Origin of the sequence: Tunturibacter psychrotolerans (assembly GCF_040359615.1) — a bacterium.
Lineage (GTDB): Bacteria > Acidobacteriota > Terriglobia > Terriglobales > Acidobacteriaceae > Edaphobacter > Edaphobacter psychrotolerans.
Genome location: NZ_CP132942.1, coordinates 2,879,027 through 3,109,712, shown reverse-complemented (window position 1 = coordinate 3,109,712; position 230,686 = coordinate 2,879,027). Strand labels below are relative to the sequence as shown.

General features: G+C 56.7%; 197 protein-coding genes (2 of these 197 cut by a window edge). 107 read left to right on the top strand and 90 right to left on the bottom strand.

Annotation, left to right across the window (positions count from 1 at the left end; translation table 11 throughout):
• From RBB77_RS12875 to RBB77_RS12765, 23 genes are all read left to right on the top strand, one after another.
• A protein-coding gene (locus RBB77_RS12875) for a sigma 54-interacting transcriptional regulator (protein ID WP_353062160.1) crosses the window boundary here: on the top strand, positions 1-5,407 show its 3' portion. Its footprint begins 827 nt before the window's first position; the window shows 5,407 of its 6,234 coding nt (coding positions 828-6,234); its start codon lies beyond the left edge, outside the window; the stop codon is at positions 5,405-5,407.
• Between the two features lie 447 nt (positions 5,408-5,854).
• Positions 5,855-6,631, top strand: coding sequence for an alpha/beta hydrolase (locus RBB77_RS12870; RefSeq protein WP_353062159.1), 777 nt, complete (start codon positions 5,855-5,857; stop codon positions 6,629-6,631).
• A gap of 92 nt (positions 6,632-6,723) precedes the next feature.
• Positions 6,724-7,443: an RNA polymerase sigma factor gene (locus tag RBB77_RS12865; RefSeq protein ID WP_353062158.1), complete on the top strand. Its 720-nt coding sequence runs from the start codon at positions 6,724-6,726 to the stop codon at positions 7,441-7,443.
• A 34-nt stretch (positions 7,444-7,477) separates the two neighbouring features.
• Positions 7,478-9,154 carry a malonate decarboxylase subunit alpha gene (gene mdcA / locus RBB77_RS12860; protein WP_353062157.1) on the top strand — a complete coding sequence of 559 codons (1,677 nt, stop codon included), beginning with the start codon at positions 7,478-7,480 and terminating at the stop codon, positions 9,152-9,154.
• Entirely contained in the window at positions 9,154-10,074 is a 921-nt protein-coding gene (locus RBB77_RS12855) for a triphosphoribosyl-dephospho-CoA synthase (protein ID WP_353062156.1), read from the top strand. The genes mdcA and RBB77_RS12855 overlap by 1 nt, the downstream gene beginning before the upstream one ends.
• Entirely contained in the window at positions 10,061-10,357 is a 297-nt protein-coding gene (locus RBB77_RS12850) for a malonate decarboxylase subunit delta (protein ID WP_353062155.1), read from the top strand. The genes RBB77_RS12855 and RBB77_RS12850 overlap by 14 nt, the downstream gene beginning before the upstream one ends.
• Positions 10,354-11,226 carry a biotin-independent malonate decarboxylase subunit beta gene (locus RBB77_RS12845; protein WP_353062154.1) on the top strand — a complete coding sequence of 291 codons (873 nt, stop codon included), beginning with the start codon at positions 10,354-10,356 and terminating at the stop codon, positions 11,224-11,226. The genes RBB77_RS12850 and RBB77_RS12845 overlap by 4 nt, the downstream gene beginning before the upstream one ends.
• Positions 11,223-12,056, top strand: a complete 834-nt coding sequence (gene mdcE / locus RBB77_RS12840) for a biotin-independent malonate decarboxylase subunit gamma (RefSeq protein ID WP_353062153.1) — start codon at positions 11,223-11,225, stop codon at positions 12,054-12,056. Before RBB77_RS12845 ends, mdcE begins: the two co-directional genes overlap by 4 nt.
• A gap of 9 nt (positions 12,057-12,065) precedes the next feature.
• Complete coding sequence (locus tag RBB77_RS12835) at positions 12,066-13,013, top strand: AEC family transporter (protein WP_353062152.1); 948 nt, start codon at positions 12,066-12,068, stop codon at positions 13,011-13,013.
• Positions 13,014-13,020: 7 nt separating this feature from the next.
• Entirely contained in the window at positions 13,021-13,677 is a 657-nt protein-coding gene (locus RBB77_RS12830) for a malonate decarboxylase holo-ACP synthase (RefSeq protein ID WP_353062151.1), read from the top strand.
• A 1,136-nt stretch (positions 13,678-14,813) separates the two neighbouring features.
• Positions 14,814-15,290 (top strand): nuclear transport factor 2 family protein, encoded by a 477-nt coding sequence (locus RBB77_RS12825; RefSeq protein WP_353062150.1) that lies wholly within the window; start codon positions 14,814-14,816, stop codon positions 15,288-15,290.
• A 175-nt stretch (positions 15,291-15,465) separates the two neighbouring features.
• A complete protein-coding gene (fumC, locus tag RBB77_RS12820; protein WP_353062149.1) occupies positions 15,466-16,896 on the top strand; it encodes a class II fumarate hydratase in 1,431 nt (476 codons plus the stop codon).
• A 15-nt stretch (positions 16,897-16,911) separates the two neighbouring features.
• Positions 16,912-18,648 carry an NAD-dependent malic enzyme gene (locus RBB77_RS12815; RefSeq protein WP_353062148.1) on the top strand — a complete coding sequence of 579 codons (1,737 nt, stop codon included), beginning with the start codon at positions 16,912-16,914 and terminating at the stop codon, positions 18,646-18,648.
• A 22-nt stretch (positions 18,649-18,670) separates the two neighbouring features.
• Positions 18,671-19,360 carry an FUSC family protein gene (locus tag RBB77_RS12810; RefSeq protein WP_353062147.1) on the top strand — a complete coding sequence of 230 codons (690 nt, stop codon included), beginning with the start codon at positions 18,671-18,673 and terminating at the stop codon, positions 19,358-19,360.
• A 30-nt stretch (positions 19,361-19,390) separates the two neighbouring features.
• On the top strand, positions 19,391-20,182 hold the full coding sequence (locus RBB77_RS12805) for a (Fe-S)-binding protein (protein WP_353062146.1): 792 nt from the start codon (positions 19,391-19,393) through the stop codon (positions 20,180-20,182).
• Positions 20,183-20,552: 370 nt separating this feature from the next.
• On the top strand, positions 20,553-21,221 hold the full coding sequence (locus tag RBB77_RS12800; protein ID WP_353062145.1) for an LUD domain-containing protein: 669 nt from the start codon (positions 20,553-20,555) through the stop codon (positions 21,219-21,221).
• Between the two features lie 79 nt (positions 21,222-21,300).
• On the top strand, positions 21,301-21,582 hold the full coding sequence (locus tag RBB77_RS12795; protein WP_353062144.1) for a lactate utilisation protein LutB domain-containing protein: 282 nt from the start codon (positions 21,301-21,303) through the stop codon (positions 21,580-21,582).
• A 1-nt stretch (position 21,583) separates the two neighbouring features.
• Complete coding sequence (locus RBB77_RS12790; RefSeq protein WP_353062143.1) at positions 21,584-22,219, top strand: LutC/YkgG family protein; 636 nt, start codon at positions 21,584-21,586, stop codon at positions 22,217-22,219.
• A gap of 17 nt (positions 22,220-22,236) precedes the next feature.
• The gene (locus RBB77_RS12785; protein WP_353062142.1) at positions 22,237-22,893 is read left to right on the top strand and encodes a YoaK family protein; all 657 of its coding nucleotides are present in this window, start codon (positions 22,237-22,239) and stop codon (positions 22,891-22,893) included.
• A gap of 165 nt (positions 22,894-23,058) precedes the next feature.
• Positions 23,059-24,492, top strand: coding sequence for a TolC family protein (locus RBB77_RS12780; RefSeq protein WP_353062141.1), 1,434 nt, complete (start codon positions 23,059-23,061; stop codon positions 24,490-24,492).
• The gene (locus RBB77_RS12775) at positions 24,489-24,758 is read left to right on the top strand and encodes a YtcA family lipoprotein (protein ID WP_353062140.1); all 270 of its coding nucleotides are present in this window, start codon (positions 24,489-24,491) and stop codon (positions 24,756-24,758) included. The genes RBB77_RS12780 and RBB77_RS12775 overlap by 4 nt, the downstream gene beginning before the upstream one ends.
• A gap of 12 nt (positions 24,759-24,770) precedes the next feature.
• A complete protein-coding gene (locus RBB77_RS12770; protein WP_353062139.1) occupies positions 24,771-25,985 on the top strand; it encodes a biotin/lipoyl-binding protein in 1,215 nt (404 codons plus the stop codon).
• A gap of 2 nt (positions 25,986-25,987) precedes the next feature.
• A complete protein-coding gene (locus RBB77_RS12765) occupies positions 25,988-26,500 on the top strand; it encodes a DUF2955 domain-containing protein (protein WP_353062138.1) in 513 nt (170 codons plus the stop codon).
• Here the strand turns inward: RBB77_RS12765 and RBB77_RS12760 are convergent.
• Positions 26,448-26,810, bottom strand: a complete 363-nt coding sequence (locus RBB77_RS12760; RefSeq protein WP_353062137.1) for a ParB/RepB/Spo0J family partition protein — start codon at positions 26,808-26,810, stop codon at positions 26,448-26,450. The two genes, RBB77_RS12765 and RBB77_RS12760, sit on opposite strands and share 53 nt — an antisense overlap.
• A gap of 421 nt (positions 26,811-27,231) precedes the next feature.
• Between RBB77_RS12760 and RBB77_RS12755 the strand changes: the two genes are divergently transcribed.
• On the top strand, positions 27,232-28,833 hold the full coding sequence (locus RBB77_RS12755; RefSeq protein WP_353062136.1) for an ArnT family glycosyltransferase: 1,602 nt from the start codon (positions 27,232-27,234) through the stop codon (positions 28,831-28,833).
• Between the two features lie 262 nt (positions 28,834-29,095).
• Here the strand turns inward: RBB77_RS12755 and RBB77_RS12750 are convergent, their stop codons facing one another.
• Positions 29,096-30,343 (bottom strand): DUF362 domain-containing protein, encoded by a 1,248-nt coding sequence (locus tag RBB77_RS12750; RefSeq protein WP_353062135.1) that lies wholly within the window; start codon positions 30,341-30,343, stop codon positions 29,096-29,098.
• A gap of 677 nt (positions 30,344-31,020) precedes the next feature.
• Between RBB77_RS12750 and RBB77_RS12745 the strand changes: the two genes are divergently transcribed.
• Positions 31,021-32,151: a hypothetical protein gene (locus RBB77_RS12745; RefSeq protein WP_353062134.1), complete on the top strand. Its 1,131-nt coding sequence runs from the start codon at positions 31,021-31,023 to the stop codon at positions 32,149-32,151.
• 139 nt (positions 32,152-32,290) lie between these two features.
• Here RBB77_RS12745 and RBB77_RS12740 read toward each other — a convergent pair whose 3' ends face one another.
• Complete coding sequence (locus RBB77_RS12740; RefSeq protein WP_353062133.1) at positions 32,291-32,599, bottom strand: hypothetical protein; 309 nt, start codon at positions 32,597-32,599, stop codon at positions 32,291-32,293.
• Between the two features lie 316 nt (positions 32,600-32,915).
• Positions 32,916-34,205 carry a di-heme oxidoredictase family protein gene (locus RBB77_RS12735; RefSeq protein ID WP_353062132.1) on the bottom strand — a complete coding sequence of 430 codons (1,290 nt, stop codon included), beginning with the start codon at positions 34,203-34,205 and terminating at the stop codon, positions 32,916-32,918.
• Positions 34,206-34,627: 422 nt separating this feature from the next.
• Here RBB77_RS12735 and RBB77_RS12730 point away from each other — a divergent pair, with 422 nt between their 5' ends.
• The gene (locus RBB77_RS12730) at positions 34,628-36,355 is read left to right on the top strand and encodes a TIGR03118 family protein (RefSeq protein ID WP_353062131.1); all 1,728 of its coding nucleotides are present in this window, start codon (positions 34,628-34,630) and stop codon (positions 36,353-36,355) included.
• Between the two features lie 968 nt (positions 36,356-37,323).
• Here RBB77_RS12730 and RBB77_RS12725 read toward each other — a convergent pair.
• The 5 genes from RBB77_RS12725 to RBB77_RS12705 all read right to left on the bottom strand — a co-directional run bounded on the left by RBB77_RS12725 (position 37,324) and on the right by RBB77_RS12705 (position 42,124).
• On the bottom strand, positions 37,324-38,883 hold the full coding sequence (locus RBB77_RS12725; protein ID WP_353062130.1) for a hypothetical protein: 1,560 nt from the start codon (positions 38,881-38,883) through the stop codon (positions 37,324-37,326).
• Positions 38,884-38,987: 104 nt separating this feature from the next.
• Positions 38,988-39,410: a hypothetical protein gene (locus RBB77_RS12720; protein ID WP_353062129.1), complete on the bottom strand. Its 423-nt coding sequence runs from the start codon at positions 39,408-39,410 to the stop codon at positions 38,988-38,990.
• A 31-nt stretch (positions 39,411-39,441) separates the two neighbouring features.
• Complete coding sequence (locus tag RBB77_RS12715; protein ID WP_353062128.1) at positions 39,442-40,203, bottom strand: heme-binding domain-containing protein; 762 nt, start codon at positions 40,201-40,203, stop codon at positions 39,442-39,444.
• Positions 40,203-41,201 carry a metallophosphoesterase family protein gene (locus tag RBB77_RS12710; protein WP_353062127.1) on the bottom strand — a complete coding sequence of 333 codons (999 nt, stop codon included), beginning with the start codon at positions 41,199-41,201 and terminating at the stop codon, positions 40,203-40,205. The genes RBB77_RS12715 and RBB77_RS12710 overlap by 1 nt, the downstream gene beginning before the upstream one ends.
• Before the next feature lie 320 nt (positions 41,202-41,521).
• Entirely contained in the window at positions 41,522-42,124 is a 603-nt protein-coding gene (locus tag RBB77_RS12705; RefSeq protein ID WP_353062126.1) for an alpha/beta hydrolase family protein, read from the bottom strand.
• A 135-nt stretch (positions 42,125-42,259) separates the two neighbouring features.
• Between RBB77_RS12705 and RBB77_RS12700 the strand changes: the two genes are divergently transcribed.
• Entirely contained in the window at positions 42,260-42,649 is a 390-nt protein-coding gene (locus tag RBB77_RS12700; RefSeq protein WP_353062125.1) for a PAS domain-containing protein, read from the top strand.
• Between the two features lie 11 nt (positions 42,650-42,660).
• Here RBB77_RS12700 and glgA read toward each other — a convergent pair whose 3' ends face one another.
• Positions 42,661-43,884 (bottom strand): glycogen synthase, encoded by a 1,224-nt coding sequence (glgA, locus tag RBB77_RS12695; protein WP_353062124.1) that lies wholly within the window; start codon positions 43,882-43,884, stop codon positions 42,661-42,663.
• Between the two features lie 81 nt (positions 43,885-43,965).
• On the bottom strand, positions 43,966-46,020 hold the full coding sequence (locus tag RBB77_RS12690) for an LpqB family beta-propeller domain-containing protein (protein WP_353062123.1): 2,055 nt from the start codon (positions 46,018-46,020) through the stop codon (positions 43,966-43,968).
• 208 nt (positions 46,021-46,228) lie between these two features.
• Here RBB77_RS12690 and RBB77_RS12685 point away from each other — a divergent pair, with 208 nt between their 5' ends.
• The 3 genes from RBB77_RS12685 to RBB77_RS12675 all read left to right on the top strand — a co-directional run bounded on the left by RBB77_RS12685 (position 46,229) and on the right by RBB77_RS12675 (position 50,135).
• Positions 46,229-46,849: a hypothetical protein gene (locus RBB77_RS12685; protein WP_353062122.1), complete on the top strand. Its 621-nt coding sequence runs from the start codon at positions 46,229-46,231 to the stop codon at positions 46,847-46,849.
• Between the two features lie 160 nt (positions 46,850-47,009).
• On the top strand, positions 47,010-47,534 hold the full coding sequence (locus tag RBB77_RS12680; protein WP_353062121.1) for a hypothetical protein: 525 nt from the start codon (positions 47,010-47,012) through the stop codon (positions 47,532-47,534).
• A 201-nt stretch (positions 47,535-47,735) separates the two neighbouring features.
• The gene (locus RBB77_RS12675) at positions 47,736-50,135 is read left to right on the top strand and encodes an arylsulfatase (RefSeq protein ID WP_353062120.1); all 2,400 of its coding nucleotides are present in this window, start codon (positions 47,736-47,738) and stop codon (positions 50,133-50,135) included.
• A 451-nt stretch (positions 50,136-50,586) separates the two neighbouring features.
• Here the strand turns inward: RBB77_RS12675 and RBB77_RS12670 are convergent, their stop codons facing one another.
• Positions 50,587-52,311, bottom strand: coding sequence for a TonB-dependent receptor (locus RBB77_RS12670; protein WP_353062119.1), 1,725 nt, complete (start codon positions 52,309-52,311; stop codon positions 50,587-50,589).
• Positions 52,312-52,451: 140 nt separating this feature from the next.
• Positions 52,452-54,188, bottom strand: a complete 1,737-nt coding sequence (locus RBB77_RS12665; protein WP_353062118.1) for a GWxTD domain-containing protein — start codon at positions 54,186-54,188, stop codon at positions 52,452-52,454.
• 285 nt (positions 54,189-54,473) lie between these two features.
• On the opposite strand from RBB77_RS12665, the gene RBB77_RS12660 reads away from it, so the two are divergent.
• The 4 genes from RBB77_RS12660 to RBB77_RS12645 all read left to right on the top strand — a co-directional run bounded on the left by RBB77_RS12660 (position 54,474) and on the right by RBB77_RS12645 (position 60,473).
• Entirely contained in the window at positions 54,474-55,874 is a 1,401-nt protein-coding gene (locus RBB77_RS12660) for an efflux RND transporter periplasmic adaptor subunit (protein ID WP_353062117.1), read from the top strand.
• A gap of 124 nt (positions 55,875-55,998) precedes the next feature.
• Entirely contained in the window at positions 55,999-56,757 is a 759-nt protein-coding gene (locus RBB77_RS12655) for an ABC transporter ATP-binding protein (protein ID WP_353062116.1), read from the top strand.
• Between the two features lie 63 nt (positions 56,758-56,820).
• Positions 56,821-59,460 (top strand): hypothetical protein, encoded by a 2,640-nt coding sequence (locus RBB77_RS12650; protein WP_434557116.1) that lies wholly within the window; start codon positions 56,821-56,823, stop codon positions 59,458-59,460.
• Between the two features lie 74 nt (positions 59,461-59,534).
• Positions 59,535-60,473, top strand: coding sequence for a hypothetical protein (locus RBB77_RS12645; protein ID WP_353062114.1), 939 nt, complete (start codon positions 59,535-59,537; stop codon positions 60,471-60,473).
• Between the two features lie 463 nt (positions 60,474-60,936).
• On the opposite strand, the gene RBB77_RS12640 is transcribed toward RBB77_RS12645, so the two are convergent.
• From RBB77_RS12640 to RBB77_RS12615, 6 genes are all read right to left on the bottom strand, one after another.
• Positions 60,937-62,466 (bottom strand): amino acid permease, encoded by a 1,530-nt coding sequence (locus RBB77_RS12640; RefSeq protein ID WP_353062113.1) that lies wholly within the window; start codon positions 62,464-62,466, stop codon positions 60,937-60,939.
• 33 nt (positions 62,467-62,499) lie between these two features.
• Positions 62,500-64,011: an APC family permease gene (locus tag RBB77_RS12635; RefSeq protein WP_353067620.1), complete on the bottom strand. Its 1,512-nt coding sequence runs from the start codon at positions 64,009-64,011 to the stop codon at positions 62,500-62,502.
• A gap of 104 nt (positions 64,012-64,115) precedes the next feature.
• A complete protein-coding gene (thiE, locus tag RBB77_RS12630; RefSeq protein ID WP_353062112.1) occupies positions 64,116-64,757 on the bottom strand; it encodes a thiamine phosphate synthase in 642 nt (213 codons plus the stop codon).
• Positions 64,758-64,860: 103 nt separating this feature from the next.
• The gene (gene accC / locus RBB77_RS12625) at positions 64,861-66,216 is read right to left on the bottom strand and encodes an acetyl-CoA carboxylase biotin carboxylase subunit (RefSeq protein WP_353062111.1); all 1,356 of its coding nucleotides are present in this window, start codon (positions 66,214-66,216) and stop codon (positions 64,861-64,863) included.
• Between the two features lie 49 nt (positions 66,217-66,265).
• A complete protein-coding gene (gene accB / locus RBB77_RS12620) occupies positions 66,266-66,772 on the bottom strand; it encodes an acetyl-CoA carboxylase biotin carboxyl carrier protein (protein ID WP_353067619.1) in 507 nt (168 codons plus the stop codon).
• Positions 66,773-66,813: 41 nt separating this feature from the next.
• Positions 66,814-67,899 (bottom strand): M24 family metallopeptidase, encoded by a 1,086-nt coding sequence (locus RBB77_RS12615; RefSeq protein WP_353062110.1) that lies wholly within the window; start codon positions 67,897-67,899, stop codon positions 66,814-66,816.
• Between the two features lie 75 nt (positions 67,900-67,974).
• Between RBB77_RS12615 and RBB77_RS12610 the strand changes: the two genes are divergently transcribed.
• Entirely contained in the window at positions 67,975-68,850 is an 876-nt protein-coding gene (locus RBB77_RS12610) for a metallophosphoesterase (RefSeq protein WP_353062109.1), read from the top strand.
• Between the two features lie 61 nt (positions 68,851-68,911).
• Here the strand turns inward: RBB77_RS12610 and RBB77_RS12605 are convergent, their stop codons facing one another.
• From RBB77_RS12605 to RBB77_RS12570, 8 genes are all read right to left on the bottom strand, one after another.
• Positions 68,912-69,118 carry a hypothetical protein gene (locus RBB77_RS12605; protein ID WP_353062108.1) on the bottom strand — a complete coding sequence of 69 codons (207 nt, stop codon included), beginning with the start codon at positions 69,116-69,118 and terminating at the stop codon, positions 68,912-68,914.
• 5 nt (positions 69,119-69,123) lie between these two features.
• The gene (locus tag RBB77_RS12600) at positions 69,124-69,378 is read right to left on the bottom strand and encodes a helix-turn-helix domain-containing protein (protein WP_183979519.1); all 255 of its coding nucleotides are present in this window, start codon (positions 69,376-69,378) and stop codon (positions 69,124-69,126) included.
• A 113-nt stretch (positions 69,379-69,491) separates the two neighbouring features.
• Complete coding sequence (locus RBB77_RS12595) at positions 69,492-70,532, bottom strand: 6-phosphofructokinase (RefSeq protein WP_353062107.1); 1,041 nt, start codon at positions 70,530-70,532, stop codon at positions 69,492-69,494.
• A 198-nt stretch (positions 70,533-70,730) separates the two neighbouring features.
• Complete coding sequence (locus tag RBB77_RS12590) at positions 70,731-71,762, bottom strand: MBL fold metallo-hydrolase (RefSeq protein WP_353062106.1); 1,032 nt, start codon at positions 71,760-71,762, stop codon at positions 70,731-70,733.
• A gap of 21 nt (positions 71,763-71,783) precedes the next feature.
• A complete protein-coding gene (locus RBB77_RS12585; RefSeq protein ID WP_353062105.1) occupies positions 71,784-72,644 on the bottom strand; it encodes an HAD family acid phosphatase in 861 nt (286 codons plus the stop codon).
• Complete coding sequence (locus RBB77_RS12580) at positions 72,613-74,403, bottom strand: AMP-dependent synthetase/ligase (protein ID WP_353062104.1); 1,791 nt, start codon at positions 74,401-74,403, stop codon at positions 72,613-72,615. Before RBB77_RS12580 ends, RBB77_RS12585 begins: the two co-directional genes overlap by 32 nt.
• 105 nt (positions 74,404-74,508) lie before the next feature.
• The gene (locus RBB77_RS12575; protein ID WP_353062103.1) at positions 74,509-75,162 is read right to left on the bottom strand and encodes a TetR/AcrR family transcriptional regulator; all 654 of its coding nucleotides are present in this window, start codon (positions 75,160-75,162) and stop codon (positions 74,509-74,511) included.
• 192 nt (positions 75,163-75,354) lie between these two features.
• Positions 75,355-79,887, bottom strand: a complete 4,533-nt coding sequence (locus RBB77_RS12570; protein WP_353062102.1) for a glutamate synthase-related protein — start codon at positions 79,885-79,887, stop codon at positions 75,355-75,357.
• A 199-nt stretch (positions 79,888-80,086) separates the two neighbouring features.
• Here RBB77_RS12570 and RBB77_RS12565 point away from each other — a divergent pair, with 199 nt between their 5' ends.
• From RBB77_RS12565 to RBB77_RS12525, 9 genes are all read left to right on the top strand, one after another.
• Entirely contained in the window at positions 80,087-80,527 is a 441-nt protein-coding gene (locus RBB77_RS12565) for an arginine repressor (protein WP_353062101.1), read from the top strand.
• Positions 80,520-81,629 (top strand): N-acetyl-gamma-glutamyl-phosphate reductase, encoded by a 1,110-nt coding sequence (gene argC, locus RBB77_RS12560; protein WP_353062100.1) that lies wholly within the window; start codon positions 80,520-80,522, stop codon positions 81,627-81,629. Before RBB77_RS12565 ends, argC begins: the two co-directional genes overlap by 8 nt.
• Positions 81,626-82,408, top strand: coding sequence for an acetylglutamate kinase (gene argB, locus RBB77_RS12555; protein WP_353062099.1), 783 nt, complete (start codon positions 81,626-81,628; stop codon positions 82,406-82,408). Before argC ends, argB begins: the two co-directional genes overlap by 4 nt.
• Entirely contained in the window at positions 82,405-83,661 is a 1,257-nt protein-coding gene (locus RBB77_RS12550) for an aspartate aminotransferase family protein (protein ID WP_353062098.1), read from the top strand. The genes argB and RBB77_RS12550 overlap by 4 nt, the downstream gene beginning before the upstream one ends.
• A complete protein-coding gene (argF, locus tag RBB77_RS12545) occupies positions 83,654-84,748 on the top strand; it encodes an ornithine carbamoyltransferase (RefSeq protein WP_353062097.1) in 1,095 nt (364 codons plus the stop codon). The genes RBB77_RS12550 and argF overlap by 8 nt, the downstream gene beginning before the upstream one ends.
• A gap of 357 nt (positions 84,749-85,105) precedes the next feature.
• Entirely contained in the window at positions 85,106-86,449 is a 1,344-nt protein-coding gene (argG, locus tag RBB77_RS12540) for an argininosuccinate synthase (protein ID WP_353062096.1), read from the top strand.
• Positions 86,450-86,721: 272 nt separating this feature from the next.
• Positions 86,722-87,174 carry a hypothetical protein gene (locus RBB77_RS12535; RefSeq protein ID WP_353062095.1) on the top strand — a complete coding sequence of 151 codons (453 nt, stop codon included), beginning with the start codon at positions 86,722-86,724 and terminating at the stop codon, positions 87,172-87,174.
• A gap of 51 nt (positions 87,175-87,225) precedes the next feature.
• On the top strand, positions 87,226-88,626 hold the full coding sequence (gene argH, locus RBB77_RS12530) for an argininosuccinate lyase (protein ID WP_353062094.1): 1,401 nt from the start codon (positions 87,226-87,228) through the stop codon (positions 88,624-88,626).
• Positions 88,627-88,847: 221 nt separating this feature from the next.
• Complete coding sequence (locus RBB77_RS12525) at positions 88,848-89,438, top strand: GNAT family N-acetyltransferase (RefSeq protein ID WP_353067618.1); 591 nt, start codon at positions 88,848-88,850, stop codon at positions 89,436-89,438.
• Positions 89,439-89,444: 6 nt separating this feature from the next.
• On the opposite strand, the gene RBB77_RS12520 is transcribed toward RBB77_RS12525, so the two are convergent.
• Complete coding sequence (locus RBB77_RS12520; protein WP_353062093.1) at positions 89,445-90,236, bottom strand: ABC transporter ATP-binding protein; 792 nt, start codon at positions 90,234-90,236, stop codon at positions 89,445-89,447.
• A 118-nt stretch (positions 90,237-90,354) separates the two neighbouring features.
• Here RBB77_RS12520 and RBB77_RS12515 point away from each other — a divergent pair, with 118 nt between their 5' ends.
• A complete protein-coding gene (locus RBB77_RS12515) occupies positions 90,355-90,777 on the top strand; it encodes a DoxX family membrane protein (protein WP_353062092.1) in 423 nt (140 codons plus the stop codon).
• On the opposite strand, the gene RBB77_RS12510 is transcribed toward RBB77_RS12515, so the two are convergent.
• The 9 genes from RBB77_RS12510 to tdh all read right to left on the bottom strand — a co-directional run bounded on the left by RBB77_RS12510 (position 90,764) and on the right by tdh (position 99,830).
• Positions 90,764-92,158 (bottom strand): cytochrome P450, encoded by a 1,395-nt coding sequence (locus tag RBB77_RS12510; RefSeq protein ID WP_353062091.1) that lies wholly within the window; start codon positions 92,156-92,158, stop codon positions 90,764-90,766. The two genes, RBB77_RS12515 and RBB77_RS12510, sit on opposite strands and share 14 nt — an antisense overlap.
• Positions 92,159-92,241: 83 nt before the next feature.
• Positions 92,242-92,997: an AIM24 family protein gene (locus RBB77_RS12505; RefSeq protein WP_353062090.1), complete on the bottom strand. Its 756-nt coding sequence runs from the start codon at positions 92,995-92,997 to the stop codon at positions 92,242-92,244.
• 43 nt (positions 92,998-93,040) lie between these two features.
• Positions 93,041-93,739 carry a glycosyltransferase family 2 protein gene (locus tag RBB77_RS12500; RefSeq protein WP_353062089.1) on the bottom strand — a complete coding sequence of 233 codons (699 nt, stop codon included), beginning with the start codon at positions 93,737-93,739 and terminating at the stop codon, positions 93,041-93,043.
• A gap of 17 nt (positions 93,740-93,756) precedes the next feature.
• Positions 93,757-94,233 carry a GyrI-like domain-containing protein gene (locus tag RBB77_RS12495; RefSeq protein ID WP_353062088.1) on the bottom strand — a complete coding sequence of 159 codons (477 nt, stop codon included), beginning with the start codon at positions 94,231-94,233 and terminating at the stop codon, positions 93,757-93,759.
• A 74-nt stretch (positions 94,234-94,307) separates the two neighbouring features.
• Positions 94,308-95,450, bottom strand: a complete 1,143-nt coding sequence (locus RBB77_RS12490) for a radical SAM protein (protein ID WP_353062087.1) — start codon at positions 95,448-95,450, stop codon at positions 94,308-94,310.
• Positions 95,447-96,907: a glycosyltransferase family 87 protein gene (locus RBB77_RS12485; protein WP_353062086.1), complete on the bottom strand. Its 1,461-nt coding sequence runs from the start codon at positions 96,905-96,907 to the stop codon at positions 95,447-95,449. Before RBB77_RS12485 ends, RBB77_RS12490 begins: the two co-directional genes overlap by 4 nt.
• Positions 96,907-97,686 (bottom strand): TIGR04282 family arsenosugar biosynthesis glycosyltransferase, encoded by a 780-nt coding sequence (locus tag RBB77_RS12480; RefSeq protein ID WP_353062085.1) that lies wholly within the window; start codon positions 97,684-97,686, stop codon positions 96,907-96,909. The genes RBB77_RS12485 and RBB77_RS12480 overlap by 1 nt, the downstream gene beginning before the upstream one ends.
• The gene (locus RBB77_RS12475; RefSeq protein WP_353062084.1) at positions 97,683-98,420 is read right to left on the bottom strand and encodes a class I SAM-dependent methyltransferase; all 738 of its coding nucleotides are present in this window, start codon (positions 98,418-98,420) and stop codon (positions 97,683-97,685) included. Before RBB77_RS12475 ends, RBB77_RS12480 begins: the two co-directional genes overlap by 4 nt.
• Positions 98,421-98,795: 375 nt before the next feature.
• Positions 98,796-99,830 carry an L-threonine 3-dehydrogenase gene (gene tdh / locus RBB77_RS12470; RefSeq protein WP_353062083.1) on the bottom strand — a complete coding sequence of 345 codons (1,035 nt, stop codon included), beginning with the start codon at positions 99,828-99,830 and terminating at the stop codon, positions 98,796-98,798.
• Positions 99,831-100,017: 187 nt separating this feature from the next.
• Between tdh and RBB77_RS12465 the strand changes: the two genes are divergently transcribed.
• The 9 genes from RBB77_RS12465 to RBB77_RS23710 all read left to right on the top strand — a co-directional run bounded on the left by RBB77_RS12465 (position 100,018) and on the right by RBB77_RS23710 (position 108,630).
• Positions 100,018-101,076, top strand: a complete 1,059-nt coding sequence (locus RBB77_RS12465; protein WP_353062082.1) for a 3-deoxy-7-phosphoheptulonate synthase — start codon at positions 100,018-100,020, stop codon at positions 101,074-101,076.
• Positions 101,077-101,612: 536 nt separating this feature from the next.
• Positions 101,613-101,885 (top strand): AraC family ligand binding domain-containing protein, encoded by a 273-nt coding sequence (locus tag RBB77_RS12460; RefSeq protein ID WP_353062081.1) that lies wholly within the window; start codon positions 101,613-101,615, stop codon positions 101,883-101,885.
• A 445-nt stretch (positions 101,886-102,330) separates the two neighbouring features.
• Positions 102,331-102,423: an AraC family transcriptional regulator gene (locus RBB77_RS12455; RefSeq protein WP_353067617.1), complete on the top strand. Its 93-nt coding sequence runs from the start codon at positions 102,331-102,333 to the stop codon at positions 102,421-102,423.
• 266 nt (positions 102,424-102,689) lie between these two features.
• Positions 102,690-102,896, top strand: a complete 207-nt coding sequence (locus RBB77_RS12450; protein ID WP_353062080.1) for a hypothetical protein — start codon at positions 102,690-102,692, stop codon at positions 102,894-102,896.
• Between the two features lie 128 nt (positions 102,897-103,024).
• On the top strand, positions 103,025-103,312 hold the full coding sequence (locus RBB77_RS12445) for a muconolactone Delta-isomerase (RefSeq protein ID WP_353062079.1): 288 nt from the start codon (positions 103,025-103,027) through the stop codon (positions 103,310-103,312).
• Between the two features lie 1,211 nt (positions 103,313-104,523).
• A complete protein-coding gene (locus RBB77_RS12440; RefSeq protein WP_353062078.1) occupies positions 104,524-105,396 on the top strand; it encodes a hypothetical protein in 873 nt (290 codons plus the stop codon).
• A 602-nt stretch (positions 105,397-105,998) separates the two neighbouring features.
• Entirely contained in the window at positions 105,999-106,751 is a 753-nt protein-coding gene (locus tag RBB77_RS12435; protein WP_353062077.1) for a hypothetical protein, read from the top strand.
• A gap of 714 nt (positions 106,752-107,465) precedes the next feature.
• Complete coding sequence (locus RBB77_RS12430) at positions 107,466-108,344, top strand: SDR family oxidoreductase (RefSeq protein WP_353062076.1); 879 nt, start codon at positions 107,466-107,468, stop codon at positions 108,342-108,344.
• 40 nt (positions 108,345-108,384) lie between these two features.
• Positions 108,385-108,630 (top strand): alcohol dehydrogenase catalytic domain-containing protein, encoded by a 246-nt coding sequence (locus tag RBB77_RS23710; protein ID WP_434557062.1) that lies wholly within the window; start codon positions 108,385-108,387, stop codon positions 108,628-108,630.
• Positions 108,631-108,815: 185 nt separating this feature from the next.
• On the opposite strand, the gene RBB77_RS12425 is transcribed toward RBB77_RS23710, so the two are convergent.
• The 3 genes from RBB77_RS12425 to RBB77_RS12415 form a co-directional block, all read right to left on the bottom strand.
• Positions 108,816-112,019 (bottom strand): FG-GAP-like repeat-containing protein, encoded by a 3,204-nt coding sequence (locus tag RBB77_RS12425; RefSeq protein WP_353062075.1) that lies wholly within the window; start codon positions 112,017-112,019, stop codon positions 108,816-108,818.
• Between the two features lie 404 nt (positions 112,020-112,423).
• Positions 112,424-114,490: a S53 family peptidase gene (locus RBB77_RS12420; protein WP_353062074.1), complete on the bottom strand. Its 2,067-nt coding sequence runs from the start codon at positions 114,488-114,490 to the stop codon at positions 112,424-112,426.
• 901 nt (positions 114,491-115,391) lie between these two features.
• Positions 115,392-117,935, bottom strand: coding sequence for a phosphocholine-specific phospholipase C (locus RBB77_RS12415; protein WP_353062073.1), 2,544 nt, complete (start codon positions 117,933-117,935; stop codon positions 115,392-115,394).
• A gap of 348 nt (positions 117,936-118,283) precedes the next feature.
• Here RBB77_RS12415 and RBB77_RS12410 point away from each other — a divergent pair, with 348 nt between their 5' ends.
• The 8 genes from RBB77_RS12410 to RBB77_RS12375 all read left to right on the top strand — a co-directional run bounded on the left by RBB77_RS12410 (position 118,284) and on the right by RBB77_RS12375 (position 131,161).
• Positions 118,284-120,839 (top strand): Ig-like domain repeat protein, encoded by a 2,556-nt coding sequence (locus RBB77_RS12410; protein ID WP_353062072.1) that lies wholly within the window; start codon positions 118,284-118,286, stop codon positions 120,837-120,839.
• Between the two features lie 82 nt (positions 120,840-120,921).
• Entirely contained in the window at positions 120,922-124,311 is a 3,390-nt protein-coding gene (locus tag RBB77_RS12405) for a TonB-dependent receptor (protein WP_353062071.1), read from the top strand.
• A gap of 463 nt (positions 124,312-124,774) precedes the next feature.
• Positions 124,775-126,385: a VWA domain-containing protein gene (locus RBB77_RS12400; protein ID WP_353062070.1), complete on the top strand. Its 1,611-nt coding sequence runs from the start codon at positions 124,775-124,777 to the stop codon at positions 126,383-126,385.
• 358 nt (positions 126,386-126,743) lie between these two features.
• Positions 126,744-127,457: a DUF4386 domain-containing protein gene (locus RBB77_RS12395; RefSeq protein WP_353062069.1), complete on the top strand. Its 714-nt coding sequence runs from the start codon at positions 126,744-126,746 to the stop codon at positions 127,455-127,457.
• A 240-nt stretch (positions 127,458-127,697) separates the two neighbouring features.
• Positions 127,698-129,074 carry a tetratricopeptide repeat protein gene (locus tag RBB77_RS12390; protein WP_353062068.1) on the top strand — a complete coding sequence of 459 codons (1,377 nt, stop codon included), beginning with the start codon at positions 127,698-127,700 and terminating at the stop codon, positions 129,072-129,074.
• Positions 129,075-129,100: 26 nt separating this feature from the next.
• Entirely contained in the window at positions 129,101-129,562 is a 462-nt protein-coding gene (locus RBB77_RS12385) for a hypothetical protein (protein ID WP_353062067.1), read from the top strand.
• Between the two features lie 36 nt (positions 129,563-129,598).
• The gene (locus RBB77_RS12380; RefSeq protein ID WP_353062066.1) at positions 129,599-130,135 is read left to right on the top strand and encodes a hypothetical protein; all 537 of its coding nucleotides are present in this window, start codon (positions 129,599-129,601) and stop codon (positions 130,133-130,135) included.
• 213 nt (positions 130,136-130,348) lie between these two features.
• The gene (locus tag RBB77_RS12375; protein ID WP_353062065.1) at positions 130,349-131,161 is read left to right on the top strand and encodes a M48 family peptidase; all 813 of its coding nucleotides are present in this window, start codon (positions 130,349-130,351) and stop codon (positions 131,159-131,161) included.
• 51 nt (positions 131,162-131,212) lie between these two features.
• Here the strand turns inward: RBB77_RS12375 and RBB77_RS12370 are convergent, their stop codons facing one another.
• A complete protein-coding gene (locus RBB77_RS12370; protein ID WP_353062064.1) occupies positions 131,213-132,214 on the bottom strand; it encodes a hypothetical protein in 1,002 nt (333 codons plus the stop codon).
• A gap of 126 nt (positions 132,215-132,340) precedes the next feature.
• On the opposite strand from RBB77_RS12370, the gene aqpZ reads away from it, so the two are divergent.
• Positions 132,341-133,075, top strand: coding sequence for an aquaporin Z (aqpZ, locus tag RBB77_RS12365; RefSeq protein WP_353062063.1), 735 nt, complete (start codon positions 132,341-132,343; stop codon positions 133,073-133,075).
• A gap of 130 nt (positions 133,076-133,205) precedes the next feature.
• Here the strand turns inward: aqpZ and RBB77_RS12360 are convergent, their stop codons facing one another.
• A complete protein-coding gene (locus tag RBB77_RS12360; protein WP_353062062.1) occupies positions 133,206-134,057 on the bottom strand; it encodes a prolipoprotein diacylglyceryl transferase in 852 nt (283 codons plus the stop codon).
• A gap of 66 nt (positions 134,058-134,123) precedes the next feature.
• On the opposite strand from RBB77_RS12360, the gene hpt reads away from it, so the two are divergent.
• Positions 134,124-134,687, top strand: coding sequence for a hypoxanthine phosphoribosyltransferase (gene hpt, locus RBB77_RS12355; RefSeq protein ID WP_353062061.1), 564 nt, complete (start codon positions 134,124-134,126; stop codon positions 134,685-134,687).
• Positions 134,688-134,730: 43 nt separating this feature from the next.
• On the top strand, positions 134,731-135,720 hold the full coding sequence (locus tag RBB77_RS12350; RefSeq protein WP_353062060.1) for a hypothetical protein: 990 nt from the start codon (positions 134,731-134,733) through the stop codon (positions 135,718-135,720).
• A gap of 31 nt (positions 135,721-135,751) precedes the next feature.
• On the opposite strand, the gene RBB77_RS12345 is transcribed toward RBB77_RS12350, so the two are convergent.
• Complete coding sequence (locus RBB77_RS12345; protein ID WP_353062059.1) at positions 135,752-136,231, bottom strand: RidA family protein; 480 nt, start codon at positions 136,229-136,231, stop codon at positions 135,752-135,754.
• A gap of 32 nt (positions 136,232-136,263) precedes the next feature.
• Positions 136,264-137,316: an LLM class flavin-dependent oxidoreductase gene (locus tag RBB77_RS12340; RefSeq protein ID WP_353062058.1), complete on the bottom strand. Its 1,053-nt coding sequence runs from the start codon at positions 137,314-137,316 to the stop codon at positions 136,264-136,266.
• A 150-nt stretch (positions 137,317-137,466) separates the two neighbouring features.
• On the opposite strand from RBB77_RS12340, the gene RBB77_RS12335 reads away from it, so the two are divergent.
• Positions 137,467-138,318 (top strand): ATP-binding response regulator, encoded by an 852-nt coding sequence (locus tag RBB77_RS12335; RefSeq protein ID WP_353062057.1) that lies wholly within the window; start codon positions 137,467-137,469, stop codon positions 138,316-138,318.
• Between the two features lie 255 nt (positions 138,319-138,573).
• Here RBB77_RS12335 and RBB77_RS12330 read toward each other — a convergent pair whose 3' ends face one another.
• Positions 138,574-139,056: a hypothetical protein gene (locus RBB77_RS12330; protein WP_353062056.1), complete on the bottom strand. Its 483-nt coding sequence runs from the start codon at positions 139,054-139,056 to the stop codon at positions 138,574-138,576.
• A gap of 428 nt (positions 139,057-139,484) precedes the next feature.
• Here RBB77_RS12330 and RBB77_RS12325 point away from each other — a divergent pair, with 428 nt between their 5' ends.
• From RBB77_RS12325 to RBB77_RS12310, 4 genes are all read left to right on the top strand, one after another.
• A complete protein-coding gene (locus tag RBB77_RS12325; RefSeq protein ID WP_353062055.1) occupies positions 139,485-140,087 on the top strand; it encodes a YceI family protein in 603 nt (200 codons plus the stop codon).
• 306 nt (positions 140,088-140,393) lie between these two features.
• Positions 140,394-141,185, top strand: coding sequence for a deoxyribose-phosphate aldolase (gene deoC / locus RBB77_RS12320; protein ID WP_353062054.1), 792 nt, complete (start codon positions 140,394-140,396; stop codon positions 141,183-141,185).
• A gap of 482 nt (positions 141,186-141,667) precedes the next feature.
• Positions 141,668-143,545, top strand: a complete 1,878-nt coding sequence (locus tag RBB77_RS12315; RefSeq protein ID WP_353062053.1) for a SpoIIE family protein phosphatase — start codon at positions 141,668-141,670, stop codon at positions 143,543-143,545.
• 145 nt (positions 143,546-143,690) lie between these two features.
• Positions 143,691-144,560: a DUF2076 domain-containing protein gene (locus tag RBB77_RS12310; RefSeq protein ID WP_353062052.1), complete on the top strand. Its 870-nt coding sequence runs from the start codon at positions 143,691-143,693 to the stop codon at positions 144,558-144,560.
• 130 nt (positions 144,561-144,690) lie between these two features.
• Here the strand turns inward: RBB77_RS12310 and RBB77_RS12305 are convergent, their stop codons facing one another.
• From RBB77_RS12305 to RBB77_RS12265, 9 genes are all read right to left on the bottom strand, one after another.
• A complete protein-coding gene (locus RBB77_RS12305) occupies positions 144,691-145,593 on the bottom strand; it encodes a flagellin (RefSeq protein WP_353062051.1) in 903 nt (300 codons plus the stop codon).
• 54 nt (positions 145,594-145,647) lie between these two features.
• Complete coding sequence (gene flgK / locus RBB77_RS12300; RefSeq protein WP_353062050.1) at positions 145,648-147,060, bottom strand: flagellar hook-associated protein FlgK; 1,413 nt, start codon at positions 147,058-147,060, stop codon at positions 145,648-145,650.
• A gap of 167 nt (positions 147,061-147,227) precedes the next feature.
• The gene (locus RBB77_RS12295) at positions 147,228-147,536 is read right to left on the bottom strand and encodes a flagellar biosynthesis anti-sigma factor FlgM (RefSeq protein ID WP_353062049.1); all 309 of its coding nucleotides are present in this window, start codon (positions 147,534-147,536) and stop codon (positions 147,228-147,230) included.
• A gap of 70 nt (positions 147,537-147,606) precedes the next feature.
• Entirely contained in the window at positions 147,607-147,897 is a 291-nt protein-coding gene (locus tag RBB77_RS12290; RefSeq protein WP_353062048.1) for a hypothetical protein, read from the bottom strand.
• On the bottom strand, positions 147,894-148,985 hold the full coding sequence (locus RBB77_RS12285; protein ID WP_434557115.1) for a flagellar basal body P-ring protein FlgI: 1,092 nt from the start codon (positions 148,983-148,985) through the stop codon (positions 147,894-147,896). The genes RBB77_RS12290 and RBB77_RS12285 overlap by 4 nt, the downstream gene beginning before the upstream one ends.
• Positions 148,986-149,080: 95 nt before the next feature.
• Positions 149,081-149,920: a flagellar basal body L-ring protein FlgH gene (locus tag RBB77_RS12280; protein WP_353062047.1), complete on the bottom strand. Its 840-nt coding sequence runs from the start codon at positions 149,918-149,920 to the stop codon at positions 149,081-149,083.
• Positions 149,917-150,459 carry a flagella basal body P-ring formation protein FlgA gene (locus RBB77_RS12275; RefSeq protein ID WP_353062046.1) on the bottom strand — a complete coding sequence of 181 codons (543 nt, stop codon included), beginning with the start codon at positions 150,457-150,459 and terminating at the stop codon, positions 149,917-149,919. The genes RBB77_RS12280 and RBB77_RS12275 overlap by 4 nt, the downstream gene beginning before the upstream one ends.
• Before the next feature lie 6 nt (positions 150,460-150,465).
• A complete protein-coding gene (gene flgG / locus RBB77_RS12270; RefSeq protein WP_353062045.1) occupies positions 150,466-151,254 on the bottom strand; it encodes a flagellar basal-body rod protein FlgG in 789 nt (262 codons plus the stop codon).
• Positions 151,255-151,301: 47 nt separating this feature from the next.
• Complete coding sequence (locus RBB77_RS12265) at positions 151,302-152,057, bottom strand: flagellar hook-basal body protein (RefSeq protein ID WP_353062044.1); 756 nt, start codon at positions 152,055-152,057, stop codon at positions 151,302-151,304.
• A 133-nt stretch (positions 152,058-152,190) separates the two neighbouring features.
• Here RBB77_RS12265 and RBB77_RS12260 point away from each other — a divergent pair, with 133 nt between their 5' ends.
• The 6 genes from RBB77_RS12260 to RBB77_RS12235 all read left to right on the top strand — a co-directional run bounded on the left by RBB77_RS12260 (position 152,191) and on the right by RBB77_RS12235 (position 155,912).
• Positions 152,191-152,577, top strand: coding sequence for a response regulator (locus RBB77_RS12260; protein ID WP_353062043.1), 387 nt, complete (start codon positions 152,191-152,193; stop codon positions 152,575-152,577).
• 129 nt (positions 152,578-152,706) lie between these two features.
• Positions 152,707-153,159, top strand: a complete 453-nt coding sequence (locus RBB77_RS12255; protein ID WP_353062042.1) for a chemotaxis protein CheX — start codon at positions 152,707-152,709, stop codon at positions 153,157-153,159.
• Positions 153,160-153,637: 478 nt separating this feature from the next.
• Complete coding sequence (locus RBB77_RS12250) at positions 153,638-154,288, top strand: TetR/AcrR family transcriptional regulator (RefSeq protein ID WP_353062041.1); 651 nt, start codon at positions 153,638-153,640, stop codon at positions 154,286-154,288.
• Complete coding sequence (locus RBB77_RS12245) at positions 154,257-154,775, top strand: GyrI-like domain-containing protein (protein ID WP_353062040.1); 519 nt, start codon at positions 154,257-154,259, stop codon at positions 154,773-154,775. The genes RBB77_RS12250 and RBB77_RS12245 overlap by 32 nt, the downstream gene beginning before the upstream one ends.
• 60 nt (positions 154,776-154,835) lie before the next feature.
• The gene (locus RBB77_RS12240; protein ID WP_353062039.1) at positions 154,836-155,294 is read left to right on the top strand and encodes a nuclear transport factor 2 family protein; all 459 of its coding nucleotides are present in this window, start codon (positions 154,836-154,838) and stop codon (positions 155,292-155,294) included.
• A gap of 150 nt (positions 155,295-155,444) precedes the next feature.
• The gene (locus RBB77_RS12235) at positions 155,445-155,912 is read left to right on the top strand and encodes a GyrI-like domain-containing protein (protein ID WP_353062038.1); all 468 of its coding nucleotides are present in this window, start codon (positions 155,445-155,447) and stop codon (positions 155,910-155,912) included.
• Between the two features lie 112 nt (positions 155,913-156,024).
• On the opposite strand, the gene RBB77_RS12230 is transcribed toward RBB77_RS12235, so the two are convergent.
• The 4 genes from RBB77_RS12230 to RBB77_RS12215 form a co-directional block, all read right to left on the bottom strand.
• Positions 156,025-156,984, bottom strand: coding sequence for a hypothetical protein (locus tag RBB77_RS12230; protein WP_353062037.1), 960 nt, complete (start codon positions 156,982-156,984; stop codon positions 156,025-156,027).
• Between the two features lie 145 nt (positions 156,985-157,129).
• Positions 157,130-158,050 carry a glutamate formimidoyltransferase gene (ftcD, locus tag RBB77_RS12225; protein WP_353062036.1) on the bottom strand — a complete coding sequence of 307 codons (921 nt, stop codon included), beginning with the start codon at positions 158,048-158,050 and terminating at the stop codon, positions 157,130-157,132.
• 42 nt (positions 158,051-158,092) lie between these two features.
• Positions 158,093-158,842: an acyloxyacyl hydrolase gene (locus tag RBB77_RS12220; protein WP_353062035.1), complete on the bottom strand. Its 750-nt coding sequence runs from the start codon at positions 158,840-158,842 to the stop codon at positions 158,093-158,095.
• A gap of 76 nt (positions 158,843-158,918) precedes the next feature.
• Entirely contained in the window at positions 158,919-159,668 is a 750-nt protein-coding gene (locus RBB77_RS12215; RefSeq protein ID WP_183980918.1) for a YebC/PmpR family DNA-binding transcriptional regulator, read from the bottom strand.
• 258 nt (positions 159,669-159,926) lie between these two features.
• Here RBB77_RS12215 and RBB77_RS12210 point away from each other — a divergent pair, with 258 nt between their 5' ends.
• Positions 159,927-160,901, top strand: a complete 975-nt coding sequence (locus tag RBB77_RS12210) for a hypothetical protein (protein ID WP_353062034.1) — start codon at positions 159,927-159,929, stop codon at positions 160,899-160,901.
• A gap of 85 nt (positions 160,902-160,986) precedes the next feature.
• Here RBB77_RS12210 and RBB77_RS12205 read toward each other — a convergent pair whose 3' ends face one another.
• The 5 genes from RBB77_RS12205 to RBB77_RS12185 form a co-directional block, all read right to left on the bottom strand.
• Complete coding sequence (locus tag RBB77_RS12205; RefSeq protein ID WP_353062033.1) at positions 160,987-161,367, bottom strand: hypothetical protein; 381 nt, start codon at positions 161,365-161,367, stop codon at positions 160,987-160,989.
• 539 nt (positions 161,368-161,906) lie between these two features.
• On the bottom strand, positions 161,907-163,208 hold the full coding sequence (lysA, locus tag RBB77_RS12200; protein WP_353062032.1) for a diaminopimelate decarboxylase: 1,302 nt from the start codon (positions 163,206-163,208) through the stop codon (positions 161,907-161,909).
• 3 nt (positions 163,209-163,211) lie between these two features.
• Complete coding sequence (locus RBB77_RS12195; RefSeq protein WP_353062031.1) at positions 163,212-163,526, bottom strand: PspC domain-containing protein; 315 nt, start codon at positions 163,524-163,526, stop codon at positions 163,212-163,214.
• Between the two features lie 102 nt (positions 163,527-163,628).
• Positions 163,629-164,879, bottom strand: a complete 1,251-nt coding sequence (locus RBB77_RS12190; protein ID WP_353062030.1) for an alpha/beta hydrolase fold domain-containing protein — start codon at positions 164,877-164,879, stop codon at positions 163,629-163,631.
• A complete protein-coding gene (locus tag RBB77_RS12185; RefSeq protein WP_353062029.1) occupies positions 164,818-166,023 on the bottom strand; it encodes a hypothetical protein in 1,206 nt (401 codons plus the stop codon). The genes RBB77_RS12190 and RBB77_RS12185 overlap by 62 nt, the downstream gene beginning before the upstream one ends.
• Positions 166,024-166,221: 198 nt before the next feature.
• On the opposite strand from RBB77_RS12185, the gene RBB77_RS12180 reads away from it, so the two are divergent.
• On the top strand, positions 166,222-166,662 hold the full coding sequence (locus RBB77_RS12180; protein WP_353062028.1) for a hypothetical protein: 441 nt from the start codon (positions 166,222-166,224) through the stop codon (positions 166,660-166,662).
• 31 nt (positions 166,663-166,693) lie between these two features.
• On the opposite strand, the gene RBB77_RS12175 is transcribed toward RBB77_RS12180, so the two are convergent.
• Together RBB77_RS12175 and RBB77_RS12170 are read right to left on the bottom strand one after the other, a co-directional pair.
• Positions 166,694-167,248, bottom strand: coding sequence for a DinB family protein (locus RBB77_RS12175; RefSeq protein WP_353062027.1), 555 nt, complete (start codon positions 167,246-167,248; stop codon positions 166,694-166,696).
• Between the two features lie 81 nt (positions 167,249-167,329).
• The gene (locus tag RBB77_RS12170) at positions 167,330-168,040 is read right to left on the bottom strand and encodes a hypothetical protein (RefSeq protein ID WP_353062026.1); all 711 of its coding nucleotides are present in this window, start codon (positions 168,038-168,040) and stop codon (positions 167,330-167,332) included.
• A 114-nt stretch (positions 168,041-168,154) separates the two neighbouring features.
• On the opposite strand from RBB77_RS12170, the gene RBB77_RS12165 reads away from it, so the two are divergent.
• Positions 168,155-168,637 carry an SET domain-containing protein gene (locus RBB77_RS12165; protein WP_353062025.1) on the top strand — a complete coding sequence of 161 codons (483 nt, stop codon included), beginning with the start codon at positions 168,155-168,157 and terminating at the stop codon, positions 168,635-168,637.
• A 54-nt stretch (positions 168,638-168,691) separates the two neighbouring features.
• Here the strand turns inward: RBB77_RS12165 and RBB77_RS12160 are convergent, their stop codons facing one another.
• Complete coding sequence (locus RBB77_RS12160; RefSeq protein ID WP_353062024.1) at positions 168,692-169,168, bottom strand: methyltransferase family protein; 477 nt, start codon at positions 169,166-169,168, stop codon at positions 168,692-168,694.
• A 146-nt stretch (positions 169,169-169,314) separates the two neighbouring features.
• Between RBB77_RS12160 and dnaX the strand changes: the two genes are divergently transcribed.
• From dnaX to RBB77_RS12135, 5 genes are all read left to right on the top strand, one after another.
• Positions 169,315-171,381, top strand: coding sequence for a DNA polymerase III subunit gamma/tau (gene dnaX / locus RBB77_RS12155; RefSeq protein ID WP_353062023.1), 2,067 nt, complete (start codon positions 169,315-169,317; stop codon positions 171,379-171,381).
• Between the two features lie 27 nt (positions 171,382-171,408).
• On the top strand, positions 171,409-171,741 hold the full coding sequence (locus RBB77_RS12150; protein ID WP_353062022.1) for a YbaB/EbfC family nucleoid-associated protein: 333 nt from the start codon (positions 171,409-171,411) through the stop codon (positions 171,739-171,741).
• Between the two features lie 45 nt (positions 171,742-171,786).
• Positions 171,787-172,365: a recombination mediator RecR gene (gene recR, locus RBB77_RS12145; RefSeq protein WP_353062021.1), complete on the top strand. Its 579-nt coding sequence runs from the start codon at positions 171,787-171,789 to the stop codon at positions 172,363-172,365.
• 77 nt (positions 172,366-172,442) lie between these two features.
• Entirely contained in the window at positions 172,443-173,462 is a 1,020-nt protein-coding gene (locus tag RBB77_RS12140) for a metallophosphoesterase (RefSeq protein ID WP_353062020.1), read from the top strand.
• A 142-nt stretch (positions 173,463-173,604) separates the two neighbouring features.
• Positions 173,605-173,847, top strand: coding sequence for a hypothetical protein (locus tag RBB77_RS12135; protein WP_353062019.1), 243 nt, complete (start codon positions 173,605-173,607; stop codon positions 173,845-173,847).
• On the opposite strand, the gene gpmI is transcribed toward RBB77_RS12135, so the two are convergent.
• A complete protein-coding gene (gene gpmI / locus RBB77_RS12130; RefSeq protein WP_353062018.1) occupies positions 173,844-175,472 on the bottom strand; it encodes a 2,3-bisphosphoglycerate-independent phosphoglycerate mutase in 1,629 nt (542 codons plus the stop codon). The two genes, RBB77_RS12135 and gpmI, sit on opposite strands and share 4 nt — an antisense overlap.
• Positions 175,473-175,715: 243 nt before the next feature.
• Between gpmI and RBB77_RS12125 the strand changes: the two genes are divergently transcribed.
• Both RBB77_RS12125 and RBB77_RS12120 read left to right on the top strand, forming a co-directional pair.
• Positions 175,716-176,507, top strand: a complete 792-nt coding sequence (locus RBB77_RS12125) for a PP2C family protein-serine/threonine phosphatase (RefSeq protein WP_353062017.1) — start codon at positions 175,716-175,718, stop codon at positions 176,505-176,507.
• Positions 176,508-176,891: 384 nt separating this feature from the next.
• Positions 176,892-177,266 carry a hypothetical protein gene (locus RBB77_RS12120; protein WP_353062016.1) on the top strand — a complete coding sequence of 125 codons (375 nt, stop codon included), beginning with the start codon at positions 176,892-176,894 and terminating at the stop codon, positions 177,264-177,266.
• Between the two features lie 70 nt (positions 177,267-177,336).
• On the opposite strand, the gene RBB77_RS12115 is transcribed toward RBB77_RS12120, so the two are convergent.
• The 3 genes from RBB77_RS12115 to eno all read right to left on the bottom strand — a co-directional run bounded on the left by RBB77_RS12115 (position 177,337) and on the right by eno (position 181,250).
• Positions 177,337-178,068 (bottom strand): SIR2 family NAD-dependent protein deacylase, encoded by a 732-nt coding sequence (locus RBB77_RS12115; RefSeq protein WP_353062015.1) that lies wholly within the window; start codon positions 178,066-178,068, stop codon positions 177,337-177,339.
• A 126-nt stretch (positions 178,069-178,194) separates the two neighbouring features.
• Positions 178,195-179,691 (bottom strand): hypothetical protein, encoded by a 1,497-nt coding sequence (locus RBB77_RS12110; RefSeq protein ID WP_353062014.1) that lies wholly within the window; start codon positions 179,689-179,691, stop codon positions 178,195-178,197.
• 266 nt (positions 179,692-179,957) lie between these two features.
• Positions 179,958-181,250, bottom strand: coding sequence for a phosphopyruvate hydratase (eno, locus tag RBB77_RS12105; RefSeq protein WP_353062013.1), 1,293 nt, complete (start codon positions 181,248-181,250; stop codon positions 179,958-179,960).
• 361 nt (positions 181,251-181,611) lie between these two features.
• Between eno and RBB77_RS12100 the strand changes: the two genes are divergently transcribed.
• Positions 181,612-182,541: a hypothetical protein gene (locus RBB77_RS12100; protein ID WP_353062012.1), complete on the top strand. Its 930-nt coding sequence runs from the start codon at positions 181,612-181,614 to the stop codon at positions 182,539-182,541.
• A gap of 144 nt (positions 182,542-182,685) precedes the next feature.
• Here the strand turns inward: RBB77_RS12100 and RBB77_RS12095 are convergent, their stop codons facing one another.
• From RBB77_RS12095 to RBB77_RS12075, 5 genes are all read right to left on the bottom strand, one after another.
• Entirely contained in the window at positions 182,686-185,184 is a 2,499-nt protein-coding gene (locus RBB77_RS12095) for a protein kinase domain-containing protein (protein WP_353062011.1), read from the bottom strand.
• 45 nt (positions 185,185-185,229) lie between these two features.
• Positions 185,230-185,745: a YcxB family protein gene (locus RBB77_RS12090; protein WP_353062010.1), complete on the bottom strand. Its 516-nt coding sequence runs from the start codon at positions 185,743-185,745 to the stop codon at positions 185,230-185,232.
• A gap of 40 nt (positions 185,746-185,785) precedes the next feature.
• A complete protein-coding gene (locus tag RBB77_RS12085) occupies positions 185,786-187,105 on the bottom strand; it encodes an NAD(P)/FAD-dependent oxidoreductase (protein ID WP_353062009.1) in 1,320 nt (439 codons plus the stop codon).
• A gap of 111 nt (positions 187,106-187,216) precedes the next feature.
• Entirely contained in the window at positions 187,217-187,471 is a 255-nt protein-coding gene (locus RBB77_RS12080; protein WP_353062008.1) for a hypothetical protein, read from the bottom strand.
• Between the two features lie 90 nt (positions 187,472-187,561).
• Positions 187,562-189,421, bottom strand: a complete 1,860-nt coding sequence (locus RBB77_RS12075; protein WP_353062007.1) for a sodium:solute symporter family protein — start codon at positions 189,419-189,421, stop codon at positions 187,562-187,564.
• 295 nt (positions 189,422-189,716) lie between these two features.
• Here RBB77_RS12075 and RBB77_RS12070 point away from each other — a divergent pair, with 295 nt between their 5' ends.
• From RBB77_RS12070 to RBB77_RS12035, 8 genes are all read left to right on the top strand, one after another.
• Positions 189,717-190,148: a response regulator gene (locus tag RBB77_RS12070; RefSeq protein ID WP_353062006.1), complete on the top strand. Its 432-nt coding sequence runs from the start codon at positions 189,717-189,719 to the stop codon at positions 190,146-190,148.
• Between the two features lie 69 nt (positions 190,149-190,217).
• Positions 190,218-192,287: a heme lyase CcmF/NrfE family subunit gene (locus RBB77_RS12065; protein WP_353062005.1), complete on the top strand. Its 2,070-nt coding sequence runs from the start codon at positions 190,218-190,220 to the stop codon at positions 192,285-192,287.
• The gene (locus RBB77_RS12060) at positions 192,280-192,849 is read left to right on the top strand and encodes a cytochrome c-type biogenesis protein CcmH (RefSeq protein WP_353062004.1); all 570 of its coding nucleotides are present in this window, start codon (positions 192,280-192,282) and stop codon (positions 192,847-192,849) included. The genes RBB77_RS12065 and RBB77_RS12060 overlap by 8 nt, the downstream gene beginning before the upstream one ends.
• Before the next feature lies 1 nt (position 192,850).
• Positions 192,851-193,144 (top strand): hypothetical protein, encoded by a 294-nt coding sequence (locus RBB77_RS12055; protein ID WP_353062003.1) that lies wholly within the window; start codon positions 192,851-192,853, stop codon positions 193,142-193,144.
• Positions 193,145-193,314: 170 nt separating this feature from the next.
• Positions 193,315-194,655, top strand: a complete 1,341-nt coding sequence (locus RBB77_RS12050; protein ID WP_353062002.1) for a carboxypeptidase regulatory-like domain-containing protein — start codon at positions 193,315-193,317, stop codon at positions 194,653-194,655.
• Positions 194,656-194,665: 10 nt separating this feature from the next.
• Positions 194,666-195,517, top strand: a complete 852-nt coding sequence (locus tag RBB77_RS12045) for a zinc metalloprotease HtpX (protein ID WP_353062001.1) — start codon at positions 194,666-194,668, stop codon at positions 195,515-195,517.
• Between the two features lies 1 nt (position 195,518).
• Positions 195,519-196,004 (top strand): DUF4149 domain-containing protein, encoded by a 486-nt coding sequence (locus tag RBB77_RS12040; protein WP_353062000.1) that lies wholly within the window; start codon positions 195,519-195,521, stop codon positions 196,002-196,004.
• A 114-nt stretch (positions 196,005-196,118) separates the two neighbouring features.
• Positions 196,119-196,847, top strand: coding sequence for a ZIP family metal transporter (locus RBB77_RS12035; RefSeq protein ID WP_353061999.1), 729 nt, complete (start codon positions 196,119-196,121; stop codon positions 196,845-196,847).
• 19 nt (positions 196,848-196,866) lie between these two features.
• Here RBB77_RS12035 and RBB77_RS12030 read toward each other — a convergent pair whose 3' ends face one another.
• Together RBB77_RS12030 and RBB77_RS12025 are read right to left on the bottom strand one after the other, a co-directional pair.
• Positions 196,867-199,350 (bottom strand): Ig-like domain repeat protein, encoded by a 2,484-nt coding sequence (locus tag RBB77_RS12030; RefSeq protein ID WP_353061998.1) that lies wholly within the window; start codon positions 199,348-199,350, stop codon positions 196,867-196,869.
• A gap of 203 nt (positions 199,351-199,553) precedes the next feature.
• Positions 199,554-201,662: a hypothetical protein gene (locus tag RBB77_RS12025; RefSeq protein ID WP_353061997.1), complete on the bottom strand. Its 2,109-nt coding sequence runs from the start codon at positions 201,660-201,662 to the stop codon at positions 199,554-199,556.
• 622 nt (positions 201,663-202,284) lie between these two features.
• Between RBB77_RS12025 and RBB77_RS12020 the strand changes: the two genes are divergently transcribed.
• From RBB77_RS12020 to RBB77_RS12010, 3 genes are all read left to right on the top strand, one after another.
• Positions 202,285-203,112 carry a hypothetical protein gene (locus RBB77_RS12020; RefSeq protein ID WP_353061996.1) on the top strand — a complete coding sequence of 276 codons (828 nt, stop codon included), beginning with the start codon at positions 202,285-202,287 and terminating at the stop codon, positions 203,110-203,112.
• Positions 203,113-203,211: 99 nt separating this feature from the next.
• Positions 203,212-203,823: a ribosome biogenesis GTP-binding protein YihA/YsxC gene (gene yihA / locus RBB77_RS12015; protein WP_353061995.1), complete on the top strand. Its 612-nt coding sequence runs from the start codon at positions 203,212-203,214 to the stop codon at positions 203,821-203,823.
• A gap of 118 nt (positions 203,824-203,941) precedes the next feature.
• Positions 203,942-204,484, top strand: coding sequence for a hypothetical protein (locus RBB77_RS12010; RefSeq protein ID WP_353061994.1), 543 nt, complete (start codon positions 203,942-203,944; stop codon positions 204,482-204,484).
• Positions 204,485-204,569: 85 nt separating this feature from the next.
• On the opposite strand, the gene RBB77_RS12005 is transcribed toward RBB77_RS12010, so the two are convergent.
• Positions 204,570-205,925 (bottom strand): inositol-3-phosphate synthase, encoded by a 1,356-nt coding sequence (locus RBB77_RS12005; protein ID WP_353061993.1) that lies wholly within the window; start codon positions 205,923-205,925, stop codon positions 204,570-204,572.
• Between the two features lie 158 nt (positions 205,926-206,083).
• Between RBB77_RS12005 and RBB77_RS12000 the strand changes: the two genes are divergently transcribed.
• A complete protein-coding gene (locus RBB77_RS12000) occupies positions 206,084-206,659 on the top strand; it encodes a KdsC family phosphatase (RefSeq protein ID WP_353061992.1) in 576 nt (191 codons plus the stop codon).
• A gap of 73 nt (positions 206,660-206,732) precedes the next feature.
• Here RBB77_RS12000 and RBB77_RS11995 read toward each other — a convergent pair whose 3' ends face one another.
• Positions 206,733-207,671, bottom strand: a complete 939-nt coding sequence (locus RBB77_RS11995) for a hypothetical protein (RefSeq protein ID WP_353061991.1) — start codon at positions 207,669-207,671, stop codon at positions 206,733-206,735.
• 501 nt (positions 207,672-208,172) lie between these two features.
• Between RBB77_RS11995 and RBB77_RS11990 the strand changes: the two genes are divergently transcribed.
• Entirely contained in the window at positions 208,173-208,478 is a 306-nt protein-coding gene (locus RBB77_RS11990) for a hypothetical protein (RefSeq protein WP_353061990.1), read from the top strand.
• Between the two features lie 64 nt (positions 208,479-208,542).
• On the opposite strand, the gene RBB77_RS11985 is transcribed toward RBB77_RS11990, so the two are convergent.
• On the bottom strand, positions 208,543-209,169 hold the full coding sequence (locus RBB77_RS11985; protein WP_353061989.1) for a DedA family protein: 627 nt from the start codon (positions 209,167-209,169) through the stop codon (positions 208,543-208,545).
• 69 nt (positions 209,170-209,238) lie between these two features.
• Between RBB77_RS11985 and RBB77_RS11980 the strand changes: the two genes are divergently transcribed.
• The 3 genes from RBB77_RS11980 to RBB77_RS11970 all read left to right on the top strand — a co-directional run bounded on the left by RBB77_RS11980 (position 209,239) and on the right by RBB77_RS11970 (position 211,940).
• Positions 209,239-210,087, top strand: coding sequence for a chlorite dismutase family protein (locus tag RBB77_RS11980; RefSeq protein ID WP_353061988.1), 849 nt, complete (start codon positions 209,239-209,241; stop codon positions 210,085-210,087).
• A gap of 7 nt (positions 210,088-210,094) precedes the next feature.
• Positions 210,095-210,865, top strand: coding sequence for an endonuclease III (nth, locus tag RBB77_RS11975; protein ID WP_353061987.1), 771 nt, complete (start codon positions 210,095-210,097; stop codon positions 210,863-210,865).
• Positions 210,866-211,031: 166 nt separating this feature from the next.
• Positions 211,032-211,940: a class I SAM-dependent methyltransferase gene (locus RBB77_RS11970; RefSeq protein ID WP_353061986.1), complete on the top strand. Its 909-nt coding sequence runs from the start codon at positions 211,032-211,034 to the stop codon at positions 211,938-211,940.
• Between the two features lie 20 nt (positions 211,941-211,960).
• Here the strand turns inward: RBB77_RS11970 and RBB77_RS11965 are convergent, their stop codons facing one another.
• Positions 211,961-212,725: a uroporphyrinogen-III synthase gene (locus RBB77_RS11965; RefSeq protein ID WP_353061985.1), complete on the bottom strand. Its 765-nt coding sequence runs from the start codon at positions 212,723-212,725 to the stop codon at positions 211,961-211,963.
• Between the two features lie 114 nt (positions 212,726-212,839).
• Between RBB77_RS11965 and RBB77_RS11960 the strand changes: the two genes are divergently transcribed.
• The gene (locus tag RBB77_RS11960) at positions 212,840-213,136 is read left to right on the top strand and encodes a GYD domain-containing protein (RefSeq protein ID WP_353061984.1); all 297 of its coding nucleotides are present in this window, start codon (positions 212,840-212,842) and stop codon (positions 213,134-213,136) included.
• A 118-nt stretch (positions 213,137-213,254) separates the two neighbouring features.
• Here the strand turns inward: RBB77_RS11960 and hemC are convergent, their stop codons facing one another.
• Positions 213,255-214,229, bottom strand: coding sequence for a hydroxymethylbilane synthase (hemC, locus tag RBB77_RS11955; protein ID WP_353061983.1), 975 nt, complete (start codon positions 214,227-214,229; stop codon positions 213,255-213,257).
• Positions 214,230-214,249: 20 nt separating this feature from the next.
• On the opposite strand from hemC, the gene RBB77_RS11950 reads away from it, so the two are divergent.
• The gene (locus RBB77_RS11950) at positions 214,250-214,438 is read left to right on the top strand and encodes a hypothetical protein (RefSeq protein ID WP_353061982.1); all 189 of its coding nucleotides are present in this window, start codon (positions 214,250-214,252) and stop codon (positions 214,436-214,438) included.
• Positions 214,439-214,473: 35 nt separating this feature from the next.
• Positions 214,474-217,011, top strand: a complete 2,538-nt coding sequence (locus RBB77_RS11945; protein ID WP_353061981.1) for an ABC transporter permease — start codon at positions 214,474-214,476, stop codon at positions 217,009-217,011.
• 231 nt (positions 217,012-217,242) lie between these two features.
• On the opposite strand, the gene RBB77_RS11940 is transcribed toward RBB77_RS11945, so the two are convergent.
• Entirely contained in the window at positions 217,243-218,016 is a 774-nt protein-coding gene (locus RBB77_RS11940) for a WecB/TagA/CpsF family glycosyltransferase (RefSeq protein ID WP_353061980.1), read from the bottom strand.
• Positions 218,017-218,368: 352 nt separating this feature from the next.
• Here RBB77_RS11940 and RBB77_RS11935 point away from each other — a divergent pair, with 352 nt between their 5' ends.
• Complete coding sequence (locus tag RBB77_RS11935) at positions 218,369-219,556, top strand: glycosyltransferase family 4 protein (RefSeq protein ID WP_353061979.1); 1,188 nt, start codon at positions 218,369-218,371, stop codon at positions 219,554-219,556.
• A gap of 158 nt (positions 219,557-219,714) precedes the next feature.
• Here RBB77_RS11935 and RBB77_RS11930 read toward each other — a convergent pair whose 3' ends face one another.
• The 7 genes from RBB77_RS11930 to RBB77_RS11900 form a co-directional block, all read right to left on the bottom strand.
• On the bottom strand, positions 219,715-221,046 hold the full coding sequence (locus tag RBB77_RS11930) for a lipopolysaccharide biosynthesis protein (RefSeq protein ID WP_353061978.1): 1,332 nt from the start codon (positions 221,044-221,046) through the stop codon (positions 219,715-219,717).
• Between the two features lie 184 nt (positions 221,047-221,230).
• The gene (locus RBB77_RS11925; protein ID WP_353061977.1) at positions 221,231-222,625 is read right to left on the bottom strand and encodes a right-handed parallel beta-helix repeat-containing protein; all 1,395 of its coding nucleotides are present in this window, start codon (positions 222,623-222,625) and stop codon (positions 221,231-221,233) included.
• 459 nt (positions 222,626-223,084) lie between these two features.
• On the bottom strand, positions 223,085-224,584 hold the full coding sequence (locus RBB77_RS11920; protein WP_353061976.1) for a right-handed parallel beta-helix repeat-containing protein: 1,500 nt from the start codon (positions 224,582-224,584) through the stop codon (positions 223,085-223,087).
• A 103-nt stretch (positions 224,585-224,687) separates the two neighbouring features.
• Complete coding sequence (locus RBB77_RS11915) at positions 224,688-226,079, bottom strand: O-antigen ligase family protein (RefSeq protein WP_353061975.1); 1,392 nt, start codon at positions 226,077-226,079, stop codon at positions 224,688-224,690.
• Between the two features lie 61 nt (positions 226,080-226,140).
• Entirely contained in the window at positions 226,141-227,178 is a 1,038-nt protein-coding gene (locus RBB77_RS11910) for a polysaccharide biosynthesis/export family protein (RefSeq protein WP_353061974.1), read from the bottom strand.
• Positions 227,165-229,348 carry a GumC family protein gene (locus tag RBB77_RS11905; protein ID WP_353061973.1) on the bottom strand — a complete coding sequence of 728 codons (2,184 nt, stop codon included), beginning with the start codon at positions 229,346-229,348 and terminating at the stop codon, positions 227,165-227,167. The genes RBB77_RS11910 and RBB77_RS11905 overlap by 14 nt, the downstream gene beginning before the upstream one ends.
• Positions 229,349-229,800: 452 nt before the next feature.
• Positions 229,801-230,686 carry the 3' portion of a hypothetical protein gene (locus RBB77_RS11900; RefSeq protein WP_353061972.1) on the bottom strand. Its footprint extends 44 nt past the window's final position, so only the last 886 of its 930 coding nucleotides appear in the window; its start codon lies off the right edge, out of view; its stop codon occupies positions 229,801-229,803.

Below are 230,686 nucleotides of genomic sequence, written 5' to 3'. Positions count from 1 at the left end.
GGCCAAGAACGCCGAGGACCGTTATCAGACCGCTTTAGGCGTTGAGGCCGATCTTCAAAAGTGCTTCGGGGAATGGGAATCAAGAGGGTGCATTGAACCGTTCCAGCTGGGGACACACGATGTCCCAAACCAGTTGCTGATACCCGAGAAGCTTTACGGGAGGGAGCGCGAGGTCAATGCTCTGCTTGCGGCGTTCGAGCGTGTTGTTGCCGGCGGAAGGCCGGAATTGGTTCTTGTCTCCGGATACTCTGGCATTGGCAAATCCGCTGTTGTCAATGAACTTCGCAAATTCCTTGTTCCGCCGCGTGGCTTATTTGCGTCGGGTAAGTTCGACCAGTACAAGCGCGATATTCCTTACGCAACTGTAGCGCAAGCTTTCCAGAGCCTTTTGCGCCCACTGATGAGTAAGCCTGAAGGCCAGCTGAGCAAATGGCGGGATGACCTTCTATTGGCGTTAAGTCCGAATGGATCGCTCCTTATCGATCTCGTCCCTGAATTGAAGCTAATCATCGGAGAGCAGTCGCCTGTTGCCGCTTTACCGCCTCAAGACGCGAAAACTCGCTCCTATCTTGCATTTCGGCGGTTTATCAGCGTTTTCGCGCGCCCTGAACATCCGCTGGTCCTGTTTCTCGACGATTTGCAATGGCTTGACGTGGCAACACTCGACTTTCTAGAGGATTTGCTGGTCCAGCAGGATCTGGCACGCCTTCTCGTGGTCGGCGCTTATCGAGACAACGAGGTCGACTCGGAGCATCCGCTGATGCGGAAGCTGTCAGCAATCCGTCAAGCCGGAGCCGCTGAGCAGGAGATCCGTCTGACGCCGCTGAGCCCCGCCGATTTGGCACACTTGATTGCAGATGCCCTCCATTGTGAATCGCAGCCTGCGCTGTTGCTGGCGCAACTCTTGCACGAGAAGACTTCCGGCAACCCGTTTTTTGTCCGTCAGTTTATCCATGCCCTGGTTGAAGAGGGGCTCATCACTTTCGACCATAGAGATGCCCGATGGCGCTGGGATCTGGATGCCATTCGGGCTAAGGGTTATACCGACAACGTTGTAGACCTTATGGTTGCAAAACTGAACCGGCTTCCAGTTGCAATTCAAAAGGCCCTGCAGCAATTTGCCTGCATTGGAAACAGCGCCGAAGCCGCCACACTTTCTGCTGTTCTTGAGGCGTCCGAGCAAGAGACCGAAGCGGAACTATGGGAGGCTCTCCACCAGGAGCTGATTGTCCGCTCGGAGAACTCTTACCGGTTTGCGCACGACCGCATACAGGAAGCAGCCTATTCGCTTATTGCGGAAGAAGCCCGCGCTGAAGCACATCTACGAATCGGGCGATTGCTCCATGCGCACACCCCGCCTGAAAAGCGTGAGGAGGCCGTATTCGAGATCGTCAATCAGTTGAATCGCGGAGCTGAGCTCATCGTTTCAGAAGAGGAGCGTTTCCAGGTTGCTGAGTTGAACCTGATCGCCGGCAAACGGGCCAAGGGGTCTACCGCCTACGCCTCAGCTCTTCAGTATTTCGTCGCTGGCCAAGCGCTTTTGGCGGATGCGGCCTGGAAGCGCGACCACGATCTGATTTTCCAACTGGAATTGCAGCGGGCCGAATGCGAGTTCCTGACTGGCGAGCTGGCCATCGCGGCCAAGCGCGTGGAAATGCTTCGATCGCGTGCCTCAAATACCGTCGAACTAGCGATGGCCACGTGTCTGGGTATCGATGTTTATATGGCGATCTCTCAGACGAACCGTGCAATCGCTATCGGCCTCGACTACCTGCGCCATGTCGGTATCGACTGGCCGCTCCATCCAACGGAGGAACAAGTACGAAGCGAATACGAGCGGACCTGGTCAAAACTCGGAAGCCGCGCCATCGAGGAGGTCATTGATTTCCCGCTAATGAGCGACCCCACATCTATCGCGACTCTGGATGTTCTGACGAAGGTATTGAGCTCTGCAGTGTTTACGGATACGAATCTTTTTGCCCTGGTCGTCTGTGGGGCGGTTAGTCTCAGCATCGAGCACGGCAACAACGACGGTTCGTGCGTCCACTATGTTTGGCTTAGCTTCGTAGCGGGGCATAGGTTCGGCGACTACAAGAATGCACTTCGATTCGGTCAGCTCGGCTATGATCTGGTTGAAAAGCGTGGTTTGAAGCGCTTCCAGGCTGCGACCTATGCCGCTTTCGCAAATGGCATCATGCCATGGATGCAGCATCTCTCGGCTTGCTGTAATGTGACGCGTCAAGCCTTCGAGATTGCAAAGACAATCGGCGACCTCACCTACGCAGCGTACAGCCGTATCAGCCTGAACACCCTGCTTATCGCGACGGGAGATCCGCTCGCTGAAGTGCAAAGGGAAGTCGAGAATGGCCTTCGCTTTGCACAGAAGGCGAAGATCTGTTTCGCCGCTGACATGGCTAATCTGCAGCTCTGTCTTATCCGAACGCTCAGGGGCCTGACGACAAAATTCGGTTCCTTTGAGCATGCAGAGTTCGACGAAATAGGGTTCGAGCGTCGTCTGGAGAGCTACCCGCCGGCGGCCCGTTGGGGGTACTGGGTCCGAAAGCTACAAGCCCACTTCTTTGCCGGTGACTTTGCTTCTGCCATCGAGGCCTCATTGAAGGCCCGCCCGCTGCTTGCGACATTACCGAATTTTGCGCCGGCAGAGTATGAATTTTACAGCGCGCTTGCCCGTGCAGCGTTCTGCGATTCCGCAACGGCGTGCCAAAGCCGGGAGCATTACGATGCTCTCGAAGCTCACTACAAACACCTCCAAATATGGGCGGAAAACTGCCCGGAGAATTTCGAAAACCGCGCCGCTCTGGTGGGGGCGGAAATTGCGCGCATCGAAGGCCGCACGCTCGACGCCGAAAAACTTTACGAAGATGCCATCCGCTCCGCACAAGCGAATAGTTTTGTTCACAACGAAGCGCTCGCTAACGAATTGGCAGCGGGTTTCTATCGAGCCCGGGGATTGGAGAAGGTCGCAAAGGCGTATTTGAAGGAGGCTCGGTCTCTCTATGCGCGTTGGGGAGCCGACGGAAAAGTAAAGCAACTCGACGAACTCTACCCGCGCCTTCGCGACGAACGGACTCACACCTCCTCGACCGCGATTGCGCCACTGGCAGGGCAACTCGACGTCGAGACTGTGGTTAAAGCTTCGCAGGCACTTTCGAGTGAGATGGTCCTCTCCAGTCTCATCGAGAAGCTCGTGCGAATCGCGGTGGAGCATGCCGGGGCCGAGCGGGGTTTGTTGATCCTGATTCGGGACCGCGAGCCGTGGATAGAAGCCGAAGCCACTACTGGTCCGGGCAGGATCGAGCTGGTCGTTCGCCAGGAGCAGGTTACACCGTCTGATCTCCCTCAATCCGCGCTGCATTACGTGATCCGGACGCAGGAGAGCGTGCTTCTGGATGATGCTTCGGCCGACGAGGTGTATTCAAAGGACGAATATGTGCGGCAGAAGCGCTCCAGGTCCATCTTCTGCCTGCCCATCGTCGAGCGGGCGCAGCTTGTCGGCGCACTCTATCTGGAGAACAATCTGACTGCGTGCGCCTTCACGCCGGACCGGGTTGCCGTGCTGCAGTTCCTGGCTTCACAAGCCGCAATTTCGCTCGAGAACGCCAGCCTCTATTCAGATCTGCAACGCAGCGAAGCTTTCCTCACTGAAGGGCAGAGCATAAGCCACACTGGCAGCTTCGGCTGGAGAGTGGCCAGCGGAGAAATCTACTGGTCGGCGGAAACCTACAATATCTTTGAACTCGATCGAGCGGTAAAGCCTACGCTGGAGATGATACTGCCGCGATATCATCCCGACGACAAAGATCTCGTGCAGCAAACCCTCGACCGAGCGTGTGAAGCAAAAGCCGACTTTGATCTTGAACACCGTTTGCTGATGCCGGACGGTTCAATCAAGCACCTCCACATTTCCGCTCGCGTGTTGACGACCTCATCTGGGAACCTTGAATTTGTAGGTGCCGTGACCGATATCACCGCAGCAAAACAGGCGGAGGAGAAGAGCCGGCGAGATGATCACGAACTTCGCCACATTGCCGATGCCATAGCGCAAGTGATTGTCGTCTTGGGTCCCAATGGCCGGCCGGTCTATGCAAATCGAGTAGCGCTCGAGTACACCGGTTTGTCGATTGAGGAGGTGCGGGCGGAAAGTTTCCGCGATCGCGTCGTTCATCCTGAAGACACCGAGATGTTCAAAGAAGTACGGCAAAACGCGCTCCTAAATGGTGTTCCGTTTGAGACCGAACAGCGGGTTCTCGGAAAAGACGGCAAGTATCGTTGGTTCCTCCTTCGTTATAACCCCTTCCGCGACGAAGAGGGACGCCTCGTGCGCTGGTATGCGACAGCAGTAGACATTGAGGATCGCAAGGTGGCGGAGCAGCGCATCCAAAACGAGAACGTTACGTTGCGCGAAGAAATCGATCGCTTCTCGATGTTTGAGGAAATTGTAGGTTCATGCGAACCCATGCGCCAGGTGTTGAAGCAAGTGGCAAAAGTCGCACCGTCGGGTTCGACCGTTCTCATCCTCGGCGAAACCGGAACAGGTAAAGAACTGATTGCGCGCGCGCTCCATCGGAGATCGAACCGTGCAGCGAGAGCCTTCGTCCGTGTGAACTGCGCCGCCATCCCTCAATCACTGATTGCCTCTGAGCTTTTCGGGCACGAGAAAGGCGCCTTCACGGGCGCCCTGCAGAGACGTCTGGGAAGATTTGAATCCGCTGACGGCGGGACACTGTTCCTTGATGAAATCGGCGATCTCCCGATGGAGACGCAGATCGCGCTCCTGCGCGTGCTACAGGAGCGCGAGTTTGAGCGAGTGGGAAGCAACCATCCGATTCCGGTAGACGTCCGGCTAATAGCAGCCACGAACCGGGATCTGCCTGCTGCCGTCGCTGCTGGAACCTTCCGCCAGGATCTTTTCTACAGACTCCATGTTGTTCCGATTGTTGTTCCACCGCTCCGCGAGCGAGCGGCGGATATTCCATTGCTCGTCGAATATTTCGTTGGGCGTTACGCTAAGGCGGCAGGCAAGAAAATCCAACATATCGGTAGGCAAACACTGGAGCAGTTAACAGCCTACGGCTGGCCAGGTAATATCCGTGAATTGCAGAATGTCGTGGAACGGGCGGTCATTCTAGGTGAAACGGACACATTCTTCGTTGATGAGAGCTGGCTAAAACGTGAGTCGGCAGAGTCTCGGCAGCCGCGCGAAGGGCTTTCGACGCTGTCAGATCGCGAAGTAGGGATGATCGAAGCTGCCCTCGCTGACTGCCATGGCCGCATTTCCGGACCTTCAGGCGCGGCTGCCAAACTCGGGATTCCGCGACAAACACTTGAATCGAAAATCAGGCGTTTGAAAATTAGCAAGTACGATCTGAAACATCAATCGTCCTAATTGGAAAGGCTCTCGCTCCCGACGAGCGGCGCCTGCCCCCAAATTCTCTTGTCTATCCTTGGACTCGAAAAGTAAGTCCATCCGTCGCCGGTCAGTCTTTGGTTTCCGCACGTTCTGCTGAGCGCTCGTCATTTTGCTGAGCGTGCAGCATGGCTCTGATGATGAAGCCAGCTCGTTTTCAGCAACTTAGCAATTGGCACGATACCTGCTTATCTAATTGCAAAGCGCAGAAGACAAATCGCAAAGGACAAGGAGAGTTTCAAATGGCAATTACATCAGACAGTGTTCGCGAGATCTTCAAGGGACTTGAGAACGGCGAAGGAAGCTGCGTTCTTCGAAGGGTAAGGCATCAGAGGCAACCGTTGGATGAGAGCCTCACCAGCAGTGACGGTCTGAGTCTTTGAAAACGCGCTGCAGAACTCAACAAAGAAGCAACTGGAGATAGGTATGGTCAATAAATTTGCCCTATTCGCCACGATGTTGTGTGCTGCTGCCTTATCGAGCACACCGAAGTTACAAGCTCAGAAGTCTGAAGTGAAGAACATCGTCCTCGTCCACGGTGCCTGGGCGGACGGTTCGGGATGGAAAGGCGTCTACAACATTCTCGTCAGGGACGGCTTCAATGTCAGCATCGCCCAAGAGCCGGAGACGTCCTTCCACGATGATGTGACCGCCGTGAAGCGGATCCTCGCGCTGCAAGACGGACCGAGCATCCTTGTCGCCCACAGCTATGGGGGATCCGTGATTACGGAAGCAGGCACGGATCCATCAGTTGCCGGATTGGTGTACGTTGCAGCGCACATGCCAGACGCTGGGGAAAACGAAGGAGACGACGGGAAGCGCTTTCCGAGTGACCTCGGCAAGTCTAGTGCGCTCAAGAAGACGCCAGATGGATTCACGTACCTCGATCCCGCGCAGTTTCGTGAGTACTTTGCAGCCGATCTTTCTGCGGAGCAGGCGGCATTCATGGCGCGATCGCAGGTACTCAACGCGGCGGAGAATTTCAAGGCAGTCATCACGACGGCGGCGTGGAGAAGCAAACCAAGCTGGATGTTGGTAGCGTCAAAAGACAGAACCATCAACCCTGACCTTGAACGATGGTATGCCAAGCGAGCTCATAGCCACACGGTCGAAGTCGCGGGCGCCAGCCATTGCGTCTATGTGTCGCATCCCAAGGAAGTTGCAGTTGTAATTGAGAATGCTGCACGTGCGGTCTCGAAGTAGTTCGGACTACTATATGCACCCGACGCCTATCCAATCCATGCGCGCCCAAGATGCTATCGCCTGCGGTTAGACCGTAAGAATGGACGATCCCAATGACTCAACCAATACTGGCAAACAACGAAACTGTAATCAGCCACAGTTTAAAGGAGATGAGCGACGAGTGGTTGGTCGTGGCCGCACAAGACGGAAATGTCAACGCCTTCGCTGAACTCAGAGACCGTCACTTCCGTGCAATCCTGCGAACGACATATCGGATCACCAGAAACCGGGAAGATTCGGAGGATGCACTCCAGGATTCTTTTCTTAAGGCATTTACTCATCTGAATAGTTTTGAAGGCAGATCCAGTTTTTCGTTGTGGATCACCAGAATCGCAATCAACACGTCGCTTACGATTTTGAGAAAGAAACGCGCAAACAATGACCAGTCGATCGACGTTGACGACAATTGTTGCGGATCCGATGATAGATGGGAAATGCGGGACCTCAGGGAAGATCCTGAGCGCGTCTATACGAGACACGAAAGATCGGAATTGCTCAGGGAAGCAATTGTTCGGTTGCGTCCGTATCTTCGAAATGCAGTGGAACTTCGATATTCGCAGGAGTATTCAATGCAGGAGATAGCTGATTCTCTCGGCATTTCCAAGGCGTCTGCTAAATCGCGACTCTTGCGTGCGAGGTTGTCCTTGCGCACCTTATTACGCGATAACAACCTGAAGTCTTATCAGACGATCAATCTGCTGACCGTTCATGAGATATCAATCTTGTGGAAAGCCAGTGCGGATGCGAGAGTGTCCGATTTGCTAGAAAATTAGGGCATGTCAACAAATGAGAGTGGAGAACCGCATCATGAAAACAAACTTCAGCTTGAGTGAGCAGACGCAACAGCAGCGTCCGGTCTCCTGGACGACTCGTCGCGATGAGAAAGCGCGACGCATGCAGTCAGTCGAGCCATGGATGAAGGGGCCAGTATTAGCACAGGAAAAGATCGTTGAAGCCCTTGAGTCGGTCATAGCATCGGGTGACAGAATCGTCATGGAGGGTGACAATCAGAAACAAGCCGACTTTTTGTCCCGGTCCCTTGTGCAGGTCGATGCGAAGAAGATCCGCGACCTTCACCTCATCATTTCAAGCATCAGCCGGCCCGAGCATCTGACACTCTTTGAGCTCGGTATCGCGAAGAAAGTGGACTTCGCGTTTGCGGGACCCCAGAGCCTTCGAGTAGCCCAGCTTCTGGAGGATGGCGTCCTCGAGATCGGTGCAATTCACACTTATGTTGAGCTTTATGCCCGACTACTCGTTGACCTTGTCCCTAACGTCGTATTGGTATGCGCCGAACAGGCTGACCAGGAAGGAAACCTGTTTACAGGCCCAAACACTGAAGATACGCCGGTGATTGTGGAGGCCGCAGCCTTTCACGATGCGATTGTTATCGTCCAGGTAAACCAGATCGTTGACAAGCTCCCACGCGTAGACATTCCAGCGTCCTGGGTGGACATTGTTGTGGAAGCCGACAAACCCTTCGCAGTCGAGCCGCTCTTTACCCGCGACCCTCGCCACATCACTGAGCTTCAAATCCTTACCGGAATGATGGTCATTCGTGGTGTCTATGAACGGCACCAGGTCCAGTCGCTCAATCACGGCATCGGCTTCGATACCGCGGCCATCGAACTGTTGCTGCCGACGTATGGAGAGTCGTTGGGACTGCGCGGGAAAATCTGCCGGCACTTCGCGCTCAATCCGCATCCGACGCTTATCCCGGCCATCGAGAGCGGCTGGGTCCAGAGCGTCCACTCATTTGGCAGCGAAGTCGGCATGGATGACTACATTCGCGCCAGACCCGATATCTTCTTTAACGGCCGTGACGGAAGTCTCCGCTCCAACCGTGTGTTGTGCCAGCTTGCCGGACAGTACGCGGTCGACGCCTTTATCGGTGCAACCCTGCAGATGGATGGCGATGCCAATTCATCGACCGTAACAACTGGCCGTCTGGCCGGTTTCGGGGGCGCGCCGAATATGGGACATGACCCCCACGGGCGCCGTCATTCGACACCTGCGTGGCTCGACCTCAAAACGGACCCGAGCCCGAACGCTCGCGGCAGAAAACTTGTCGTCCAGACTCTGGAGACCTTCTCCAAAGGTGGAGTTCCTGCCTTCGTCGAAACGCTCGATGCGGTTGAAGTTGGAAAGAAAGCTGGCATGCCCATCACGCCGATCATGATCTATGGCGATGATGTCAGCCATGTCGTCACTGAGGAAGGGATCGCTTACCTCTATAAGACGGAAGGAATCGAGGAGCGCCGTCGAGCATTAGCAGCCGTTGCAGGCATTAGCCCCGTTGGTCTGAATGCTAAGCCCGCGGAGACGGCTGAACTTCGTCGCAAAGGCATTGTTGCATACCCGGAAGACATTGGAGTGCAGCGGCTCCAGGCAAATCGCGCCCTTCTCGCGGCCCGCAGTATGGAAGACCTGGTCGCCTGGTCCGGTGGTCTGTATCAACCTCCCGCAAAGTTCAGGAGCTGGTAATGGCAAACGTACTTCCAATTCTTCGACAGGTCGCACCTGTTCGAGAAGTGTTTGCCGCCGAGCATCTCGCGGAATTGGCACGGCAGGCGCTGGTCGCCGAAGCTGAACTCACTCCGAAGCCAGGGCTGGTGGATCGAAGAGGAACTGGAGCGCACTCCGATCTTTCGTTAGATCTTATGCGGCGATCTGCGTCAGCGATAGCTCCCTTCTTTGCAGATATGGCGACGGCTGCGCAATCCATGCCATTCAGCAATGCATTGCGTACCGAGGTTGCCGCCATCGGACGCGCTGCTGAATTCGCGATGCTTCAGGTAACTGGTGGAAGCAACTCCCACAAAGGAGCGATCTGGATTCTGGGCCTGCTGGTAACGGCAGCAGGCCAGGACATCGAATCAAATCCGGACACGATCGCGAAAGGTGCCGGCCTTCTGGCATCTTTGCCGGATAGCGTTCGCCCCCAACTGGTATCGCACGGCGACATGGTTCGAGCCCGTTATGGCGTGACCGGAGCGCGCGGTGAAGCCATTGCAAACTTTCCCCACATCGTTCACGTCGGCCTCCCCGCTCTGCTTGCGGCAAGAAAGAAAGGCTGCACAGAAACGAATAGCAGATTGTCAGCGCTTCTCGACATCATGGCTCGCCTCGATGATACCTGCGTTCTTTATCGTGGCGGGGCGGAGGGACTGACAATCGTACAGAAGGGCGCTTCAGACATTCTGCACGCAGGCGGTCCCGGAAGCGCCGCTGGAGATCAGGCAATGCTCCAGCTCGATCACGAACTTTTTATCCGAACCATTTCTCCGGGGGGCAGTGCGGATATTCTGGCCGCCACTCTCTTTTTGGACGCCCTGGAACGAGGTCAATATGCAGTGCAAGAGGACAATAGTCTTTCGGAGGGAGATCCCTATGGAGCAAATTGAGTTCGACTATCCGGCGGCAAAACGTCGCATCACGAAGAGGGCTCATATTGGAGTCGTCGGCTCCGGTGATATGGAAGTTCTCATGGAGCCGGCACAGAGCGAAGGTGCCCACGTCTCGATCACGACGAGCGTAGATGGCTTTCAGAGTTCCTGGAAGGCTGTATTCGATCGCTTCTTCTCAAAGTTCGACGGAGCCGTACGCATCCGGATCAACGATGCCGGCGCAACTCCAGGAAGCGTCATGCTTCGGCTGGAACAAGCGGTGGAGGTGATAAGTCAATGAGCCAGACAAGTATCATTCCGGAATTCGTAAGCCGTAAAAGCTTCATTGAACTTGACGGCCGCAAACGGGCCCAGAGCCTGTTCGACGAGGGCACCTGGAAGGAACTGGTTGACCCTTTCGAACGAAGGGAGTCTCCGTGGCTGCCAATGCAAGGCATCGCGCCACAGTTTGACGACGGTTGCATCGTGATCAAGGGTAGGATCGGCGGCATGCCCGCTGTCGCCATCGCCCTGGAAGGAGCCTTTCAGGGCGGCAGTATCGGAGAAATCTCCGGTGCAAAGATGGCCGCGGCCCTTGATCTCGCCACCAAAGACTCAGTAGCTGGTAAAAGGACAGCTGCCATTCTTTTGCTCGAGACCGGCGGAGTTCGTCTGCAGGAAGCCAATCTTGGATTAGCGGCTGTAGCCGAAGTGATCTCGTCAGTGCTCGCCTTACGTCCACATGCTCCAGTGATTACCTTGATTGCCGGCACAGTTGGCTGCTTCGGGGGCATGTCCCTTGCAGCCGGAGTATCGAGCTACGTTGTGATGACACGCGAGGCGCGACTCGGTCTCAATGGCCCTGAGGTCATCGAGCAGGAGTCGGGTATTGACGAATTCGATTCCTCCGACAGAGCGCTCATCTGGGCCATTCACGGTGGAGAACAGCGTGTTGGGATGGGCCTGGCCGATGCCCTCGTCGAAGATGACGTCGAGAAGATCAAAGCCACAATCCGTAAATACGTCCAGGCTGATCTTCTACCCGAATACAGAAGCCAACAAGTAGAGCTCTACCGCGATCGAATCGCTGCCCTGGATACGTCTGCGCAGATCGATCCAATTAGCCTGCGCCGGGAATGGAACAACACAACAACGGGAGGGCTGCGATGAGTGAACACATCGGGTTGCGAGGAAGGGTTTGGTTTGAGGCGCTGACGGGTAACAATCAACCGATGTCCGGAGACCCCGGAACCGTTCTCGCTTCTAATTCTCAGATCGGCGATGAGATCGCATTGTTCCTTTGTGTCATACCTAATCCGTCCAGCCGCTTTCCGTGTGTGCGAGATGGTCAGGTGGGTCTCGAGGAAGCGTTCACCCTGGCTCATCACCTGCGTAGAGTTATAGCCGAAGATCATGAAAAGCCCAGAGCACAAAAGCGTACAGTGATCGCGATCGTCGACGTTAAGAGCCAGGCTTATGGGCGCCGCGAAGAGACGGCCGGGATATTCTTCGCCGCGGCAGCGTCCTCCGATGCCTATGCTTCGGCGCGGATGGCTGGACATCCCGTGATCTCGCTTGTCGCGGGACAAGCTTTCTCCGGCGGATTTCTTACTCATGGCTATCAAGCGAATCGCATCCTATCCTTCGATGATTCTGGCATTGTGATTCACGCGATGCACAAGGAAGCGGCGGCGAGAATCACGCGTCGCTCGGTCGATGAACTCGAAGAGCTTGGGCATCAGATTGCTCCGATGTCTTATGACGTCCACGACTACGCCAGGCTTGGACTGCTCTACAAATTGCTTCACGTGGACGATCCCCAGAATCCCCCAGCGGCCGACGTCGAAGCTATCAAGCATGAGCTGATCGGCGCTATTCAGGATGCACGCCGCGGTGCAACCGACCTCAGCAGCCGGCTTCAGTCCGATGCTGCTAAGCAGACGCGGAAGGCTGGGATTGCCGTCCGCGCTGCGCTGGAAGCACAGTGGCAGAACGCATAGGGAGCCGTCGTGACGAAGGTTTTACTTGACACACTCATCCCGATATTCGCCGGACTGCTTCTCGGATATGTCGCAGGCCGGCGCGGTACGATGGACAACCGGAATGTCCGCAATCTGATCGTGCTGGTGATGAGCTTTGCGATTCCCTGCGCTCTGTTCTCAACGATTATTGGCTCATCGCAAGCTGATTTGCTACGCCATGTCCCCGCGGCCCTGATGATCACGCTGGTCTTCTGTGTCCTGTATCTGATTAGCTACATTTGGGCGCGCAGAGGGCTGAGCATGTCGCTTTCTGATGCCTCCGTATTAGCTCTTACCATTGGCTTCCCAAATTCGGCCGCAATCGCTCTTCCGTTATTCAAGGGAGCCTACGGTTCCGAATCGACCATCACTGCTGCATTGTCGATCGCAATCGGGTCGATCACGATCTCGCCTCTCACCTTAGCGCTTCTCGAAGCCGACAAGCAGTCCGGTGGACGCGATATCTCCATAGCGCAGATCTTGCGTAGCTTTCCTCACGCTCTTTTACGTCCGGTTGTCTGGGCCCCTCTATTGGCTTTGGTTGGAGCCTTCTTCGACATTCATCTGCCTACGTTTGTCGAAGGCACACTCACGACATTAGGCAGCGCCGCGACCGGCTCTGCGCTTGTCCTTACCGGTTTGGTCGTCTCCGCGCAGAGCTTCCGATTCACCGGCGGTGTCGCAATCACCACACTTCTAAAGCTTGTGGGACAGCCATTATTCGCCTTATGCATGATGCTGTTATTTCGGATGGATCACGACGATCTGCGGAACATCACCGTGATCAGCGCCATTCCCGGCGGTTTCTTTGGCCTAGTCTTCGGCAAAGGCTTCGATTCAACCCCGGAGATTGCCAGCTCGGGATTGATCGGTACTTATCTCTTCGGCTGGGCCACCCTGGCACTCTGGATGCTGTTTGCGGCAAGGCTCTTCTGAGGCGCCCATGCTTCCGACTGATCAATATTCGCCTCGCATCCACGACCTTCTCCTTCTACGAGCAGGCATTGTGAGTTCCGCAGGCGTGGCCAAACCGGCATGGGTTAGCTACTCCCCAGCCAGCAATCTCTGGGTTGTGGTGCGTCGAGCGATCGCTCCGGACGGACTCGTAGCCGTAGGAATACGCGGCATCAATCGACAGCAGCGTTGGGGCGGTTTCGCTGATGTTGCAGACGTAAAAGAGAGACTTCGACCTTCACAGCTTTCTCTTCACATGGCATCTCGCACCCGCATCGTGCTTCCCGCGCTCGCGGCTCTGGTCTGGCTCGAAGAGCAACTGGATAAAAGCGAACTGGATTGGGGCCCAGTAGGCAGCGTTGGCTTTGAGCTCGCGACCGGCCAGCAGGTTGTAACCGCAACCAGCGATCTCGATCTCGTTCTGTTCACTCCGACGCGATTCACCCGAGACACCGCACGCGATCTCTGGAGTTTCATGAGTGCGGCTCCATCAAAAGTTGATGTACGTGTAGAAACGCCATATTGTGGATTCTCGCTGGAAGAATACGCGAGAGAGGGTACGGAACAAGTCCTCGTACGGCTGCCTGCGAGCCGTATCCTTGCAGAGGATCCTTGGGCGATTTCTGTGAGCGAGGATAAGGAATGAAGACTGGACTGCTTTTCCCCGGACAGGGTTCGCGGCAAACCCAAATGCTCCACGACCTTGTTCCCTACCCCCGGAGTTGGGGAAACTTTATCTGAGGTCAGTCAAGCCCTGGGCCTCGACGTTCCAACGTTGGACACCCCCGAGGCTTTGCAATCTGCCGTCTCGGTTCAACTGGCCATTCTGACGACAGGCGTCGCTACGCAAGAGCACTTCAACAGAGCTGGCCTGCACCGTTGGCTGTCGCGGGCCTCTCGGTCGGAGCATTCTCGGCGGCGGTTGCTGCAGACTTGATATCGCTCTCAGACGCCGTGCATCTGGTGCGTTCGCGCGCGGAGCAAATGGAACAGATGTATCCTTCGGCTTTTCGTCCTGAATCGCAACGTACTTGTTGTGTGGCAGAACGGGACTGCCGTCCTGTGGCTTGCTATGGGCTGTGCTGATTTTCACGAGCTTGGGCCTAAGCGGCAAGGGTGACCGCGATCTGGGAATCCACCTTCGCCTGAAAGCTTGGGTTGGTTCATTACAAGCATCCTGCTTGCCGAGGTTAGAAAACAGAAGCTTGTTGTGCCCTCTCCGCTTGGGGCAATCGACACAGCTTCCGGCGATGGCCACAAGATGTGCGTCGCGTTTGTCGAAGGGTGAGTCTTTGAAGCCATATCCTCAGCCGGAATACGGTCAGGTGTCTGAAACCACCTGCGCGCTGCCCCGAAGATGATGGCCCAGGCGGCCGTGGTCGCCAGTAGTTCGAGATCCGCGCAGGGGACTTATCTCATGATTGCCCGCCCCACGGAACATCTCCTCCCCGACTGCGATGCCTGAAATCGAAAATCAAGACACTTGAGAATCAGGAGCTACGTCTAATTGGGACGGCTCTCGCTTCCAACGAGCGGCCCCTGCCATCAATTCCCTTTTCCCTCCCTGAATAGACCAACGCACCTCGAAAGGTGAGTCCCTCCGTTGCTGCTGAGTTCTTGAGTCAGGCACGTTCCGCTGAGCGTTCGTCATTTTGCTGAGTCTGAAGCATGAATCTGATGGTGACGCTGTCTCTTTTCAATGCCTTAGCAATTGGCATGATTCCTGCATATCTAAATGCGAAAGCGCACGAGATAGATGGCCACGGTTAAGGAGCGATTCAAATGGAAGTTACATCAGAGAGCGTTCGCGAGATCTTCAAGGGACTTGAGAACGGCAACGGTGCCGCGTTCTTCGAACGGGTAGCAGACGACGTCGACTGGGCAGTGATGGGCACCCATCCGCTCGCCGGCCACTACCGTAGCAAGAAGGCTTTCACGGAGGGTACCTTCGCCAAGTTGGGCCAAGTTCTCCCACAGGGCGCGCAGCTCCATGTGGAGGATTTGCTCGTAAAGGACGATGTAGCGGTATTTGAACTTCACTCTCTCGCGACAGCCAAGAACGGCATGCGCTTCGACAACCGCTACTGCTGGGTAGTTTATTTCCGAAATGGCCTAATCGTGCGAGTTCGTGCCCATCTCGACTCGGCGCTGGCCGCCCGACTGTTCGAAGAGAATCCGATTACCCGATCGGCTGCGCCGATCTCCCATTTCCGCTGCCTCCAAGACAGACGAGACGAGATGACGGCCGACCGTTTCTGATCGGCGTTGAGGTTACCACCGCAAGATTTGTGGCCTACATCTTGCTTCCACTGGAATCGTTGCGTCGAGTCATAACGGCGATCTTCCAGCTCGGAAGCGTATCTCGCAGTCGCCAGAGTTCAACGACGCACACTCTGTCGCTCGAACACACACAAGAGATCAAAAAGGAGAACCTATGTATGCAACTAACGGATTAAAGCAGCTAAGCGTTCGGAAGGAGACCGATAGCCTCGGCGAAGTCGAAGTGCCGGCCACCGCGTTGTGGGGAGCGCAGACGCAAAGGTCCCTTGAACATTTCAGCATAGGGCAGGATCTGATCCCGCGCGAAATGATTACCGCTTACGCAACGCTCAAGAAAGCCGCTGCGAATGCCAACCATGCTGGCAATCGTCTTGACGATAAGCGGTACAACTTAATCATTCAAGTCTGCGATGAGATTTTGGCCGGCAACCATCACGACATGTTCCCCCTGCACGTTTGGATGACAGGCAGTGGAACACAATTCAACATGAATGTGAATGAAGTGATCTCCAATCGGTGCTGCCAGCTTGCAAGCACACAACTCGGGAGTAAGACTCCCGTTCATCCTAACGACCACGTCAACATGTCTCAGTCGTCGAACGATTCATTTCCCACCGCGATGAACATTGCAGCGGCGGTGAACGTGAAAGAAAGACTGATACCTGCGGTAAAGGGCCTGCGGGATGCGATTGCCGCGAAGGCGGATGAGTGGAAAGACATCGTGAAGATCGGACGTACCCACATGCAGGACGCCACTCCGCTCACCCTTGGGCAGGAATGGTCAGGTTACTCCGGCATGTTAAGTGACAATCTGAACCGTATCGAGGATGCGCTGAAAGGCGTTTACAGCCTCGCACTCGGCGGAACAGCGGTCGGAACTGGCATCAATGCAGCCCCTGAATTTGGCGATGCAGCTGCCTCAGAGATCGCCAAGCTTACCGGCCTTCCCTTCGTCAGCGCCTCGAACAAGTTTGCCGTGCAGGGGGCACACGATGCTCTCGTTCAACTCTCCGGTACGCTGCGTACCCTCGCTGTCTCGCTCTACAAGACTGCAAATGATATCCGACTCATGTCATGTGGTCCACGAGCAGGCTTTGCTGAATTGTTGATCCCCGAAAATGAACCAGGCTCTTCGATTATGCCGGGCAAGGTCAATCCGACTCAGGCCGAGGCACTGACGATGATCGCTGTGCAAGTGATAGCGAACGATGTAGCAGTTGGTTTTGGAGGCGCCGGGGGCTACCTGGAGATGAACGTTTACAAGCCTCTGATCATTTTCAATGTGACTCACGCAATCACGATACTCAACGATGGATGCATAAACTTCCGAAAGTTTCTGGTCGAAGGTACAAGACCCAATTTGAAGAAGATCAAGGAATACGTGGACCGTTCGTTGATGTTGGTGACCGCGCTCTCGCCTGTAATTGGCTATGACAAATCCTCGAAGATTGCGCACTACGCGCTGGACAACGACCTCTCGCTAAAGCAAGCCGCACTCAAGCTGGGGTTTGTCACAGAGGAGGAGTTCGATCAGGTTGTCGACCCGGCGAAGATGGTCCACGCGTACGTTGCGAAAGCTAGCTGATGAAGTTCGCAACTTTTGGCTCACACAGGCATTAAATTCGAAACCTACACGACGGAGGAGACAAATATGACCACGAATAAGCACGGAATCGAAGTGCTTCAAGATCCATCGCTCAACAAGATGACCGGCTTCACCGAGGCCGAAAAGCAATCGCTCGGCATCGTTGGCCTCGTACCCGACGTGACGGAATCGATCGAAGCTCAAATGAGCCGCGTCTTGCTGCAGTTGAAAGAGAAGGCCACCGATCTTGACCGATTCATTTACCTGATGAATCTACTCGACACGAACGAGACGCTTTTCTATCGCACTCTGATGTCGGACCCGGCCCGTTTCCTCGAGATCGTCTACGACCCGACGATCGGCGAAGCCTGCCTGAAATTCGACCACATCATGCGTCGGCCGCACGGAATGTATCTATCGATAACTCGCAAGGGGCGCGTAAAGAAGGTGCTGCAGAATTGGTCGGTCAAAGACGTCCGGTTCATCTGTGTCACCAATGCCGGCCGCATTCTGGGACTGGGCGACCTGGGCGCCAACGGCATGGGTATTCCGATTGGGAAGTTGCAACTCTATACCGCGGCAGCGGGTGTGCCGCCACAGGGTCTGCTACCAATGTACCTGGACGCCGGCACGAACAACGAGACCTATCTCAACGATCCTCTTTACGTCGGTCTACGGCGGCATCGGCCCTCGAGCGATGAGCTGTATCCATTCGTCGACGAATTTGTTGAATCAGTTCAAGAGGTCTTCCCCAACTGCTGCATTCATTTCGAGGACTGGACCGGAGTCGATGCAATCGCTCTGCTAGCCCGCTACCGCAACAAGGTCTCCTGCTACAACGACGACATTCAGGGCACCGCTGGAGTCACACTCGCCGGGCTGATCAACGCACTCAAGATCAGCGGCGGCCAGCTCAAGGACCAGCGGATTCTCTTTCTTGGCTCGGGCTCGGCCGCGATCGGCCTCGCGGACTTGATTGTCTCCGCACTAGGCCAACAAGGCATCGTGGCCGAAAAGGCAGGCCAGCAGATCAGGATGTTTGACACGCACGGACTGGTAGTCGCAGGGCGCCCGGGTCTTGGCGCAGCCAAGCTACCCTACGCTCACAAGCTGCCGCCCAGCAAACCTTTCAATCATCTCGATCTGGCGGCGGAGCAGCCACAGATTGTCGCGGTCATTGAGGACTTCAAGCCGACGATCCTCATCGGCGTCAGCACCGTGGGCAAACTGTTCTCGCAGGAAGTCGTCGAGTCTATGTCGCGCCACAACGAGCGGCCGATCATCTTTGCCCTTTCCAATCCGATCGAGAAACACGAATGCCTGCCCCAGAACGCATACGCCTGGTCCAAGGGAAAGGTGGTCTACGCTGGCGGTGTGCAATTCCCGCCGGTTCACTTCGCCGGACAGACGTACCTGCCATCCCAGGCCAACAACTTGTACATTTTTCCCGCCGTCGGCATGGCGATTTATGCCACCAACGCGAAGCGAGTGACGGATGAAATGTTCATCGAGGCCGCGCATGCCCTCGCCGATCAGGTAACGCCAGAGCAGTTGAAACTGGGGATGCTCTTCCCGCCGCAGTCGAACATCCTGGAGGTCGAGGTTCAAACAGCCGCACGAGTAGCCAAGCTCGTCTTCGATGCGGGACTGGCCCGTGTGGATTGTCCGGTCGACATGGTTGCGTTCATCCGCAGACATGTCTACAAGCCGGAATACCATGCGGCAATAACTACAGCAACGAAAGTAGCCTAAAGGTAAGCAGGAGCGCGCTTCGGTGCAGGACGGGGACGTCGCGCTCAATTTGGGTCGCGAAGTCCTCACCCGGCACAAGGTTGCACTCGTCGGCTGTTTGGGTACTCGCGTTTCCATGACAGGAGCGCCCTACGCCTGGATCGACTTGGATGGAGTTATGGCAACGACACGAAAACAAGACGCAAAAGCAATAGGCATGGGCCAGGCAGTCGGCACGGGATGCGCGCTGGCGATCTCCTGCTTTATTAGCTATGCCGTGATCACTCATATCCTTACCCGAGCATATTTTGTGTCCCGGGACGACGACCTCCTCGGAGGCATGTGGGCCGTGGCCGCAACGATCTTTGTTTATCGCGAGAGTTATCAACAGAGCGTACGTGCTGCCTTATCGCGTATGGCCGCAACACTGCTGAGCTTTGTACTTTGCCTGGCATATTTGTTGATTTTCCCGTTCCGCGTCTGGGGCATGGCCACGTTGATCGGGATCGGTGCGATAGCTCTGACCCTGCTCGGCAGGTCAGAAGACATCATCACAACAGGGATCACAACCGCGGTCGTGATGGTCGTAGCCGGCATCAGCCCACAACATGCGTGGAAACAGCCCATTCTCCGTTTAGTCGACACCGCAGTTGGGATCGGAGTTGGCATTACAGCCGCGTGGATAAGCCTGAATATTGCGTCGATGCCAAATTCGCGACGCAGTGGCGCCTGAGTCATATCGGAGTCGAAAGGAGAGATAACAGTGACGACACAGACCGAAGCAACAAATCAAAGGACGATTTCGAAACACACAAGGATTGGTCTCTTCATACCCTGCTACATCGACATGATGTTTCCAGAGGTTGGGATAGCTACTCTACAGCTCCTGGAGCGATTCGGGCTCAATGTGAGTTACCCACTCAATCAGACGTGCTGCGGACAGCCCATGTCCAACAGCGGAGATGAAGTCAATGCTGCCAGCGCCGAACTTCTTTTTGTGGAGAACTTCAAGCCCTACGATCACATCATCGGGCCCGCTGGAAGCTGCGTCAAACAGGTCCGCTGTCACTTCGATGCCATTGAACAGACCCCCGACGTGAAGCACATTCGCCAGCACACTTACGAGTTGGTCGAATTCCTGCACGACATTTTGCAAGTCACCTCGTTTCCTTGGGCGGAGTTCCAACACTCGGTCGCAATACACAATAGTTGTAGCTCCATCCGCGGCCTCGGAATCGCCAAGCCACCCGAAATTATGGGTGTTCCATTCGACAAGACAGCACGTTTGCTTTCGAACGTGAAGGGCCTGGTGCTTGCACCTGTAGATCGGCCGGATGATTGCTGCGGTTTCGGAGGCACTTTCTGCGTCACGGACGAAGCCGTCTCCGCCCGAATGGGACTGGAGAAGGCTCACGATCATCTACGCCATGGCGCTGAATATGTAGTATCACCCGACATGTCGTGCTTGATGCATCAGCAAGGTATCGCACGGCGCGCGGGACTGGATCTGAAATACGTCCATGTCGCGCAAGTGTTAAATGGCGGCCCATTCTGAGGGGAGTGTCCTATATGAGCAATGCGAAGCAGGTTGACCCGGCAAAGGCAGCCGAACTATTCATTCTTCACGATCAAATTCACGAGCCGATGCACGATCGTTTCTTGTGGGCAACGATGCAGCGCCGCGACGCGGAGGCGGCCGCCATCCCGGAATGGGAGGAACTGCGCGAGATCGCTTCGAAGATCAAAGAGCATACCCTCACACATCTCGATCACTATTTAGAAGAGTTCGAAGCGAATGCCACAAAACGCGGCGCACACGTCCACTGGGCTCTGGATGCAGCCGAACACAATGCGATCGATTACTCCATCCTCCAAGATCACGGCGTTGAGGAACTGATCAAGAGCAAGTCGATGCTCCAGGAAGAGTGCCAGATGGCGTCCTTCTTACAAAATCGCGGGATCAGGTTATCGAATCGGATTTGGGAGAACGAATCCAACAACTCGATGGCCAACCACCCAGCCATATTGTGTTTCCCGCGATCCACAAGACGCGGCAGGATGTCGCCCGAGTCTTCGCGCGCACGGTTGGTACTGATCCAGAGAACGATGGTCCGCACTTCCTGACGGAAGTCATGAGAAACAACGCTCGTCCCAGATTCCTCGCTGCGGACGCAGGCATGACTGGCGGAAATTTTGCGGTTGCCGAGACGGGAACCTTTATGGTTTGCACCAACGAAGGCAATGCTGATATCGGGGCGTCCGTACCACCCCTTCATATTGCAAGCATTGGTATCGAGAAACTTGTACCGCGAGTGGAAGATCTAGGTGTATTTTTGCGGCTGCTCTCCCGGAGTGCGGAAGGAACTCCTCTCACCCAATACTCGTCTCATTTTACCGGACCGAGAAAGGGTGGAGAACTGCATATCGTGCTCGTAGACAATGGGCGAAGCCGCCGACTTGGCATGCCGGACTTCTGGCATTCACTGAAGTGCATCCGCTGCGGAGCTTGCATGAACACCTGCCCTGTCTATCGCCGTAGTGGCGGCTTGGCTTACGGCGCAATCTATTCAGGCCCCATTGGGCGTCATCCTTGATCCGACCTTTGACGAGGTCAAGTACAGCGAACTGCCATTCCATTCGACTTTGTGCGGGTCATGCACAGACGTTTGTCCAGTGAAGATCGACATCAGTGATCAGATTTTCAAGTGGCGCAGGGTAATGGCAAAACGAGGATACCTGCCACTGACGAAACAATTGTCATTTGCTGTTGCCGGACACGTCCTAGGGCATCCTGAGGAATATCATGCTATCGAGAAAGTTGCCGGACCGGCAATGGACTATGCCCCGCATTTCCTCTTGTACAACCGTTCCTTGAATCCCTGGGGACGCGACCGGGAACTCCCGCAGATAGCGAAACAAACTTTCCGCGACTGGTATCTCGCAAATCGGAGCTAACATGCCAACGTTCAAATTTAGTCGTGAAGCAATTTTGGGCGCGATCCGCTCCAACATTCCGAACCAACAGGTGGAGCATCCGCGGATTCCGGTCTTCCAACGATCGGGCCGGCCTCTCAAGTCAGAGTTTGAACAACTTCTCCAGCAAGCCGGAGGAATCGCTCACGATGTGGGAACCGTGGTGGAAGCCGAGGCCATGTTGATGACACTTCATCCCGGAGCGAAGGTGGTGTGCTCGGCTGTGCCCGAAATCGCCGGCATGCGCCGCGTGGAGAACGTTCGCGACCCGCAAGAACTCGCGGACGTGGATGTCTGTATAGTGCGCGCCCAGTTTGGTGTTGCCGAGACCCGGGCGATCTGGCTGACGCAGGAAGATCTTGTTGTCGATGCTCTGGCTGTGCTGTCCCAACATCTTATCGTTCTGCTGGATCCGAAGCAGATTGTGGGGGACATGCATGATGCTTATCGTCGTGTCGATCTCAATGAGACGTCATACGGGTGCTTCATGTTGGGTCCGTCCGCGACGGCGGATATCGAAGCAACCCTGGTACATGGCGCTCAGGGAGCCCGCTCTTTGAACATATTCTTCCTGTCGCCTCCACAAATCTCTGCTTTGAGGGCCCAGCCAGAACCTTAAGACAAGGAAAAGGATCCATGTCAGCCGGGCCGGTAGTGGACGAGCGCAATTCCTTGCTGCGTCATTTCCGATTAAGCATCACCAAGACGAAAGGAGTTGGTTCCATGACCTACGACACTCAGCCGCCGGAACCGTGGCTCTATTTTGCGCTTGCTGTTGTCGGCGGATATGGTGACGCAGCCAGCGTGATTCTCGCGAAAGCATTCACTGGGCATGTAACCGGCAGCCTGCTATTAGCAGCGATCGCTATCGCTGCTCACGAATGGAAGTCCTTGGCGGAACATCTTTCAGCCGTTTTGTTCTTTTTAGTTGGAGTTGTCTCAAGCGTGGTGATCGAACGAATTCTTATCACACGCCCGTTCCTGAAAACGCTCCCCACTGTGCTCGGTATTGAAGTCATTCTAACGAGTGCCGCCTACCTGGCGTTAGCAGTTCGCGTGGCCCCACGAGTGGAGATCTTCATAATCTGCGTGTCGCTGGCTCTTGGGATCCAAAACGGAGCATTTCAGCGCACAGGAGGCATCAGCGTTCATATGATTCCGTCTCCGGACCATATCGGCTCTGTGCTTAAGCAGGCCTTTGACACACCCGGCCCCGTGCTCGTCGGAGTTCACGTCGACTATCGCGATATTCACAAACTTTTTGAGGAAGTGAATGAGCGGAGTGTCCACTAGCCGTTCTTAGAGCTCTCTACAACACAAACAATCGCTCAGTTTGGTGGGCTCTCTGCTTGGCGAACCCATCACAACCGGGAAAAGGAGGTGCTCAAATCCAAAACCAATCTATCTCACGACTCTGCCTTGTTTCTCTTCGTCCGACCGCCCTGATCACGGTGCTGAATGAGCATTTGGACTACAGTTCCGCTCAGCTTCATTCTTCTTACCGGAGGTGTGTTTGCCCAAAGTGCTCCGGCCTCACCTGACCACCCTGCCCAATTCGCCGGAGAGCGAGAAATTGAAGACTTTGCAAAGCAGCTTGTTAGCTCCGGATTCAGCCTTCAACAAGATCAAACTTACACATTGTCGGAATTGGTTAACTTGGCCGAGGAACACAATCCAGCAACTCGTGTTGCGTGGCAGGCGGCCCGCGCTCAGATGGCAGCTCTGGGAGTGGCACGCAGCGAACTGTACCCAACTGTCGCAGCTGTGGCGCTCTCCCAGACAAATCGCTCGGAAGTTCTTTTCGGAAATCAGTTTGATCGCCAGACTGTTCAGTCTTTTAGTGGAGCCTTGGATCTGAACTACACAATATTCGACTTCGGAGGGCGTGCCGGTCGCATTGCCGCAGCGAGATCGGACTTACTCGCGGCCAACTTCGCGTTCAACGACACACATCGAAAAATCATCTATGAAGTGACCGAAGCTTATGACCGATTGCTCAACGCGATTGGTCAGGTCGAGGCTGCTCGAGCAAGTCTCAAGAATGCTCAGACCGTTCAGCAAGCAGCCGAGGATCGTCTCAACAGCGGTCTCGCGACTTTGCCAGATGTACTTGAGGCGCGAGGCGCAGCCGCGCAAGCGCAATACGATCTGCAAGCGGCTCTTGGGGTTGAGAAGAACACTCGTGGAGACTTGGCAAGTGCGCTGGGGACTCGCCCTACCGATGCAATTCGGGTTCAGCCCATCGACGAACTTCCCATAACCGAAACACTTGACGATTCCGTTGACCAAGCAATGGAGCGATCATTCGAACAACGGCCAGATCTTATGCAGCAAGTGACTGAAGTTCGAAGAGCAAACGCAAGCGTTAAGGAGGCACGCGCTAGCTTTTATCCTGCGCTTTCTGTCACCGCTACTCCCAACGCGCAGTCGTTGTATGGCTTGCAGCAGCAGCTTCCGTGGGCTCACACCGGGGGCTTGACGGGTGAGCTTGAGTTGAACCTGAGATGGGCTTTGTTTGATGCCGGCGCACGGAAAAATCATTTGGCACAGGCGCAAGCAAACCTGCGTGGGGCTGAAGCAAGCGTGAGCGTAGCCGGAGACAACATTGCGGACGAAATCTGGAAAGCCTATTCCAATTTGGAAACCGCGCTTGGCCAACGGCAAGCTGCTGCCGCTCTTCTCGGCCCTGCCAATCAATCGTATGCCGCCGCGTTGGAATCCTACAACGATGGTGTCCGCGACCTACTTGACGTAACGGCCGCCCAGGCATCACTGGCACATGCTCGCTCTGCTGATATGTTGGCGCGTGGACAAATCCTCTCCAGTCTGGCAGAACTGGTCTTCGAGACCGGAGATCTGAAGCAACCGAAGGCTAGGAGACCCAAGCCATGAATTGCCCTCGAGGCAGTCGCGTTACGAAGTACGGCTCAATGCTTACTTCGCTTCTGCTTACGGGTTGCGGACGAGCCCCTACCTTTGACGTCGTGGGTTCGTTTTTCCCGGCGTGGTTATTTTGCTTGGCGGCGTCAATCCTGCTCACAGTTCTCACCCGATGGCTTTTTCAGCGCTTACGCGTTGCGGTCGCTCCGCAGATTTTGATTTATCCGAGCCTGACCGCCGCTTTTGCATTCGCATTGTGGCTCATCTTCTTTCGCTAGCGAGGCACCAATATGAAGATCGATTCAAATCCGAGGGTTAGAGAGCGGCTTAGCTGCCTAATCAGTATTGGCATTGTGGTAGCCGCTGTTGCGTTGGGTGTTGGAGTGCTCTACAGGTCGATCTACTATCCACGAACCGACGATGCCGAGGTCTTTGCGAATTTTATTGGTATTGCGCCGCAAGTAGAAGGACCGATCACCCGGCTGAACGTGCGCGATAACCAGTTCGTTAAGAAAGGCGAGCTATTGTTCGAAATCGATGACCGACCCTACGAGTACGCTCTCGAAAAAGCCCTGTCTGATCAAGCTGCCCTCGAAGGACAAATTGAGGACGAGCAGCGAAAGATCGCGGCACTGGTAAGCGGCGTTTCCATTTCACAGGCTAATATTCATAGCTCGCAAGCGGACATTGAACGGTGGGCAGCGGCTATCGAGCAGGACCGCGCAGACGTGGCAAACGCAGAGCAGGGCGTGAACCGGGCCAGAGCAGAGTGGACATACACAAACAACAATTTGCATAGGATTGAGCCCCTGCTGGCAAAACAGTTCGTCACTGTAGATCAAGTCGACAGAGCGCGAACATCGGAGGTTGCTCAAGCAGAAGCCCTGAAGCAAGCGCAGTCACAACTGCTGCTCTCGCAGGCAGGATTGAAGTCGACCTTAGCGCAGTACGAACACTCCAAGGCGGTTCTGGAAGAGAGTCATGCCCAGCATGAGCAATCGATACATGCCGTGACCACGCTCGAACCGCTTATCAACCAGCGTGGCGCCCGCACATCGGGGGTAGAAACTGCCCGCTACAATCTCAGCAATTGCCGGGTATACGCACCATTCGATACGCGCGTGACCAACCTTACGATCTCGGAAGGCGCCTACGCGCATGTTGGGCAGCAGATTTTTACACTGATCGATGCGCGCACGTGGTGGGCAATCGGCAATTTTCGCGAGGGTACGCTGGAGCATATCGTGCCTGGCATGCGAGCAGATGTGTTTCTGCCGTCGAAGCCGAAGATTCGCTTTTCCGGAATGGTGGACAGTATCGGTTTTGGCACTACTCCCGATCCTGACGTCTTTGGCCGTTTGGAGCCGGGACTTCCTGACGCACAGCGAACCCTCAACTGGGTGCACCTGGCATCGCGATTTCCGGTCCGTGTCCGCGTCCAGAATCCCCCTCCCGAATTGTTTCGAGTAGGTGAGTCGGCATTTGTCGAAATTCGTGGGTATTGAAGATGGCAACCTTCGCTCAAAACGTACCGAATTCAACTCGACAATCGGGTTGGATCTGGGAGTTTCTCAAAGAGGAACTTGTGCCCTATCCAGGAAGAGCCGCATTAGTGGGTCGTATGGTCACTGCTGCAACTCTCGCCATGCTCATTACCATGACGTTTCGGCTTCCCTACGGAGCGTATTGCGCTGTTTACGCACTCTCGATCTCCCGTGAAAACACGAGGACAACCGTGAAGACTGCAATAACGAGAATCGTCTCCTATTCTCTAGGAGCTATTGGTGTGCTGATCGGCGCAACGCTCTTTGTGAACGACCCAGCGGTGCGGTTGCTGTGGGTGTTCGGGGCAATGTTCATAACGTTCTACGCGATTAGCGCCATGACAGACAGCGCCGCCGCCACCGCAATTGGCTATCTGATTGTGATAACTGTTCCCCTCTGGGATCAACATATCTCCGGCGAACTCAGATCTGCTCAATCGAGTAGGCCGGGTCTTCCAAATCCAGCAATGCCTTAAATCCCTGTGCTTCCTCCATCGGATGAACGTCGGCGCGAATCAGGTTTTCGACCAACTGCGCTTCTAAGGCTTGCGCGTCGTTCATGTTGACGATGCGGATGGGCACCGTATCGACCTCTGCCATCTGCGCTGCCCGATACCGCCGCGCTCCTGCGACGATGTCGAAGCCATTCTCGGTAAGGGGCCGAACCAGTAACGGCGAGAGAACGCCCCGGGTGCGGATACTTTCGGAGAGTTCCTTAAGGGCGGCGTCCTCAAAGATACGGCGCGGGTTGGTTTTCGATTCACTCAATAAGGACAGCGAGAACATTGCGATACTCGGTAGCGTTGATGACGGTGGTTTCCATGACGCGAGGCTCCTTTCGAGCGTGGTTGGGCGTGGAAGTCGTAGAGCGGCGCGGTCGGACTGTCCGCTCCAAGGGAGCGGACTAGCCAAGAATGCACTTGTCCGAAAAGGCGGCGAGATACGTTCGCCAGATGTTGGGGGGGCGCTCAGCCCTTGATTGCCAAATTGCTCTATAAGGCAACCACAGAGGGTGTTCGACGTGTACGCCTCGCTGGTGCCATCCTCTCCATTTTCCACCAAGCATTCTACCGTCACAGGCAACCCACTTTTGCCGATGTCACACGAGGGTTTTAAGAAGCCATTCGGAAATCGGGAATAAAACGGGAGTCGTCGAGTTTACGGAAGCGTAACGTCCAGTAAATTCGTTCGACACCGAGTTTTGAACATGCGCTTTGCCATCGTTTCGCTTCCAGGCTTGTCGCTGAACACGAATGCCCCTCGAATCACTGTGAAGAAGGAACCCGCAATCGGGCGAGGTAGTAATTCGCGCGTCATTTTTCTACTGCTGGGAGTCGCAGTCTACCTCTACCTCAACCTTTTCTCCCTTCCCGATACCCCCTTTCTGTTGGGCGACGATCAGGTCTACTTCTGGATGGATGCAGAACGGATGCTCGACGGCGGTCGGATCTATCAGGATTTCTTCCAGTTCACGCCCCCGGGCACGGACCTCATTTATCTTGCCCTATTCAAGCAGTTCGGACTGAGCTTATGGACCACAAACTGTGTTGTGCTTGTTCTTGGAATAGCCAGCTGCTGGTTGTGTTTCGTATTGGCGAGCGAGGTCGTAGAGCGCCGGTCCGCTGTGCTGACTACAGCTCTGTTTCTCGTCCTAATCTATGGCAAGTTGTTGGATGGCACCCATCATCTTTTTAGTGCGTTCGCGATCATGGGTGCGGTCAAGATTTACACCAGAAATGCTACCTTCGCGAGAATTGTTATTTCGGGCACGCTACTAGGCGTGGCGTCGTTCTTTACCCAAACTCATGGAGCGGTGGCATACCTTGCGTTCGCAGTCTTTTTCTTCTGGAGACGTTCGCGAGAGCATCAGCCCTGGCTACATCTTCTTCAGAAGATGTGGTGGCTGTCTCTGGGCTATACGGTCACACTCCTGCTGCTTGCCGCACCATTCATCGCCACGATTGGATGGAAACAGCTTTGGTACTATCAGATCATCTATGTTGGGAAACACGTAATCCCAATGAGGCCAGGGATGATGGGTTTGCCGGGGATTTCGTCTTGGCGCGATCTGCCCAGATTTGGCCAGGCTGTACTTGTCTATCTTTTTCTTCCCGTCGTCTATCTTCTAACCCTGTGGCGTTGCTGGCGCGAACGTCGTCCTGCCGCATTTCCTTGGGAACAGATCACACTCATGTCCTTAGTCGGCTTCTTCCTAATGGTGGAAGTTGCCTTCAATCTGAACTTTCTCCGGCTCTACTCAATTTCACTCGCGGGTATCGTCCTCCTTGTCTGGCATCTAGAACAAACAAGAATGATGCGGCCATATGCCGTTGCCGTGATGTGGATCGCCATAAGTGCTCTCGCGGTTTGGCAAACGATTTCCGCTCACAAGCTTCAGCCCAGGAAGATTCACTTGCCGTCAGGAGAGGTCGCCACAGGAGAGCAAGCCTATGAGAAGCTGCATTGGATGACCGAACATACGAGACCCGGGCAATTTCTCTTTCAGGCGGCGTGGCCAGCAATGTATCTACCCCTACAACTGCGCAATCCAATGTTTGTTGACCAGATATATCCTGCCGATGGGACGCCAACTGACGAAGTTGCGTTGACAATTCAGCAGCTCGAAGTAAAGCAAGTACCTTATGTACTCTGGGCCGCGAGATTGGGCTCGATGGATAACCTTTCCGTCCGTCCGAAAGACCATGTCGTCCCTCTTCGCGCTTATTTGCACAGTCAGTACAGTGAAGAACACACCTTTCCTGACGGCGACCAGGTTTGGCACAGAAATGGATTCAAGACAGTTCCTTGATCAGTCCGCCGAGTGGTAATTCTCAAACATGAGAATTCTCTGGCTCCCGAAGATGCACTTCGAAAAACATTTTCTTTCAGCACTCTCAGTTACTAAAATCGTCGCTCAGCCTAGAGGGGAAATTAGTTTCCTGTCGTGATAAGGCCTGCCCTTACACTGGCTCAAAAATGGCTGGGAAAACGCACTTGCCGATAACACCGATGTTGCGGACAAGCACAAGAACAAGACGTTCCTGCTCATCTTCATCTCCTCCCGGTCCCGATTAGCCCACCTGGAAAAGCTCGATCCCGTGCGCCTTTCCGAGATTGCCCGAGTACTTCTTGTCCGTTCCATTGTTCCAATGCTCATGTACGCCAAGGCTGCGGCATCGGATGCCATCGCGTTCGGGATCGTAGAAAGTCTTCGAAGGTGGATCATTGGCCAGAGCGGCTTCGCGCAGATAGTTGTCGGCATTCCTAATATCCACGAGATCAGGCCATTCCGAGGTCAGAAAATCGAAGCCGACCGAATCGACCGCCACACCGTCCAACGACATGAAAATGCTGCTCGGCCAGGCATCGTTGAAAGGGGCCATCTTCCATTTGCGCTTTGGTGGTCCATCCGCATCCTCGCTTCCATAGAGCCCGTCGACGATAAACAGCATGGTCTTCTCGCCAAGATCCTTATGACCCAGGAAATCGACGAATGCGGAGTAACTTGGGGAACCGTCATGGTTGGGAGGAAAGCCGTCGTGCGCGTTTTTGCGCCAGTCGGGATTGATGCTTGTGGCGCCGAACAGATTCTTAGCACAAAGCGTCACCCCTGTACTCACATGCCCTTTTAGCAATGCCGCATCGATTAGATAGGTAGCCTCGACGACCGTGGTATCGAGACCCGAAGCATTGCGGCTGGGAACCGAGAAAGGGATCGCGTTGGGCTTGAACTCGGCCTTCAGGCGCCCGTCGCCGCCGATATGATCCACGAACACCACGCCAGGAAACTCACCGTGAATCTTGACGTAGAGATTGCCCGGGATGAACCGGCTGGTATCGAAGACGGTGATCGACGATTGCGGCACTTTTCCCGGACCGGTCAACTGCCGGACGAGCGAAAGGATCAGATGGGGCGACGAGTTCAGACGGTCGATTGTGCCATGATCCGTTGTGTTGTTGAGGTTCGGCTTGATTGCGACCTTCTCGCCGGCCTTGTATCCGACGTTGCCACGATCATGAGTGCGATTGAAATAGTGGAAGATCGCGCTCCATGCCTGGGCATCGCTCTTTTGATTTGTAAGACCGCGGATGGAGCGGGAGACCATGCGGTCAATTTCTGCCTGGTTGTTGTTAGCGTCCACCCACCAGGAACCTGTTCCATCCCAAGTCACAGCCGCCGGATCGTGGGCCCAGGTAACTCGACCGGGAACTACACCGCGGGGAACACCCAGTGGGGAAAGCGTGGATCCGAATAAGGAAGAACGCATGCTGCTGGCAGCTGCAATAGAAAGGGCGAAATGTCGGCGCGTCATTTTCATTTGTCGCTACTCCTTCTAAATCATGTTTTCCGTGGCGCCATCGAACGACTCGAGACGCGAGTATGTCGTCCCTACGCGAAGATCTTAGAAAGTGGAACACCATGGCAATGCGCGCCCACGAGGGGCCGTTAGTGATGGGAGGCAAGTGCCAATTGTGATCGGTGCGAATGATCGTGACCTCGTTCCTTCGAATTCATCGACCGCTCCCATTCAGCCGCTACCATACCATGCTCCTTTGTACCAGTTCCTATGCCGCAACTGGCACAAATTTCGCCGGGCATACCAATTGCATGAATGTCTTTTCGCCTAGTGACTAACTCAAAATTTTATTCAAAAAAATGGAATAAAGAGCTTGGTGATCAGTTTTGATTGGCAACGCGTCTGATGCGTCATGTGATCAACAGTTTCATTCACGCATCCACTCGCGCACAAAGGAGGATTGGACACCCACAACTTATGCGCACCCATTTGATTTTTGGGGCTTTATTACACGTTAAAAATCGTTATCAACTCTGCCGACTAGCGTCGAAAGCGACGCGACGGTTGCACAAGCCTAACAGCCGTTTACAAGACACCACCAACGACGTACTGACGCGACTGAATCATCGGGCTCCGTCTCATGTCTTGGTTTATTCGCAAGAGAGACAAGGCTAAACACGAATCAGGACGGGTAAACAATGATGAAAAATCAAACAAGCAACACCAAGCGTACAGTTGACCGCCGTTCCTTCATGAAGAGCGGTCTTCTTACAGGAGGCGCAGCTACAGTCGGCGTCGGTTTGTTAGCAAATGGAACTTCGGCCCATGCACAATTTGGGGTAGGAGACGATAGGCTCGATGCGGGCGATATCGCTATCCTCCGGTTTCTTGCAGCGGCAGAGTTGCTCGAGTCGGACCTTTGGACACAGTACGCGGAACTGGGTGGTCTCACCCCGAACCAGCTCCCCCTTGAGGTGGTACAGGCTCCTCCTATGAACAGCTACCAGAATGCTTTCTTGGCCCTCGATGGAGATGGTCCGCAGTACATCAGCAGCAACACGCTCGATGAAGTGAGTCACGCTACCTTCCTCAACGGCTATCTGGATTCCAAAGGAGCCGAGCCGGTCAACCTGGACGAGTTCCGTACGTTGCAGGGAAGCACTGCTACAGGGTCAACAGGCATCGGGCGCCTTACGAACCTTATGCACCTCAACGTGGACACCAGCTGGTTCGTTCGGTACCGCAGTGCAACCAATCCTGACTTTGGCGCCACGTTTCCGCAAGCTATCAACATCAATAACCGTACCGCTATACCCATCACCAATGCTGATTTCAAGGATCCAAATCACATTCAGGTGATAGCGAATATAGCGGCCTTTCACTTCGGATACATTGAGCAGGGGGGCGCCAGTCTGTACGCAGCCTTGAGTCAAAAAGTGAAACATCCGGAGGTGCTTGAGATCACCCTTGGCATCGGAGGAGACGAAATCGCTCACTTTCTCGAGTGGGTCGACTTCGCAGGCAACGGAGTACAAGCCCCTGTTGCTCCGGTGACGGATCATGGCCTAACGTTCCCTGATTTTTTCAACAAACCCCCGCTGCTTCCGCCAAACTTAGTTCAGCCAAACCTGATCTTTCCAGTCCCTTGCGAATTCATCAGCCCCAATCTGCCCCACTGCGCCGTCATTCGTCCGATAACCGATAAATTTGGAGGCGCAGTCGCTACGATTGAAAGCTTCACCGCCGATGGACTCTTTTTCGGTCAGACCGAGAAGTTCCTCAAAACACTGATGGAGCTCGCTGTTGCAGCAGATGCTGCCAGACGTTAACGACTATAAGCCCGACCCGTCGGCGCAGAGACCCTCTTCGCCGACGGATTTACACTTCCTTTTTTATCCTCAGACCTTATTCATCTCAGTGGGGAAATGCACGATCCATCGCTTGAAAGAAGCTTGATTCAACCGCACTTTACTTTTTAAAGACCTGCATCAGGAGATCTGACTGAACCTCATTCAACTGCTTTAGTGTCACTTCCAAAGCCGGTCGGTCTTCATATGTTGCTGCGCTGAGAATGCCTTTGAGGCGAAAGGAGGCGCGCCGCATGAGCAGCTCGGCATCTCTTAGCTTTTTGCTGTCATCGGTAACGCCGGCATGGATCTTCTCGGTATATCGCTGCACGAGCTCGATGGTCTGCGAAGCCTGCCCGAACTCACCGGAGTTGAACTGCTTGCCGGCCAGATCCGTCATCTGGCTCACGAGCTGCGCATAGAGAAGCATCTGTCTCTCGGGTGAGCTCGATCCGCTTTAGCATGAAGCGCGGCGAGAGCGGTTGCACTGTCAACCTGGCCTGAGGCGGAAGCGTAGTCACAAGTCAGCGAGAAGATAGGTATAACTATGGCAGTAAACAGGAACCGCATCTTGCACCTCACGACCAGCCGATTTTAAAGACGCACAAGTTTTCTGAACCGACGCGCACCTCGTCCGGTCCCTTCGGAACACAAAGATTCAAGCTAAAAACCTCTGCGGCACTTCTATCCGATGCGGACGCAAGTCCGCCCATAGTCCACCCACGGTGGTGCTCACAGCGCAACAGTCACAGTGTTTTCAAGAAGGTAATCAACGCCTCTTTTTCTTCGGGACTCAACTCTCTAAAACGTCTAGTGGGCTGGCGGGCTTCGCCATCGTGACGCGAAATAGCATTATCAAGAGATAATGACCCCAAGTCGTGCATGAAGCGGGCCTTTGTGCGTACCCCCCAAAGTGGCGCCGTTCTTAATTTGTTAGCCGTGTCCTGAGGCCCAACCTGGACGATCCCATCTCCGGTTCCAATGTCATGTAGTAAAAAATCGCTAAAAGGATGAATTATCTTATCCCCCAGAGCCTCTGGAACGGTAAACATGCCACCATCGATAACTGTCCCTGCAGGGGCTGTGGTGATGGATTGCACATGGCAAACACTACAACCGACCCGAGTGAAAAGTCCCTGACCTTTTAAAGCTGCGGGGGTCGCGCCAAGCACTGTGTCTCGAGGTGGAACCATAGTGCCGCGTATGAACTGAGCAAAGTGGTCGATATCAGCCAACCCAAGACCATCTGGCTGATCTTCCACGCCGGTCGTAGTGTTGAGGACGGTAGTAACATTCGTAGGGCGCAGCCGGTTAGTGATTCCCATCTCATTGAGGTAGGCATCGCCAATAAAAGAGAGCAAACTACTGTGCTGGTCTTTCCAGCCGAATCGTCCCACGCGGGTCTGTCCAGGAGCCTCGAAAATCGGGGCCTGTACAACTTCTCCATGAACTCTCCCTTCGCTCAACTCCGGTTGTTCCTCGGCGATTGCGATCAGCGTCTTGTCGTCGATGGCTTCCACAAATCCATCCCCCAGAGTGTTCAGGGCAGCGCGTAATGTGCGGATGTTCTCTATCGCAGGTATGGTCTCCTGGGCTTCCGGACCGATAGCGCGATCGTTGACAATAGACCTGCCGGTAATTGTGTTTTTTCCGTCGTTGATAAAGATGGTCGGGTTTACGAAATTGCCATTTTCATCGTTGTGCCCAACTCGGAGTTCCGTGATCTGGCTGGCTGCTCCACTATTCGGATTTTGGTGACAAGTGACGCAGCTGGTTGCGTTGTACACAGGTCCAAGCCCTTGCGCGATTGTCTCGTTTTGCTCATAAACTTGCTGATCCCGAGCGAACGTGTCTCCTGCTGGCTCGGCGATTCCGTTGCTGACACTTTGTGCACTATTGAAACTGGGGGTATTAAACCCGGCCGGCGCTTCAGTTGCTGACTTCGCTGCGACTCTAACGAGTCCCGCACCCAACGCGATTAATATCGCGAAAAGGCAAGAACAGAGGAGAACCTTTCTCCAATGGGCCATGAGCATGAGCGTTCCTCCAAAAGACACCAGTCGCCTACGCACGTGCAGGACGTAAGCTTGCTGATCCGTTAACCTCAACTCCACAAAGCCGAGACGGAACGATCGACAACTCCGGCTTGAAGTCAGAGGCCTGTTTGTATCCAAACTGAGTAGGGCAAAGATTATTCCCATCTCGAAGCAGAAAATATACGTGAAGGACGAAATGGAGCTGACGGAACGACCGGCGGATGCAGAACCGGGAATGGAGCGCGGCGAAGGTGCAGAGAGTCTGTTGGCTGCTCCTTCTTAGCGAATCAAAAGGAGCGCACCTAGGCCTTTTGGAAATCGCTCTAGCTTCAGACCTGTGTCACGATTGGTATGCAAATTATTGAAAACGAATTTGGAATAACAGTGACCTTACTCAGTTTTATGTCGCAGAGGAGATCACTATGTTAATCAGTAACTTCAAGTCGTACTTCCACGACGTTCCCCCCTCACTTCGGAGAGCTTCAGTTTCTCTTAGCGCAAAGGCCGGGAAGAACTGGTTCCACCCAGTTGCACTCGTCGTCTTCACTGGGGTTTTATCGATCGGGGCCTTAGCACAAACTAACAGCACGTATGTGCAGACAAACATCATCTCGGACGGTGCGACAGTAAAGGCACTCGTAACCGATCCCACATTGATTAATCCCTGGGGCGTTTCAGTCGGTCCAGCTATCTGGATCGATAAGGCGGGCAGTGGCTCGGTGGCAGTCGACACCCTCGCTGGCACAAATGCGGTACCGTTGCTGCCGTCGGTCACGATACCGGCGGCAGCTCCCGCGCCGGCGCAAGGCAGTCCGAGCGGCACGGTATATAACAGCAACAACGCGATCTTCGACATTCCGGGCAGCACATCGGCCTTGTTCCTCTTCGGCACCCTTGACGGCACGATCGCCGCCTGGAATGTGAACAGCGGGACGCAAGCGGTGACGGTGGTCAATAACTCCGCCAAGGCCTCTTACACCGACATCGCGCTCGACACCAACGCAACGGGAACGTTCCTGCTTGCGGCCAACTTCAGACAAGGCACCGTGGACGTCTTCGACAGCACTTTTGCTGCGCACGCCCTTGCGGGTAGCTTTGCCGATCCGACATTGCCCGCGGGCTATTCGCCCTTTGGTATCCACAGCATCGGCGAAAACATCTATGTGACCTATGCCCAGGTCAACGCCGCAACAGGCGAGAGCGTGGGCGCCGGTCTCGGCTATGTCAATGAGTTCGACAACAATGGAAACTTCATCGCGCGAGTCGCCAGTCAAAGCGTATTGAATGCGCCGTGGGGGATGGCGCTTGCTCCCGCGGGCTTTGGCAGCTTCGGCGGCGATCTTCTGATCGGCAACTTCGGAGACGGCGTGATAAACGCTTTCGATCCCAAGACGTTTGCGCTGATCGGCTCGTTGAACACAAGCGCGGGCACGCCGATCGCGAACATTGGCCTGTGGGAGATATTCTTCGGACAGAACAGCGGCCAGACCACCACGTTGGGCGATCCCAACACCCTGTACTTCGCGGCCGGTATCAACGGAGAGAAAGGCGGTCTCTTCGGCTCGATCGCGGTCGCCCAGCCGGCAGCCGCCAACTTCACCCTTCAAGCGTCCGCCAATTCGGTTACAGTCGCTACAGGGCAGGCGGCCGGGAATGTGACGCTGTCACTCGCCGCAGCGAACGGGTTCACAGGCCCTGTGACCTTTTCCTGCACGCCCACCTCGGTCACCTGTACCTTCAGTCAGCCGTCGGTCACGCTTTCCGGCTCTGGCACAACCTCGGTTACGGTAGCCATCGCTCCAGCAGCAGCTACAGCAGCTCCACCAACGACTGGCAGTGGTTATAACAGATCTTCCAATCATCCTGTCAATTTGTTCCAGTCACGGGCCGGGATCACCCTAGCCTTCATCGGACCGGTCGGTCTGCTTGCATTCGCCAGTCTGAAGCGCAAATCGATCCTTGCACGCGGATCTCTCTTTGCTCTCCTGCTGGTGGTGACTACGGCAGCAATCACCGGTTGCTCTTCGTCAGCATCTCCGCAACAGTCAGCTAGTACAACTCCCGCGGCACCCGCTTCGACACAGGTTACGGTCAATGCAATCTCGGGGGCGATCACACAAAGCGTCACGGTCACCTTCACTGTGCAGTAGCCTCAAATTTCGCGCTAACTAAGGGCTGCCGAGAGGCAGCCCTTACCTTTGCAGGAGATAGGGTTTTGCACTTTGCGTATAGCAAGTCAGAGACCGGAGCTAAGAGAAGCTTAGTTGGTTGCGGGAGCCCAGCACTGAGCTACTACTAGTTCAGGCGATGCCGAATAGCGCGCATCTTTTGCAGCGTCGGTCGAAGCCGCATTCTCTTCCGGTGGATAGGGTAGCAATCCGCCTGTTAGCACTACTTACGATCCGGCAACTTTAATTGTTGCGGAAGTCTGAGTAATTGCCCAAAACAATCACGAATCGTGCTGCGAGCCTTCCAGAGCTCTCATTGTTTTGGTCAGGATCTGTTGTGGAGAGAGATGACAACGTAACAGCATCTCGACTGCGAGCGCGAGGGTCGTTTGTTGCTCTCCGAAAAGCGCTCGCCACATATACTCCTGATTTACTTGAAGTTCTTCGTGCGTCATAAATGTGTCCTCCCTGCAAGGGGTAATCGAAACCAGTTTGGCGACGATTAGTGTGAGTTCTCTTCGGTGATGCGCAATACAGAGGAATTGCAGACCATCTTCAAGTCTTTGGTTCACGTCGCACTTGGCGCGGATCGGCCATCTATGAGAGATTGCCGCTCTCCCTTCCCTTCAGGTTTCTCTTCTCTTTAGAAGAGAACGAGCATGGAACGAATTTATTCCCCTCCGTGGGACCAAATTTTTCGCCCTGCAGTTTGCGCATCATGAGAAACGCATCCCCTGAAGGGTTGTCCAGCGGAAGCACTGCTAGGATCGCGTTGGCCCTGAAGCCCAAGCTCTATCACGGTCATATCTCAGGACGCAGCTTCGCAAGATTATTTTTCTGACGGTGTGGCGACGAGTTGATTACAGACCTGGCAAAAGCCAATAATCTGTAGGGCCGATAAATTGTTCACCGCGCCCTAGCCCATTTACGTGAAAGAGTCACTCAGGCACTCATTTAACAGTGACACTCACCGCTGTCGTTGCTGTGATCGAACCGCTTATGCCAGTTACTGCGACGATATAGTTCCCGGGGGTCGTGCGAGAGTAAGTCGTGCTGGAGATCATAGTGTTGCCTTGGTTGTGAGTGACGGCGCAGCCGGTGGCCCCTCCCACGCTGACAGCGACAACTGCGAAACTGAGGAGTGTTCTCCATTTTCGGCGGTGCGGCAGCGGAAGGAATAGGATGGCTGCCATAGTCAAGCCGCCGATAACAAAGGAGGTTTGCTGAACGGGGTTATGTAACTCTTGTGCAGATGCAGCAGCAGTGTTGACAAAGAGCGTGACCGTCGTTGGTGCTGTCACTGAGATTGGCGGGGTGTCAAACGCGCAGGTGGGTGGGCTTACGACATTCGACGGATTAATTACAGTACACGTGAATAGAATTCTTCCTTTAAAGCTTTCGTTCGGTATTACCGTAATGGTCGAGGTCGCAGGAACTCCGACTGACTCCACGCGAACGGCCGTGCTGCTTAGATCAAAGCTTTCCTGGAGACCAGACGATGGCGCCGTGACTAAGTAAGTCCCAAGCGGTAGATCGCTGAAGGTAGAAGCGCCGGTTTCATCGGCTCCTCCCATCGTAATAACTTTTTCGCCAACAAACCCTGGAAAAAATGACACGCTAAAATAAACTATGACATTGGCGCCAAAGGTTGTAGCGGAGGTGCCCATACCATATACGGTGCATTGACTGTTACTAAGGCTAGTAGCCGATCCTGCGATGATCGGAGAACCGTAAGTTGTCCCGGCATCGTTTACGAGGAAAATGTTACTCGTGTCGGGGTCATAACGCACCTTACATGCGTTTGCTGCCGATGTATTGTTGCGCGAGCTCTTGATATTCAGACCAACCGATTGAATGTGAGAGGTTGGGTCCGAATAGATCGTCGTGAAGGTCTGATCCGAGCCGCTACCGGAAGAAGGAGAGATAAATGCGGGAGACACACTCGCAGTAACATCGTAAGTGCCAACTTCTGCCTGAGAATTCATATCGGTGGCCTGATTGCTATTTTCGGCCAACATAAAAATCTGCTTGGTACCGCTAAATGATGCTGTGAAAGTCAAGAAGATTCGAGCAGTCACAGTATTACCGGAAATAGTTATGGACGAAGAAGCACCTAACACGGTGCACTGAGAGTTGCTCACGGTTTGGTCTGTTCCTGCGGTGGCTGTGGTTGTAAGGAATGATTTGCCTGTGTCTTGTGCCAACTGGATGATGCCTGAACCGACTATAAAGTTTAAGACGCACCCATTTGCCGGCAACCCACTCTCACTGCTTGGAGCGACGCCCACGACTGCGATAGAAAGTGACTGAACATTCTGCACGCCGTTAGGGTCAGTGAATGTTGCCACGAATGCCTGCTCCGCACCACTGCCGGCCGAGGGCACCAGATTGGTGCTTTGCGCGTGCATGGTGATGGCTGTAGCGAATCCCATAAATAGCACCGCCAGCATCTGTCTTGGCCTGGCAGCAGAACAAGACCATCGCCCGACTAAATTTTTGAACATTCTCATGGGATATCCTCCAAGCTTCGCCGACAGCGAGACGCAGTTTGCTGAGTTACGACGCCTGTGGGCTGCAGGTGCCGTTAAGAAACGAATCTAGGTCATTCAATTGTTTAACTAGGATAGGCATGATTCTTCACTGCGTTCTTTAGAACTAACGCTCGGACTTGAAGGTCCGGATCGGCGTTAAGCCTTATCAATAGATGCGTAGGCGTGCTTCTGTTTTGAGCAACTCCTCTTCGGACGAAGACGGTCGGATCTTCTGCGAGTGCCTCGAGAACTAATCGAGGGGTTACAGGGTTGCACGCCACCCACATACGAACATCGGTATCAGAATCCCTTGACAGTTTTTCCAACGTATCCTTGTCCTGTATGTTCGCGGCCATCCACCGTAACCAGTCGATCTCTTCCGCGCGCAGCTCGCCAAATGTGCGAGGTCTTTCTCGGAGCCAAAGGATGGCGTCCTCGGTGAAATGATGGTCTTCGTAGACTGCAATTAAATCGTTGCCGATCACATCGTTCAGCCAATCCGACATATCGTCTCCTTACAATTGAGTCCATCTCTTGTTACTGCTTCAGGTAAGCGATCAGGTCTTGTCGCTCTTTAGCCTTGGGAACGCTGAAGCTCATATTGTTGTCCGGAACCATCGAATCGGGATCGCTCAACCACTTCTCCAGAGTCGCATCGTTCCAAGTCACGCCAGAATTCTTCAAGCCCGCGGAATATGTAAATTCCGTGATGCTTCCCGCCCTTCTGCCATAAACTCCTGCCAACCTCGGTCCCTCGCGATCAACCGCCATCGCATGACAGCCTGTGCAACGCTTCTCGAACACAGCCTTGCCTTGCACAGCATCGCCATCCCCAGCGAGAGTCGCCTCGCTCCCACTCGCACTCTTACCCAACATCGAGAGCGCCTGCACATCGGTCTTGGAAAGCTTCGCGTCCCAGTGCAGCAACCGATACTGCAGCGGAGGCATGTCCCCGCTCTTTGCCTCTTCGAATATCTTCGCAGTCAAAACCTGCTGCTTCTCCGCCGGCATCTGCTCCCAGTGTGAGAGGTCCATCTTTTTGCGCGCCTCAATGATGTCGCGCTCAATCAGCCACGATCCTGGAGCGATCCGCGCATACACTGGCCAGCGAGTTTCGCTCGAGTGGCAGTCCGCACACTTGTTCACCAGTACCGCCTTCGCGTCTGCTGGCATGGTCGCACCCTCCAACAGCGTGCCGAGTCCTTTCGCCGGCTCGACACGCGGATTCCCAAACGGATGAACATGCCCCAAGGCTGTTACTGCGGCGACGGTCAATGCCGCAGCAATCCACGGGCGCACTAGAGAGTCTCCGCCAATGTCGTGTCGACGACAGCCAGATGATTATGTCCTCGAACGACCTTGACCTTGGTCACTCCAATCACACTCTCCAGCTTGCCCGCTGGAACCATCATCGGCCCTGGATTCGGTGCCGCTCCCGGTGCAGGCTGCGGAAACGCCGTCGCCATCGCCGTGTGGAAGGTTACATTGCCTTCGACCTTTTGCACCACCTGGTGAATGTGACCGTTTAGAACCGTCACCGAACCGAAGGGCTTCAACATGGCGAGTGCCTGCTCTCCGTCCTTCGTGCCCCATCCCCACTTCTCATAGACCATCCACAAAGGAATATGGGCGAAAACAACGATCGGAGTGGAGTGACTCAACCCGGCCAGGTCAGACTTCAGCCACTTCAATTGATCCTCGCCCATATTCCCCATCGCATCTACTTGTACGCAGTTGTTCAGGCCCACAAAGTGCACGCCCTTGTGGTTGTAGCTGTACCAGCCATTGCCCACCGTGCCCTTGCCAAAACGCTGCTTGTACTGCGTACCATCGTCGATGTAGTCGTGCTCCCCCGGCACATAGAACACCTCATTCTTGAAACCTTTAATAAGCTGCGACGCCGTATCGAACTCCGCTGCTTTCGAATTCTGTGTGATGTCGCCGGTGTGAATCATGAAGTCAGGAGCCTTCATGCCGGCAGGCACAATATTGGCCCTGTCTATTGCCTTCTTCAGCGTTCCTGTCACATCGGGATTTGCGCCCTTGTTGAATCCGATGTGGCAATCGCTGATTTGCACGAACGAAAAATCCTCTACCTTCCCAACTCCGGTCCCAGCACCCTTCATCGTCTGCGCCAAGAGCCTCGAAGTCGGCACACCGCCAACCATCGACCACAGCAGCCCTGTGCCGGCCCACGCCATGCAACCCAGAAAATTGCGCCGGTCGATGCCGTCGCCCACGGGCTTCGTAACATCTTCGTTCTCCTGCACTACTTTGTCTTCCTTGAACCGATTCATATCAATCTCCATCTGATTTTGATTGTCTGCACCGTCTATAACTGGCAAGGCGAGCTTTTATTCCGCCCGGCAGAAGAAACCGCGCGGAATAATCCAGCAGCAATTTGGTTACAGAGATGCGGCACACAGACGTCGGTTCAGTCGAGAGGTTTGACCCGTGCGTGTCGTTGCCATCCTTCGCCTTTCCCTCGCCTTGCCGGTTGCTCGACCGCCCCTATCAGACGCTCACATCCCGAGCCTTACCTCGCCGGCGAACGGTGGTGGTACTCCGGGATAACGAGCATGACGGTCAGCTTCATCATCGTAGCGATATAAGTTCTTCAAAACCGGAACGCCTCCACCACAAAATTTGGAAACTCTTGACGATTGCTCTTGGTCATAAGTTCATGCCCCGCACCGGCGATCTCGAGCAGTTCGGTTCGTGCCGGGATGAGCCTCAACGCTGCAATCAATTCGTCCGTGGAACCAAACCCATCCCGAGTGCCGTGAACAAACAGCGCGGGAGTCTTCAACTCTGGAAAATGCCCGGTACGTAACTCATCGGGCCGTCGCGGTGGGTGAAGCGGGTACGAGAGCAGCAGGAGCCGATCTATCAGACCGGGTTCAGCTGCAGCAAGCATCGACGCCTGCCTTCCTCCATAGGAATGACCGCCCACAAACAAACGACCTGAAGTTTGTTGCCGCATCGTCGCAACGGCAGCTCGAATTCCCTGCTGATCCCGTTCCGCACTGCCACGTGGTGGTGGCCCGTGCGGTCGCAACTGGCGAAAGGGGAGATCGAAGCGTAGCACTGTCATCCCCGAGGCGCAAAAGGCGTCTGCCAATGCTATGAGGAGCGGGGTGTCGCAGTTTGCGCCAGCACCGTGCGTTAAGATTAGGCAGTCGCTACCGGGATCGGTCGGGAGGTGCAAGTGGCTATTCATACGCCAAGATTATTGCAGCATTCGACTCTCAATCGGCTGGTCGCCGTTCGATCCTGCCGCGTCCCCCACCTTCCCTATATCGCCTAACGAAAAAAGCGCGATAGAATCGTAAATTCATTCCGAGGAGGATGCCCCGTGGACAACCTTGACGATCTGCTGCGGCTCGTCACATCACCGGCATACTTCTTTGACAGGGACTCTCACCAGATCATCGCCTGCAATCAGCAATTCGCCAATTTGATGGAGTACGAGATCAAGGATCTCCTCACCATGTCTGTCGAGCAGTTGAGACCACCTGAGGAAATCCCCCTCCTCGCCAGGGCACTCGCTGCCTCCCCGCCCGAAGGCGCTGTCGAATGGCGTTACCGAACGCGCTCAGGCACCATCTTGTTCGTCCAGCTCATCTATCGCAACAGCATTTACATCGACAAAGCCAGTGACCTCAACCGCGAAGTCAGGATGGTCGTCATCTCAAAGTGGGACACGACCCCCGTCAAATCCGCCGAAGCTTTGTTCGGCTCATAGACGCAACATCGTCACACGTTTCCCCGAGCGCTTCGAATGAGTTGTCGATAAAGACTAATCGTCTGGTCAGCAATAGCAGACCACGCAAAAGTCTCCTCCACGCGTCTGCGGCCCGCCTCCCCAAATCGTTTCGCTTTCTCAGGATCAGCCAGCAGCGCTGAAATCTTCTCCGCAAGATCCCGCGAGAACTTCTCTGGATTCGAAGGAAACGTCGTCACTGGGTCCTGTTCGAATGGCACGAGATAGCCCGTCTCGCCATCCACAACAACCTCCAGAATTCCTCCAACAGCGCTCGCTACAACCGGAGCCCGGCAAGCCATCGCCTCCAGGTTGATAATCCCGAATGGCTCATACACCGACGGGCAGCAAAACACACTCGCGTTGCTATAGAACTGAATCGCCTCCGTCCTCGACAGCATCTTCTCGATCCACACAACGCGCGGATTTATTTTTCTGACTTGCTCAATCTTCTCGCGCATCTCAGCCGCAATCTCCGGCGTATCCGGCGCGCCCGCACACAGCACCACCTGCGTTCCCTTCGGAAGATGAGGAATCGCCTCCACAAGATGCGTCACGCCCTTCTGTCGTGTAATCCGGCCAACAAACAAAACATAAGGCACCGCCGGATCAACCCCATACTTGATCAGCGCCGAGGTCTCCGCAGTCTTCTGATACTCATTCAGATCGATCCCGTTATAGATAACGTGAATGCGCTCCGGCTTGATCTCAGGGTAAGCGCGCAGAATATCTTCCTTCGTGCCCTGCGACACCGCGATCACAGCATCTGCATCCAGAATCGCAGTCCGCTCCATCCACGAGCTCATCGCATAACCGCTGCCAAGCTGCTCTGCCTTCCACGCGCGTAGCGGCTCCAGGCTATGCGTCGTCAACACAAACGGCACGTTGAACAGCTTCTTCGCCAGAAATCCTGCCATCGCCACATACCACGTATGCGTATGCACAATGTCGATCGTCGCAAGCGACTTCACCTGCGCCAGATTCAGGCTGAACGTCTCAAGCGCTGTCTTGTACTTTCCTTCCGTGCCATTCGTAATCTCCGACCACGGCTCCCCCCCGCGCACATGCAGATTTCCTTCGTCGAGAAACTGTTTCCCCCAGCAATGGACCTCAACCTCAATAGACTTCGCCAACTCTCGGCTAAGATATTCGACGTGAACGCCAGCGCCCCCGTACACATTGGGGGGATACTCTCGTGTCATCAGACCAACTCGCAAGCAAGCCTCCTCGTTCGATCTCAACTCATCGCCGAACCGAACAGAGACACATCATACGCAACTGCACTCTCCATCACGAAATCAGCGTCGCGCAAGATCCAGCATCATCACATCCGAGCGCTCCTGCTCGCGTTCGAGAACAACCTCTCGCCCATCCCGCGAGATGTCGAAGTCGCGAAGGTCGAAGTCAGCAGGAAGATGGGTCAACTGCCGCTCGGTACCCGTTTCCAGATCAATCAGCCACAGACTCTTGTGTTGAATCTCTCCCCGCATCAGCACAAGTGCCCGTCCACCAGGCAGCACGGACACGTGCCGAGCACCTCGCGTCAGCGTCAAGCCCGGCAGCGGATGCGCGCCACCCTCCGCCGTCACCGCCTTCGCCGAAAACGTGGTGCCGATATCCGGTCCCGAATAAACAACAAAACTCCCGTCAGGCGCCCACGCAGGCTCGACCGAATATTCCTGCACAAAAACAGTGGGCGGATGGCCATCCAGCGGCACGCGAAACAGATGCGTGACGCCATGATCGTCCGCTGCCGAAGTAATCGATCGGCCATCCGGGTCCCATGCCGGAGAGCCCTGCAAGGCAAGCGTATCGGTCACGATCCGCGCGTTTGTGCCATCAGCCTGCATCACATACAACAGCGTCTGGCCACCTTGCCGCACCGAAAACGCAACCCTCTGCCCATCGGGAGAGACTGCCGGGCCGCCAATGACTCGCGCTCCCGGTCCACTCCACAGCTCCGTGCCACCCTCCGTGCCTGCCCCATTTGCGAGCTTCCAGATGCTCTCGCCCGCACCTGTCGCAGAAACATACAAAAGATAGTTCGGGCCCAGGCGCGGCGAGAACCCCATGCTCGTCGTCAACGAAATCGGAACGGCCGTCGACACCTCCGCCGGTGAATCCGCAACCCGCAATCTCCACAGTGTTCTCTTCGGACTCGCAAGCGTGACCACCAACCTTCGGCCGTCGGCGCTGGCCGCCAGCGACGTATACCGGTCCAGGCCAAAAGTCAGCCGATGCGGAATGCGCCGCTCGACGTCAATGCTGTAGAGCCACGGCCCCGAACCGTCGGGATCGCTCGCAAGGTACAACAGTGTGTGCCAATCCAGAAAAATCGGATAAGTCACGCGCCCATTCTGCGACGTGATTTGTTCGGGAGTTCCGCCGCTCGACCGAATGCGCCAGATGTCCAATCGATCCGGGAGAGACCCTTGAACGAAGTAAATGAGTGTTCCGTCGAGCGACCACAACGGAAAGTGAGAATGAAGCCCCGCGGGCGCAGTGAACAGTGGCGGAGCTCCCGGTCGCAGATTGCCATCCGACACGAACAGCGGATCTCCAGGTCCAGGCGTGTGATACGCGAGTCGGGTGCCATCCCGCGACCAGTCGAACTCAGCCACCCCTGCAAGATAAGTCTTCGGCTCTCCGCCCAGCGTCGGCACCGCCCATACGCTGATGTTCCCGTCCTGTCTGCGGTCCCAATACGTCACGAAAGAACTATCAGGCGAGAATCCCAGGTTGCGGATGGACGGATTGATCAACTCCTGCGCGCTCCCGTTGGTCAAGTTGCGCAACTGTCCTGAACCGAGCTGCTTCACCCAGACATCCGCCTGCCCATTGCGGTCCGACAAAAATGCCACGAAATGACCATCTCGTGACACCGCCGCAGCCTCCGCCACTCCGCCGAAGTCCGTAACCGTCTGAATCCGCGCATCAGCAATGGGGTTTCGCCAGAAGTACTCCGTCCTCTGAAGCCAGAGAGCCACGCCAACTGCCAGCACCGCTCCCGCCGCTATCATCAGCGGCAAAACAAATCTTGCCTTCGTGCGAGGTTCCTCTATAACTGGGTGCGCCTCCGGCATCGAAGGATCGGGTGGCAGAACACCAGTCCCGTTCTCAGTAGTCGCTCGAAGATTCCGCCCCAGCGCCCAGGCGTCCAGCTCCGCCCGAGATGCATACACCGACCCCATTCTGTCGTGCAGATGCCGATGAACCGGCATGCCCTCCCGCTTCTCCCAGCGCTGAACCGTCGTCACGTCGCGGTTCAGGTACGCCGCGATCTCCTTCCATGAGTCCAGCCGATCATCCACCGGTCTCTCGGACGTCGGTATGCCAACGGATGGTTCGCCCATTGCGCTCTCCTGGTCGGTCCGCAGCCGTGACGAACCCCGGGACCCAAATTGTACCCCGGCTCTACAACGGCACGGCAAACCGCTGCATTCGACGGCAAATTGCTGAATTGTCTCGGTTCCGCGCCTTACCGCTTGAACTCCTCTTGGAGATGGCACACGGTGTCCGTGTATCTCAAGTGATTCTCAAATCGCAAACAGGAGCTCTTTCATGAAAAGCAAAACCTGGACGACGGCGGCACGCGCTCTCTCCCTGCTTCTACTCTGTTGCGGCACCAGCGCCTTCGCACAAGGGCGCCCGCCGCTCCACCTCAGCGGCCTCATCAACGACTACGTACCCCTGCTCGCGACCGTCAAAGGCAGCCCATACGAAATGCATGGTCAATGGTCCATGGACATCCACCCGGAATGGGCATCGGCCGACTTCTTAGCCGATATGACGATGTCCAGCTATGGAAGAACCGCATCCGGTGCGGTAGACCCAACGCAGCCCCTCGTGAACCCTCACACCCACCACATCAAGCTAACCAACATGAGGATCACTTGGGACATGACCGGTTGCCCTCCATGGGGCACCCCCACACACCAGGGCTTTCAGTTGAATGGCACAGTCAGCCTGGCGACGGGGAATGGAACCAACGGCTCCTTCGAGACGGATCCTCCTACCTCGACACTGCAGGTCTGCATCACCGGCGGAGACGATATCAAGTACTCGGTCACCAATTCGAACATCACGATGGTCTTCGGTGGACCAGCGACGATGCACTTCGGCCCGCAGGCAATCCACGGCGTCGTGCGCAAACCGGCAGACGACACAGACGGAAAAAGATAGATAACTCCGTCAACCATGGACCGGCCAGGCGGACTCCTGTCACTCAACCAGGTGTCCGCCTCGCCGCTTGAACTCGCCGCTTGAATTGAAAGACGCCTGCCAGCGTGCGATATGTATCCATGTACCTCCACGGAACAACAACAATAACGAGGAGGTCTGCATGCAAAGGAGCCATCAATATCTGCTGTTTTTGACTGTCGCCATCGCCATGGTTCTCTCTCAACCTCTAAGCGCCCCCGCAACAACACCTGAGGGCTACAAAAGCACCTTGCTCGCCGTAGGACGCTTCGGCGAAATCAACGTCTCCAGTTACTTTCCGCACGGACCCACGAAAGAAAGGAACGAACAACTCTGGCAATCTCTACAGCAGACCAAAGGGACGTCCGACCTCTACATCCAGAGCAACATCTGGCAGCCCGGAGGGACCACCGGCTGGCACACCCACCCGGGTCACAGCCTGATCATCGTCACCGAAGGAACTGTAACCGAGTACGGAAGCGACGATCCCGAATGCAAACCACACATCTACACCCAGGGCATGGGCTTTGTCGATCATGGCGGAGACCACATCCACCTCATCAGAAACGAAAGCTCCACTCAGGCCAGCACCATCGCCCTCCAACTAATCCCACAAGGCGCCGAACGCCGCATCGATGCCCCCTCCCCACAAAACTGCCATTTCTAACGAAAAATTACCTGATTAAGTGCAGCTGGCTGCAGGCTGATTCATCCCCCACGGCCAAAGCCTTCAGTCAGATAAACCGGAAAAGCCTCTTCCGCGCTTACCGTCTGCATTCTCGGTTGCGAAGACCGCTCCCTGCCTATAGTCTGGTGCACTCCGGCCACTGGATACAAAACCTCCTCAAGCAAACAAGAACGGGAAAAGATGAAAATCATATTCTCCGTGTTCAGTCTCGTCATGGGTGCGATCTTCGCACTACCGACAAGTGCTCAGGAAGTCCTGCCGTTCGCGCCTGCTCCGTCCGCCTCCACTGCAGGTCTGACGATGCAGGATTCCACCTACAAGAATCGTGTTGGGACGAAGCATCTACGCTCCGATGCGCCGAACATCCTCATCATCCTCATGGACGATGTCGGACCGGGTCAGGCCTCGACTTACGGCGGTGAGATCAACACTCCGACACTCTCGCGTATCGCGCACGCAGGAATCTCCTACAATGCCTTTCATTCCACAGCCATGTGCTCGCCTACCCGTGGAGCGTTGTTGACGGGGCGCAACCACACCCGCATCGGCAACGGGCAGATCGCCGAACTGGCCAACGACTTCGATGGCTTCAGCGGCAGAATTCCGAAGTCAGCCGCGACCGTCGCCGAAGTGCTGAAAGATTACGGCTACAACACCGGCGCCTGGGGTAAGTGGCATAACACGCCGACGCTCGAGACCACGTCGAAGGGGCCGTTTGAATATTGGCCCTCGGGCTATGGCTTCGAGTACTTCTACGGCTTCCTCGCGGGTGAGGCCTCGCAGTATGAGCCTCGCCTGGTGCGCAACACCACGATTCTTGACCCGCATGAGTATGAACATCCTGGTTACCATCTCTCCGAGGACATTGCGACGGACGCGATCAAATGGCTGCGCGAGCAGCAGGCTTTTTCGCCGGACAAGCCATTCCTGATGTACTGGGCGCCGGGCGCAGCGCATGGCCCTCACCAGGTTCCGAAAGAGTGGGCCGACAAATATAAGGGCAAGTTCGATGATGGCTGGGACAAGTATCGCGAGCGTGTCTTTGCGCGACAGAAGGAGATGGGCTGGATTCCGAAGGACACGCAGCTAACCCCGCGTCCTGCGACGCTCGCCTCATGGGATTCGATCCCGGAAAGTGAGAAGCCGTTCCAGCGCCGGTTGATGGAGGTCTACGCAGGCTTTGCAGAACACGCAGACTACAACGCCGGCCGCGTAATTGACGAAATCGAGAAGGAAGGAAAACTGGACAACACGATTGTCATCTACATCTGGGGCGACAATGGCGCGTCGGCTGAAGGGCAGAACGGCACTATCTCCGAGCTGCTCGCGCAGAACGGCATTCCGACCACGATCCAGCAGCACATCAAGACGCTGAATGATCTTGGTGGATTGGATGTGCTCGGTTCAGCGAAGACGGACAACATGTATCACGCGGGCTGGGCCTGGGCAGGCGGTACACCGTACAAATCCACCAAGCTGGTCGCCGCGCACTTCGGCGGCACACGCCAGCCCATGGCCATCTCCTGGCCGGCAAAGATCAAGCACGACGATACGCCCCGCCCGCAGTTCCATCACGTCATCGACATCGTACCGACGATCTATGACGCGGTTGGCATCACACCACCGCGCGTGGTCAATGGCGTAGACCAGATGTCGATCGACGGCGTGAGCATGGAGTACACGTTTGCCGATGCAACAGCGAAGGGGCGCAAGGAGACGCAGTTCTTCGACATCATGGGCAGCCGGGGTGTCTATCACGACGGATGGTTCGCCGGCACCTTCGGGCCTCGCACGCCGTGGGTCCCGGGTGTGCCCAAAGGCATCGCGAACTGGAACCCGGACAATGACGTGTGGGAGCTTTACGACCTCAATAAAGACTGGTCTCAGGCTAATGACCTCGCCGCGAAGATGCCAGAGCGTGTCGCTTACATGAAGAACCTGTTCCTGGTCGAAGCGGCGAAGAATCAGAATCTGCCCATCGGCGGCGGTCTGTGGACGATCGTGCTCCATCCGGAAGACATGATCTCCTCACCATACAAAGAGTGGACCTTCAGTGGCCCAATCATCGGAATGCCGGAGTTTGCCGCGCCGAAGCTTGGCAAATATGACAACGACGTCAGCATGGAAGTAGAAGTGCCCGAGAACGCCAACGGGGTGCTCTACGCCTTGGGCGGGTTTTCTGGTGGTCTCTCGCTCTATGTGAAGGACGGAGTCCTCCACTACGAATACAACCTCTTCGAGCTTGATCGGACGCAGATTAAGGCAAAAGACAAGCTCCCAACCGGCAAGGTAAAGATCGAAGTCGAGTCGAGGCGGGTAGCACCTAAGCCCGGCGCCCCGCTGGATGTCACGCTGAAGGTGAATGGTCAGGTCGTAGCGCAAGGCCGCGTGCCGATCACTGCGGCGCTCGCCTTCACGGCCAACGATTGCCTCGACATTGGCAGCGATCTCGGTTCGCCCGTGTCGCTGGATTACTTTGATCAGGCCCCCTTCGCATTCAACGGAAAGATCAACACGACGAGGATCACGTATCCGAAGAATGAAAAACTGACCTCCGCGCCAGTGGCTACGGTGGACTAAGTACCAAATGTTGGAGGTCGCGCTAAGGTCGTAGTTGCCAAATTAACTCGCCAACGCATCATTGAGGAAAGATTACTAACGATAAATCGCCATCTCGTCAGCAGCGGCCGTCAAGAGTTCGTCATAGGCTCGATTCAGCCCAACCGAAAAACCTGTCAAGCCCCCAATCGCATAAAACCCTCGCCAATCCTGAAGATTCGCGTGGCGTATGAGTTATGCACGATTCGCTATACTGGATACGCAGAGAACAAAGCCCCGGAACCCACCGGGGCTTTTGCTTTGAGCAGCTTACACCTGCCCATAAACCCTTTGTTTGGACGAATTTGGCCGCAAACCTTTTAGAATGACGAATTTGGACATCGCAATCACCTGCAAACTGTTGATTCAAAGCAATTAATGCAAATCATATAGGGGGGGCCACCCCCGCGTGTAAGGGGGCTTAGAAAGGCAACTAGAAGGTAAAGGCAAGTCCAGCCTGCATGGTCCGAGGCGACTGTGCAAGGAACAGAGTTTGTCCATCCGCCGACAGGAAGGGCCGATAGCCCTGCGCCAGCAGATTCGTGACGTCAACCGTAGCCTCAAGCCCGGGCGGCAGCAGACGCCCCAGCCGCAAAGACTGTCGCAGATAACAGCTCAGGTACGCCTGGTCGCTGAAAGGAGCGTAAGGATCCACCGCCGTCACCAACCGTGTCGGCTGCCAGCGATACGCCGCTCGAAGCGCCGTTCCGCTGCGAAGCACCCGACCCCGCAAAGCGATCGTCGCAGTTCGCGCAGCCACCGGCGCCAGATCCGATCCAGCATCAGGCAGCGACATCACAACGCCATCCTTCGCCGCGAGCCCTGCCCCCGTCCCATACTCCACCGCAACCCACAGATTCGTGGTCAGCGGCTCAGTCATCGTGACACTCAAACCCTGGGTCTTGTACCCCGCACTCAAAAACCGGAAGTTCCCTGTCGTCGAATCGGCAATGATCCCATTCGCGCCACTCTGACCTGTCGCCGCGATATCCGCCGGAGTCAGCGCACCGCCGCCTGAGACAGCGACCCGATCCAGCGAGTCGGCGTAATACGCAACCTGCACCATTCCGCGGCCGGTCTTTCGGCCAACACTCAACTCCTGGTGCACTCCGCCATCCGTCTGCAATCTACCCTGATAAAGCGCAGCGACCGGCAGCTCTCGCCTCATCGTATCGAGACCCGCGAACGACTGCAGATCCTGCGCCGTCGCCATACGATACCCGACGCTCCAGTTCTCCGTCGGATGTGCCGTAACCTTCACGAACGGTCGTGAACCCGACGCATACCCAGAGGTCCGGACAACATAGACCGTCCCTCCCGCCTCGACCTCCGCGAAATCCCCGATCTGCATCTTCTGCCCACTCGCAAGCTGCATCACTCCCAACCCAGGGGTTCCATCCGATGCCAGCATCTCAGGGTGCATCTGGTAGCTCAACACCATCCGAGCCGCACCCCCATACCCAAGCTGCATCCCATACCCGGTCGCAACCTCAGTAGACTGACCGACATTGGGTGCCCCGGGCTGTGTCCCAACGTCCGCACGCAGCGTCAGACCGGCGCCATCATCAAGCACTCTGTCGAACGCGAAAACATTGTGGACCCCGCTGCTCCCGAAGCCGCCATCGCCGGCCGTAACCTCCGCGCGCACTCTCTCAGCGCGCTTTGGGGTCTCTCGAACACTGGAAGAGACCAGAATCACGTCTCCATCTTCGGCGAACCGAAGAATCGGACGATTCGCAACCGACCGCAGCGTCCACTTCCAATCATCACCTGGTTCGTCCGCCTTGCGACGCTCTGCCGGAAGCCACGCGGTGGATTCGAAAAGTGTACTCAGCGTCAGATTGACAACCGCCTGAGCTCCCGACGTGAGCTGCAGATTGCCCCGCATCGCTGGAACGAACAGCGCCGCACTGGCCCTCACCTCATATTGTCCAGGAAGTAGATGAGGAATGAAGTAGCGCCCGTGAAGATCCGTGAACGCAGTTCCAGCCATCGCTGAATCTGCCGCGATTACCTGAACCAGAGCACCCAGCTGCGCCACACCCTGCGCATCACGAACCACCCCCGACACCGCTGCACCTTGACCCATAGCGACGCGGGCTGCTGCAGTAAGCAGCATCAGCGACAGAAGCGCGATCTTCCCCTGGGGTCGTAGCACAGTAAAACCGTCCTGCGCGTCGAATGGCTATCCGAAATCATCCCGCACCCAGAAAATTAGGGGGCGTCTTACAGAGTGCGATGTGACCGGTTATCGCGAATTGGCGTCTGCATAACCATGTACCCTTCTAAAGCACCTGTCTAATCTACGATAAACGGCGCAGATTCTGCGATCTGCTGCTTCGTTACTCCGTCATTCACTTTGATGTTGACTTGGTACTTGCCAGGCTGAAGACTAGCCAGCGGCAAACTTTTCTCAATCGTAACCTGATCCGCATTGGGGTTGGTCTTCGAGGTCAACTCCTGCGTCTCAAGAACGGCCTTATTGGTGCCCACGTCGAGAATTTGATACTCGATCGTCGCACCATTCTGTTTACTCTTCTCATCGATCCCTAAGTTATACACCTGCATCCAGAAGTTCAGATTCTGTCCCCTGTGAAACGTCACAGGAACCCCAATTCCAGTCGGAACCCGAGGAGTAATGTGAGTGTCGCCAATAATGAAATTCCCGGCACCAATATCCTTGGACGGGACTCTCTCCATGGAAGATGCCAGAATCAGCGAAGAAGAAGCGAGTCGATCATCGTCGTAGGCTGGCACGTTCAGACTTCGTTGCCATCTTCCAATATGGTCGGGATTATTGACGTCCTTGATAACGATGTCAACCTTGTACAAACCGGGACGAAGCGGCAATGACTTCCAATAGACCGATTGATCAGCTCGCTTGCGCGCCAGCAGTTCACTCGGCACCTGAACACTGACCGTGTCTTCGAAGGTTTGAATCGCCTTGTGATTCAGGTTCGAGACACGCCCCAGGATGTTCACCGTACCCATCGCAACGCCATCTTTATTCGTAAACGTGATGTCTTGATTTCTGATCTGAAGCGTCACTGGCACCAGGATAGTATCGTTTGTAACCTTGACGTAGTCCGTCCGGACATCAAACAGGAACGGAGGTCCGGTCAGAATCTTCGAAGTCGTCATAAACGACTCCAGATCCTTGAACTTGATCTCAGGAGGAGCCATCAACTTGGCATATCGATCGAGTCGGTCGAACTGCTTGCTCTGGTTCGCAGAGGACATAGGTCCTGCGCCAAGTTGTTCCAGTCCACCCGAAAAACGGTCTGCCTGCTTCGACTGCCCCGACTGCTCATATAACGTCTGGCCCGCGCCCGGAACATGCTTCAGCGCGTCCTTCTCGGAGCGATCGATCGTCATGTGGTAATCGCCGCACATGCAAGTATCGACAAACTCGATATCGACGTTATCCCCGATACCCTCCAGATAGCGATAGTGCCAAATCTCGAACGGAAACGTAGAGGTATTTCCACCACCCTCTTCAATCGGACGATCGTAGCTACCGCCGCTTGGATGCGAATCGATATTATCCGGCTTTCCGTAAGCAATGTAGATATGACCGCGATCGGTTCTCCAGCCAGGCTTGCCCGCTGCGAAGTGGTCATTCGCGTATGCGATGCGCGCGTAGTGTTCTTCGCGAAACTCATTCTCAGGCGAATCTGGATTCGGATTGCGCCGCAGCCAAAAATTCTCGATGAACTGGTCGCGCTCTTCGTCATTGCTCAGGCTCTTGAACGCTTGCAACTCCTGATCCGTAATGATCCAGCGAACGTCTTCATCCACCCACTTTTTATAGACGCCCTTCAGCTCCTGCCTCAAAGCCTTCTGCTGATCTCGTATTTCCTTGTCGGTCCGCGGACGCTTCAAAGGATCTGGCTTCTCCACCGTCACCGGACCCTTGGTCACGCCATCAGTCTGGTCAGAACCGCTGGTCGCTTCCTGGGCAGCCAAAACATGCCCCCCCATGAAGATCATCACCAATAGGGTCGTGCAGGATACCAAGCGCCGAGAAATTGTCATAGAGAAGAGGTGCACTCCTGTTACCAACCAACATTGTAGAGCCGTTACATCTCCGTTACAAGAGGAGACTCAACGCTTCCCCTGATATCATCGCTCGTGTTCCCGCGAAAGCCTACAAGTCTCATCTAACGACCAGTTGCAGGTTTTTGCGCAGTTCCTCGTAAAGTGATGCAACTTAGAAGTTGGAAAGATATGGAACGCAATTTTCTCGACTTCCGTACTAGCTTTTAGCACGCACTGACTCCCAGGCACTCAGATCCTTCGCGAGCGCGAAAGAAAGCGGCAATGAGCATAAAGAAAATTATTCTGATCGTAGTTGTGGTACTGGTTCTTGCAGGCATCGTCGTCGGCACCATCCTCCACGGACAGGCCAGTGTCACCAAAGTCGCCACCGGCAAAGCCGCCCACCAGGATCTGATCGCCGTCGTCAACGGAACCGGTCAGATCAAACCGAAGACCTACGTCAACATCGGCGCCACCGCCTTCGGACGCATCACTCATCTCTACGTGAAAGAGGGCGACCATGTGAAGTCCGGCGCTACCCTCGCCACAGTCGAGAGCGTTCAACCCCAGGCCACTGTCGCAGCGCAGCAAGCCACAATCGCCTCGTCCCAAACCGACATCACCAGCTATGTCGCCGCAGAGAAAACCGCCGAGGCCAACATTGCGCAGGGCAAGGCCGACCTCGAACAGAAAAGACTCGACTACGGTCGCGCTGAATCCCTCTATAACGAAAAGCTGATCGCCAAGCAGGACTACGACGCCAAAAAAGCCGCGTACGATATGGCTGTTGCAACCCTCGCCCAGCGACAAGCGGCACTTGCACAGGCGACAGCGCAGACCGAGTCCCAACGCGGACACATGAACCAGGCAGTCGCCAGCCAGCGCGCAAACTACGATGCTCTCGACAAGACTGTGAGCCGCGCTCCCTTCGACGGACTCGTCACCAACGTTCCTGTCCGCGAAGGCGAGACCGTCGTCCTCGGCATTCAGAACGCCCAGGGCTCCACACTGATGACCCTTGCCGACATGTCCGTCATTACCGCAGAGGTCAAGGTCGACGAGACAGACATCGTCAATGTCGCCCTTAACCAACCAGCCGACGTCACCGTCGACGCAATGCCCGGCCGCGTCTTCAAAGGCCACGTCACCGAGGTCGGCGATCAGGCTCTGCTCCGCACCACCGGAGTCGCCACCAGCCAGAGCACCACAGGCACCGAGGAGGCGAAAGACTTCAAAGTCGTCGTCACCCTGGATCAAACTACCGACGAACTGCGGCCCGGTCTGTCAGCCACAGCAAAGATCACTACCGCCCACAAGCCCAACGCGCTCACCATACCTATCCAGGCCCTTGTTCAGCGTGACCCTGTCACCGAAAAAGCACTCGCAGCGAACGCAGGCAAGGCAAGCGTAGTTTCCGCATCAACTTCCAGCGCTCCCGCACGCAAACCCCAACCCGTCCAGGGAGTCTACGTGCTCCAGGTCGACCACAAAAAGACTCGCGCCAACTTCGTTCCCATCACCACAGGAGTTACAGGAGCCACTGACATCGAGGTTCTCAGCGGCCTCAAAGACGGCGACGAAATTGTTACCGGCCGCTATCGAATCCTTCGCACCCTTAAGAGCGGAACTGCAGTCAAAATAGACAACAGCGTTGAAGCCACAACCGATGCCGATAAATCGTAAAAAAATATCAAAGCACGAAGAAAAGCCTTAAAATTGTTGTTCTCGGAGTGACTCACTCAATACCGCGGAACCATCCCACCACCCCAAACGTACTATCCTGAATCACAGGAGCACGGAGAACCGGATGGCTATCGAAACTGCAGTCGAATCCAACCTCAGCACCAGCAACGCACATGGCCCAACTCCGGGAGACGTCATCGTCACCGACAATCTCTGGAAGACCTACGAGATGGGCGATCAGCAGGTGCATGCCCTCCGCGGTGTCAATCTCCGCATCCGCCACAATGAATACGTTGCCATCATGGGTCCCTCAGGCTCCGGCAAGTCAACTTTGATGAATCTCATCGGTTGCCTCGACTCCCCATCCCAGGGCCGCTACTGGCTCAACGGCCACGACGTCTCCGAGCTCAACGACGACGAACTCGCCCGCATACGCAACAAGGAGATCGGCTTCGTCTTCCAAACCTTCAACCTACTCGCCCGCGCCACATCGCTTCACAACGTAGAGTTGCCCCTCATCTACAACGGCACGCCGGCGGCCGCGCGCACCGAGCGCGCAAAGAGTGTCCTCGAGTCCGTCGGCCTCGGCACCCGCATGATGCACAAGCCCAACGAGCTCTCCGGTGGCCAGCGTCAGCGTGTCGCCATCGCCCGAGCTCTGGTCAACAAGCCGTCCATCATCCTCGCCGACGAACCCACCGGCAACCTCGACTCCAAAACCGGCGACGAGATCATGGCTCTCTTCGACGAGCTCCACTCAAACGGCAACACCATCGTCCTCGTCACTCACGAGCCGGACATCGCCGAGTACGCCCACCGGATCATCACCATCCGCGATGGTGTCGTCGCAGGCGATCACCTCTCCTCACGTATCCGCAAATAGAAGTAAACATTCAGTGTTCTAAGTAACACCCGTACCCATCCCATTCCCGTCTAAAATGGAATGATGGCAAAAGTGTTTCGCCGTTTGCGCCTCGCTGGAACTCTCGCTGCCGCCCTCCTGGGTTGCCCCCTGCTCCACGCCGCCGACGCCGCCCGCTTTGATCTCGCAGGCCCAAAGGTCGATGTTCACGTAACACGCGCAGGCAAAACCCTGCCCATCGCCCAGGTTCCGAATCTCCAGCCCGGCGACAAGATCTGGCTCCGCGCCGAGCTGCCTCCAACGCAATCCGTTCACTATCTCCTCGTCTGCGCCTTCCTGCGCGGCACCACCAACCCGCCCCCCGACAACTGGTTCTCCGAGATCCAAACCTGGAACAAAAAAGTCCGCGAAGAGGGCGTCACCATCACCGTGCCTGCCGAGGCCCAGCAGGTCATCCTCTTCCTTGCGCCTGAAACCGGCGGCGACTTCAGTACCCTGCGCTCTGCCGTGCGCGGCCGCCCCGGAATCTTCGTCCGTGCCTCGCAAGACCTCATCGAATCCGGCTTCGAACAGGCCCGCATCGAAACCTACCTCGCCGCCATCCGCCGCGTCCCACCCGACGACTCTAAGGGCCTCGCCGAGCACTCCGACCTCCTCTCCCGAACCCTCAATCTCAAGCCCAACGGCGATTGCTTCAAACGCCCCGTCGATACCCAATCCACCTGCCTCACCCAGGCCGGAAACCAAAGCCTCCTCGACGATGGCCACGGCCAGTCCGTCGCCGACGCACTCAACGACGGATCCAACTCCGACCTCATCAACCAGGCCAGCTACACCAGGCTCGCCGGGGGCGGAAACTATAGCCCCTACGTCGGCGCCATCGTGGACCTCATCCGCATCACCAGCACCCTCCACACCGCCAAATACCAGTACATCCCCGCCATCGCCTTCCCCGACGGTGACGCCCTCAACCTCCGCCTCAACACGCCACCCTCCTTCAACAACCCCAAGTCCGTCATCGTCATCGGCCTTCCTGCGATTCAGGCTGCGGTCCCCCCGCCTCTGCGCTCCACCAACCCCGAAAACATCTCCTGCCTGCTAAAACCCGCCGTCGTGCTTCCCGTCGAGGGCGCACCTCTGGTCTTCTCGACGGCTCTGGCGCACGATCTCGCCCTTCACATCGACGGCCCCAACGGCGGCACCGACATTCCCGTCACTCCAGACGCGTATCAAGGCGGCCTCGTCCTCGCTCACGTTCCCGCACGCAAGCCGCTACCCCTGGATTCGAATCCAGACTCAAACCCAGACACAGCAGCGAACTCCGACACGAAACCAAACACCCCCGGCGTAGCCCCCGAATCCAAGCCCGCAGCAACAGCACCGCATTCAGGCACCAACGCCATCACCGGCACCATTACCGGCTTCTGGGGCTTCGACGCCTTCAAAGGCCCCACCCTCCAACTCCAGGACACCCCAGGCAAAGACTGGAAGCTCGCCGACGACGACGTTCTCATCGCAGGTCGCGAAAACCATCTCATGCTCAGCTCCACCGGCACCGCCTGCCTCGACACAGTCTCCCTCGACACCAGTGCAGGCAGACTAATCGAAACCAAGTGGAAGCCTGCAGAGAAGCCCGCTACGGTCGATGTCACCATCTCTCTCAAATCCATCGATCCCGGCTCCCTCCATCTCGCCATCAAGCAGTTCGGCGGCGACAAAGCCGACTCCGTCGCGGCAAAAACTTACTCCGAGCCCGCCCGTCTCACCGCGCTTGAACTTCACGCCGGCGACACCACCGCCGACCTCACCGGCTCCAGCCTCGATCAGGTCCAGCAGCTCACCATCAACAACCTCGTCTTCGCTCCCGCCCCGGTCAGCATCCCATCCAACCAGGACACCGCGACTCCCATACCCGCTCCTACAAACTCCGACACTCAACTCCGCTTCACTCTTCCGCCAAACAGCCAGGCGCCAAAACTCAAGGTTGGCGAGCATCTCACGGCCCGCTTCTCCCTCAATGACGGACGCACCCTCACTCTTCCCGTCACCGTCGCGCCTCCTCGCCCCTCCGTCACTCTCATCAGCAAAAACATCGGCCAGGCCACCGCGACTCCCATTCATTTGGCTGGCGAAGACGACCTTCCCTCCAACGAGCAACTTACCTTCTCCCTCAAGTCCGTAGCGCCGTTCCCCCGCACAGGCAAGATTGAGATATCAAATGCCGATGACAGCCTGCGTACCACGCTGAGCGTCGCCTCCAACAACTTAGTGCTGCAGAACCCTCACACCCTCCTCGCGACTCTGGATCCCGTCAAGGACTTCGGAACCTCCGCCTTCGGCCCACTCCGTCTCCGGCCTGTCTCCCCCGACGGCACTACTGGCGACTGGCTCCCCCTCGTCACCCTCGTCCGTCTTCCCACCTTCAAAGACCTGCGTTGCCCCCCAGACGCAACTCAAACCTGCACCATCACCGGCTCAAGCCTGTATCTCGTAGACTCCATCGCAACCGACCCGGCCTTCACGGCTCCCACCACGGTCCCTGAGGGCTTCGTCGGCACCACTCTGACACTCCCCCGTCCCGCCAAAGCCGGCTTCTTCCTGCGCCTTCGCGACGACCCCGCCGCCACCAACATAGTGACCCTCCCCATCCTGCCCCAATCCTCAACTGGAGCAATCACCCCCGCCACCGCAGCCGTCGCATCCAAAAGCCTCTCCAAAAATTAGAAAACTAATTTCGAAGGCGTCGACGGCTTCCAAACGAGAGGTTAGCGGTAGGCTCGAAGACGTAAGATAACGCCGTGGACACCATCGACTGGCTACTCGATTCGGACCCCGCAATAAGCTGGCAGGCGATGCGCGATCTAACCGACCCTTCCCCTGCCGCGATCGCCGAGAAGCGCGCACGCATAACGCACGAAGGGATCGGTGCCGAGATTCTCGCCTGCCAAGGCTCCGACGGCTCATGGCACCGGGCCGATGCTCCCGTCTGGCTGTCGACTCTGTTCACATTGCTCCTTCTGCGCGCGACAGGCGTCGACCGTAGCGACCCCGCAGTCGAGTCGGCGGTAACTCGTCTCGAGGCGGGCTACCAGTGGGACGAGGAGTTCCGCGACAAGCCGTTCAAGACGTTCTTCGAAGGAGAAGTGGAACCGTGCATCAACGGAGGCATCCTCGCGCTCGGCGCCTACTTTGGACGACCCACCGAGAGCCTCGCACGCCGTCTCGTCGACGAACAGCTCGAGGACGGCGGTTGGAACTGCGAAGCGCCGGAGAGTACACGCTCCTCGTTCCACACCACCATCTGCGTGCTGGAAGGATTGCTCGAGTACGAGCGTGCCGTCGGCTCCGCACCGGAGATCGCCGCGGCTAGGCGCCGAGGCGAAGAGTACCTTCTCAAACGCACTCTCTTCCGGCGGCTCTCGACCGGCAAGTTCGCAGACCCGGCGTTTCTAAGATTCGCATTCCCGACCCGCTACCACTACGACATTCTTCGAGCTCTCGACTACTTCAGGGACACCGGTATTCCACCCGATCCGCGCGTCAGGGATGCCCTCCACATCGTTCAGAGCAACCGTCAGCCCAACGGCCGCTGGCTCCTCGATGACGCGCACGACGAAGGACTGGCCCTCCCATTGGGCGAATCGGTCGGTGAGCTCAGTCGGTGGAACACGCTCCGTGCACTCCGCGTGCTTCGTTGGTACGAGACACGAGGGTTCCAACCCACGAGCACTCCATAGGCAAAGGCTGCTGAAGGGGCAGCCTCATGGTGCAAGGCAGCCCGCCGCCTTGCTTTGTTTTTCTTATTGTCCTTGTTTTTCTTGTTGTCATCCCCGAAGGGGATCTGCTGTTGTCCTTGTTTTTGCTGTTGCCCTGCTTTCCTTCCACGCAAATCGTCACCGCAATCGAAGTCTCGTGGCTGGTAAAACCTGTCAAGCCCTTAAAACACGCAAACCCAGTCTCAACAACAACATCCGCGTGGCGTATGAGTTCCCCTCAACCCGCTACACTGGATACAGAGCATAAAAAGCCACGGGCGCCCCGGGGCTTTTTCTCATTAACACTCATAACCCTTTTATTTAGACGAATTTGGCCGTAACCCCTTTATCAAGACGAATTTACGGAGAGCAGATGCTCCTAAATAAATGATTACAAAAGACTTAGAGGCCGGTAACCGGGGGGGGTGGGTGCCCCCCCGGGCCACTATTTGCCCTCGGCCTTCAGCGCCAGTTGGACCTTGCTGTGTTTGACGCTGTAGGTGAAGTAGATCACCAGTCCAAACGCGAGCCAGCCCAGCACCACAACTTTGGTCAGCGTCGGCAGGGTCCACACAAGGTAGAGCGCACTGACAATACCCAGGAACGGCACCAGCGGAACCAGCGGCGTCTTGAATGGCCGATGCAAAGTCGGATTACGCCTCCGGAGAATCCAGACTCCAGCGCAGACAATCGCAAACGCCAGCAGCGTTCCCATGTTCACCAGTTCACTCAGCCTGCTGATCGGAAGAAGCGCCGGCATAAACGCGACGATCGCGCCTACAACCAGATTCGAGATCCAAGGCGTACGGAACCGGGGATGGATCACCCCAGCCCACTTCCACAGCAGACCGTCCCGCGACATCGAATAGAACACCCGCGACTGCCCCAGCAACATCACCAGCATCACCGTAGACAGACCAAACACAGCACCAATCTTCACCAGAATGCTGCCCCACCGGACGCCGGTCACATCGATACCGACCGCAACCGGATCACCAACGTTCAAAGCCCTGTAATTCACCAACCCGGTCAGCACACCCGACACCACGATGTACAGCAGCGTGCAGAACACCAGCGACCCGAGGATACCGATCGGCATATCACGCTTCGGATTCTTCGCCTCCTGCGCCGCCGTCGACACCGCATCGAATCCGATATATGCAAAGAAGATCGAAGCAGCACCAGCCGTAATACCCCCGATCCCAAAGGCCCCCGGCCCTTCGCTCGGCGGAATGAAAGGAGTCCAGTTCGCATGAGCCTCAGCGGGATGCTTCAGGATGTACCCAATCCCCAGCACCAGAAACACACCCACAACGCCCAGCTTCACGATCACAATCGCAGTATTCAGATTCGCCGACTCCTGAATCCCGATGATCAGAATGGTCGTGATCACTGTGATCACCAGAAACGCCACCAGGTTGAAGACCCCGGCGACATGCGGCAGCGCCGAAGCATTGATTCCAGCCGGAAGCGCCGTCAACGCCTGCCAGCGATCGTGATACAGGTACAGCACATTTCCCGGAGTAGTCGTCAGTTGAGGAGGAATATGAATGTGGAAGTCCTGCAGCAGCCCGACAAAGTATCCGCTCCAACCCGAAGCCACCGTTGCAGCGCCGAAAGCGTACTCGAGCACCAGATCCCAGCCGATGATCCAGGCCACAAACTCGCCCAGCGTAGCGTATCCATACGTGTAAGCCGAACCTGCGATGGGAATCAGGGAAGCAAACTCCGCATAGCAGAGACCCGCAAACGCGCAGGTAATACCGGCCACAACGAAGCTGAGCATCACAGCCGGCCCCGCATGTTTCGCAGCAGCCTGTCCTGTCAGAACAAATATTCCTGCGCCAATGATCGCTCCGACTCCGAGCGTGATCAGGTTCAGTGGGCCCAGGGTACGTTTGAGTCCGCTTTCGCCCTCGTCCTGCGCCTCATGCAGCAGACGCGAGAGAGGTTTGGTTGCCAGCAACTTCGCCATTGATTCGAGTTCTCTACTTTCCTGAAGCTTTCACTACCCTTCGTTTGCGGTCATATCAATCGATCGAGACTGTGGCATCCGAGTCCATATCAAATAAACAGGTATACCCAGCAGAACGAGCACAAGACCTGGCCAGGTGTATTGAGGTTTGTAACGCAATAGTACTGCACAAATCCACAGCGCCATCACGATATAGAGCGCCGGCAACACCGGATACCCAAATGCTTTATACGGCCGCACCGCATCCGGCCGTGTCCGCCGAAGCACAAAGAGCCCCGCAATCGTCATCACGTAGAAGACCAGCACGGCAAAGATCACGTAGTCCAGCAGCTGCCCGTAACTCCCAGAGAGACACAGCAGGCAGGTCCACGCCCACTGCACCCACAGCGAGTTCACCGGAGTTTTAGACCTTTCACTCAGTCTGCCCACAGATTTGAAGAACAATCCATCCCGGCTCATCGCGTAATACACACGCGCGCCAGCCAACAACATCCCATTCACGCACCCAAACGTCGAGACCAGAATCGCCGCAGCCATCAGCTTCGCGCCATATCCCGCAAAGGCCTGCTCCATCACCGCGGTTGCGACCCTGTCTTCTGACGCAAACTGAATCCCTCGCCCAGCAATCGTCGTAGCCGTCGGATCACCCACCATCGGCAGCACACTCAGGTAGACGAAGTTGCACAGCACATACAACAACAACACAACACCTGTGCCAATCGCCAGTGACAACGGCAGATTCCTCTTCGGATTTCTGATCTCGCCCGCCGTGAATGTAACGTTGTTCCACGCGTCCGAACTGAACAGCGATCCCACCTGCACCACCGCCACCATCGTCAACAAGCCCACATAAGCGGTCGGCCCACCCACCCCTACCTGGACCGCATGTACCGTGTGCCACCCCGCACCTGCCCAGAAGTTATGCCACCCTGCGCCAAAATTCGCCGCAACGGCAACCGAATTCTTCGCCAATACGCCTACCAGCACCACCGCCGCCAGCGCCAGCACCTTCGCAGAAGTGAAGACATTCTGCACCGCCGCGCCCATCTTCACACCAAACGTGTTCAGCAGCGTCAGCAAAGTAATGACCACAATCGCCGACAGGTTCGCCGTATTCAACCCGATGTCCATGTTACCCAACACCATGGGCCCCACGTGCCAAGCAGGAACATGCCCAATATGGAAGATCCAGTTCTGTGCACTTACACTCGGAAAGAAAACACCAAGAAATTTCCCAAACGCGACCCCCACCGCCGCAATGGTCCCTGTCTGAATAACCAGGAACAACGTCCACCCATAAAGAAATCCCCACAGCGGTCCAAGCGCCTCGCGCAGATAAACATATTGCCCGCCGGCCTTTGGCATCATCGCCGCCAATTCTCCATAACTCAACGCGCCAATTATGGTCATCGCCGCCGTCACCAGCCAAGCCGCAATCAGCAGCGCCGGCGACCCCAGCCCGCGCGACATATCCGCCGAAACGATGAAGATGCCAGATCCGATCATCGACCCCATCACGATCGCGGTCGCCGAAAACAACCCCATCCCCTGCACAAATTGAGGAGCCGACGACGTTCCTTCGCGGCCAACCTCTCGCGACCGAGGATCGTCAAGTTCAGTTTTTTTCACAAGATTCACGTTCGTCTGTTCTACCGTAAAACATCGAGAAAGTCTCTCGCCACTTTTTCAACTGATTCCCCCTCATCAATCAAAGCACTGATCACTGCAACCGAATCCGCTCCCGCTTCGATCACACTTCGCGCGTTTTCCCTTGTAACCCCGCCAATCGCAACCAGCGGCTTTGTCGTGAGCGTCCTCGCCCTCGTCACACCTGTCAAGCCAATCACCGGCTCCGCATCGCGCTTCGTCCCGGTGGCGAACACCGGTCCAACAGCAACATAATCCGCACCACTCGACTCTGCCAGTCGAACCTGCTCTTCAGTATGGGTCGACACCCCAACCCAACTCGTCGGTCCCACAACCTTGCGCGCATCCTCCGGAGACAGATCGCTCTGCCCCACATGAATTCCGTCCCACCCAGCAAGCACCGCAAGGTCTGCGCGGTCATTCATGATCAATAAGGATCCACTCCCCGCAAAGATGTCACGAATGATCTCCGCATGGCGGAGAATCGCCTGCGGAGCCGCCTCTTTGTCACGATATTGCACCAACTGAACTCCCGCATCACGGACTGCCCTGGCAAAATCACCCAGGTCGACGCCTCCTTTCGCCAACACACCTGCGTCGATGATGGCGTAGAAATCGGGAAGAGAACGCGACGTTTGGCTCATAACTAAGACTGCGTTCGATGGTAATGAATTTCGAACAGCTTCACCCACGCATCCTTTTGAAGCGCAAATAGCGCCCAGGTACAGGTCGTTACGCTTCCACCGACTAGCTTTCCTTCTGCCGTTCGAAGAACCGCTCCATAAACTTCGTATCGAACTGTCCCGTTCGAAATTCTTTATCGGCAAAGATCTTCTCGTGCAGCGGAATCGTAGTATGAATCCCCTGGACCACAAACTGAGAAAGCGCACGCTGCATCTTATTCATCGCTTCCTCACGATCCGAGCCGTGGCAGATCAGCTTCGCAATCAAAGAGTCGTAGTATGGCGGCACAAATCCCTCAGCATACTGCGCCGTATCCACCCGAACCCCATTACCTCCCGGCAAATTGAACGCTGTAATCTTCCCCGCGCTCGGCGTGAACTTTTCCGGATGCTCCGCATTGATCCGGCACTCGATTGCGTGACCACGAATCTCCACCGGTCTCGTGATGATCGAGGTCAGCTTTTCTCCCGCCGCGATCCGCAACTGCGCTTTGACCAGATCAATTCCTGTAACCATCTCGGTGACACAATGCTCCACCTGAATCCGAGTATTCATCTCGATGAAGTAAATCTTGCCATCTTCATCCATCAAAAATTCAATCGTCCCAGCGTTCCAATACCCGATATTCTCCAGAGCCCGCTTGATCGTCTTACCTAACTCTTCCCGCAACTTCGGAGTCACCATCAGGCTCGGAGCTTCTTCAATCAGCTTCTGATGGCGTCTTTGGATCGAACACTCCCGCTCGCCGAGGCTCATCACATTGCCATGTTCATCCGCCAGCACCTGGAACTCGATATGCCGGGGCCGCTCGATGAACTTCTCCATGTACATATCGCCGTTGCCGAACGCATTCGCCGCTTCGGTCGAAGCCTGCTGGTACATCCCCGGCAGTTCTTCTTTATTCCGACAGATACGCATCCCACGACCGCCGCCGCCTGCAACAGCCTTCAAAATTACTGGATACCCAACGTCTTTAGCCCACTCCAGCGCCTCATTCTCGTCCGCGATAATCCCATCCGACCCCGGTAGAATCGGCACCTTAGCCTTCTTCATCGTCTGCCGCGCCGTGGACTTCTCCCCCATCATCCGGGTCACTTCTGGCGGGGGGCCAATAAACTTGATATTTGAAGCCCGGCAGACTTCAGCGAAGTTCGCATTCTCGCTCAACAGCCCATACCCAGGATGGATCGCATCAACGTCCGCAATCTCAGCAGCCGAGATCACCGCCGGCACGTTGAGATAACTATCTGCAGAGCGCGGAGGTCCAATGCAGATCGCCTCGTCAGCAAACCGCACATGCAGCGAATTGCGATCCGCCTCGCTATACACCGCAACCGTGCGGATACCCATCTCTTTGCAAGCGCTGATTACGCGCAATGCAATCTCCCCACGATTGGCAATCAATACCTTACGAAACATAAACTCGCGATGCCTTCCGTCTAACTTTGCTGATGAATCGCTACAGTCTTTACCGCGCCTTGATGGCAAAAAGTGGCTGACCATACTCCACCGGCTGCCCACTCGATGCGATCCGCTTCACGACTTCACCGGCCACATCGGATTCAATCTCATTCATCAGCTTCATGGCCTCGACGATGCAGAGCACCTGCCCGACCTCAACCTGATCGCCCACTTTCACAAACGCAGGCGCGCCGGGAGACGGTGACTCATAGAATGTTCCGACAATAGGCGATTTCACCTCATGCAACTTCTCTTCCGCTTCTGCAACAAGGGGAGCGCCTGTCAGCGCCGCGGGAGCAGCCGCAGCAACTGGCGCCGGAGCAACTGCAGGCGCCGAGGCCATCAACCGGCTCAACTGCGCCATATCGAATCCGCCAGCGGGAGGAGCCGCAGGCTCACCCGCAAATTTGATCCGCACCTTCAGGTCGTCCTGCTCCATATCGAACTCGGCGATCTCATTCGCCTTCAGAAACTCAACCAGTTCGCGCAGCTCATTCAACTTATTTCCGTCCATCATGTCTCTTCCCGTGCCTCTTGCGGCACCATCTCGTTTTTTTACAGCTCAACCCAGGCCTTCACGCTCGGCGTCAAGACCTCACCGCCATCGGCCGTCACCAAAACCATATCTTCAATGCGCAACCCAAACCGTCCCGGCATATAAACGCCAGGTTCGATTGTAATCACCATTCCCTGCTCTAACACCTGCGTTTGCTTCGCTGCAAGCCTCGGTCCTTCGTGAATCTCCAACCCAACACCGTGCCCGGTAGAATGGCTGAAGTACTTATCCAGCTTCACCCTCCGCAAAACGCTCCGCGCCGCCTCATCCACCTCTCCGGCGGTCACTCCCGGCGCCACAGCGGCGACTGCAGCCTCCTGCGCTTCCAGCACAGAATCATACACGTCTCGTTCATCCGGCGGTGCCTTGCCCAAGTGAACAGTACGGGTCATATCGCTGCAATATCCGTCGAGAATAACACCGAAGTCCAATGTCACGAACCCTTGCTTTGGCAGTTTCGCCCGCGTGGCTCGCCCATGCGGCAGGGCAGATCGCTCTCCACTGGCAACGATCGTATCGAACGACATTCCCTCGGCACCCGCGAGCCTCGCCGCATACTCCAGAGTCGCCGCGACCTCAGTTTCAGTCAGTCCTGCCTCCAGGTACGTCAGCATTCCTTCAAACAAATCACACCCGACCAAAGCAGCGGTCCGTATCAGATTTATCTCGTCAGCGTCTTTCACCTCTCGCATCCCAGCCACGACCGGCCCTAACGCCACAAACATCCCTCGCCGCACCTTCGTAGACAATGCCTTCCGCATGGTCTCGAGAGCCGTCACCGTCGTATGCGTCGCATCAAATCCACAACGCTTCACCCCTGCGGCCTCTAGCCACTCACAAGCCGCCACCACCGCTGGCTTCTTAGTGATCACAACCTTAGTTCCAGCCGCCTCTGCACGCGCCTGTACTGTGTATCGCCCATCGGTAAACAGTGTCGCTCGCCCACCCACTGATACCAGCGCCGCATTCGAGCCTGTAAAGCCGCAAAGGTAACGAACATCCGGTAGATGCGTGACCAACATCCCATCGACGCCAGCTGCCTTCGCTGCAGCGCTGGCTCTTTTCTTCCTCAAGCTGAAATTCATCACCTCTGATTCTACCCAACTCCCTGGTCGCCAAGCCGCCTTTGGTCTATCCCCCTTTACCCGGTATCATGAAGTATGCCCGGCTCTCAATCCGTTCAGCCGTCGCGCTTTACTCGACGCAACTTTCTCATAGGCACCGGAACTACCGCCGCAGCTTTGGCCCTTTACTCTGGGGAGATCGCTCGCCACGAAGTGGACATCGTCCACCGGCCCATCGCCATCACGAATCTCCCCGCCGCCTTCAACGGCTACCGCATCGTTCAACTCAGTGACATCCATCTCGACGAATACACAGAGCCTTTCTTCCTCGAGCGGATCATCAGCAAGGTCAACACCCTGAATCCCGACCTCGTGCTCCTCACCGGCGATTTCGTCACTCACGGCTCTATCACCTTCATAGCCGGCAAACACGCTGCGCACCGATGCGCCGAGATTATCGCCACCCTCACCGCGCCTCTACGCTACGGCATCCTCGGCAATCATGACGTAGTCGTCGACGCTCCTATGGTCATCGAGGCGCTCTCCAGCCGTGGCACACCAGTTCTCGTCAACCGGTACCTTCCCATCGAGCGCAACGGGGATCGTCTCTGGCTCTGCGGCGTCGATGATCCCGGCCAGAGCACTCCCAACCTCGATCTCGCACTCCCCACGAAGCCAGACGGTCCAGTCATCCTCATGGCTCACGAGCCTGACTACGCCGACACCGTCATGGCCCACCCCCGCGGCCACCTCGTTGATCTCATGCTCTCAGGCCACTCCCACGGCGGCCAGATTCGTCTGCCCTTTCTCGGCCCGCTCATCCTACCGCCACTCGGGGAAAAATATCCTGAAGGGCACTATCGCTTCAATCGAATGCAGCTCTACGTCAACCGCGGTATCGGCACTGTGGGCCTTCCCATCCGCCTGAACTGTCCCCCTGAAATCACGGTCATCACCCTACAGTCGGCCTAGCCCTATCGCCCCCCACTTGTGGCCTGCGCAACTCGCGAAACACTCCGGCAATCGCTGCCATTCAACTCCCGAAGGCAGTAAAGAAAATCATCACGACTCCCAACCCAAGCAATACCAGCGCACCCACCAGCCGCATCACCACGCTGTACCAAGGTTTCCTGGCTACCGACCAGAAAAGCTGGATCGCAAACCAGAACGCCGCAACAGCAACTGCTCCGAACAGGACAATGTACCCATTAAGTTGTAGTGCCAGCAGCAGTGTAGTCAATCCGTTTACCGCGCCCGTGCAACCGGTTTTCTCTGTTTAGGCATTACTGCAATCGGCGCAGGCGGCTTTACGCCCGATTTCTCATCCATCCAGGCATCCAGCAGCGTCTTCTTAAACCGCCACCGGTTCCCCAACTTGAACGCCGGAATAAACCCCTCGGAAGCATATCGGTACAACGTGTCCCCACTGATGCCCAGATACTCCGACGCCTGCCTGATGTCCATTACCTCACGCACCGTTGCCTGTACTGACACAGCCATCACAAGTCTCCGTTCGACCTAAAGCAGTGCAGAATGGATGCCGAATGTAGAGCAACACCCGGCACCCTCTTTGTACCCCCTTTTGTCTACCGGCACAACAAAAATCGCCTTTGTTAACTGGAAGCTAACGGCTGTAACCCCTTCACTACCGCCAGTAAGTCCTCCCCGACCGTTCTGGTCTTGGCGATTGCATCCGCCAGCGGAATATCCGTGATCGCGGTTCCCTTCAGCACCACCAGCCGGCCAAACTTCCCCGCATGCACAAGATCGATCGCCGCCACCCCGTACCGAGTAGCCAGCATCCGGTCATAGGCCGAAGGCGTCCCGCCCCGCTGCGTATGCCCAAGATTCACACTCCTGGTTTCATACCCGGTCCGCTTCTCAATCTCCTCCGCCAGCGCCTGGCCAATCCCGCTCAGCCGTGCATGGCCAAACGAGTCGACAGCCGTTCCGTGCGTCGCCTGTCCCGACTCCGGAAACTGCGCCCCCTCAGCCGCAACCACAATCGAAAATTTCTTGCCGTGCTCGCGCCGATACTTCACCAACCGGCAAACCTCTTCGATATCGATCGGCACCTCCGGCACGAGAATCACATCCGCCCCCCCAGCGATGCCCGCCGTGATAGCAATCCATCCCGCATCGCGGCCCATCACTTCACACACGATCACCCGGTTATGCGCCTCGGCGGTCGAGTGCAACCGATCGACTGCCTCAGTCGCAATTGTCACCGCCGTATCGAACCCGAAACAGGCATCCGTACCATTCAGATCGTTATCGATTGTCTTCGGCACGCCAACGCACTTAACACCTTTCTCGCTCAGCGCCAGGCTGATCGACTGCGTATCGTCTCCACCCAGAGCAATCAGCGCATCCAGCTTGTGCTTTCCAAGAACCTCGACGCACTTCTCAAATCCACCAGGAATCTTCTTCACATTCGTTCGCGAAGACCGCAGAATCGTCCCACCCCGATGCAGAATGCCCGACGTTGTCTCAAGTGTGAGCGGCATCGTTACGTCATCCAGCACACCACGCCACCCCTCCATAAATCCGACAAACTCATCCCCATGATGCAAGATCCCCTTGCGCACCGCAGCCCGAATCACCGCATTCAACCCAGGACAATCCCCACCACCGGTCAACATTCCAATCCTCATTAATCGCTCCTTTTGACATCAGCGAAATCATACTCTGCTCTCTTCAAATCATCACCCTCTGCATTCAACCGACTAGCGTCAGTGGTGGCACCCATCAAGATCAAAGACCAATTGAAGATCGACTTTCGATCAAACGAAACAGCAAGATCCGCGTGCCTGAAGAGTTCGTTGTGAAGAATGTGCAGCAAGCATCGAACTTCATCGCCACCAATCCGACCGCAACTCAACCCCACTCACTACCTCAGTCGGTCGTCCCGGCTCCGGAGCCCACAGCTTAATCCCTCTTTCGTCGGCCAATTCTACGATCCGTGTAATCGGCTGTCGCCATGCATGCAGCGCCAGATCAAACAGCCCCCAGTGAATCGGCATCATCAGACCCTTACCGCCCAGTGCCTCGAACGCGCGCGCGGCGCCATCCGGTCCAAGGTGAATCCCATCCCACATCACATCGAACGCTCCGATCTCCAGCATCGTGAGGTCAAACGGCCCATACGCCGCGCCAATTTCAGCGAATCCCTCCCACCATCCCGAGTCCGCACCAAAGTAAACCGTATGCTTTGGCCCTTTCAACACAAACGCCGACCACAATGTCTCGAATCGATTGAACAAACTTCTCCCCGAAAAATGTCGTGTCGGAACCGCCGTTATCTCCACACCGCCCACAACCAGGCTCTCGGTCCAATCCATCTCCGAGATCCTCATGGCATCGACGCCGAACCGTCGCAACTCCTCACCCACTCCCAGCGAGGTGACCCACTTCGCCCTGCGCATCGACTCGAGCCCTGCAAGCCCTCGAACCGTAGCCTCTCCCAAATGATCAAAGTGGTCGTGAGACACCAGCACCACGTCCACAGACGGCAGTTCCTCCAAACGCATCGTCGGAGCAAAAAACCGTTTCGGCCCTGCCCATCGCATCGGTGAAGCGCGTTCGTCCCACACCGGATCCATCAGCAGCCGCACCCCGTCGATCTCCACCAACAGCGACGAGTGTCCCATCCACGTCACCCGCAGCCCACTCTCCGGAGCCTTTGCATAAATCGAAACATCCGTCCTGAATGGCCCGAGCGCCTTTACCGGAGCGGTCTCCGCCTTGTTCGTCAAATAATGCGGCAGTAGCTTGAAGATCGTACCCAACCCACCGATCGCCGTAGGGACCGGATTCGAAAACTTCCGCCCCACCTTACTCGCCCGCCGCAACATCGTCCTATCGCTCGATACTAAAGTCCCCAAATCAAGCCCCTCTCCAAACCCTCAAGGCAAATAATAAAAGGGATTCGGCAGTTTAACGCTAATCTCCGCCTTGGGCTCACCATTCAAGTCACTCCATTGATCCCCAACGTTCATCACGATCCGATACCCGGCATCCACAATCTTCTTCCGCTCCTCACTCTTGTAGGCGACCGTCGCCATCGTCATCTCTGGCCCCTCTCGCAGAGCGAGACCCTTCCACCCCTTATACCCTGCGGCCTCCAGATTCTTCGCCGTAGCCGCTCTTTGCTCTCCAGGCCGACCTGTAATAAAGAAAACCTCTAATCCCTCCGCCCGAGCCTCATTGAACAGCCGTAGCGTACCCGGCAATGCCATATCCGCCTCTGACGACACTGCCCACTCGTTGAATGGCACCGAGATAAACCCATAGTCCTCACGCCTCATCTCGCAATAGTTCGTCAGCGACGTCTCATCAATATCCAGCACCAGCGCAAGCTTCTCTCCCGCCTTTCGAGCGGCAATCAGCCTCATTAACTCCGCCCCAGCTCTCTTCGCCTGCGCATCCACATCTGCCCAGTAGCACCCACCGGTCCCCACACAGTCGGCGTAGTCCTTCAGCCGATACCGTGCGACACCAAAGTTCTCCATCGGCTCCGCCGCCACTATCATCGTCGGATCCGCAGCAGCAATCTCCGCCGTAGCCACCGTTGCTGCCACAGTAGGACGTGGCTCAACCTGCGGTCGCAGACTCGCAACTTGTTTTCCCGCCGGCACCGCGCACACCGGCGGCCCCACTTGCGCCAGACAAACTCCACACGCCAGCGCCGCCACACCCCACGTCCGCAAAACCGCCGCTCTCAATAAACCCAGATCATACCTTCGATGCAGTCGCCTCATCCGCATAGAATTCATCGATCTCCTTCGCGTACTTCCGTTCCACAACACGCCGCTTCAACTTCAAACTCGGCGTCAGCGTCCCATCCTCAACGCTCCACTCCTCCGGCACGATGCTCATCCGCTTCATGCTCTCGAAGTTCGCCAGACCCATATTCACCTTATCAACGATCTCCTGATAAGCCTTCACCACCTTCGCATCTTTCACCAGCGCAGCGCGGTCGCCCGCGGCAATCCCCTGCCCCTTCGCCCACCCATCAAGCGCCGCAAAGTTCGGAGAAATCAGCACACAAGCAAACTTATGCTTGTCTCCTACGAGCGCCGCGTGCGCCACCAAAGCATTCGCCTTCAACTTATTCTCAATCGGCTGCGGAGCAATCAGCTTTCCTCCACTCGTCTTCAGCAGCTCCTTCTTCCGATCCGTAATCGACAGGTACCCGTCCTTATCGATATTGCCAATATCCCCGGTCTTGAACCACCCATCCGCAGTAAACGTCTCAGCAGTCTCCTTCTCTTTCTTCCAATACCCGACGAAGATCGAGGGACCCTTCACCTCAAGCTCCCCGTCCTCTGCAAATCGGCACTGCACATTCCCAAGCGCCTTACCGACAGTCCCAATCCGGTGAGCCTCCGGGTAGTTCACCGCAATCACCGGCGAGGTCTCCGTCAACCCATACCCCTCAAAGATCCGAATCCCGACATCCGCAAACCACCCAGCCGAATCCATCCCCAGTGGCGCGCCCCCCGAGATAAACACCTCAGCGCGTCCGCCAAACGCCTCACGAATCTTCGAATACACCAGCTTGTTCGCAATCTTCCAACCAGGCGAACTCGGCGTCTTGCCCACCAGTATCTCTGCCCGATGCTTCTTCCCGACACCAAGCGCCCAGCGCAGAATCTTCAGCTTTGCCGGCGACAGTGCCGACTTCGCCTCCACAGCCTGCCGAATCTTTTCATAGACCCGAGGCACCGCCAAAAACACCGTCGGCCTCACCACCTTCATCGCGCCCGCCAACTGATCAAACTTCGCGCAATAAGCCAGCTTCACTCCATGACACAGCAACGCATAGTCCGTATGCCGAGCCGTCACGTGCGACAGCGGCAGAAACGAGATGCAACTGTCCTTCTCCGAAAATCCCATCTTTCCCGTCGAGAAGTTCACATTGCTCGTCAGATTTCCATGCGTCAACATCACGCCCTTCGGCTCTCCGGTCGTGCCCGACGTATAGATAATCGTAGCCAGATCCTCCGGCTTGACTGTCTTGAGCATCCCATCAAATCCAGCATCCTTATGCTGCTTTGCCGCCGATCCTTCCATCAACACGCCGAAGGTCTCTGCATTCGGAAACTCCCCGGCATCCATCACCACCACATGCTCCAGATCCGGCACATCCCCCGCAGCCGCCAGCTTGTCGTACTGCTCGCGCGACGACAGCACCGCCACCTTCGCGCCGGAGTCCCGTAACATGTAGCCAATCTGTTCCGGCGTCAGCGTCGGATAAAGCGGCACGTCTACGCCTCCAATCGCCAGAGTCGCGAAGTCCGTCACCGCCCACTCCCACCGGTTTTCCGAAAGAATCGCCACGCGATCGCCCTTCCCCACTCCCCATCCGCGAAACACATCCGCCAGCGCACGCACCCGACCATAAAGCTCATCAGAAGAAATAGGCGTCCACGTGCCATCCGCCTGCTGCGCCATCATCACTGATCTGCTGCCCCACCCCGTAGCCCGTTCCAGAACATCACTCAAAGTTACAAAATCAAACATCGTCTCTCCCTGAATCCAACCCGCAGTCGCTGCTGCTTGCTTTCCTAATGTCCATGAGTCGCACAATCGAACGGACTATGTTCGCTGTCTTCTTGTCCCCACAAATCATCTCGCCTGAATCCCACTCAGCAGCACATCCATCACCTGGGCGGCCGTAGCCTTCGAATCATAAACCCGCCCCGTAAACACCGCTGAGCTCAGCAACTCGTCAATTGCCCCAAACATGCAGTGCGCCACCACACCATCGGAGACATCGCGCCGGAAGATCCCCTCCTGCTGCCCCCTCCGCACCACCTCGCGCACCACCTGGATGTACTTCACCAGATGATGATGTGAAAACTCCGCGATGAACTTCGCACTTTGCCGCACCTCGGTCTGCATCAACACCGCCATGCTGCGATTCACGGCATGGCTCTCCAAATGAACCTGCGCGATATATTCCAACTGCTCACGCGGATCTTTCAGAGTCTTGAACTCGTCCTCCACCTGCCGATGAAACTTATCGAAGGTCGAATCGATCGCGGTCCGCAGCACATCATCTTTACTCTTGAAGTAGAGATAGATCGTTCCGTCCGCCACCCCGGCCCGCTTCGCAATCGCACTCACCGGAGAGCTGAAATAACCATGCTCCGCGATGACCTCCACCGCTGCATCCAGAATGCGCTGATATTTTTCGCTTCCCGGCCCCGTTGCGGGTGCCTCTGCCTTGATGGAATCAGGCCTCGTCTTCTTCGCTAATCGTTTCAGTCCAGGCCTCAAACCGGAAATCTCCGGTGCCGCCACTCTAATGAATCGAAGCGACTTTGCCAAGAATGAATTGTGATTCATTCCCCACAAAATGAATCTTTATGCAACTCGTCCTTTACGTAGCTGGAGTTACATCCTCCGCCCACGCAGAATCCACAATGAGCGTTCCGGCAACCGTTCCTCTGTCTTCTGCAGGTCGACACCTTACACCTGCGGTCGCGGAGTCAATCGAACAAAACCTGCTGACTTGTTAGCCCAATCAGCCAGCATCGTCTGTCCAAGCCCGCTGCCCGACTCCTTCACATGCTCCTCAATTAAGGCCTTCAGACTCGCCTGCGAATCGGGATCGACAGAGTTAAATGACTCAGCCTCAATGAATTCGGGATGATACCTCAGCCCTGACACGAAGGAGCCATCAGCATCTAGAACCCATGCGAGGCCGCCGGTCATTCCTGCTCCAAAGTTCATCCCGACCCGGCCAAGAATCGCAACGACTCCACCCGTCATGTACTCGCACCCATGGTCTCCAACGCCTTCCACCACGGCGACAGCGCCCGAGTTCCGAACCGCGAACCGCTCTCCAGCCCGACCTGCCGCAAACAATTTCCCAGAGGTCGCGCCGTACAGAGCGACGTTGCCGAGAATAACGTGGCTTCCGCTATCCTTCGCCGCCAGTCCTCGCGCCCGAATCACAAGCTCGCCGCCCGACAATCCCTTCCCGACGAAATCGTTCGCCTGTCCGTCGAGCACCAGCTTCATCCCATCCACAGTGAACGCGCCAAACGATTGCCCAGCCGTCCCGGTCAGGTTGAACGTAACATCCGCAGCAAGCTCACCCTGCGCACGTCGCACCGCAATCTCTCCCGCCAGCCGTGAACCAACAGCCCGGTCACAGTTGGCAATCTTCGAATCAACGACGAATACCTTCCCCGCATCGATGGCAGCCATAGCCGGCGCAATCCACGCCTCATCAAGTGGCGGCCCCGACATTGGCTGATTGTTCCGCACGCCCATGAACCGGCTAGGCCCATCCGACACTTTCGCCAACATCGGTTGCAGATCAAGATTCCCATCGAACCGAACCTGCTCTAACAGATCCGAACGCCCAATCGCCGCCTCAATCGAAGGCAGTCCATAGCGAGCCAGCAGGTGCTGCAGATCCGCCGAAAGCTGTTCGAAGAACCGCACCACATGTTCCGGCTTGCCGCGGAATTTCGCACGCAACTCAGGCTTCTGCGTCGCAATTCCCGTAGGACAAGTATTCAAATGACACTGCCGCGCCATATCGCATCCAAGCACCACCAGCACTGCCGTGCCGAACGCATACTCATCCGCGCCCAGAAGCGCCGCGATCAAAATGTCCCGTGCGGTAGCAAGCCCGCCGTCGGTTCGCAGCCTCACACGGCCGCGCATTCCATTCTGCATCAGTACCTGCTGCGCTTCGGCGAGTCCAAGCTCCCAAGGATTCCCGGCATACTTGATGCTCGATAGCGCCGCCGCACCAGTGCCGCCAGTGTTCCCTGCGATTACGATGTAGTCCGCATACGCCTTCGCTACACCCGCGGCCACGGTGCCAACGCCGCAACCCGACACCAGCTTCACCCCAATCGCAGCGCGCGGATTCACTCGCTTCAGGTCGTAGATCAACTGCGCCAGATCCTCGATCGAGTAAATATCATGATGCGGCGGCGGCGAGATCAACGAAACCCCAGGCTGCGCATGCCGCAACCGTGCGATCAACCCGCTCACCTTATGCCCCGGCAGCTGCCCACCCTCGCCGGGCTTCGCGCCCTGCGCAACCTTGATCTCAATCTCCTCAGCATGCGACAGATACTCCGCCGTCACGCCAAACCGTCCCGACGCAATCTGCTTAATCTTGTTATTCAACGACACATGCACCGCAGGCGCCTCAACCGCCGCCTCGGCCACCGCCACACCTCCGCCAGACCGCGCCGCAAGACTCAACCCTCCATCCGAATCGACCGTGTCTGCGCCTTCAGGATGCAGACGATACACTGCCGAGTCCTCGCCACCCTCCCCAGTATTCGACCGGCCACCAAGCATATTCATCGCAGCCGTAATCGTCTGATGAGCCTCCGGGCTCAGCGAGCCCAATGACATCGCACTCGCCACAAAGCGCTTGCATAGACTCGCCGGCGTCTCCACATCATGCAACGCCAGCTCAGGCCCCGCCGGACGAATCTCCAGCAGATCGCGCAACACAGCGGGATCACGCGCAATGACGTCCCGCGTATAGATCGCAAACGCTTCAGCAGGGTCGGTAGGCTGCGGCACATTTCGCGCACTCCCCACCACAGACTGCAGCGCCTTCACTGTAGGCGGCTGCCAGGCATGCGGCTCCGAAACATCCGCCTTCCGGAATCGAACCCATCCATAATCCGGCAAATCCGTCGACGCCGGAACATCAGCCTCGCCCGCAGTCCACGTCTGACGCAGCTGCCGCTCCACCTCAGCGAATCCAATCCCCGAAAGCGGCGCCGGCGTATCGACAAAACATCGCGCCACCACACTCGAGTGCAAGCCAAGAATGTCGAACAGGTGCGCGCCCCGGTAGCTGTCTACCACCGAGATTCCCATCTTTGACATCACCTTCGCAAGACCCGCATCAAGCGACTTCATCATCTTCCGCTCAGCGTCCACTACATCAGTACCGACCGGCGCAAGGCTCATTCCAGTCTCAAGAGCGAGCCACGGACACACAGCTCCCGCGCCGTACCCAATCAGCACGGCAGCGTGATGAATATCCCTGCAATCTCCCGCCTCTACGGCGAGCCCCGCAAGCGTCCTCAATCCCGCAGACACCAGCGCCTGATGCACTGCTCCCGTAGCCATAGCCATCGGAATTGGTAGCTTCTCAGCACTCGCACTCCGATCAGAAAGCAACAGTATCCGCGCTCCCTCGCGCACCAGCTTGATAGCCTGCATGCAAACATCATCGAGCGCCTGCGTCAGCGTCTTCTCGACACCAAACACCGCCTGCAACTCAGCCAGCTTCAGCTCCGACCTGTGCGGATAGTCCCCCCTCCGCAACGCTTCCACATGTCCCAACGAAAGAAAAGGAGAAGGGAGCGATACCCCAGGCAGCGGCGCATTCTTATCCAGCATGTGAGGCCACGGTCCAAGCCGCGTATGCAACGACACCACACAAGCTTCGCGGAGCGGATCGATCGCCGGGTTCGTCACCTGCGCAAACCGTTGCCGAAAGTACGCGTAAACAGGCCGCGGCGACCGCGCCAGAAAAGCCAGCGGCGTATCATCTCCCATCGACCACACAGCGTCCTTCCCTTCAACCGCCATCGGCTGCAGGATCATCTTCACATCTTCCCGCGTGTACCCAAATCCCCTCTGTGCAGCGTTCAAAGCAGCCGAATCAACAGCCCTCACTGCCACCGCCACGAGCGGCGTATCCTCAACCAGCTTCGCGTACGTAGCCCCCGCATCAAACAACTGCAGCAGCTCCTCATCCTCGTAAACCTTGTGGCTTTCGAGATCGACCACCAACATCTGTCCCGGCCCCAGCCGCCCGCTATGGGTCACCTCTTCCGGATCGAGATCCACCAATCCCGCCTCCGACCCTGCAACAACAAGCCCTCTGCTCGTAATCGCAAATCGACAAGGCCGCAATCCATTCCGATCCAGCGCCGCACCAACAACACGTCCATCACTGAACGCAAGCGCAGCCGGACCATCCCACGGCTCAGCGCAATCCGTGTGATACCGCAAGAACGAAGACTCGTGATGGCCATCCGTCGCCGGCGGCAACAGCATGCGAACCGCCTCAGCCAACGTCCTCCCGTTCTGCGACAGCAACTCCACCGCCTCATCCAGACTCGTCGAGTCCGTCCCACCCTGCGTCAATACGGGCTTGCACTCCACCGGAAGCGTAGAGTCGCGAGCAGCCATCCGCGCGCGATTCCCCCACACCGTATTGATTTCTCCGTTGTGTCCCAGCTTCCGCCCGGGCTGCGCGCGATGCCAGGTCGGCAGCGTGTTCGTCGCATACCGCTGATGAAACACCGCAAACGGCGTAACGTAATCCTCTGAAGCGAGATCTGGATAAAAATCGCGCAGGAAACTCCCCGTGCACATCGCCTTATAAACAATCGTCTGCGACGACAACGAGCACACATACCCCGTCACATCTCCCCGCTCATGCGCCCGCTCAAACTGCTTCCGCGCAAGGTACAACCGCCGCTCCATCGTCCCAGCCTCTGCATCCGCCGAGTCCACAATCAGCACCTGGCGAATCTTCGGCATCGTCGCAAGCGCCATCTCTCCCAGCCACTCGGTCCGAACTGGAACATCGCGCCAGCAAAGTATCTCGAAGTCATGCGACAGCAGACACCGCTGAAGAACCTCCTCAGCACGCGTCTCTTCCACCGGGATCAACAGCATCCCCACCCCCAGCAGTTGGGTGTCTCCGATCGAAAGATTCGCAGCCTTCACCAGCAGCGACCGCGGAATCGCAGTCATCACGCCAACCCCATCGCTGCTCTTCCCGTCAGCCGCCGTCGCCCCACGATGAGCCAGTCTGCTCAGCGCCGTCAGTGCCTGCTCTAAAATCAAGTGCGAAGGCAATGCATCCACCGCGGCAACAAAACCCACGCCACACGAATCATGATCAAAACGCTCGTCAATCAGCGACGGCAAAATTGCCAAAGACACACCCGCATCTCGGCGAGTTGGGTTCAAACGAACTGCCAGGGACCGTTCCATGCTTCACTATACGTCGCACTCGGCACAAAAAAGCCGGCTGCAACCCTTCCTTTTTTGTAAAGCTTCCGCCAATCGAAATATCAAGGATGCGTGTGTATAAATATACACAAATAAATGTATATTTATACAGATCGACTTCATCTGCTAAATTGAGCCGTCGTTGACGACTTAAATACAAGAAGGCGAGTACAACAAATTTATGAAACAACAGCGTCACGCCGCAATTCGAGAGCTCCTGGTAAAGACCGCGGTCACCAGCCAGGACGAGTTGCGCCGAAAATTAGCCGGGCGCGGATTTCATGTCACTCAGGCAACATTATCGCGCGATATTCACGAATTGCGATTAAATAAAGGACCAACCGGCTACTCTCTTCCCGGCAGCAACGGCTCCGACGAAGACGCGCTCCCGGGGATTCGCGAAGTCCTCGAAAGCTTCGGCCTCGAGGTCCGTCAGGCAATCAATCTCCTCGTCCTCGTCACGACCACCGGAAGCGCCCAACCTATCGCTGCCGGAATCGACTACGAGGACTGGCCCGAAGTCGTAGGAACCATCGCCGGCGACGACACGGTCCTCATCATCTGTCCGGATGAAAAACAAGCAAGTCTCTTGAAGACACGAATCGAAGGCTATCTTGGCTAACACCGCAACAACGAACGTACTCGAACAACCCGCCTCACGCACCACCGCACCTCGCACCGCAATCGCCGGCATCGGGGGCTACGCGGGCGGCGAACTTGCACGTCTACTCCTGCATCATCCCAGGTTCCGCGAGACAGCACCCACGTTTCTGGGCCGCGCCGGAGAATCCGACACAACGGTCAAGCTCCACCTCGAAGACATCCATCCGCAACTCGCGGTCGCAGGTAACCAGACCCACGAGATCCTCCCCTTCACCTGGGAGCGCATCGTCGACGCCGGAACCGAAGTCTTGTTCCTCGCCACTCCCCACGAGCAGTCCCGCGAGTGGGTCCCCGAAGCCATCGAGCGCGGCATCAAGGTCATCGACCTCAGTGGCGCATGGCGGCTCCAACACTCCTCCAACCGAGTCGTCTACAAACTCACCGACGCCAACACCGAACAGGCCGCTCTCCTCCAGTCCGAAGCTGTCTACGGCTGCCCCGAACTGCACCGCGACAAGATCCGCAACGCACGCCTCGTAGCCAACCCCGGATGCTACGCCACCTCAATCATCCTCGCGCTTGCACCTTTCATTCAGGCTGGCCTCGTAGACCTCGACCACGGCATTATCTGCGATGCCAAGTCTGGAGTCAGTGGCGCAGGGAAAGCGCCCACGTCCAAAACTCACTTCATGTACGCGGCCGACAATCTCTCAGCCTATGCAGTCTTCGGCCACCGGCACACCGGCGAGCTGCTCGAGCAGCTTCACATTACTTCGGATCAGATCCAGTTCACCCCGCATCTCCTCCCCATACCCCGCGGAATTCTCTCGACCATCTACGTGCGGCTGAAGAATAAAATTGAGTCAGCCACCATCACCGAAGTGCTTCATGATTTCTATCAACACAGTCCTCTGGTCCGGCTCCGTTCCACGCCCCACCTGCCGGAAATACAACACGTCGTGCGTACCAATTTCTGCGACCTCGGCTTTGCACTCGCTCCCGATGGAAAGCGTCTAATCCTGGTCTCCTGCCTCGACAATCTGTTGAAGGGTGCCTCCGGCCAGGCAGTACAAAATCTCAATCTGATGTGCGGATGGAAGGAAGAAGAGGGTTTGCTGTGAGATTCGTCGTTAAACTAGGCGGTGCCTCTCTTGAGGACAAGAAGATCCTCCACGCCTGCGGCAAAGCTATCGCCGACCTGGTCGCGGATGGAAATCAGGTAGCCGTCGTCCATGGTGGAGGCGTTCAGCTCACTCGCACCCTCGCCCTCATGGGCAAGAAGAGCGAGTTCATCTCAGGCCTGCGCATCACCGATGCCGAAACCCGCGATGCCGCCCTCATGGTCCTCGCTGGCCGCGTCAACAAGTCCCTCGTAGCTGCCGTTGGCTCTCACGGCCAATCCGCAGTGGGCCTCTCCGGCGGCGACGGGCACGTCTTCCGCGCCCGCAAGAAAAAAACGAACCCCGACCTCGGTTTCGTAGGCGAGATCGCCGCCATGGATCCTAAGTGGCTCGAAGCCATCTGGACCATGGGCGCAGTTCCCGTCATCTCCTCCATCGCCCTCGGCTTCGACGGCGAGTACTACAACATCAACGCCGACGAGATGGCCGCAGCCTGCGCCATCGGCACCAAAGCCGACACTCTCGTCTTCCTCACAGACGTCCCCGGAGTCAAAGGTGCCGACGGCAACGTCATGCGTTGGCTCACACTCGCTCAGATCCCCGCCATGGAGCAGGCGCAGATCGTCTCAGGCGGCATGCTTCCCAAGCTGAACGCCTGTCGCGAAGCGCTCACTCACGGCGTCAAACGCGTAAGAATTCTTCCCGCAGAAGCGGCATCACTACTACCTGACCTCGTCTCAACGCGGGTCAACGACGGAACGGAGGTCATGGTCGCATGAGCGTAACACCCAACTTGAAGTCCATTCAGGCAGCCGAAAAGAAGCTGCTCCTCAACACCTACGAACGCAACCCCATCCTCTTCGTCAGCGGACAAGGCGTACACCTCCGCGACGAAAACGGAAACGACTACCTCGATCTCCTCAGCGGCATCGGCGTCTGCGGACTCGGCTACGCTCACCCCGCAGTTGAGCAGGCCATCGCGCAACAATCGAAGCGCCTCATCCACACCTCCAACCTCTTCTTCCACGAGCACACCGCCGAACTCGCCCTCCGCCTCACCGAAATCTCCGGCCTGGACCGCGTCTTCTTCACCAATAGCGGCACCGAAGCCTGGGAGGCAGCGCTCAAGCTCGCCCGCGCCAATGCCGGTCGTCTCCGCGCTGAAGGCGAAACCATCGGCACCAGATTTCTCGCTCTCGATCACAGCTTTCACGGCCGCACCATGGGCTCCGTCGCCACCACGGCGAAAGAAAAATATCGCGAACCCTTCATGCCCGTCATGCCCGGCGCCGACTTCGTCCGTTTCAACGACGTAGCCGACCTCCGCGCGAAGTTCTCATCCGAGGTCTGCGCCATCTGCATCGAACCCATCCAGGGCGAAGGCGGCATCCACCCCGTAACCCAGGAGTTCTTCGCTGCCGCACGCGAACTCTGCCACTCCACCGGAGCGCTCCTCCTCGCCGACGAGATCCAATCCGGTATGGGCCGCACCGGCAAATGGTTTGCCTACCAGCACTACGGCATTCTTCCCGACGTCACCACCCTCGCCAAGCCCATAGCCAACGGCATCCCCATGGGCGCCATGCTCTGCACCAACGCCGCCGCCGAATCCATCACCCCCGGCATGCACGGCACCACCTTCGGCGGAAATCCACTCGCCTGCGCCGTCGCCATCGCTGTCATCGACACCATCAAGCGCGACAACCTCATCGCTCACATCAACGAAGTAGGCTCCTACTTCCACGACCAACTCACGCAACTCGCAAAACGTCACGACTGCATCACCGCAGTACGCGGCAAAGGCCTCATGCTCGGCATCGAGATCAACTCCGCCGACCTAGCCCAACGCGTGGCCGCCCAAATGATGGAGCGCCGCATCATCATCAACCGCACCAGCGAGACTGTCCTTCGCCTGCTCCCGCCATTCCTTCTCGAGCCTCAACACGTCGACACCGCCATCAAAGCCTTCGACGAGGTCTTCACCGCAGCACTCGCCGGCGCAGCACCGGCAGGAGGCAAAGCCAATGGGTAGCAAAACCGTCACCATGACCTCGAAGTCCGAAGCCGAAGACTTCTCCCCAACACGCTCACGCGCCACCCTCGGCATCCAATCCGACACCGCCTTCAGCGAAGCCTCCAAGCGCCTCAGCGGCCGCGACCTCTGCTCCATCGCCGACCTCACCGTCGAAGAGATGGCCGCCCTCATGGAGCTCGCCCACGCCGTCAAGGCCAACCCCGAAGACTTCCGTCACGCCCTCGACGCGCGCCAGATGGTCATGTTCTTCGAGAAGGCCTCCCTCCGCACCCGCCTCACCTTCGAGACCGCCATCAACACCCTCGGCGGCAACGCCATCTTCGTCGACCAGACCCAATCCCCCCTCGGCGAGCGTGAATCCCTCTCCGACATGGCCCACAACATCGAGCGCTGGATGGCCATCATGGTCCTCCGCACCTACGCCCACGACACCATCACCGAGATCGCCGCCTGCTCCAAGATCCCCGTCATCAACGCCCTCTCCGATCTCGAGCACCCCTGCCAGGCCATCGCCGACTTCTTCACCCTCGAAGAGCGCTTCGGCTCCGCAGAGGGCCTCCACTTCACCTACGTCGGCGACGGCAACAACGTCTGCCACTCGCTCATGCTCACCGCCGCGCAACTCGGCGCACACTGCACCGTAGCCACACCCAAAGGCTTCGCCCCAAAGCTCGAGATCATCCACAAAGCCATCGAGATCGCCGAAACCACCGGCGGCAGCATCACCCTCATGCACGACCCCGTCAAAGCCGTCACCGGAGCCGACGCCGTCTACACCGACGTCTGCACCTCCATGGGCTTCGAGCACGAGGCCACCAAGCGCGCTCCCATCTTCAAGCCCTACCAGGTCAACGAAGGCCTCATGGCCCACGCGCAAGCCGACGCCGTCTTCATGCACTGCCTCCCCGCGCACCGCAACGCCGAAGTCACCGACGCAGTCCTGGACGGCCCCCAGTCCCTAGTCTTCGACCAGGCCGAAAACCGCATGCACGCACAAAAGGCCATCCTGCTCATGCTCCTCGGCGGAGCCAAGCGAACCACCAACAGCCGCAACCGCGCATCCCAATCCCGCAAACGCTCATAACCCATTTCAGTTGTTGAGATGCTCCGAGGTGAAACGCGTTCTAGTTATGCAGAACATTGTTTTATTTGTGCTCCTACCACCTACCGGAGCTGCGCTTTGGCTGCTAATGAGCAGAGGTTGGGCTCATAGTGTTCAAGGGAATACGGTTAGTGCAAGGACACGAAAGAGACAGAGTCTTTTGTTCTGGATTCTGTTGGGAGGCGGCTATAGCTGCGAACTTTGTGGCTATTTTGCCACGCATTAGCTTCGGCCCAAAACGCTCAGAGAAAAGAACGCACACCCTTGATCAATCGTTTAGACATCAACCCGAAAGTCCAAACTGCAAGCATCTGCTGAACCATTGAGGTCTTCATCACTATGTCCGTAATCCTAGAAACCCTGCCCCTCGGCCAAAAAGTCGGCATAGCCTTCTCCGGCGGCCTCGACACCAGCGCCGCGCTCCACTGGATGAAGCAAAAAGGCGCCCTCCCCTACGCCTACACCGCCAACCTCGGCCAGCCCGACGAAGCCGACTACGACGAGATCCCCCGCAAAGCCCTCGAGTACGGCGCCGAAAAAGCCCGCCTCATCGACTGCCGCGCCCCGCTCGTGCGCGAAGGCATCGCCGCCCTCCAATCCGGCGCCTTCCACATCACCACTGCCGGCGTCACCTACTTCAACACCACCCCCATCGGCCGAGCCGTCACCGGCACCATGCTCGTCACCGCCATGAAGGAAGACGACGTCAACATCTGGGGCGACGGCTCCACCTTCAAAGGCAACGACATCGAGCGCTTCTACCGCTACGGCCTCCTCGTCAACCCCGACCTCAAAGTCTACAAGCCCTGGCTCGACCCCACCTTCATCGACGAGCTAGGCGGCCGCGCCGAGATGTCCGCCTTCATGACCAAGGCCGGCTTCGGCTACAAGATGTCCGCCGAAAAAGCCTACTCCACCGACTCCAACATCCTCGGCGCAACCCACGAAGCCAAGGACCTCGAGCTCCTCGCCACCAGCATGAAGATCGTCGCCCCCATCATGGGCACCGCCTTCTGGCGCGACGACGTGGCCATCAAACCCGAAGAGATCACCATCCGCTTCGAAGAAGGCTTCCCCGTAGCCCTCAACGGCAAAGAGCTCTCCGACCCCGTAGCCCTCATGCTCGAAGCCAACGCGATCGGCGGCCGCCACGGCCTCGGCATGAGCGACCAGATCGAAAACCGCATCATCGAAGCCAAGAGCCGCGGCATCTACGAGTCCCCCGGCCTCGCTCTCCTCTTCATCGCCTACGAGCGCCTCATCACCGGCATCCACAACGAAGACACCATCGAGCAGTACCGCGACAACGGCCGCAAGCTCGGCCGCCTCCTCTACCAGGGCCGCTGGTTCGACCCCCAGGCCATCATGCTCCGCGAAGCCGCCCAGCGCTGGGTCGCCAAACCTGTAACCGGAGAGGTTACAATCGAACTCCGCCGCGGCAACGACTACTCCATCCTCAACACCGCCTCACCCAACCTCACCTTCCACCCCGAGCGCCTGACCATGGAAAAGGGCGAATCCACCTTCTCCCCCCGCGACCGCATCGGCCAACTCACCATGCGCAACCTCGACATCACCGACACCCGCGCCAAACTAATCACCTACGCCCAAAGCGGCCTAATTACCCTAAGCAAAGGCTCCGAAATGCCCCAACTCACAACCACCGCCGAACCCAAGAAGTAGTCACCAATTCTTTCGCAAGACACTTTTGTTGTCGTTTCTTTTTGCTGTCATTCCCGAAGGGAATCTGCTTCTGCACTTGCCGCTGCATATCCTTCACAACAGCACGTGTTTAGAACACCTTTAGTGGTGACGTAACCGCCACAAATGTTTCTAGCTCTAGTCCCAGAGGTACGCTTCACAAAATGTCCGATGAACCTAACCCGAGCAACCCATGGCCACGTCGTCTCGTTGTACAACTCCGAGCTGCTCTTATACTCGTATTTTCCTTGTCCATGAGCTCATTGCTCGCCGCGCAGGACAAGGCTGTGATGACTGTTCGAGTGATTCATATGAAGACAGGCCAACCAGTCGCGAATAGAGAGATATTGGCGTACCGCATCGATCCACGCACACACATGCCACTAGTTGAGCCGGGTCTGCCATTGAAAGCACTCACTAACTCGGACGGAAGAGCAACCTTCGATGCATCACTTCTGAGCACCGTGCAAATTCCGAGGACTAGCCATCAACAGATGACCAAAACACTAGATGTTGAGGTTATCTATGCGGCCGGAGGCTTCCAATGCTCCAAAGGTTTGCTCTCTCTAGAAGAAGTCCTCCGCACCGGAGTGATTGATGATGCCGGATGCAATCTGAAATTCGACCGTTCCAAGCTCACAGTGAGTCCCGGCGAAGTTACTCTCATCGTCGGAAAGTATCACTGGTGGCAAGCAGGACAAACCTAAACCCATTCAGCTAATTGACGAGTTGTTTTGATGAGAGGCTAGTAGATTCTGATGTCCAACCAACCCAATCCAAGCAAAATGTGGTCCGGCCGCTTCCGCGAACCACTCGACGCCACCTTCGAATCCTGGCAGCGCTCCTTCCCCTTCGACTGGCGCCTGGTTCCCTACGAAGTAGAAGCCAGCATAGCCCACGCCCGAGCCATCGAAGTCGCCGGCATCCTCACCAGCGAAGAACTCCTGCAAATGGAAGAAGGACTCCGCGCCGTAGCCAAGCAGCAGGCCGAGCAAGGCGAAGCCATCGTCACCGCGAACCCCCAGGCCGAAGACGTCCACCACTACGTCGAGCTCGAACTCACCAAACAAATCGGCGACCTCGCCCTCAAGCTCCACACCGGCCGCAGCCGCAACGAGCAGATCGCCACCGACATGCGCCTCTTCGTCCGCGAAGCCATCGACAACACACTCACAGGCCTCACCGCATGGAGCAAATCCCTCATCGGCCTCGCCGAAACCGCAGGCGAAGCCACCATGCCCTCCTACACCCACCTCCAGCGCGCCGAACCCGTCCTCGTGGCCCACTGGCTCTTAGCCTATGTGACGATGATCGAGCGCGACGCCAGCCGTCTCACCGACGCCCGCAAGCGCATGAACCTCTGCCCCCTCGGCTCCGGCGCAGTCGCAGGAGCAACCCTCGCCCTCGACCGCACCATCGCCGCCCGCGCCCTCAACTTCGATGCCCCCACGCCCAACAGCATGGACGCAACCAGCGACCGCGACTTCGCCCTCGAGTTCACCCAAGCCATCGCCACACTCGGCATTCACATCTCCCGCTTCGCCGAAGAGCTCACCCTCTACTCCACCGCAGAGTTCGGATTCCTCGACCTTTCCGAGCGCTTCTCCACAGGCTCCAGCGCGATGCCGCAGAAGAAGAACCCAGACCTTACCGAGCTTATCCGAGGAAAATCAGGACGCCTCCTCGGAGCAGCCATAACACTATCCACCCTCATCAAAGGCCTCCCCCTCGCCTACAACAAAGACCTGCAGGAAGGCCAGGAGCCAGTCTTCGACGCAGCCGACACCATCGCCGGAATCCTAAGCGTCCTCCCAGCCTTCACTGCATCCCTAAAATTCCGCTTTGACACCATGAAGACCGCAGCCCACTCCGGCTACCTCAACGCCATGGCCGCCGCCACTTACCTCACCGACAAGGGCATCCCCTTCCGCAAAGCCCACGAGCACATCGGCAACGCCGTGCGCCTAGGCCTCGAAACCCAACGCGAACTCCAGCAACTCACCCTGGACGAACTCCGCGCCATCTGCCCCCAATTCGGCGAAGACTTCTTCTCCGCCGTCACCCTGGAAGCCACCCTCGACTGCCACGACGTCATCGGCGGCACAGCCCGCCACCGCGTAGCGTCAGCCCTGGCTGCAGCCAAATCCCGTGCAACATAGCTTAGTGTCTGTCGCTGCTCTTGCTACTGCCGTTGTCGATTTTTTTTTTGCCATCCGCAGCGAAGCAAGGGAATCTGCGATTGCTCAGCAAGGAGCCAACCCGAACTCAACCACCGCGAATCCCACTCCTCACCTGCCCGCATCAAAGCTCCTCATCAAACATCCAATAGTCTGCGAAAATAAAGAAGGAGTAAAAGCGCACGTTGTCCACTTCGCCTCTCATGTCCGTCAGTGAGTCCACCTCCACCTCACGTCCTCGCGTAGGCGGCGCCGCCGTGCGCAAGGCAAAGCTGCCCGACGCCATCGCCATCTTCGACCTCGTCAACTCCCTCTCAGGTGACGGCACCCTCCTCCGCCGCAACTATGCCGAGATCTGCGAAAACATCCGCGACTTCGCCGTAGCCGAATCCGAATCCGGAGTCTTCCTCGGTTGCGGAGCCCTCCACCTCTACGGCCCGCACCTAGCCGAAGTCCGCTCGATCGTCGTCAAGCCCGAAGCCAAAGGCCAGGGCGCAGGAGGCCGTCTCCTCCGCGCCCTCCTCGAAGAAGCCGAAGAGCAAAAGGTCACCGCCGTCTGCCTCTTCACCCGCATCCCAGACTTCTTCTTCCACTTCGGCTTCCGCGTAGTCGATCGCACCACGCTCCCCGACAAGATCTACAAAGACTGCCAGACCTGCCCGCGCCTTTACGCCTGCGACGAAGTCGCCATGGTCCGCGGGCCCCTACCAAAAATCGCAGTCCTCGGCCCCAGCCGCATCGCCCAGCCCGAGCTAGTCAAGCTCCAGACCGGCGTAATCCCCCACGCTGACTGAAGCTCGTCACCAGGCATGACGGAAACCATCCTTCTCCGTCAGCTGCACCTCAGTCCGAAATAACTCACTGAGCCGCTCCGCCGTCAACAACTCCTCCTTCGCCCCATCCGCAATAATCCGCCCATCCCGCATCATCAAAATCCGGTCGATCTCCGGCGGAATATCCGCAATATGGTGCGTGATCAGCATGATCCCAGTCCCCTGCTGCGCCAGCCTTCGCAGCAACCCTCTCAACTCCGCCTGCGCCGCCAAATCGAGCGCGTTCGAAGGCTCATCCAGCAGCAGCATCCCCGCTGACCCCACCAGCGCCCGTCCAATCATGATGCGCCTCTGCTGCCCCGCCGACATCTCCCCCACCTTTTTCTCCGCAAACTCCAACGCATCAACCTGCTCCAAAACCTCCTCCGCATGCACCCGCATCGCGTCTGTCACTACAAGATTCGGCCACAGCGTACTGCTCGAAAAAAAACCGGTAATCACTGCATCTCGGCCCGTAGTCTGCAACGTCTGCTTCCCCGGCAACTCCGCCGACACGACGCCCAGCCGCTTCTTCAACTCCGTCAGATCCCACCGCTCCCGCCCGAAGATCCTCACCTTCGTCTCCGGCTGCACCATCGGATAACACTCACACGTAATCGTCTTGATCAACGTCGATTTCCCGCAACCATTCGGACCCAGAATAGCGATGTGCTCCCCGGCGTTTACCGAAAGATTGATATCGTGAAGAACGACATTCTCTCCACGAGCTACATTGACATGAGCGAGGTAAAGAAATGGTTCCGTTGCCGTCCCGTGCATAACTTCAGAATACAGAGAGCCGCGCTCCGCTTATACAAATCGCGATCATCCCTTATGCATCAAGTCTCAATCGCAGTACAAGCATCACACTAGACACGAATCCAAAAGCGGAGAAACAATGGTCGATGAACTAAAGCTTCGTAATGAGCACTTGGGCTATGCCTTACTGCGCGCAGTCGTCGGTGTAAATCTCATGATGCACGGCGTAAGCCGCATGATCTCAGGCCCCGGAGAATTCGCAGCGAAGCTGGTCATGAAGTTCGAACACGCTCCACTCCCCGCCTGGAGTGTCTGGGTCTTCGGCTTGATGCTGCCGGCGACCGAAGGCCTCCTGGGGCTATTGATTCTTGTCGGCCTCAGAACCCGCGCAGCACTCGTCGCAGCGAGCCTTCTCATCATGCTGCTCACCTTCGGCTCCACGCTCTCACAAGATTGGGATTCCACCGGAACTCAACTTACCTACGCTTTGGTGTACTCCGTATTGATCTTCCTTCACCAGCACGACGGATGGTCCATCGACGCGTGGATCAAACGACATTAGCCCGCCGTTCGACAACAAGTGGAACTCCAAACTTCGGCCGGAGGCTGATCGCCGGATTGAGCACAATCTCCTCCCCCGCTCCCTGCGGAGGAGTCAGCCGCCAGTCCCGCGCTATCGTAGCCACAGACAACACTCCCTCCATCCACGCCAGCCCTTCGCCGATGCACTGGCGGCTGCCCGCAGCAAACGGAAAAAACGCAAATCGAGGCCGCGACTTCGCACCGTCCTTCGCGAATCGTTCAGGATCGAACCGCAGTGGATCAGGATAAAAGCGCGAATCGCGATGCACGACAAACTGCGACGCCAGCAGAATAGCTCCCTTCGGAATTGCATAGCCCTCAATCTCATAAGGCTGAAAGCAGGTCCGGGCAATCACCCAGACCGGCGGATAGAGCCGCAACGTCTCCGAAAACAGTTGCGTCGCATACGGCAAGCGTCCGTAGTCATCCGCCGTAGCCGCGCGATCACCCAGCACCTCACGCGCCTCTTCATGCACACGCGCCTGCATCTCTGGATGCTTCGCCATCAGCCAGAGCGCAAAGCTCAACGCATTTGCAGTCGTCTCATGTCCAGCCAGCATGATCGTCAAACACTCATCATGCACCTGTTGGTCCGACATTCGCCCAGTCGAGCCTTCAGTATCCACCGCTTCCAGCAGCATCGAAAGAAGATCGCCCCGATCCCCCGGCGCCCGGCGGCGCTCCGCAATCATTCCGTAGATAATCGCATCAAGATCCGCCTGCCCCTTACGAATCCGCTTCATCGCCGGCAGCGGCAGTCGCTGAATCTGTTCCGAGAACGGCAGGATCGCAAGAGGAAGAAATCCCATAAACGCGTCAACCGCTGCCGAAACCTTCTTCACCTCTTGTTGCGATTGCACATCAAGATCGAACAGGCACTTCCCTACAATCCGCAGCGCCAGTTCAAGCATGTCTCCATGTACATCATGGACTGACCCCGATCTCCAACCCTGCGAGATCGCAGCCGCGTTCTTCCCAATCACCTCACCATAGGCCGCAATGCGTTGTCGCAAAAACGCCGGCTGCGCAAGTCGTCGCTGGCGCATATGCAGAGGTTCTTCGCTCGTAAGCAAACCATCGCCAAGAACGATCTTCGCCCGCTGCATCACGATCCCACGATGATGCTTGTTCGCATCTCTGACAAGGAGGTCTTCGATCAGTTCAGGATGATTCAACTGATAAATGTGCCGCCCGAAGATGGTGTAGTGCACCAGATCGCCATAGAGCCGCGCCGATTCACCCATCGACTCAATCGCATTCTGACGAAACATCCGGCCAGAAAAAAACCGCGGCAGAAACGAAGGCCCCGCAGGATATCTCGGTGACCGCCCAGCGCGAATATCAAGAGCAACTGCGGTCATTCAAGCCTCTGCTTGAGTCTAGCCTTCAGATGCCCCTGAATCTCACAGACTTTGGCGCCAATCTACGGATCATTGAAGTACTACTACATCCCTTTGAGGATCGATCCGACAATACCACCAACAACACCACCCTCAGCCGCCTGCTGGGCGCGTTCCTTCGGGAGATACTCTTGAATCTGGTGGGCAAGACGCGAAATAGGTAGAGTCTGCAGCCAAACGCGACCAGGACCAGTCAGCGCCGCAAGAAAGACACCATCGCCACCAAAGATCATATTCTTGATGCCCGGAACGCGTTGAATCTGAAACGCAACAGTCCCCTGGAAAGCACCCACATGACCGGGGTGAACACGAAGGGTCTCGCCCGGAGCAAGATCCTTAACAACAACCTCTCCCGATAACTCAAGCCACGCAATACCCTGCCCGCTGATCTTCTGCAACAGAAATCCATTGCCGCCGAAGATACCGGCGCCCAACGACTGCTGAAACCCGACCCCCAACGTAATGGCGGCAGTCGCGCAAAGAAAACCGTGGCGATGAACCATGTACTCATGCCCCGGACCAACCTCCACCGGCAGGATATGGCCTGGAACGCGCGTCGCGAACGCAACCTCACCCGGCCCTCCTATTGCGCGATATTCCGTCATAAAAAGCGATCCGCCACCCGCCACTCGCGCGATCGCACCGAAGAACCCCCCTCCGCCGGCGTGTTGCGTGTGCGTAGTCATCTGGACAGTCGCAGTCATCCACGAAAGCTCCCCCGCCTCCGAGATGACCGCGTCATCTGCGCCTAGGGCAAACTCCAGAACGGGCATAGTGGTGCCAACAATACGGCTTTGCATAATCTCTCTCCTGGATAGATTTAACGCGACAAGTATACGATGCTCAGCCTGGCCCGCGAGAAAGACCGGTGCGAAACAATACCTCAAGGATTCGCACTGCAGCTTTCACACTACCCCTCACATCACCCGAAACCTTGGAGATTCCAGCCAACCGCCTACGATAATCGACCGGCACCTCTCGAATACGCAGCTTCTTCTGTGCTGCGCGAATCTGCATCTCCAGATTCCATCCGTAGGTCAGCTCAGACATATGTAACGATTCCAGTGACGTTCTCCGTATCGCTCGAAAAGGTCCCATGTCGGTATAGTGAACCCTTTGGAACAGGCGCAAAAGAATACTGACTAAATAGGCAGCGAAGACCTGAGACCCGAGCATAGATCCCGCCTCACGGTTGCCACGAATGCGGGACCCTATAACAAAATCCGCTTCCCCGGCCTCTATCGGAGCTACCAGTTTAGGCAGGTCAAGGACGACGTCGGAGCCATCCCCATCCATGTATACAAGAATCGTACTCGTGGGCAGTGCAGCCTCGCTGCCCGCCTTACAGGCGGCCCCGTAGCCGCGAGCCGAGCGAATCACAAGCGCCCCCGCAGCCTCCGCAACAGCACCAGTTCCATCGCTGCTCCCGTTATCTACGACAATGCATTCGGCGATCAGTTGCCACGGCATTTCAGAGACAACGGAACCGATAGATTCAGCTTCATTCAGCGCGGGAATGATGACAGAGATTGGCAGGGGCATAATGAGCAGGAACCTGTTTACCGCAGACCGACGTGCACTTCGATCTGCGCCTTCTCCGGATCGGTGGAGCGCTGGTCATAGATCTCGTAGTCAGCCCGAAAAGATCGAATCCCTCCCAACTCCGCCACCGGCATGGAGCAGATTCGCTGCCACGTCTCCGGAACGACCCGTTTTATCGGCCCTCGTTCGGACGTGACAACGGAGTATCGGCCACTGGGAATATATTTGGCAACAAAATTCGCCGGAACATTCAGAATGGATGACACCGGCAACCCAAGAAGATAGGTGTATTGGCCGTCAAGGCGGCCTTCGTAATCCGTATACACCGCAGTCAGATTGATACCGATCTTATTCGGAATCTTCGAGGCAAGATTGCCCCGCAGCAGCTCGTGCCAGATCTCTCCGATCTTTCCTTTCCCGTTTTGTTCCATCGAATTCCGAGTACGGGCTGCTAGGCCTATCACGTAGAAGCCCGTGTGGCGCTGAATATTCATCGCATCCTCTCTCTGAGGTTCGCAGGTGCGATTATAAGGGGTCGCCGCAAAGCTGCAAATGCGTTCATCAAATTTCAGAGGCTCCAGCGAAGCCCACAATTAGCACAGGCGGGCGGCGGTGCGCTGGTCAGAAGACCCTCGCGAAAACGCTGGTACTCAGCTCCGTTCCAAATCTCACGAAGGCTTCCCTGCGTGGCATCCCCCAAAGTAAAGCTGTCATAGCCCTTCATGCTGAAAGGTGCAATGCAACATGGCAGCACGCGGCCGTTAGCCGTGATGTACATCAGCGACCACGGCCGGCGACAGAGTGACCAGGGGCTATCGGACCGCTGCATCTTGATCGACTCACCAGGATCAACAGCACCCGACGCCGAAAACATTACCCCTAACTCGCGCGCAACCGATTCAGCTTCACAAATAAGCGCCTCTTCCCGTTCGGTAGTATGTTCGAACAGCGCCGACTCCGCCCGGGCGAGAGAGTGTTCATCCATCGGAACATCAAAAAACACCAGCCGCTGCAAATAAACTTCTGTAACGCCGATGGAGTACGCCAGCCGAACAAAGTTCGGAAGCTGATCGACCGTCTCTCGCAGACCTGTTAACCACAACGACACCCGCGGCCTCGGAGCGTCCATATCCCGCTGCAGTCGAGTAAAGTTCCTGACGTTCGCGACGATTTTATCGAAGAAGTCTTTGCCGCGAACCATCTGAAACACCTCTGATTCTGCAGCGTCAAGCGACACTCTAAGCTCGTCAAGACCAGCCTCAATCAAAGCTCGACCGTTTGCCTCCGTCAATAACGTCCCATTCGTATTGAACAACACATATATATTTCGGTCTTTCAGATATTTCACGCGCTGAGCAATATCCTTCACCAGCATAGGCTCGCCAATACCATGCAGCACGACACGCGCAATATTCGAATATTGGTCGATGAGCGATGTGAAAAGCTCCCACGGCATATCCGCCTCAGGCTCCAAATCTTCGTAGGTCCGCGGACAAGTCGTGCATAACAGGTTGCATCGATTCGTAGTCTCGAGATACAGACAGACGGGCTCCTGAGCAGCGACCGGAGCAAGATGTGCATCAGCCTCCGGTTTCTCGAAGTACCGGCGCATGCGATTCTTCTCCTCCTCAGCCCGCTGCGCCGCGGGGCTAAGACCCTCCTTCTCACGGAGTAGGTCATCGGGAGGAATGATCGGAAGAAGTGTACTCATATGGACTCACTCGTTACCGCCCGTTGCACAAACATAGACCGATGAATCGGCCAACGCTTTAGAGCTAATTGAATTATGAGCGCCGCGAAGACGGAAGCGTAGAGAATTTTGTTCGCGAGAAACATCTTAGGGCCTGGCTCTGCCAACGCAGTTGTATACAGATAGAAGAAACCAAGTACATAAGTCAGAATTGGCAGATTCGGCATCAGCGTAAAAAATGGAATCAACCAGAGGATGTACCATGCGTAGTGCGGCGAAAAAAGAAACATCAACGCCACCGCAAGTGCAAAGGCAGGCGGAAGAAACGAAGCGACGCCATCAAAATCAAATGGCCTCTGATAATTGCCCCCTTTGAAACCGGCGACCCGCCAGCACCACCAGGTGATTCCCAGGAATACCGCCGCACAAAAGCCAAAGTAAGTCACGGTGGAAACTCCGTGAAGCCCCGGAATCTGTTGCGCGACCTCAAGCAGAAAGTAGCGCGCACCAGTTGCCAGGCCCTCCTCTTTTACATACCCTCCAAGAAATCCGAAGACCAAAAGGCCTACGCTGGAATAAGCCGCATAGCCCAACCCAACCACACCCGCGAACATAGCGGGCATCTTAAAATTCCCGCGACGGTAAAGGGCGGGAAGCAGCACTATCGGATAAAGTTTCAGCAGAACGGCGACACCGAGAAAAAGCCCCGTCAATACTGGCTGCCTTCGATAGCGAGCCAGCAAAGCCAGTGCAATGAAAGCCATCGCTGCAGAGTCAAGATGCCCCGAGCCGGCAATCTCCCACACGACCACCGGGCACCATGCATAAAGCAGGGTCTGCTCGCGCCGAATACCAAGAGAGCCCAGCAAGCTGACTAGCGCATACATCGTGACCCCTTCAAACAGCACCATCACTGTCTTCATGAAAGTGATCGTCGGAGAGATCCACGTAATCAGATAAAACAGCGCCTGCGCGGCCGGTGGATAGATCGTATGCGCATAGTCGCGTCGGTTGATCTTCTCGAAGATACCATCATGTGACCCACGCAGAAGAGCAAGCGCTGCATCCCCAGGAACATAGCGGTAAGGGCTGATGTGCGCATGCTGCACCACGCCATCCCACACATACCGATAGATGTCACTCGAAAGATAAGGAGCAGCAGGCAATAAAACCAGGCGGCACGCAACCGCGACCAAAAGAATGATCGGAAACGTAAATCTATCGACTGGCTGCGTCAAAATGATCAACGCCGCTCCAAGATAAAGAACGCAGGACCAACCCGAAACACCCGAAAACCCAATCGCGAATCGACTGTATTCGCTGATGAGTTGTCGCGTAAGGAAGAACAACGCAGTCCCTATCAGGACCAGGGCAGCATTCGTCTCCCACGCGCGAGCAACCGACCAGTGCCTGCCAACAGGAGCACCAATCCCGAGATCGGCAGGTGCGCTTCCAGCCACATTGGTAGTTGAGGTCATCAACGGTCACTCCCCTGCTCGCTAAGCTCAATGAGGTATTCCCGAGTATATTCGGCACGATATCCAGGAAGCGTAACAAATGGTGGCGGCGCATCCTTGAGCAATTCAGCAGTTAGCAATGAGAGTGCCTCGCCATCGTCCACGTCATACCAGAGCGGAAGAACAACGACCTCAATGCCGGCAGCTTTGGCCGCTGCAACTGTCTCCGCAAAAACTGACGGGGTACTCCACGCGACATCGGCGAAGACTTCGGAATGAGCGTGCTTCAAGCCGATCAAGTAGTAGCCACCGTCCTGTGATGGCCCAATGACAACGCGCTCGCCTGCCTTCTGCAGTTCGGCGATTGCCCGCTCAAAGGCAACAGCCGGAACCGTGGGCGAATCGGAGTCAACAAGGCAAACGCTTCCAAAACCACACGACAGAAGGTCTTGCACAGTTGCAAGAAGGCGCTCGCCGAAACCGTCGCCACGCTGCGGGATCAAAGCAAAATCACTCGGAAGAAGATTGTCGAAAAAACCTTCATCGCCGACCGGCGTATAAGAGATAACACCAGCTGCACACCTCGACGCGGCAACCGCACCAATATTCGCAGCAGTATCTCGGAGAAAACAAGCGTTAAGTTCCGCCGCCTGGTCGAGTGTCAAAGGCGGAGCGAGCCTCGTCTTAACCCTGCCAGGGCGCGGCGCCTTCGCCATCACCGCAAGTGCGCATTCGCTCGCTCGGTTGGCGAGCGGATTCGCCGGATCAAGAATCGTGTAGCACGTCGTAGAAGGAGTCATAACAACGCCTCACATGCGACAATTTGCGTCCGTCGTTCCGCCACAGTGTCGGGATCTTTTTCACAAACAGCATACTGATACCAGCCATCGTATTGCAGTTCGACACTTCCCCACGGTTGTGAGTGAATGAACGCAGAAAAATCCGGCGCAGTCATCACATCGGCCTGTCTTGGCTCGCGATATTTTCCAGCCGGGCTGCTGCTCAACTTCGAAAGTAGCCACATGCAGCCAAGCGGTATTTGGGTGCGAAAACCCGACGTTGGTTCGGCAACAAAACATCGACCGCCAGGCCGCAGAATCCGAAAGATCTCGCTCAGTACCGCCTCCCTCTTCGCCACTATCAGAAAAAGTCTCGAAACGACAACAGCATCGATCGAATTCGAAGCATCAGGCAAAGAATGCGCATCGCCGTGTGCAAAGGTGCAGTTCTGAAGACTTCGACGAGCCGCCCGGGATTCGGCTCTGGCAAGCAGCCGTCGCGAAAGATCGACGCCGGTTGTGTGAATCTGAGGGTATTCCTCCGAGAGACGACATGCATAAAACCCCGGACCGCAGCCAAGCTCAAGGATACGCATACCCGGCGCCGGCCCGTCCGGAGGAAACAGCGCTCGACTGATCTCCGGTGTGTGGTCGCGAAACAGGTACTCGCGGCAAAGAGAATAAAACCACGAGCAGCTCTCAAAAAGAGACTCCGGCGGATGCGCAGGAGGATGCGGAACGGTTCGGCCGGACATTTCGCAGTCGCTTGTCTCCACTCTTAGCCCTATCAAGATTGAACGTGCGTTTCGGTCGAAAAAACTGAGTTGCGGTAAATCAGAATAATAGGCTCTTACTCGTCTGAAATCTTCAGCTTTCTGTTCCCGCACAGTTTGATGCAAATCTCCAATTAAGGTTACGGAGCAGCACAAGGAATGGTTTGCAGCAACTCATCACCCGCCCGGTAGTTCAGATCACGCAATCGGAAATTACGCGGAATTTGTTGATCGAGTCCTAATTCGGAGGATCCTCCCGCCAGCCAAAAAAACACCACGGCCTCGCCCGCTAAACCCGGGCAACGCCGTGGTGGATGGTCACTTCGTGCTCCTACAACTCAATCCAGCTCAAACTATTTAAGCAACATCGCTCCAGTCGAGAATCACCTTCCCCGAGTTCCCCGAGCGCATCGCCGAAAATCCATCTTCATAGTCTCGCCAGTTCATCCGGTGCGTAATGACACCCGAAATATCCAACCCACTTTCGAGCATCACGGTCATCTTGTACCAGGTCTCATACATCTCCCGCCCGTAGATCCCACGAATCGTCAGCTGGTTGAACACCACCTGATTCCAATTGATCGAAATATCTTCCGACGGAATTCCCAGCATCGCGATCTTTGCCCCATGGCTCATATTCGCCAGCATGTCGCGAAACGCATTTGGATTACCCGACATCTCCAGCCCAACATCGAATCCCTCCTGCATCCGCAACTTCTGCTGAATTTCCTTCAGCGGAGTCGCGCGAGGATCCACCGCCAGCGTCACACCAACCTTCTCCGCCAACGCCCTGCGATACTGGTTCGGATCAGAGATCACCACATGGCGAGCCCCGGCATGCCGAGCCACTGCTGCAGCCATAATCCCAATCGGCCCCGCTCCGGTAACCAACACATCTTCGCCGAGCACAGGAAACGCCAGTGCCGTATGAACCGCATTGCCCAGCGGGTCAAAGATCGCGGCGATCTCATGCGGCACCCCAGCACTATGAATCCAGATGTTCGACATCGGCAGCACAATAAATTCCGCGAACGCCCCATTGCGATTCACGCCGACGCCCAGCGTATAAGCGCAAAGATGCCGCCGCCCCGCAAGACAGTTCCTGCAGCGCCCGCAAACCACGTGGCCCTCTCCACTCACAAGCTGGCCAATCGGAATGTCGTTTACGTTCGAGCCCACGGCCACCACCTCGCCCACAAACTCATGGCCAATCGTCAACCCCTTCTTGATCGTCGAACGAGCCCACGCGTCCCACTCGTAAATATGCAGGTCGGTCCCGCAGATACCCGTAGCCAGAACACGAATCTTGACGTCGTTGATGCCCATCTCGGGCTCCGGAACGTCTTCAAGCCAAAGACCGCGTTCTTCGCGGCTTTTTACCAATGCCTTCACGTGGAGAACCTTTCCTGTTGCGTCGTGCACTCAATCGCGGCTTCGCTGACCCGCAATCACATTCTATTAGCAGCGGACCGTCACCTACCCCACCACCAATCCTCAGGCTATAAGATGAAGTAACGTGAAAGTTTCACAAGCCTCACAGCGGAATGCCCGCTTCATCTGATCAAGCCAAGCGAGACCCATGCTCTTTCCCACCGATGACCTTCGCATCACCTGGACCAAAGTCGTCCTTCCGCCCGTCGCCGTCGAAGAAGAACTCCCCATCACCGAAGCCGCCTCCGCGACCGTCTACAAAGCCCGCACCGAGATCATCAAGATCCTCCACGGCGAAGACCATCGCCTCCTCGTCGTCGTAGGCCCCTGCTCCATCCACGACACCGACGCGGCCCGCGAATACGCCGAACTCCTCAAGACCGCAATCGCTGAGCACTCGCGGGATCTCTGCATCATCATGCGCGTCTACTTTGAAAAACCCCGCACCACCCTCGGATGGAAGGGCCTCATCAACGACCCCTACCTCGACGAATCCTTCCAGATCAACGACGGCCTTCGTCAGGCCCGCCACCTCCTCCTCGACCTGGCCGAAATAGGCGTCCCCGCCGGAACAGAATTCCTCGACATGATCTCCCCGCAATACGTCTCCTCTCTGGTCAGTTGGGGAGCCATCGGCGCCCGCACCACCGAAAGCCAAGTCCACCGCGAGCTCGTCTCCGGCCTCTCCTGCCCCGTCGGCTTCAAAAACGGCACCTCCGGCAACGTTCAGATCGCCATCGAAGCCATCCTCTCCGCCGGACAGGCCCACAACTTCCTCGGCCACACCAAGCATGGCCAGACCGCCATCTTCGTCACCAAAGGCAACCGCGACTGCCACATCATCCTTCGCGGAGGCCGCAACACCACCAACTACGACGCCGCAGCCGTCGATGAGACCTGCAAGCAAATGGAGAAGGCCGGCATCCAACCACAGGTCATGATCGACTGCAGCCACGCCAACAGCCACAAAGACCACACTCAGCAATCAGGCGTAGCCCGCAACGTAGCTGCCCAGATCGCCGCAGGCGACAAGCGCATCATCGGCGTCATGCTCGAAAGCAACCTCGTCGCAGGCGCGCAAAAACTAGTCCCCGGCCAACCCCTTGTCTACGGCCAATCCATCACTGACGCCTGCATCGACTGGCTCGAAACCAAAACCGCCCTGGCCGAACTAGCCGCCGCCGTCCGCGCCGCCCGCAACTCCTGAATACCGCACGTGGACAAATTCCGTGTCCGCCAGGTGAACGAGATGACCCGGGCGTGGAGCTACGGTGCAAATATTCCGACGCCCTTCATGCCTGGTGCAAGCGCACTGTTCCGCGCCCCCGTCATCATTGACGGCACCCTCATCTTCGCCAACAATCAGGAGGCCAGGTTTGTTGACGTGGCAGCATCAGTCATCGTGGAAAGCTCGCTTTGTGGAGGATTGCGACACCTGAAAGATCTTCGGGACGTAAGAATTCCGGAGCGAGGCAGGAGGTCGCTGTGGCCCGCAAGATTACACAAGACTTGTATCACGCAGACAGATAAGCTTCCGCACTTGAGGGGTGCATTGCCTCCATCGTCGCTGCAATCGAAGACAGTCGATCGTGCATATGAACGCCGAGAAAACGCACCTTCAATTTAGAGTTCGAATCCGGAAAGCCACCTTTTGGGTAAGCTGTTTAGTGGGGTAAGGACGATGGAAGGTTGCAGCATACCGTGCCTTGTAAGAGGTGCTAAGGGCTGCACGGGAGGTCCGAGTTGACGACCCGATCCGAGGAATGGGTTCGCTTGTATCGTCTCAAGTCTCCATATGAGGCGGAGATGGTTCACGCGCATTACGTTGAGCACCGTTTCGTGCGTCATTCACCTGAGCATTTAGTCATTGGCCTCGTTGAGGAAGGCGTCCAGCATTACACCTATCAAGGCGCAGGCCATACCACTCCCCCTGGGGAGACATTCTTCGTCAACGGTGATGAGCCTCATACTGGCAAATCTGCAACGACGGATGGTTATCTCTACCGGACTCTATGACTCAATCCCGAGACGTTGCGGCAATTGACATTGGACATCACGGGCCGAAACGAGCTCCCTTATCTTACCGGTACAGTCATTGCGGACATCTGCCTGTTCGCTCGACTGCAACAGTTCCATAAAGCAGTGGCTGCCAATGCAGATGCCATGGAATGCGAGTCATTCTTGCTCTGTGCTGTTCGACGTCTTCTTCAAGTGCACGTCGAGAACCGCCGGCAAACTATCGCTGTTGGGCAGGAGAATTCGGTTGTATCGCAAGTCAGGGACTATATAGAAGACCACTATGCAGAGAACATATCTCTTGCACACTTAGGATCGCTGATGTCTCGTAGTCCCTTCCAGATTGCGCGCGCATTCTCAAAAACAGTCGGCTTGCCTCCACATGCGTATCTCGAGAGCGATCGTATCCGGCATGCCCGAGAAATGTTGAAGTCGGGAATGAAAAATAGTCGACACGGCTTTAGCGACAGGTTATCCCGACCAAAGCCATTTCACCCACCGCTTTCGTAGCATCACTGGCATTGCACCTGGTCAGTAAGTGATCCGCGTGAAATATGGCACAAGCCTGATCGCGAGATAGAACAGTCACTATCCGCAGGATTACGCAAGACGCATCTTTCTACTACAAGTATCTTCGGCAACACGAGGAATTGCCGGATGCCTGACGTAGTGGTTGAAGCGTTTTGACCAGCCCGGCGAAACACGGACGTTCCCAAACGGCAAGTTTGACTTGATTCGCCGCGGTGGCATGGTGATCGACCGCGCCGTCTACCAGCCGGTGAGGCCGACAAGCAGTTACAGGCCATGTTCGAAAGCAGCTTTATCATCCCCCACTATCCGCAAAAGCCTCTTGAGGAGGCCGGCGGAGTTTACTCCAGCATCGAACCGTACACGCCCAAAGTTGTGATCGACGGGAAGCTCATCACTGGCCAGGACCAGTCTGCCGCTTCTGAATATGCTCTTGCGCTGTTACATCTCATGACGGGCCACAGCCCGGTGTCGGCAGCTTAGAACCGGGACATGCAGCCGATGCAGCCGTGGCCTACGACCGTGTTCTTGGTTACGACGCCTACATGTTTTTAGTTTTTTGTGATCGCGCGTTTAGTTGTCGACGAGACGCGCATAGATCAGGAGGGAGCATGTTGTTTCATGTGCAAATCGACGTTCGTGTCCCACATGATGTGGATACAGAAAAGCTCAAAGAGCTAAGCGCTAAGGAACACGAAAGGGCAAAGGATCTGCAATTGCAGGGCAAGTGGGTGCATCTCTGGCGCGTCGCGGGAAAATACGCAAGCATCAGCATCCTCGATGTCGACAGTCCCGCCGAGCTCCACGAGATTCTCAACTCATTGCCCTTATATCCATTCATGGAGGTCGAGATAGCAGCTCTCTGCCGTCACCCGGGTTCACTGGAACTCACCAAATGAGACCGCCCCGATTTGCCGGGATACGGATGCCGGCACAGTTCGGTATGCCCCAAATACCGGGATTGAATCAGGAATCGATGCGCGACGAACATAGCTGCTCAATTCATTGGCAAAGGTGGAGACCGAAACTGTGTCTCAAGAGAACAAGCGAATTGCAATTGCCTTTTAGGAGAAACTGATCGCTAACCACGATGAGCCTCTGGAAACCCTGGTGAACAGATTAGCTACCGCCGTTGGAGCTATTTTTTTGAGCTACTGAGCGCATTTGCGATTTGGCACTCTTGGGCGGGAAACTGGCAATGGCTGAATTGGGCACGTGTCCACACATCGGGTTGACCCGTTCGAATCCGGCTGCTCTTGATGTCGCTCGGACGGTCTCCAAGGCAAGGATGTTAGTCGAATCGCTTTTCCACCCTCCAAAGGAGTTCGAATCAATGCTTGAACAATTATTTTTTAAATCTGATGCTTTAACTCGTCAGCTTTCGGCACCGCTCGTTGATGAACGTCGACAACATCTAGCTCAAATGTTCGCAAGGAATGGCTCGGCGCACCCTACGCATGAAATCTCGCCTCCTACTGTCAATCACGAAGTACCTGAAGTTGGCTGAACGACCCTACGATAGAATCGCTTTGCCAGAAATCGAGAATGCGGCAAATCGACGGTCAACCCATGACCGGCCTTCGTCAAAGAGTTCGTGTGCGAGGTTGTCGAGGGCGGAGTTCATAACCCAAGAGCTTGATTGGCTGCGGCTTCTCAATCGCCTCCGAACTATACCGTGCGTATGACCCCACAAGCCATGGGTGAGGAGCGGCGGCGATACACTGCCTTCGACTGCGGGTGTCTGTGGAGGTATAGAGGATGCAAAGGAGCGAGAGCTGTTTCCAACCCCGGATCGTTTTTCCGTCGACGAATGAAGAGGCTGCACTTAGCTGAAATCCCTGTGGAATTAGCGTTCGATTCCTATACTCGTTACTCGGTTAGTGATGTCATGTTCGTGCTCCTCCCGCGGAAACGGGGTTATCGGCGCTGGTCTTCCGACGATAGCGACAGCCCTCCTGTCGCACTTAGGCGAACTTAGCGCGAATACGGGCAAGCGGGGGAACTTTCGGCAAGTTGCCAATGACCCGACCTTTCAGGAGGTAGACTGGCATCGCATATGGAAGGGTGAATTCGGAATTCCGACGACGAAGGTAAAGAAGAGAAAAAGCAAATGACTGCAATTGAACCATTCCTGAACGGATTGATAGATTACGCGGGGCTCTTTCCTCCCGCAGCCCTCGATATGCTAACGTCGACCCGGAACTATGCCAGTTACCGCTCTGGTAAATATGCATGGGCTCTGGGACGCTTGATCGTCCCAGTTGCGAGGCTGACAGAATTCAGCGCTGCGATAGAGTTTGGCAGCGACGAGCAGCTGACACCATGGCTCCTGGGCGCACTCAGCACGGGCGATGCGCAGCAAGATGCTCGCCTGATATCTGGACTCGATAAGAGGGTCGCAGTTGTTGACGTCCTCGAGTCCAAGGCTGCAACTCTGGCTGAGGTGCATAAGCTGCTCTCAGCCGCACCCTCAAAGACAACTCTCTACATCGAATTTCCACTGACGAATTGCGCGCAAATGATTCCTGCGCTGAAGAAAGGAAACGCGCGCGCAAAGATTCGGACCGGAGGCATTACTGCCGATGCCATCCCCAGTGTCGAGCAGGTCGCGGAATTTCTCGTGTCCTGCGCCGAAGCAAAGGTTCCCTTCAAGGCAACGGCTGGACTGCATCATCCTTTGCGTTCCGTTCAACAGCTCACGTATGAACCGGGGAGCGCATCCGCTCTGATGAACGGTTTCATCAATATCTTCGTCGCGGCAATCATCGCGTATTACGGAGCAACAGAAGAGAAGGTTTTAGCAGTGTTGAATGAACACGATCCTACCGCCTTTCGCTGGAGCGGGCACGCTCTTGCATGGCGTAATCAGGAACTATCCGCCGAACAAATCAGAGACGCGCGAGAGAACTTCGCTATCGGCTTCGGCTCCTGTTCGTTTACTGAACCTATCGCCGACCTTTTGGATCTCGGATGGCTCTCATGAAACAAAATGAGCTGGGTTGAATCAGCTGACAACCGCGTTATCTGCTTGGCCATATGTCAGCTCGGTCACTCTGTTTGGTGATTCAATTCCGGGTCGTCGGCAAACCGGAGACTTTTCCATTTGGCCTATGGTCGGCATCACGGACAAATGCTTGCAAGAGGTTTCTCCCGAACGCCGGACAAACCGCACCTTACGGACTCCCCCAACCGGAATCGCCAATGCCGCGGACCGCTAGATCTGGCAATCCTTTGGCAAAATGACCACACTGCCTATTGGCCGCTGGAACAATGATTTACTTGAAAGAACTACTCAATTCACACTTTACTCAAAGAGACTTCAAGTAAAAGATGGATTTTTCTAAAGCATCGATTCTTGAAATCAGTGACATAAAGACGAAATGAAATTCATGATTTATGAAAACACGACAGTTGAGCAAAATGGGCCTTGATCCGAGAGTCTTTGCTCAGTAGGGAGTCTGAAGATCCGTTTCCTATCTGAAGTTTAGACGAATGAAAAGCGAAAGCCTGTGGGTTTCGTCGCGAGTGATTAGATAGTCGCTGCGGGCCTAGGCGCATATACTGGCCACGTTGCCTGGAGAACCCATGCGCACTCCATTCTTGCTCCTCCTCATCTTCGCTGTTCCCGGCAGCGCCCAGATCCAAACCGCGCCCCCCGTCGTAGCCGTAGCCGACGGAGGTACCAGCGGACGAATGGAGAGCATCTTCATCCCACCCATCGCAAACGCCCCCTTTACCCTCACTCTGCTTACCGAGTGGTCTCGCCCCCTCGCCAACGGCGGTACCTACACCCTCACCAATGAGCGTCGAATTGCTCGAGATGGCAAAGGCCGCATCTACGAAGAGCGTTGGCTCCTCGTACCCAGGGGCAGCAAAATACCCTCGGTCATGGACGTACGGCAGTTTGCCGATCCCAATCGCCACACCCTCTACAACTGCTTCACCGACGGGCAGGTCTGCCAACTCCTCCCCTACTCTGGATCGACGCAAGCGGTCTACAAGCCAGCAACCTCACCTACAGGCCCGCTTCCCGACGGCACCGGCTTTCACCAGCACGAAGATCTGGGCGTCGCCAACACTAACGGCGTTGACACCACCGGCTGTCGCGAGACAACCACCATAAACCCTAACGTCATGGGCAACGATCAGCCCATGATCTCCACCCGCGAGTTTTGGTACTCCGCTCAGCTCGGCATCAACCTTATCTCCAAAGTCGACACCCCGCAGAGCGGCAAGCAGGTCTTCACCGTTAAAGACCTCACGACCTCCGAGCCCGACCCAACCCTCTTCGAACTCCCTGAAGGCTACAAGATCGTCGATCGCACCAAAACTCCATGAGCTTCTCTCGTGCTGGGATGTCACAGTGCGGAGACGTTGTTGGGTCGCGCTTTCGTACAAGAGGACCTGCCATGCTCTCTTTCGCTCGAAGGCGGCGTTGGTCGTCTTCATGGTCTGAAAGCCTCGCGTGGGGCACAACCGATAAGCTGGGCTCCTATCCCAAGGTGATTCGCCGGCAGCATCGCGAAGGCAAGTTGCCACAGGACACGAAGCATCGCACGTCGAAATTTGCCAAACAACATCATTGAGGCAGACCACGGTGGCCTCAAGCGGGTGATCCGTTTCAAACGATGAGAACTGCGTCGTTGCTGCCTGATGTGCAACATCGGTAAAAGCGGGTTGCGTGTGCCCCAGCTAATGCAACAGAGGGGGATTTCTACAGTTCCTCTCGCACATCGGCTTTGTGCATTAGTTTCGTCCATTCGGCGCAGAACCGGTCCAGAAGCTTGAAAGCAACAGGCGGCCGGAGTCGTCAACCTCCCAGACTATCAACTTCTTCCGGAGGTAATCGCAAGCGTGATCCGGATAACTTAGCGTGAATGACCCACGCCTTGTGGCGACCGCAATTGAGTGATGACGTTACACCCAGATAGCGTTCGTAGAAGATTAGGATGCGAGCCAAAGTTATTTTGAACCAATTGGTTCATTACGGTAATCAAACACTGGAGACCGAAGAGCAAGAATGCTCCTCGGCAGAACGAGGGGGAGCAAACGATGAACGAAGCAAAGAAACGGATCCTCATAACGGGTGCAACCGGACAGGTAGGACGGCTGCTCATTCCTTACCTGAAGGGACACAACTCAATTGAAGTCGTCGCAGGAGCACGTACTCCGGAAAAAGCGACAGCACTGGGGATACCGGCTGTATATCTCGATCTGGACAATGTTGATTCGATGTTGCCTGCCTTCACGGGAGTCGACCGGATCTTTCTGATCACGGGTTACACCGTCGATATGCTTCGACAAAGCAAAGACGTTGTAGATATAGCCAAGAAGGCCGGCGTGGAGCAGATTGTTCATCTCGGTGCATGCGGGGATGACGACACCCATGTGGGCCATTACGGCTGGCATCAGTTCATTGAACGCTATATCTCTTCCTCAGGTATCCCCTTCTACACTCACCTTCGTCCAGAGATTTTTATGCAGAATCTTCTTGGGTACGGAGGCGAGAACTTTGTCAAACAAGGCGTGATTCACCAATATATCGGCGATGCGAGGCTGAGTTGGGTAGATTGCGATGACGTCGCAGCAGCCTCTGCTGCAGCTCTTCTGGACCCGAGAAAGCATCACGGCCAGATATACCGCATGGGCTATGAAGCAAAGACGTACAACGAGATCGCGGATCTCATGACGAAGATTCTCGGCCAGCCGTTCCGGTACCAGACGCATCCGGCGGAGGAGTTCCTCAAGAAAGTCCTCGAGGCTGGGGGCGAACCGGCGTACATGAAGTGCGTGTATGAGTGTTACCGAGATTTGACGAAGGGGAACCTGATCGGTGACGACGTGCAAGATAACTTCCCTACCATCGCCGGAAAGCAGCCTCGCACTCTAACAGACTTCATCAAGGCGAACGCGAGCGCCTTCCGTTACTAATACGGATGTCTTAGGTCAATGCAAAGAAAAACGTGAATCAATGTACGAAGCCCGAGGTTATTCAGCAAAATCAAGTTCCAGTCCTTTGGAACCATTCAGTTTCAGGCGACGCGACCTACGAGAGAACGATCTTCTCGTCGACATTCTTTACAGCGGAGTCTACTATTCCGACCTTCATACCGCGTGCCGGGAGTGGCATGGAACCGTCTATGCAAATGGAACAATCTTTCCTTCGGTTCCCGGGCACGAGATCGTCGGACCTGTGAGATCGGGTTATTCCGAATAGGTCCGATCGGGAATCTTTGCGATAAGGCGATTCGGCCTTCGGTTCCAGGCGTCAAGTCGGCAGGCGTTACGTCTCCTCCGATGCGCCTTGCTTCCTCGGCGGCGATGCGGAAAGTCCGGATAGAACGAGCTACTTAAAGTCATAAGCAGCCTCGCACGAATGCACCTACAGGGTGCATTTGCTCTCTAGTCCAATCCGGTCCCGCTTAAGTTAATGGTTTGTGGCGAATTGGATGCATTGTCGATCAAGTCGATGGTCGCGCTCTGAGTGCCCGCCGCGACGGGATTGAAGATGACCGAAATTCTGCAACTGGCTCCCGGAGCGAGCCTCCCGCCCGCATAGCCGCAGGAATTCGGCGCCAAAAACGACGACGCATTCGCACCCGTCACCGAAATGCTCTTGAAGTAGAGGACACCTGTGCTGCTGGTGTTGGTGACGAACACTTCCTGAGAAGGAGTCGGGAATCCGATACCCCAACTGCCGAATCCGAGGTTGGTGGTCGAGAGCGATAGGGATGCCGACGGCGCGGCTATTCCAGTTCCACTTAAATGGATCGTCTGCGGCGAATTGGCGGCGTTATCAGCTAGCATGATGGTCGCGCTCTGAATGCCCGCCGCGACGGGATTGAAGATGACCGAAATTCTGCAACTGGCTCCCGGAGCGAGCCTCCCGCCCGCATAGCCGCAGGAATTCGGCGCCAAAAACGACGACGCATTCGCACCCGTCACCGAAATGCTCTTGAAGTAGAGGACACCTGTGCTGCTGGTGTTGGTGACGAACACTTCCTGAGAAGGAGTCGGGAATCCGATACCCCAACTGCCGAATCCGAGGTTGGTGGTCGAGAGCGATAGGGATGCCGCCGGCGCGGCTATTCCAGTTCCACTTAAATGGATCGTCTGCGGCGAACTGGCCGCGTTATCAGCTAGCATGATGGTCGCGCTCTGAGAGCCCGCCGCGACCGGATTGAAGATGACCGAAATTCGGCAACTCGCTCCCGGAGCGAGACTCCCGCCTGCGTCCCCGCAGGAATTCGGCGCCCTAAACGACGACGCATTTACACCCCCGACCATGACCGGCTCTAAGTACAGAGTAGATTTGCTGCTGGTGTTGGTGACGATCACTTCCTGAGAAGGAGTCGGGAACCCGATAGCCCAACTGCCGAATCCGAGGTTGGTGGTCGAAAGCGAAAGAGATGCGGTCGGCGCAACGACGCCTGTCCCGCTCAGAGCAATGAATTGTTGCGGGAAGAGGGGATCGTTGTCGGACACTTCGGCATAGAAGATGGATTGTTCCGTGTCGAACGGAGTAAACACCAGAAAAACTGTGCAGGTTGCGCCCGGGGCTAAACTCCCGTGGCAAGAGCCGCCAGCGGCGAAATTACCACCCTCGCCCCCGAGCATCGTCGTTGCGATATTGAGGATTGTCGTGTTGCTTGTATTGGTGGCCGTCACTTGCTGGGTCGCCGAGTACCCGATGGCTTCCGCGCCGAAAGACACGCTGGTCGTCGAAAGAGACAACTCTGGTGACATCCGGATATCACTCTTGCTGGAGACGCTGGTGTCATAGGTGCCGTTTCCGGAATAACTGGCCACAACTTCGTGAGTGCCCGAATTGGCGGGCAGTGAGATTCCGCTCACTGTTGCGGTCGCAGTTGGCGACATTTGCGTTAGCAAAACCGTCGCCTCACCGCCATGGACGCTTCCAAGTCCCCAGTTTGCAGTCGCAACGTCAGGGACGCCGTCCCCGTTGAAGTCTCCAATTCCAATCGAATTGAAATTAACGCCGGAACCGGGGCTCGACCCAGCAGGCGTGAAGGTCCCGTCCCCGTTTCCGAGCAATACTGTCAGAGTTTCTTCGTTCACCACGGCGAGGTCTGGTTTCCCGTCTCCGTTGAAGTCGGTAACCGCAAGCGCCGATGAAAATCCGTCTGTCGCCGGCTTCGCCACCATTGGATTGAATGTTCCGCGTCCGTTGCCCAAGAGGATGGTGACGGTATTGCCACTTGTCACTGCGAGATCCGTCTTGCCATCCCCGGTTAAATCGACTGCAGCAATGCCGCTGGGTTGAAGGTAATCGCCGCTTGGTGGGCTGACTTGAATTTGAGTCCCTGCCTGAAATGTCCCGTCTCCGTTGCCCAAAAGAATGGTGACTGTATGGTCGAGAGTGTTCGTCACTGCAAGATCTATTTTGCCATTCCCGGTGAAATCTCCCATCGCGATGTCAAAGGGTTGCGGTCCCGTTGCCGGGCTTTCTGTCGCGGTCGTGAATGTGCCGTCACCATTTCCCAGCAAGATCGTCACGCTGTTTGACTCAGCGTTTGTGACAGCCAGGTCTGGGACCCCGTCCCCGTTGAAATCCCCAGCCGCTATGCCCTGGGGATATGAGCCGGTCGAAGGGCTTGCCGCCTGCCGAAAAGTTCCGTCCCCGTTGCCTAGAAGAATAAACACTTCATTTGAGGCGTAATCTGTGATCGCCATGTCCAGGTTGCCGTCTCCATTGAAATCCCCAACTGCCCCTTCGTGCCCCATTTCAGGGATCCAGGCGTTGGCGGTCGCAAATGAAAGTGCATTTCCAAAGGCTATAAACGTTCCTTCCCCGTCTCCCAAAAAGATCGATACCTGCCCGATGCCATTTTGATGGTTCGGGACGGCCAAGTCCGGGATGCCGTCCCCGTTGAAGTCTGCAACGAGAATGGCCCCGGCTTGACCAAGGGCGACGGTTTGGGAATTCGTCCACGTCGGACCTGGCGGATCTGGCACCAGTTCGGCCGAGCCTAACTCATTGTTCCGGTCGGTCGTGTCGAGGAAAGACACCGTGCCGCTTGGCGAAGGTGATCCCTCAGCTACAACCGAACCCGTCACAATGGCCGTAAGCGTGATCCCGGTTTGGCCCATGCTCGGCGTCAACGTTGTTCTTGATGAGAATTTCCCTGATTGTGGTGGTCCTACGGTCAATGCCGACACGCTCGACGCGCTAGCTGAGGCACTCCTTGTCCCCAGGAAGACGGCTTTATAGCTGTGGGTTCCCGCGCCGGGACGGAACTTTAGCACCGCCGTTCTTGCGCTGGTAAGCTGCGCCGTGCCCAGCAGATGGATGTCCGTGCAGTAGGCCGCTGTGGCGTCGCAAAAATTTACCTGCCCAACCGTCACTGGGGTGCTACCAGCCGTCACCTTCGCGGTCAGCGTCACCACGGTCTGCGCCTCTACAGTCGTCACTGCGCTGCCGCCCGCAGTCACCGTCAGCGTTGTGCTTGTTGGCGCGGCGCCAGCACGGCTGCCCGTTCCGAATGCGAGACAAGCGAGCGTAAATAAAAGCAGGGATTTGCCAGTGCTCGTGCTCTTGCCGAGGAGATGGAAATACGATTGATGAGCGGACCGAAGACGTGGCATGGTTTCCTCGCAGTGAATTCCAGTGGTGCGGATACGCAGCCAGTCTTCCCGGTCAAGCCGAGATGGCCGTTATGTAGGGCGATTGTTTGAGAATGCAAGTCACAGCAAGCCTGCGCCCAACTCTAAGCGAGCATGATGCAAGCAGCTGTGATGGTGCATGCGCATCCATATTAGGCTCGTGCCGATTTTTTGGCTAATGTCCCGCAGGATCTCGGGATGGACGGGGTTTTCAAGTTATTTCAAATAGGAAATCTGCAACGCAATAAGTGCCTCGGTGATTTGTCACCAACTAAGGTTGCGCCGGATTACTTTCGAATCGCCGACAATCGATCTTCGGGGTTTTGAACTTAATAAGGCGCACCGAAACATGTTTCGGTGCGCCTCTCGTTATGAGACTGCTTATGTTATTTGGTTAGGGCGGCTCCTTTGGTCTTGCCGGTCACACCTTGGATAAATGGAAGTCCATTGGGTTCGCCGTAGCCGGTGACGTTGTCCCAGCCTGGGGTTACCGTGAGAGAGGAGTCGGTGCCAAAGGTGATGGCGATGTCCTCCTCCCCGGGGACGATGGGCCAGATTGCGCTCACGAACTTGGTTTGTGAGTAAAGCAGGCCGGCGAAGAGACCGTCCTGGGAATAGAAGGTGGGACCGTTCGAGTCGTAGACGGTACCGGAGACGTCGGAGACATCGAGGGGCGAGGTGGGCAGGACGTCCGTGATCTGGCCGGACTTCAATCTTGCGACAGCTGGGCTGGCCTGGCCGAGCGGCTTACCGTTGTACTGGTCCGCGATGGCCCAGATAGCGGTGAAGATGGGACTGGCCAGGCTGGTTCCACCGATTCCGGCCAAAGCTGATTGGACGCCCTCCGAGGTGACGATGAGAGCGAATCCGGTGAACGGATCGGCTAACGCGGAGACGTCGGGGAGTTGGCGGCCGGTTCCGGGGAGTGCCTTCTGCCAGGAGGGTTTGGCGTAGTAGAGACTCTCGCCGCCGCCTGCTCCGGCGTAAAAGGAGCCAAGTTCGGTGGGGGGATCGACGGGGCCGAAGAGGTTGAGATAGGTGATGTCATTGCCCCAACCGGTGACGACCTGGCCGGTTCCAGCAGTGTTGTTGAGAATGCTGGTTCCACCTACGGCCGTGGCATAAGGTGAGTTTGAGGGAACACCAACCGCGCCAACAGGAGTACCAAGTCCGAGGTCTCCACTATCGCCAGTGGAGAACTGGAAGGAGATACCAGAAGCAGCACCGACCTTCAGGACAGAGTTGAAGGCGTTCTCCTCTGCGGAGCCTGCGATGATCTCGTCGTCGTTCTCCCAGCTATTGGAGACGGTGTTAGCGAGTTTGTGGGTGATGATGTATTGGAGTGATGCAATCTGGTCCTCATTGTCCTGACCGGATGAGGCTACGACCAGGATCTTGGCTCCTGGGGCGATGGCGTGAGCGGACTGGATGTCGAGCGCGATCTCGGTAGTCCAGCCGGTGAGGTCGGCAGCCGCCGGGTTGAGCGGTTTACCCTCGGGGTAGATGACAGAGAAGTTGCTCGATGTGAGAGCGGGCAGACCGAAAGCTTTTGCAGCTACGTTTGCATCGGTCTCGGCGGCGGCGTAACCGTAGGCTTCGACCAGAGCGATGGTCTGGCCGGTGCCGTCGTACCCCTCCTTAATCAGCGAGGTGAGGCCGTAGTGGGACTGCAGCTGCGCAGGCGAGTAGGAGATGGTGACGGCGGGATTTTTGCTGTACACGTTGCCATAAAAAACGCTGAGCGGCAAAGAAGCTCCCGGAGTTGTGAACGTATAGAGGGCCGGAGCAGAGAGCGGAGTGCCATTGATTCCACTGAGGAGGGTTGAACCTGCGTCGGCAGTGGTGACCGTCTTCTTGAAGAGAGGCTTCCCGCTACGGGGATTCTGCGCGATGCTGAGCAGGTTATGGACCTGATGACGATCGAGTCCGGCCACCGAATCGACCAGTTGTCCTGCCGCACCCGTTAGCTGCGCATCTCGAGTGTGCGCTTGAAAGGTCTTGCCGTTGTAGCGGAAGGTGTGGAGTTGGGTTTGGAAAGCAGCTTCAACTTTAGCGGTGGTTCCAGTCACACGGAGTGAGAAGTTTTGTGGATCGGTGGAGACCACGGAGAATCCCTGACTGACCAGCTCCTTCTTGACGGTCTCAAGTTCGGCCGAGGTGGGTGCGTACTTTGCAAAGTCATTCGCGGAAAACCATTGATGATAACTGGAGGACTCTGGATCGTAGAGGTCCTCGATCGCCTTATCAAACTCGGATTCGTTGTGCGTCTTCAGCACAATCGTAAGTGTCTGGATCTGGTTCGGGTCTACGGGGCCCAGATCGTTGGCAAGGCTTACTACCTTAGCGACGTTGTGTTCCTGGAGAGCGAAGGCGGGGTGAGAGGCAAGCGGTGAAAGCGAAAGCAGCGCGAGTGCTGCCCAGGATGTCGAAGTGACCATTTTGCGCAATGTCATGATTTCCCCTTATTGCGAGTGCCGACACGGATGTCAGCGTGGATACGGCGTGAAATGGACAGGCAAGTGATCTCCCGGAGAAATGTAGAGAGACCCACGGAGCGTGTTTTCGCTCTTCCCTGAAGGCAGAGGAGAGCAACCGATCAGAATCGATTGCGTTTCAACAAAGTTTTGAACGAGGGCCCTGTAAAGCCGTTCTTAGACACTCAGCAAGAAGCCGCCATACGGTTACAAGGCAAAGAACAATTTGCCAGTAACAGTAAGACAACATGAGCAGATGTTGGCTATCACTACAGAGCTGTGTCGAGGATATTGATATGCATCAACAAGTGCGGAGACTTGGGAGGGATCGAAGCAGTTGGACGCGATCAAACATGGAAGGAATATAAGCGGGCGCGCAAAACGAGTCAAGCGTGAAACTTATGAAATATCTTTTTAGCTGTGTATCGATGCTCTGGCTTCTGATTGTGAGCGAGCGACAATTCTGTAGTTGATCTCGATTGACGCTTTCAGGCCAATGCACTCATTGAGCCCTGAGCACGAAAGCTTGGTGTGTTCTCGATGATTGGTCGGCAACTCTTCCAGAGCCCCGCGATTCAGGGATTTGGTTCGATTCCGATGCGATCATTGACCGCCGGCACCCCAGTTTATGCGCGCGGCACCATCAGCCATTTGGCTTGATCTGTTACCCCTTCTCCTTCGCCACAAATAAGACTCCGAGGGTTGATGCGAGACTACCCCGTGCATTTTCGTCACGACCTTGGAATGGCCCTTGATTCTGAGAAGAGTGGTGTCCCGGACGACTCAACGCAACCTCTGTTTCCACGTGGCTTCGGTATGCAATTCTGACCTCTCACTGCCATGGGCTCACCCCACTCGCTTTCGACACATGAGTACGGGACTATGCCTTCTCGCCTGACAGAATTCCGCCCATCAATGGATCACTGAAACTCGAGCGGCCTGTCTCCACACGGCCCGCAAAGCGGCCTTCGGTCCTGGAGCCCTCGGCCTTCACGGTGAAGTCGTACCATCCATAGCTGTGCTTCAAAGTGAGCGCGACGGAAGTGGAACTCATCGTTGCGAGAGTCTTCACTACGGAGCCGGTTCCATATGAGTTGTCTTGAACGGTGACTTTAACAGGCTTGGCGCCTGAATTGTGCAGATGTACTTTCACGTTGCCGGTAAGCGACGCCCCTTGCCGCTCGTAGAGAATTTGTGTCTGCACATTTGCCGACTGAGAATCACCATTGAAGGAACGGTAGAAACCATTTGGTCCGTGGATATTAATGGAGTAGCGACCGTCTGCAAAAATTTCCAGAGGGATGTCCTCGGAGATTGTGTCTCCTGCCTTCACGGCATAGGTCGCGACCATCAATCCGTTTCCCGTCGCCGTGGTTTGCTGCGTGTTGCGGAGGTAGACATTGAAGGGTGATCCCGCCGATCGCCTGCCGTGGACATCGTTACCCGCTTTCAGGCGCAATTGGAACTTTGTTCCGTCGGGACTTACGCCGCCGTCTGCATAGAGTTCATAAGGGAGCGGTGATGACGGACGAATCCCCTTCTCTTGATGAGAGGTGAACTGGGCGCCCACCGGATTTCGATTGATCTGCTCGATCTGCTCCGGGTTCAGCTTCTTGAAGCCGGACGGGATCTCTTTATAGCGGGCTTTCTGGATGCCGACGACAAAGTGATCACGATCCAGGAACGAGAGCTTCGTCTCCTTTGGATCATGAGGACGGAAGCACGAGGTCAGATCGCCAGAGACAGATCGTCTCCAGCTGCTGATGTTCTCTTCCACCACCTGTTTGCCATGTTTCTTCTCCATGAAGTCTTCAAGAAACATGAGAGTCGAGGTGTGGTCGAAGAGCTGGGAGTTCACCCAGCCGCCGCGGCTCCACGGCGAGGCGACCACCATCGGCACACGAAATCCCATCCCGATCGGACCCGATCGCGCCTCATTCTCCGTTACCCCCTGCACGATCTCATCCTTGGCGTAGGTGTATTCGATGCCTGCATCGATACCCTCAGAAGCGCGACCGGTATGCGGTCTCTTGGGGTCTGCAGCAACATAGGAAGGCGCATGATCAAAGTAGCCGTCATTCTCGTCGTAGGTCAGGATAAAGATTGTCTTCTTCCAGACTTCGGGGTTCTTGGTCAGGATGTTCATCACCTCGGAAACATACCAGGCTCCATACCATGGAGAAGTGGGGTGATCAGAGAACTTCTCCGGTGCGCTCAGCCACGAAACCGTCGGGAGCTTGCCTCCGTCAACGTCCTGACGAAACTGATGCAGGATATCGCCCTTCGGCACCTTCATCTCCTGCTGCTTGTCGTCCTCGAAGGTGAGCTCGTCGAGCGAGCGGTAGTGCGGATCGCCAATATTGGTGACAAAGGCCGCAGTATGCAACGCCTGTTGCTGATCCGTGAGTTCCTTGAAACGTGACTCTCCGCAATTCGTGAGTGTCGCCTTCAGCTTCTCGATACGATTCCTGTCGTTGTCCAGTCTCGTTTGCAGCTGTGTTTTGGCGTGCGCATCCTTGGCCCCTTCGAGACTGTGTTCAATCTTCGCGATCTGCTGTGTCAGGTATTCAATCTTTTCCTGGATAGCCAAAGCAGCACCCGGATATGCCTCAATGTTGTAAGCAGCGAAAAACTCCAGCAGATTGCAACCGAAGTTCGTTAGCCAGGCCTGCGCTTCATTGTTGAGACCGCCCGAGTTCGTCAATTCGTTCTGGTAGAACTTCCAACTGATTCCCGCCTCGTGGAGGCGCTCCGGGTAGGTCTTCCAGGTCATCCCCCCACCGATTATCTCGTCGTTCCGCATGTAGACCCTGGAATCTACTCGTTGTGCGTCGCGCACGGTCCCTGTCCAAAAGACACAACGGTTCGGGGTCGTGCTGGTCATCACCGAGCAGTAATTCTGGTCGCAGACGGTAAAGGCATCGGCCAGCGCATAGTAGAACGGCAGATCTTCGCGGGTGTAATGCCCCATCGTCAGCGGAAGATGGGTGTACTCGCGCGAGTACGAACGTTTTGCTTCCAACCAGCCATCATGACGGCCCTCATTCCACGCATCCACCTGGCTGTGGCGGGAGTGCGGTACGGATCCCATCCATGTAATCCGTGTATCGCGAATATCCATTCTCCACGGAGCGTAGGAGTCTCCTGCAGCGTCAGTTTGGACAAAGACGGAATTGCCGTTGGGGAGACGAATCGCACGAGGGTCGTTGAATCCGCGCACACCCTGCAGTGTTCCTAGCGAGTGATCGAAAGATCGATTCTCCTGCATCAGGATGACGATGTGCTCTGCGTCGAGATACGTCGATCCCTTGTCCGGTTCGATTGCGAGGGCCCGTTGAATCGATTCTGGAATAACCCCTGACATCCCGGCCGCGCCAGACAACATCGCTGCAATCTTAAGAAAGTCCCGCCTTGTTTGCGCCATTTGATGATGTGTTCTCACTTCTTGTTTTTTATTCGACTAAGACAATCCTGGCAGCGTCCGGGAGTGAAGGACCTCGGGTGCATCGAAACGAATTCCGTCGCGCCAGCCACCATGCTGATTCTCGTTCGCCACCGGAGAAAACACAATGCTGATAACGAATCTTTTATGTCAGATATTAGATTTATGTCTTTGTAATATCCGACTGCTATCAAGGCTCTCACGCGCGCTGATAGGTTCAATGTTCTCCAGATCGATCTACACCGATCTGCGCTCATCATCCATTCAAGCGACTGATTAGACCTGAAGGCTTGCGAGCCTCCAGTATTTTTATTTCCCTTCGGAGCAGGTATGTTTGCGGTTCGTTTTACTCGTCGTCTGGGCCTTGGTGTACTCCTTCCTCTTCTCGTAGTTATGGCCCCACATATGCAGGGGCAAACTGCGAATCCCCAACTTCTTCCCTATGCCACGACGCTGGTCGCAGGCGGCGGTACAACTGCAACCTTCACCCCAAACCAGATCTGCCCCAGCGGCAAAATGGCGTTGGACAAATTCGGCGATGGCTGCCTGGCAACGGAGGTGCAATTAAATGACCCCCGCTACGTTACCGAAGATTCGCAGGGCAACGTCTTCATCTCCGATTCCAAAAACGCCATTATCCGGCGGGTCGATGCTGTTACCGGCGTGATTACTGCGATCGCCGGCGGTGTGACGGCAAACCCCGCCAAGTCCGCAGCCTGCGGCGGCAGCGACACGAATACCTCGACCGACTGGCAAGGAGACGGCTGCTTGTCGACCTCCGTAAAGCTGGGCGCTCCCCAGGGGCTCGCGTTTTCGCCCCTTACCGGCAATCTCTACTTCGGCGATACAAGTAATTCAACGGTCCGCATGATTGCAGCTGATAGCTCGGGCCTGATTACCGGCCCGGGTGTTATCAGCAATGTCGCAGGCAACATTGCCGGCACGAAGGCTGCTTTCGGCTATGCGGCAAACACTGCTTCATCGACTATTAGTGCTGCTACCGGAGGCTCGCTCGATAGCCCCTATGGCATCACTTTCGACAAACAAGGCGTCCTCTATGTTGCCGATGAGTTCAGAAATGCCATTCTGGCGGTGAATCTTACTTCGGCTACAGTCACGATCGCCGATATCTCGATCCCGACAGGAACGATTGCAAAGATCGCAGGTTTTCAGAACGCGGGAGATGGCGCTTACTGCCCAAATGGCACTACAAGTAGCGCTGGATGCGCTTCTGGTGCATGGACACCCGGGAATCCAGCCAGCACCTCACAGATGCATTCTCCGTATGCGCTGGTCACCGACGGACTGGGCGATGTTTACTTCGCCAACGAGTTCAGCGCAGCTGTCGCGCAGATCTCATCAGGGGGAATCATCTCCACCTGGGCTGGGACGCAGGCTTCGACAACAGTCACGAATCAGCGTGGTACGGCGAATACGGTTCCCATCGGGAGCAACTTCGGTCTAGCGATCGACACCAACGGCAACATCTACACCTCCGACTCCCTCAAGGGCTGGATCTGGCGTATCGATGCAGCGAATCAGGGGATCTATGTCTTTGCTGGTGCGGGCAAACCTTGCGCCGGTGCTTACGGCGATGGCTGTCCGGCAAACGAGACAAAGTTTTCAACGGGTACGATTGGAAGCGGTGGCACTTTCGCCTCTGTTGGTGTCGCTGGGCTCTACTCCGACGCTGCGGGTACGCTGTTTATCGCAGATTCTGTCGCAGGTTTAGTCCACAAGATTGCAACCAACGCGAATTTCGGCACGATCCTGGGCACAAACCCAACGCAGACGGTTAGCATTCACTTCGGCGTGAACGACGGCCCGGCCGGTATACCGTATACGCTGACCGCTAATCCCAACAACTTCTCCCTTGGCGAATCCAGCTGCACGACCAACACTGACAACACGACAGATTGTTCGCTGCCGATTACGGCGACCCCGACGCAGACTGCGTCCGGTCCCTTCTCGAGCACCCTGCATATTGCCAGCGCTAAGGGCCTGACTGCGGATATTCCCCTCACCGGCTATCTGGAACTGGAACAAGTCGCTAGCAACACCTCACTCAATCTCTCCACAAACAGCACAAATCCCGTATCCCCAGTAACCATCACGGCTACAGTGAGCACCACCACGACGTCAGCTCCGATCACCGGCACCGTCACCTTCTACAACAACGGAACGCAGATCGGAACTCCGCAGGCCGTTGCCAAGGGACAGGCGTCCATTCAATACACCTTCCCCGTAGGAGCGGCCTCGGTGACGGCGAGCTACAGCGGGAGCCAGTTCTTCTTCGGTTCCACTTCGGCAGCGAACTCTGTCACCTCAGTTATCCCTACGTTCACGATCACGCCGGTGCAACCGATGATCACGGTGGCCCAAGGCCAGATTGCAGCGAATGGCATCACTTTGAACTCCACGGGCAGTTATGCAGGCATGGTCTCGTTTGCCTGCTCGGGGCTTCCAGCGAATGCTTCTTGCCAGTTCAGTCCTTCATCAGTATCAGTTGGAGCAGGCGGAGCGACGGTGGCTCTGTCCATTATTACGGCCGGACCGGGCAGTTCTGCGGTTCGCCCCCTTGCTCTTCCCGGTTCTCGTGGAGGGCAGATCGTCTTTGCCTGTCTTCCTGGAGCAGCCCTGCTTCTGCTGGTCCTGCGCGGCCGTGTCAATGGGAAGCTCCCCAAGACGCTCTTGCTGTTGGCCATCCTGATGGGCGGTTCGGCTTTTCTGAATGGATGCAGCAGCGGCACGAAGACCGGACCAACTACCGCTACAGGAACGAGCACTCTGACAATCACAGCGACCGGAACACCCAACGTTGTTTCGACGGGAACCAATATCGTTCAGACCGTCTCCATGACGTTGGCTGTCACCCCTCAGCCGTAGCGGCTCTCCTTACTACGCAATCCATTTATCACTACGAAGCCGGGTCGCACCCGGCCTGAAGCAGACATTGGGAGATTCATTGATGCAGCGTAAGTTTATTTTGTTCTTCACGGCGGTATTCCTCATTGGATTGTTTGTGGCCCCTCGCTCGACCGCCTTTGCGCAATCGGCCTCGACCGGCGCTATTGGCGGCACGATCTCCGATCAGAACGGCGCTATCTTGTCCGACGTCATGGTGACGGTCACCAACTCTGCTACAAAAGCAGTTCGTTCCGCCACTACCAGTAAAGCTGGCGACTACAGCATCACCGAACTCGAACCCGGCACCTACACCCTCGTCGTAACCTTCACCGGCTTTCAGACCTACCGCGAGGCACAAGTTCCCGTCTCGGTAGGCGATGCCACCAACGTCTCCCCTAAGCTAAGTGTCGGCAAGGTCACGGAGACCGTCGATGTCACCGACGAATCTCCGACGATGCACACGGACTCGCCCGCCATCTCCACTGTCGTCGACCAGACCGAGATCGACAATCTGCCGATCAACGGCCGCCGTTGGTCGAGCTTCGCCCTGCTGACGCCCGGTGTCGTCTCCAACAGCGACGGCTTCGGTCTTCTGAGCTTTCGCGGCATCAGCTACCTGCTCAACAACAGCACCCTGGATGGAGCCGACGACAATCAGGCCTACTTCTCCGAGGCTCGCGGTCGCACTCGCGCCGCCTACTCCATCTCCCAATCTGCCGTGCAGGAGTTTCAGGTCAACACCTCGAACTACTCCGCCGAGTACGGACGCGCAGCCGGAGGCGTCATCAACACCGTCACCAAGAGCGGCGGCAACCAGTATCACGGCGAACTCTTCTTCTATGATCGCGACAATAATCTGGGGGGAGCAGTCAATCCATACACCACGTTGACGGTGCCTAACTCCTCGGGCACCTATGTCACCGCTCCGTATAACCCCACCGACTGGCGCAAGCAGTGGGGATTCGGCATAGGCGGCCCGCTCATCCGCAACAAGCTCTTCTGGTTCTACTCGTACGACCAGCAGCAGCGAAACTTCCCTGGTACTGCACGAGCCTCCGACCCTGCCGACACCTTCGCCTCGGCCAACTCCGTTCTCCCCGCCGGTGAGAGCTGCAACGCCACCACCGGCACCCTCACCGTCAACGGCGTCGCTGAAGCAGCGGGCACAGGCAATCGTCCCGGAGCACCATGGGGCGGCGACTGGGAGTCCTGCCAACTGGCATCCGCCATCGGTTCCAGCTACCAGAGTGGTGCCGCCTACTACACGCAAGGGCTCGGCATCATGAACACCTTCCTCGGCACAGTGCCGCGTACCGGAGATCAGGTCATCAACTTCCCAAAGCTCGATTGGCAGATCACCGAACGCAATCACCTCGCTGTCGAGTACAGCCGTTTCCGTTGGGATTCGCCCGCAGGCATGGAGACCCAGGCCTCCAACTTTGACGGCCGCGCCTCCTTCGGCAACGACTTCGTCAAAGAGGACGTGGGAATCGCACGGCTGACCACCATCCTCAATGACCATCTCGTCAACAACTTCGTCTTCCAGTATGGCCGCGACCTCGAGACCGAGACCTCGCAGACCCCGCTACCCAACGAGCTTCCGCTTACCAACAATCAGTTCCAACGCCCGCCCAATGTGGAAATCGGATTCGAGTACGATTCGGAAGGTTTCAACATCGGCAAGCCCGATGACCTCGAGCGCCACGCACTCCCCGACGAGCGTCGCCTGCAGGGCATGGAGTCCGTCTCCTGGAGTCACGGCAAGCATCTGACCAAGTTCGGCCTCGATTACAACCACGTCTCCGACTACATCAGCAATCTCTTCAACGAAAACGGTACCTACGAGGAAGACTATTCGTGGGAGTTTATCGGGGACTATCTCCACTCTGTGCTCGGCCTCGGCGGCGCCAACTATGCAGCCAGTAATGGTGGCGGCAGCTACTTCGGCTTTGCCCAGGGATTCGGCAACACCGCCTCGCTCATTGCGACCGATGAATATGCTGGCTTCCTTACCGACGACTGGCGCATCACTCCACAGCTCACTCTTACCCTCGGCGTGCGGTATGAGTATCAGTACATTCCCCCCAGCCCCACTCCCAACCCCAATCTTCCTCAGACCTTCGGACATCCCGACGATCGAAACAACGTCGGTCCTCGCGTCGGCTTCTCTTACAACGTCTATGGCACAGGAAAAACCATCCTTCGCGGCGGATATGGCATGTACTACGGTCTCGTGCCGAACGCAAACATCCTCCAGACCTACCTCGAGTCCGGCGGACCCAATGCACAAATCAACTACAGCGGCCTCTATACCGCCCCTGGTCACTGCGGTCCTGCATTTCCTACAATCTTTACCAGCGCATCACAGCTCGCCAGTTGTGTAGGAGCCTCTACGGTTGCCTACCTCTCGCCACATCTTCAGAATCCGCAGGTGCACGAGGCCGATATGGCCATCGAGCAGGACCTCGGCCACAACGTTACCTTCGCTCTTACCTACATGGGTTCCTTTGGCCGCGAGCTCGACAGCTCCAACGACACCAACGTCAACCTGACTGGAAACGAGACCATATCCTACACGGTCAACAATTCCACCACGCAGACAACGGCCCCCGGCGCCTACGTCACCTTGCCGCACGGCGGGAAGAATCCGCCGCTCCCGAACGGCTTCGTCTATACCACCACACTCTTCACCGGTGCGAACCGTCCCAACCCGAACTTTGGCGATATCCTCGAGATCGCCAGTAACGTCAACTCCAAGTACAACGCATTGGCGGTCCAGTTGAACCGTCGCTACAGCCACGGCTTATCGATTCTGTCCAACTTCACCTGGGCCCATGCACAGGACTTCAATCCCTACATAGGAACGGGTGTTCCCACCTTCAACGTCTTCGATCCCACCGACCTCCGCAGGGAGTACGGCAACAGCTCGTTGGATGTTCGTCACCGCTTCGTCTTCGCCGGTATCTATCAGCCGCAGGTTCACATCAATGGCTGGGAGAAATACCTCGTCGACGGCTGGAGAATCGCACCGGTCCTGCAAATCCAGAACGGTCTACCCTACTCACCGAAGGTCACCGGAGGCACAAGTGCTGGAGAGTTCAAGACCATCAACGGCGTAGGATCGAGTGCTGATCGCATCGACGTTTTGGGCCGAAACCAGTTCACGATGCCGAAGACAGCCAATGTCGACCTGCGCGTAGGCAAGAACTTCTATCTTCCCGATACCCGCATCGGTAGCTATCGTTTGGAGATATTCGCCGAAGCATTCAACCTGCTGAACCACCAGAACATCACCAGCGTCTCGAACGGCGCTTACTCTATCCCCAGCGGCAATGCCACCCTGCAGAACACGCTCAACTTCCTGCCGAGCTACGGCACCTACCTCAACTCCAACAGCAACAATATCTACAGTCAACGGCAGATGCAGCTCTCCGCGCGACTCCACTTCTAACAGCTCGCAACCTTGCAAAACAACTGTAGCGGCCTTCGGGTCGCTACAGTTGTTTTGAAAAGATCTCGCATGCTATCTCCGTCGAGTTTTCGATTTAGCCCAACATGCAGCAATGCTTAGGGCCGGGCTACTGGCGCATCGCTCAGGGTTTCCTTACCGAGCAGGTAGCGAACATTCTCTTCCGCAAGAGGTGTCAGATAGTCTTGTGCGATCAGGGCGGTCAGCCTGTGACCTTCATGCCCCCATGCATGACAGCGCGGCACAAGGGAAAAACACAGCAGTATCGAAGTAAATGCCTTCTTGAAAATGGAGATCTCCTTTGCCCGTGGCGAGCAGGAGGACACTCCGCTTTCAACCGGCGTCTTAAGCTTAGTACGTGTCTCGCACAAAAACAGGCAGAACGGACTGAATCTTGCACATAAATATAGCGTCTAGTCTTTAGATAAAGTCACTGGAGTCTTACTTGAATCGATTGGCTGTCTCGTTACTTCTGCAACGTTTCGCATTCGTTTTGATCGCAATCTCTCTCGGGCAATTCGGTCGCGCCCAACAAAGCTCGCAACCTTCCACGATGGCCCACTCCCCTGTACCGACCCTCAATGTGACCAGCCGCCTTGTCCTGGTCGACACTGTCGTAACGGACAAGAATGGCAACCCCGTCACCGATTTGAAGAGAGAGGACTTTGCCGTCTATGAAGACAAAGCGCCTCAGCGTATCGACTCCTTTGAGCCCCCGTCCTTACACACGCTACCCGCCGGAAGTGGAGCCACCTCCTTCAATCTCGACGAGCCAAAAAGCTTCGGACAGTCGCCTGTAACCATTCTGGTTCTCGACGAGCTCAACAGCCATTTTGAGGACTCCTCATTCGCCGTTCACTCCGTCAAGCAATACCTCGATACGCGTCCTGCGCTCCTCGACCAGCCAACCACGCTCATGCTCGTGTCGGACAACAAATTCCGCGTCCTGCAGAACTTCACCCGCGACCGCGACCTCCTCTTGAAAGCTCTCCACGATCAATCTGTTCACTATGCCTGGAAGCTCGAAGACGATAAGAGCATCGGTTATGGAGCAGTCGAACGCCTTGATCAGTCGCTCAGCGCGTTAGAACAGATTGCACAGTCCTCGGCGCGCATTCAGGGTCGCAAAAACCTGGTATGGATCGGGCAAGGCTTCCCCAGTATCGATCCAAGCGAACTCGCAACCAAAGACCAGAACCTTATCAGCGATACCATCGAGCATTTGACCAACGTTCTGCTCGACACGCGCGTGACTCTTTACGCCGTGGATCCAACAAGCAGCGCTGCAGGAATGGTAGAGATCACCGATCCCACTCAACTCGAATTCGCGCAGGCCGCGGGCGACTCCTTCGTGCGCAATTCAGATCCCTTCGGAGCCCAATTGGACTTCGACCGCCTTGGGCCGGTCACCGGTGGTCGCGTTATCCGAGGCATGAACGATATAGATAAACAGATCGCCAACTCCGTCGATCTTGGCACGAAGTTTTACACCATCGGCTACTCCCCCTCCCCCTCGAATGACACTCCGCGTCAATACCGCAACATTCGGGTCGTCTGTCTCCGTGCGGGACTCACCGTGACGACGCGCAACGGCTATTACACAACGCCCCCCACCAGTCAGAGCTCAAAGGAAACACTCATCTACGATCTCAACACGGCTGCCCTCAGCCCCATCCCGCTCAATGCATTAAAGGTGACCGTTGAACCGACTAAATCAGCGCCCGTTTTTACAGGCAGCTATATCGTCCACGTGGATGCCTCGACTCTCACCTGGCACTCTACAAATACAGGTATGAGTGCTGCGAGGTTAGCGGTTCTTGTTGTTGCTCTGTCGTCGAAAGATAAAATTCTTTCTCACACTCTGCAAAACATGTCCGCCATGACAAAGGGCGGAGCAGATCTTCAGACATCAGGAAAGACCGCAGATTTTCTCGTTACGAGTGCGCTGCCAAAGGGAGTTGCACGCTTGCGCTTTGTCGTACGCGAGACGGAGACCGGGCGCATCGGAACTGCTGATGTCACTCTCCGCAAGGAAACGAAGCCAGATCGATCTTGAGTGATTTGCCCATTTCGCGCCCCTTGCGATTCACTGCTCACGGTTTAATGAAGGTAAGTATCGAGATCAAACAAGCGAGGCCGAGGCATCCGCTCCAATCGCTTTTGTTGGATGTCAGCACCACATGAGCTTGGTGCGCGTAATTCCGGGTGGTCGGCAACCCTTCCGTTACCCGAACAGCCAACGATGGATAACTTCCGTGTAGCCCGTTATCCGCCCAGAATCCGGGTCAGACATGGTTGCAAGAGGTCCTGTGCGAAATCGCCTTGGTATCGTTGTGGCGTAACATTTCGACAGCCTTCGCCGTTTTCTCCGGCAGACCCCTTTTACCAAGCCCCCTGACAACAAGGGAGGGAACATGAGTTCCACGAAGAACCCAGGCAGATTCGCAGGACTGCTGTATGTACTCTTCTCAATACCGGGCGTCTTCGCTATGGTCTATGTTCCCAGCAAACTACTCGTGCACGGAAACGCAGCGGTGACGGCCAACAATATTGGGGCCTCCGAGACGCTTTTTCGCCTCGGCATCGCAGCCCAACTCATCAGCCAGGCCGGTTTTATCTTCGTGGCTCTAGCTTTATACGACCTGCTCAAGGAGGTCAACCGGCGGTACGCCTCGCTCATGGTGACATTCGTTGTTGTCTCGATCCCGATAGCGTTTCTGAATGAGCTGAACTCAATCGCTGCGCTCGTTCTCGTGCGCGGCGCTGACTTCCTAACCCTATTTGAAAAGCCTCAGCGGGATGCTCTGGCTATGTTGTTCCTCAATCTTCATTTTCAGGGACTTGTTGTTGACGAAATATTTTTTGGTCTGTGGCTCCTACCGCTCGCGCTGCTCGTCTACAAGTCGCGATTGGTACCGCGCTTCCTTGGCGTCTGGCTCGCGATCGATGGCTTGGCGTGGGTGATCCTGAGCCTTACGGGCATACTGTTGCCGCGATACTACGACAAGGTGTTTACCTTCGCTCAGCCCGCCTCCTTCGGGGAGGTGGCGTTTATGCTGTGGCTTGTCATCAAGGGCGCCGGGTCGCCAGTGCTGGACGCCACGGCCTTATCGTCGGCGGTTGGTTAAGATGAACTTCGCGGGTTGTCGGCAACTCGGAAATTGCACCAGCAATGAGGTGCTTCCGCCCACAAAGTATCCGGCCACACTCTCTTGACTCATCTGTTATTCTCAAATCAGAGAGAAGCTGTCGAAGCCCGGCCATTCCAGGTCGGGCTTCCGCACTTAACGAACCGTAGGAAGTCCAGACCTAAACTGTCGGGATCGAATACTTTGCACACTTTTAGGTGGGATGGGGAGTAACCGGCAATGCACGACGCAGAGAGCAACAACCGAGCGCGCCCAACTATGCTCTATCTCGCTGTCACCGCCTTTCCGCGATATATATTTTGCGCGCTCCTGCTCATCTCCGGATGCATCTACGCCCAACTCCCCGCAGGCGCCATCGACACCACCGCTCCGCCGAAGACCGCACCACAAGATCCCCTTCGCGCCGAGGCTAACCAAGCCCTAGATAAGCAGGACTATCCCACCGCCCTCAAACTCCTGACCGCCCTCGCCGAAAAATCCCCCACCGACGCCCATCTCCTCTACGACCTCGCCTTCACTCAGGACGCGCTCGACCAGACCACCGCCGCCGAGGCCACCTACCGCCGCGCCATCGCCACCGACCCCAACTTTTTCGATCCCCACCTTGCCCTCGGCCTCCTCCTCGCCCGCAGCGGTCGCCTCACCGACGCCCACGCCGAACTCCTCAAAGCCACCACCGTCACCACCGACAACCCAGCCCTCAAAGCCCGCGCCTTCCGCGCCCTCGCCCGCATCGACCAGACCGCAAACCCCGCCACTGCCAGCGACGAACTCCTCTCCGCCATCAAGCTCACCCCCGAAACCGACGACGACATTCTCCTCTCCGGCGAGCTAGCCGAAGCCTCAGGCGACAACACCGCCGCCGAACTCGCCTACCGTCGCCTCCTCGCCGTCGACCCGCAAAATCACGACGCCACCGCCGCCCTCACCCACCTTCTCCTCCACCAGCAGCGACCCGACCAGGCCGAATCCCTCCTCACCGCCGCCCTCGCCAAAGATCCCGAAAACGCCACCCTCAACGCTCAGCTAGCCAGCCTCTACGAGCAGCAAGGAAAGACCGCCCAGGCCATCCCGCTCGCCGCGAAACTCCACGCCGCTCACCCGGACGACGCCAATCTCACCCGCCTCCTCGCCCGCCTCTACAGCCGCAACCAGCAATACGACCAGGCCGCCCCCCTCTACGCCTCGCTTTTGGCCAGATCCGCGCAGGATCCCACCCTCCTCGACGACAGCGCCGACGTCCAGATTCACCTCAAAAACTTCGCCGAAGCCGAAGCCCTCCTCAAGCGCGCCATCGCCCATCCCGAAGCCTTCCCGAACCAGGACGATCTGGCCCAGGCCGCCAGCCATCTCGCCTTCGCCGCCTCGGCTAACAACGATCCCACCACCACCTTGCAAGCACTCGCGATTCGTGATAAAGTGCAGCCACAGTCGCCGTCGTCCTTATTCCTTGCGGCTACTGCGCACGACAAACTGCACCACACCAAACAGGCGACCGACCTGTACAAACAGTTCCTCTCCGTGGCAAACGGCCAATTTCCGGATGAGGAGTGGGAGGCCCGCCACCGCCTCGTCACCCTCGCAAACACGAAGTAGGCAAGCGCTCCCATAAGAGGTGCGTTATGAAATCGATTCTTCGGTTCGCCTTCCTCCTCTCTCTGCCGCTGCTTCTAGCAACACCCGCCCGAGCCGCCAACGTCGACGACAACCTTCCCAACGCTCAGGCCCTCCTTGCGCTCGAGCTGCGCGCTCAGCAGGCAAATCCCAGAGATCAATGTTTCCTCTACACCGAGCTCGTCCACGTCATGACCGAGATCGCGGGCAAACAGATGCTCGACGGCGACGTCGACCAGGCCACCGCCTCCCTTAAAAAGGTCAATGACTACGCGAAGCTCATTCACATGGATCTCTCCAGCAACTCCAAACGCGTCAAAAACGCCGAGGAACTAATGCACCACACCTCCTACCGTCTCGGCGAATATCTCCGTAAAGCCTCCAACGAAGATCGCGACACGTTGCAAGCGACCCTCAAGCAGCTCGACCAGGTTCACGACGAGCTTCTCGCTCAGGTCTTCAAAAAATAAAATCTAGTCACTAACAAATCCAGACACCAGGAACCGATGCTTCGTAGACTCTTGTTCGCTCTCCTCCTGCTCCCGCTCGCTCTTCCCCTGCACGCCCAAAGACAGGAAGCCGCTCTCTCCGACGGCGAAATCGAGCAGCTCCGCGAAGCCGCCTACTATCCCAGCGACCGCATCCTCCTCTTCATCAAACTCCTAGACACCCGCAACAAATCCATCCAGGATCTCTTCGCACACCCGCGCAAACCCGGCCGCGAGCAAGACACCCACGATATCCTCGAGCAGTTCACCGCCATCGCCGACGAGCTCAACGACAACCTCGACGACTACGGTCCCCGCCACCGCGACATCCGCAAGGCCCTACCCAAGCTCCTCGAAGCCACCGAGCGCTGGTCTTCCAACCTCAAGTCCCCACCCGACGACGAAGCCTACAACGTCTCCCGCAGACTCGCTCTCGAAGCTGTTCACGACTTACACGACCAGGCCACGCAGATGATCGAAGAGCAAAAGGCATGGTTCCTCGCGCATCCTCCCCCCAAAGAAAACAAGAACGCCCCCATCGACCCGCCACGCTGAAACCCACCGCTATTCGAGTCCGCCTCGACAAAAGCTCCGCAACCGAACCCCAAACGGCACGTCCGCGCCAGGCTCTTCCTCTTATAAAATTGTTCTTATGCGCAGTTCTTTTTCGCGACTATTCACATTGAAGAAAATCGCATTCAGTAGTTCAACTAAGGACAAGCCCTGAACCCACCGAAGCATTCCGGCCCATCATCCCTGCGCAAGTTCATGCAGCTCTTCTCCTCGTCCGCAACGCCATCCCTCTTCCCCGCCCACGAGCTTCCCCCATCCCCCACGCTCCCGCTCACACCCCGCCACCCCAGAAAACCCCGCGCCGCAAAACCGAAGTCCACAGCCCCCACCTCCCTCATCGCCGTCTTCGAGGAGCAGTACCGCGAACTCCGCCCCCGCGCCCCCATTCCTCCACTCGACATCCGTTTCCGTCGCTTCACCTCCCTCAACACCACCATCCGCCTCCGCGAAGGTCGCCTGCACGTCCGCCTCTCAGATCTCCTCGAATCCGCCCCAGACCACGTCCACCACGCCATCGCCCACATCCTCCTCGCCAAGCTCTACAAGAAACCCATCGCCCCCTCCCACGCCGACCGCTACCGCCGCCACGTCTCCTCCGAAGCCATCTCCCGCCAGGCCGAGCACATCCGCCAGACCCGCGGCCGCAAGCGCCTCTCCGCCCCCACCGGCCACCACTACGACCTCAACGAAGTCTTCGAGTCACTCAACACCCGCTTCTTCCACGGTCTCCTCGGCCGCCCCACCCTCACCTGGTCTGCTCATCACGCCCGCCGAATGCTAGGTCACTACGACGCCGCACACAACACCATCGTCGTCAGCCGTGTCTTCGACCGCCTCGACACCCCCCGCTGCGCCATCGAGTATCTTCTCTACCACGAGATGCTGCACCTCAAGCACCCAGTCCGTGTCAAAGCCGGTCGCCGCTGCGTACACTCCCGCGAGTTCCAAGCCGAAGAACGTCTCTTCCCCGAACTCGAAGCCGCAAAAGCCTACCTCAAGCGTCTCTAAACAAAACTCGATCTTCACCCAGCCACAGCCCACCGGCACAGCTCGATCGAATCAGTCCTTGCACGCCTGAACCAACAATCGCGGCGGAAACGGACTATCCGGTTTTGCAACGATCTTCGTTGCGGTAATCACCTTCTTATCGAGCACCGCGACAACAAAATTCCAGCCCCCTTTGGACATATCGTTCAACCACACCGCTACCAGCGTGTCCGTCTCATGCAACACCGGCAAAGGCTGCGTGACATCGCTCTGACCGGAGACAAACGGTATGCCAAGCTGTTGCAACTGGCATAAATCGTCTTTCCCAACCACAACGTTCTCAAAGTAAGGCTGCCCTCCTCCAAACTCCTGCGGAATCACCGAATAAAAAGTATTCGTGAACATGCAGATGTATCCGATCGTCCCCACCACAAAGGCCGCAACCGCAATCACAAGCCAAAACCGCCTCAGACTGATTTGCGGCGCAGGCCGCTCCGTTCTCTCCCGGTCAAGCAATCGTGCCCCCAAATAAACCGACACAGCCGCAATCAGAACAGGAAGATAAACCGCCAATGTCACAAGCAGCGACGCAAGCAACCGCTTGGAGACGCTGCCTCCCGGATTCGTGATCCTCCATACCTGCCAAACCGTGCTCTGCCCCATGCTGGGATGCGTCTGAAAGCAGGAAAAAACCGAAGCGCCAAGAAGCAACATCAGAGAACCAACAAACAAGATCGCAATATGCCCAAGCGAAGACAGCCTCCGCACCGTCTGCTCGTGGCGCGTTGCCATCGACCACGCCACAAAAAATGCCGGAGACGCCAATAGCAGATACGTGAACAGCACCACGATCCCGGTCAGCAGCAGCTTCGGTTTGGCAAAGGAAAAATCCACGATTCCCAGGCTATGCAGATACGTGTTAATTGCGACCGCGCCCGTCACATACGCGAACGCTGCCAGAATCGTGATGACCTTGGTCGCCTCGCCGAGATCGAAGTGACTCCATATCTCCCCCGCCGCCGGTATCTTCTCAGTCTCCGTCATCCGCTCCATCACGACTAACTCATTCTGCAAGATTCTAACCCGGAAATCACCGCCCTATGCTAGACTTCCGCCCTCCCCACAATCCGGCCCCAGCACATGCGTTATGCCACATCAACATGAGATCAACGGTGAATTCACCAGCAAGAAAGGCTATCCATGGATCTTTCAAAACGCGCAACAGCTGAGTTCTTCGGTACCTTCTGGCTCGTCTTCGGCGGTTGCGGTAGCGCCGTCCTCGCAGCAGCTTTCCCCAACCTTGGAATCGGCTTCGTCGGTGTCGCTTTAGCCTTCGGCCTCACCGTTCTCACCATGGCCTTCGCCATCGGCCACGTCTCCGGCTGCCATCTCAACCCCGCAGTCTCCATCGGTCTTGTCACCGCCCGGCGCTTCCCCATCTCCGAGCTCCCCGCCTACATCGTCGCTCAGGTCGTCGGAGCTGTCGCTGGCGCCGGTGTTCTCTACCTCATCGCCAGCGGCAAACCCGGCTTCTCCCTCGCCGCCGGATTCGCCTCCAACGGCTACGCCGACCACTCCCCCGGCGGTTATTCGCTCATCGCCTGCTTCGTCGCAGAGGTTGTCCTGACAGCCTTCTTCCTGCTCGTCATCCTCGGTTCCACCGACGAGCGCGCCCCCAAAGGATTCGCCCCCATCGCCATCGGTCTATGTCTTACGCTGATCCATCTCATTAGCATTCCCGTCACCAACACCTCGGTCAACCCAGCCCGCAGCACCGGGCCCGCGATCTTCGTCGGTGGCTGGGCACTCAGTCAACTCTGGCTCTTCTGGCTCGCTCCCATCCTCGGCGCGATTCTGGGCGGCCTTATCTCCACAGCCTTCTTCGCAGCCCCACAACCAACCCTCCGCGAAGAGATGTCCCGCGACAAACCATAAACAGGCTGCCTCTAGTACTCCCGTTGGTCGAAATCGTTGAACACGACCAACGGGAGCACAAGCGAAGCAGTATATAAGTCACGAAGTGACCGCATCGCGCGCAGCGAGCCCGTCCGGCAGGACACTGTCCTTACGAACTCATCTCCACCACCGGCGAAACCACCACAGTCCCACGCCGCGTAGCCACCATTACAACCAACCCCACCACCACCGACCCCAGCGCCGCAACCTGCGCATTGCTCATACCCCAATAGAGCCGCGGATTCACCCGCACAAACTCAACCAGAAAACGCGCAATCCCACTCAGCGAAAGATACAGCCCAGTCATCCAGCCAAGTGGCCTCGCTTTTTTGCCCAGCTGCCAAAGCAGCCACGCCAGCGCCATCGCAAACAAAAACTCATACACCGGCGTAGGCTGCACCAGAGCATCCGGCGGAGTAGGCAGCACCAACGCATTCTTCGCCATGTGCACTCCCCAAGGCAGCGTCGTGTTAATCCCGTAATCCCCATCGCCAGAGGTCAAACATCCAATCCGCCCCACGCCATACCCAACCGCAGCCGCCGGCGTAGCCAGGTCCAGCATCCGCACCGCAGCCTTCCCCGCAGACAGCCCATCCGGCTTCGCCAGACTGCCCTGCCACATTAGCATCGCGATCCCGGCCAGCATCCCACCAAACCACGCAAATCCCGCCTGAAACCAGTGCAAAAAGTCCATCGCCACCGCAAACGGCCGACTCCATCCCGGAGCAATTATCTGCCGGAACGCCGCATACAAATCCGCCGGGTTCTGTAGCTCATGCCACGCCTTCGCACCCAGCACACCAGCGATCACGACAAACGCGACAACATTCAGCGCATCGGCATCCACGCCATTCCGAACAAAATTCTTATGCAGCACCACCGTCGCTGCCACCGCCGCAAGCCAAAGCAACAGCCCAAACGTACCCAGGTGAATCGGGCCAATATCGATATAGGGAAACATAATCCTCGCTCCCTTAAAGTATAGCGGCCTTTGCCTCAGCCCCCTATTCGCGTTAGCCTATCCCTTATGTCCTCCAGCACGCCCGTCTTCCCCCCCGCCGCAGAGATGGAGATTCTCTTCTCCAAACAACAGATCGCCGATCGCACCCGCGAAATTGGAGCCCAGATCTCCGCCGACTACAAAGGTCAATCCATCGTCCTAATCGGCGTTCTCAAAGGCGCAGCCATCTTCCTCGCCGATCTCGCGCGCGCCATCCAGGTCGACAACACCTTCGACTTCGTCGCCGTCTCCAGCTACGGCCGCGCCCGCGTCTCCTCCGGCGCCGTCAAGCTCATCAAGGACATCGACAACCCAATCGAAGGCAAGCACGTCATCATCGTCGAAGACATCCTCGACACCGGCCTCACACTTAGCTACCTCCGCGGCCTTATGCTCCAGCACAAACCCGCATCGCTCAAGATCGCAACTTGTCTCGACAAACCCGAGCGCCGCCTCGTCCCCATCGAAGCCGACTACATTGCCTTCAAGATCCCCAACCAATTCGTCATCGGCTACGGCATGGACTACGCCGAGCGCTACCGCGGCGTCGAAGACATCCGCATCTTCCCCGCTGAAGTCGCCGGTCACTAACTACGCACGAAACGATACGCGAAAGTAGACATCCTTCGTCCTCATGACCGAAGACCGTACTCCTGTCGAGCACTTCGAGGAAACGCAGTGGCATCTTGCCAAACGCATTCTCTTCCGTTTGGCTTTTTGCTATCTCGTTCTGTACTACCTTCCATCGGTCCTAAACGTAATCCCAGGCGCACAATCGCTCGCGAGCCTCTACAACTTTGTTTGGGACCGGGCCATCAGTTGGGGACTTGTCCATTTTTTCGATATCGATCCCACTCAGGCCATTCCTCACTACACGGGTAGCGGCGATACACTCCTCGCCTACCTTCGACTATGCGCTACCGCAATCGCTGCAGCCGGAGTCGGCACTCTCTGGACCATTCTGGATCGGCGCAGGCCGCACTACATCAGCCTTCACGGCTGGTTGCGAGTCTTCGCTCGCTACGCTTTAGCGTTCGCGCTCTTCGGCTATGCCTTTGCGAAGATTGCTCCAACCCAGTTCTCCCACCTTCAATCGCGACAACTGGCGGAGAGCTACGGTCAATCATCGCCCATGGCTCTCCTTTGGAACTTTATGGGCTTTTCGACGCCTTATACAGTCTTCAGCGGATGTGCCGAACTCCTGCCTGCAATCCTACTTCTCTTTCGCCGCACCGCGCTTCTAGGTTCCATCACTGCATTCGCCGTAATGCTGAACGTCGTCATGTTGAACTTCTGCTACGACGTCCCGGTAAAGCTCTACTCTCTCAATCTCCTATCGCTTGCTCTGTTTCTCACGCTGCCCGAAGCGCAAAAGCTACTCCGCGTTTTTGTGTTGAACCGTTCGACCGCGCCATCGAATCTTCGCCAACCATTCTTCAAGCAGCTATGGCTTCAGCGTGCCGCCATCGTGTTCAAGATCGCAATCCTCGCAATATTTCTCTTTCAGAGCATTCACTCAGCGATCAGCCTCCATCAAAGTCTCGCTTCGCGCACCCAACCGCCACCATCTCCCCTCACCTCAAGAGGCTTTCATTGGATTCAGGAGTACCCCTATAACCAATGAACATCAGGAACTGACCACCCAAACGCCCTAACTACGGAATCACCGCAACCGCTTCAACCTCAATCAACGCATCTTCACGAAAGAGAGTTTGCACGCCCGCAAGTGTGCTGGCCGGCGGATGTTCCTTGTTGATCATCTGATCGCGAACATCACGAATCGCAACTAACTTATCGTGGTTCAGACCGACAATGTAGTAGTTCAATTTCACGAGATCACTAGGTGTCGCACCAGCCGCCGACAGCGCAGACCGGAGATTTGCAAACACCTGTGCAACCTGCGCGTGGAAGTCGTCCTTCCCAACCATCTCTCCATGTTTATCCAATCCCACCTGTCCGGAGAGAAACACTATCTTGCCGCTGTTGACCACAACAGCATGGCTGTAACCAGCAGGAGAGCTGATATCGGACGAGTTTTTGAATTGCACGTCAGGTCTGGCAGCAGCCCCATTCTGTGCCAACGCTAAAGTGCCTGCAACAAAGCTACCGAGAATCCAGAGTCGGGCAAATCTCATGGGCACTCTCCTGTTGAACTATTTCTTACCTTCTATCTCTTCCCTTCAAAGACAGCTTCACCTTCAGCAACTGGAACTGCATTCAGGTTGAACTCCTCCGCCAACAGCTCATAGCTTCGCAGCCGCTTCGCGTGATCCCACACGATCGTATTCACTATCAACTCCCCAATCCCCAACTCCTCCGCCATCTTCTCCAACTCACCACGCACCTTAGCCGGAGTCCCCACAAAGTACCGCGGCCACTCCCCTTCTTCCATCGGCATATCACCCAGCAACCTCAACTCCCTCACTGCATCGTCCGGCGAAGCCACTGGCCTCCGATCCCCCTGCCGAATCCTCCGCTGCAGCAGCCGCACGCTCGAAGACAGAAACTCCGCCTCCTCCTGCGTCTCCGCACAGATCACACCCACCGCCACCGTAGCTTCAGCCTTACTCCGATAGATACTCTTCGTAAAGCTCCGTCGATAAGTCTCAATCGCCGCCCGCGTATGCACCGGACTGAAAAAATGTGCAAACGAATAAGGCAGCCCAAACTCCACCGCCGCCGCCGAGCTCCACATACTCGACCCCAGCATCCACACATCGGGCCCACCCGGCATCTCGGGCGAAACCCGAATTCCCGCAAACGGATGTCCCTCCGGAAAGTGATGTCCAAGAAACGCGAGCAGCTCGCTCACCTGGTCCGGAAAATCATCCAGCATCCTCGTCTTCCGATCCCGTTTCAACGCGAGCGCCTCAATCGGGCCACCCCCAGGCGCACGCCCAATCCCCAAATCAACCCTGTCCGGATAAAGCGCATGCAGCATCCGAAAACACTCCGCCACCTTCAGCGACGTATAGTGCGGCAGCATAATTCCACCCGACCCAATTCGTATCGTCTTCGTCTCCGCGCCAATCCGCGCCAGCATCACCTCCGGAGCCGTACACGCCAGCGTATCCATCGCATGGTGCTCCGACATCCAGAACCGGCGAAATCCCAGCCCATCCACCAGTCGCGCCAGCTCAATCGAGTTCTCCAATGCCTGGGCCGGAGAACTCCCCGCCGGAACCGGACTCTGATCCAGCACCGAAAGTCGAAGCTTCATCGTTACGTCGTCTTTACTCACTCCCTTTTGATGTCGAGCAACACAAATCGACCCAAACCCAAAACTCTATTTCGCGCTCTTCACCTCTTCATCATGCTCATAAGAATCGTTATCCTGATCTAAAATCAACCCATTCCCTTGAAAGGCGCCATGAGCAGAGTTCTTATCATCGACAGTCAAACCCCTGTCAGCCGCGAGATCGGTGAACTCCTCACCGCCGCCGATCTCCCGTTCGAGTATGCCGCCGGGCATATCGATGCCCTCCACCAACTCCGCGCCCGCGCATTCAGTGTCATCGTCACCAGCGCCGACAGCGCCATCGAAGAAGCCCTCGCCCTCCTCCAGGAGATGCGCGTCATTCGGCCCAATCTCAAGTGCATCGTTCTCGCTCCTCACAGCACACCGAACGAGATCATCGCCGCTCTTCGCGCACGCGTCTTCGGATGCTTCACTCCTCCCTTCGACGCGGACGAGATCGCCTGCGTCGCGCGCAACGCAGCTACCGGCGACCAGTCGAACGAAGATATTGAAGTCCTCTCGGCACGCCCCGGCTGGATCGCCCTCCGAGTCAACTGCCGCCTCGCCACTGCCGACCGTCTCATGACCTTTGCCCGACAGTTTGCCGCGCAACTGCCCGAGACCGCACGCCAGGACATCATGCTGGCGCTCCGCGAGATCCTCGTCAACGCAATGGAGCACGGCGCCAAGTTCAATCCCGATCAGGTCGTCGAAGTGAACGCCATCCGCACTGCCCGCACCATGACCTTTCGGGTACGCGATCCAGGCGCCGGATTCCGCAAGGAAGACATCACCCATGCAGTCCACTCCAACTCCTCCGACGACCCCACGGCCCACATCGTACGACGTAACCAGCAAGGCATGCGCGCTGGAGGTTATGGCCTTCTGCTCGCCGCCGGCACCGTCGACGAGCTCATCTACAACGAACTGGGAAACGAAGTCATCCTCATCAAGTACCTCGACCCGCCCGCTCAAAGCCCATAGCGATCCGGCCTTGCACCGCTCGCCTGTGCCAATTGGTGATATCAGGCCTTTCCCTCATGGACGGGCTTCGATGAGTTCATTGGCGATATGCCGCTCATTGAGATTGCGAGCCGTTGGCTTTGTATAGGTGACGAGAAGCGCGTTTGCCGGTAGTAATCTGCTGCCCCTAAATCGATTTCTTCGCAATCCGGCCAGCAATCGAAGACCGCATCGCGAGACACAGACTTGGATGAGGTGGGAAACTATTTTCGAAAGCTACCGCGGTCGCGCGACAGCGATAATCAGGATGAAATATACGAGCGTCCACGCGCCTCCGCCAACGAACTTCCACCACTTTTTATCTTCCGTCGTCTGATCAAAGAGCGCGGCCAGGCAAGCAATGATGAGAACGAAGTGTCCGATGCCACCGAGTGTCACCATCATGGTTTCGGGCCGCCGCACCTGACCGGTATGCACGAGAAACCAGAATGCGACCGCTCCCGCCTCCATGAGGTGAGTCACGAAGAGATTAAGACTGTTCCAGACGACCCCAATCGTGACGCCCGCGCCAAACCCCCACACACTATTGCGGCGCGCAAGAATCACGATGACAACATAAATGAACGCCTGGAGGAGGTGAAGAAGCCGAAGCTGTGGGACAACCCATGCGGATACAGTCAAGGCTATCAAGAAAAGTGCGGCTCCAATCGGAATCCACACGCGCGTCGCCGAAGATTGATTCGCCGAGCCATCGTTCATTTCCGTCACTACGGCAGGGCGGCCTGATCGGTTCCATAATTGGAACAGCGTCGCTCCTTGAACCCTGTTGGGGCTAGGTGACAAGTTGTTGAATGTCCAATTGTGGACGTCTTCTTCGATCGCTGGACACACGTTCTGTCGACGCGCTCACTAAGTAGAAGATAAATATAGCGTGTGGTTTGGAAATACACGTGCAAAGTTCCATGTTGTTTTTTTTAGTGATCCAAAGAGTCCGCCGAGCCCCTTCTGGGAACAGCTCGATGGCTTCAAGTGTCAGAGGCAAATAAAGATGGTCAGCTGCAAATCAATCGGAGGCTAGCCAGATGATTGACAGGAATGCAGGAAGAACGATCGTCAAAAGGCTGCCGGATTTCGTAGGAGTCGGTACTCTGTTTTTGGCAATTTGCGCGGGGTCTTGGACCTCTGCGATGGCGCAACAGCCTCCTGCCACAGCTGTCCACAAGGACGTCGAAACTCCGGCGCTTCCAGCTCCGGGGACCTACAAGATAGATTCGCGTCACAGTTTTGCTTATTTTAGCGCCTGGCACCATCTGGTGGGACGTGTGCGCGGCCGTTTCGACCAAATTTCGGGGACCATCACCGTATCGCCGGATCCAGCCGCTTGCAGTGTAGACGTCACGATCGATGTCGCTACGATCAGCACGCAGGTCAGCCAACGCGATGAAGATCTTCGCAGTGACGCATATTTTGATGTGAAGAAGTTTTTGACAATGACCTATCAAGGGCGGGGCATTCATCGTGTCTCGGCAGATCTCTGGCGGATGGACGGCTCGCTGACCATGCATGGCGTTACCAAAGTAGTGCCGCTCACCTTCAAATATAGCGGGGCCTTCGCCGATACAAAACCGAACCAGCCAGCAAGGGTCGCGTTCCATGGAACTGCAGCCACGAAGCGTGCTGAATTCGACATGGGGGCGCGCGATAATTCCGCAGAAGTGGGCGATTTAACGGCACCCGATGTCGATATCGAGATTGACGTTGAAGCAGACGCAAAACCCACTACTCCCTAACAGGAACCCTCCCACATTTCCCTTGTGGCTGAATCGCTGATTCAACTCATCGAGGGCCGAACAGTCCCGAAAAGTCGGCTTCCCTGAAGTAATCCACTCAGGCGTTCTCAACTGAAGAGAACAGGCCTTTCCCTCATTGAGAACTGGCTCGCAAACGATAAAGAGTTGTGGGATTGCCGTTTCCTGTCAACTCTCCTCCGCAACCGCTCTATCTCCTCAGGGCCACCGCAAAAAAGCCAGCCCTGACCCCGGTATGATAGAAAGTAACCCGGCGCGAACACCTCCCCTCGCCGAAGGAGCACTTTTTTGAATACGCTGTCCATCACCGATCCGCACCCCCACGGCCCAGAGCACTTCGACGCCGAAGCCTTCGCCGCACACACCCTCTCTTCCCCGCAAAACCTCGCCGCCGTCCTCGACCACACCCTCCTCAAGCCCGAGGCCACCCGCACCCAGGTTCTTCAGCTCTGCAACGAGGCCGCCGAACACCGCTTCGCCTGCGCCATGATCAACCCCACCTGGGTCTCGCTCGCCGCCGCAGCACTTCAGGGCACCGGCATCCCCGTCGGCGTCGTCATCGGGTTCCCCCTCGGCGCCACTCTCTCCGCCTCCAAACACGAAGAGACCGCCCACATGCTCCGCCACGGCGCACACGACATCGACATGGTTCTCAACATCGGCCTCCTCAAGTCCGGCCAGACCGCCGACTACGAGGCCATCCGTCAGGAAATTCACGGCGTCGTCGAGCTTGCCCACGCAGCCGGAGCCATCGTCAAGGTCATCCTCGAAACCTGCCTCCTCAGCTTCGAAGAAAAACTCCGCGCCTCAGAGCTCGCACTCTCCGCCGGAGCCGACTTCCTCAAAACCAGCACCGGCTTCTCCACCGGGGGCGCTACTGCCGACGACATCGGCCTGCTTCGCGGCATAGCCGGCACTCGCGCCGGGGTCAAAGCCTCTGGCGGCATACGCTCACTCGCCGACGCCAAGACCATGCTCAGAGCCGGAGCCTCCCGAATAGGAGCCAGCGCCAGTGTCAAAATCGTCAACGAACTAGCCGGCCACACGATCGAACCAACCACTTCCGCGCCCGGCTACTGACATATCGCAAGAGATGGCAACCCCATCAGGCTTGAAAAAACTGTCAAGCCGCCGAATGGCTATCCCTCTTCGAATCAAAAAGGTAGCCTTTGCGTATTTGTTCCATCAGCTCCGTTATAATGAACATAGTGTCGAAGCGGCCCCGATCAAATGGGGCCGCTTCGTTTTACCCAGTCCCCTAACCCTTTTCGATTGACGAATTTACCTCTAACCCCTTTTGAATGACATTTTTACAAGCGCATAGTTTCGCAAACGCAACAAACAAAGTAACTTAGCAAGGGGTACCCCGGGGGGGGGGTGGGGGGCAATAGAGACTGAACCAGGCGCGCCAGCGCATCAGTGAGACCAACCTGAAGATCGTTCACGCACACGCAATGAAGGTGAAAGACACTATCGGAGAATCTGATTAGCCACAATCAAAGGAGTTCCGGCCAGCACTCCCCAAACCCCACCTCACCCGGTAAGATCAACGGAAAGCAGAAATGTCTTCCCCGATCAAACCGAGCGCGACTCCACCCACCGGCCCCGAAGCGCCCGAGCCCGAGCACCCTTACGAGGGAGACTACCGCCCTCCCACCCCGCAACTCTTTCACCCCCACGCCGCCGACCCAAAAATTCGCGTCGAACCCCTTCAGGTCGCATTCCTCCACAAACTCGCCGACGCCCTCAACACCACTCTCGACCTCAACACCCTCATGCACCGGGTCGCCGACCTCGTCCGCGCCGTCATCGACTACAAAATCTTCGCGATCCTGCTCATCAATGAGCGCTCACAAGATCTCCGCATGCGCTTCCAGATCGGCCATTCCAGCGAGATCGAGCGCCTCCGCATCAAGCTCGGCCGCGGAGTCTCCGGTCAAGCCGCTCTCCAACGCAAATCTCTCCTCGTCGAAGACGTCACCACGCAGGAGAACTACATCGACGCGAATCCCGCAGTCCGCTCCGAACTCGCCGTTCCGCTCGTAGTCAAGAACAAGGTCATCGGCGTCCTCGATCTGCAGTCTGAAACCATCGGTTACTTCACGATGGAGCATCAGCGCCTCCTCGAGCTGGTCGCCTCGCGCATGGCCATCGCCATCGAGAACGCTCGCCTTTACACCCGCGTCTCGCGCCAGGCGCAAACCCTCGCCGTCCTTAACGACATCTCCCGCGAGATCACCAGCATCCTCGATCCCGACGACCTTCTTGAGCGCATCGGCCAGCTCCTCAAGCGCGTCATCGACTTCCACATGTTCACCATTCTCCTGTGGAACGATCGCACCCAGCTCTTCGAGCACCGCTTCTCCTCCCGCTTCGGCGAGCGCGTCACCCGAGAACGCACCATCGCTCTCGGCGAAGGCCTCATCGGTACCGCCGCCCAACTACGCGAACCCATCCTCGCATCCGACGTCCGCAAAGACCCACGTTACGTCGAAGCCAACCCAGAGGTACGCTCCGAACTGGCCATCCCCCTCGTCTACAAGGGCGAAGTCATCGGCGTCCTCGACCTCGAGCACACTCGCGTCAACTACTACAACGAGGACCACCAGCGAACCCTCTCCACTCTCGCCTCGCAGGTCGCCATCAGCATTGCCAACGCCCGCCTCTACCAGCGCATCCACGAAGAGGAGCAGCGCATGGAGCGTGACCTCGACATGGCGCGCCAGGTTCAGCTCCGTCTCATGCCCTCTCGGCCTCCCAAACTTCAGCGAGCCGAGATCGCCTCCGAGTTCGTGGCGGCCCGCTCCATCGGAGGCGATGTCTTCGACTATCTCGACTACGGCGCCGGACGCATCGCCATCGCCGTAGGAGACGTCAGCGGCAAGGCTGCGCCTGCGGCTCTCTACGCGGCGCTGGTCAGCGGCATACTACGTTCCCTCGCCCCCCAACACCTTTCACCCGCGGCGATGCTTACCGCCCTCAACGACCAACTCCAGGAGCGCAAGCTCGACTCCCAGTACGTCACTATGCTCATGGCAGTCTGGGACGACAGCAACCAAACCCTTCAGATCGCCAACGCCGGCTCCGTCCAGCCTCTCTTCGTGGCGGCCAATTCAGACATCACAAAACCCCCAAGCGTCCGCACCATCCAGGCTGAAGGCTTCCCCCTGGGCCTCTTCCCCAACGCCGAATATGAGGAGTTTACCCTCTCCACCCGCCCTGGCGATCTCATCGTCTTCTTCTCCGACGGCATCGTAGATGCCGTCAACGCCACCAATGAGATGTTCGGCGACGAACGCCTCACTCAACTCCTCGAATCGCAGCATCACCCGACTGCGCAGTTCACAGTGAACGCCATACTCCAGGCCGTCAACGATTTTCAATCCGGAACGGCCCACTTCGACGACGAGACCATCGTGGTCCTGCGCGCCACCGAGTAAAACAACTAACAAATCATCAGAAGGTCGATATGCCAATAGCGACATTCGGACGTATGGTGCGTCCATCAGGTCGACGGTCTAGTGTTAGTGTCCTAATTTGTGCGACGCTGTAAGTAGCTGAGCAAGATAACGGAAAGGGTGAAAGATGACTCCTCAGGAACAGGACATGATCAGCGGTCTGATCGACCGAGTTGAGAAAACACAACTTGCAGAGAAAGATATGGATGCGGAACAGATGCTGCAGCAGGGTTTGGGACGGAACCCGGACGCTCTCTACATTCTGGCCCAGACTGTGCTGGTGCAGAAGTATGCGCTGGAGCAAGCGCAAACACAACTGACGCAGGCAAGGGCACAGGTTGAACAGATGCAACAGATTCCTGAGCCGAAACACTCGACAAGCTTTTTGGGCAATTTGCTTGGACGGCATGACGACCAACCGGCCCCCCCACCTCCACCACAGACCTATCCTCAACAGCCTGCGAATCCACAGTATGCTCCCGTGGGTGGGTATGGTGCTCCTCCGCCACAGTATGGCGCTCCTCCTCAGTACGGAGCGCCACAAGGGATGGGAGGAGGTGGATTTCTGAGGGGTGCTCTCCAGACCGCGACCGGGGTCGCTGCAGGAGCGCTAGCCTTTCAAGGCTTCGAATCACTGATGCACGGATTTGGGCATGAAGCTGGATATGGCGGTGGCCAAGGATTTGGGAGCTTCGATGGAAGCCAGCGTCCTACCGAAGAGATCGTCAACAACTACTATGGCGATGATCGTGGCGGACGCGACGTCTCTGCCGATGAGAAGTCACTTGGTCAGCAGGAAGATCGGGACCTCGGATCGCGTGGCTCCTCCGACGCTTCTTCGAGCGATCGAGACTCCCTCTATGGTTCGGATAGTTCTAACTCTGTCGATGACGCGAGCTTCGATTCGGACACGTCTACTGATGATGCTTCGTTCGATGACGACAGCGATTTTGGTGACGACGGGTCGGGTGGAGGGGACGACAGCAATTTCGCTTAGCTTTGAACGGCACAGATTCCGACGCGAATGGAGAGTCTAACTCCGATCGCCTGAAAATGGAGATTCGTCACACAGAACGAACCAGGATCGCATTCGTTCGAGAGATGGCGATCAAAGGCGCATACTCTACCTACCTCATAAGCTGAAATAAGTCCTCTTGGTTCCCCAAGTTGTTAATGACACTCAACAAGGCCTGGTGTTGGGTTTCCGCAGACGACAGTTGCGTCGCCACGACCTCGGGATTTGCAGAGACCAGGCCGCCTTGCGTCAACTCAAGTTGGCTTTCTGTGGTTTGCGCGAACGTAGTGGCGGAGTTGAGTCGACTCAAAGAGCTGTCGAGAGTGCTCCGCTGATCGGATAACTGGCCAAGAGCTGTGTTCAAAGCAGCAGTATCGGTCGTGATGCTCGCAGTCGAGGCACCACCCGAAATATCGCCGATCAATTGACTCAATGCGCCAACAATCCCGGTAGCTCCCGAACCGAAAACTGAAGAGCCGGGTAGATTGATCTGAAGCTTCTGTCCGCCTGGTACCTCAATGAATTGCACATTAGTGTCGCCAGCGTAGGTGGCTGTTGGAGGAGTAGTGGTCGTGTTCAGCGTAAAAGGTTGAACTGATCCCTGACTGCCGCTAAATAGGTATTGCCCCTGATAGCTGGTGTTCGCCAGCGAGACCACTTCACTGAGAATTCCGCTAAGAGACTGAGCGACGCTAGCATTGTCTGCCGCGTTCTGCGTACCGTTACTGCCTTCGACGGCGAGCGAGAGTGCCTGCGTCACCTGAGCCACCACGTCACCCAAAGTAGAGTCGGCAACCTGCATCATCGAAGCTTCTCCAGAAGCTGATTGAACGAATGTGTCCGTCTGATCGATCTGACTTGCCAGAAGGGTACTTTGCGCAACAGCGACCGGATTGTCCTGAAGCGACTGAACACTCAACCCACTCGATAGTTCGGACGTTAGGTTGTTGATCATGGAACTGGACTGATTGAGTGCCCCAGTCAGAGTGCTAAAGTAATTCGGATCTACTCGCAAGTGTGCGCTCCTGATTCTTAGTTGGTTAGGCAAGCCGAAGAGTGCCGCGTTTTCCTAGGTCACTGTAGTCTCTACACCAAGATTGATTGAGCTCGCCATCAGAGTATCAACGATAGAGAACACCTGAGACGCCGCTTGATAGGAGCGTTGAAATTGCGTTAAGTTCGACGCCTCTTGATCGGAAGACACGCTCGAGAGCGAATCACGCTGCGTAGTGAGCTGAGTGAGCGCAGCCTGTTGTGTTGCATTATCCGTTGTTACACCAGAAGCGTCACTGCCGACCTGATCGAGGAATAAAGCGAGGAAGCCTGTGGCGGTCTGGCTCCCGACCACATTCGTTGTGGAAAGATCGGCAAGCGCCGTAGCATTATTATTGCCCGAAGATCCCTCGCCAGCAGTGGCCGCGGCTACGGCTCCAGGGGAAGTTGCGGATACGGAGATCGACGCTGCGGCACCGGCCGCGCCACCTGGAAGACTGAAGATTGCTAAACCTGGGTTTCCACTACTGTCAACTCCCTGCTCGTTCTGTTGATTTACCGCAGTTCCAAGCGCAGAGGCTAAGTTATCTAACGCCGACGAATAAGTCGGCAAATACTGGTCCCTCGCTTGCAAAGCTCCACCCAAGTCTCCACCGTTGAGATTTGAGGTCACGTCCTGAGGGGGATCACCTGCCAGAACATTTGTATTTCCTCCTGCCTGTGTCGTGCTCACTTGGAATGATTGATTACCGCTGACCAAAACCGCGCCGCCGCTGGTTGTCAAAGATATTCCATTCTGTGAAGTTGAAATCTGGTCCAAACCAACGAGTTGAGACAGTTGATCGATATCCTCTTGCCGCTGGTCTTCGAGAGTGCCAGCATCCCCGTTAGGACTGAGGCTAGCAATCTTAGAGTTAAGAGAAGCTATCGAAGACGTGAGGGTATTTATCTGACCCACATCACCGCTGACTTGCTGATTGAGACTGGTTGATATCTGCGAAAGCTGACTCGATGCAGTATTGAAGGCACCAGCTAACGCGCTCGCGGCAGTTAGTACTTTCTGTCGGGTTGCTGTATCAGACGGATTACCCTCTAAGGAAGACAAAGAGCTGAAGAAACCGTTGATCGCAGTACCAAGCTGCGACGAAGCTACCGCTCCCGAACCCGTCGAAGTCGAGGTCAGCCCGAATATGTTTTCAACCTGCTGCAAAGCGGTTTGAAGTGCTGCACTCTGAGCCGTCGTCTGCGTTTGCTGTTGCACGCGCTGTTCGAGGACTCGATCCCTCAGAGACGAAACAGTAGCGGTTACGCCCGAGCTCTGAGACTCCCCGCTTAGAGAAACTGAATCCCCCGACTGAAAACTCACAACCTCGCGTGTATAGCCAGGTGTATTCTGATTTGCGACGTTGTTGGCGGTCGCGTTCAGCGCGGCCTGATCTGCCAGTAACGCTTCGCTGGCTATATTTAGTAGTGATGTAAGCGTACCCATTGGTGTCCCGTGTTTCTCCTGTGCAGGCGGTAAAATTGAAACCAGATTCGGATCCAAATTTTGTGGATGAGTTCAAGCAACTAGTTCTCTACCGGAAATTGAGCTGGCGATAGTTTGGCCACATACGATGCTGCATTTCGCAAGGACTGTTCGATCAATTGCCATCGTTATTTCAGTAAGGATTGAATGATTTTGTTTGCCACGTCGGACGATGAAACTGTGTAGCTCCCAACGGCGATCGCCTCCTGCAAGGATAAAACCTTCGCAGTTCGCGTGTCTGACGCTTCCAGAGCCTGTAATACGAGCCCTCCCGTCGAACTCACAGCCGTCTCATCGACGTGTGCCATACTTGCGCTCAGTACTTCATGCTTATCGGCCGCGATTCCGGACGTATCCACCGAGACAACTGGCTGTGTCCCAGATGGAGTGATCGCGTTGCCTGTCTGTTGACCGCCGATTCCACTCGTATAGCTCATGATCAGCCTCCGTCTACTTGACTGTATCGGCATCCAAACCGCAAACTTTAGTACTCGACAATTTTCTTTTTCAGCGTCGTTGATGCTCCTGGGTGACCTGTTCAACCACCCGCCGAGCGATCCCAAAGCCACCACCCTTCGATATGGCTTTGGCAATTGCTTCGGTACCAAAGCTGCTGATGGTGTCCGAGGCTGAGTCTTCGCTCTTCTGTTCGTCTCCCCAACTACTCTGGCCGTGCTGCATTGGCTTCAGCAATTCCTGTAACATCGTCGCCTCAAATTGTTGTGCGGCATCCACTAGCTTGGCTTGTCTTTGGGCCTCCGCGGTAGGTAAGCGTGAGATATCCGGATCTATCTTCATAGGACTTCAATCTCCGCTTCTAGTGCGCCTGCAGACTTCATTGCCTGGAGGATCGAGATAACATCGCGCGCTGAGGCTCCAATCATCTGGAGGCTTCGAACTAGGTCATCCACCGTCGCTCCTTGCTTTAGCTCGATTCGGTTCACCGGTTTATCCTGGGCATCAACTCGCGTCTGCTGCACGACCTGCGTTGTGCCACCTGAGGAAAATGCATTTGGCTGCGAGACCTGAAACTCGCTCACCACGTTGACGGCTAGTCCCCCGTGAAGGATAGACACCGGCTGCAACACCACCGTTCCCCCAATAACTACGGTTCCTGTACGCTCATTGACAACCACCTTCGCTCGAGGAAAGACAGGTACCTCTATTGATTCGACCTGAGCCAGTAGGGCCGGGATCTCTTCACCCTCTCCGACCAGCAGATCGATTCTCCGACTATCGAGAACGTGTGCGGCAGGTCGCCCCAACGAACGATTGATCGCGAGGGCCATGGCCTCTGCTCCACGGAAGTCAGCATCATTCAATAAGAGTGAAAACTGTTTTTTTCCATCCAAATCCAGTGGAACGCCACGTTCCACCATCGCACCAAAAGGGACTCGAGCAGTATTGGGGTGATTGTATTGTTTTACATTTCCATTCACGTTGACCGAATAGCCACCAACAACCAATGGTCCCTGCGCCTGCGCATAAATTTTGCCGTCTGCTCCATAAAGAGGAGTCATCAGAAGCAACCCACCCTCGAGGCTCCTCGCATCACCTGCGGAGGAGACGGTAATATCGAGTTTGGTACCTGGACGAGCAAAGGGTGGCAACGTCGCAGAAACAAAGACTGCAGCGAGATTCTGTACTCGAATTGCCGCTGCTGGAACGCTGACCCCCATGCGGAGCAACGTAGACGCCAATGTTTGGGCAGGAAAAGTTGTTTGCTGACTGTCGCCAGTACCCTGCAGACCAACGACTATGCCGTATCCAACCAATTGGTTGTCGCGAATACCCTCGATCGAAGCGATATCTTTGACGCGGGCTTGCCTTGGTACAGATGTTGTCGGGTCGGAAGAAAGAGCAAAAGCAGCCGAGGCAACAGCCAGAATCAAGAAGCATGCAAATGAGGCCGGGAGTCTTAGGAGGAATTCCTGCAAATCTGGCTTTTTCGGCTTGTTAGCTACTTGCATAGAATTCCTCACTAGAAAACCAATACTTTTTGTAGTAGACGAACCAGGACGTTTTGTCGATGGGTATAGTCGTTGATAATTCCCTTCCCGCGTACTTCCAGCTCCAAACTAGAGATCGCGGTAGAAAGAACCTGATTCTGTTGAGAGATATCCTCAGGACGGACTAGCCCTCTCAGAATGATTGTCTGCGTTTGTTGGCTAAACTCCACCTGCCGAGCCGCCTCAATCACTAGCATCCCATTTGAAAGAACCTCAATCACTTGTCCTCCAAACGTGGTGCTCAAACTCGAATTCGTTGCACTTGTCCCCTGCGCATTGAGTCCTGATGAAGATGTTTGGTTGATCAAGTTCTGCAACGCGTTACCGGCATGCAGTGTACCGATAAGACCTGAAATGGAGGAACTCGCGTTGGACGCCCGCGAGTTCTTTACCGTACCGTCCGTCGACGCTGCCAGGCTTTCGGAGACCACGACCGAGATCAAATCATGTGGTCGCATAGCCCGCACGTCCGTATTGATGCGAGTGAGTCTTCCATTGTCAGTCCAGATCGATCCCGGGGCAGGCTGAACGTTGGAGTTTTCCGCGCGTACCCTTTCGAGATAAGAAGATAAGGACGCAGCGGCCACATTAGGTTTTGGCTCGATCAATTTATGGATCGCCTCGGTCTGCGCCTGCAATGGGGATAGCGACAAAAACACCATCAACATTGCAACGGCTATCGAAACAAAACGATCTATTTCGTTGTTGTCGATTAGAGTCAATAACGATTTTTTTGTAAGATTCTCGACCTTCTCACGTTGTGGCAGCTGCATCGGATTGGAAGCTGACTTCGTCCGCGATTTTTTTCTCATGGCTTCATCTCCACATCAGACGGCCCTCGAACGATACCGGAGAGTTGTTCTTCTATAGACTGGCCGTCGACGGTATTTCTGCGCAATAGTCGGACTTTAATATGGTCGCCCAATGCCCCATTCCCTTCTGAGATTCCGGCAACTTCAATCCGCAAAGAGGTCTCTTGCCTCCACAGCCTGACAATTTCGCCGGCACGAATTACAACAGATGCCGGAATATTCTTGGCACTTTCAAGCTCTCTGAGTCGTAACGGTAAGCTTGAATCCCGCAGTGGAACGGCAACCGCTGGCCATTCGGGATGATCGCAACGAATGACCATTGCCCAGGTCTGTCTTAGCACCGGATCCGACTGAATTCTCTCCACTCGATAGCCGCCGCTCTCCGATAACGAAGACGACGAAGTCAAGGAGCCCGCGTCAATCGCCGTAGTTGGTGTGTTGTAGCAGGCTGCGAGTGCGCTATTGGCGAGACATATCCAGTACAGGGTAAAAAAAGAAGTTCTGCTAGCCGCTTTGAATTTTGAAAAGACACTCAACATAGCCACCTACCGGACGAGACCGTTAATCTGCGAGTACATGTCGTCGGCGACATGTATGACTTTGGAGTTGCTCTCGTAGGCACGTTGAGCCAGAATCATTTGCACAAACTCCGCTACGACATCAACATTCGAGTTTTCTAGATATCCTTGCTGCAACGTTCCTATTCCACTGGTTCCACCAGGGGTATCCGTAATGGGGTTGCCTGAGGCTGCTGTCTGTTGCAACAAGTTGCTTCCGATGGAACTGAGCCCTCCGGTATTAGGGAAGGTTGCAAGCTGAATGGTGCCAAGCTGAGCAGCGTTTGTTTGTCCAGGAAGCGTTGCTGTCACGACGCCATATTGAGAGATCACTACATTCGTCGCGTTAGACGGAATTGTGATTGCGGGCAAGATCGTATCCCCATCTGAGGTCACAATCGTGCCTTGGCTATTTAGGTGAAAGTTACCAGCTCGCGTGTAGGCGATGGTTCCATCGGGCAGAGAAACCTGGAAAAAACCAGCGCCTTGAATCTCAAGGTCGTATGGGTTCCCTGTATTGTTGGGATCACCCTGCGTCATAATCACTTCGCTCGCGGCTGTCTTGGTACCTAGACCCACCTGCAAACCAGCCGAAAGAGTCTGTTGGGTTTCGGCGGAACCAGGAGTCACCAAGTTTTGATAAATCATGTCCTCGAATTGCACCTGACGCTGTCTGAAACCCGCGGTCCCTGAGTTCGCCAGGTTATTTGCGATAGTGTCCAGATTTGTCTGCTGAGCACTCATTCCACTTGCGGCTGTATACAACGCACGAATCATTTCAAGCTCCTTTTCCCGTAGAGAACTCTGAAAATATGGACCTTTCGTCAGACTCGAGGAAGATCCTCTGACGCCGTCTTATCAAAGTCGTTATTGAATACGCTCAATGCTTTTTGCATCATCTCTGCTTGTCGTTGCACGAGCACCAGCTGCATTGTGCCGTGAACGGCGTCTTCGTTGGCTCCTTCTACCGAACCTTGTTCTACCGAGACGTTCGCGGCGATGGGCTTTGCCCCATTCGCAGAAAATCGGTTAGAGCCCTCAGCGGTGAGAACTGATCTATCCGAAAAGTCGAAGGCTCCGACCTTACCTACGATCACACTGCCGTCCACTGTAGAGGCCGAGATGCTCCCATCGGGTGAGACGTAGATGTTCCCGGTGGGAATGCTGATGGGTTTGAGATTGGTATCGAGCACTGGCTCTCCCTGACTTGTCTGAAGGATCCCTTTGGGGGAGCGGGAGAAAGCTCCATCTCTCGTGTACCGAATGCCGTTGGAGGTCTGTACAGCGAAGAATCCCTGACCTTCTAAGGCGAGATCCAGTGGATTGCCGGTGGCTTTCAGTTCTCCCTGTCCGAGATCCAGTCTGTTTCCACCCAAGACTCCGAAGCCGTTGACGGATTGGCCTACCTGAGATGCTGTCTCGGGATCTTGATCGATGCCACCTGCTAGAACCCCACTGAAGTAGTCGCGCTGGGCGCGAAAGCCAGAGGTTCCTGCGTTGGCCAGATTGTTGGCCGCGGTATCGAGCGCTTGGGTGCGTGCCAGTAGTCCTGTGTATGCTGCGTAGAGTCCACTGTCCATGCCACGAGCTTATGCAGTTCGGTGGCCGAAGTTTGGGAGACGATCGTTAGAAGGTGCTAAGGAGACGGTCGTTCAAGATTGCTGTTGATCTGCCGATACAGCAGTCAGACCAGAAGAAGCGTTGGGAGGGTCGGTGCGAGCTCTAATTATTGATGATTCGGCAGTGATGAGGAAGGTTATCGAGCGAGCGTTGCGGCAGGCGGGCCTCGAGCTCAGCGAGGTGTTGCAGGCTTCGAATGGGGAGGAGGCGTTGCAGACTCTTCGAGACAATCAAGGTTCCGGTGCGCTGGCGTTAATCCTGAGTGACATTAATATGCCAGTGATGGATGGACTGCAGTTTCTGGAGGCACGGAAGCAGGAGAATCTCGCGCAGGGTGTTCCTGTCGTGATGATTACGACGGAAGGCAATGAGAGTTTCGTGCTGCGTGCGATTGCTGCGGGTGCTCAAGGCTATATCTGCAAGCCGTTCACGGCCGAGCAGGTGAAGGCGCGCGTACTTCCACTCATGCGGGTTGCATAGAAGGTTGTTGCTGATCGTTTCGCTTGGATCATTCGGTTCAACCTATCGAATCTTAGAATCTGGTGAATCTTAAGTTGAGAGTTGCTCGATTGTTGCGGAATATAAACCAGGAGTGGGAAGAGGACGATTGTGCCAAACGCGCAGGATGAGGCAGTGACTCGGCTGGATTCAGCGGTCGCGGAAGTTTTTGAGACGATGCTGGCGAGAAGCTGCGATCCGTTGGAGGGTGAGGTTGACACCGTGGAAGGGCGGATCGTAGCGAGGATTCAATTTACCGGTGCCGTGGATGGCGAGTGCCTCTTGTATGCGAGCCAGGCTACCGCGTCGGTGACTGCCGAGGCGTTGCTGGGAACCCCTTCGGAGCCGCACGATCCGATGGTGGATGATGCGATCGGAGAGCTTTGCAACATGATCGCAGGCGGTTGGAAGAGCAAGCTCGCTTCTCCTGACTCCAATTGCGTAATCTCGACACCAGCCGTCACTCGCGATGGGCTTGAGGGGTATCAGGCGAGGTTTGGAACCAAATTCAGCCGGAAGTATTCGTTCCAGGGCAATGTTTTCGGCGTTGTCCTTGCGTTCTAGGGAGGCCCCCCCTGGTATGATTCCGTAAAATACTTTGAATCAATGACTTACGGCAAGAACACGCTCGCAAATTCGTCATATCAAAAGGGTTACGGGCAAATTCGTCCAGCCAAAGGACTTACGGGGTTCTCTCGCCCGGACGTCGAAAGGCGATGGACCCTTCACTCCGAGCTGTATCCAGTATAGCTGTCGGACCAGAACTAATACGCCAAGTCTATCTTATTGATATAGAGAGACTTATTGATAAAGAGGGCTTGACAGCTTTGCGATCGGTGGAAACCGCGTTGCGAATACAGCGCTGCGGGCGGTATGACCGTTTTCATCTGCAAATGACGTCCGTGCGACCGCCCCTGTTGCTGAAGGTCTTAGCGATCTTGTGTGAGCCTGACGTTGGCGGATGCGACCGGCGTGGGAATATTACGTTGACAAACATACCAACTGGTTGGTACTGTCTCTGCCAACCATGGGGCCAACATACATGATCGAGACGCGGCACGAATCGAAGACAAGGTTTCTGAATGCGGCCATGCATGTAATCCGCGTCAAAGGATATGCGGCCACGCGAATTGAGGATGTGTGCGCGGAGGCTGGATTGACCAAGGGCAGCTTCTTTCATCACTTCAAGAGCAAGGAAGATTTGGCGCTGGCGGCGGCTGAGCACTGGGAAGAGGTGACCAGCGCGTTGTTTCGATCGGCGCCCTACCGGCAGCTAACCGATCCACTGGATCGCGTGCTGGCGTATGTGGATTTTCGCAAGGAGATTTTGCGGGGGGAGCTGGCGGACTTTACCTGTCTGGTGGGAACGATGGTGCAGGAGGTCTACGATACCAACCCGGATATTCGGGAGGCCTGCAACAGGAGCATCAGTAGCCATGCGGCAACCATTGAGGCAGACATCGCGGAGGCTATTCGGGAATATGGTATTGAAGCGGATTGGACGGCGCAGAGTCTCGCGCTTTACACGCAGGCTACGTTTCAGGGAGCTTTCATTCTTGCTAAGGCGAAGGGCGGATCCGAGATAGCAGTTGATTGCATTGATCATCTGCATCGGTATATTGAGATGTTGTTCTCTCAATCCGATCGAAGGAGCGTTCGAAATGACAGAGGTATCACTACAGCGAGGAGATGAACCATTTTCTGAGGGGTTGTTGGAAGCGCCGCGGTTCGAGGATGGAAAGGCGATGCTGTTGGCGGGTTTGCGGGACAACTACACGATAACAACGATAGGAGAGATTCCGGAGCTTTGGGAGCGTTTTGTACCTTACATCAATAAGGTTCCGGGACAGGTAGGCCGGGTGGCGTATGGAGTTTGTTTTCCTTTGCCGGACGGCTTCGACTATATGGCGGCAGTAGAGGTGCAAAGCTTCGAGGGAGTTCCTCCGGAGTTGAACGTTGTGACGATGCCTAGGGAGCGATATGCAGTGTTTACACATCGCGGTCACATCTCAAAGCTTCAAGACACATGCCGTGCGATTGAACGCGAGTGGCTGCCGAAGTCGCGGTACTCACTCGGGCTTGGGACGCCTGGTTCGCCTGGTTTCTTTGAGCGTTACGGCGAGAGCTTCGATCCGAAGGTTGGTGTGGGCGATGTTGAGGTGTGGGTGCCTATCCGGTAAGACTGGTGTGTGCTTTTGAAGATGCAGCAAGGGCCGTGCAACTAATCAGAGAGGAGAACCATGATGGCGACAGTAGCGTTGCAGACCGAGGTTTCGCAGGATCAAACCGAAGTTCTGGCGGTGATCGATCAACTCCGCAAGGCGAATCATGACAAAGATGCTGCCGGATTTGTGGCGTTGTTCGCGACGGATGCGGCCGACTACAATCTGGCTCCGCCGCTCTCTCATCGTGGAATAGATCTCCGCGAGAAGCAGGCGTGGTTTGATACCTGGGATGGGCCGGTCGAAATAGAAGCGCGTGATTTTGAGGTGACTGTCAGTGGTGATGTCGCGTTCTGTCACGGCTTTATGCACCTGAACGCCACCTCGAAGACGGCAGCGCGACTGGTCAGCTTCTGGATGCGTTCCACTCTTCATTTAAAGCGGGAGTCTGGTCAGTGGAGGATCACACACTCACATACGTCAGTGCCGTTCTACATGGATGGCAGTCTGCGGCCGGCTTTTGATTTGACTCCTTAGCAAGCAGACAGCGACAGGGGCGACACAATCGAATAACAATCGTCGCTCCTCTGCGTCGCGTGATAGCCGCATGACGTCGGTCGAGAGGACTAACCTCTTGAACGAGAACAATAACTGTGACGGACACAAAGCAACCAGGAGAAGACAACAATGATCGAGACACCGCGGATTGTTGAGACAGATACGCAGCCTGTGGCATTTCTTCATCTCACGGTTCCGACTTCGGAGATACAGAAGGTTATGATTCCGGGGTTGAACGAGGTGAAGGCTGCTGTGGCTGCGCAGGGAGTGACCGAGGCCGGGCCGTGGTTTACCCATCACCTGCGAGCTCCGAAGGACACGTTTGATTTCGAGATCTGTGTGCCGGTGGCCGCACCGATTAAGGCGTCGGGCCGGGTGCAATCTGGAGAGTGGCCTACGATGAAGGTGGCGAGGACCGTGTATCACGGCGACTACTCGGGCCTTGGCGGAGGATGGGGTGAGCTTGAGGCGTGGATCGCGAAGAGCGGATATAAGACGGGGGTCGATCTTTGGGAGAGATATCTTACGGGCACGGAGGTAGGGCCGGATCCGTCCAAGTGGCAGACGGAGTTGAACCGGCCGCTGGCTGTCGTCTGATTTGAGGAGCTTGAAAAAGTGTGTGTTCTAGTTGAGCGCAAAAAGAAATGCCCGGCATCCGCTTGATGCGGAGACCGGGCTTTTTTTGAGACCGAATGCTTCGTGACTATGCTTACTTGACTACGGACTGGAAGAGCGGCGAGGTGAGGAGGCTGGCAAACTGGCTGTCGGAAGAGGAGTAAGAGACGGTCAGAGTGCCTGCGTTCGAGTCGATGGTGGTCTGATCGAGAGCCGATTTCTCAAGCGGTGTACCTGAGTTTTTACGGAGGATCGAGACGCCCTTCATCAAGGTGGCTGCGGTGGCGGCGGTGAGAGTGTCGGACATGACGACGGCCATATCGAACTTGACGCCGTTCTGGAAGTCCATGGTGTAACGGCTGCTCTTCATGCGGTTCTTGACGGTGTCGTAGTCGGCGAGTTGCGAGGCGTCGCCGAGGACGCCCTTCATCATGGTCTGTGTGCCCTTGGCGTCGAGGAGACTCCAGACGGCCTTGGAGTCTACGACCGCCATCTCGTTGACCATGTCGCCGTTCGCAAGGAAGTTCGAGGTGATTCCGTCACGCGCATCCATCGCTTCCTTTACGGAATCCTTGTCGCCGAAGACCATGGTGGTCTGGTTGAGGAAGACGACGCTCATGCCGTTGGAGCCCATGGGATAAACGCTGTTGTTGCGGATCATGGTGGGCTTGATCTTGTTCTTGGTGAAGTTGGCCATGACTTCGCGGGTGTGGAACTGGCCCTGGGCGATGCCTACGATGCGGGTTCCCTCACCCTTCGAATCGCGGAAGGCGGCGAAGGCGAGGACGTCGGCGTCCGCGTCGACCTTGAGGCCGGAGCTTTTGAGGGCGGTCTCGAGGCGCTTGAGTTCGGGCGGGAGGACTCGGTCTTTGAGGTCCATGGCCGCGGGGGAGTTCTGCATGGCGCGATAGTCGACGACGATGAGCTGCTGAACTTCCTTGGGAGTGGCGGACTTGGCGTCGCTGGAGAGCTGTGCAGCGGAGGCGAAGTTGGGGGCCAACATGGTCGCCATAACTACGGCTGCGGTGAAGAGGGTACGCTTGGTTGTGTTCATAAATCCTTTTGCTCCTTGAGCTACTAGCAGTGTAGCTGCAATACCACCATTGTTCCGTGAATACGCGCTGGTTGCAAGACTGGATGAGACGAGTTCTGTTAGCAAGCTTGCTACTTTCGTGGTAGATGGGGTGATTTTGGAAGACCTAGTGCTGAGGCCACGCGATGGGGGAGTGAAGCCTGCGCTCTAGTACCTTTCCGTCTGGATCGAAGCCGCTTATTTGACGAACCCAATCTGAATCGGGCTCATAGGCGGCTTCGGGGATGAGGCCGATGAGCTCGGCTTCTTCGATGAGGACGCCGTGTCGCTGGGCGAGGTGCTGGACGGTGGCGTGGACGTGACGCATGGGAGTGAGGCGGAAGTCGGTGACGTTCATGCTGACCTGAGCGCGGCCGTTGGCGAGGACGGCGATGGCTTTAACGCCGTGGAGGCCACCGTTGGCGGCGCGGATGTCGCGGGCGATGGCTCGGGCGGCGGCGATGTCGGGCTGCTGGAGGTGGACGCTGTAGGCGATGAGGAAGCTGCGGGCTCCAACGGCGGAGGCTCCGGCGGTTTCGTGGAGTTCGGGGCCGCCGATGTCGGGACGGCGAGTGGCGTCGCGGAGGGCGGCGTCGCGGAGACCTTCAAACTGGCCGCGGCGGACGTCTTCGAGGAGGACGCGGTCGGGGCGGGCGGCGGCTGCTCCGTAGAAGTAGACGGGAACGCCGTAGCGGCGCCAGATGAGGAGGCCGGCCTGGCGGGCGAGGACGGCGCAGTCGGCAAGGGAGGCTCCGCTGACCGGGATGAAGGGGATAACGTCGGCGGCGCCGATGCGGGGATGTACGCCGTTCTGGGTGGTGAGGTCGATGAGCTCGGCGGCTTTGCCTGCGGCGAGGACAGCGGCTTCGACGATGCCGGTGGGCGAGCCGGCGAGAGTGACGATGGAGCGATTGTGTGCGGTGTCGAGGGACCAGTCGAGCAGGCGCACGCCTTCGACCTGCGTGGCGGCGACGATCTTTTCGACTTTGGCGGCGTCGGTGCCTTCAGAGAAGTTGGGGACGCACTCGATGATGGCTTCTGGATTCATTTCAACTGCTGCTCGTGCGTGATTCGCGGCTTATTGTAAGAGTTATTTCCACCAGGTGTAGCCGAGGGAGAATTGAACGCTGGCGTTGACGCCGGGGTTGCGGTCTCCGAGGGAGGCGCTGGAGATGTGGACGCCGTTGGCGCTGAAGTCGATGGAGCGGCGCGGGCGGAGGAAGTAGTGCAGGCCGATGCCGCCTTGGGGGGTGAAGTTGAAGACGCTCGCGTCGGCGTATTTGCCGTCGTTTTGTGAGTTGTAGGGTGGACCGCCGAAGGCTGGGTACTTGTGGTTGGTCCAGAGAAGGCCGCCTGCCGCTTGTCCCCAGAAGGAGAACTTTTTGGTGCCGATGACGTTCCAGCGAAGGATGATCGGGGTGACGGAGGCTCCGGTGAAGGTGCCGCCTACCGTGTAGAAGGGGGTGCACTGCTCGGGGGTGCCGGGCGGGTTGGTGCAGAAGGGGCGCTGGAATATGGGTGTGTAGGACTGCCAGAAGGGGAAGGCTTCGACGGCGTACTCGAAGTTGCCGCGGAGAGGGCCGTGGCCCACGTTGCCTGTGAGGACTTTGCCGGCGTGGACGCCTGCCATGATGAACTTGAAGTCATCGCGGTTTTCCGTGAGGCCAAAGCCGCCCTGGACGATGGCGCCGATCTCGAGGGGCTGGTGGCCTTTGGGATCGAGGAAGGGGTTGTTCTCGTTTGTGACGACTGCCTGGCCGGAGGAGGGGCGAGTAGCGGCGAGCAGGAGGGCGATTGCCCAGAGGGTGGTCGCGCCAATGCGTGCGATTTGCTTGATCACTTAGATCTCCGATGTTGGTGGCAGAAGAAGGCCGCCGGTGAACGGCGGCCGTTTGGGGCTTAGCTACCGTAGTTGATTAGTGGCTGGCGTTGGCTACCGCAGCTTCGTCGAAGTCGAAGTTGGAGTAGACATTTTGCGTGTCGTCCAGATCTTCGATGGTTTCGAGGAGGCGGATCATGGCGTTGGCCTGACTGCCTTCGAGCTTGGTGTAGGTCGAGGCGATCTTGGTGACCTCGGCGTGCTCGGGGGTGATCTTTGCGGCCTTGAGGGCTTCGGTTACGGCTTCGAAGTCCTTGGGGTCGCAGAGGACTTCCCAGTTTTCACCTTCGTCGGAGAGGTCTTCGGCACCGGCATCGAGGACGATCTCGGTGAGCTTGTCTTCAGATGCCGTTGATTTGGCTACGGTGATGACACCCTTCTTGGTGAACATCCAGGAGACGGAGTTGGATTCGCCGAGGTTGCCACCGTTTTTTGAGAATGCGTGGCGGATCTCGCTGACAGCGCGGTTCTTGTTGTCGGTGAGGACGTCGACGATGAGGGCTACGCCGCCGGGGCCATAGCCCTCGTAGGTGATCTCTTCGTAGCTGACACCTTCGAGTTCACCGGTTCCGCGCTGGATGGCGCGCTTGATGTTGTCGGCGGGCATGTTCTCGGCCTTGGCGGCGGCGATGGCGCCACGGAGGCGGGGGTTGCCGTCGGGATCCCCTCCGCCGGTCTTGGCGGCGATGGTGATTTCCTTGATGAGGCGGGTGAAGATCTTGCCGCGTTTAGCGTCTGTTGCGCCCTTTTTATGCTTAATTGTCGCCCATTTTGAGTGGCCGGACATGGACTACCTCGGTGTTGATTTTGCGTGTGCCTACGATCTGTTGCGGGCTTGCGCGACCTTGTGATTTTAGCATGTTGGAGGGGGAGAGCATGCAGCCGGCTGGGAAAGCGGTTCGCGCTGACGCGCGAATGCCCACATCTCAAAATCGAGATATGGGGCACCGGCTGGAACTGAGCGCCTGTTGCTGTGTGGTGTAACTGTTTCGGTCGCGGGCGAGTCCTATTAGGTGATCGGGCAGAGTCCGGTTCGAGGGTTGGAATGAGATGTTTGTGGGGACGGACTACTGTACTGATGTGTGTGTGCCTGACGTTTCTCTGGCCTTGCTGCATCGGATGCGCACAGGATTCAGGGCGGCATTGGAGGAAAGAGCAGGTCGTCGCTTCTCAGAGTTTTGTGGAAGGCGGGAGCACGATTCAGGTGGACTTTGCGGCGGGAGATCTTGATCTGTCGCACTCCGACATTGTGACGTGGGTGCAGGCTTCGGCGCATTCGGTTGCGGTGTACTACGGTAGGTTTCCGGTGGCACGGGCTCGGGTGGTGATTGAACCGATTGCAGGCGACTCCGATTCGATTCATGGAACCACGTGGGGTGGGATGGGCGGCTTCCCTGCTGTGACACAAATCCGGCTGGCGCAGCATGCAACGAAAGACGACCTGAAGGATGACTGGGTGATGACGCATGAGCTTGTCCATACGGCTTTGCCGGATCTTCCGGATGATCAACATTGGATGGAGGAGGGGCTGGCGACGTACATCGAACCGATTGCGCGTGCGGGGACGGGCAGGTTGACCGAAGCCAGGGTGTGGGCCGAGTTTTTGCACGAGATGCACAATGGCGAGCCGGAGCGCGGCGATCGCGGATTGAATGAGACACCGACGTGGGGACGGACGTACTGGGGTGGTGCGATGTTTTGTCTGATGGCAGACGTTTCGATTCGACGTCAGACGAACGATAAGAAGGGGCTTAGAGATGCTCTGCGGGCGGTTGTGGATAGCGGGGGTGGAATCGATAAGGACTGGCCGCTGTCGCGTGTGTTGCAGATTGGGGATCGGACTACGGGGACGACTGTTTTGACGGATATGTATGCGAAGTGGAGCGAGAAGCCGGTGGATGTGGATTTGCCTGCGTTATGGAAGGAATTGGGCGTGAGTGCGGGGCCGAATAATGGAGTTGTGTTGGATGCGAAGGCTCCGTTGGCTGCGGTGCGGGAGTCGATTAGTGCGTCGAGATGACAGATTGTAGAGGAATGTCGAAAGCAAAACATATCTCAACGGAATGGCAAGCCAATATTTCAAGTCCCAAAACCCGGATGCAGGGCTATCGAAGGTCCATGCTCACCTTCTCTGCGCCCGGTTCTTGAGGGAACCACTTTTCCGAAATAACAATGTTCGCACGAACTTCTTTCACTCCGTCGGCCAGAGTAGGGCTCAAACTCGATCGAGCCTGATCTGAAAGGGGTAAGAGAGTTATACTCCCCATGCTCGTCGCATCTTTATAGACAAAATCAAATCCACTCGCGGGATCACCACGCCTTGAAAGAATCGTCGCCCCATTGCGGGCGAGTTGCGCAACCACGTCCCCGCTCAGCGCGGTCATCAGCGGGGTGCGCATGTTGCTTTGGACTGAAAACGAGGAATCAATCTTCCGTTCGTTAGTCACGAACTTCGACCCCGCACCTGAGCCAATTCCGTCCCCCATGGAAAGCGCGTCTTTCTTGAAAGCAAATGATTCGATGACAGGTCTCGGCGAGTAATTCCGGAGGAATGAGCTTTCGTGCTCCACGCTTGGAGAGTACCTGTATCGTAGGTGGCTAATGACCGCAACCGGGATTATCACACCAACCAGACAGATAGGGACTATAACCGCAGACAAGCGAGTCTTCATCGCACCTCTCAACCACTTTATCCTCCATCACAATAGTCCTTCACGACTCTCCTGGGAAGTCAGATTTTGGCAAGCTCAAAATCTGGACGTTGACCAACTAGACGCAGTTGGCGCACTTTTTTGAAGTTTGGTTTGGTCTGGACCAAAAACAGACAAGATTGCTGTGATATTCAGAAGGCGGAGGCGAAACGCGGGGGTCTCTCCACTGCGCTACTCACGATGAGGACGTGAGTAGCTTCGGTCGAGATGACGAGTTTGCGGGATAGAAAACAAACGCGGATCCCCTTCGGGGATGACAACCAGAAAGGCAACGGCAATTGCAAAGGCAATGACAACGGCAAGGACTGCGGGAGTTAGAGCAGTTCGGGGGCTAGGAGGTCGCGCATGGTTTCGCGGCGGCGGATGAGTTTTGTGATGTCTCCGTCGATGAGGATTTCTGCGGGACGGGGGCGGGAGTTGTAGTTGGAGGTTTGGGACATACCATAGGCTCCGGCGTCGAGGAGCAGGACGAGGTCGTTTGGTTTGACCGGCGGGAGGGTGCGGTCGCGGGCGAAGAAGTCGCCTGATTCGCAGACGGGACCTACGATGTCGGCGGTGAGAGTGGACTTCCCTGTTGGCTGTTTGATGGGGATGATCTCGTGGTGCGCGTGGTAGAGCGCGGGGCGGATGAGATCGTTCATGCCGGCGTCGGTGATGATGAAGGTTTTTGTGCCGTTCTTTTTGACGTAGAGGACGCGGGTAAGGAGCGCGCCTGCTTGCGCGATGATGAAGCGGCCGGGCTCGAGGAGGAGATGGGCTGATTCTTCGCCGAGACTTTTGGTGAGGGCGGCGGCGTATTTTGCAACTTGCTTTGCGGGATCGAAGGCTGTTGCGCCGTAGTCGACGCCTAGGCCGCCGCCTGCGTCGACGTAGCGGATGTTGTGGCCGTCCTTGCGCAGATCGGCGATGAGGCTGGTGACTCGGGTGAGCGCGGCGGCGAAGGGATCTACTTTGCGGATCTGCGAGCCGATGTGGACGGAGACGCCGGCGGGGTCGAGCCACTTGGTTTTTTTTGCGCTGCGATAGATGGCGCGGGCGGCTTTGATGTCGATGCCGAACTTGTGCTCGCTGAGGCCGGTGGAGATGTAGGGGTGGGTTTCGGCGAAGACGTCGGGGTTGACGCGGAGGGCGAAGGGGGCGACTTTGTTGCAGGCTTCGGCGCGGGCGGCGAGGAGGTGGAGCTCGGCTTCGGACTCGACGTTGAAGAGGAGGATGTCGGCGTTGAGGGCCGCGTCGATCTCCCAGATCTGTTTGCCTACGCCGGAGAAGACTACTTTTTTCAGTGCGGGCTTGTGAGCTTTGCGGACGCGTTCGAGTTCGCCGCCGGAGACGATGTCGAAGCCTGCTCGCTGCTTTGCCAGGAGGCGCAAGATGGCGAGGGAGGAGTTTGCTTTGACGGCGTAGCAGATGGTGTGGGGACGGCTGGCGAAGGCTTCTGCGAAGAGTTGGAAGCGATGGGAGATTTGTTGCGCAGAGTAGACGTAGAGCGGGGTGCCGTGTTCGGCGGCAAGGGAGGTGAGGTCCGCTCCGTCGCAGTGGAGGAGACGATTGCGGTAGGCGAATGGGCGAGGGCTGGGTTGTGTTTCAGGCGGAGGGGCGGCGATCTTTTTGGGCAAGATTTAGGTGCTCTTTGCGGGAAGGGCGTAGGGGGCTTCAGGGATGATGACCCAGGCGGCGATGTAGGCAATGGCGCCGACGCCAGTGAGGACGATCATGAGAGCTGTAAGGACGCGGACGAGATTGAGATCCCAGCCGTAGTGGAGAGCGAAGCCAGCGCAGACTCCGGCGATCATGCGGTTGTGGCGCGGGCGGGTGAGCTGCCCAGTGTTTGGGTAGTTGCCCATGGGAGGCGGAACAGCGGCAGCTGGTGCGCCGCAAGCCGTACAGAAACGGGAGGAAGGATCGACTTTATTGCCACATTGGGTGCAGAACATGAGCGTCTCCGAGAGCTTCTATTTTGCCATACGCTCTCTGAGATTGAATACGTAGAGCTGGGGTTGCCGGTTCCAGTGTGAGTCGGCAACCCGCCTGTGTTGCTAACGATTTAGCTGTTGGGAGAAGAAGTCGGCCATGTAGCCGTAGGCCTCTTTTGTCTCGGGGAGGCTTATGTCGTTCCAAAAGGCGTGAGGGAGAGCCTCGAAGACGATAAGTTGGGCGCTGTCGCCACTGCGTAGGAAGGCGCGGTGGAGGATGGTGGTGCCGCTGAGTAGTTGGTCGCGGGTGCTTGTGATGAAGAGGGTTGGGGGCATGCCGTGGAGGTTGGCGTGAAGGGGCGAAAGGACGGGATCTTTGGGGTCGGTGGTGCCGGTGTACTCGGTGTTGCGGGGCTGGGTGCCGGCGACGGGCAGGCTTCCGGTGAGGCCGCGTAAGGCGTACATGGCCTGGGAGTCTGTCGTCTGGCTAAGGTCGCCCATGCCGGAGAAGATGCCGAGCGCGCCGGGGAGGGGGAGGTTGAGTTGTTTGAGGCGGACGGCTACTTCGACGGTGAGGATGGCTCCGGCAGAGGTGCCGTAGAGGGCGATGTGGGAGGGCCTGTAGGTCTTGAGGAGGTCGCGATAGACGGCGATGGTGTCGTCGAGGGCGGCGGGAAAGGGGTGCTCGGGCGCGAGGCGGTAGAGGACGGAGACGACGCGAGTGTGGGTGAGGTTGGCGATGGGGATGGATTCGGTGAAGGAGCCGGAGTCGGCGTTGAAGCCGCCGCCGTGGACATTGATCAGGACGCGGTCGGGATGCTGGGGAGTTTCGTCGAGAGGGAGGACGTTGCGGACGGGCACGCCAGCGATGGTGAGGGATTCGATCTTGACTGGATAGTCTTTTAGGGAGGTTTCGCCGGCGTGAGTCTGCCAGGTGTCGGTAGAGGTGCGGCGTTCGGCGAGGGTCTGGTTTTCGGCTCCGTCAGGGCGGCGGAGGGAGGCCTGGGCTTCGGGGCTGATGGTGGTGGGGACGGGGATGACGCGGGTGATGTGCGCGTTCCCGTTCTCATCGAGGACGCTGGAATTGGTTTGCGGGGGTTGCTGCGCGTAGAGGGTTGCGGTGAGTGCGAGGGCGACGGAGGGAAGATGGCGATGGAGTCGCATGAGTGGGATAAGGCTAGCAGGATTTGCGGGGATGAGTGTGGGGGGTTCGTGGCAGAGAACTTGCGCTACCGCTTGCTTCGCAGCGCTTGTCCTGCCGGACGGGCCCACTGCGCGTGGAGCGGCCACTTCGTGGCGGGTATACCGTGCCTTATTTTCCGACGTAGGGGGTCTTGAGGTAGCGGTGGGCGGCGTCGGATTGAGATTGATCACCTCCGCCAGCAGAGGCGAGTTGGTACTGCTCGGTTGCTTCGGCGCGCTTGTGGAGGAGGTCGAACATTTCGCCGGCGTTGAGTTGAGCTCGGCGACGGATCCAGTCGCTGCATGTGGGCTGGGCGGCGGCCTGAAGGTAGTTTTGCGCGGCTTCAGCGATTTGGTTCTGGCCACGTTCTGTGTCGGCGAGGCCGAAGTAGGTCATGTGGAGGCGCGGCTCAACGAAGTAGCGAGGATCTTGCGCGTCGGCGAGGATGGCGCGGTAGAGAGCGATGGCACCGGGTCCATTCCCGGAGTCCTTGGTGAGGTTCGCGACCTCGAGGCGGAAGAGATAGTCGTGAGGGTATTGGTCGGCGAGACCCTTTTGAACGACGATGGCTTCTGCGTAGCGGGCATCGTGGCGCAGGAAGAGCGAGAGCGCGGTACGGGATTCGATGGGAGTGACGATGCCGTGAGCAGCTGATTCGCGGAGAAGGTCGAGGCCTTTTTCTTTGTTGCCTCCTACTCCAGCGATGCCGACGAGCATCCGGACGAGACGGGGTAGGCTGGCGACGGCGAACTGCTGGATGCCCATGGCCATCTTGGCGTCGGCATACTGGGGATCGATTTTGAGAGTGGCTTCGCTGTCGTTGCGCGAGGCCAGGCCCTGGCGGGCTGCTGCGACGAAGCTGTGATCGCAGAGGGTAATGAAGGCGGCGTGCATGCCGCGAGCGTATCCGCGGGCGAAGTAGGCGTTGGCGTCGTTTGGATTGGCTTTGATTTGCTGATCGGCGAGGGCGACGGCAGAGTTGGTCAGGGATTCGATGCGGTCGCGAACGGGCTGAGGGACGGGCACATTGCGTTTTGAGGTGAGGAAGGAGTCGTGGGCGTAGTAGGTGGTGTCGAGTAGGTCCTGACGATAGAGTTCGCGGAAGACGATGGTGAGGAGCACGTTGCCGATGGCGATGGCGCTTTGCGGGTGGGTTCGCTGGACTGCTTCGAACCGTGAGAGAGCAGCTTCGTAGTCGAGGGCATAGAAGTGTTCGAAGGCGTCGCGGGCCTCGGGGGTGAGGTTGACGGGGTCGGTGTGGGCTGCAGGGTTATAGGTCTGCGAGTTGGCTGTGGCTGCCAGCAGGAAGGCGAGAAAAAAACTGAACGGTTTCACGCTGCGTTTTATGATTCTTCTCCGGGCCTGGAGTTCAAAGCACTGAAGACTTGATGCCTTCTCATACAGATTACGACTCAGTGAGCACGTCTGAGGTAGGTTACACGGAATTGGACGCGCGTCATGGCAGACTGTACCCTGTGGGCACCGGAAGTTGGCGAGAGCCGCGGTATCTTCCTACAGAGTGAAACGAATTTTATGACACGGGTCGAGTTGCTTCAGTTGCTGGTCGGGCAGGCGCGCACTAACGGGTTCGAATTTCGTAGATGGTATGTGGGGAAGCTGGGTTTGCCCTGGCAGAACGCTCGCCACGCGGTGGAGATGCTGGCGGCGGAGCGGCGTTATTATGCGCTGCTTTTCTCCCATGAGTTTGCATCGAGCTTCTGGAAGCCGGGCCAGCTGATGACGTTTCAGGTTCCGATGCAATCGTTCACCCGCAGGATGAAAGATGGCTCGATTGGGACGGTGCAACGCAAGGGGTACACGCGGCGGAGTGCACGCGAGGATGCGTGGCTTTATCACCTGAAAGAGATGGCAGCGGCCGAGGAGCCGCTTCGATATATGCGTCGCTACCTGCGGGTTGAGGACGATCTGGAAGAAGAAGAGGTTGAGAGTGTGCTCGGTGAGTCGGAGGGGTAAGTTAGGCGGCTAGTGAGCGATTGAGGTGTGCTCAGTGAGTTGGGCGTTCGATCGGCGATAGGTTGTGGGCTTTGCGGATGGCGAGAATTTGTTTGAGGTGATGCTCGCCGTGGATGAGTTGAAATCTTCTCCACTGGTTGACGTTAAGTGGTCCCAGGGACATGTGGCTGGCAAACCGGCAAGTGGTCCCGAAGAGCTCTTCGGCTTCAACACATAACAGATCGAGATGGGCCAGATGTTCGCCGGCTGCGGTGGTGAGTTCTTCTCCGCAGAGCGGGTGGTCTGTGACAGCAGGCGTGACCAGAGGCGGGGCCTTGCGTCCATGCGGAAAGTAGCCGAGGTGGATGAGAGTGTACTGGGCCATATGCTGCGGGACGCTGGGCTTTGCGCGGGTGGGTGTTCGCTTGGTCAGGCGCGCGTTCAACGCCATCTCGGTGCCGGAGTAGCTGAGCAGAAGGTGTTCCATAATCTGCTGAATGGTCCACTTGTACGGGCGCGCGGGTGGCTGGAGCTGGGTCTGGGCGGCGTCAAGTCCGTCGAGGCAGAAAGCTATCTCGCGTTGGAGACGATGGAGGGTGGTGTTCATAAGCAGGATCACGTTACACCGCTTGCAGGCGCGACGGCTAGTGTTCTCTGCGGGAGTTGTGCGAGGGTTCAGGATGTAGGACTACTTGAGTTCATCCAATGCTCTACGGGCTTCCTTGGCCTTTTCGCCGTCGGGGTCAAGTTTGAGGTAGGTCTGGAACTCCGCGATTGCTTCGTCTTTCTTCTTCATCTTTTGCGCGATCTCGCCGAGAGCGTAGTGCGCGGCTGAGTAGTCGGGCTGGGTTTTGACGGCGTCCTGGGCGCGGAGATAGGCGCCCTTCAGGTTGTCGTCGCGCATGTAGAACTTGGCGACTCGCAGGTCTTCGTCGACGCGCTCGTCGTCGGTCTGGACACGCTGGACTTTCGGGAGTTTGCGATGGACGGAACTACCCTCGGTGCCCGGTTTGGGCATGTCGGTGTCGGGGACCTCGGGATCTGTGCCGCTGGAGCTGCTACTGTCGCTATTGCTACTCCCACTGCTACTGCTGGAATCGTCTCCGGGGAGAGCGGGAGTGGGTGTTGTTGGGAAGGGGTGGTCGGCTGCGGCGGAAGAAGGCGTGGTGGCGGAGCCTGGCGAGTCGGGTGGTGGGGCTGCTGGCTTTACGGGGGCGCCGGGGAAGGGGAACTGTTCGGCGGTTGAAGGTTTTTTTGCCGGTGGCGGGCATGGTGCGGATGGTTGAGAGGCGTTCTGGCATGGGGCTGGTGGGTTTTGCGCGGGCGCAGTCTGTGCGTGGCAGGCCGCGGAGAAGAGGAAGGCGGCGAGCGATGCGCGGATTCTAAGGCCGATTGCCATAGGGATTCAGAGTTCCTGTTCGATACTTTGACGATGTTGCGCGGAGGTTTGTTATAGTCAGCTGACCCAGGCCGCTTCCCTGCCTCTATTTTATTTGATGGAACTTCTTTGACTATGGTTGATGGACTCATTATTCGTTCTTCGTCGATTCATGCGGCGGGCTGCTATACAACTCGGGCTATAAAAAAGGGCAAGCGGGTCGTCGAGTATGACGGGCCAAGATTCACCAAAGACGAGGCGGATGAGCGATATCAGGACCGTGATATTACCTATCTGTTTAGCTGTGGGGAGAATGGGCTGGTGATCGATGGATTCGGGACGGCGATGTTTATCAACCACTCGTGTGACCCGAACTGCGAGTCGGAGAATGTGGACGGGCGGGTGTTTGTCGTTGCGATCCGGGACATTGCGGCTGGGGAGGAGCTGACGTATGAGTACAACCTCTACGACAGTGACGATGAAGAACAGAACTGCTATTGCGGGGCGACGCAGTGCAGAGGGACGATGTTCAGCGAGGCTGAGGTAAAACGGCGGGCTCGGAAGGCGGCGAAGGAAAACGGGAAAGGTCGGTCGGGAAGAAGAGTAGAGGTCGGCTAGCACCAAGCGGATTTGAGGATGTGCACTACCTTTTGGAGATTGCCACGGTTGACTTTAGAGCCATCGACGCACGCGATTCCGGTAGGACATCCACTCGCGGCCAAATTCGTGCGCGAGTTGTTTTTCCTCTCGCCGAATCATGAGATCCACAAAGATGAGGTTGATGGCCGTGAGAACGATTCCGGCCGGCGATCCGAGAAACAAGACAGATCCAAGGAATATGAATAGATTTCCACCGAGATAGAGCGGATTTCTTGAGTAGCGGAAAGGGCCTGTCGTAATCAGCTTCTTCTGGGGCACCAGCGAAATGACTTTCATGCGCTGCTCGTAGAAGTGGAACGCCGCCCATACTCGCACGAGAAAACCGATGACTAGAAATAACCAGGCTGCGGCTGTGGTAAAGACAGAATGAAAGCCGGTTATGCCCAGAAAGGAATCGATCTTTCGTCCGAGAAAAGCAAAACCGAATACGACCAGGACTACTCCAAAATTATGGAGAAGACTTTTGAGAAGATTGACTGTTTTCGTCATTTGCACTCCCTGAAGGGGCTTGGTGTGCCTGCTCGCGATACGACGATACAATAGGGAAAGTGGGGCTGGTGGCATCGCTATCGCGGCCTCATGCATAACGCACGATTTCTCAATACCAGACTTCAGCGGATCGATTGTCTCTTTCTATGGCTTATCAGGTTCTTGCAAGGAAATACCGGCCTCAGCGTTTCGCAGATGTTGCGGGACAGGATCACGTGACCGTGACGTTGATGAATGCGTTGACGCAAGGTCGGATAGCGCACGGATATATCTTCAGCGGACATCGCGGCATCGGGAAGACGACGATTGCACGCATCCTGGCGATGGCGTTGAACTGCCGGAATGCCATTGGTTCGGCGGTGCGGCCGACGGCAGAGCCCTGCGAGGTGTGCGAGAGTTGTACGGAGATCAGGGCGGGTAATGCGGTCGATGTGATTGAGATCGATGCCGCGACCAATCGTGGAATCGACGAGATTCGTGAGCTGCGGGATGCGGCGCGGTATCGGCCGGCGCGGGATAAGTACAAGATTTACATACTCGATGAGGCGCACCAGATTACGGATGCGGCGTTCAATGCGCTGCTGAAGACGTTGGAGGAGCCGCCGGATCATATTGTCTTCATGATGGCGACGACACAGCCGGAGGATATTCCACAGACGGTGCGATCGCGATGCCAGCACTTCAGCTTTCATGCGGTGAAGCTGGTGGATATTCTGGGTGAGTTGCGCGGGATTGCTGAGCGGGAGGGTGTAGACGCGGATGATGCTGCGCTGAGTCTACTCGCGGAGGCTGGCGATGGGTCGATGCGCGATGCGCTTTCGATTATGGACCAGGCGATTGCGAGTGCGCCGGTCGAAGATGGACGGGCAAGGCTGGATGCGGGACAGATTCGGGAGCTGATGGGGACGGTTCCGAACGCTGTGTTTGAACGGATTCTCGAGGCGGTGGATGGGAATCGCAGCGCTGAGGTGATTACGGTTGCAAATCAACTGCTGGATGCGGGAAATTCTCCGGCGCAGTTGGCGCGGCAGTTTGTGCGGTACCTGCGGAATACGGTGATTGCGAAGATTGCCGGTATCGGCGTGGATGGCGCGGGCGCAGATGGGGTTGCGGGTGAGCTGCTGCAGATCTCGGCGGACGAGCAGCGGCGCGCGGGGCGGTCGGCTGCACTGTTCAGCGAAGAGGAATTGACCAGATTTCTGCAGGTGATGTTGAAGACGTTCGATGAGTTGGGATATAGGCAGGAGCAGCGGTTTCACTTCGAGCTGGGCTTACTGAAATTGGTGCATCTGCGGCGGCTTTTGCCGATTGAAGCGGTGTTGAGTCAGTTCCCTGTTACCGGCGCCGCAAGGCCCGGCCCAGGTGTGGCAACAGCGAAGACGGTGAGTGCGCCTGCTGCTGCGCCAACGAGGAATCCGGTGAGCGGAGCTGCAACGGCACGCGTGCTGGAGACGAGTGCGACGGTAGCGAGTGCGAGACCGGCGTTTTCTCCCTTTGAAAAGGACCAGAGTAGAAATCGGTTTGATGAGAAGGCTGTGGTGGCAGCGCCGATTGTGGTTCCTCTTGTTCCAGTTGCGATTCCTGTTGTTCCAGTTGCGGCTCCGGTTGTACCGATCGCGGCTCCGATGCCGTTGCCTGCCGCAGTGCCTATGCCGGTTTCTGTTGCGACGCCTGCGGAGATGGTGCTGACGGACGGTGATGCGAAGGGCGCTGCGTTGCTGGAACTGGGGGATATGGCGGAGACGGAGATTGCAACATTGCAGGCCGTTGCAGAGGTGGAGGGCTCAGAGAGTCGTTCGAATGTGCAACCAGTTGCGTTACATTCTGCGGAGGAGTTGCAGAGGGTGGCCGTTGATACTTTGTTGGCGGCGAAGAACCAGGCGACGCCGGCGGATGCTTTGGCGGATGCAGAGTGGACTGTAACGGAAGGCGAGGTCCGGGTGCAGACCGAACTGTCGAAGACGATGCTGCCGTTAGTGATCAATCCCGAGGTGGAGAAGTTGGTGAAGGCTGCGCTACGGGAGGCTGATGCTCGGGCATTGAAACTGGTGTTGCTGCCGGGCGTGAAGAACGCTGCCAATGCGAAAAAACCGCGGGCAGTGAAAAGTGGGAGCGTCCAAGCGAAGGCTATGGAGCATCCAATAGTGCAAAGGGCTCAGACGTTGTTCAACGCCGAGATTCGAAATGTGATCGATCTGCGGGACAACGACTAGCTACTCGTAACAGCACTGGAGATAGTGATGGATTTTTCTGATCTCGGAAAGATGAAAGAGATGATGGGGCAGGCGAAGCTGATGCAGGAGCAGATGGAGAAGAAGCTCGCTGCGACGGTGGTCGAGGCTTCGAGCGGCGGTGGCGTGGTGACCGTGCGGATGAACGGCAAGAAAGAGCTTCTGCGGGTAAAGATCGAGCCGACCGCGATGGGGAGTTCCGCGAGCGATCTGGAGTTGTTGGAGGATCTGATTGCAGCAGCGGTGAATGAAGCGGGGCGACGTGCGGATGAGGCGATGAAGTCGAGCGTGCAGGGAATGATGGGTGGGTTGGGTCTGCCGGATCTACCGGGGTTGGGATAAGTGGCTGGTCCGTTTGGCTCTACCCCGAATCGTTTTGCGCAGCCAATGTCTCGGCTGATTGAAGAGTTGAGGAAGCTGCCGGGAATTGGGAGCAAAAGCGCGCAGCGGCTGGCGTTTCATGTGTTGCGATCGTCGGCGGAGGAAGCTGAGGCGCTGTCCGTGGCGATACGGGAGTTGAAGCTACACCTGCGACTTTGCTCGATCTGCAACAACATTACGGATGTTGATCCATGTGGGTATTGCACGAGTCCGGTGCGGAATCAGAGGCTGGTTTGCGTGGTGGAAGAGCCGACGAATATTGGGACGATTGAGAAGACGCGGAGCTACCACGGCGTGTATCACGTGTTGCATGGGACACTTTCGCCGATTGGCGGGGTGGGACCGGAGCAGTTGCGGATTGCGAATCTGCTGACTCGTTTGGCGGAGGTGGACGAGGTAATTCTGGCGACCTCGCCGACGACAGAGGGAGAGGCTACGGCGGGATATCTGGCGCTCGAGTTACGGAAGACGAAGGCCGATGTGAAGGTGACGAGAATTGCGACGGGAGTGCCAGCGGGGAGCGATATTGAATATGCCGATGAGGTGACGATGACGCGAGCGATGGAGGGGCGGCGCGAGTTTTAGCTGTTCCCTTTCGCGGCTTTTGACGCGGGTGGATCGTCTAACCTCTTGTACATGCATAGATAACCAAAGGGTGGTTCATGGGTCCGAGTGAAGTAGTTTCGCGGCGGCGTTTTCTGCGCCAGAGTTTTGCGTTCAGTGCGTTAGCTGGATTGGGTGCTTTGCCGTCGTTTGCGAGTTCGAAGCAGGCGGGTTCGGCGAATGGCGCGTCGCGGTTGCTGATGGTGGGCGATTGGGGATATGAGAACTTCGAGGCGCAGAGCCGTGTGGCGAAGGCGATGCAGGCGTATGTGCGCGTACAGGGATTCACGACCGAAGCGTTGATGATGCTGGGGGACAACTGGTATGGGCCGCTGCCAGGCGGTGTGAAGGATGTTCGCTGGCAGACGCAGTTTGAAGAGATGTATCCCAGGAGCGTGTTTGATTGTCCGGCGTATGCAATTGCGGGGAACCATGACTATCAGCGGATGCCGCAGAGTAAGGTCGCGGCGGAGCTGGAGTATGCGAGAGCGGGTGGGACGCGTTGGACGATGCCTTCGCTGTGGTACCGCTTTGAGTTTCCGGCGAAGAAGCCTTTGATGACTGTGATTGCACTGGATAGCAACATGCCTCACCCTGAAGGGCCGCAGGCTGCTGGGGTGAACTTTACTCTCACTCCGGAGCAGCAGGCCGAGCAGTTGACGTGGCTGGCGGCTGAGTTGGAAAAACCGCGGAAGACTCCGTTTCTGGTGGTGATGGGGCATCATCCGATTTTTTCGAATGGGCCGCATGGGGATCATAAGGTTTTGGTTCGGGATTGGGAGCCGTTGTTGCGGAAGCACAAGGTGCATCTGTATCTGGCTGGGCACGACCACGACATGCAGCATTTGGAATTTGAAGGGCATCCGACTTCGTTTGTTTTATCGGGTGGGGGTGGGGCCGATCTGTATCCACTGCTGATTGATGAGGCGGAGCGTGGGCCTTATGCGGCGCGCGTTTACGGGTTCAGCGATCTGGAAGTTACGGCGGAGACGCTGACTTTGCGGCATCTGGATGAGAAGGGACAGCTGCTTCATTCGTTTACGAAGAAGGCAGATGGAACGGTTACTGACATCTCATAAAGTGTTTGGCTGAGGTCTCACTCTGTCTCTCAAGGTCGCGTCCTGCTGGTTAGTGTTTTCCCTCCTCTGCGGATCGGCACCCGGTCAACAGGCAAACCAACCTTCGCAGATCGACTCATCGCTCACAAGAAAGATCGATGCTGTGATCAAGATCGCGGACGCGCTTCATCCCGGGATGACACGTGCCGACGTTCTGAAAAATTTCGCGACTGAGGGGGGAATCTCATTCCGCGAGTGGAATCACTATGTCTACAAGCGCTACCCTTACATCAAGGTGGATGTAACGTTTGTGATCGCTCCTGGTGAAGATTCGTTCAAAGAGGCTGAGTCGGATAAGGTCGCAACGGTATCCAAACCCTATCTTCAATTCCCCATCATGGATTAGTTCGTCGACGTCGGTTTGGTCGCCAGGTTGCCGCCGGTCATTTGGCTGGGTTGGTCGAGGTTTAGCAGGGACAGGATGGTGGGGGAGATGTCGCGTAGGCTTCCGCCTTCGCGGAGGGTTGGTTTGTTGCCTTCTTCGGTGACGTAGAGGAAGGGTACGGGGTTGGTGGTGTGGGCGGTGTGGGGGCCACCGGTGGCGGGGTCGATGAGCATCTCGGCGTTGCCGTGGTCGGCGGTGACGAGGAGCGAGCCGCCGCGTTGTTTGATGGCCTGATAGATGCGGCCTAGTTGGGTGTCCACGGTTTCGACGGCGCGGATGGTGGGTTCCATTTTGCCGGAGTGGCCGACCATGTCGGCGTTGGCGAAGTTGACGATGATGACGTCGAAGGCGGTGTCGTTGACGGCTTTGATGACAGCGTCGGCGATGCCTGCGGCGGACATCTCGGGGGCGAGGTCATAGGTGGCTACTTTTTGTGAGTCTATGAGTGCGCGGTCTTCGCCCGCAAATGGCTTTTCTATGCCGCCGTTGAAGAAGTACGTGACGTGAGCGTACTTTTCCGTCTCGGCTACGCGGAGGTTGCGGAGGCTGGCCTGCGACATGAGATTGGCCAGGAGATTGTCCATCGATTCGGCTGGGATGACGATGGGGAGCTTGAAGTTCTTGTCGTATTGCGTCATGCAGACGTAGTGGAGGTCGGCGGGGATGATGTTGAAAGGTATCTCCGCTTCGAGTTCTGTGGCTTTCGGGAGCGCAAGGCCCTGGCTGCCGATGGGGTCTGCGGTGAGGCCGGACTGGCGCGTGAGAACGCGGGTGATCTGGCGGGCGCGGTCGGCGCGGTAGTTGAAGTTGACGACTACGTCGTGGTCGCGGATGAGGCCGACGGGTGTGTCGTCCGTTGGGTTCATGCAGGTGAAGGGTGGGATGAACTCGTCGGTGATGCCGTTGTTGTAGAGCTCGCGGATCCGGGCGGTGGGGCCGTTATAGTGGCCTCCTTCGGGATGGCCGGTGACCATTGCGTCGAAGGCTGGTTTTTCCTTTTCCCAGCGACAGTCGCGGTCCATGGCGTAGTAGCGGCCACTGACACTGGACAGCAGGCCGACGTTGTACTCGTTGAACTTGCGGAGAAGATCCTCGATGTAGCCGAGGCCGCTGGTGGGCATGGTGTCGCGGCCGTCCATGAAGGCGTGGACGAATACGCGGGTGAGCTTGTGTTCGGCGGCCATGCGGAGGAGGGCGTAGAGGTGGCGCTGATGGGAGTGGACGCCACCGTCGGAGAGGAGGCCGATGAGGTGGAGTGCTCTTCCCTTCTGGGCGGCGAGTTCGTAGGCGCGGACCAGCGTGGGGTCGGTGTCGAGGGAGCCGTCGAGGATGGCGGTGTCGATGCGGGTCATGTCCATGCGGACGATGCGGCCGGCGCCGAGGTTGAGATGGCCGACTTCGCTGTTGCCCATCTGGCCGTCGGGCAGGCCGACGAAGTGTTCGCTGGCGCGGAGGAGGGTGTTGGGGTAGTCGCGGAGCAGAGCGTCGTAGGTGGGTTTGCGGGCCTGGGCGATGGCGTTGCCGTGGGTCTCGGCGCGGTAACCCCATCCGTCGAGGATGGTGAGGACGACTGGTGCTTTGGGCATGATGGCTTGGTTTCTCTCTGTCTTGTTCTGATGGTCAGAATATCAATATTGGCGAAGGTTCGTGGGCGGGAGAGGAAGCCGGCTTTCTCCACTCACTTATCGCTTCAGTCAGGGTCTGGTTGAGATGACATGGATTCGTTCGAAAGGACGTGGCCCGTTAACGTGTAGACGACATTCGCTCGGCCGGTCGGTAACGGACGGGGTTACAATCGCGAACAGATTCGTTGGTTGGAGCATGCCATTATGTCGTCTGAAGTGGGGTCCCCTGCGGTCGGTCGAACTCCTCGTCGTATGGAGTTGGAACAGTTGCAGGGTCTCGATCTGCATGCTCAGTATGATTCGGTGCGGACGGGTGGGGATTTTTTTGATGCGATCAACCTTGGCTCGCATGTGATCTTTCTGCTGGCCGATATTGCTGGGACCAAAGAGGAGACGCAATCGATTGCCGCCGAGGTTCAGGATACGTTTCGACGCCGGGGCACTGAGCTCCTGGGGATGGAGGGCACCAATGTGATGGATGCGACTGCGATGCTGGTGCAGGCGATCAATCATGAACTGCTCAGGGCTGCGCATGGAGTTCGCTTCGCACCAACATTTATTGGTTGCTACGATCTTGCGCTGGGGATTCTTGCTTATGTGAACGCCGGGGGCATGACGGCTGTGTTTCATGACTCGGAGGGTGCGCGGGTTCTGCCCAGCGCGTCGGTGCCACTGGGTTTGTTTACGCACCTGACGCATGAGCCTGTGATGCAGGCGTTTGAGCCGGGGGCGAAGCTGCTGATGGTGACCAAGGGTGTGATGGAGACTCGGCATGGACGAACGCACTTCGGTGTGGAGCGTCTGATTCCGCTGCTGGAGCAGACGGCGCCGGGCTTCGCGACGGAGTCTGCTACGGAACTCTGCCGGGCTACGTTGAGGGCTGCGAGCGAGTTCAGACAGATTCCCTGGTATAGCCTCCAGAAACTTCCCTTTGGCAAAGAGGCGGAAGATGAGGATCTGACCGCGCTTGCGATGGTGCGGCGGCGCGTGAGTTAACTCGTCGGCAGCGGCATGGAGGATAGGAAGGATCTCATCCTCGGCTGGCGCTTCGGCGGGTTGGAACGCGGCTTCTGATGGCCCGTTGAGCGAGTCTTTTTTGCTGCTTCCAAAACTGTCGATGATTCCGAGCTGGTCAGTAATTCGAAGCTGATCCATGAGCGCGGCGACTGGGCTGCGGCGGGTAGCCTCCACGCCTGCCTCTGAGCGTGGAGCGAGTGTGCCCAGAGCGGGGTCGAGGATAATCTCTTCGACGGTTTCGGCTTCAGCTGCGCGGGATCGGGTGGGGTCGCGGGGCAGGTTGAGGCTTGCGATCTGGAGGCCATAGAGCAGGAGTCCGGCGCGACGCGGGTCGATATCGTTGGAAGCGATGCGCTGGAGAACTTGGCCGATGGAAGATTGGATGGCGGAGCGATCCTCCGGCAGGGGCAGGTCGAAGGCAGAGCGGCGGCTGCGGCGGCGACGCGCTCCGGTGGTGGGTTTGCGGGTGGTGTGGTGGTAGTAGCAGAGCTCTTCGCCGCGCAGGCATGGGCTGCCGCATCGGTGGCCATCGGTGAAGATGTGGCGGCATTGATAGCGTTTCGGTTTGTCGACGACTGGGTTAATGATTGCTCGCATGAGTCCCTCCCCACGGGGGTACTTGTTGTCCAAAGTTTTGAAAAGAAGCGGCATGAGTCCGGACTTTTGGATTCGAGCTTTGCGTTTGAGTTAAAGAAAAAAGTCCGGCTTGTGGCCGGACTTCGTTGTGTCTTGCTATGAGTTCAGTATAGATCGCGTGTCAATAGGAGTAACCTGTAATGGCTTTATTTTGATTAGCTTGTGAAGTGTTCTAAAAGTAATGCGTGGGATTCTTGAGCTTATCTTCTCGAATGAGCGAAGGCAGGATCTCTGTGGCGTTGCCGAGGAGGATCTCGTCGAAGGCTTCGCGGTTGAGAGGATCTTCGGGCCCCACGTAGACGGTGTGGACGCGGCGCTGGTTGGCGATATGGACGAAGCCCGCGGCGGGATAGACGGAGCCTGAGGTACCTACGACGAGTAGGATGCTGGCGCAGTCTAGTTTGCGATAGATGGTATCCATGTCGAGGGGGATTTCGCCGAACCAGACAATGTGCGGGCGGACGGGGGCGCTGCACTTCGCGCAGATGGGGAGAGCTTCGGCGACTTCGTAGAGGGCCACGTCTGGGAAGGGTTGATTGCAGCGGGTGCAGCGAGATTGGAAAAGACTGCCGTGCATGTGGTGGATGCGTTCGGAGCCGGCGCGCTCGTGCAGGTCGTCAACGTTCTGGGTGCAGAGGTAGAAGCGGTCGCCTAGCTGCTCCTCGAGTTGGGCCAGGGCGATGTGCGCTGCGTTGGGTTGGGCAGAGATTGCGTTGCGGCGGCGTTGGGAATAGAAGTGCCAGACGAGAGTTGGGTCGGCAGCCCAAGCTTCGGGCGTGGCCACCTCTTCGACGCGGTAGCCGTTCCAGAGACCGCCGGAGCCGCGGAAGGTGGCGAGGCCGCTTTCTGCGGAGATGCCTGCTCCGGTTAGGACGAAGAGATGGTCTTGGGGGGTTAGGTGCATGTTTGGTTGGATGCTTGTGTCCTGCCGGACGGGCCCGCTGCGCGCGGGGCGGTCACTTCGTGACTTTTATACCTTTCGTTGCTTGATTGTGGGCATTGGGCCTCGCGTTGCTCGGCTTCATCTTTTTTATCTGGGGTCGGAGGGTTCGCTGGGAATGCCGTCCGCGTTCCAGGCTATGACTCGATAGTGAACGCCACCGAGTGCGCCGTGTGGATCAACCCAGGGGTCATCGGCGTCGGTGGCGCAGCGGTCGCAGATGGGCTTCCATTCTTTTGAGCCTTGGTCGTTGCGTTCGACGGAATAGCGCACCGCGCCTGCTGAGCCGCGCCATGCGATGAGGCCGACGATGACCGTCGATGTGATAACAGGACGTGGAGGGATGTTGTGTTTGGGGACCGCTGTACCTGACATTGTGTAGGCATGGGCGCGGAGGAGCTGGGCGCGGGCGGCCATATCTTCTGCAGTGTTGACGAGGGTTTTGACACCGGGATAGTAGAGCGCCCACCATTGGCCGGATTCGCCGTGCTCGGCAAAGACGGGGTTGTTGCTGTCGGCAGGGATGGGCTGGAAGCCGAAGTTGTCGAGGTGGGCTTGCAACGCCCAGAAACCGTCGCCGGAGACATTTGGGTCGGTGGAGAGGGTGTTGAGCACGTTTTCGAAATCGACAGGGGTCTTCCAGTCGGTGCGGTCCCAGCCGAATTCATTCACGATGAATACTCTTCCGTGGCCGGTGACGGTGGCTGCGTCGTGGGTGAAGGTGGCGGCGGTGGTTGGTGGCTGGTTGGGGCCGAGAAGAATGTCCCAGTGCGGATAGAACTCGAAGGTGGCGAGGTCGGTGGACTTGTTGTCGAGGACTGGTGGGTAGACGCGATAGATGCCGGAGGTGTCGAGATAGAGATGGTGCGGGTCTTGTTGCTTGATGTGGGTGCCGATGGTTTCTACCCAGGAGGAGACTTGGCCGAGCGCGGTGGCGTTGCCTCCGGAGAGCAGGGTGAGGATGCCGCACATGTTGCAGTTCTCCCAGGCCATGATGGTGGGGTCGTCTTTGTAGCGGAGGTTAGTGATGGGGTTGAGGTGATTGAGGACGGCGTCGATGTGTTTTTCGTAGGCGGCGATGAGGGTGGGGTCGGTGAAGAAGTCTTGCGGGTTGGGTTTCTTCTCCCAGGCGAGGTATTGGCCGATGCCGCCGCCGGCGCAGGTGGCGCAGTCGCCGACCAAGGGGATGATGAGTTTTATGCCGTGTTTGTGGGCGATGGCGATGGCGTAGTCAGAGGATGCAAAGGCGGCTTCGTTGAAGTTGCCTTCGGTGGGCTCGATGCAGAGGGGGCAGCCGACGGTGTCGCCCATGGTTTGGGCTCGGACTACTTTCGCGCCCATCTCGGCGGCCGTGTCGAAGGCGTCGTCGATCTCGAAGTGGCTGGGGAGGCGGGGGCCCATGGGGTCGTGTGGGCCGTAGCCTTCGAGGCCTAGCCATTCGATGTTGGGGCCGGAGTAGCGGAAGGGTGCGCTGTTCAGGATGAGTTTGGTGCCGGAGCGCTGGACGAAGGCGTCGGGTGATTGTGCCTGAGCGGCGATTGGGAGGAGGGCTGCGAGGGCGAAGATGAAGAATTTGCTGCGGGCCATTCGTTCTCCGGGTCGTTGCATGCTGATGTTTTGGTGCGACCCATTATGAATGGCTATTCAGTAGTTTTGCAACGTCCCTGCCGGACGGGCCCGCTACGCGCGGGGCGGTCACTTCGTGACTTGTGTACTTTTTCTTGAGGGGCAAAGATGTTGGGCCTCGCGTTGATGCCACCAACGGGAGGCCCTGTGCTTTTTGTTTTGCCGAGACCGGTATACACGTCACGAAGTGACCGCGCGCCGCGTAGGCCCGTCCGGCAGGACACGGTTTATTCGCCGAAGTTGACCGATTCGATGCCGAGGAATTCGGCGGATTGGCCGAGCTCTTCTTCGATGCGGAGGAGCTGGTTGTACTTGGCGATGCGGTCGGTGCGAGAGGCGGAGCCTGTTTTGATCTGGCCTGCGCCTGTGCCTACTGCGAGGTCGGCGATGAAGGTGTCTTCGGTTTCGCCGCTGCGATGGCTGATGATGCTGGTGTAACCAAAGCGACGAGCCAGCTCAATGGCTTCGAGTGTTTCCGAGACGGTGCCGATCTGGTTGACCTTGATGAGGATCGAGTTCGCGACCTTCTGCTCGATTCCCTGCTGGAGGCGCTGGGTGTTGGTGACGAAGAGGTCGTCGCCTACGAGCTGGACCTTATCGCCCAGGACCTTGGTGAGGTGCGCCCAGCCATCCCAGTCGTCTTCGGCTAGGCCGTCTTCGATAGAGATGATGGGATATTTGTTGACCCAGTTCTCCCAGAAGGCAGTCATCTCAGCGGAGGAGAGTTCGCGCTTGTCGGATTTCTTGAAGATGTATTTGCCGGTTTCTTTGTTGTAGAACTCGCTGGAGGCCGGGTCGAGGGCGATGGAGATGTCTTCGCCTGGGGTGTAGCCGGCGAGCTGGATGGCTTCGAGGATGAGGTCGAGGGCTTCGTCGTTGGATTTGAGCGAGGGAGCGAAGCCGCCTTCGTCACCGACCGCGGTGTTGTAGCCCTTCTTCTTGAGTACGCCTTTGAGGGTGTGGAAGACTTCGGTGCCCCAGCGGAGTGCGTCGGAGAAGGTTTCGGCGCCGACGGGCATGACCATGAACTCCTGGAAGTCGACGTTGGAGTCGGCATGGGAGCCGCCGTTGAGGATGTTCATCATGGGCGTGGGGAGGAGACAGGCGTTCACTCCGCCGAGGTAGCGGTAGAGGGGGAGCTTGAGGGCTTCGGCGGAGGCGCGGGCCACGGCCATGGAGACGGCGAGGATGGCGTTGGCTCCGAGCTTGGATTTGTTTTCGGTGCCGTCGATGGAGATCATGGTCGCGTCGATGAGGCGCTGGTTGCTGGCGTCCATGCCGGTGAGCTCGGGCCCGAGGATGGTCTCGACGTTTTCGACGGCCTGGAGGACGCCTTTGCCGAGATAGACCTCTTTATCTCCGTCGCGAAGTTCTACGGCTTCGTGCTCGCCGGTGGAGGCTCCGCTGGGAACGGCGGCGCGGCCTTTGGCTCCGCTGTCGAGGATGACGTCGGCCTCGACGGTGGGATTACCGCGGGAGTCCAGAATTTCGCGTGCGTGGATAGAGACGATCTCGGTCATATTGCTCCTGTTGGTAGGGGTTGCGGAATGTTGGGAGACGACGCGGTGGTTCAACCGTTCGTTTAACTTTGGACGACGGTCAACCGGGAGGGTGCTGCCACCTGCGAGGGTTATGGACTGCACCAGCTTTGCGTCGGATGGGCTCACCTGACGAATTTTAGCAAAGGAAACGAAGGGGAGGCCGCAACGCCTGATGAATCAATCGGCGCAGGAAGGCGTTGAGGGGCTTATTAGCAGGGTCGGTTCTGGCCTGAGGAATTTGTTCCATAGATGCGGCGGGAGTTTTATTCTTTGGAGTGATAAGAGCGCAGGAAAATTCAGCGCTCTGGCTGGTCTAAGAAACTTTCACTGAGGTATCGCCATGAAGATGCACATCACCACCGCTGCTCTCGTTCTTGCTGCTGCTCCCGCGTTTTCACAAAGTGCGATGACGGGAGTTTCTCACCCTGACTCTGCGGTGATTTCGAGTAGCGATGATGCGGCTGCTCAGGCTAGTTCACAGACGATCGCTAAGCCGAGTGCGGATGTGCCGGCGGTGGTGCCAGCATCGCCTGCGGTGGAGTATGGGCCTTATGTTCCTTATAAAGGAGCTGCAGTTGCGGGTTCGAGCATGATGGCTGCTGAACCTGCGGCGGAAGATCCTGCAGATGCCATGATCGTGACAAGCGTGCCAGAGCGTGAAGGCACATTGCGTGAAGGGACTTTGCTGAAGGTAAAGATCGGCGAGACGCTGGCGACAGATACGACAGTCGCTGGGAGCAGATTTTCTGGGACTGTTACAGAAGCGATAGAGAGGAATGGGCGAGTCATCATTCCGGTAGGTTCTACTCTTGAGGGGCGAGTGACGGAGGTTCGTGGCGGACGGCGCATTTCAGGTGCTGCAATGATGCATCTGGAGACGAGCGACGTTACGCTGCCGGATGGGACGCACTACATTGTGCATGCGCAGTTGGTCGATACTGGCAAGAGCGAGTTCAATGTGGATAACGAAGGGACGTTGAAGCGGAAGGACCATGCGAAGGAAACACTGGCGATTGTTGGCGGCGTGACCGGTGCGGGTGCGGCTACGGGTGCGTTGATCGGCGGTGGAGTTGGCGCTGTGGTTGGTGCGGGGATTGGCGCTGGGGTTAGCACTTTTATCTGGTTGAAGCAGGATCGTCAAGCTACGCTGCCGAAGGATGAGTTGCTGGTGTTTAGTTTGACTACGCCTATGATTTTGACGCCGCTGAGTGGTACGCCGGTGAGCAGTTTGAATGCAGGTGCTTTGGGTGGGGTTGGCGCGGCTCAGTAGCGACAACTGATTTTGTGGATCGAGGCCGAGAGCTTTTTCTCTCGGCCTTTTTCTTGTTCTGGGGTAAGGCAACTGCAACTGCGTGCTGCGCGCACGGCGCGATCTGCCATCGAGGCTGACGCGCCTTCGGCGCCGAAAAGATAATTAATTGCGGACCTGGGCCAGGAGGCGCTTCCAGTTTTTCTGGTTGCGGCGGTAGCTTTTTTTGAGGTCTTCGAGGATGCGTTCGAAGTCGCCATGGCCTTTTAGTTTGCGCCATGCTGGGTTGATGCTGAACCAAGGATAGTTTTCGTTGCCGAGATAGATGGCGCGGCGCAGCCAGTGGAGGGCTTCGGACTCGTCGCCTTCGAGGGCGAAGTAGGTGGCCAGGCGATAGGCCATCTCGCTGTCGGCTTCGGCTGCGGAGAGAGTTTCGTCAACGATGAAGGTGGCGGCTTTTTCGCGTTCGCCTAGCTGGACGTAGCAGAGCGCGATGGTTGGGAAGACGATGCGGAGAGAGGACTCATCGCGGATGACGTTTTCAAGAGTTTCGATCGCTTTGGGGAGGTCGCCTGTGCGCATCTGCTGGTAGCCGAGGGAGATTCGCAGGAGTGGTTGGCGGGGCTCAAGGGTGAGGCCCTTTTCGATCTCGTCGGAGGCTAGCTCCATTTGATTTTGGTATTGGTAGACGCGGGCGCGGTGGTTGTAGATCATGGCCGCGTTGGAGGGGTTCATGCGGAGAGAGGCGTTGAACTGCTCGAGGGCTTCATCGTACATGCCGTCGATACGGAGGGTTTGACCGGCTACGAGGCGGACGTTCCAGTCGTTGCCTGCGGTCTGGAGGAGGTTTTCGATGCCGTGACGGGCTGACTCTTTTTCTCCGCGGGAGAGGAGCATGTAGACGCGGTAGAGGTTGGCTTCGACGGAGCCGGGGTCGAGTTGGAGGGCTTTGTCGAAGGCGCGGCGAGCTTCCAGGACGTGCATCTGTCCGCCCAGGCCGTGGCGGGCGTATTGAAGATGCGTGATGCCGAGGCCTGACCAGCCGGGAGCGTATTTTTCATCCTGTTTGACGACGTCGGTGAAGAGCTCGCAGGCGCGGTTGAGATCTTCGCTGCTGCCGGTGCGGGTCATGAAGGAGGAGAGGACGGCGCGGGCCTGGAGATACTGCTCGGAGAGGGCCTGATTGAGAGAACGCGCGGGAGGTGTACCGGCACGATTGTTTTCGTGTGCGGCGAGATCTCCGAAGCCCTGAAGGGTGCTGAAGACTTCGTTGCAGATCTCCGATTGGACGGAGACGAGGTCGAAGGAGGCAACGTTGATGGAGCCACCGGCGCGGACGCTTTGGTTGGGAACGTCGAGGAGCTGCCAGTTGAGATCGAAGCCTTTGTCGGAGCGGAGGAAGTTGCCGGCGAGGACGTAGTTGACGAGGAGTTTTTTGCCGATGCTGAGGGGGTCGAGCTGTTGGGTGGGGATGTTCATGAACGAGCTCGACGGGCGAACGACGAGGGTGGACATGCGGGTGAGGCGGGTGGCGATGGCGTCGGCGAGGGCGTAGCCGTAGAGGGGCGCGACGTCGGCGGGGCCGAAGTTGACGAAGGGAAGGACGACGATGCTGTTCTGGTTGTTGGTGGAGGAGGCGCCAGATTCGCGGAAGCGCTCGGCGAGCATGGAGAGGATGCCGGTGGTTCGTTTTTCTTCGTCGGGGGCGTCGAGCGGGAGGCGGGTCTGGTGGGAGGGGCGTATGTTGTCGCCGGGGAGCAGGACGGAGTCGAGCTGCATGGCGCGCATGATGGTCTTGAGGGCGTCGCGGACCTCGGCTGCGGAGCCGAAGCGGGCGGAGGGTTGTTTTTCGAGGCAGCGGAGGATGACGGACTCTAGCTCGATGGGGAGGTCGGGGGCGATCTCGCGGATGGAGGGCGGGTCGGCAAACTGGATGGCGCGGATGGACTGGAACTCGGCGGCGTCGGGGCGATGGAAGGGGTGGCGGCCGGTGGCGAGCTCGTAGAGGATGAGGCCGAGGGCGAAGATGTCGGACTGGACGCTGGACTGGCCGGTGACGAACTGCTCGGGGGCCATGTAGGCGATGGTGCCGCCGCGGGCGGTGTAGGTAGCTCCGGGGGCGGGGAGGTTGCGTTTGCTGCTTGGGCCGGAGGGGTCGAACTCGGCCTGGTCGGGGCGGAGGCGGCGGGCTAGGCCGAAATCGAGAATCTTGATGAGGCCGCCGTCGGTGAGCATGACGTTGGCGGGTTTGAGGTCGCGGTGGAAGATGCCGAGGTTGTGGGCGGCGGAGAGGCCGTCGGAGGTCTGGATGCCGGCGGAGAGGACGAGCTGGAGGCTGGCGGGGCCTTCGGCGATGACCTTGTCGAGGGATTTGCCGGGGATGTACTGCATGACGATGTAGGCTTCTTCGCCGTTGCCGTTCTCTTCGGGGGCTTCGCCGACGTCGTAGATGGCGCAGACGTTGGGGTGGTCGATGGCTGAGGCGAGGCGGGCTTCGCGGAGCTGCGTGGCGCGGACCTGCTCGATGGTGAGGTTGCCGCGCTTGAGGAGTTTGAGGACGACGGGGCGCTGGAGGAGAGTGTCGTTGGCGAGAAACACGACGCCGCTGCCGCCTGTGCCGATCTTGCGGACAAACTCGTACTGCTTGATTTCGCGGCGCTTCATGGTTCCATTATCGCAAGCGCCAAGGTGTGGATGATTTAGGGGAGATTATTTAGCGGGAATATGGGTTTCAAAAATGGAACGCAGTTCATCGATCTGAGACGAAGACAGCTCACGCTTTGGTATAGGAATGAAAATTTGATGTCCTTGCTGAAAGAGTATGAAGGTCTTCTCGTTTTCCGCAAATTTTGTGTAAGAGTCCCAAGGCACACGGGCGTCTGAAGTTTCGGTTTTAAAGGTGAGATGGGAACTGTCAAGATCGAGGGTTCTTCGATCTCGAAGTAGCGGAGCTTTTCGATAAGCTCGTCGGAATTGATAGTTCCACAACAGAGGAACGCATAAAAGCATTGTTCCCCACAATATTACCGGCCAGAGTCCAGTGATATTTGGTCGCTCAATCGCAGAAATTACGCCGGAAGCGATCAGTAACACTCCAATCAACGGAAGGATATAGAGCTTGTACATCGCAAGCTTGGATCGTTTCTGCATCGCTAACCTGCCGGCAGAGACAAAATCATTTTCGTCAATTTGATATGCAATGTGCACGGTTTTCGTTGCCTTCAAAGCGTGCTTAGGTTGAGAAGAAAAACCTGAGCTAAGGTTTTCAAACGACTGCGGGTGCGGTGTGGACCGGTTTTCCACTGGTGATTGATTCGGCCATGGCTGCGCCGATGCGAACGCTTTCAGCGATGCCGCGGTCTTCGGGATAGTAGAAGCAGGTGTCGGCGATCTGGAGGCCTGCAATGGGAGTCTGGACGGGTGGGATCTTGGCGAGGAAGCCGGGCTCGCAGATGGGCTGACCGTGACGGAGACGAGCGACCTTGGTGGCGACGATGTCTTCGTTTGTGAGTTTGGGATTGACGCGCTGGAGACACCGAAAGGCTTCGGAGACGAGATCGTCTTCTGGTGCGGAGAACTTGGGGTTTGAGACTGGCATGTAGAAGGGCACGTAGAGGATGGTGTGGTCGCCGGCTTTGCGAAGGTTCGAAAACTCAATGATGCCGGGGATGTCGATGTCTGGCTCGGAGACGTTGACCCAGAAGTGCGGTGTGACGGAGCGGGTGAGTTTGAAGATGACGCAGATGACGCCGATGTTGTGGATGGCGTTGTAACGATCCTTCCATTCACTGGGAAGCTCGGGAATCATGGCGGAGACCAGTGGAGTGGGTGCGGTACAGATGACGGCGTCGGCGGGGTAGTGGCCGTTGGTGGTTTGGACGCCGGTGACGTGGCCTTGCTCGACGGTGATCTGCTGGACTGGGTTGCCGAGATGGACTCTCCCGCCGAGGGATTGAATGGCTGCGACGAGGGAGTTGACGAGCGTGATGGAACCACCGTCGATGTATCCGAGCTCTTCCTGAAAGATGCTCTTGCGGGAGCGGCCTACGCGACGAATGCGAGTCCAGATCCATGCTGCGGAGATGGTGTCGGCGTATTCGTAGAATTTGTGTGCGAAGAGTGGCTTCCAGAAGCGGTCGTAGTTGGCGGCTCCGGACCAGCGAATGATCCAACTCTTTGCCGGTTCATTTTCGATGGCTGGCCAATGGTTGCGACGGGTGCAGACGAAGGCGAAGAGTCCGTAACGGAGTTTGTCGATGAGGCTTACTCCGGGGAGACGAAACAGAGAGATTGGATCTCCCCAGGGGTGGAGTGTGTTGCCGGAAAAGAAGCCCATGGTGGTGGGCCGCCATATCATTTTGTCGCCGATGCCGAGTTCTTTCATCAGGGCGAAGGTGGGGAGATCGTTGTGACAGACGAAGTGATAGAAGCGTTCGATGGAGATTCCGTCGAAGTCGAAGTGGCCCGCCATTCCACCGGCTTCGGGTGCTGCCTCGATGAGATCTACTTGATGGCCCAGTTTTACTGCTCGATAGGCGGCGGCCAGGCCCATGGCACCGGCTCCGATAACAACGACTCGCGACATCCAAAGATCTCCGTAAATACTGCGGACTATGAAGGGGAACAAGATGACTGCGGCAAGGTCAGGTTAGGTTTCCCTGATGCTAACAGCGGGATGGCGTTTGGTCATTGGTTGTTAGTGCCGGGGGCGGTCGCCTTGCTCCCAGGGGCGGGGATTGACGGGGTCGTCCTGCCATTTCTGGCGGCGGCCTACGAAGTACATGACGGCTCCGAAGAGGAACATGAGGAGACCCCAGGTGAGGTTGAGGTTGATGCCCATCGATTTTTCGTAGATGTCGGCGGTGTGGCGGGTGATGAAGCCGTAGATGCTCATAAGGCCGCCGATGAGGAGGAAGATCAGGCCGAGGGGGATACGGATGTCGAGTCCCATAGAAGCTCCTTTGGTTTTAGGATCGCGAAGTGCAAAAGCAGATCCCCTGCGGGGATGACGACAAGAAGGGCAAATGCAACGGCGAAGGCATTAAGCGAAGACAAGGTTGAGGACGATGAGCATGGCGAGGACGACGATGCCGAGAATTGCGGGCTTCTGGTACCAGCTCAGGTGGGTGTCGATAGGCTTGGGGGTGAGGGAGTAGACCAGGCCCACGAGCTCGGCCTCGGGGCGCGGGGTGGTGGCGAGCGAGACCGCCATCGTGACCAGAAGATTGACCGTGAAGGCGAAGATGGCGGTCCAGAAGTTCTGGGCCATGTCGCTGGGGTAGTGGTGGACGATTGCGATCCAGCCACCGTGGATGCCCGGCGTCGCGTCGGCGGGGAGGGTAAGGCCGTGGTGGAGGAGGGCTGCGCCGGTGCCTGCGATCAATCCTGTAAATGCACCGTGGCCTGTCGTCCGCTTCCAGAACATGCCTAGTAGGAAGGTGGCGAAGAGGGGCGCGTTGACGATGGAGAAGACGAGCTGGAGCGCGTCCATGATGTTGTTGAAGTTGGTGACGAGGTAGGCTGCGCCGACAGAGAGGGCGACGCCTCCGATCGTGGCCATGCGGCCCATCCAGAGATAGTGGGCGTCGGTTCCCTTTTTGTTGATGTAGGCCTGGTAGATGTCGTAGGTCCAGACGGTGTTGAAGGCTGTGACGTTGCCGGCCATGCCGGACATGAAGCTGGCGAGGAGCGCGGTTAGGCCCAGGCCGAGGATTCCTGTGGGGAAGAAGTGCAGGAGCATGACCGGGATGGCGAGGTCGTAGTTGTAGACGGGGTTGCCGTGGCTGTCGAGGATGGGTTGGCCGCTTACGGGGTCGGTCTTTTCGGGGATGATGCCGTGAGGGTGGGCTTCGTCGAGGGGAATATTAGCGGATTTGGCTGAAGCTAACTGTGCGCTTTCTGCTGCAGTGGCAGCACGCTCTCTGACCTCAGAATGATAGCTATGTTTTGCAGGCTCCTGCCCTGCTCCGGCCATGTGGCTGGTGACTGTGACGGCGATGAGGCCGGGGAGGATGACCAGGAAGGGAAAAAACATCTTCGGGATGGCGGCGATGAGGGGGACGCGGCGGGCGGAGACCTCGGAGTCGGCGGCCATGGCACGCTGGATGACGAGGAAGTCGGTGCACCAATAGCCGAAGGAGAGGACGAAGCCGAGGCCCATGGCTAGACCGACCCACTCGACGCCGAGAGTGTTGGTGGAGGCGTGAGCCATGCCTCGCCAAGAGTGGGTCATTGTGGCGGGGAGGGTGTGCTTGATTCCCTGCCAGCCGCCTACGTTGCGGAGGCCGATCCAGACCAGGGGGGCAAAGCCGGCGACGATGAGGAAGAACTGAAGGACCTCGTTGTAAATGGCGCTGGTGAGGCCGCCGAGAAAGATATAGCCCAGGACGATGATCGCCGATAAGAAGACTGAGACGTGAAAGATGTAGGCGTCGGGGATGATGCCGTGGAGGAGGCCGAGAGTCTGGATGAGCAGCGCCATCGCGTACATGGAGATACCGGAGCTGAGCACGGTCATGATGGCGAAGGAGAAGGCGTTGACGGCGCGGGTCTTTTCGTCGAAGCGCAGGCGGAGGTACTCGGGGACGGAGCGGGCTTTTGAGCCGTAGTAGAAGGGCATCATGAAGATGCCGACAAAGACCATCGCTGGGATGGCACCGATCCAGTAGAAGTGGCTGGTGATGATGCCGTACTTCGCGCCCGAGGCACCCATGCCGATGACCTCTTGGGCTCCGAGGTTGGCGGAGATGAAGGCGAGGCCGCAAACCCAGGCCGGGATGGAGCGGCCAGCGAGGAAGAAGTCGTTCGAGGTGCGCATGTAGCGCTTGAGGGCGAAGCCGATGCCCAGAACGAAGACGAAGTAGACCAGCATGATGAGCCAGTCAATGATGGAAAGATTCACGGTAACCCTTGAAGTTCGGAGCTGCTTTGACTGCTATTAGTTGAATGTACTGAGGCCAACTCTAAATTGTTTGGGCGCTGTCTTCCAAATCCTGTAGGGGGGATAGCAACAAAGGTTGTAGAAGTTATGGCGTACCGCAGGGAGAAAATGTCCTATGATTGGCTAATTATTTCCAGAAGGTGGAGATCAAGTACCAACGTTTTACCGAGATTTTGCATCCGACTGTGGAATTGGTCAGATCACCGGAGATTTGCCTGACTAAGGTTGTGGAAAGAGGTCTGAATTGGATTTGTTGATGAATTCTCCCCTGGAACAAGCGATCTCTCGCATGCCAGCCACCATTCTTCTTATTGACGATAATGCTGTGCAGGCGGCCACTCGGCAGACGATTCTGAAGCGTGCGGGCTATTTTGTGATCGCAGCGCTGAATCCTTGCAGAGCTCTGGAGCAGATCCGGGGTGGGGAGTTCCCTGCAGAGATCGGGTTGGTGATTACCGACCATGTGATGCCAGGGATGAACGGGGCGGATTTTGTAAAAGCCTTGCGCAAGACCAATCCTACGATCCCGGTGCTTGTGATCAGCGGGCTGGAGGAGGCCGAAGAAGAGTATGTCGACTTGAATGTGACGTTTCGGATGAAGCCGCTGATGCCGGACCACCTGCTGGCGACGGTTCATGGGCTGATTCGGGATGGGAGCCACGATTCGGGGCAGTTGACAGCCCAGTAGAGCGTGTCCGGTAAACGATGGTTTATTGCTGATACGGTCTGTCCTTGAGAGAATGGGGCAGGGGAATTCATGCGACTGCATCCGATGCCGGAGTTTGGTAGTTTTACGCTGTTGCTGGCTTTGGCATTGAGCGCTTACACGCTGGTGATGGGTGGGGTTGCGCTGTGGCGAACGCGAGGAATGGCGGCAGGAGTCGATGGCGGCGCGGGGCGGCTGGGTGAGACGGCGCGGCGGGCGGGGATCTCAAGTTTTGTAGCGTTGAGTTGTGCGGCGTTTGCGCTGGTATGGGCTTCGTTTACCAACGACTATTCAGTTTCGTATATCCTGCACCATACCAATCGAGATCTGAATACCGCATATAAGTTTTCTGCCCTGTGGTCGGGACAGGAGGGCTCGCTGCTGTTGTGGGCGTGGCTGCTTTCGGCGTATGGGTTTGTGTTGCGGATGCGGCACAAGGTGGATGTGCGGCTGTCGGCGTTTGCTTCGACGATTCTGGCAGGGATTCAGGTCTTCTTTTTGCTGCTGTTGAATTTTGCGGCGCCTCCGTTTGCGATTCAGCCGGGACCGGTGGCGACGGATGGGTTTGGGTTGAATCCGCTGCTGCAGTATCCGGAGATGGTGATTCATCCTCCGATGCTGTACTTGGGATATGTGGGGTTCTCGGTTCCGTTTGCGTTTGCGCTGGGTGCGCTGATGATGCGGTATCCGGGGGAGAAGTGGATTCACATTACGCGGCGCTGGACCATGGTGACGTGGCTGTTTTTGACGTGCGGGATTTTTCTTGGTGCGCACTGGGCTTATAGCGTGCTGGGGTGGGGTGGGTACTGGGGCTGGGATCCGGTGGAGAACGCCTCGTTGATGCCGTGGCTTACCGGGACGGCGTTTCTGCACTCGGTGATGATGCAGGAGAAGCGCGGGATGATGAAGAGCTGGAATGTGTGGCTCATCTTCTCGACGTTTATGCTGACGATTCTGGGGACACTGCTGACGCGGTCTGGGATTGTGAGCTCAGTGCATGCGTTTGCGCAGAGTTCGATTGGTGATTGGTTTTATGGCTTCATTCTGATTGTGTTTGCGGTTTGCTTGTTTACGTTCTTCAAGCAGCGGGATCATTTGAAGAGCGAGAACAGGCTGGAGTCGCTGGTGAGCCGCGAGTCTAGTTTTCTATTCAACAATCTGATCTTGCTGGCAGCTTGCTTTACGGTGCTTTGGGGAACGCTGTTTCCTGTGTTGAGCGAGTATGTGCAGGGCACGAAGGTCACGATGGGGGCACCGTTCTATAACCGGGTGAACTTGCCGATTGGATTGTTTCTGCTGTTTCTGACCGGGATTGGGCCGCTGCTGGCGTGGCGTTCGACTTCGCTGCGATCGATACGGCGGAATTTTATTTTGCCTTCGATTGCGATGGGTGTCGCGCTGGTGGTGTTGGTGGCGGTAGGCGTGAGGCCGTGGGAAGCTGGAGACGATTGGCAAGCTACCCTGTTTTCGCTGGTGACGTTTACGCTCGCGGCTGGGGTAACTACGGCGATTGCGGCTGAGTTTTTGCGTGGAGCAAACGTGGTGGCGACGCAGACGGGGAAGAATCTGCTGGCTTCCACGGTGCTGCTGGTGCGACGGAATACGCGGCGGTATGGCGGGTATATCGTTCACTTCGGCATTGTGGTGATGTTTATCGGGATCGCCGGTGGCGCGTTCAATCAATCGCATGAGCAGGAGATGGGCTTTGGCGATACGTTGAAGCTCGGGCCGTATCGGCTGGTGTGCAAGAGCTACACGCAGGACAGCAATAAGAACTACGACACGGAGTATGCGTTGCTCGATGTGTTCCGTGGGAGCAAGCAGATTACGCAGCTTGCTCCGGAGAGGCGGTTTTATCAGGCGAGCCAGACGTCTTCGACGATGGTGGCGCTGCACTCTACGCTGGCGAGTGACCTGTATGTGATCTATGAGGGGAAAAATCCTGATACGGATCGGCCGATCATCAAAGTGTTTTTGAACCCGCTGATGAACTGGATCTGGATTGGAGTTTTGATCGTGGTGGGTGGGACGTTTCTTGCGCTGGTGCCGAATCTTACGCGGACGGCTGCGCGCGCGTCGGTAGAGACACCGGTGAATTTGGCTGAGGTTCATCATGTTTGAGGGTTTCGTTGCAAGACTGTCCTGCCGGACGGGCCCACTCTGCGTGGGGCGGGCATTTCGTGCCTTGTGTACCCCTTCGGTTGCGGCTTCCGATGGTCGCTTTCGGCGATTTGCTGGTGCTGGCTTGGTATGTTTGCTGGCTGTGGTGATGCTGGGGGCGTCGCCTGATGCGCGCTTCGAGAAGATGGGGCACGAGATGATCTGCACCTGCGGATGCGGGCAGATCCTGCTGGAGTGCAACCATGTGGGTTGTCCGGTTTCTCCGGTAATGATCAGTGAACTGCATGCGCAGATCGATGGAGGCGGATCGAATACCTCGATCTTTAATTGGTTTGCGGCGAAGTATGGGGCGATTGTGCTCGCGTCTCCGATTCGCGGAGGGTTTGACAACGTCGCGTGGGTTGCGCCGATGGCGGTATTTTTGCTGGCGACGATTGGGACGGGATTTCTGGTTCGGATGTGGTCGTTGCGGTCGAGACAGCGCGGGGCCGCGAGTTCGGCTGGGCCTGTGATGGCTGGTGATGCGATGCGAGAGCGCATTCGACGGGAGACGGAGTACTGACATGGGCATGATTGCAGGTGTGGTGCTGACGTTGGCGCTGTTCGGGTTCATCTTCTGGCCGGAGCGAAATCCTTTTGTGCAGGCGGATAAGACGCGGGCGGATTATCTGCGGGAGCGAAAGGATGTTATATACGAGAACCTTCGGGATTTGAACTTCGAGTATCTCGCGGGGAAATATCCTGAGCAAGACTATGCGGATCAGCGGGCGGGGCTGGAAGATGAGGCTGCGCGAGTGATTGCAGAGATGGAATTGCTTGAGGCTCGTGGTGAATTTGGACGACGAAGTCGAGTTTAGTACGCTCCGCTGTATGACGAGTGGTCCGCTCATGCTTCACGGTCATCGCAAAAAATCGAAGAGCTAAAGACACCTGCGAGTGCTCCGAATGAATTGTGGGTAGGGATGATAACTTCCCTCCCCTGTTTCAATCGCAAATTGCGTGCCGAGGTTTGACGTAAACTTGACGGGTGAGCTTTCTATCCTCTTTCCTCCGACGTTCTGTTGTGGCTGCTGCGATGGTTGCGGCGTTTTCGAGCTTTGCTTGTGCCGATTCGATCACCGGTACGGTTACAAATAAGACGACCAATAAACCTGCGGCTGGCGATGACGTGGTGTTGATTCGTCTCCAGCAAGGAATGCAGGAGGCTACGCGGACAAAGACGGACGCGAAGGGCCGCTTCTCACTGGACGTGCCAGCGAACGAGAGCCAGGCGATCCACCTGGTGCGTGTGACGCATGATAAGGCGAACTATTTTCGGCCGGCGCCTCCGGGGACGCAGTCGGTTGAGGTGGAGGTTTATAACGCTGCTGCGAAGGTGAAGGGTGTGAGCAGTGAGGCCGATGTAATGCGCCTGCAGACGGATGAGAGCGGGAAGGCGCTGCATGTGGTTGAGAATTTCTTCGTGAAGAACGAGTCGAGTCCACCACTGACGCAGTTCAGCGACAGGCCTTTTGAGTTTTATCTGCCAGAGGGTGCGGTGGTGGAGGGGTCGGCGGCTCTGGCACCAGGGGGAATGCCGGTGCAGGCTTCGCCGGTGCCGTTGGGAGAGGCGAATCACTATGCGTTTATCTTTCCGATTCGGCCGGGGGAGACGCGATTTCAGATTACGTACAAGTTGCCCTATAGCGGAAGCTTGAAGTTTTCGCCGCGAGTGATGATGCCGACGGACACGATCGCGGTGATGATGCCGAAGAGTATGACGTTTAAGCCGGGGCCGTCCGCACCGTATACGCCGGTGACCGAAGAGACGACGGCGCAGACTTATGTGGCGCGGAGTGTGGCTCCGTCGCAGGCGTTGGACTTTACCGTGTCGGGGACTGGGCAGATGCCGCGGGATACGGGCGCTGCGGCGGCGGCGGGCGAGGGTGGTGCGGCGACGGCGGATGCTTCGGCGCAGGCTGGTGCGGGTGGCGCTGCGGGTACAGCGGCGAGCGATACGCGACCGGGTGGGGGTTTGGGGACACCGCTTGATCCGGAGGGGACGAATGATCCGTGGGCGAAGTATAAGTGGTGGATCCTGGGTGGGCTTGGGCTGTTGCTGGCAGTGGGTGCGGGAGTGATGTTGAAGAGTGGCCCTGCGCCGGTTGCGAGTCCGGTTGGAGCGGGGGCGACGGCTGCTGGTCCGGATTCCCTGCTTGCAGCGATGAAGGAAGAGCTCTTTGCGCTGGAGACGGATAAGCTTCAAGGCAAATTGACCGAGAGCGAGTATACAGAACAGAAGGCGGCGCTTGAGGTGGTGTTGCGCAGGGCGCTTGCGCGCGGCGAACGGAATATAGATACGTCTAATGTGGCGGGCCCTGTAGTTTGAGGAGCTGGCGATGAATACGTTCAAGTCGACGTTGCTTCTGGTGTTGCTGACGGTGTTTTTGATCCTGATTGGGGATCGCTTTGGTGGACGAAGTGGCATGGTGATCGCGTTCGCCTTATCGGTTGTCTTCAACTTTGTGACTTATTTCTTCTCGGATAAGTTGGCGTTGAGGATGTACAACGCTCAGCCGGTGACTCGGGAGCAGTTGCCAAGGGCGTATGCGGCGGTGGAGAGACTGACGGCTAAGCAGGGACTGCCGATGCCGAGAATCTATGTGTTGCCGACGGAATCGCCAAATGCGTTTGCTACAGGGCGGAATCCGCAACATGCTTCGGTGGCGGTGACACATGGAATTCTGCAGCTGCTGGATGATGAGGAGCTGGAGGGCGTGCTGGCGCATGAGCTGGGGCATGTGAGGAACAGAGATATTCTGACGAGCTCGATTGCAGCGACGCTGGCGGGTGCGATCACGATGGTGGCGCGGATGGGATATTGGGCTTCGTTGTTTGGTGGTGGAGGCGGCGGGCGCGATAGACGCGGGGGGGGTGGGCTGAGTGGGTTGTTAATGATTATCGTTGCGCCAATTGCGGCTTCGTTGATTCAGCTCTGGATTTCGAGGACGCGTGAGTTTGAGGCTGATGCTACGGGCGCGGCGACGACAGGGAATCCGTATGCGCTGGCGCGGGCGTTGCAGAAGCTGGAGGACTATTCGAAGAGAATTCCGATGCAGGCTTCGCCTTCGAATGCGCATCTCTTTATCGTTGCGCCTTTGCTGGGGAGTGGAGGGATTGGGAATCTTTTTTCGACGCATCCTCCTATGAAGGAACGAATTCAACGGTTGATTGGAAGGGATTACGTCTAGGATGCAGATTTTTCTACGGGCCCTGCGGTTATTTGCGATGGTGGCATGGGTGGGTGGGCTTGGATTCTTTGCGTTTGTGGTCGCGCCGGTGGCGTTTCATAGTCTGCCGAGTGCGCATGAGGCTGGGATCGTCGTTGGAGGGACTCTGCGGGTGTTGCACTGGATCGGGCTCGTGGGTGGCGCGATCTTTTATGTTGCTACGGGGCTGTTGTGGCTGCGGGCCGGCGTGACCGCGAGGGTGGAGTTTGCGATCGAGATGATTCTGGCCGGGATGATGATGGCGGGAACGTTTTATTCGCAGTTCAAGATACTGCCGGCGATGGAGGTGGATCGAGCGCTGGCGGGCGGGGTGGTGGAAACGGCTCCAGCGAGAAATCCGGGGCGGGTGGACTTTGAAAGATTGCATACGTTGTCGGAACGGCTAGAGGGATTCGTGTTCTTTTGCGGTTTGGGCGTGGTGTTTGTGCTGTCTCGTGAGTCGCAATGAGAGACGGTAGAATCTGAAGAACATGAAAATCTGCTTGGTTGTGTTGTTGAGCGCGTCTGCCGTGTCTCGCGGGACGTATGGCGGTGCGCTGAAGATAGGCCTGAGGAGCTAGCGGTGTCGGCGCTGTGGTTGAGCCTGACGCTGGGGTTGGTGGCGGGACTGGCTGATTATCTTGGCGGGTTTTTGTTGGTGCGGCAGTCGCCTTCGGCGCGTGCGCTGCGCTACTTTGTCGCACTGGGCGCCGGTTTTATGTTAGCGGCAGCGGTGCTTGAGATGATCCCTGAGGGACTGCATGTGAATCCGCGGTTTGCTCCACTGCTGATTCTGGTTGGGTACTGCGCGGTGCATCTGGTGGAGCATTCGCTTGTGCCACATTTTCATTTTGGGGAGCAGACGCATGAGCACGAGTTGATTGCGGCGAAGACGAGCTACTCGGTTCTGTTGGGACTAGCGACTCACACATTCTTTGATGGCGTGGCGATTGGGTCGGGATTTGTGCTGTCGCATTGGCTGGGATGGATTTTGTTCTTCGCGGTATTTCTGCACAAGATTCCTGAGGGCTTTACCGTGGCGAGCGTGATGCTGGCCGGTGGTAGAGGCGCGGCGACGGCGCTGAACTCTGCGTTGTTTCTTGGGGCAACGACGGTGCTTGGTGTGCTCGTGATTAATCTTGAGCCTAGCTGGGTTCGGGTGGGGTTGCCGCTGTCGGCAGGGGTGACGATCTATGTGGCGGCTACGGATCTTGTGCCTGAGGTGAATCGCGAGCCGGGATTGCGCATGGCGCTGGTCTTCCTCGGTGGTGTGGCGGTGTTTTTTATTCTGCGTTTGTTGGGGCCGGGATAGTTGTTGTGTGGCTTAGGTTTCAACTGGCGGGATTTAGAACAAGGGTCACGGTTGCGGAGTGTTGCAGGGCGTTTCCGGTTGGACCGGTGGCTGTGCCGGTGACCGTGATGGCGTAGGTCTTAGCCTGACTGGTCAAGGCTGGATCGGTTTTGATGCGGTCTCCACAGCCGCTCGCTAGCAGGAGTGTGATGCCGGCGATGGTGAGCAGGAAGAACCTTATTGCGACGCCGCGTTTGCGTGGGTGGAAGGCCAGACCGGCGATGGGGCTGAGCAGAAAGATTGTGGCAAGGAATGGTTGAAAGAGGCGGTCACGCGGATTGACGTTCGTCGCGGTCGTCTTCGGCGTCGCGATGGTCATGGTGAAGGTGTTGGGCGTAGCGCCAGGGGGGAGATACGCCGGGTTGAAGGATGCGGTGGCGAGATTCGGGAGACCGGTGGCGGCCAAAGTGATTGGACTGGATAGATTGTTCTGCACCTGGACAGTAAAGGTGAAGCTCGTGCTCGCGCCGGAGAGAATCGTTTGTGTAGTCGTGCCGGTTGCGGCGAGCGCGAAGTCGGGGTTGGTGGGTGAACCCGTTCCGATTGTGATCAGTTGAGGGGCGGAGATGCTGGGGGTGAAGTTCGCGCTTCCGTCATAGACCGCGGTGAAGTTGTGAGCGCCCTGGGCGAGAGTCGAGGTGAGGAAGACCGCGTCTCCTGAGTTTGAGAGTGGGGTGGTGGAGAGAGGGCTATTGCCATCGAGCAAAGTGACAGAACCGGGTGGGGTGCCAGTCGTTGTGCTGGCAACGTGCACGGTTAGGGTCACCGTCGATCCGGTGGTGCCGGTTGCTACGAGGTTGCTGAGCGTGATCACAGTAGGGGCTGGGTGGATGGTGATCGCTGCGGGTGATGCGGCGACGGTGTAGTTCCCTGCCGCTGAGCCGTTGAGGACAGGCGTGACAGAATAAGTGCCGGCGGATGAGCCAACAGTGGCGGTGGTGATGAAGGTAGCGGTAAGATTTGCTGCGTCTTGAGGAAGGACGCCGGTGAGAGTACCGCTCAGGTTTGGAATCGCCTGTCCGTAGAGGAGGGAGATTGGTGCGATGGTAGCGGTGAGTTGCAGGGGTGTGATGGTCAGAGCCAGCGCAGGACTCTGCGCGGACGGATGGGTTTGGTCACCGGAGTAGGTTGCAGTGAGATTGTAAGCGCCGGCAGCCAGGGTTGTTGTTGAGAGTGTGGCGGTGTTGGAGACGACGGGGGAGGAGCCAAGGATTTTAGTTGTGGTGTTGACGGTTTCGAAAAATGTAACGGTGCCGGTGGCTGGGCTGGTGGCGAGAGTGGCTGTGAGTTGTCCGGTGCCGTAGGCGATCACGTAGGGAGCGGTGAGGTTGAGGACTCCCGGGGCGGTGAGGCCGAGACCCGCGACAGTGGTGATCGAGGTTGGGGTGGTTTGCGTTACGACCTGACGAATGCGCTGATTGCCGGTGTCGGAGAGAGTTAGGTTGCTGGCGGGTGAGAGTGTTGTCGCAGTGGGACTGTCAAGCGAGGCGGCGGTAGGAGGGCCGTTGTCGCCGGCAAAGGTCTGAGTACCATCGCCAACAACGGTTGTGATGATTCCGGTAGTGGCATCGATACGCCGGATGCGGTGGTTGGCGGTGTCGGCGAGGTAGAGGTTGCCGGCGGAATCTGAGGTGAGGCCGTGGGGGAGCGCCAGGTTTGCGGCAGTCGCGGCGGTGGTGTCGCCGGAGAAGCCAGGTGAGCCGGTGCCGGCGATGGTGGTGATGACGCCGGTATTGGCGTTGATTTCGCGAACGCGATGGTTATGGGTGTCGGCTAGATAAAGATTGCTGGAGGCGTCCAACGCGATGCCCGTGGGAGAGTCGATGGCAGCGGATGTGGCCGCACCGAGGTCGCCGGAGTAGCCTTGTGTGCCATTACCCGCGATCGTCGTGATGGCTGTAGCGAGGTTGAGTTTGCGGATGCGGTGATTGCCCGTGTCGGCGATGTAAAGATTGCCGGAGGAGTCGAGCGCGAGAGCAGTCGGGAGGCTGAGTTGCGCGGATAGGGCAGAAGCGCCGTCTCCGGAGAAGCCAGAGGTGCTGCCGGCGATCGTTGTGATGACGCCTGTGGTGAGGTTGAGTTTGCGGATGCGCTGGTTGTGTGTGTCGGCGATGTAGAGATTGCGTGCCGTATCGAGCGCGAGGCCCTGCGGTGAGTCGAGCGTCGCGGAGGTTGCGAGGCCCAGGTCGCCGGAGAAGCCCTGGGTGCCGGTGCCTGCGATGGTCGTGATGTTGCCGACTGTGTCGACCTTGCGGATGACGTGGTTGCCCGTTTCTGCGAAGTAGAGGTTGCCAGTTGCGTCAAAGACGATGGCCGACGGAAGAATGAGGGGAACCGTCAGTGCTGAGACCGAAGCGGTCTGGGCGGAGAGCCTGGGGAGAGACAGGAGGCAGAGAAGTAAGAGTGCAATCCCGCGGGCGTCGTACTTGGTGCGGGGAGAATGTGGGAGGCTCTGCTTACCCATGAGGAATCGTCAAATGCATTCTGCGGAGAGGATGGAATGGATTGTGTTTCGCAACTGCTCTTACTCTACTGGAAGAACCAAGGCTGTAATCGACGCCGAGAGCGACGAGCCTCCAATGAAATGCTTCGGTCAATTACGGGGTGAATGAAGAAGACCCCGGAGGAGTGACTCCGGGGTCTCTTGTGGTTTGGTCAAGCGTTGGGTTAGGGGATCTTCTGGAAGCGGCCCTTCTGCAGACCGAGTGAGTAGGGCTGGAAGATCGGTACACCTGCGCCGACGATCTCGGTGATGAAGTTTGTGCCGTCGCCTGCAACCCAGACGTTTCCTGCCTGATCGACCGCAAGAGCACGGCCGGAGGTAAGGTAGGAGGCATCCTTCTGGAAGCCAGTGGAGGGTGAGAGACCGAACGCCCCATTCGTGCTTCCCAGTTCGCTCACGCTGGTATTGCCGGTTGCGTTGTTCGGAATCCATACGTTGAGACGACCATCCACAGCGATCGCGGTGGGAGTTGCGATTCCGATAGTTCCCGGAGTCGTAAAGGGGAAATTATTGAGCGGGACGTAGTTTCCGCCAGAGAGGGTGAGGCCGGTAATGGCACCGCTGTCGACGGCAGAGACGAACAGGTTATTTTGCGGTCCGAGCGATATGCCGTAAGAGTTGCCGCTGGTTGGGATTGTGGAGGTAACAAACCCGTTGAGGTAGCCTGGTGCGGCTAAGTTGGCGCTTGGCGAAACTTCAGCCACTGAGGTGGTTCCAGTGGAGACGAAGATGTTGCCCTGGATCGTGACGTTGCTGCCATTATTCTGATAGTCCGGCATGAGGCGCACCGGGTTGGGACCAACGGTGTTGGAGATCTGAATGGGGGCAATGGCTGCGCTCGCGCTTGCGCCGCCCGGGATTTGATAGAGGGAGCCAACGCCACCTGTGACGGCAGTGAAGTAGATGTTGCCAAGGCCATCCGCTGTGACGCCGATGGGACTGACGGTGGCAGGAAAGGCAAGAGTGGTTCCGTTGTTGTAGCGGTAGAGGCTTGTGCCTGAGCCAGTCCAGACATTGCCCAAGTTGTCGACGGTCGCTCCGCCGAGAGACTTCCCAGTGCCCTGGAGGACGCAGGTGAGGGGAACACCAGCTCCGCTGATCTCGGAGAGATTGCCACCGCCGGTGGCCTGGACGTTGTCGATCCATACGTTATTCAAAGAGTCGATATTGATGTCGATGGGCGAGTTGATGAATGAACCGGAGGCGCTGCTGCAGGTGCTGGTGCTTGCGTAGCTGATCGCGATGGTCCAGTCTGTGGGCTGGGTAGCGAGTGCCGGCTGATATGGGCCGCTGACCCCGCCTGCGAGACCGAAGAGGGAGGCGATGTTTCCAGAGCCACCACTTCCAGGATTCGTGAGCAGGTAATAGACGGCCTGAACGGTGTCGATCGCCTGAGAGAAGCTTGGGGTAGAGAAGTTGGCCGTGTAGGCGGTGTTCGGAGGCGTCGCCGAGGTAAAGAGCGTACCGCAGGCCGGAGTGGAACTGTTGGGGCCATTGATGCATGCGGACAAGATGTTAGCCAGGAGGTTGACTTTGCCGGGCTCGGGCGTAGCTATGACGGAGACGCTTGGATCGACGTTGCTTCCGCTCGCAGCGATGGTCGTGGAGGTGACCGCGGTGCCTGCAGAAGGATCGGCTAACAGGGCGATCGTGGCTGGCAGTTGAGTTACGATGTTAGACTGCTGACCCGTTCCGTCGAAGATGATGGAGTTGTGGATTCCGCTGGCGGGCACTGGATTGAAGAACTGTTGAACCGCAGCCATTGTGGCTACAGTCGTCACTTCTGTCATGTCGACGTGATTGGCCGCGGTAAGTTCCATGCAGTTGCCGTAGACCGAGATGAAGGCGGCTGCAGCATTGTTCTGGGTTGAGTCACCGTTGTTCTGGGTATTTCCGCCTGTCGAGATTACGTAGACCAGTGGGTCATAGCCTAAAGGGCAGGAGAACGTGTTTCCGGTATTGGGATCGCCGTTGGTGGCGTCCCTGTTAAATGCGAAGGAGCCTGCGCTGTCGGTCGTCGTCGTAGCGGCGAGAGCGGCTGGCGTTCCGCTGCCTTTTAGTCCGGAGAAGTACAGGTTGACGGTTGCGCCGACGACAGGCTGATTGCCTCCGTGGATCTTCCCGCTGAGTGTGGCCGCCTGACCGAGAGGGGCTGTGCTCGAAGCCGTCGTCGCCATATTGGCGCAACCGGCGGTGAATACCGCGCTCGAAGCCATAAGCGCGAGCAGATTTCGCTTTGAGCCCGTCAGCCGGGCGAAAGAATTGCCAATCATGGGTGTTCCCTCCGAAGGTGGTAGTACGGTTTGGTTCAAGGTAGATTCCGTAGCGACAAGTTGTGCTGACCAGCGGGATAACGTCAAGTTAAGAGTGAGACAGGCTGGGGAAAAAGGGTATCGAATTGCCAGGTGAAAGCAAAAGTTCTAATCGAACATCTGGAACATCCTTCGATAACGGAGCTTCTTCGGGAAGGAAGGCCCCTGTGGGGAGGACAGTTACCGGACAACTGAAAACTTCTCAACATCTCATGATGGAGCATAACCGAGGTTGGCCATTCTGTTGCTAAATAACTCGTGACACTTTTGGGTCATTGGTATAGCGCAAGTTTGAAGTGTGGACCCCGGAGACAGTGTTTTGCAAGAACTTCGACCGCCGCGATATGCAAGTAATTGCAGCTTCCGGGATAGGGCCGATTAGTTAATGACGGCCAAGAACCGACACAGGAAAAGGAATCACCAGTTGGCGAGGTGACAGAACCAGGCCTGGTGAGCGACCGGGTATTGAACACCGGACTTACTCGACCCCCTCTCTAATTTTCGGACAACTTTCAGGAAAGAAGGCTAATCTATCCGAGTAGAGTGCTTCGCCAATCAGATCATTGCGACCGGAGAAAAGACCATGCGTTTGAAAACCATGTATCTCGCAGCAAGCATAGCTCTTTCGTCGACCCTACTTTTGAGCGGATGCAAGAGCTCAACGCCCGCTCCAGCTCCGGCTCCGGCACAAAGTGCGAGCCCCGATGCGACGCTTGCGGCACCTAATTCAGCGACCACCGCTGCTGCGCCTGGGGGATCGCCGACGACGTCGGTTCCCGCGGTGCCCCTACCACCGCCTCCTGCTCCAGAGCCGGCAGTTGCAGCGGCTCCTCCCCCTCCGCCACCGCCCGTTAGAATTACAGCTCCGGCAGGGACTGCAGTTACGGTGACGGTGACCGAACAGTTGAGCGCGAGCCATAACAATGTCGGGGATGGATTCACCGGTGTGTTGGCTGCTCCGGTGAAGGCTTCGGGCGGCGGAACAGTGTTTCCGCGCGGGGCACACGTTGTCGGTACGGTGGTAGCGGCGAAGGGTCGCGGGAAGTTCAAGGGGTCGGGTGCGCTTGGTATCGCTGTGACCTCGATTTCGGGAATGTCTGTCAGCACGAGCTCTTACGAGAAGGATGAAAAGGGTAAGGGAAAACGGACCGCCGGGTTTATAGGCGGCGGAACGGGTGGTGGTGCTCTGATAGGAGGACTGGCTGGCGGCGGTAAGGGTGCACTGATCGGCGGACTGATTGGAGCGGGCGCCGGAACTGCTGGCGCGGCGTTCACTGGCAACAAGGACGTTGTAATTCCGTCCGAGTCCACCATCAGCTTCCACTTGACGGCGCCGGTTACGGTTACGGTGAAGGCCAGGGAGCCGCGTGAGTCAGATACAGCTTTGCCTCCACCTCCGCCTCAACAATAGATTTAGCGGTACGGCACCTGCTCCTCTTTTTGGGGCAGGTGCTTTTTTTGCGGCTCCGCTGTTTCGGAGACTGGAGAGTATTGACGGTAGACTCGTAGGATGCGGCTGAATCCTGTTTTTTTGTTGTCTGCGACTGATGTCGCGCACTTCCCTTCTGAAGCGAAGACATATGGAGCGCCTGAGGTTGCGTTTCTAGGACGTTCCAACGTGGGCAAATCTTCGCTGATCAATTCGTTGCTGGGATCGCAGGAGGCGAAAGTGTCGTCGACGCCGGGAAGAACGCGGGCGATCAATTTTTTTGCACTACATGAGGGTGCGGGCGACAAGATGAAAGTGCGGCCCACGTTGATCTTTGCAGACTTGCCTGGGTATGGATATGCCAAGATTTCGAAGTCGATCTCGGCGGAGTGGCCTTCGTTTATTGAGCCTTATCTTGCGGAGCGCGAGACGCTAGCGCTATGCATTTGTCTGGTGGACACAAATATTCCACCGCAGGAAAATGATACTCAGTTGATTACATATTTTAAGCAGACGCAACGGCCTTACCTGGTGGTAGGGACGAAGTCGGATCGACTTTCGAATAATCAGTTGGCGAAGTCTATTGCCGCTTTGAGAAAGGCTCACGAGGTAGAGGAGATCCTTCCGGTTTCGGCGAAGACCGATGCGGGGACGAAGATGCTCTGGGCGAAGATGATGGAAGTGGCGGAGTAGGGTTCGAGCCGGATAGAGTTGACAGTTTGATCGGCGTGATATCAGATGGCACCCATCCGCCTCCGGGCCAGGTTGCGGATCTACATAAAAAAATGTGAAAGATGATGAGGAGACTTCTGTGACGACGAAAAATCTTCTGTCAATCAGTCTGGCGTCAATCTTGATTTTGACTGGCGTGTCTCGTGGTCAAAGTTCGGCGCAAACACGTGCTCAAAGTTCGGCGCAAACACCCTCAGATAACTCAGCCCAGAGCACCAATACCGATCAGGATATCGACTTACTCAGGAAGGACATTCGCTCTCAGAAAAAGCAGATCATTGCCGCGAATCTTCAGCTGAGTGATACCGAGGCAGTGAAGTTCTGGCCTCTTTATGACCAGTACACGGCAGAGCTGGTCAAGATCAATGATGCGAAATATGGGGTCATTAAGGAATACGCCAACACCTACAACGGCTCGCTCACGGACGATCATGCCTTGGCATTGACTCGTAACTTGCTGACAGTCGATCAGCAGGCGGCGCAGTTGCGACTCAAGTACGTTCCGATTTTCAGCCAGGTAATCTCCGGCAGAAAGACCGCGCTATTTTTCCAAATGGATCGGCGCCTCGTCATGCTGATTGACTTGCAGCTGGCGTCGCAAGTTCCTCTGATCCAGCCTTAGGGTGAGCAGGCCATCTCGTTAACGGAAGAGGCGGCTGAAAGAGATTTTCTTTGCAGCCGCCTCTACGTTTTGATTTCGAGCGTTGCTAGTCGCCGTAGTAGTCGAGGCCGAGGTGAGTGATGAGGTCTTCGCCCATGATGTGACGGAGAGTGTTCTTCAGCTTGATATGCTGGATGAAGAGGTCGTGCTCCGGGTAGACGCCGGGTGCGGAGTCGGGATCTTTGAAGTAGAAGCTGAGCCACTCCTGAATACCGAGGCCACGCAGTAAGGGTGTGCGGGCGGCGAGATCCATGAAGAGGATCAGGTCAAGGGCGAGCGGTGCAGCGAGGATGGAGTCGCGGCAGAGGAAGTCTACCTTGAGCTGCATGGGATAGCCGAGCCAGCCGAAGATGTCGATGTTGTCCCAACCCTCTTTGTTGTCGCCGCGAGGTGGGTAGTAGTTGATGCGGACCTTGTGGTAGAGGTCCTTGTAGAGGTCGGGGTGAAGTTCAGGCTGGAAGATGTGTTCGAGTACGCCGAGCTTCGAGACTTCTTTGGTCTTGAAGGAGTCGGGATCGTCGAGGACTTCGCCATCGCGGTTGCCGAGGATGTTGGTGGAGTACCAGCCGCTGACGCCGAGATTGCGCACTTTGAAGGCAGGGGCGAGGACGGTCTTGATGAAGGTCTGGCCGGTCTTGAAGTCCTTGCCGCAGATGGGAGCGTTCATCTTTTTGGAAAGCTCTTGCAGTGCGGGGATGTCGACGGTGAGGTTTGGTGCGCCGTTGGCGAAGGGGATGCCTTCTTTGAGCGCGGCCCAGGCGTACAACATCGAGGGGGAGATGCCGGGGTCGTTGTCGACGAGGCCCTTCTCGAAGGCTTCGAGGGTCTGGTGGACGGCGGTCTGCTCGAGGTAGATCTCGGTGGAGCCGCACCAGATCATGACCTGGCGGTCGGTCTTGGTTTTGAACTCGGCGATGTCGTTGCGGATCTGGTTGGCGAGGTCGCACTTGTTTTTGCCGGTCTTGACCTTCTGGCCGGTGAGGCGCTTGACGTAGTGCTGGTCGAAGACGGCGGGCATGGGCTCGATGGACTCGAGGAAGGGACGCATCTGTTCGAGCTGATCGCGGTCGAGGACCTGTGCGGTCTTGGCTGCGTCGTAGAGGTTGCCGCCGAAGATGTCCCAGCCGGTGAAGACGATGTCGTTGAGGTCGGCGAGGGGAACGAATTCTTTGATGAGTGGGCTGCGGGCGTCAGTACGTTTGCCAAGGCGGATGGTAGCCATCTGCGTGGTGGACCCGATGGGTTTGGCGAAGCCGCGTCGAATGGCTTCTACGCCGGCGATGAGTGTGGTGGCGACAGCTCCCATGCCGGGAATCATGACGCCTAGTTTTCCAGTGGCAGGCTTGATGGTTGCCGCGGCTTGCGCAGCGGATGCTGGCTTAGCGGCTGGGGGTGTAGACATTCTTGGCGGTACCCTTCTATCGTGCGATATTCCGTGTAATGCGGACTCTTTAGTATCGCTTAGCGGGGAGGGTGGCGGCAAATGGGGTGGCGCGAGCGTGTGCACGCTCCGCAGTGCCGAGTGCGACCGTCGCCGATGTCTGCATTAGAATCGTTCGTATGACCGACATTGCTGTTGCCCTCGCTTCGCCCGATGTGCTGGCACGCGCCCGGAAGATTAAGCTTTTCCTGATGGACGTGGATGGCACCCTTACTGATGGTGGCGTCTGTCTGATTTCAGCGACTTCCCCTGATGGTGCGGCGACAGTGTCCGAGATGAAGGTATTCAACGCCCAGGATGGGCAGGGACTCTCGCTTGCCCACACGATGGGAATTCAAACAGGATTCATCACTGGTCGGTCCTCACCAGCTGTAGCCAGGCGCGCGGAGGAGCTGAAGGTCACTTTTGTCTATCTGGGACAGGCGAAAAAGACAGAGGCTTTCGAGGAGTGCATGCGAAAGGCTGGCGTGACGGAAGAAGAAGTTGCATATATGGGCGACGATTTGCCTGATATTCCTCTGGCACGGCGTGCGGGGCTGGCGGTATGCGTGGCCGATGGCGTGCCCGAGTTGCGGGCGGTCTGTCACTTCACGACTCGGCGACTTGCTGGGCGAGGCACCGCGCGCGAAGTAATAGAACTCATCCTGAAAGCACAGGGACGCTGGGAAGAGGCCGTGCCGCTGGCGCTTGCGTAATACATCGGGGCGTCCGTTTCGATTTTTGATTTGGCCCTATTTGTGGACGAATCGACAGCGACTGCTCCACGAGCTAGTTGCTGCCCGAATCTGCGCCCGGCGCTGAAGCCTTGTCCCGATAGTACGTAGGTTTCCATCGCAACAGGTTGGCGGCCGACTTGCATGGTGTCATCCAGAAGAGCGTCGTCAGGTAGAAGCGATTTTTAACATGTTCATGGATCTTCGGCATGATGTATCGGTCGATCGCATCCTCACCAACATTCCAGCCGAATCCGTACACTGGCGTGATCACGAAATCCTGAAATCCTGTTTCATTGGTCGTGCGGCCAAGATGGGCGACATAATAGGTATTTCGTCCGCTGTTGCCGATCGAAGCTTCGCTCACCGGCCCAACTTTCCATTGAGCGCTGTACACGGCAGAGTACGCCATCGCCTTCAGCCTGGACCGCCAGTAATTTCCGTTGTTCTCGAACACCAGCGCACGTGCCTTCGGGTCGTTCTGTTCAAAGATGCTGCTTACAATTGCGCCCATCATCGGATGCCCGACGTCGTGCACGATGAAGGTCGTATCATCCGACCATTGATACCAGCGGTAGTGCTCAACGCAAAATACATACGTGGACCAATAAGGATTTGTTGTAAGGTCGTGCCGGGTCTCGGAGTCCAACAGAATGTTCCCCGAGTGCTGGGCCGTAAGAAACTCGAACGACTGCCACAGTATCGGCAACCAGTGCACCTTGCAGGCCTTTCCGCGGATTCTACCGGTCTCGCATCCCTCGGTCAGCTGCTCTCGGGCAATCTCCTTCTCCGTCGCCGGTGCCGCTACGGTTGTCTCAATGCCTGAATTATCGCTGGCTTCCTCGTTCGATCGAGAGCTGATCGCCCCTGCAGTTGAAATCAGTGCGGGTAACGGAGCATCGGGCAGAGATTCGAGCGACGCTCTCCCTTCGGCCGAACCTGTCTTAGGCTCGGCGGCTTCACGAGCACCCGCAAAGGCAGTGGAAGTGCCCATCAGAAGAAAGATACCGAACGTTCCAGACAGTGAACTGAGAAGGCATCTGCGGTAGAGGGATCGGGTCAAGTTTAGCTCCGAAGATTGGGGAACACGAGCTGGGGAGTGCAATGTTCGAGCGCGAAGAGACGAGGTCCAAGAGGCGCAGCCGAGCGTACTCGACGAGACTCACCAAAAGCAACGCCAAATTTGTCGACAGTGAGTTTCGTGTTCGAAGAGTTAATAGCGCCGTTCGTTCTGGGCTTGCTCAGCCTCTCCGCGAACAGCTATAGTGATGCGCGATCCATAGTGAACTGCAAGGGGAGTAGCAGAATTCGCGCCTGCTTTTTACACTTCGTGATTTGCTTTAGCCTGCTCCCGACTGCTTCCGCAGCGGGGCAGGCGCAGTCGTCGACAGCAGGGTGGCAAGTCGTAGAGACTCTTAAATCGGGCACCTCGATCCGAATCACACTGACCAAAGAGAGGTTTTTTTGCGCCTTTGACTCAGCCGACGAGAATGGGTTGGTCTGCCACAAGCGACAAGCTGGCGTTGAGCACTCTATCTCGCTGCAGAGGGATGATATTCAGCTTATCCGAGCACGGAACGCGACCTGGTCGGTCATCGGCGGAACCCTTGTTGGAGCTGGGCTCGGCGCGGGGATCGGCGCCATCGTCGACGCTGGGATCAAGAACCCGGAGACCACGAATAATGCCAAGTTCACGGGCGGTTTGGCCCGCGCTGGCGGTCTCTTAGGAGCTTTGATGGGCCTTGCCACGGAGTTCGTGCCGGGCAAGTTGCTTTACAAAAGCGAGAGTCAACATCGTTGAAGCCAGCGTTACTGGTTCGGACGCAGGATTGAAATTTCTATTTACCAACGGTAGACCGTAATGCCTAAGCGGGTTCGGTGCGGATGCGGTTTTTCCAGTGGGATACGACGAACCAGATGAAGCCGATGATGATGACGGCTTCTACGCCGAGGTGGAAGCGGTGAAAGATCTCTTTGAAGCGGGGGTTGGTGTTCCATGTGGCGCCTAGCTTCATGCCGATATAGGCGAGGGCGTAGCACCAGGGCCAGGAACCGATGAAGGTGTAGATGTGGAAGCGGAGCTGGTTCATCTTCGCGACACCGGCGGGGAAGGCGATGAAGGTGCGCACGATGGGGAGCATGCGCCCAATGAGCACGGTGATGGAGCCGTATTTGGCGAAGAAGTGATCGACGAGGTCGAGGTCTCGGCGACTGAGGAGCATCATGCTGCCGTAGCGCTCGACCATGGGGCGTCCGCCCTTTGCGCCGACCCAGTAGGCGGGAATGGAGCCAAGGTTCGAGGCGAGGGAGGCCACAGTGGCGAGGATGATGAGCTGGAGTTGCGTATGCGCGAGGGCATAACCAGCGAGCGGCATGATGACTTCGGAGGGGATGGGGATACAGGCAGACTGGATGGCCATGAGGAGGACAACACTGGCGTATCCGCCGCTGGCGATGGCGCCGATGAGGAGGGCAATAATCTTCTCTGACATGTAACTCCAGTATACGAGGTGAGGGTTGGGTGAGGATGAGCTAGCATGGAAGAGTCAGGAGAAGTACCCATGTCGAATACTGCTACCGATGCCACTGCTACTACTGCTATCAATGACAACTCCGCTTCTGCAAGCTCCTCTTCTGCGGCTTCCATTGCAGCCCCTGGCCAAGTGGGAAGGCCCGCAAGCAGCTATGGCGCGGCCCCGCATGATCCGTCGAAGCCGGCGGTGAAGCGGCAGATTGTTTGCTTCAGCTTCTATAAGGTGATGCCTGAGTGGCGGAGACTGCCTGCGGACGAGAAGGCGAAGCATAAGGCGGCGTTTGCCGATGTGCTGACGAAGTGGAATAAGCCGGGGGAGTTTGTTTCGTTGACGTACTCGACGATTGGGACGCGGGGCGATGTGGATATGTGCGTCTGGTCGATTGGGTATGGCGTGGATGAGTTGAATGAGATGCGCAGTGAGTTGATGAGGACGCCGCTTGGTGGGTATCTGAATTCGCCGCATAACTTTCTCGCGATGACGAAGCGCTCGCAGTATCAGATTGATCGTCCGGATGAGAGCGAGGGCGAAGGGCGTGGCGCGATTCGTCCGGGGGGACAGAAGTACATCTTTATCTATCCGTTCTGGAAGACGCGGCCCTGGTATTTGCTGCCTGCTACAGAGCGGAAACGGCTGATGGATGAGCATATTCGGATTGGGCTGATGTATCCGCGGGTGAAGCTGAATACGACTTACTCGTTCGGGATCGACGACCAGGAATTTGTGGTGGCGTTTGAGACAAACTTTCCGGAGGACTTTCTGGATCTCGTGCAGCAGCTTCGGGAGACTGAGATCAGTATGTATACCCTGCAGGACACGCCGATCTTCAGCTGTGTAAGGGTTCCGGCGGCGGAGATGCTGGACCGGTTGGGTTAGAGCGCGCATGGCGAAGACTACCGTTGTTCGAACTGCTGCGAAGGCTAAGGCTGTGGTTGGGGCGAAGGCGCGGGCTATTGCGAAGTCTGAGCCTGTCGCAGCTAAGAAGAAAATCGGAAAGACAGTGAATCCGCTGGCGCCGGAGCGGATTGCGGCGATTCTGGATGCACTGCGGAAGACTTATCCAGGAGTGGTTTGCGCGCTGAATCACAAAGGCGCGTGGGAGCTGACGGTGGCTACGATTTTGTCGGCGCAATGTACCGATGTGCGGGTGAATCTGGTGACTCCGGCGCTGTTCAAGGCGTTTTCTACACCGAAGGCGATGGCTGCTGCTTCCCTCCCCGAGCTCGAAGATCTGATTCGGACGACTGGTTTTTTTCGCAATAAAGCGAAGTCGATTCAGGGTGCGGCTCGAGTGGTGACCGAGGAGTTTGGGGGGAAGGTGCCTCAGACGATGGAGGAGATACTCACGCTTCCGGGGGTGGCTCGGAAGACGGGCAACGTGGTGCTCGGGTCATGGTTCAACATTGCGGTGGGTGTTGTTGTCGATACGCATGTCATGCGGCTGTCGAAGCGGCTGGAACTGACCAAGGAGACTGCTCCTGAGAAGGTGGAGAAAGATCTGATGAAGATCATTCCGCAGGATCGGTGGATCGCGTTTTCGCATGAGCTGATTCATCATGGCCGGCAGATCTGTGTAGCGCGGAAACCGAAATGTGTGGACTGTACGCTGGAGAGGCTTTGCAACTCCGGGGATAAGACGTGGAGTTCCCATTGAGATATCCTCACTCCCCTACGACGTCGTCACCGGTTTAGAGAAATTCCAATCTAATATAGGGGAAGCGGTCACTCGCAAGTCCAATTCCTTCCGCGGTTGCGATCAAGCTCAGTCAACCTTTGGAATGCAGGTCCCGGGTAAATTACGCGTCGCTGTGGGAGAGAGAATGTCCGAAGTTGACTATTCTGTGGGACAGAAGTGCCCGTTGTGTTCAGGTGGGAACATAGAGATCTATATTGACGCGAAGGGTGGGACCCTTGCCGCAGACGCGCTGGGATCATCGCGGACGAACGTGACTCACGGAAAGATTCTTCGTTGCCAGTCGTGCCGATTTGTTTTCTCCGAGTTTCGGCCTGCGGATGAGGAGCTTCACACGCTTTATCGGCAGATGGACCCTACCGTGTACGAGAAGGAAGCGCCGGGGCGACTGAAGACTGCCGAGCGGCATTTGAAGATGGTGGGGCGACATATCTCGGGCGGGAAACTGGTGGACGTCGGATGCGCGTCGGGTTCATTTCTTGCTGTTGCCGCAGAGGCGGGATGGGCGGTAACCGGAGTGGAGCCTTCGGAGGTACTCGCAAAGCGCGCTAAAGAGGCGCTTCGCGGTCGCGGCGAAGTGTACTGCTCTACGCTTCAGGAGGCGAATCTTGCTCGCGCGTCTTTCGATGCGCTTACCCTGTGGGATGTGCTGGAGCATGTCACCGACCCGGTGTCCTTTTTAGGTGATTGCGCAGGCTTGCTGAAACCTGGGGGATATCTGTTTGCGAATCTGCCGGATATCAGCAGCATTCAGGCCAGAGTGCTTGGCGAGCGCTGGCCTTTGCTTCTTGCAGAACATCTGAATTATTTTGACCGGGATACTCTGAAGCTTTGCGGAGAGAAGAATGGCTTGAAGTGGGTGGCCTTCGATCGTCGCCCGGCTTCGTTTACGTTGGAATATATTCTCTACCGGCTGTCGCAGCATCGGATTCCTGCGAGCGAGTTCGGATATCGCATGGTGCAGAAAAACGCTTTGGGCAGTATGAGTATTCCGATCTACCTGGGAGAGACGTTCGCGGTGTGGACGCGGTCTTAGCGTTGCTGCGTGGGTTGGTTTTAGGTGAGTTTGGTTAGAAGGGATCGGACGAGGTCGGGGATGGTGGCTTCGGCGGCTTCGAGGGTGGGTTCATAGCCGAGGTCGCGAAGGGTTTGGCTGGTGACCGGGCCTATGGATGCGAGAATGATGTCTGGCGGGAGGGTGAGGCCGGCGGTCTCGAGCAGTGCGATGAGGTTGCGGGCTGTCGAGGCGCTGGTGAAGCTGATGGCGTCGGGATAGTTTGCGGGGGCGCTGAAGATGGCTTGAAGCGCGGGGATCGAGTCGACGGGAATCTGGTTGCGGTAGGCTTCGGCGATGGTGACGATGGCTCCGGCGGCGGTGAGGGCTTCGGGGATTGTGTCGCGAGCTTCGGCAGCGCGGACTAGGAGGAAGGATTTGCCGGAGGCCTCGGGGAGGAGCGCTTCGGCGAGAGATTCGGCGATGTATTGCGGGGGGACGAGATCGACGGTGAGGCCGATATTGTTGGCGGCGCGCAGGGTGGCGGGGCCGATGACAGCGATGTGTCTGGGGAGTTGGGTGAGGCGCTGGAACTGGGCACGACGATGGAAGGCTTCGACGGCGTTGGCACTGGTGAAGACGAGCCAGTCGTAGGTGCGGAGACAGGTGAGGGCGGCGTCGAGAGGTGCGTAGGTTTCGGGTGGGGCGATCTCGATGGTGGGGATGAGGATGGGGGTCGCGCCGAGAGCTTCCAGTTGCGTTGCCAGTTCGGAGGCCTGGTGGCGTGTGCGGGTGATGAGGATGCGTTTGTTGGTCAGGATTGGCATCCTCTGGATATTGTATGTCTCGCCGACGGTGCGGGCATTATGTGGAGTGAATTGGGCTCTTGTTGACTTGATTCTCATGCCCGGCCTAGGATGCCGCACCAAGGAGAGAAGCTCATGCCAACTTATATTTCGCTCGGCCGCTGGACCCCACAAGGGGCGCATACGATGAAGGAGAGTCCTGCGAGGCTGGAGGCCGCGAAGAAAGCGTTTGCGGCGGACGGCGTCAAGATGCTGCACTTTTTTCTGACGATGGGGACTCACGACATGGTCATCATTACCGAAGCACCAAACGATGAGGTGATGGCGAAGGCGATCCTATCGACGATTGCAAAGGGAGGCATTACAACACAGACCGTACGTGCTTTTACGGAAGACGAGTACAAGGGACTCATGAAAGGTCTCCAGCTCTGATTGGAAGCGCAGTGTCCGAAGATCGGCAGAGTGGAGCGATGTTACGTTCCCTGGAACGGCAGGGGTCTTGTTGATTTTGCGCGGCGCTGGAGATACAGCGCCGCTTCGAGGATGATCTTCAGACGGCTGGAGCAGCAAGGAGATCGAGGGCGCCTTTGGATTTGAGATCATCGGCGACGCAAAGGCCTAGATTGATGGGGTCGGAGTTGTTGGTGGCTTCGGTTTCGACCTGGACCATGGATTCGCCATCGGGTGAGACTACCTGAGCGACCATCTTCCACTTCCCTTCTTCGTGGAAGCAGTGAGCGCCGATGGGAAGAGAGCAGCCGCCGCCGAGCGCGTCGAGTGTGGTGCGTTCGGCTTCAATGGCGAAGCGCGTGTAGGGATGCTCGAGGAAGGCGATGGCGCTTCGGATGTAGGCGTCGCGGGCTTCGTCGATGACGTGCGATTCGCTGCGGGTTTCGAGGGCAAGCGCACCCTGGCCCGGGGCGGGACAGAGTTCACAGGGAGAGAAGCGCTGGTGGACGGATTCGGTGCGCTTGAGGCGGTCGAGGCCGGCGGCGGCGAGGACGAGGGCGTCGCATTGGCCCTGCTCGAGCTTGCGGAGTCTGGTGTCGATGTTGCCGCGGACTTCGACGAAGGTGACGTCGGGGCGGAGTGCGAGGATCTGTGCGCGACGACGCGGGCTGGTAGTGCCGATGCGGCCTCCGGTGGGGAGGGTATGGAGCGCCCAGTATGGCTCGCAGACCCAGACGTCGCGGGCGTCGGCGCGTTTTGGGATGGCGGCAAGGGTGAACTGAGAGGCGAGCTTGGTGGGGAGATCCTTGAGGCTGTGGACGGCGAGGTCGATGCGGCCCTCTTCGAGGGCTTCTTCGATTTCTTTGATGAAGATGCCTTTGCCGTCGAGGTTCGGCGGTGGAACGAAGCCGGGCTGCTGCATGCGGTCGCCGGTGGTGCGGATGATCTCGAGTTCGACGTGATAGCCGGCGTCGCGGAGAGCGTAGAGGATATGGTTGGCCTGCCAGAGGGCTAATTGGGAGCCTCTGCTGCCGATGCGGATGGGATTACGGGGATTATTGTGCTCGGAACTCATATTCCTAATTAGGATACGGGATGCGAAGTGCGATGGTTGAGATACTTCTCATCAATTTGGCTGGAATGGAGGCGGGTTCCTCCACTTTGGGCGGAGTGGCATGCTCGGACATTGGGGCGGGGTTTGGGTGGACCATGGCTGGTATCGAACGAGTGGCTTCGGTGGAACGAAGCGAATTGTCCGGAACTAACTGGACGATGGGAGCGTAAGTGCCTGACAGACACACGAGCGCTGGAGGGACTACATGCAGGATATTTGGGTGGCGTTGCGTCAGTTCTACAAGTCGCCGGGCTTTGCCATTACTGTTGTGCTGACGATTGCTTTGGGGATTGGGGCAAATACCGCGATCTTTACCCTGGTGCATGCGGTACTGATGAAGTCGCTGCCGGTGGCAGATCCGAAGACGCTGTTTCGTGTGGGCGATCTGGATGACTGCTGCGTCAACGGCGGGTACATCAATGACAATGGCGATTTCGATATGTACTCGTACGAGTTGTACAAGCATCTGCAGGAGACTACGCCGGAGTTTGAACGACTGGCGGCAATGCAGGCGGGGGGGGAACAGAAGACCACGCGGCGAGGCTCGGAGCCGGCGAAGTCTGAACGTGCGCAATATGTCTCGGGCAATTTTTTTACGACGTTTGGGATTGGACCATTTGTGGGGCGAATGCTGACGGATGCGGATGATATGCCGGGTGCGGCTCCGGCGGTGGTGATGAGTTATCAGGCCTGGCAGTCGGACTACGGTGGCGACCCAAAGGTGGTTGGGTCGACGTTTTATCTGCAAGGACAGCCGGCGACGGTGGTTGGGATTGCGCCGCCGGGATTCTTTGGCGATCGGATCAGGAGTAATCCGCCAGGGCTGTGGATTCCGTTGGCGATGGAGCCTGCGATCGAAGGCAAGAATTCGATTCTGCATGTGCCGGACAGCAACTGGCTCTATGCCGTGGGGAGGTTGAAGCCGGGAGTCAGCACGACTGCGCTGCAGGACAAGATGTCGGGTAGCTTGAGACAGTTTCTTGCGGCGCAGCCTAGCTACTCTCGAAACGGTGGATCGGCTAGTCTTCCGAAGCAGCATGTGGTGATCGTGCCGGGTGGCGCGGGAATACAGAATCTGCAGAAGGAGACGGGCAAGGGACTTTATCTGCTGATGACGATCTCGGGGCTGGTGCTGCTGGTGGCCTGCGCGAATGTGGCGAACCTTTTGCTGGCGCGAGGAACGACGCGGAGGGCTGATACCTCTGTGCGGATGGCGCTCGGCGCGGCGAGGAGCAGGTTAATTCGGCAGATGTTGACGGAGAGTTTGCTACTCGGATGTGCGGGTGGTCTGGTCGGATTGGTCGTGGCTTACGCGGGAACGCGTGTGATTTTGGCACTTGCATTTCCTGATTCGCCGAATCTGCCAATTGCGGCGAGTCCTTCCCTGGCGGTGCTGGGGTTTGCATTTTTACTGTCGCTGCTGACGGGAGTCGTGTTTGGGGTGGTTCCGGCCTGGATTACATCGAACTCCGATCCGGCGGAGGCATTGCGGGGGGCGAACCGCTCGACCCGAGATCGGTCTTCGCTGCCACAAAGATCGTTGATTGTGTTTCAGGCGGCGCTGTCGCTGGTGTTGCTGGTGGGTGCGGGGTTGTTGACGAAGAGCCTGCGCAATATGGAGCACCAGAACTTCGGAATTCAGACGTCGAACAGGTATGTGCTGCATCTTGATCCGGCTGGCGCAGGTTATAAGCCGGAGACGCTTCCAGCGTTTTACAGGGCACTGGAGGATCAATTTGGGGCCTTGCCAGGAGTGCAGAGCGTTGGCCTGGCACTGTACAGCACGCTTGAGGGAAACAACTGGGGCGAGGGTGTGTTTGTGAGTGGGCGACCGGCGCCGGGACCAAACGACCATAACAACTCTTCGTGGGACAGAGTGAGTACGCGATTCTTCAAGACTGTAGGACAGCCGATTGTGCGCGGGAGAGGGTTTACCGAGAGTGATACCGCGACTTCGCAGCTGGTGGCAGTGGTGAACCAGACCTTTGCGAAGAAGTTTTTTCCGAAGGAAGACCCCGTCGGGAAGCACTTCGGAGTATTCGAACAGAAGTTTTCGTCTTCGTTTGAGATCGTTGGCATCGTGGCAGATGCCAAATATCAGAATGCGCGCGAGGAGTTCAGGCCGATGTACTTTCGTCCGCTCACACAGACGCTGACGGGGCTGACGGATCCGAATGAAGCCATGGCGGAAGGACGTGGGCTCTTTATCAATTCGGTGACTCTGTTTTTTCGGAGCGAGCCGCAAAATCTTGACGCAATGGTGAGACGAACACTGGCCAATATAAATCCGGACCTGACGGTGCTTGATTTGCATTCGCTGGACTACCAGGTGGCCGACAACTTTACACAGGAGCGGTTGATTGCTCGGCTCACTATGTTGTTTGGCGGACTTGCGCTAGCACTTGCTTCAGTGGGCCTATATGGAATCACGTCATACCAGGTGGCACGAAGAACTAGCGAGATTGGACTGCGGATGGCTCTGGGAGCAGATCGTGGGAAGGTTGTACGGATGGTGATGCGAAGCGCGTTTGTGCAGGCTGGGCTGGGGTTAGTAATTGGAGTACCGATTGCGATCTTCGGAGCGAGGGCGATGGCTGATCAACTGTATGGTGTGCGCTCTTATGATCCGGTGAGTTTGTTGATCGCGGTGGTGGTGCTGCTGGGATCGGCTACGGTTGCGGGATTTATTCCTGCTCGCCGCGCCGCGAATATTGAACCGATGACGGCGTTGCGTACCGAGTAGACGGAGCTGCCGGAACGAGACACATTTATTCGACGCGTGGATGAGGCGATCCGAAGCCGGCGGGTGTGATTGCTGCGTCCGCAAGGGTTCGCTTTCACAAATTTCATTGCGAGAGAATTGACGATAACCATTAGCTCGAAAATCGAGGGAGAGTTAAGCGGTCAGTTGTGCTCCTGCCAAAGCCGAATCATCTTACTGAATTGGCCGAGAATTTTTGACTCTTTTGCTTGATCAGACGGAGTAGCGTCTGAATCGGGATAGCTGCAAGAAACTGAGCCAGATGAATCGCGGATTGTTGATGAGGTAACGACGCCAGAGACGCTTTGGCTCTTTGATGAGCCGGTAGAGCCACTGGAGACCGGATTGCTTCATCCAGTCGGGTGCCTCGTCGAGATTGCCGCTCAGAAGGTCGAAGGCTGCGCCGACACCAACCATTAGCTTTACGGGTAAACGGTCGAGGTAGGCGGAGATAAAACGCTCTTGTTTTGGCGTGCTCAAACCGCACCAAAGGATGTCGGCTTGAGACGCTTTAAGTTGGAGAGCCAAGTCCTGCTCCTCTTCGGCGTTGAGGGGTCGAAAGGGCGGCGTATAGGTGCCAACGATCTGCATGCCGGGAAAACGACGAAGCAGTTCCGCTCGCAACTCCTCGGCGACGCCTGGCTTGCCACCGTAGAGAAAGTGGCGGTAACCGCTCCGCACGGAACGCTCGCAGAGATTTGCCATGAAGTCCGGGCCGTAGACGCGGGTCATATGCCTGAAGCCATGGAGGTGGCCTAGCCAGACGGTCGGCATCCCATCGGGAGCGCAGATGAAAGACCTGTTGAGGATCGTTCGAAAGGATTCGTCGGACTGGGCCTCGATGATGCCGTGAACGCCGGTGACACAGATGTAACCTTTGTCTCCGCGGGCCAATAGAGCTTCGCTCTGCTCAAGGGCGCTCTCCATGGAAATCGCGCTGACGCCTACACCGAGGATGTTGACTCGTGGCTGATCGCTGCCAATCATTATCGCTCCTCAGCTATGAAATAAATGAGATGAACTTTGTTCGTGGACAGTATTGATGACCGTAATTATTTCTCGATACATTGTATTTATAAGCGACACGGAAGGTTATTTGAAAGCTCTTTCTGATTGCGACTAAGCATAGTCGTGCGCTTCTCGGTACACTGTCTTTGTTTGCTGAACGATTGTTTGACGAAACGAAACTTTCGATCTTTTAGCGGCATACAACGTCTGCAATTAGTGTGATGAGTTTCAAGCTGACGAAAGGGTGTGCTTTCGAATGAATGTTCTGTTATCCGCCTACGCCTGTATGCCAGATTCAGGCTCTGAACCCGGGATCAGTTGGAGTTGGGCGATGCATCTTGCAGAGCGCGGGCTGAATGTCACGGTGCTTACCCGCGTAGAGAATCGAGACAAAATCGAAACGTACCGCGTCGCTCACCCTAGAGAAAATCTTTCCTTCGGATACGTGACAGTTCCTATCAATGCGTTCAAGCCTGGGAGCGGTATGCACTACGCGCTATGGCAATTTCTTGCCGTCAGAGTAGCGAGGTCTCTAAATCGCCGTCAGCATTTCGACGTTGTGCACCACGTCGCTTATTCGAGCATTCATGTACCAACTCAACTTTGGCGTTTAGGCATTCCAACGGTGTTCGGTCCAGTTGGCGGCGGACAGACGGCCCCTCCCAGTATGCTCGCTTATTTCGGCTCTGATTCACAGGCGGAGCGACGAAGAACCCTACTGACGAAGACGCTTCGCTACTCTCCGTTTCACAAACGATGGCTGGGAAAGATGAGCGCCGTATTGGCTGCGAATAGCGACACTTTGGAACTGATAAGGAAAATGGGACGACCGGACGTCCGGCTCCAGGCCGACATCGGAGTAGCGGCAGATTATCTGGCTGTGGAACCGAAGCGTTTTAGACCCGATGCTTCCCCGCTTCGCCTTATATGGGTGGGAAGAATGTTGCCGCGCAAGGCACTTCCGCTGGCACTTGACGCGTTCGCCAAGGTCCAACATGACGCGGTGCTCACCATCGTTGGGAGTGGACTTGAGGAGCCGATATTGAGGGAGATGATCGCCAAGCGGGGATTGAGCGATCGAGTTGAATGGGCGGGAAGGCGCCTGACCCCTGAGGAGGTACGGGCTGCTTACCTTGAGCAAGATCTATTCCTGTTTACAAGCCTGCGCGACACAAATGGCATACAGTTGGTCGAGGCGATGGCACTTGGTTTGCCGGTAATTACTCTCGATTTACATGGGGCGAGAGATGCGGTACCCAATGAAGCGGGAATCAAAGTACCGGTTACGACACCAGCTGAAGTGACAAGCAATCTCGCAGAGGCTATCGATCGCTTTGCTTCGATGAGTGTTGAGCAGAAAAATGCAATGTCTCGCGCCGGCTGGAATTTCGCGCAAACATGTACTTGGAGCAGTCGTGCCGCAAAGGCAGAGATTCTCTATAAAGAGCTGACGGGACAGCGGCCCAGCGGCGCTTTATCGGCGGCATCGGATAGTGAAATGTTGAAAGGACGCACGTAGTGCGTCGGCAAAGCGTTTATGAGGAACGCGTCAAGCAGCGGGTTCTTTATTTCCTGCAGGAAAACCAAGACGACAAGCATTAGGTATACGCAATGCCTACGTGTTCCGGACAGCATTTTGGGCGAGCTTTCTTGTCCGGCGCGCGCAATGTTTGATCTTCATTTTGGACTGAAGGACTCAACGTCGACTTGCAATCCATGGCGAATCTTACGAATGCGGAGCCATAAGGCGATGCCAATGACACTTTGAAAGAAGAGCTGTGTCGCGCACATGCCCAGGATGACGCCGTTAAGGCCGAGGTTGCGGGCAAAAGGGCCAGCCAGCGCTACAGAAAACGCAATCAGCGCGGGATAAGCCCAGAATACGGGAGCAGTGTATTCAAGTGCCTGAAGACCAGCCCGCAGCGGGCCGGACACAAAGATGACAAGATAAAGAAGAGCGTATAAGCGAAGTACAGTTCCATCTGAAGCGTACTTTTGCCCATAAGTAAGTTTAAGCCAAAAGGTTGGAAAGCTTGCGATGACTGAGGTGAACGCTATCGTCACGCCTCCCCAGAGAAGAAAAACCCGTTTGAGGTAGCGCAGCATGCCGTCAACACCTCCGAGCCGCATCTGCCGAGCGGCCTGGGCGGGGACAACATTGTCGAGCCCAAGAAACCAGATATGCGCTACCGCAACAATATTTTGAGCTGCTCTCAGGATTGCGGAGGCGGCAGCGCCGTAGTAAACGGGGGCTGCCAGCAAGAATAAATTGCCTGCGCCCCATTGCATAAAAGCCGTTGGAGCAAGCCATCGAGAGATGCGCCAGTGTCTAAGAAAAACCCGCTTCACTGACTGAATATCCAAAATGATCGGTTCAAACCACCGCAGGCAAGCCAGGAACGCTAGCAACGACGTTACCGCAATGACTCCAAGAGTGTTGGAGATCCCCGCCCTGTGGGTATGTGCCAGCCAATATATGATAGGCACCTGAGTGAGATAACTGATCGAATCTGTGATGAGTGCGCGCTTGCTCTGGCCAGTGCAAAAAAAATAGCGGCGAAGAAAATCTTGTAACAAATATGCGAGGGTTGCGACGCTCATTGAAGGCGCGATATTCCCGACTCCCCATTGCGGAAAGTAGATCGCGGAGAGTCGTACGCAGATGTACATTATCAGTGCTGCCAGAAGTGCGAAAACGACCTCTTGCACCATGACTGCGCCATAGTAGGCCGGCCGTTCTTCGGGATCCTGCTTCGGCCCAACGCTTGTCATCGGCGTTATGATCAAAGCGAATTGCAGACTATTCGCGAATAAGACCGCGACCCAAGCTAACGCAAATACGCCGTAGTCTCTTAGCCCGAAGCCGCGGGCGAGAATAACGTTCGTCAGGAAGTTCGCGCCGCTGACGAGCCCTTGATCAAAGAGAGCGGCAGGCGTTTTGCCTCCTCCGACTCTATTAAGAATACGAACAAGTCGGGGCTGCCTTGCTTCGGGATGGTCGGTGTCCAAGGCCACCTCTACACGCGTCGAAGATTGCGAAAGCATCTTTTTGAAAGCCCCACCTGTCCCGTCATTAGGAGGCATAAGACATGCGAGTAGCCCAAGCTTGTCCTATTCTCCGACCTTCTCTTGGAGGATACACGAGGCGAGATGCGGGTGTCGTATTCAACCCGCACTCCCGCTCGTGTAGTTACTAGGGTGCAGCCTTCCAGACTATTTTACCGTGGACATCGAATCCCGCAGCCTGAAATTGTTGAAAGGTTTTGACGCCGAAGGCTTCGAAGTGATGTTTATCAAGGCCAACGGTGATGTTATACGTGTTGTAATCGATGATGTTAGCGATGCCGGTGGAAGCAATCCCCATAATGCCGCCTGCTCCATCTGTACCTTCGTAGGTGACATTATTTTTTTCGACCGTATCATGGGCGCCCAGATGAGCTCCGTAGGTGCCGTAGCCTCGATCCTGATTCACAATCACCAGTCCACTTCCATAAGCAGACGCCACAATGATGGTGTTGTTTTGCACTGTTGTATTGGTTGAATTTTGAACGGAGATCTGTCCATCCCACATGGAAATCCGCGGTGTCGCTCCATTTCGATTGATCGTATTGTTTTCTATGACAGCGCTGTAGCCAATCTCGTGTTGAATGCCCGAGCCAGTATTGTTCTCGATCCGATTTCCTTTGTAATGAACGTAGACTGAATTCGCATCATCCCAAAGTCCACTGCCGTTGTTGTCGTGAACGTAGTTGTTCAGAATCTCAGCGGTATCGAGATCGCCAAATTTAGCTCCGCCCGCTTCCCATCCGAGATCGAACCAGTCGTAGTTATTGTAGGCGAGCTCATTACTTACAATTTGTAAGTTGGCTCCTCCGCCCCCCAGACCTTTCTGTCCATTGTGATGAAGATAGCTGTTTTCGACGATGCCATTTGCACCGATCTGGACCGCTCCTCCATGGTTGTATCGGCCTTCGACATTGCTCACAGTCCAGTAGGTGCCACTAGCGGCCTGACCGACCGCACCAGTAGTAGAGGGCGAAGCATAACGCTCAACCGTCAGATTTTTAATGGTGACGTTTGATGCATAGCCACAAAAAGCGCAGGTTGTTGTGCCAATCTCGAAGCTCTTTGTACCAGGGTTGAAGTTGATGACGGCGGTTCCATTAGAACTGTCATAAAACCAGGTGCTGCTTGTGAGTTGAGCCGTACTAGCCACCGGCATCAAGAGCGCAGATCCGACAAACAACTCCCGGGTGTAGTGGCAAAGCGGATGTCCCGTTGCACATCCCCCGGTATCCAGAGGATTAGAGCCTATCGTTGCCTGCCAAAGTTCTGGGGAGGAACCGGCAACTGGTGAGAAAGAAATTGGCTGAGCTCCGTCAAGCACGGCAACTCCCGTCGCGGGACCAGCGAAGGAATCTCCTTTTTTGGGACTGATCTGCTGAAGTCGGTAAGTCCCTGAGTTGAAGACGAAGCTGGTAGATTCCGGGGCAGAAGCTACGATTGCGGCAACGTTGTCGCCAGGTTTGAGATTGATGGTTTCGGCGACAGACGTGAGAGAGAAGAGAGAAAGGATTGGCAGCAACATTGCGCAATGTCTCGCCAAGTGGCCCTGTCGTTTCTCGAAGCTTTTTGTTGACCGATTGAGTGGGCGACCGAGCTCCAGTCGCATGAGGCCTAATTCGAATGCTTTCATGTGGATACTCCTGCTAAGTGTCAAAAGATGAGTTGGAGAGAATCTCGACAGAGCAGGACGACAGTGATTCAGCCACAAACAAGCATTTCCGTGGCAACTAAAAATGTGCTGTGAGTCAGCAGCTAGATCTTCGATGATTCACTTTATCAAAAATAGGCGTCGAACGTGCAAATATTTGCAACATGCTTGTTGCGCCATGATGAATCATGAAGTTGGATCGGATACTCGACACATTGTTTCCGATGCCGCATGAATATGATCTTGCGTTGAATCCTGGATCGAAACAGCGGATGAGTCAATAAGCAGAACTTTGCAAACGGATTGAAGAGGTTGCAACTTCGACCCGCTCGCTCAAGGCTTAATTGGTTTTCCGGAGGCGTCTACGATGCGGCTGCTTGGATCATTTCCAAGCGCACGATACTGTTCCCAGCTTTTCTTCCCGTGCCACTCAAAATGCTGCCCGCCAACCTTAAAAATATAGATGTTGTCGTCAAAGATATTGTTTGCGGCCGTGCCCAGAGAATCCATCAGACCGCTGGCGCCACCTGTGCCCTCAAAAGTGATGGTGTTGTGACGGATCTGGTTATTGACCGCCAACCTGGTGCCTAGATCACCCGTTCCCCGCTCTTGATTGATGACAACGATTCCATTACCAGCGCTAGGCGGCACTATCACAACGTTGTCTCGGACAATGACATTGCTCGAGTTTTGGACGCTGATTTGGGCCTGCCAAAGCGAGATGCGCGGCGGAACTCCATTCCATCGCAGAGTGTTGTTTTCGATCACGGCGTCGTAGCTTATTTCGTGTTGAATTCCACTGCCGGCATTATTGTCAACGCGGTTCAAACGATACGTCGTGTTTTTATTATCAATGTCGGTCCATAAGCCACTTCCTACATTATCGTGAACGTAGTTATTGAGCACTCTGAGGTTCGTTGTGCGAGCAAATTTGGTTCCACCTGCCTCCCAACCCGGATCGTAACCGGCGTAGTTATTGAATGCAATCTCCGAGTTTTCAACCAGCACGTCGAGTCCGCGCGCACCAATTCCTTTTTGTCCGTTGTGATGTACGTTACATTTTTCGATAGTGGCATGGTCGGAAAGCTGAATACCTGTTCCGTGTGACAGTCGAACTTCCGTGTCGGTTACGGTCCATCCCTGTGCACCGCCCTGGCCATTAGTAAGGGGACCCTGGCCGCCAATGGCTCCAAATTGGGGTGGAGACGCGTATTTTTCAACGATGAGATGCGTAATGGTTACATTTCGCCCGGTATTGTTGAACGCGAACTTGACAGTGGAAATTTCGAGTTTGTGACCTGCAGGATTGAAGTTTATGACTGCACGCCCGTTGGTTTGGTCATAAAACCACGTGTGCGCATTCAGAACGGTAGGATCTGCGATCGGCGTCAGTATGTCGTTATCAAGGTATAAGTCACGCTGGATATTGCAAAGTGGGTGATCGGGCATGCAGCGGATCTTCCCGATAGTGATGAGACCCACAGGTGCAGACCAAAGATTGCCAGAAGAGGTAAAGCTTATGGGCTCAGCACCATCGAGGATTGCCTTCCCTTCTCCGGTAAAGCTGTCACCATCTTTCGGATTGATTTGCTGAGCGACGTAGATGCCCGGTGAAAAGACAAACTTTGTGCCCGGGGGGGCCGCAGCGACCCGGGCAGCGACATCCGCTCCGGGTGAAAGAACCACGTTTTGCGCTTGTAGCGGCGCGATGACAAATAGCATCAAGACCGCCAATAACGCGCAAACGCCAGTCCGGAGGGTCTGCTGTAGAGGCGCCACGGTCGCTTGTTGAAGATGAAAGATGAGCTGCTTTTCTCTACAAATTTGCATCATGTTCCTATCGTAATTGTTCTACTTCAGGCTTATACCCGCTGGCACCCAAGATCCAATTGAGCGCTAAGTTAGCGAGGATCTTCAGTTTGCGATAGTGGCCGGCCTATTGTGCCAAGGGCTGAGTCGGAACTCGCGACCAGTCATTGTCTGGCGCGAAGTTGGCGACTCGAATATGTTCCGGGTAGGCGAAGCGTTCTTTATAAACAGTTTGCAGAGCTACTCCAAACCCCGTGAGTGACCAAAACCAAATTCCGAGTTGTGGACCTTCGAGAGCAACGTCGAAGCAGGAATCGACTATCATCGCAAGCCAATAGACGAAGCACCAAAGCGCGATGCGGGACCATACGGGACGATCATGCCTTTGGGCGTGAAGGACTAGTCTGATCATTTGAAATGCGAAAGTGAGCAGCAACGCCACCCAGAGCGTAAAGCCGGGCACGCCCGACCGAGCCAGAAGCGTCATACTCGAATTATGCGGCGCGCGCAGAACATCCTCTTTGCCAAGTTGAAAACCGTCGGAATCGGCTAGATTCACTCCATACCCCTTACCTGTCCAGAAGTAGGAGCCGCCAAAAGTGTATCCGACGATCTTCTTCCACCAATCCAGTCGCCATTTCGCCGTATTGCTTGTGGCAGTATTGCTTGATCCTTGTGGGTTGAACACACTACTTATATTGGTCTCGATCTGATCAAGCGATAGCGTTCGGGCTGCACTGATGTGCACTTTAGCTCCGGCGGCTCCAAAAATGATGAGGACCCCGACCACTGCGATACCGAGAACGATTCCAGCGCGTCCCCAACTAATCTTGCGCGCGAGAAGGGCTACAAAAAACACGGCTATCATGACCGAGAGCATGCCGCCACGGTTAACCGAAGAGACAAAGACGAATGCAGCCAGAGCTCCGGTCGCGGTTATCAAATAGCGCACGGAAGCGCGTGGCTTCGCATCGCTTCGCTGCCAGAGCAGATCGAGCGAAAGAAGAAGAAAGGCAAAAACACCGGCCAGGTGTGCTCCCATGTCTCCCATTTTGATGGAGAATAAACGGGTTCCCCCTTCGGTTTCGTCATCGGCGTGAAGCAAAAACCGGGCCATCATCAGAGCGCAGAGCATGGGGGTGTACCACACGAGAAAGCGCCCGTATGTTATCGGAATGCGCATCAACATCTTCGGCCGTCGAATGAGCAGGCTTGACGCAAGCAAAAAAAAGATCCCGTAGATCCAGATCGCAGAATCGCGTACCGTGTCTACGCCATATCGACCCAGATACGGCAACGCACAACCCAGATTGAACAGGGCAAAGACTACGTAGAGCAGCCCCAGCGGCGTACGCAGAGCAGGCATGATTGCGCCCGGAACTAAAGCCATCAGAATGCCAGGAAGAAGGACCAACTCCCCCACATAGACCGGTGGCACACCAAAATGCGCGAAACCGCGGTCCAGAAGCATGTACCCGAAGAGCAGGCCCGCAAGCATTTTTAACCAGAACCGATACATACCGTCCTTTTCGAACCCGCAATCTCAGCGCACACAAAAACGGGCTTTGGCAAACCCGTTGTTAGCGCGCTACGCCTGTGTAGATAAGGGCGTTCGAAGCCTGAAAGGCGAGTTGCTTCGTGGTTCCCAACGTGAGCTTGGTTTTGCTGTTTGGGATATAGACGATATCGTCTGGTTCGAGAGGTTTAGGAAAGGCTTTGCCTTCAACGATGGATTTGTAGTTTACGGGTATGCTGACCAGCCCGTCGTCGGTCTTCCGTATGATGCGAATACCGCTGAGAGAGGCGTAGTAGTTCGTATCAAGCGCAAGAGCGAGCGCCTGAATCACGTTCATAGAACCATCGGGCTGCATGACATAACCGCCGGGCCGATTGACGGCGCCCAGTACATATACGATCCCAGCGCGATTTACTACGATGGTATCGCCGGCGCTCACCGTGAACCTTCTGAGATTACTGGTGTCGCCGCTATGAGCGAATTTGACAACCTCTTCGTCGTGAGTAGCCGCGTGCCGGAGAATGATCCGATTTCCGGCATCGATGGTGGCACCTCCCGCCATGGTGATAGCTGTGAGCAAATCAGTGGGCGAGATCAGTTCATAGCTTCCGGGCGCTTGTACCTCGCCCAGAATCGCGACTTTGGGTGAAATATATTGAACGATCGAGATTGCGACTTGAGGACTTTTCAGCATTTCAGACTTTTTATATGCCGCCTCAATCGCTTCCTCAGCTTCAGATTCATGCATACCTTGAACGTGCACGTGACCAGCCAAGGAAAGGTTTATATCGCCATTCTCAGCGACTCGCACCTCCTGGCTGAGTTGCGGCTCGTTGAATACAGAAATCTGAAGCAGGAATCCAGGCTCGATGGGCAACTTTTCCAAGTTGGGTGGAGCGGAAACGATTCCGCCAGCGGCGGGAGCTGCGCCCGCGCCGAACTGCCTCCCACCGGCCGCGGGCTGTACGTTGGGCAAGGGCCCCTGCTGCTGCTGTGGAATCAGCGAGGGCGTTTGTGCTTTGGCCAGAGTTAGGTTTCCTGCTGCGGCCAGCACCAGCGATAAGGTAAAAGCTATACGGAGGGAAACGCTAGTTTTTGACATAGGAGCGGGCAAAGTCCTTTCCGCGATATCCGTAATAACCATAGAAGTTGGACGAATCGAGTGGCAGATCGTTAACGATCACTCCGAGCAACTTGCTACGGGCGTCGATTAGAGAGCGGCATGAGCGCTGAAAAGCCTGCTTCGGAGTAACTCCGGCTCGTACCACGAGCACGGTCGCGTCCATCAATGGCGCCATGACACTCACATCGGCGAAGAAGGAGACTGGTGGCGAGTCGATCAGAATAAAGTCGAAGCTCTTCTTGAGCTCGTTCAGCAGTTCCTTGAAACGAGGCGACTCAATTAAAAGAAGTGGGGACTCGAGCGAACTTCCCGAGGGGAGCAGAAAAAGGTTGGCGACTGAATCGTGAGGACGGACGCAATCGTTGGGGTTTCCTCCCTCTGCCAATAAATCGCTTAGGCCTCTCTCCGTGTTCTTTCCTGCGCGTGCACTTATTTCCGCGCGACGGAGATCACTATCAAGAGCAAGCACGCGCGCGCCGCTCGAGGCAAAGGCGGTTGCAAGCCCTATCACGGAATTGGATTTGCCGTCGCGATTCAACGGGCTGGTCAGGAGAATTGTGCGGAGCGGCTCACCCGCTGTATTCATCAGGATCGAAGCGCGAATCTGGCGATAGGCTTCAAGAGATAACTTGTCTTCACTCTCAATCCGCTGAGAATGACCGTTGATCACCCGCCCCACGCTACTGCCTAGACCTCTGGAAGATGCCTGTTTGAGACGAGTCAGACTAGGTACCGCCCCTAGCACTGGGACCGGCGACAATGCTTCCATCGCCTCTACGCTTTCAAGAGTCTGGTCGCCGCGGTTGCGATAGAAGGCCGCGCCCAGCCCAATCAGCAACCCACCTGCAAGTCCAATGGAGAGGTTGATGGGGTAGTTAGGTGAGTTCGGTTCCGGCATGACCAACGCGCGATCGACAACGGTGATATTTGCACCCCGGACGCTGGCTGCAACCTCAGCCTCGCGAAGCTTGGTCCGTAGACCTTCGTAGAGAGCCCGGTTGGCTTCGGCTTCCTTGTTGAGTAGTTGGAATTGAGTAGCCTTGTCGTTGAGTCTGTTGGCTTCGGTGACCTGCTGATCGAAGCTCTGCTTCAGCATCGATTCGTTCTTGGCCGCGAGCGAATAGTCGTTTTGTGCTCGCGATCGGAGATTATCCACCGCCTTGGCGATTGAGCTTTGAATGGAGGCCATCTGGCTTTTGGTTTCAACCAGCGTAGGATAGCGCGCACCGTACTTGCTTTCCATATCGGAGTACTGTGCCTTGAGTTGCGCCTCCTGCAGTCGCAGACTTTGAAGCACGGCGAGATCGGTGCCGGCTACTCCGTTGAGAACCTGCGGATTCGATCCGAGTCCCACGATTAATTCCGGGTCGCGGGTCTCCAACAGTTTAACAATGGCCTCTTTCTGAATGCGCTCTGACTCAGCCTGTACGACAGATTGGTTGAGGGTCACGAGTTTTTGAAGCATCGGATTTTGAGTGTTATCCGAACCCGAGCCGACGATTCCAAAGAAGCCGTTCTCCTTTTCAAAGTCTGTAACCTGGCGATTAGACCTCTCAACTTGCTCTTTGAGATCTGCCAGTTGCTTCTGCAGCCAATCAGAGGCTTGGACAGCATTTGAATAGTGCCGCCCAATGTAATCGGAGATGTAGATACTAATCATCGAGTTGACCACAGCTGCCGCACGCTTTGGATCGCGATCATCGAAGCTGATTTGCACCAGACGCGTGCCGGGGATGGCCTTGACGTTGAGATTGGACTCGAAGCGCTTTAGGACGAGGATCCGGCGTTGAGGTGCGTCCGCCAGCGGGAGATTAGCCTCAGCTGCGAATTTACCTGTCTTCGGAGTCTTGTAAGGCTCTACTGCTTCTAGATTGTTCTGCCGAATGGCCTCAAGGGCAATTGAGTCGTTGCGCAGCATCTCGCTAACCGTGGATAGATTAGTACCGAGATCATCGGCGGCCGAAGCTGAATCCGGGCTAAAGTCGCTCAGACCCAATTTGTTGCCTTCTGAGTTTAGTTCCACATGGGCCAAGGAACGATACTTGGGCGTCATGATGAGCGAAACTAACAGCGCCAACGCGAGCCCAATAAGAGCACTCCAGACAATAAAGGTGCGTTGGCGTCGCAGGACACGACTGACATCACTCATTGACAATTCTTTATGGATCGTAGAGCCGAAACCACCGTAGGGGTCCACTCCCTTCACCCCAGATCGCGTGTCAGGCAAAAGCGGGTTCATTGACATTGAGCATTGTCCTCAAAATTGGTTCGCGGCGTTTCCGCAATGGCTGAACGTGAACGACCCTTACAGGGTCGATTTTACGGTATAGTCGTTGTCATTTCCAGAGACTGGTTCAACTCAGCGAGCGATTTGGCAATCGAGCATTCGTTAGTGGTTACACTATCCTAGTATTAACCCTGCGATGTCTCCAGTAAATTCTCTAAGTAAGATGATTTCTTTGGCGGAAACGTCTCCCAACCGTCTTGCTATAGTTTTGCGCCCCAAAGATTTACCGTTGGACGTTAAGAATTCACTGAAATTGCTTAGACTGTTAGTCTTCACGAGTACTTGAAGATGTGGTTCAACGGGACCGCAAGAGTCTAAAGCTTTTGACTCTGTGCGATAGCGGCTTCTAGCAAACCAACATCTCTATCCGAATATGTATTGCGAATCTGATCATCGTTGCGAGCCAGAATGACGTTTGAATGATACAGCCCGCTCCCTTGAGTATCCGGAGCGAAGGGGAATCTCAGCGGTTGGCTCCAGATTTGTCGCACCTGATTTCCGGCTCGCAGAGCGTTAGCGTGGAGCCAGACGTCGTCTGCATTGGGACACAACTGCATGAACCTAGTACCCGCAGCCTTGAGATTTTGTAGGAGCGACGGCGGATAGATACACCCTGATCCGCCAGTCGCGAAGTGAAGCGGACTAGGATTGGCAGTCCCGCATGGACGCCAGGTCTGATAGGGAGCGATCGCTCCATCTGTGAGCCGCACGATATGTGCTCGATAACAACCGACTGCTTCAGGATACTCACGATGGGACCGAGCCAGTCCAGCAAGCCACCAGTCGCAGTACAGCATATCGTCATCGGCAGTCGCGAGAGGGAGTTGAAACGTGTCCATCGATAGCAAATAGGGGTAGTACTTTTTATAAGGACCTAAGTTTTCGCAAGCACAAATTTCCAGACCTCTGCTGACCAGTCTTTGGAGTTCTGGCGTCTGAACCAAATTCATTTCTGCTCGATCAATCCACAGAATTAGTCTTGAAGGCAGCAATGATCCTGCTGCAATCGACTCCAAGGCTAAATGCGCGGTGCGGATTCGTTCGCCGTAGCTGGTCATCGACACTACGGGTCCACCTGGTGCGGTCACCGCAGCCGTCGATCGCTCATTGCGGATGCGCAGTCGCGTCAGGAAAAACTTCGTGTACTTGGTTTCGTGTCTGAGGAAAAACAGCCACGCTCGGATGGCTTGAGAAGACAGA

What these genes read in the sequence shown, in the direction of transcription:
- RBB77_RS12735 (WP_353062132.1), bottom strand. Translation starts at nt 34,205, where the DNA reads ATGCTCATGGCCCATTGGAGAAAGGTTCTCCTCTGTTCTTGCCTTTTC.
- RBB77_RS12595 (WP_353062107.1), bottom strand. Translation starts at nt 70,532, where the DNA reads ATGAGGATTGGAATGTTGACCGGTGGTGGGGATTGTCCTGGGTTGAAT.
- mdcE (WP_353062153.1), top strand. Translation starts at nt 11,223, where the DNA reads ATGAGTGAACACATCGGGTTGCGAGGAAGGGTTTGGTTTGAGGCGCTG.
- RBB77_RS12405 (WP_353062071.1), top strand. Translation starts at nt 120,922, where the DNA reads ATGCAGCGTAAGTTTATTTTGTTCTTCACGGCGGTATTCCTCATTGGA.
- RBB77_RS12550 (WP_353062098.1), top strand. Translation starts at nt 82,405, where the DNA reads ATGAGCGTAACACCCAACTTGAAGTCCATTCAGGCAGCCGAAAAGAAG.
- RBB77_RS11980 (WP_353061988.1), top strand. Translation starts at nt 209,239, where the DNA reads ATGTCGAATACTGCTACCGATGCCACTGCTACTACTGCTATCAATGAC.
- RBB77_RS11970 (WP_353061986.1), top strand. Translation starts at nt 211,032, where the DNA reads ATGTCCGAAGTTGACTATTCTGTGGGACAGAAGTGCCCGTTGTGTTCA.
- RBB77_RS12830 (WP_353062151.1), top strand. Translation starts at nt 13,021, where the DNA reads ATGCTTCCGACTGATCAATATTCGCCTCGCATCCACGACCTTCTCCTT.
- RBB77_RS12060 (WP_353062004.1), top strand. Translation starts at nt 192,280, where the DNA reads ATGTTTGAGGGTTTCGTTGCAAGACTGTCCTGCCGGACGGGCCCACTC.
- RBB77_RS12340 (WP_353062058.1), bottom strand. Translation starts at nt 137,316, where the DNA reads ATGAAGCTTCGACTTTCGGTGCTGGATCAGAGTCCGGTTCCGGCGGGG.
- RBB77_RS12615 (WP_353062110.1), bottom strand. Translation starts at nt 67,899, where the DNA reads ATGAATTTCAGCTTGAGGAAGAAAAGAGCCAGCGCTGCAGCGAAGGCA.
- RBB77_RS12690 (WP_353062123.1), bottom strand. Translation starts at nt 46,020, where the DNA reads ATGGGCGAACCATCCGTTGGCATACCGACGTCCGAGAGACCGGTGGAT.
- RBB77_RS12360 (WP_353062062.1), bottom strand. Translation starts at nt 134,057, where the DNA reads ATGTTTCCCTATATCGATATTGGCCCGATTCACCTGGGTACGTTTGGG.
- RBB77_RS11960 (WP_353061984.1), top strand. Translation starts at nt 212,840, where the DNA reads ATGCCAACTTATATTTCGCTCGGCCGCTGGACCCCACAAGGGGCGCAT.
- RBB77_RS12565 (WP_353062101.1), top strand. Translation starts at nt 80,087, where the DNA reads ATGAAACAACAGCGTCACGCCGCAATTCGAGAGCTCCTGGTAAAGACC.
- RBB77_RS12330 (WP_353062056.1), bottom strand. Translation starts at nt 139,056, where the DNA reads ATGAACGATGGCTCGGCGAATCAATCTTCGGCGACGCGCGTGTGGATT.
- RBB77_RS12065 (WP_353062005.1), top strand. Translation starts at nt 190,218, where the DNA reads ATGCGACTGCATCCGATGCCGGAGTTTGGTAGTTTTACGCTGTTGCTG.
- RBB77_RS12175 (WP_353062027.1), bottom strand. Translation starts at nt 167,248, where the DNA reads ATGAACACCACCCTCCATCGTCTCCAACGCGAGATAGCTTTCTGCCTC.
- RBB77_RS12030 (WP_353061998.1), bottom strand. Translation starts at nt 199,350, where the DNA reads ATGGGTAAGCAGAGCCTCCCACATTCTCCCCGCACCAAGTACGACGCC.
- RBB77_RS12870 (WP_353062159.1), top strand. Translation starts at nt 5,855, where the DNA reads ATGGTCAATAAATTTGCCCTATTCGCCACGATGTTGTGTGCTGCTGCC.
- RBB77_RS12740 (WP_353062133.1), bottom strand. Translation starts at nt 32,599, where the DNA reads ATGCTTCTCTATGCGCAGCTCGTGAGCCAGATGACGGATCTGGCCGGC.
- RBB77_RS12465 (WP_353062082.1), top strand. Translation starts at nt 100,018, where the DNA reads ATGCTCTTTCCCACCGATGACCTTCGCATCACCTGGACCAAAGTCGTC.
- RBB77_RS12495 (WP_353062088.1), bottom strand. Translation starts at nt 94,233, where the DNA reads ATGAATATTCAGCGCCACACGGGCTTCTACGTGATAGGCCTAGCAGCC.
- RBB77_RS12650 (WP_434557116.1), top strand. Translation starts at nt 56,821, where the DNA reads ATGGCAAAAGTGTTTCGCCGTTTGCGCCTCGCTGGAACTCTCGCTGCC.
- RBB77_RS12160 (WP_353062024.1), bottom strand. Translation starts at nt 169,168, where the DNA reads ATGACGAAAACAGTCAATCTTCTCAAAAGTCTTCTCCATAATTTTGGA.
- RBB77_RS12390 (WP_353062068.1), top strand. Translation starts at nt 127,698, where the DNA reads ATGCACGACGCAGAGAGCAACAACCGAGCGCGCCCAACTATGCTCTAT.
- RBB77_RS11995 (WP_353061991.1), bottom strand. Translation starts at nt 207,671, where the DNA reads ATGGGCACTTCCACTGCCTTTGCGGGTGCTCGTGAAGCCGCCGAGCCT.
- RBB77_RS12770 (WP_353062139.1), top strand. Translation starts at nt 24,771, where the DNA reads ATGAAGATCGATTCAAATCCGAGGGTTAGAGAGCGGCTTAGCTGCCTA.
- RBB77_RS12245 (WP_353062040.1), top strand. Translation starts at nt 154,257, where the DNA reads ATGACAGAGGTATCACTACAGCGAGGAGATGAACCATTTTCTGAGGGG.
- RBB77_RS12655 (WP_353062116.1), top strand. Translation starts at nt 55,999, where the DNA reads ATGGCTATCGAAACTGCAGTCGAATCCAACCTCAGCACCAGCAACGCA.
- RBB77_RS12385 (WP_353062067.1), top strand. Translation starts at nt 129,101, where the DNA reads ATGAAATCGATTCTTCGGTTCGCCTTCCTCCTCTCTCTGCCGCTGCTT.
- RBB77_RS12675 (WP_353062120.1), top strand. Translation starts at nt 47,736, where the DNA reads ATGAAAATCATATTCTCCGTGTTCAGTCTCGTCATGGGTGCGATCTTC.
- RBB77_RS12720 (WP_353062129.1), bottom strand. Translation starts at nt 39,410, where the DNA reads ATGTCGGATTGGCTGAACGATGTGATCGGCAACGATTTAATTGCAGTC.
- RBB77_RS12665 (WP_353062118.1), bottom strand. Translation starts at nt 54,188, where the DNA reads ATGACAATTTCTCGGCGCTTGGTATCCTGCACGACCCTATTGGTGATG.
- yihA (WP_353061995.1), top strand. Translation starts at nt 203,212, where the DNA reads ATGCGGCTGAATCCTGTTTTTTTGTTGTCTGCGACTGATGTCGCGCAC.
- RBB77_RS12570 (WP_353062102.1), bottom strand. Translation starts at nt 79,887, where the DNA reads ATGGAACGGTCCCTGGCAGTTCGTTTGAACCCAACTCGCCGAGATGCG.
- RBB77_RS12140 (WP_353062020.1), top strand. Translation starts at nt 172,443, where the DNA reads ATGGGTCCGAGTGAAGTAGTTTCGCGGCGGCGTTTTCTGCGCCAGAGT.
- RBB77_RS12240 (WP_353062039.1), top strand. Translation starts at nt 154,836, where the DNA reads ATGATGGCGACAGTAGCGTTGCAGACCGAGGTTTCGCAGGATCAAACC.
- RBB77_RS12790 (WP_353062143.1), top strand. Translation starts at nt 21,584, where the DNA reads ATGCCAACGTTCAAATTTAGTCGTGAAGCAATTTTGGGCGCGATCCGC.
- RBB77_RS11910 (WP_353061974.1), bottom strand. Translation starts at nt 227,178, where the DNA reads ATGTCAAAAACTAGCGTTTCCCTCCGTATAGCTTTTACCTTATCGCTG.
- RBB77_RS11920 (WP_353061976.1), bottom strand. Translation starts at nt 224,584, where the DNA reads ATGATGCAAATTTGTAGAGAAAAGCAGCTCATCTTTCATCTTCAACAA.
- RBB77_RS12750 (WP_353062135.1), bottom strand. Translation starts at nt 30,343, where the DNA reads ATGAAAATGACGCGCCGACATTTCGCCCTTTCTATTGCAGCTGCCAGC.
- fumC (WP_353062149.1), top strand. Translation starts at nt 15,466, where the DNA reads ATGTATGCAACTAACGGATTAAAGCAGCTAAGCGTTCGGAAGGAGACC.
- RBB77_RS12085 (WP_353062009.1), bottom strand. Translation starts at nt 187,105, where the DNA reads ATGTCGCGAGTCGTTGTTATCGGAGCCGGTGCCATGGGCCTGGCCGCC.
- RBB77_RS12685 (WP_353062122.1), top strand. Translation starts at nt 46,229, where the DNA reads ATGAAAAGCAAAACCTGGACGACGGCGGCACGCGCTCTCTCCCTGCTT.
- RBB77_RS12070 (WP_353062006.1), top strand. Translation starts at nt 189,717, where the DNA reads ATGAATTCTCCCCTGGAACAAGCGATCTCTCGCATGCCAGCCACCATT.
- RBB77_RS12760 (WP_353062137.1), bottom strand. Translation starts at nt 26,810, where the DNA reads ATGTTCTCGCTGTCCTTATTGAGTGAATCGAAAACCAACCCGCGCCGT.
- RBB77_RS12350 (WP_353062060.1), top strand. Translation starts at nt 134,731, where the DNA reads ATGACCGAAGACCGTACTCCTGTCGAGCACTTCGAGGAAACGCAGTGG.
- RBB77_RS12395 (WP_353062069.1), top strand. Translation starts at nt 126,744, where the DNA reads ATGAGTTCCACGAAGAACCCAGGCAGATTCGCAGGACTGCTGTATGTA.
- RBB77_RS12100 (WP_353062012.1), top strand. Translation starts at nt 181,612, where the DNA reads ATGAAGATGCACATCACCACCGCTGCTCTCGTTCTTGCTGCTGCTCCC.
- RBB77_RS12585 (WP_353062105.1), bottom strand. Translation starts at nt 72,644, where the DNA reads ATGCGGATGAGGCGACTGCATCGAAGGTATGATCTGGGTTTATTGAGA.
- RBB77_RS12515 (WP_353062092.1), top strand. Translation starts at nt 90,355, where the DNA reads ATGGTCGATGAACTAAAGCTTCGTAATGAGCACTTGGGCTATGCCTTA.
- RBB77_RS12195 (WP_353062031.1), bottom strand. Translation starts at nt 163,526, where the DNA reads ATGTTCTGCACCCAATGTGGCAATAAAGTCGATCCTTCCTCCCGTTTC.
- RBB77_RS12080 (WP_353062008.1), bottom strand. Translation starts at nt 187,471, where the DNA reads ATGGGACTCGACATCCGTATCCCCCTCGGCCTGATCTTCCTCCTCATC.
- gpmI (WP_353062018.1), bottom strand. Translation starts at nt 175,472, where the DNA reads ATGCCCAAAGCACCAGTCGTCCTCACCATCCTCGACGGATGGGGTTAC.
- RBB77_RS12000 (WP_353061992.1), top strand. Translation starts at nt 206,084, where the DNA reads ATGACCGACATTGCTGTTGCCCTCGCTTCGCCCGATGTGCTGGCACGC.
- RBB77_RS12325 (WP_353062055.1), top strand. Translation starts at nt 139,485, where the DNA reads ATGGCGCAACAGCCTCCTGCCACAGCTGTCCACAAGGACGTCGAAACT.
- RBB77_RS12170 (WP_353062026.1), bottom strand. Translation starts at nt 168,040, where the DNA reads ATGGCAATCGGCCTTAGAATCCGCGCATCGCTCGCCGCCTTCCTCTTC.
- RBB77_RS12425 (WP_353062075.1), bottom strand. Translation starts at nt 112,019, where the DNA reads ATGCCACGTCTTCGGTCCGCTCATCAATCGTATTTCCATCTCCTCGGC.
- RBB77_RS12500 (WP_353062089.1), bottom strand. Translation starts at nt 93,739, where the DNA reads ATGCCCCTGCCAATCTCTGTCATCATTCCCGCGCTGAATGAAGCTGAA.
- RBB77_RS12310 (WP_353062052.1), top strand. Translation starts at nt 143,691, where the DNA reads ATGACTCCTCAGGAACAGGACATGATCAGCGGTCTGATCGACCGAGTT.
- RBB77_RS12520 (WP_353062093.1), bottom strand. Translation starts at nt 90,236, where the DNA reads ATGCACGGGACGGCAACGGAACCATTTCTTTACCTCGCTCATGTCAAT.
- RBB77_RS23710 (WP_434557062.1), top strand. Translation starts at nt 108,385, where the DNA reads ATGTACGAAGCCCGAGGTTATTCAGCAAAATCAAGTTCCAGTCCTTTG.
- RBB77_RS12850 (WP_353062155.1), top strand. Translation starts at nt 10,061, where the DNA reads ATGGAGCAAATTGAGTTCGACTATCCGGCGGCAAAACGTCGCATCACG.
- RBB77_RS12430 (WP_353062076.1), top strand. Translation starts at nt 107,466, where the DNA reads ATGAACGAAGCAAAGAAACGGATCCTCATAACGGGTGCAACCGGACAG.
- mdcA (WP_353062157.1), top strand. Translation starts at nt 7,478, where the DNA reads ATGAAAACAAACTTCAGCTTGAGTGAGCAGACGCAACAGCAGCGTCCG.
- RBB77_RS12765 (WP_353062138.1), top strand. Translation starts at nt 25,988, where the DNA reads ATGGCAACCTTCGCTCAAAACGTACCGAATTCAACTCGACAATCGGGT.
- RBB77_RS12780 (WP_353062141.1), top strand. Translation starts at nt 23,059, where the DNA reads ATGAGCATTTGGACTACAGTTCCGCTCAGCTTCATTCTTCTTACCGGA.
- RBB77_RS12440 (WP_353062078.1), top strand. Translation starts at nt 104,524, where the DNA reads ATGACTGCAATTGAACCATTCCTGAACGGATTGATAGATTACGCGGGG.
- RBB77_RS12125 (WP_353062017.1), top strand. Translation starts at nt 175,716, where the DNA reads ATGTCGTCTGAAGTGGGGTCCCCTGCGGTCGGTCGAACTCCTCGTCGT.
- RBB77_RS12335 (WP_353062057.1), top strand. Translation starts at nt 137,467, where the DNA reads ATGAGCAGAGTTCTTATCATCGACAGTCAAACCCCTGTCAGCCGCGAG.
- accB (WP_353067619.1), bottom strand. Translation starts at nt 66,772, where the DNA reads ATGGACGGAAATAAGTTGAATGAGCTGCGCGAACTGGTTGAGTTTCTG.
- ftcD (WP_353062036.1), bottom strand. Translation starts at nt 158,050, where the DNA reads ATGAATCCAGAAGCCATCATCGAGTGCGTCCCCAACTTCTCTGAAGGC.
- hemC (WP_353061983.1), bottom strand. Translation starts at nt 214,229, where the DNA reads ATGAGTTCCGAGCACAATAATCCCCGTAATCCCATCCGCATCGGCAGC.
- RBB77_RS12230 (WP_353062037.1), bottom strand. Translation starts at nt 156,984, where the DNA reads ATGAACACAACCAAGCGTACCCTCTTCACCGCAGCCGTAGTTATGGCG.
- RBB77_RS12055 (WP_353062003.1), top strand. Translation starts at nt 192,851, where the DNA reads ATGGGCATGATTGCAGGTGTGGTGCTGACGTTGGCGCTGTTCGGGTTC.
- eno (WP_353062013.1), bottom strand. Translation starts at nt 181,250, where the DNA reads ATGACCGAGATCGTCTCTATCCACGCACGCGAAATTCTGGACTCCCGC.
- RBB77_RS12825 (WP_353062150.1), top strand. Translation starts at nt 14,814, where the DNA reads ATGGAAGTTACATCAGAGAGCGTTCGCGAGATCTTCAAGGGACTTGAG.
- hpt (WP_353062061.1), top strand. Translation starts at nt 134,124, where the DNA reads ATGTCCTCCAGCACGCCCGTCTTCCCCCCCGCCGCAGAGATGGAGATT.
- RBB77_RS12375 (WP_353062065.1), top strand. Translation starts at nt 130,349, where the DNA reads ATGCAGCTCTTCTCCTCGTCCGCAACGCCATCCCTCTTCCCCGCCCAC.
- RBB77_RS12445 (WP_353062079.1), top strand. Translation starts at nt 103,025, where the DNA reads ATGTTGTTTCATGTGCAAATCGACGTTCGTGTCCCACATGATGTGGAT.
- RBB77_RS12785 (WP_353062142.1), top strand. Translation starts at nt 22,237, where the DNA reads ATGTCAGCCGGGCCGGTAGTGGACGAGCGCAATTCCTTGCTGCGTCAT.
- RBB77_RS12525 (WP_353067618.1), top strand. Translation starts at nt 88,848, where the DNA reads ATGTCCGTCAGTGAGTCCACCTCCACCTCACGTCCTCGCGTAGGCGGC.
- recR (WP_353062021.1), top strand. Translation starts at nt 171,787, where the DNA reads ATGTCTCGGCTGATTGAAGAGTTGAGGAAGCTGCCGGGAATTGGGAGC.
- RBB77_RS12205 (WP_353062033.1), bottom strand. Translation starts at nt 161,367, where the DNA reads ATGGGGGACGGAATTGGCTCAGGTGCGGGGTCGAAGTTCGTGACTAAC.
- RBB77_RS12045 (WP_353062001.1), top strand. Translation starts at nt 194,666, where the DNA reads ATGAATACGTTCAAGTCGACGTTGCTTCTGGTGTTGCTGACGGTGTTT.
- RBB77_RS12210 (WP_353062034.1), top strand. Translation starts at nt 159,927, where the DNA reads ATGAGATGTTTGTGGGGACGGACTACTGTACTGATGTGTGTGTGCCTG.
- RBB77_RS12020 (WP_353061996.1), top strand. Translation starts at nt 202,285, where the DNA reads ATGCGTTTGAAAACCATGTATCTCGCAGCAAGCATAGCTCTTTCGTCG.
- RBB77_RS12480 (WP_353062085.1), bottom strand. Translation starts at nt 97,686, where the DNA reads ATGACTCCTTCTACGACGTGCTACACGATTCTTGATCCGGCGAATCCG.
- RBB77_RS12250 (WP_353062041.1), top strand. Translation starts at nt 153,638, where the DNA reads ATGATCGAGACGCGGCACGAATCGAAGACAAGGTTTCTGAATGCGGCC.
- aqpZ (WP_353062063.1), top strand. Translation starts at nt 132,341, where the DNA reads ATGGATCTTTCAAAACGCGCAACAGCTGAGTTCTTCGGTACCTTCTGG.
- RBB77_RS12345 (WP_353062059.1), bottom strand. Translation starts at nt 136,231, where the DNA reads ATGAGATTTGCCCGACTCTGGATTCTCGGTAGCTTTGTTGCAGGCACT.
- RBB77_RS12660 (WP_353062117.1), top strand. Translation starts at nt 54,474, where the DNA reads ATGAGCATAAAGAAAATTATTCTGATCGTAGTTGTGGTACTGGTTCTT.
- RBB77_RS12180 (WP_353062028.1), top strand. Translation starts at nt 166,222, where the DNA reads ATGACACGGGTCGAGTTGCTTCAGTTGCTGGTCGGGCAGGCGCGCACT.
- RBB77_RS12005 (WP_353061993.1), bottom strand. Translation starts at nt 205,925, where the DNA reads ATGTCTACACCCCCAGCCGCTAAGCCAGCATCCGCTGCGCAAGCCGCG.
- RBB77_RS12610 (WP_353062109.1), top strand. Translation starts at nt 67,975, where the DNA reads ATGCCCGGCTCTCAATCCGTTCAGCCGTCGCGCTTTACTCGACGCAAC.
- argF (WP_353062097.1), top strand. Translation starts at nt 83,654, where the DNA reads ATGGGTAGCAAAACCGTCACCATGACCTCGAAGTCCGAAGCCGAAGAC.
- RBB77_RS11940 (WP_353061980.1), bottom strand. Translation starts at nt 218,016, where the DNA reads ATGATTGGCAGCGATCAGCCACGAGTCAACATCCTCGGTGTAGGCGTC.
- RBB77_RS12745 (WP_353062134.1), top strand. Translation starts at nt 31,021, where the DNA reads ATGATGAAAAATCAAACAAGCAACACCAAGCGTACAGTTGACCGCCGT.
- argG (WP_353062096.1), top strand. Translation starts at nt 85,106, where the DNA reads ATGTCCGTAATCCTAGAAACCCTGCCCCTCGGCCAAAAAGTCGGCATA.
- RBB77_RS11905 (WP_353061973.1), bottom strand. Translation starts at nt 229,348, where the DNA reads ATGAGTGATGTCAGTCGTGTCCTGCGACGCCAACGCACCTTTATTGTC.
- RBB77_RS12110 (WP_353062014.1), bottom strand. Translation starts at nt 179,691, where the DNA reads ATGGCCCGCAGCAAATTCTTCATCTTCGCCCTCGCAGCCCTCCTCCCA.
- RBB77_RS11985 (WP_353061989.1), bottom strand. Translation starts at nt 209,169, where the DNA reads ATGTCAGAGAAGATTATTGCCCTCCTCATCGGCGCCATCGCCAGCGGC.
- RBB77_RS12450 (WP_353062080.1), top strand. Translation starts at nt 102,690, where the DNA reads ATGTTCGAAAGCAGCTTTATCATCCCCCACTATCCGCAAAAGCCTCTT.
- argH (WP_353062094.1), top strand. Translation starts at nt 87,226, where the DNA reads ATGTCCAACCAACCCAATCCAAGCAAAATGTGGTCCGGCCGCTTCCGC.
- RBB77_RS11935 (WP_353061979.1), top strand. Translation starts at nt 218,369, where the DNA reads ATGCATCTTGCAGAGCGCGGGCTGAATGTCACGGTGCTTACCCGCGTA.
- RBB77_RS12025 (WP_353061997.1), bottom strand. Translation starts at nt 201,662, where the DNA reads ATGATTGGCAATTCTTTCGCCCGGCTGACGGGCTCAAAGCGAAATCTG.
- RBB77_RS11925 (WP_353061977.1), bottom strand. Translation starts at nt 222,625, where the DNA reads ATGTTGCTGCCAATCCTTTCTCTCTTCTCTCTCACGTCTGTCGCCGAA.
- RBB77_RS12705 (WP_353062126.1), bottom strand. Translation starts at nt 42,124, where the DNA reads ATGAATAGCCACTTGCACCTCCCGACCGATCCCGGTAGCGACTGCCTA.
- flgK (WP_353062050.1), bottom strand. Translation starts at nt 147,060, where the DNA reads ATGGGTACGCTTACATCACTACTAAATATAGCCAGCGAAGCGTTACTG.
- RBB77_RS12115 (WP_353062015.1), bottom strand. Translation starts at nt 178,068, where the DNA reads ATGCACCTAACCCCCCAAGACCATCTCTTCGTCCTAACCGGAGCAGGC.
- RBB77_RS12435 (WP_353062077.1), top strand. Translation starts at nt 105,999, where the DNA reads ATGCGCACTCCATTCTTGCTCCTCCTCATCTTCGCTGTTCCCGGCAGC.
- RBB77_RS11915 (WP_353061975.1), bottom strand. Translation starts at nt 226,079, where the DNA reads ATGTATCGGTTCTGGTTAAAAATGCTTGCGGGCCTGCTCTTCGGGTAC.
- RBB77_RS12600 (WP_183979519.1), bottom strand. Translation starts at nt 69,378, where the DNA reads ATGGCTGTGTCAGTACAGGCAACGGTGCGTGAGGTAATGGACATCAGG.
- RBB77_RS12410 (WP_353062072.1), top strand. Translation starts at nt 118,284, where the DNA reads ATGTTTGCGGTTCGTTTTACTCGTCGTCTGGGCCTTGGTGTACTCCTT.
- accC (WP_353062111.1), bottom strand. Translation starts at nt 66,216, where the DNA reads ATGTTTCGTAAGGTATTGATTGCCAATCGTGGGGAGATTGCATTGCGC.
- RBB77_RS12290 (WP_353062048.1), bottom strand. Translation starts at nt 147,897, where the DNA reads ATGAAGATAGATCCGGATATCTCACGCTTACCTACCGCGGAGGCCCAA.
- RBB77_RS12635 (WP_353067620.1), bottom strand. Translation starts at nt 64,011, where the DNA reads ATGGGGTTGTTTTCGGCGACCGCGATCGTGATGGGGTCGATGATCGGA.
- RBB77_RS12775 (WP_353062140.1), top strand. Translation starts at nt 24,489, where the DNA reads ATGAATTGCCCTCGAGGCAGTCGCGTTACGAAGTACGGCTCAATGCTT.
- RBB77_RS12415 (WP_353062073.1), bottom strand. Translation starts at nt 117,935, where the DNA reads ATGGCGCAAACAAGGCGGGACTTTCTTAAGATTGCAGCGATGTTGTCT.
- RBB77_RS12150 (WP_353062022.1), top strand. Translation starts at nt 171,409, where the DNA reads ATGGATTTTTCTGATCTCGGAAAGATGAAAGAGATGATGGGGCAGGCG.
- flgG (WP_353062045.1), bottom strand. Translation starts at nt 151,254, where the DNA reads ATGATTCGTGCGTTGTATACAGCCGCAAGTGGAATGAGTGCTCAGCAG.
- RBB77_RS12265 (WP_353062044.1), bottom strand. Translation starts at nt 152,057, where the DNA reads ATGGACAGTGGACTCTACGCAGCATACACAGGACTACTGGCACGCACC.
- thiE (WP_353062112.1), bottom strand. Translation starts at nt 64,757, where the DNA reads ATGAGCCAAACGTCGCGTTCTCTTCCCGATTTCTACGCCATCATCGAC.
- RBB77_RS12215 (WP_183980918.1), bottom strand. Translation starts at nt 159,668, where the DNA reads ATGTCCGGCCACTCAAAATGGGCGACAATTAAGCATAAAAAGGGCGCA.
- RBB77_RS12510 (WP_353062091.1), bottom strand. Translation starts at nt 92,158, where the DNA reads ATGACCGCAGTTGCTCTTGATATTCGCGCTGGGCGGTCACCGAGATAT.
- RBB77_RS12280 (WP_353062047.1), bottom strand. Translation starts at nt 149,920, where the DNA reads ATGAGAAAAAAATCGCGGACGAAGTCAGCTTCCAATCCGATGCAGCTG.
- RBB77_RS12855 (WP_353062156.1), top strand. Translation starts at nt 9,154, where the DNA reads ATGGCAAACGTACTTCCAATTCTTCGACAGGTCGCACCTGTTCGAGAA.
- RBB77_RS12475 (WP_353062084.1), bottom strand. Translation starts at nt 98,420, where the DNA reads ATGTCCGGCCGAACCGTTCCGCATCCTCCTGCGCATCCGCCGGAGTCT.
- RBB77_RS12580 (WP_353062104.1), bottom strand. Translation starts at nt 74,403, where the DNA reads ATGTTTGATTTTGTAACTTTGAGTGATGTTCTGGAACGGGCTACGGGG.
- RBB77_RS11945 (WP_353061981.1), top strand. Translation starts at nt 214,474, where the DNA reads ATGCAGGATATTTGGGTGGCGTTGCGTCAGTTCTACAAGTCGCCGGGC.
- dnaX (WP_353062023.1), top strand. Translation starts at nt 169,315, where the DNA reads ATGGCTTATCAGGTTCTTGCAAGGAAATACCGGCCTCAGCGTTTCGCA.
- RBB77_RS12040 (WP_353062000.1), top strand. Translation starts at nt 195,519, where the DNA reads ATGCAGATTTTTCTACGGGCCCTGCGGTTATTTGCGATGGTGGCATGG.
- RBB77_RS12420 (WP_353062074.1), bottom strand. Translation starts at nt 114,490, where the DNA reads ATGACATTGCGCAAAATGGTCACTTCGACATCCTGGGCAGCACTCGCG.
- RBB77_RS12275 (WP_353062046.1), bottom strand. Translation starts at nt 150,459, where the DNA reads ATGTTGAGTGTCTTTTCAAAATTCAAAGCGGCTAGCAGAACTTCTTTT.
- RBB77_RS12725 (WP_353062130.1), bottom strand. Translation starts at nt 38,883, where the DNA reads ATGAGAATGTTCAAAAATTTAGTCGGGCGATGGTCTTGTTCTGCTGCC.
- RBB77_RS11965 (WP_353061985.1), bottom strand. Translation starts at nt 212,725, where the DNA reads ATGCCAATCCTGACCAACAAACGCATCCTCATCACCCGCACACGCCAC.
- RBB77_RS12380 (WP_353062066.1), top strand. Translation starts at nt 129,599, where the DNA reads ATGCTTCGTAGACTCTTGTTCGCTCTCCTCCTGCTCCCGCTCGCTCTT.
- RBB77_RS12845 (WP_353062154.1), top strand. Translation starts at nt 10,354, where the DNA reads ATGAGCCAGACAAGTATCATTCCGGAATTCGTAAGCCGTAAAAGCTTC.
- RBB77_RS12295 (WP_353062049.1), bottom strand. Translation starts at nt 147,536, where the DNA reads ATGAGCTATACGAGTGGAATCGGCGGTCAACAGACAGGCAACGCGATC.
- RBB77_RS12865 (WP_353062158.1), top strand. Translation starts at nt 6,724, where the DNA reads ATGACTCAACCAATACTGGCAAACAACGAAACTGTAATCAGCCACAGT.
- RBB77_RS12505 (WP_353062090.1), bottom strand. Translation starts at nt 92,997, where the DNA reads ATGCAAAGCCGTATTGTTGGCACCACTATGCCCGTTCTGGAGTTTGCC.
- RBB77_RS11950 (WP_353061982.1), top strand. Translation starts at nt 214,250, where the DNA reads ATGCGAAGTGCGATGGTTGAGATACTTCTCATCAATTTGGCTGGAATG.
- RBB77_RS12235 (WP_353062038.1), top strand. Translation starts at nt 155,445, where the DNA reads ATGATCGAGACACCGCGGATTGTTGAGACAGATACGCAGCCTGTGGCA.
- RBB77_RS12730 (WP_353062131.1), top strand. Translation starts at nt 34,628, where the DNA reads ATGTTAATCAGTAACTTCAAGTCGTACTTCCACGACGTTCCCCCCTCA.
- RBB77_RS12165 (WP_353062025.1), top strand. Translation starts at nt 168,155, where the DNA reads ATGGTTGATGGACTCATTATTCGTTCTTCGTCGATTCATGCGGCGGGC.
- RBB77_RS12680 (WP_353062121.1), top strand. Translation starts at nt 47,010, where the DNA reads ATGCAAAGGAGCCATCAATATCTGCTGTTTTTGACTGTCGCCATCGCC.
- RBB77_RS12710 (WP_353062127.1), bottom strand. Translation starts at nt 41,201, where the DNA reads ATGAATCGGTTCAAGGAAGACAAAGTAGTGCAGGAGAACGAAGATGTT.
- RBB77_RS12640 (WP_353062113.1), bottom strand. Translation starts at nt 62,466, where the DNA reads ATGGCGAAGTTGCTGGCAACCAAACCTCTCTCGCGTCTGCTGCATGAG.
- RBB77_RS12315 (WP_353062053.1), top strand. Translation starts at nt 141,668, where the DNA reads ATGTCTTCCCCGATCAAACCGAGCGCGACTCCACCCACCGGCCCCGAA.
- RBB77_RS12095 (WP_353062011.1), bottom strand. Translation starts at nt 185,184, where the DNA reads ATGAAGCGCCGCGAAATCAAGCAGTACGAGTTTGTCCGCAAGATCGGC.
- RBB77_RS12485 (WP_353062086.1), bottom strand. Translation starts at nt 96,907, where the DNA reads ATGACCTCAACTACCAATGTGGCTGGAAGCGCACCTGCCGATCTCGGG.
- RBB77_RS12490 (WP_353062087.1), bottom strand. Translation starts at nt 95,450, where the DNA reads ATGAGTACACTTCTTCCGATCATTCCTCCCGATGACCTACTCCGTGAG.
- RBB77_RS12535 (WP_353062095.1), top strand. Translation starts at nt 86,722, where the DNA reads ATGAGCTCATTGCTCGCCGCGCAGGACAAGGCTGTGATGACTGTTCGA.
- RBB77_RS12755 (WP_353062136.1), top strand. Translation starts at nt 27,232, where the DNA reads ATGCGCTTTGCCATCGTTTCGCTTCCAGGCTTGTCGCTGAACACGAAT.
- nth (WP_353061987.1), top strand. Translation starts at nt 210,095, where the DNA reads ATGGCGAAGACTACCGTTGTTCGAACTGCTGCGAAGGCTAAGGCTGTG.